At 71.7% G+C, this 223,554-nt stretch carries 212 protein-coding genes and 1 pseudogene (1 of these 213 only partly in view); 121 read left to right on the forward strand and 92 right to left on the reverse strand.

The window, feature by feature from the left end:
* Window positions 1-274: 274 nt before the first annotated feature.
* Entirely contained in the window at window positions 275-2,101 is a 1,827-nt protein-coding gene (locus tag ABZ956_RS00005; RefSeq protein ID WP_361884697.1) for a DUF6350 family protein, read from the forward strand.
* A 374-nt stretch (window positions 2,102-2,475) separates the two neighbouring features.
* Here ABZ956_RS00005 and ABZ956_RS00010 read toward each other — a convergent pair whose 3' ends face one another.
* Entirely contained in the window at window positions 2,476-3,249 is a 774-nt protein-coding gene (locus ABZ956_RS00010; RefSeq protein ID WP_361884699.1) for a hypothetical protein, read from the reverse strand.
* A gap of 250 nt (window positions 3,250-3,499) precedes the next feature.
* Here ABZ956_RS00010 and purN point away from each other — a divergent pair, with 250 nt between their 5' ends.
* Both purN and purH read left to right on the forward strand, forming a co-directional pair.
* A complete protein-coding gene (gene purN / locus ABZ956_RS00015) occupies window positions 3,500-4,126 on the forward strand; it encodes a phosphoribosylglycinamide formyltransferase (RefSeq protein WP_361884701.1) in 627 nt (208 codons plus the stop codon).
* On the forward strand, window positions 4,123-5,721 hold the full coding sequence (purH, locus tag ABZ956_RS00020; RefSeq protein WP_361884703.1) for a bifunctional phosphoribosylaminoimidazolecarboxamide formyltransferase/IMP cyclohydrolase: 1,599 nt from the start codon (window positions 4,123-4,125) through the stop codon (window positions 5,719-5,721). Before purN ends, purH begins: the two co-directional genes overlap by 4 nt.
* A gap of 46 nt (window positions 5,722-5,767) precedes the next feature.
* Here purH and ABZ956_RS00025 read toward each other — a convergent pair whose 3' ends face one another.
* Entirely contained in the window at window positions 5,768-6,406 is a 639-nt protein-coding gene (locus ABZ956_RS00025) for an RDD family protein (RefSeq protein WP_361884705.1), read from the reverse strand.
* A 174-nt stretch (window positions 6,407-6,580) separates the two neighbouring features.
* On the opposite strand from ABZ956_RS00025, the gene ABZ956_RS00030 reads away from it, so the two are divergent.
* The 3 genes from ABZ956_RS00030 to ABZ956_RS00040 all read left to right on the forward strand — a co-directional run bounded on the left by ABZ956_RS00030 (window position 6,581) and on the right by ABZ956_RS00040 (window position 9,478).
* Window positions 6,581-7,450, forward strand: a complete 870-nt coding sequence (locus tag ABZ956_RS00030) for a bifunctional methylenetetrahydrofolate dehydrogenase/methenyltetrahydrofolate cyclohydrolase (protein ID WP_361884707.1) — start codon at window positions 6,581-6,583, stop codon at window positions 7,448-7,450.
* The gene (locus ABZ956_RS00035) at window positions 7,440-8,069 is read left to right on the forward strand and encodes a DUF3017 domain-containing protein (protein WP_361884709.1); all 630 of its coding nucleotides are present in this window, start codon (window positions 7,440-7,442) and stop codon (window positions 8,067-8,069) included. Before ABZ956_RS00030 ends, ABZ956_RS00035 begins: the two co-directional genes overlap by 11 nt.
* Window positions 8,070-8,260: 191 nt before the next feature.
* Entirely contained in the window at window positions 8,261-9,478 is a 1,218-nt protein-coding gene (locus ABZ956_RS00040; protein ID WP_361884711.1) for an NADP-dependent isocitrate dehydrogenase, read from the forward strand.
* 120 nt (window positions 9,479-9,598) lie between these two features.
* Here the strand turns inward: ABZ956_RS00040 and ABZ956_RS00045 are convergent, their stop codons facing one another.
* Entirely contained in the window at window positions 9,599-10,000 is a 402-nt protein-coding gene (locus tag ABZ956_RS00045; protein WP_361884713.1) for a peptidoglycan-binding domain-containing protein, read from the reverse strand.
* Between the two features lie 355 nt (window positions 10,001-10,355).
* Here ABZ956_RS00045 and ABZ956_RS00050 point away from each other — a divergent pair, with 355 nt between their 5' ends.
* The 12 genes from ABZ956_RS00050 (at window position 10,356) to ABZ956_RS00105 (ending at window position 25,287) form a co-directional block, all read left to right on the forward strand.
* Window positions 10,356-11,081 carry a helix-turn-helix domain-containing protein gene (locus ABZ956_RS00050; RefSeq protein WP_361884715.1) on the forward strand — a complete coding sequence of 242 codons (726 nt, stop codon included), beginning with the start codon at window positions 10,356-10,358 and terminating at the stop codon, window positions 11,079-11,081.
* Window positions 11,078-11,965 carry a helix-turn-helix domain-containing protein gene (locus tag ABZ956_RS00055; RefSeq protein ID WP_361884717.1) on the forward strand — a complete coding sequence of 296 codons (888 nt, stop codon included), beginning with the start codon at window positions 11,078-11,080 and terminating at the stop codon, window positions 11,963-11,965. The genes ABZ956_RS00050 and ABZ956_RS00055 overlap by 4 nt, the downstream gene beginning before the upstream one ends.
* Before the next feature lie 501 nt (window positions 11,966-12,466).
* On the forward strand, window positions 12,467-13,546 hold the full coding sequence (locus tag ABZ956_RS00060; protein WP_361884719.1) for a DUF2690 domain-containing protein: 1,080 nt from the start codon (window positions 12,467-12,469) through the stop codon (window positions 13,544-13,546).
* Between the two features lie 168 nt (window positions 13,547-13,714).
* On the forward strand, window positions 13,715-14,704 hold the full coding sequence (locus ABZ956_RS00065; RefSeq protein ID WP_361884721.1) for a malate dehydrogenase: 990 nt from the start codon (window positions 13,715-13,717) through the stop codon (window positions 14,702-14,704).
* A 315-nt stretch (window positions 14,705-15,019) separates the two neighbouring features.
* On the forward strand, window positions 15,020-16,537 hold the full coding sequence (locus ABZ956_RS00070) for a hypothetical protein (protein ID WP_361884723.1): 1,518 nt from the start codon (window positions 15,020-15,022) through the stop codon (window positions 16,535-16,537).
* Window positions 16,534-17,076, forward strand: coding sequence for a hypothetical protein (locus tag ABZ956_RS00075; protein ID WP_361884725.1), 543 nt, complete (start codon window positions 16,534-16,536; stop codon window positions 17,074-17,076). Before ABZ956_RS00070 ends, ABZ956_RS00075 begins: the two co-directional genes overlap by 4 nt.
* 13 nt (window positions 17,077-17,089) lie before the next feature.
* Window positions 17,090-17,950 carry a hypothetical protein gene (locus ABZ956_RS00080; protein WP_361884727.1) on the forward strand — a complete coding sequence of 287 codons (861 nt, stop codon included), beginning with the start codon at window positions 17,090-17,092 and terminating at the stop codon, window positions 17,948-17,950.
* A 149-nt stretch (window positions 17,951-18,099) separates the two neighbouring features.
* The gene (locus tag ABZ956_RS00085) at window positions 18,100-19,608 is read left to right on the forward strand and encodes an aldehyde dehydrogenase family protein (protein WP_361884729.1); all 1,509 of its coding nucleotides are present in this window, start codon (window positions 18,100-18,102) and stop codon (window positions 19,606-19,608) included.
* Window positions 19,609-19,684: 76 nt separating this feature from the next.
* A complete protein-coding gene (locus ABZ956_RS00090) occupies window positions 19,685-21,217 on the forward strand; it encodes a GMC oxidoreductase (RefSeq protein ID WP_361884731.1) in 1,533 nt (510 codons plus the stop codon).
* 2 nt (window positions 21,218-21,219) lie between these two features.
* Entirely contained in the window at window positions 21,220-22,329 is a 1,110-nt protein-coding gene (locus tag ABZ956_RS00095; protein WP_361884733.1) for a glycine betaine/L-proline ABC transporter ATP-binding protein, read from the forward strand.
* Entirely contained in the window at window positions 22,326-24,314 is a 1,989-nt protein-coding gene (locus ABZ956_RS00100) for an ABC transporter permease subunit (protein WP_361884735.1), read from the forward strand. Before ABZ956_RS00095 ends, ABZ956_RS00100 begins: the two co-directional genes overlap by 4 nt.
* A 1-nt stretch (window position 24,315) precedes the next feature.
* A complete protein-coding gene (locus ABZ956_RS00105; RefSeq protein ID WP_361884737.1) occupies window positions 24,316-25,287 on the forward strand; it encodes an ABC transporter substrate-binding protein in 972 nt (323 codons plus the stop codon).
* Between the two features lie 21 nt (window positions 25,288-25,308).
* Here ABZ956_RS00105 and ABZ956_RS00110 read toward each other — a convergent pair whose 3' ends face one another.
* The 3 genes from ABZ956_RS00110 to ABZ956_RS00120 all read right to left on the reverse strand — a co-directional run bounded on the left by ABZ956_RS00110 (window position 25,309) and on the right by ABZ956_RS00120 (window position 30,997).
* Window positions 25,309-28,770, reverse strand: coding sequence for a hypothetical protein (locus ABZ956_RS00110; RefSeq protein ID WP_361884739.1), 3,462 nt, complete (start codon window positions 28,768-28,770; stop codon window positions 25,309-25,311).
* Window positions 28,771-28,873: 103 nt separating this feature from the next.
* Complete coding sequence (locus ABZ956_RS00115; protein ID WP_361884741.1) at window positions 28,874-30,367, reverse strand: SulP family inorganic anion transporter; 1,494 nt, start codon at window positions 30,365-30,367, stop codon at window positions 28,874-28,876.
* 156 nt (window positions 30,368-30,523) lie between these two features.
* On the reverse strand, window positions 30,524-30,997 hold the full coding sequence (locus ABZ956_RS00120; RefSeq protein WP_361884743.1) for a carboxymuconolactone decarboxylase family protein: 474 nt from the start codon (window positions 30,995-30,997) through the stop codon (window positions 30,524-30,526).
* 140 nt (window positions 30,998-31,137) lie between these two features.
* Here ABZ956_RS00120 and ABZ956_RS00125 point away from each other — a divergent pair, with 140 nt between their 5' ends.
* From ABZ956_RS00125 to ABZ956_RS00145, 5 genes are all read left to right on the forward strand, one after another.
* Window positions 31,138-32,610 (forward strand): PLP-dependent aminotransferase family protein, encoded by a 1,473-nt coding sequence (locus ABZ956_RS00125; RefSeq protein ID WP_361886572.1) that lies wholly within the window; start codon window positions 31,138-31,140, stop codon window positions 32,608-32,610.
* A gap of 118 nt (window positions 32,611-32,728) precedes the next feature.
* On the forward strand, window positions 32,729-34,216 hold the full coding sequence (locus tag ABZ956_RS00130) for an NAD(P)/FAD-dependent oxidoreductase (protein WP_361884745.1): 1,488 nt from the start codon (window positions 32,729-32,731) through the stop codon (window positions 34,214-34,216).
* A complete protein-coding gene (locus ABZ956_RS00135) occupies window positions 34,179-35,228 on the forward strand; it encodes a Rieske 2Fe-2S domain-containing protein (protein ID WP_361884747.1) in 1,050 nt (349 codons plus the stop codon). Before ABZ956_RS00130 ends, ABZ956_RS00135 begins: the two co-directional genes overlap by 38 nt.
* A 24-nt stretch (window positions 35,229-35,252) precedes the next feature.
* Entirely contained in the window at window positions 35,253-36,617 is a 1,365-nt protein-coding gene (locus tag ABZ956_RS00140; protein ID WP_361884749.1) for an MDR family MFS transporter, read from the forward strand.
* Window positions 36,618-36,738: 121 nt separating this feature from the next.
* Complete coding sequence (locus ABZ956_RS00145; protein WP_361884751.1) at window positions 36,739-37,764, forward strand: hypothetical protein; 1,026 nt, start codon at window positions 36,739-36,741, stop codon at window positions 37,762-37,764.
* On the opposite strand, the gene ABZ956_RS00150 is transcribed toward ABZ956_RS00145, so the two are convergent.
* From ABZ956_RS00150 to ABZ956_RS00165, 4 genes are all read right to left on the reverse strand, one after another.
* Window positions 37,745-38,641: a YwqG family protein gene (locus tag ABZ956_RS00150; protein WP_361884753.1), complete on the reverse strand. Its 897-nt coding sequence runs from the start codon at window positions 38,639-38,641 to the stop codon at window positions 37,745-37,747. The genes ABZ956_RS00145 and ABZ956_RS00150 overlap by 20 nt on opposite strands.
* A 52-nt stretch (window positions 38,642-38,693) precedes the next feature.
* A complete protein-coding gene (locus tag ABZ956_RS00155) occupies window positions 38,694-39,470 on the reverse strand; it encodes an NAD(P)H-binding protein (protein WP_361884755.1) in 777 nt (258 codons plus the stop codon).
* A gap of 106 nt (window positions 39,471-39,576) precedes the next feature.
* Complete coding sequence (locus ABZ956_RS00160) at window positions 39,577-41,853, reverse strand: DPP IV N-terminal domain-containing protein (protein ID WP_361884757.1); 2,277 nt, start codon at window positions 41,851-41,853, stop codon at window positions 39,577-39,579.
* Window positions 41,854-41,904: 51 nt separating this feature from the next.
* Window positions 41,905-42,570 carry a DUF4097 family beta strand repeat-containing protein gene (locus ABZ956_RS00165; protein WP_361884759.1) on the reverse strand — a complete coding sequence of 222 codons (666 nt, stop codon included), beginning with the start codon at window positions 42,568-42,570 and terminating at the stop codon, window positions 41,905-41,907.
* A gap of 222 nt (window positions 42,571-42,792) precedes the next feature.
* On the opposite strand from ABZ956_RS00165, the gene ABZ956_RS00170 reads away from it, so the two are divergent.
* The 6 genes from ABZ956_RS00170 (at window position 42,793) to ABZ956_RS00195 (ending at window position 47,452) form a co-directional block, all read left to right on the forward strand.
* Window positions 42,793-43,533: a helix-turn-helix domain-containing protein gene (locus ABZ956_RS00170; RefSeq protein ID WP_361884761.1), complete on the forward strand. Its 741-nt coding sequence runs from the start codon at window positions 42,793-42,795 to the stop codon at window positions 43,531-43,533.
* A 170-nt stretch (window positions 43,534-43,703) separates the two neighbouring features.
* Window positions 43,704-44,150 carry a hypothetical protein gene (locus ABZ956_RS00175; protein ID WP_361884763.1) on the forward strand — a complete coding sequence of 149 codons (447 nt, stop codon included), beginning with the start codon at window positions 43,704-43,706 and terminating at the stop codon, window positions 44,148-44,150.
* 127 nt (window positions 44,151-44,277) lie between these two features.
* Window positions 44,278-44,631, forward strand: coding sequence for a hypothetical protein (locus ABZ956_RS00180; protein ID WP_361884765.1), 354 nt, complete (start codon window positions 44,278-44,280; stop codon window positions 44,629-44,631).
* A gap of 8 nt (window positions 44,632-44,639) precedes the next feature.
* Entirely contained in the window at window positions 44,640-45,836 is a 1,197-nt protein-coding gene (locus ABZ956_RS00185; protein ID WP_361884767.1) for a glutathionylspermidine synthase family protein, read from the forward strand.
* 116 nt (window positions 45,837-45,952) lie between these two features.
* Entirely contained in the window at window positions 45,953-46,894 is a 942-nt protein-coding gene (locus tag ABZ956_RS00190) for an LPXTG cell wall anchor domain-containing protein (RefSeq protein WP_361884769.1), read from the forward strand.
* A 276-nt stretch (window positions 46,895-47,170) separates the two neighbouring features.
* Window positions 47,171-47,452 carry a hypothetical protein gene (locus tag ABZ956_RS00195; protein ID WP_361884771.1) on the forward strand — a complete coding sequence of 94 codons (282 nt, stop codon included), beginning with the start codon at window positions 47,171-47,173 and terminating at the stop codon, window positions 47,450-47,452.
* Between the two features lie 71 nt (window positions 47,453-47,523).
* Here the strand turns inward: ABZ956_RS00195 and rocD are convergent, their stop codons facing one another.
* Complete coding sequence (gene rocD / locus ABZ956_RS00200) at window positions 47,524-48,729, reverse strand: ornithine--oxo-acid transaminase (protein WP_361884773.1); 1,206 nt, start codon at window positions 48,727-48,729, stop codon at window positions 47,524-47,526.
* A 100-nt stretch (window positions 48,730-48,829) separates the two neighbouring features.
* Here rocD and trpS point away from each other — a divergent pair, with 100 nt between their 5' ends.
* The 3 genes from trpS (at window position 48,830) to ABZ956_RS00215 (ending at window position 51,515) form a co-directional block, all read left to right on the forward strand.
* Entirely contained in the window at window positions 48,830-49,843 is a 1,014-nt protein-coding gene (gene trpS, locus ABZ956_RS00205; RefSeq protein ID WP_361884775.1) for a tryptophan--tRNA ligase, read from the forward strand.
* A 142-nt stretch (window positions 49,844-49,985) separates the two neighbouring features.
* A complete protein-coding gene (locus ABZ956_RS00210) occupies window positions 49,986-50,585 on the forward strand; it encodes a 2'-5' RNA ligase family protein (protein ID WP_361884777.1) in 600 nt (199 codons plus the stop codon).
* Between the two features lie 45 nt (window positions 50,586-50,630).
* The gene (locus tag ABZ956_RS00215) at window positions 50,631-51,515 is read left to right on the forward strand and encodes a YihY/virulence factor BrkB family protein (protein ID WP_361884779.1); all 885 of its coding nucleotides are present in this window, start codon (window positions 50,631-50,633) and stop codon (window positions 51,513-51,515) included.
* Window positions 51,516-51,519: 4 nt separating this feature from the next.
* On the opposite strand, the gene ABZ956_RS00220 is transcribed toward ABZ956_RS00215, so the two are convergent.
* A complete protein-coding gene (locus ABZ956_RS00220) occupies window positions 51,520-53,055 on the reverse strand; it encodes a D-alanyl-D-alanine carboxypeptidase (protein ID WP_361884781.1) in 1,536 nt (511 codons plus the stop codon).
* Between ABZ956_RS00220 and ABZ956_RS00225 the strand changes: the two genes are divergently transcribed.
* Entirely contained in the window at window positions 52,955-53,236 is a 282-nt protein-coding gene (locus ABZ956_RS00225) for a hypothetical protein (RefSeq protein WP_361884783.1), read from the forward strand. The genes ABZ956_RS00220 and ABZ956_RS00225 overlap by 101 nt on opposite strands.
* Window positions 53,237-53,351: 115 nt before the next feature.
* Window positions 53,352-54,911 (forward strand): ABC transporter substrate-binding protein, encoded by a 1,560-nt coding sequence (locus ABZ956_RS00230; RefSeq protein ID WP_361884785.1) that lies wholly within the window; start codon window positions 53,352-53,354, stop codon window positions 54,909-54,911.
* Between the two features lie 16 nt (window positions 54,912-54,927).
* Here ABZ956_RS00230 and ABZ956_RS00235 read toward each other — a convergent pair whose 3' ends face one another.
* The 5 genes from ABZ956_RS00235 to sdhC form a co-directional block, all read right to left on the reverse strand.
* Entirely contained in the window at window positions 54,928-55,710 is a 783-nt protein-coding gene (locus ABZ956_RS00235; RefSeq protein WP_361884787.1) for an alpha/beta hydrolase, read from the reverse strand.
* A 125-nt stretch (window positions 55,711-55,835) separates the two neighbouring features.
* A complete protein-coding gene (locus ABZ956_RS00240; protein ID WP_361884789.1) occupies window positions 55,836-56,597 on the reverse strand; it encodes a succinate dehydrogenase iron-sulfur subunit in 762 nt (253 codons plus the stop codon).
* A complete protein-coding gene (sdhA, locus tag ABZ956_RS00245) occupies window positions 56,597-58,351 on the reverse strand; it encodes a succinate dehydrogenase flavoprotein subunit (RefSeq protein ID WP_361884791.1) in 1,755 nt (584 codons plus the stop codon). Before sdhA ends, ABZ956_RS00240 begins: the two co-directional genes overlap by 1 nt.
* Window positions 58,352-58,371: 20 nt before the next feature.
* Window positions 58,372-58,845 (reverse strand): succinate dehydrogenase hydrophobic membrane anchor subunit, encoded by a 474-nt coding sequence (locus tag ABZ956_RS00250; protein ID WP_361884793.1) that lies wholly within the window; start codon window positions 58,843-58,845, stop codon window positions 58,372-58,374.
* Window positions 58,846-58,853: 8 nt separating this feature from the next.
* Window positions 58,854-59,234 carry a succinate dehydrogenase, cytochrome b556 subunit gene (sdhC, locus tag ABZ956_RS00255; protein WP_361884795.1) on the reverse strand — a complete coding sequence of 127 codons (381 nt, stop codon included), beginning with the start codon at window positions 59,232-59,234 and terminating at the stop codon, window positions 58,854-58,856.
* 280 nt (window positions 59,235-59,514) lie between these two features.
* On the opposite strand from sdhC, the gene ABZ956_RS00260 reads away from it, so the two are divergent.
* The 7 genes from ABZ956_RS00260 (at window position 59,515) to ABZ956_RS00290 (ending at window position 68,381) form a co-directional block, all read left to right on the forward strand.
* Entirely contained in the window at window positions 59,515-61,152 is a 1,638-nt protein-coding gene (locus ABZ956_RS00260) for a glycoside hydrolase family 20 protein (RefSeq protein WP_361884797.1), read from the forward strand.
* 153 nt (window positions 61,153-61,305) lie between these two features.
* Complete coding sequence (locus tag ABZ956_RS00265; protein WP_361884799.1) at window positions 61,306-63,378, forward strand: glycosyltransferase; 2,073 nt, start codon at window positions 61,306-61,308, stop codon at window positions 63,376-63,378.
* A gap of 241 nt (window positions 63,379-63,619) precedes the next feature.
* The gene (locus ABZ956_RS00270; protein WP_361884801.1) at window positions 63,620-64,621 is read left to right on the forward strand and encodes a DUF4328 domain-containing protein; all 1,002 of its coding nucleotides are present in this window, start codon (window positions 63,620-63,622) and stop codon (window positions 64,619-64,621) included.
* A 16-nt stretch (window positions 64,622-64,637) separates the two neighbouring features.
* Window positions 64,638-65,324 carry an RNA polymerase sigma factor gene (locus ABZ956_RS00275; RefSeq protein ID WP_361884803.1) on the forward strand — a complete coding sequence of 229 codons (687 nt, stop codon included), beginning with the start codon at window positions 64,638-64,640 and terminating at the stop codon, window positions 65,322-65,324.
* Entirely contained in the window at window positions 65,324-66,367 is a 1,044-nt protein-coding gene (locus tag ABZ956_RS00280) for a hypothetical protein (protein WP_361884805.1), read from the forward strand. Before ABZ956_RS00275 ends, ABZ956_RS00280 begins: the two co-directional genes overlap by 1 nt.
* Window positions 66,368-66,547: 180 nt before the next feature.
* Window positions 66,548-68,131 (forward strand): methylmalonyl-CoA mutase family protein, encoded by a 1,584-nt coding sequence (locus ABZ956_RS00285; protein WP_361884807.1) that lies wholly within the window; start codon window positions 66,548-66,550, stop codon window positions 68,129-68,131.
* A 31-nt stretch (window positions 68,132-68,162) separates the two neighbouring features.
* Window positions 68,163-68,381 carry a hypothetical protein gene (locus ABZ956_RS00290; protein ID WP_106678233.1) on the forward strand — a complete coding sequence of 73 codons (219 nt, stop codon included), beginning with the start codon at window positions 68,163-68,165 and terminating at the stop codon, window positions 68,379-68,381.
* A gap of 1 nt (window position 68,382) precedes the next feature.
* Here ABZ956_RS00290 and ABZ956_RS00295 read toward each other — a convergent pair whose 3' ends face one another.
* On the reverse strand, window positions 68,383-69,864 hold the full coding sequence (locus ABZ956_RS00295; protein WP_361884809.1) for an alpha/beta hydrolase: 1,482 nt from the start codon (window positions 69,862-69,864) through the stop codon (window positions 68,383-68,385).
* A gap of 135 nt (window positions 69,865-69,999) precedes the next feature.
* Between ABZ956_RS00295 and ABZ956_RS00300 the strand changes: the two genes are divergently transcribed.
* Window positions 70,000-70,551, forward strand: a complete 552-nt coding sequence (locus ABZ956_RS00300) for a hypothetical protein (RefSeq protein ID WP_361884811.1) — start codon at window positions 70,000-70,002, stop codon at window positions 70,549-70,551.
* Here the strand turns inward: ABZ956_RS00300 and ABZ956_RS00305 are convergent.
* Both ABZ956_RS00305 and ABZ956_RS00310 read right to left on the reverse strand, forming a co-directional pair.
* Complete coding sequence (locus ABZ956_RS00305) at window positions 70,535-70,741, reverse strand: DUF397 domain-containing protein (RefSeq protein WP_361884813.1); 207 nt, start codon at window positions 70,739-70,741, stop codon at window positions 70,535-70,537. The two genes, ABZ956_RS00300 and ABZ956_RS00305, sit on opposite strands and share 17 nt — an antisense overlap.
* Window positions 70,725-71,558, reverse strand: a complete 834-nt coding sequence (locus ABZ956_RS00310) for a helix-turn-helix transcriptional regulator (protein WP_361884815.1) — start codon at window positions 71,556-71,558, stop codon at window positions 70,725-70,727. Before ABZ956_RS00310 ends, ABZ956_RS00305 begins: the two co-directional genes overlap by 17 nt.
* A gap of 116 nt (window positions 71,559-71,674) precedes the next feature.
* Between ABZ956_RS00310 and ABZ956_RS00315 the strand changes: the two genes are divergently transcribed.
* From ABZ956_RS00315 to ABZ956_RS00325, 3 genes are all read left to right on the forward strand, one after another.
* Window positions 71,675-72,043 carry a hypothetical protein gene (locus ABZ956_RS00315; RefSeq protein ID WP_361884817.1) on the forward strand — a complete coding sequence of 123 codons (369 nt, stop codon included), beginning with the start codon at window positions 71,675-71,677 and terminating at the stop codon, window positions 72,041-72,043.
* Window positions 72,040-72,279: a DUF6255 family natural product biosynthesis protein gene (locus ABZ956_RS00320; RefSeq protein ID WP_361884819.1), complete on the forward strand. Its 240-nt coding sequence runs from the start codon at window positions 72,040-72,042 to the stop codon at window positions 72,277-72,279. The genes ABZ956_RS00315 and ABZ956_RS00320 overlap by 4 nt, the downstream gene beginning before the upstream one ends.
* A gap of 118 nt (window positions 72,280-72,397) precedes the next feature.
* Window positions 72,398-73,114 carry an aminoglycoside phosphotransferase gene (locus tag ABZ956_RS00325; RefSeq protein WP_361884821.1) on the forward strand — a complete coding sequence of 239 codons (717 nt, stop codon included), beginning with the start codon at window positions 72,398-72,400 and terminating at the stop codon, window positions 73,112-73,114.
* 44 nt (window positions 73,115-73,158) lie between these two features.
* Here ABZ956_RS00325 and ABZ956_RS00330 read toward each other — a convergent pair whose 3' ends face one another.
* The 4 genes from ABZ956_RS00330 to ABZ956_RS00345 form a co-directional block, all read right to left on the reverse strand.
* Entirely contained in the window at window positions 73,159-73,587 is a 429-nt protein-coding gene (locus ABZ956_RS00330) for a lasso peptide biosynthesis B2 protein (RefSeq protein WP_361884823.1), read from the reverse strand.
* Entirely contained in the window at window positions 73,584-73,847 is a 264-nt protein-coding gene (locus ABZ956_RS00335; protein ID WP_361884825.1) for a lasso peptide biosynthesis PqqD family chaperone, read from the reverse strand. The genes ABZ956_RS00330 and ABZ956_RS00335 overlap by 4 nt, the downstream gene beginning before the upstream one ends.
* Entirely contained in the window at window positions 73,844-75,541 is a 1,698-nt protein-coding gene (locus ABZ956_RS00340; protein WP_361884827.1) for an asparagine synthase-related protein, read from the reverse strand. Before ABZ956_RS00340 ends, ABZ956_RS00335 begins: the two co-directional genes overlap by 4 nt.
* 157 nt (window positions 75,542-75,698) lie before the next feature.
* On the reverse strand, window positions 75,699-75,836 hold the full coding sequence (locus ABZ956_RS00345; RefSeq protein WP_361884829.1) for a lasso RiPP family leader peptide-containing protein: 138 nt from the start codon (window positions 75,834-75,836) through the stop codon (window positions 75,699-75,701).
* Window positions 75,837-76,023: 187 nt separating this feature from the next.
* Here ABZ956_RS00345 and ABZ956_RS00350 point away from each other — a divergent pair, with 187 nt between their 5' ends.
* On the forward strand, window positions 76,024-76,680 hold the full coding sequence (locus ABZ956_RS00350; RefSeq protein WP_361884831.1) for a GNAT family protein: 657 nt from the start codon (window positions 76,024-76,026) through the stop codon (window positions 76,678-76,680).
* Window positions 76,681-76,743: 63 nt separating this feature from the next.
* Window positions 76,744-78,177, forward strand: coding sequence for an amidase (locus tag ABZ956_RS00355; RefSeq protein WP_361884833.1), 1,434 nt, complete (start codon window positions 76,744-76,746; stop codon window positions 78,175-78,177).
* A gap of 18 nt (window positions 78,178-78,195) precedes the next feature.
* On the opposite strand, the gene ABZ956_RS00360 is transcribed toward ABZ956_RS00355, so the two are convergent.
* Complete coding sequence (locus ABZ956_RS00360; protein WP_361884835.1) at window positions 78,196-78,894, reverse strand: FCD domain-containing protein; 699 nt, start codon at window positions 78,892-78,894, stop codon at window positions 78,196-78,198.
* 149 nt (window positions 78,895-79,043) lie between these two features.
* On the opposite strand from ABZ956_RS00360, the gene ABZ956_RS00365 reads away from it, so the two are divergent.
* Window positions 79,044-79,544: a gluconokinase gene (locus ABZ956_RS00365; protein WP_361884837.1), complete on the forward strand. Its 501-nt coding sequence runs from the start codon at window positions 79,044-79,046 to the stop codon at window positions 79,542-79,544.
* Between the two features lie 45 nt (window positions 79,545-79,589).
* Window positions 79,590-80,987 carry a gluconate:H+ symporter gene (locus tag ABZ956_RS00370; RefSeq protein ID WP_361884839.1) on the forward strand — a complete coding sequence of 466 codons (1,398 nt, stop codon included), beginning with the start codon at window positions 79,590-79,592 and terminating at the stop codon, window positions 80,985-80,987.
* 29 nt (window positions 80,988-81,016) lie between these two features.
* Here the strand turns inward: ABZ956_RS00370 and ABZ956_RS00375 are convergent, their stop codons facing one another.
* Window positions 81,017-82,543 (reverse strand): FAD-dependent monooxygenase, encoded by a 1,527-nt coding sequence (locus ABZ956_RS00375; protein ID WP_361884841.1) that lies wholly within the window; start codon window positions 82,541-82,543, stop codon window positions 81,017-81,019.
* Between the two features lie 73 nt (window positions 82,544-82,616).
* Between ABZ956_RS00375 and ABZ956_RS00380 the strand changes: the two genes are divergently transcribed.
* Entirely contained in the window at window positions 82,617-83,264 is a 648-nt protein-coding gene (locus tag ABZ956_RS00380) for a TetR/AcrR family transcriptional regulator C-terminal domain-containing protein (RefSeq protein ID WP_361884843.1), read from the forward strand.
* Here ABZ956_RS00380 and ABZ956_RS00385 read toward each other — a convergent pair.
* The 3 genes from ABZ956_RS00385 to ABZ956_RS00395 are packed head-to-tail and all read right to left on the reverse strand — an operon-like array spanning window position 83,247 to window position 86,769.
* Entirely contained in the window at window positions 83,247-84,380 is a 1,134-nt protein-coding gene (locus ABZ956_RS00385; protein ID WP_361884845.1) for an acyltransferase, read from the reverse strand. The genes ABZ956_RS00380 and ABZ956_RS00385 overlap by 18 nt on opposite strands.
* Window positions 84,377-85,765, reverse strand: a complete 1,389-nt coding sequence (locus ABZ956_RS00390; RefSeq protein WP_361884847.1) for a polysialyltransferase family glycosyltransferase — start codon at window positions 85,763-85,765, stop codon at window positions 84,377-84,379. Before ABZ956_RS00390 ends, ABZ956_RS00385 begins: the two co-directional genes overlap by 4 nt.
* Window positions 85,762-86,769, reverse strand: coding sequence for a glycosyltransferase family 2 protein (locus tag ABZ956_RS00395; protein WP_361884849.1), 1,008 nt, complete (start codon window positions 86,767-86,769; stop codon window positions 85,762-85,764). The genes ABZ956_RS00390 and ABZ956_RS00395 overlap by 4 nt, the downstream gene beginning before the upstream one ends.
* 187 nt (window positions 86,770-86,956) lie before the next feature.
* Between ABZ956_RS00395 and ABZ956_RS00400 the strand changes: the two genes are divergently transcribed.
* The 11 genes from ABZ956_RS00400 (at window position 86,957) to ABZ956_RS00450 (ending at window position 100,278) form a co-directional block, all read left to right on the forward strand.
* A complete protein-coding gene (locus ABZ956_RS00400) occupies window positions 86,957-88,294 on the forward strand; it encodes a DUF6716 putative glycosyltransferase (protein WP_361884851.1) in 1,338 nt (445 codons plus the stop codon).
* Window positions 88,295-88,317: 23 nt separating this feature from the next.
* Window positions 88,318-89,574 carry an acylneuraminate cytidylyltransferase gene (locus tag ABZ956_RS00405; RefSeq protein WP_361884853.1) on the forward strand — a complete coding sequence of 419 codons (1,257 nt, stop codon included), beginning with the start codon at window positions 88,318-88,320 and terminating at the stop codon, window positions 89,572-89,574.
* A gap of 29 nt (window positions 89,575-89,603) precedes the next feature.
* A complete protein-coding gene (locus tag ABZ956_RS00410; RefSeq protein WP_361884855.1) occupies window positions 89,604-90,557 on the forward strand; it encodes an N-acetylneuraminate synthase family protein in 954 nt (317 codons plus the stop codon).
* A 14-nt stretch (window positions 90,558-90,571) separates the two neighbouring features.
* Window positions 90,572-91,771, forward strand: coding sequence for a hypothetical protein (locus ABZ956_RS00415; RefSeq protein ID WP_361884857.1), 1,200 nt, complete (start codon window positions 90,572-90,574; stop codon window positions 91,769-91,771).
* A gap of 106 nt (window positions 91,772-91,877) precedes the next feature.
* Complete coding sequence (locus ABZ956_RS00420) at window positions 91,878-93,110, forward strand: amidohydrolase (protein WP_361886575.1); 1,233 nt, start codon at window positions 91,878-91,880, stop codon at window positions 93,108-93,110.
* 130 nt (window positions 93,111-93,240) lie between these two features.
* A complete protein-coding gene (locus ABZ956_RS00425) occupies window positions 93,241-94,272 on the forward strand; it encodes a BMP family ABC transporter substrate-binding protein (RefSeq protein WP_361884859.1) in 1,032 nt (343 codons plus the stop codon).
* Window positions 94,273-94,518: 246 nt separating this feature from the next.
* Window positions 94,519-96,117, forward strand: coding sequence for an ABC transporter ATP-binding protein (locus ABZ956_RS00430; RefSeq protein ID WP_361884861.1), 1,599 nt, complete (start codon window positions 94,519-94,521; stop codon window positions 96,115-96,117).
* Window positions 96,114-97,220: an ABC transporter permease gene (locus tag ABZ956_RS00435; protein WP_361884863.1), complete on the forward strand. Its 1,107-nt coding sequence runs from the start codon at window positions 96,114-96,116 to the stop codon at window positions 97,218-97,220. The genes ABZ956_RS00430 and ABZ956_RS00435 overlap by 4 nt, the downstream gene beginning before the upstream one ends.
* Window positions 97,217-98,509 (forward strand): ABC transporter permease, encoded by a 1,293-nt coding sequence (locus ABZ956_RS00440; protein ID WP_361884865.1) that lies wholly within the window; start codon window positions 97,217-97,219, stop codon window positions 98,507-98,509. The genes ABZ956_RS00435 and ABZ956_RS00440 overlap by 4 nt, the downstream gene beginning before the upstream one ends.
* Window positions 98,506-98,898, forward strand: a complete 393-nt coding sequence (locus tag ABZ956_RS00445) for a cytidine deaminase (RefSeq protein ID WP_361884867.1) — start codon at window positions 98,506-98,508, stop codon at window positions 98,896-98,898. Before ABZ956_RS00440 ends, ABZ956_RS00445 begins: the two co-directional genes overlap by 4 nt.
* Before the next feature lie 96 nt (window positions 98,899-98,994).
* The gene (locus ABZ956_RS00450; RefSeq protein WP_361884869.1) at window positions 98,995-100,278 is read left to right on the forward strand and encodes a thymidine phosphorylase; all 1,284 of its coding nucleotides are present in this window, start codon (window positions 98,995-98,997) and stop codon (window positions 100,276-100,278) included.
* Between the two features lie 122 nt (window positions 100,279-100,400).
* On the opposite strand, the gene ABZ956_RS00455 is transcribed toward ABZ956_RS00450, so the two are convergent.
* Entirely contained in the window at window positions 100,401-102,683 is a 2,283-nt protein-coding gene (locus tag ABZ956_RS00455; RefSeq protein ID WP_361884871.1) for a DPP IV N-terminal domain-containing protein, read from the reverse strand.
* A gap of 126 nt (window positions 102,684-102,809) precedes the next feature.
* On the opposite strand from ABZ956_RS00455, the gene ABZ956_RS00460 reads away from it, so the two are divergent.
* From ABZ956_RS00460 to ABZ956_RS00470, 3 genes are all read left to right on the forward strand, one after another.
* Window positions 102,810-103,547 (forward strand): TetR/AcrR family transcriptional regulator, encoded by a 738-nt coding sequence (locus tag ABZ956_RS00460; RefSeq protein WP_361884873.1) that lies wholly within the window; start codon window positions 102,810-102,812, stop codon window positions 103,545-103,547.
* Window positions 103,548-103,677: 130 nt separating this feature from the next.
* Window positions 103,678-104,544, forward strand: a complete 867-nt coding sequence (locus ABZ956_RS00465; RefSeq protein WP_361884875.1) for an AraC family transcriptional regulator — start codon at window positions 103,678-103,680, stop codon at window positions 104,542-104,544.
* A gap of 107 nt (window positions 104,545-104,651) precedes the next feature.
* Window positions 104,652-105,545 carry a MerR family transcriptional regulator gene (locus ABZ956_RS00470; protein WP_361886578.1) on the forward strand — a complete coding sequence of 298 codons (894 nt, stop codon included), beginning with the start codon at window positions 104,652-104,654 and terminating at the stop codon, window positions 105,543-105,545.
* A gap of 13 nt (window positions 105,546-105,558) precedes the next feature.
* Here the strand turns inward: ABZ956_RS00470 and ABZ956_RS00475 are convergent, their stop codons facing one another.
* The 3 genes from ABZ956_RS00475 to ABZ956_RS00485 are packed head-to-tail and all read right to left on the reverse strand — an operon-like array spanning window position 105,559 to window position 107,311.
* Window positions 105,559-106,479: a DUF2867 domain-containing protein gene (locus tag ABZ956_RS00475; protein WP_361884877.1), complete on the reverse strand. Its 921-nt coding sequence runs from the start codon at window positions 106,477-106,479 to the stop codon at window positions 105,559-105,561.
* Window positions 106,476-106,739, reverse strand: coding sequence for a DUF6255 family natural product biosynthesis protein (locus tag ABZ956_RS00480; protein ID WP_361884879.1), 264 nt, complete (start codon window positions 106,737-106,739; stop codon window positions 106,476-106,478). The genes ABZ956_RS00475 and ABZ956_RS00480 overlap by 4 nt, the downstream gene beginning before the upstream one ends.
* Window positions 106,736-107,311: an ATP-binding protein gene (locus tag ABZ956_RS00485; protein ID WP_361884881.1), complete on the reverse strand. Its 576-nt coding sequence runs from the start codon at window positions 107,309-107,311 to the stop codon at window positions 106,736-106,738. The genes ABZ956_RS00480 and ABZ956_RS00485 overlap by 4 nt, the downstream gene beginning before the upstream one ends.
* A 239-nt stretch (window positions 107,312-107,550) precedes the next feature.
* On the opposite strand from ABZ956_RS00485, the gene ABZ956_RS00490 reads away from it, so the two are divergent.
* Window positions 107,551-108,429, forward strand: a complete 879-nt coding sequence (locus tag ABZ956_RS00490) for a helix-turn-helix transcriptional regulator (protein WP_361884883.1) — start codon at window positions 107,551-107,553, stop codon at window positions 108,427-108,429.
* Window positions 108,430-108,437: 8 nt separating this feature from the next.
* Window positions 108,438-108,641, forward strand: coding sequence for a DUF397 domain-containing protein (locus tag ABZ956_RS00495; protein ID WP_361884885.1), 204 nt, complete (start codon window positions 108,438-108,440; stop codon window positions 108,639-108,641).
* On the opposite strand, the gene ABZ956_RS00500 is transcribed toward ABZ956_RS00495, so the two are convergent.
* Together ABZ956_RS00500 and ABZ956_RS00505 are read right to left on the reverse strand one after the other, a co-directional pair.
* Complete coding sequence (locus ABZ956_RS00500) at window positions 108,628-108,888, reverse strand: hypothetical protein (RefSeq protein ID WP_361884887.1); 261 nt, start codon at window positions 108,886-108,888, stop codon at window positions 108,628-108,630. The genes ABZ956_RS00495 and ABZ956_RS00500 overlap by 14 nt on opposite strands.
* A 218-nt stretch (window positions 108,889-109,106) precedes the next feature.
* Window positions 109,107-109,634 (reverse strand): hypothetical protein, encoded by a 528-nt coding sequence (locus tag ABZ956_RS00505; protein WP_361884889.1) that lies wholly within the window; start codon window positions 109,632-109,634, stop codon window positions 109,107-109,109.
* Between the two features lie 340 nt (window positions 109,635-109,974).
* Here ABZ956_RS00505 and ABZ956_RS00510 point away from each other — a divergent pair, with 340 nt between their 5' ends.
* On the forward strand, window positions 109,975-110,574 hold the full coding sequence (locus ABZ956_RS00510; protein WP_361886581.1) for a Uma2 family endonuclease: 600 nt from the start codon (window positions 109,975-109,977) through the stop codon (window positions 110,572-110,574).
* Between the two features lie 63 nt (window positions 110,575-110,637).
* Here the strand turns inward: ABZ956_RS00510 and ABZ956_RS00515 are convergent, their stop codons facing one another.
* Complete coding sequence (locus tag ABZ956_RS00515) at window positions 110,638-111,939, reverse strand: MFS transporter (protein ID WP_361884891.1); 1,302 nt, start codon at window positions 111,937-111,939, stop codon at window positions 110,638-110,640.
* Window positions 111,940-112,002: 63 nt separating this feature from the next.
* On the opposite strand from ABZ956_RS00515, the gene ABZ956_RS00520 reads away from it, so the two are divergent.
* Complete coding sequence (locus ABZ956_RS00520) at window positions 112,003-113,007, forward strand: LysR substrate-binding domain-containing protein (protein WP_361884893.1); 1,005 nt, start codon at window positions 112,003-112,005, stop codon at window positions 113,005-113,007.
* A 16-nt stretch (window positions 113,008-113,023) separates the two neighbouring features.
* Here ABZ956_RS00520 and ABZ956_RS00525 read toward each other — a convergent pair whose 3' ends face one another.
* A complete protein-coding gene (locus tag ABZ956_RS00525) occupies window positions 113,024-113,722 on the reverse strand; it encodes an alpha/beta hydrolase (RefSeq protein ID WP_361886584.1) in 699 nt (232 codons plus the stop codon).
* Window positions 113,723-113,925: 203 nt separating this feature from the next.
* On the opposite strand from ABZ956_RS00525, the gene ABZ956_RS00530 reads away from it, so the two are divergent.
* Both ABZ956_RS00530 and ABZ956_RS00535 read left to right on the forward strand, forming a co-directional pair.
* The gene (locus ABZ956_RS00530; RefSeq protein ID WP_361884895.1) at window positions 113,926-115,074 is read left to right on the forward strand and encodes an adenosine deaminase; all 1,149 of its coding nucleotides are present in this window, start codon (window positions 113,926-113,928) and stop codon (window positions 115,072-115,074) included.
* A gap of 173 nt (window positions 115,075-115,247) precedes the next feature.
* Complete coding sequence (locus ABZ956_RS00535; RefSeq protein ID WP_361884897.1) at window positions 115,248-115,643, forward strand: hypothetical protein; 396 nt, start codon at window positions 115,248-115,250, stop codon at window positions 115,641-115,643.
* A 109-nt stretch (window positions 115,644-115,752) separates the two neighbouring features.
* Here ABZ956_RS00535 and ABZ956_RS00540 read toward each other — a convergent pair whose 3' ends face one another.
* The 5 genes from ABZ956_RS00540 to afsQ1 all read right to left on the reverse strand — a co-directional run bounded on the left by ABZ956_RS00540 (window position 115,753) and on the right by afsQ1 (window position 119,575).
* Window positions 115,753-115,965, reverse strand: a complete 213-nt coding sequence (locus ABZ956_RS00540) for a PspC domain-containing protein (RefSeq protein ID WP_361884899.1) — start codon at window positions 115,963-115,965, stop codon at window positions 115,753-115,755.
* 94 nt (window positions 115,966-116,059) lie between these two features.
* Complete coding sequence (locus tag ABZ956_RS00545) at window positions 116,060-116,614, reverse strand: VanZ family protein (protein ID WP_361884901.1); 555 nt, start codon at window positions 116,612-116,614, stop codon at window positions 116,060-116,062.
* Between the two features lie 70 nt (window positions 116,615-116,684).
* Entirely contained in the window at window positions 116,685-117,281 is a 597-nt protein-coding gene (locus tag ABZ956_RS00550) for a hypothetical protein (protein WP_361884903.1), read from the reverse strand.
* Window positions 117,278-118,783, reverse strand: coding sequence for a HAMP domain-containing sensor histidine kinase (locus ABZ956_RS00555; RefSeq protein WP_361886586.1), 1,506 nt, complete (start codon window positions 118,781-118,783; stop codon window positions 117,278-117,280). The genes ABZ956_RS00550 and ABZ956_RS00555 overlap by 4 nt, the downstream gene beginning before the upstream one ends.
* A gap of 114 nt (window positions 118,784-118,897) precedes the next feature.
* Entirely contained in the window at window positions 118,898-119,575 is a 678-nt protein-coding gene (afsQ1, locus tag ABZ956_RS00560) for a two-component system response regulator AfsQ1 (protein ID WP_177338123.1), read from the reverse strand.
* A gap of 218 nt (window positions 119,576-119,793) precedes the next feature.
* On the opposite strand from afsQ1, the gene ABZ956_RS00565 reads away from it, so the two are divergent.
* Window positions 119,794-120,552 carry a SigE family RNA polymerase sigma factor gene (locus ABZ956_RS00565; RefSeq protein ID WP_361884905.1) on the forward strand — a complete coding sequence of 253 codons (759 nt, stop codon included), beginning with the start codon at window positions 119,794-119,796 and terminating at the stop codon, window positions 120,550-120,552.
* A 186-nt stretch (window positions 120,553-120,738) separates the two neighbouring features.
* On the opposite strand, the gene ABZ956_RS00570 is transcribed toward ABZ956_RS00565, so the two are convergent.
* Window positions 120,739-121,428: an ATP-binding protein gene (locus tag ABZ956_RS00570; RefSeq protein WP_361886589.1), complete on the reverse strand. Its 690-nt coding sequence runs from the start codon at window positions 121,426-121,428 to the stop codon at window positions 120,739-120,741.
* Between the two features lie 151 nt (window positions 121,429-121,579).
* Between ABZ956_RS00570 and ABZ956_RS00575 the strand changes: the two genes are divergently transcribed.
* Window positions 121,580-121,957 carry a hypothetical protein gene (locus ABZ956_RS00575; protein ID WP_361884907.1) on the forward strand — a complete coding sequence of 126 codons (378 nt, stop codon included), beginning with the start codon at window positions 121,580-121,582 and terminating at the stop codon, window positions 121,955-121,957.
* Between the two features lie 105 nt (window positions 121,958-122,062).
* Here ABZ956_RS00575 and ABZ956_RS00580 read toward each other — a convergent pair whose 3' ends face one another.
* The 3 genes from ABZ956_RS00580 to deoC are packed head-to-tail and all read right to left on the reverse strand — an operon-like array spanning window position 122,063 to window position 125,374.
* Window positions 122,063-122,947 (reverse strand): aldehyde dehydrogenase family protein, encoded by an 885-nt coding sequence (locus ABZ956_RS00580; protein ID WP_361884909.1) that lies wholly within the window; start codon window positions 122,945-122,947, stop codon window positions 122,063-122,065.
* The gene (locus ABZ956_RS00585) at window positions 122,940-124,370 is read right to left on the reverse strand and encodes an aldehyde dehydrogenase family protein (protein ID WP_361884911.1); all 1,431 of its coding nucleotides are present in this window, start codon (window positions 124,368-124,370) and stop codon (window positions 122,940-122,942) included. The genes ABZ956_RS00580 and ABZ956_RS00585 overlap by 8 nt, the downstream gene beginning before the upstream one ends.
* A gap of 2 nt (window positions 124,371-124,372) precedes the next feature.
* Window positions 124,373-125,374, reverse strand: a complete 1,002-nt coding sequence (gene deoC, locus ABZ956_RS00590) for a deoxyribose-phosphate aldolase (protein ID WP_361886591.1) — start codon at window positions 125,372-125,374, stop codon at window positions 124,373-124,375.
* A gap of 336 nt (window positions 125,375-125,710) precedes the next feature.
* Between deoC and ABZ956_RS00595 the strand changes: the two genes are divergently transcribed.
* The 3 genes from ABZ956_RS00595 to ABZ956_RS00605 all read left to right on the forward strand — a co-directional run bounded on the left by ABZ956_RS00595 (window position 125,711) and on the right by ABZ956_RS00605 (window position 128,434).
* Window positions 125,711-127,081, forward strand: a complete 1,371-nt coding sequence (locus tag ABZ956_RS00595) for a hypothetical protein (protein ID WP_361884913.1) — start codon at window positions 125,711-125,713, stop codon at window positions 127,079-127,081.
* Between the two features lie 83 nt (window positions 127,082-127,164).
* Window positions 127,165-127,797 (forward strand): class F sortase, encoded by a 633-nt coding sequence (locus ABZ956_RS00600; protein ID WP_361884915.1) that lies wholly within the window; start codon window positions 127,165-127,167, stop codon window positions 127,795-127,797.
* Between the two features lie 52 nt (window positions 127,798-127,849).
* A complete protein-coding gene (locus ABZ956_RS00605) occupies window positions 127,850-128,434 on the forward strand; it encodes a PH domain-containing protein (protein ID WP_361884917.1) in 585 nt (194 codons plus the stop codon).
* Between the two features lie 233 nt (window positions 128,435-128,667).
* Here ABZ956_RS00605 and ABZ956_RS00610 read toward each other — a convergent pair whose 3' ends face one another.
* The 3 genes from ABZ956_RS00610 to ABZ956_RS00620 all read right to left on the reverse strand — a co-directional run bounded on the left by ABZ956_RS00610 (window position 128,668) and on the right by ABZ956_RS00620 (window position 132,096).
* On the reverse strand, window positions 128,668-130,386 hold the full coding sequence (locus tag ABZ956_RS00610) for a phospho-sugar mutase (protein WP_361884919.1): 1,719 nt from the start codon (window positions 130,384-130,386) through the stop codon (window positions 128,668-128,670).
* Window positions 130,387-130,735: 349 nt separating this feature from the next.
* Complete coding sequence (locus tag ABZ956_RS00615) at window positions 130,736-131,557, reverse strand: purine-nucleoside phosphorylase (protein WP_361884921.1); 822 nt, start codon at window positions 131,555-131,557, stop codon at window positions 130,736-130,738.
* A gap of 101 nt (window positions 131,558-131,658) precedes the next feature.
* Window positions 131,659-132,096, reverse strand: coding sequence for a gamma-glutamylcyclotransferase (locus ABZ956_RS00620; protein ID WP_071965776.1), 438 nt, complete (start codon window positions 132,094-132,096; stop codon window positions 131,659-131,661).
* A 164-nt stretch (window positions 132,097-132,260) separates the two neighbouring features.
* Here ABZ956_RS00620 and ABZ956_RS00625 point away from each other — a divergent pair, with 164 nt between their 5' ends.
* Both ABZ956_RS00625 and ABZ956_RS00630 read left to right on the forward strand, forming a co-directional pair.
* Window positions 132,261-133,709, forward strand: coding sequence for an NAD(P)H-quinone dehydrogenase (locus ABZ956_RS00625; RefSeq protein ID WP_361884923.1), 1,449 nt, complete (start codon window positions 132,261-132,263; stop codon window positions 133,707-133,709).
* Between the two features lie 92 nt (window positions 133,710-133,801).
* Window positions 133,802-134,842 carry a DeoR/GlpR family DNA-binding transcription regulator gene (locus ABZ956_RS00630; protein WP_361884925.1) on the forward strand — a complete coding sequence of 347 codons (1,041 nt, stop codon included), beginning with the start codon at window positions 133,802-133,804 and terminating at the stop codon, window positions 134,840-134,842.
* On the opposite strand, the gene ABZ956_RS00635 is transcribed toward ABZ956_RS00630, so the two are convergent.
* The 3 genes from ABZ956_RS00635 to ABZ956_RS00645 all read right to left on the reverse strand — a co-directional run bounded on the left by ABZ956_RS00635 (window position 134,839) and on the right by ABZ956_RS00645 (window position 138,396).
* Window positions 134,839-135,435, reverse strand: coding sequence for a TetR/AcrR family transcriptional regulator (locus ABZ956_RS00635; RefSeq protein ID WP_361884927.1), 597 nt, complete (start codon window positions 135,433-135,435; stop codon window positions 134,839-134,841). The genes ABZ956_RS00630 and ABZ956_RS00635 overlap by 4 nt on opposite strands.
* 154 nt (window positions 135,436-135,589) lie before the next feature.
* Window positions 135,590-137,344, reverse strand: a complete 1,755-nt coding sequence (locus tag ABZ956_RS00640) for a biotin carboxylase N-terminal domain-containing protein (protein ID WP_361884929.1) — start codon at window positions 137,342-137,344, stop codon at window positions 135,590-135,592.
* 293 nt (window positions 137,345-137,637) lie between these two features.
* Window positions 137,638-138,396, reverse strand: coding sequence for an IclR family transcriptional regulator C-terminal domain-containing protein (locus tag ABZ956_RS00645; protein ID WP_361884931.1), 759 nt, complete (start codon window positions 138,394-138,396; stop codon window positions 137,638-137,640).
* Between the two features lie 238 nt (window positions 138,397-138,634).
* On the opposite strand from ABZ956_RS00645, the gene ABZ956_RS00650 reads away from it, so the two are divergent.
* Window positions 138,635-139,246, forward strand: coding sequence for a hypothetical protein (locus tag ABZ956_RS00650; RefSeq protein WP_361884933.1), 612 nt, complete (start codon window positions 138,635-138,637; stop codon window positions 139,244-139,246).
* A gap of 18 nt (window positions 139,247-139,264) precedes the next feature.
* Here ABZ956_RS00650 and ABZ956_RS00655 read toward each other — a convergent pair whose 3' ends face one another.
* From ABZ956_RS00655 to ABZ956_RS00675, 5 genes are all read right to left on the reverse strand, one after another.
* On the reverse strand, window positions 139,265-139,873 hold the full coding sequence (locus ABZ956_RS00655; RefSeq protein WP_071961849.1) for a Maf family nucleotide pyrophosphatase: 609 nt from the start codon (window positions 139,871-139,873) through the stop codon (window positions 139,265-139,267).
* 29 nt (window positions 139,874-139,902) lie between these two features.
* Window positions 139,903-141,360 carry a penicillin-binding transpeptidase domain-containing protein gene (locus tag ABZ956_RS00660; RefSeq protein ID WP_361884935.1) on the reverse strand — a complete coding sequence of 486 codons (1,458 nt, stop codon included), beginning with the start codon at window positions 141,358-141,360 and terminating at the stop codon, window positions 139,903-139,905.
* A gap of 136 nt (window positions 141,361-141,496) precedes the next feature.
* Window positions 141,497-141,625, reverse strand: a complete 129-nt coding sequence (locus ABZ956_RS00665) for a hypothetical protein (protein WP_361884937.1) — start codon at window positions 141,623-141,625, stop codon at window positions 141,497-141,499.
* 84 nt (window positions 141,626-141,709) lie between these two features.
* Window positions 141,710-141,916 (reverse strand): acyl-CoA carboxylase epsilon subunit, encoded by a 207-nt coding sequence (locus ABZ956_RS00670; RefSeq protein WP_361884939.1) that lies wholly within the window; start codon window positions 141,914-141,916, stop codon window positions 141,710-141,712.
* Window positions 141,917-141,984: 68 nt separating this feature from the next.
* The gene (locus tag ABZ956_RS00675; protein WP_361884941.1) at window positions 141,985-143,583 is read right to left on the reverse strand and encodes an acyl-CoA carboxylase subunit beta; all 1,599 of its coding nucleotides are present in this window, start codon (window positions 143,581-143,583) and stop codon (window positions 141,985-141,987) included.
* A gap of 150 nt (window positions 143,584-143,733) precedes the next feature.
* On the opposite strand from ABZ956_RS00675, the gene ABZ956_RS00680 reads away from it, so the two are divergent.
* The 5 genes from ABZ956_RS00680 to hutH all read left to right on the forward strand — a co-directional run bounded on the left by ABZ956_RS00680 (window position 143,734) and on the right by hutH (window position 149,747).
* Window positions 143,734-144,585 (forward strand): biotin--[acetyl-CoA-carboxylase] ligase, encoded by an 852-nt coding sequence (locus ABZ956_RS00680; RefSeq protein WP_361884943.1) that lies wholly within the window; start codon window positions 143,734-143,736, stop codon window positions 144,583-144,585.
* Window positions 144,586-144,811: 226 nt separating this feature from the next.
* A complete protein-coding gene (locus ABZ956_RS00685; protein ID WP_361886593.1) occupies window positions 144,812-145,858 on the forward strand; it encodes an adenylate/guanylate cyclase domain-containing protein in 1,047 nt (348 codons plus the stop codon).
* Window positions 145,859-145,941: 83 nt separating this feature from the next.
* Complete coding sequence (locus ABZ956_RS00690) at window positions 145,942-146,751, forward strand: enoyl-CoA hydratase-related protein (protein ID WP_361884945.1); 810 nt, start codon at window positions 145,942-145,944, stop codon at window positions 146,749-146,751.
* 215 nt (window positions 146,752-146,966) lie between these two features.
* Window positions 146,967-148,103, forward strand: a complete 1,137-nt coding sequence (locus ABZ956_RS00695; protein ID WP_361886595.1) for a diguanylate cyclase — start codon at window positions 146,967-146,969, stop codon at window positions 148,101-148,103.
* A gap of 99 nt (window positions 148,104-148,202) precedes the next feature.
* A complete protein-coding gene (hutH, locus tag ABZ956_RS00700; protein ID WP_361884947.1) occupies window positions 148,203-149,747 on the forward strand; it encodes a histidine ammonia-lyase in 1,545 nt (514 codons plus the stop codon).
* 9 nt (window positions 149,748-149,756) lie between these two features.
* Here the strand turns inward: hutH and ABZ956_RS00705 are convergent, their stop codons facing one another.
* Window positions 149,757-150,047: a hypothetical protein gene (locus tag ABZ956_RS00705; protein ID WP_361884949.1), complete on the reverse strand. Its 291-nt coding sequence runs from the start codon at window positions 150,045-150,047 to the stop codon at window positions 149,757-149,759.
* Between the two features lie 319 nt (window positions 150,048-150,366).
* Between ABZ956_RS00705 and ABZ956_RS00710 the strand changes: the two genes are divergently transcribed.
* Together ABZ956_RS00710 and ABZ956_RS00715 are read left to right on the forward strand one after the other, a co-directional pair.
* Window positions 150,367-151,641, forward strand: a complete 1,275-nt coding sequence (locus ABZ956_RS00710; protein WP_361884951.1) for an Ig-like domain-containing protein — start codon at window positions 150,367-150,369, stop codon at window positions 151,639-151,641.
* A gap of 157 nt (window positions 151,642-151,798) precedes the next feature.
* Window positions 151,799-153,022, forward strand: a complete 1,224-nt coding sequence (locus tag ABZ956_RS00715; protein WP_361884953.1) for a DUF2786 domain-containing protein — start codon at window positions 151,799-151,801, stop codon at window positions 153,020-153,022.
* 89 nt (window positions 153,023-153,111) lie between these two features.
* Here ABZ956_RS00715 and ABZ956_RS00720 read toward each other — a convergent pair whose 3' ends face one another.
* Window positions 153,112-153,882: a helix-turn-helix transcriptional regulator gene (locus ABZ956_RS00720; RefSeq protein ID WP_361884955.1), complete on the reverse strand. Its 771-nt coding sequence runs from the start codon at window positions 153,880-153,882 to the stop codon at window positions 153,112-153,114.
* A gap of 55 nt (window positions 153,883-153,937) precedes the next feature.
* On the opposite strand from ABZ956_RS00720, the gene ABZ956_RS00725 reads away from it, so the two are divergent.
* Entirely contained in the window at window positions 153,938-154,507 is a 570-nt protein-coding gene (locus ABZ956_RS00725) for a class I SAM-dependent methyltransferase (protein WP_361884957.1), read from the forward strand.
* Here ABZ956_RS00725 and ABZ956_RS00730 read toward each other — a convergent pair.
* The 7 genes from ABZ956_RS00730 to ABZ956_RS00760 all read right to left on the reverse strand — a co-directional run bounded on the left by ABZ956_RS00730 (window position 154,497) and on the right by ABZ956_RS00760 (window position 161,792).
* Window positions 154,497-155,831, reverse strand: coding sequence for a nucleotidyl transferase AbiEii/AbiGii toxin family protein (locus tag ABZ956_RS00730; RefSeq protein ID WP_361884959.1), 1,335 nt, complete (start codon window positions 155,829-155,831; stop codon window positions 154,497-154,499). The genes ABZ956_RS00725 and ABZ956_RS00730 overlap by 11 nt on opposite strands.
* Entirely contained in the window at window positions 155,828-156,514 is a 687-nt protein-coding gene (locus ABZ956_RS00735) for a hypothetical protein (RefSeq protein WP_361884961.1), read from the reverse strand. The genes ABZ956_RS00730 and ABZ956_RS00735 overlap by 4 nt, the downstream gene beginning before the upstream one ends.
* Window positions 156,511-156,915, reverse strand: coding sequence for a hypothetical protein (locus tag ABZ956_RS00740; protein ID WP_361884963.1), 405 nt, complete (start codon window positions 156,913-156,915; stop codon window positions 156,511-156,513). Before ABZ956_RS00740 ends, ABZ956_RS00735 begins: the two co-directional genes overlap by 4 nt.
* Window positions 156,916-157,044: 129 nt before the next feature.
* On the reverse strand, window positions 157,045-157,767 hold the full coding sequence (gene msrA / locus ABZ956_RS00745; RefSeq protein ID WP_361884965.1) for a peptide-methionine (S)-S-oxide reductase MsrA: 723 nt from the start codon (window positions 157,765-157,767) through the stop codon (window positions 157,045-157,047).
* 52 nt (window positions 157,768-157,819) lie between these two features.
* Window positions 157,820-158,875 (reverse strand): tetratricopeptide repeat protein, encoded by a 1,056-nt coding sequence (locus ABZ956_RS00750; protein ID WP_361884967.1) that lies wholly within the window; start codon window positions 158,873-158,875, stop codon window positions 157,820-157,822.
* Window positions 158,876-158,917: 42 nt separating this feature from the next.
* Window positions 158,918-160,546 (reverse strand): M48 family metallopeptidase, encoded by a 1,629-nt coding sequence (locus ABZ956_RS00755; RefSeq protein WP_361884969.1) that lies wholly within the window; start codon window positions 160,544-160,546, stop codon window positions 158,918-158,920.
* A 154-nt stretch (window positions 160,547-160,700) separates the two neighbouring features.
* Window positions 160,701-161,792 (reverse strand): hypothetical protein, encoded by a 1,092-nt coding sequence (locus ABZ956_RS00760; RefSeq protein WP_361884971.1) that lies wholly within the window; start codon window positions 161,790-161,792, stop codon window positions 160,701-160,703.
* Between the two features lie 125 nt (window positions 161,793-161,917).
* On the opposite strand from ABZ956_RS00760, the gene ABZ956_RS00765 reads away from it, so the two are divergent.
* A complete protein-coding gene (locus ABZ956_RS00765; RefSeq protein WP_361884973.1) occupies window positions 161,918-163,063 on the forward strand; it encodes a cystathionine gamma-synthase in 1,146 nt (381 codons plus the stop codon).
* A 230-nt stretch (window positions 163,064-163,293) separates the two neighbouring features.
* Here the strand turns inward: ABZ956_RS00765 and ABZ956_RS00770 are convergent, their stop codons facing one another.
* Window positions 163,294-163,797 (reverse strand): MarR family transcriptional regulator, encoded by a 504-nt coding sequence (locus tag ABZ956_RS00770; protein WP_361884975.1) that lies wholly within the window; start codon window positions 163,795-163,797, stop codon window positions 163,294-163,296.
* A 257-nt stretch (window positions 163,798-164,054) separates the two neighbouring features.
* On the opposite strand from ABZ956_RS00770, the gene ilvA reads away from it, so the two are divergent.
* The 3 genes from ilvA to ABZ956_RS00785 all read left to right on the forward strand — a co-directional run bounded on the left by ilvA (window position 164,055) and on the right by ABZ956_RS00785 (window position 167,293).
* Window positions 164,055-165,266 (forward strand): threonine ammonia-lyase, encoded by a 1,212-nt coding sequence (gene ilvA, locus ABZ956_RS00775; RefSeq protein WP_361884977.1) that lies wholly within the window; start codon window positions 164,055-164,057, stop codon window positions 165,264-165,266.
* A 180-nt stretch (window positions 165,267-165,446) separates the two neighbouring features.
* Complete coding sequence (locus ABZ956_RS00780; RefSeq protein ID WP_361884979.1) at window positions 165,447-166,436, forward strand: ATP-binding cassette domain-containing protein; 990 nt, start codon at window positions 165,447-165,449, stop codon at window positions 166,434-166,436.
* Window positions 166,433-167,293, forward strand: coding sequence for an ABC transporter permease (locus ABZ956_RS00785; RefSeq protein ID WP_361884981.1), 861 nt, complete (start codon window positions 166,433-166,435; stop codon window positions 167,291-167,293). The genes ABZ956_RS00780 and ABZ956_RS00785 overlap by 4 nt, the downstream gene beginning before the upstream one ends.
* Window positions 167,294-167,393: 100 nt before the next feature.
* Here the strand turns inward: ABZ956_RS00785 and greA are convergent, their stop codons facing one another.
* Together greA and ABZ956_RS00795 are read right to left on the reverse strand one after the other, a co-directional pair.
* Window positions 167,394-167,891 carry a transcription elongation factor GreA gene (gene greA / locus ABZ956_RS00790; protein WP_361884983.1) on the reverse strand — a complete coding sequence of 166 codons (498 nt, stop codon included), beginning with the start codon at window positions 167,889-167,891 and terminating at the stop codon, window positions 167,394-167,396.
* Window positions 167,892-168,102: 211 nt separating this feature from the next.
* Window positions 168,103-168,516, reverse strand: coding sequence for a DUF4307 domain-containing protein (locus ABZ956_RS00795; protein ID WP_361884985.1), 414 nt, complete (start codon window positions 168,514-168,516; stop codon window positions 168,103-168,105).
* A gap of 103 nt (window positions 168,517-168,619) precedes the next feature.
* Between ABZ956_RS00795 and mca the strand changes: the two genes are divergently transcribed.
* The 3 genes from mca to ABZ956_RS00810 all read left to right on the forward strand — a co-directional run bounded on the left by mca (window position 168,620) and on the right by ABZ956_RS00810 (window position 171,870).
* Window positions 168,620-169,489: a mycothiol conjugate amidase Mca gene (mca, locus tag ABZ956_RS00800; protein ID WP_361884987.1), complete on the forward strand. Its 870-nt coding sequence runs from the start codon at window positions 168,620-168,622 to the stop codon at window positions 169,487-169,489.
* Window positions 169,490-169,493: 4 nt separating this feature from the next.
* The gene (locus ABZ956_RS00805) at window positions 169,494-169,733 is read left to right on the forward strand and encodes a hypothetical protein (RefSeq protein ID WP_361884989.1); all 240 of its coding nucleotides are present in this window, start codon (window positions 169,494-169,496) and stop codon (window positions 169,731-169,733) included.
* Between the two features lie 109 nt (window positions 169,734-169,842).
* Window positions 169,843-171,870: a thioredoxin domain-containing protein gene (locus tag ABZ956_RS00810; RefSeq protein WP_361884991.1), complete on the forward strand. Its 2,028-nt coding sequence runs from the start codon at window positions 169,843-169,845 to the stop codon at window positions 171,868-171,870.
* 30 nt (window positions 171,871-171,900) lie between these two features.
* On the opposite strand, the gene ABZ956_RS00815 is transcribed toward ABZ956_RS00810, so the two are convergent.
* Window positions 171,901-172,533 (reverse strand): TetR family transcriptional regulator, encoded by a 633-nt coding sequence (locus tag ABZ956_RS00815; protein WP_361884993.1) that lies wholly within the window; start codon window positions 172,531-172,533, stop codon window positions 171,901-171,903.
* Between the two features lie 327 nt (window positions 172,534-172,860).
* A complete protein-coding gene (locus ABZ956_RS00820; RefSeq protein WP_361884995.1) occupies window positions 172,861-173,595 on the reverse strand; it encodes a hemolysin III family protein in 735 nt (244 codons plus the stop codon).
* 273 nt (window positions 173,596-173,868) lie between these two features.
* Here ABZ956_RS00820 and ABZ956_RS00825 point away from each other — a divergent pair, with 273 nt between their 5' ends.
* Window positions 173,869-175,698 (forward strand): phosphoenolpyruvate carboxykinase (GTP), encoded by a 1,830-nt coding sequence (locus ABZ956_RS00825; protein WP_361884997.1) that lies wholly within the window; start codon window positions 173,869-173,871, stop codon window positions 175,696-175,698.
* Window positions 175,699-175,769: 71 nt separating this feature from the next.
* Here the strand turns inward: ABZ956_RS00825 and ABZ956_RS00830 are convergent, their stop codons facing one another.
* From ABZ956_RS00830 to ABZ956_RS00860, 7 genes are all read right to left on the reverse strand, one after another.
* Complete coding sequence (locus ABZ956_RS00830) at window positions 175,770-177,554, reverse strand: FG-GAP-like repeat-containing protein (protein ID WP_361884999.1); 1,785 nt, start codon at window positions 177,552-177,554, stop codon at window positions 175,770-175,772.
* A gap of 426 nt (window positions 177,555-177,980) precedes the next feature.
* Window positions 177,981-179,798: an FG-GAP-like repeat-containing protein gene (locus tag ABZ956_RS00835; RefSeq protein WP_361885001.1), complete on the reverse strand. Its 1,818-nt coding sequence runs from the start codon at window positions 179,796-179,798 to the stop codon at window positions 177,981-177,983.
* Between the two features lie 353 nt (window positions 179,799-180,151).
* Window positions 180,152-180,547 carry a hypothetical protein gene (locus ABZ956_RS00840; protein WP_361885003.1) on the reverse strand — a complete coding sequence of 132 codons (396 nt, stop codon included), beginning with the start codon at window positions 180,545-180,547 and terminating at the stop codon, window positions 180,152-180,154.
* A 55-nt stretch (window positions 180,548-180,602) separates the two neighbouring features.
* Window positions 180,603-181,811, reverse strand: coding sequence for a pyridoxal phosphate-dependent aminotransferase (locus tag ABZ956_RS00845; protein WP_361885005.1), 1,209 nt, complete (start codon window positions 181,809-181,811; stop codon window positions 180,603-180,605).
* A gap of 76 nt (window positions 181,812-181,887) precedes the next feature.
* Window positions 181,888-183,498 carry a D-aminoacylase gene (locus ABZ956_RS00850; protein ID WP_361885007.1) on the reverse strand — a complete coding sequence of 537 codons (1,611 nt, stop codon included), beginning with the start codon at window positions 183,496-183,498 and terminating at the stop codon, window positions 181,888-181,890.
* A 74-nt stretch (window positions 183,499-183,572) separates the two neighbouring features.
* On the reverse strand, window positions 183,573-184,856 hold the full coding sequence (locus ABZ956_RS00855; protein ID WP_361885009.1) for an amino acid deaminase: 1,284 nt from the start codon (window positions 184,854-184,856) through the stop codon (window positions 183,573-183,575).
* 147 nt (window positions 184,857-185,003) lie between these two features.
* Window positions 185,004-186,341 (reverse strand): M14 family metallopeptidase, encoded by a 1,338-nt coding sequence (locus ABZ956_RS00860; RefSeq protein WP_361885011.1) that lies wholly within the window; start codon window positions 186,339-186,341, stop codon window positions 185,004-185,006.
* A gap of 215 nt (window positions 186,342-186,556) precedes the next feature.
* On the opposite strand from ABZ956_RS00860, the gene ABZ956_RS00865 reads away from it, so the two are divergent.
* The 13 genes from ABZ956_RS00865 to ABZ956_RS00925 all read left to right on the forward strand — a co-directional run bounded on the left by ABZ956_RS00865 (window position 186,557) and on the right by ABZ956_RS00925 (window position 197,693).
* On the forward strand, window positions 186,557-187,441 hold the full coding sequence (locus tag ABZ956_RS00865; RefSeq protein ID WP_361885013.1) for a serine protease: 885 nt from the start codon (window positions 186,557-186,559) through the stop codon (window positions 187,439-187,441).
* Between the two features lie 202 nt (window positions 187,442-187,643).
* Window positions 187,644-188,567: a hypothetical protein gene (locus ABZ956_RS00870; protein ID WP_361885015.1), complete on the forward strand. Its 924-nt coding sequence runs from the start codon at window positions 187,644-187,646 to the stop codon at window positions 188,565-188,567.
* 102 nt (window positions 188,568-188,669) lie between these two features.
* Window positions 188,670-189,398, forward strand: coding sequence for a Flp pilus assembly protein CpaB (cpaB, locus tag ABZ956_RS00875; RefSeq protein ID WP_361885017.1), 729 nt, complete (start codon window positions 188,670-188,672; stop codon window positions 189,396-189,398).
* 56 nt (window positions 189,399-189,454) lie between these two features.
* The gene (locus ABZ956_RS00880) at window positions 189,455-191,170 is read left to right on the forward strand and encodes a TadE/TadG family type IV pilus assembly protein (protein ID WP_361885019.1); all 1,716 of its coding nucleotides are present in this window, start codon (window positions 189,455-189,457) and stop codon (window positions 191,168-191,170) included.
* Entirely contained in the window at window positions 191,170-191,643 is a 474-nt protein-coding gene (locus ABZ956_RS00885) for a TadE/TadG family type IV pilus assembly protein (RefSeq protein ID WP_361885021.1), read from the forward strand. The genes ABZ956_RS00880 and ABZ956_RS00885 overlap by 1 nt, the downstream gene beginning before the upstream one ends.
* On the forward strand, window positions 191,640-193,010 hold the full coding sequence (locus ABZ956_RS00890) for a CpaF family protein (protein ID WP_361885023.1): 1,371 nt from the start codon (window positions 191,640-191,642) through the stop codon (window positions 193,008-193,010). The genes ABZ956_RS00885 and ABZ956_RS00890 overlap by 4 nt, the downstream gene beginning before the upstream one ends.
* Window position 193,011: 1 nt before the next feature.
* The gene (locus ABZ956_RS00895; RefSeq protein WP_361886598.1) at window positions 193,012-193,950 is read left to right on the forward strand and encodes a type II secretion system F family protein; all 939 of its coding nucleotides are present in this window, start codon (window positions 193,012-193,014) and stop codon (window positions 193,948-193,950) included.
* A gap of 25 nt (window positions 193,951-193,975) precedes the next feature.
* Entirely contained in the window at window positions 193,976-194,863 is an 888-nt protein-coding gene (locus ABZ956_RS00900) for a DUF5936 domain-containing protein (protein WP_361886601.1), read from the forward strand.
* 397 nt (window positions 194,864-195,260) lie between these two features.
* A complete protein-coding gene (locus tag ABZ956_RS00905; protein WP_361886604.1) occupies window positions 195,261-195,440 on the forward strand; it encodes a hypothetical protein in 180 nt (59 codons plus the stop codon).
* 26 nt (window positions 195,441-195,466) lie between these two features.
* A complete protein-coding gene (locus ABZ956_RS00910) occupies window positions 195,467-196,156 on the forward strand; it encodes a pilus assembly protein TadG-related protein (RefSeq protein WP_361886606.1) in 690 nt (229 codons plus the stop codon).
* A 30-nt stretch (window positions 196,157-196,186) separates the two neighbouring features.
* Entirely contained in the window at window positions 196,187-196,756 is a 570-nt protein-coding gene (locus ABZ956_RS00915) for a hypothetical protein (protein ID WP_361885025.1), read from the forward strand.
* Window positions 196,757-196,762: 6 nt separating this feature from the next.
* Window positions 196,763-197,359: an OmpA family protein gene (locus ABZ956_RS00920; protein WP_361885027.1), complete on the forward strand. Its 597-nt coding sequence runs from the start codon at window positions 196,763-196,765 to the stop codon at window positions 197,357-197,359.
* A 46-nt stretch (window positions 197,360-197,405) separates the two neighbouring features.
* Window positions 197,406-197,693 (forward strand): hypothetical protein, encoded by a 288-nt coding sequence (locus ABZ956_RS00925; RefSeq protein ID WP_361885029.1) that lies wholly within the window; start codon window positions 197,406-197,408, stop codon window positions 197,691-197,693.
* 61 nt (window positions 197,694-197,754) lie between these two features.
* On the opposite strand, the gene ABZ956_RS00930 is transcribed toward ABZ956_RS00925, so the two are convergent.
* The 3 genes and pseudogenes from ABZ956_RS00930 to ABZ956_RS00940 all read right to left on the reverse strand — a co-directional run bounded on the left by ABZ956_RS00930 (window position 197,755) and on the right by ABZ956_RS00940 (window position 199,972).
* Window positions 197,755-198,747, reverse strand: a complete 993-nt coding sequence (locus ABZ956_RS00930; RefSeq protein ID WP_361885031.1) for an NADAR family protein — start codon at window positions 198,745-198,747, stop codon at window positions 197,755-197,757.
* A gap of 9 nt (window positions 198,748-198,756) precedes the next feature.
* Window positions 198,757-198,924: pseudogene (locus ABZ956_RS00935) on the reverse strand (VOC family protein); the annotation flags it as partial.
* A 58-nt stretch (window positions 198,925-198,982) separates the two neighbouring features.
* Window positions 198,983-199,972: a phospholipase gene (locus tag ABZ956_RS00940; RefSeq protein WP_361885033.1), complete on the reverse strand. Its 990-nt coding sequence runs from the start codon at window positions 199,970-199,972 to the stop codon at window positions 198,983-198,985.
* Window positions 199,973-200,309: 337 nt separating this feature from the next.
* On the opposite strand from ABZ956_RS00940, the gene ABZ956_RS00945 reads away from it, so the two are divergent.
* On the forward strand, window positions 200,310-201,203 hold the full coding sequence (locus ABZ956_RS00945) for a tectonin domain-containing protein (protein WP_361885035.1): 894 nt from the start codon (window positions 200,310-200,312) through the stop codon (window positions 201,201-201,203).
* Window positions 201,204-201,218: 15 nt separating this feature from the next.
* Here the strand turns inward: ABZ956_RS00945 and ABZ956_RS00950 are convergent, their stop codons facing one another.
* From ABZ956_RS00950 to ABZ956_RS00960, 3 genes are read right to left on the reverse strand one after another with little or no spacing between them, the layout of a single operon-like run.
* Window positions 201,219-201,410, reverse strand: coding sequence for a hypothetical protein (locus ABZ956_RS00950; protein ID WP_361885037.1), 192 nt, complete (start codon window positions 201,408-201,410; stop codon window positions 201,219-201,221).
* Between the two features lie 9 nt (window positions 201,411-201,419).
* Window positions 201,420-201,611 (reverse strand): hypothetical protein, encoded by a 192-nt coding sequence (locus tag ABZ956_RS00955; protein WP_361885039.1) that lies wholly within the window; start codon window positions 201,609-201,611, stop codon window positions 201,420-201,422.
* A gap of 11 nt (window positions 201,612-201,622) precedes the next feature.
* Window positions 201,623-202,474 carry a helix-turn-helix transcriptional regulator gene (locus tag ABZ956_RS00960; protein WP_361885041.1) on the reverse strand — a complete coding sequence of 284 codons (852 nt, stop codon included), beginning with the start codon at window positions 202,472-202,474 and terminating at the stop codon, window positions 201,623-201,625.
* Between the two features lie 285 nt (window positions 202,475-202,759).
* Here ABZ956_RS00960 and ABZ956_RS00965 point away from each other — a divergent pair, with 285 nt between their 5' ends.
* Window positions 202,760-203,299 (forward strand): ATP-binding protein, encoded by a 540-nt coding sequence (locus ABZ956_RS00965; protein WP_361885042.1) that lies wholly within the window; start codon window positions 202,760-202,762, stop codon window positions 203,297-203,299.
* 19 nt (window positions 203,300-203,318) lie between these two features.
* On the opposite strand, the gene ABZ956_RS00970 is transcribed toward ABZ956_RS00965, so the two are convergent.
* Complete coding sequence (locus ABZ956_RS00970; RefSeq protein ID WP_361885044.1) at window positions 203,319-203,657, reverse strand: hypothetical protein; 339 nt, start codon at window positions 203,655-203,657, stop codon at window positions 203,319-203,321.
* Window positions 203,658-203,836: 179 nt separating this feature from the next.
* On the opposite strand from ABZ956_RS00970, the gene ABZ956_RS00975 reads away from it, so the two are divergent.
* Window positions 203,837-205,078, forward strand: a complete 1,242-nt coding sequence (locus ABZ956_RS00975; RefSeq protein ID WP_361885046.1) for a hypothetical protein — start codon at window positions 203,837-203,839, stop codon at window positions 205,076-205,078.
* Window position 205,079: 1 nt separating this feature from the next.
* On the opposite strand, the gene ABZ956_RS00980 is transcribed toward ABZ956_RS00975, so the two are convergent.
* On the reverse strand, window positions 205,080-205,469 hold the full coding sequence (locus ABZ956_RS00980; RefSeq protein ID WP_361885048.1) for a DUF192 domain-containing protein: 390 nt from the start codon (window positions 205,467-205,469) through the stop codon (window positions 205,080-205,082).
* Window positions 205,470-205,527: 58 nt separating this feature from the next.
* On the opposite strand from ABZ956_RS00980, the gene ABZ956_RS00985 reads away from it, so the two are divergent.
* The 3 genes from ABZ956_RS00985 (at window position 205,528) to ABZ956_RS00995 (ending at window position 208,203) form a co-directional block, all read left to right on the forward strand.
* Window positions 205,528-206,244 carry an A24 family peptidase gene (locus ABZ956_RS00985; protein WP_361885050.1) on the forward strand — a complete coding sequence of 239 codons (717 nt, stop codon included), beginning with the start codon at window positions 205,528-205,530 and terminating at the stop codon, window positions 206,242-206,244.
* A 24-nt stretch (window positions 206,245-206,268) separates the two neighbouring features.
* On the forward strand, window positions 206,269-206,841 hold the full coding sequence (locus ABZ956_RS00990) for a TetR/AcrR family transcriptional regulator (protein WP_361885052.1): 573 nt from the start codon (window positions 206,269-206,271) through the stop codon (window positions 206,839-206,841).
* Between the two features lie 174 nt (window positions 206,842-207,015).
* On the forward strand, window positions 207,016-208,203 hold the full coding sequence (locus tag ABZ956_RS00995) for an MFS transporter (RefSeq protein WP_361885054.1): 1,188 nt from the start codon (window positions 207,016-207,018) through the stop codon (window positions 208,201-208,203).
* 460 nt (window positions 208,204-208,663) lie between these two features.
* On the opposite strand, the gene mgrA is transcribed toward ABZ956_RS00995, so the two are convergent.
* Window positions 208,664-209,707, reverse strand: a complete 1,044-nt coding sequence (mgrA, locus tag ABZ956_RS01000; protein ID WP_361885056.1) for an L-glyceraldehyde 3-phosphate reductase — start codon at window positions 209,705-209,707, stop codon at window positions 208,664-208,666.
* Window positions 209,708-209,817: 110 nt separating this feature from the next.
* Between mgrA and ABZ956_RS01005 the strand changes: the two genes are divergently transcribed.
* The 7 genes from ABZ956_RS01005 to ABZ956_RS01035 all read left to right on the forward strand — a co-directional run bounded on the left by ABZ956_RS01005 (window position 209,818) and on the right by ABZ956_RS01035 (window position 217,979).
* A complete protein-coding gene (locus ABZ956_RS01005) occupies window positions 209,818-210,579 on the forward strand; it encodes an isoprenyl transferase (protein WP_361885058.1) in 762 nt (253 codons plus the stop codon).
* 363 nt (window positions 210,580-210,942) lie between these two features.
* Window positions 210,943-212,265, forward strand: a complete 1,323-nt coding sequence (locus ABZ956_RS01010) for a PhoH family protein (RefSeq protein WP_361886608.1) — start codon at window positions 210,943-210,945, stop codon at window positions 212,263-212,265.
* 416 nt (window positions 212,266-212,681) lie between these two features.
* Window positions 212,682-213,413 (forward strand): transglycosylase SLT domain-containing protein, encoded by a 732-nt coding sequence (locus ABZ956_RS01015; RefSeq protein ID WP_361885060.1) that lies wholly within the window; start codon window positions 212,682-212,684, stop codon window positions 213,411-213,413.
* A 126-nt stretch (window positions 213,414-213,539) separates the two neighbouring features.
* Window positions 213,540-214,913: an AI-2E family transporter gene (locus ABZ956_RS01020; protein WP_361885062.1), complete on the forward strand. Its 1,374-nt coding sequence runs from the start codon at window positions 213,540-213,542 to the stop codon at window positions 214,911-214,913.
* A gap of 265 nt (window positions 214,914-215,178) precedes the next feature.
* Window positions 215,179-215,349: a hypothetical protein gene (locus ABZ956_RS01025; RefSeq protein WP_361885064.1), complete on the forward strand. Its 171-nt coding sequence runs from the start codon at window positions 215,179-215,181 to the stop codon at window positions 215,347-215,349.
* Window positions 215,350-215,412: 63 nt separating this feature from the next.
* Entirely contained in the window at window positions 215,413-216,801 is a 1,389-nt protein-coding gene (locus ABZ956_RS01030; protein WP_361886611.1) for an N-6 DNA methylase, read from the forward strand.
* Window positions 216,801-217,979, forward strand: coding sequence for a hypothetical protein (locus ABZ956_RS01035; protein ID WP_361885066.1), 1,179 nt, complete (start codon window positions 216,801-216,803; stop codon window positions 217,977-217,979). The genes ABZ956_RS01030 and ABZ956_RS01035 overlap by 1 nt, the downstream gene beginning before the upstream one ends.
* A 75-nt stretch (window positions 217,980-218,054) precedes the next feature.
* Here ABZ956_RS01035 and ABZ956_RS01040 read toward each other — a convergent pair whose 3' ends face one another.
* Together ABZ956_RS01040 and ABZ956_RS01045 are read right to left on the reverse strand one after the other, a co-directional pair.
* A complete protein-coding gene (locus ABZ956_RS01040; protein ID WP_361885068.1) occupies window positions 218,055-218,588 on the reverse strand; it encodes an alkyl hydroperoxide reductase in 534 nt (177 codons plus the stop codon).
* Window positions 218,589-218,599: 11 nt separating this feature from the next.
* Window positions 218,600-219,154 carry a peroxiredoxin gene (locus ABZ956_RS01045; RefSeq protein ID WP_361885070.1) on the reverse strand — a complete coding sequence of 185 codons (555 nt, stop codon included), beginning with the start codon at window positions 219,152-219,154 and terminating at the stop codon, window positions 218,600-218,602.
* Window positions 219,155-219,286: 132 nt separating this feature from the next.
* On the opposite strand from ABZ956_RS01045, the gene ABZ956_RS01050 reads away from it, so the two are divergent.
* Entirely contained in the window at window positions 219,287-220,252 is a 966-nt protein-coding gene (locus ABZ956_RS01050) for a LysR substrate-binding domain-containing protein (protein ID WP_361885072.1), read from the forward strand.
* 58 nt (window positions 220,253-220,310) lie between these two features.
* On the opposite strand, the gene ABZ956_RS01055 is transcribed toward ABZ956_RS01050, so the two are convergent.
* The 3 genes in view from ABZ956_RS01055 to ABZ956_RS01065 are tightly spaced (each overlapping or abutting the next) and all read right to left on the reverse strand, a layout consistent with a single transcriptional unit that may run on beyond the window.
* Entirely contained in the window at window positions 220,311-222,665 is a 2,355-nt protein-coding gene (locus ABZ956_RS01055) for an ABC transporter permease (RefSeq protein ID WP_361885074.1), read from the reverse strand.
* On the reverse strand, window positions 222,662-223,351 hold the full coding sequence (locus ABZ956_RS01060; protein ID WP_361885076.1) for an ABC transporter ATP-binding protein: 690 nt from the start codon (window positions 223,349-223,351) through the stop codon (window positions 222,662-222,664). Before ABZ956_RS01060 ends, ABZ956_RS01055 begins: the two co-directional genes overlap by 4 nt.
* Window positions 223,348-223,554, reverse strand: partial view of a PadR family transcriptional regulator gene (locus ABZ956_RS01065; RefSeq protein WP_361885078.1) — the 3' end only. It continues 318 nt past the right edge of the window; 207 of the gene's 525 nt are visible here — the last part of the coding sequence; the start codon falls outside the window, past its right edge — the gene reads right to left on this strand; its stop codon occupies window positions 223,348-223,350. Before ABZ956_RS01065 ends, ABZ956_RS01060 begins: the two co-directional genes overlap by 4 nt.

Raw genomic sequence — 223,554 nt, forward strand, 5'->3', positions numbered from 1 at the left:
CAAGAACGGCAAAAACCCCGTCGAGACGCTGCTGACCTTCCAGATCGGCTGCGGGGCGAAGGAGGGCGAGCGCGGTGCCTTCGCCTACCTCGGGGCCCACGCCCGTATGCGCCGCAAAACGGTTCATAGGCATATTTCCTGCCATACAAGCGACACGACGGTCAATTGCCAGCTACCGGCAGGAAAGCCGTGTTATTGGCAGCATGGCCCCGTGAGCCAATACGCCGATCACGGTCCGTCGACACCGTCGACGCCGACGCGCCATCGGCCCGCCGTGACCGGGCCGTCGTCCGCGACGAGCACGGTGTTCTTCGGCGGCATGCTGGCCGCCGGGCTGGGGCTGGGCGCCCTCTCCATGGTCGTACTGGCCCTGTGGATCATCTCCCCGTACCCCGACAGCGGCCCGGCGGGCGCGCTGCGCATCGCCGCGGACCTGTGGCTGCTGGCGCACGGCGCGGCGCTCGTCCGCACCGAGACGCTGACGGGCGTGCCCGCGCCGATCGGGCTGACGCCGCTGCTGCTGTCGATCGTGCCCTGCACCCTGCTCTACCGCGCCGCCCGGCACGCGCTCGAGCCCCCCGAGAGCGCCCCGCCGGACATGCCCGGGCCCACGCCCCGCGCCGCGTTCACCGCCATGCTCGGCGGCTATCTGCTGGTGGCGCTGGCCGCGGCGCTGTACGCGTCGTCCGGCCCGGTGCGGGTCGCTCCGCTCAGCGCGCTGCTGCATGTGCCGCTGGTGGCGGCCGGCTTCATCGCCGCCGGCGTGTGGACGGCCGCCGGGCGGCCCGGCCTGCCGGCGCCTCCGCCGGTGCGCCGGGTGGTGCCCGGGGTGGTGCGGCGGTGGTTCACGAAGGCCCGGCTGGCCGTGGTCGTCCGGGCCGCGGCGGCCGCGACCGCGATGCTGCTCGCCGGCGCGATGCTGGTCGTGGCCGTGTCGCTGGCCCTGCACACGGGCGCGGCGCAGGAGGCGTTCGCGCAGCTGGCCCCGCGCTGGTCGGGCCGCGTGGCGGTGGGGCTGCTGAGCGCGGCGCTGCTGCCGAACGCGGTGGTGTGGGCGGCGGCGTACGGGCTCGGGCCCGGGTTCACGGTGGGCGCGGGCGGCCTCGTCGCACCGCTGGGCATGGTGACGGGCCGCCCGATGCTGCCGAGCTTCCCGTTGCTCGCCGCGCTGCCGTCGCCGGGCCGGGCGGGACCGCTCGCCCTGGCGGGCGCGGCCGCGCTGACGGCCGGGGCGGGGATCGCGCTCGCCCGTGCCGCCGTGCCGAAGCGCTCCGCGCGGGTGGGCCGCCGGGAGGCCGCCGCCACCGCGCTGCTGGGCGCGGTGCTGTGCGGCGTGGTGATGACCGTTCTGGCGTACGCGTCCGGGGGCGCGCTCGGCAACGCGGTGCTCGCCGGCTTCGGCCCGTCGTGCTGGCGCACCGGCGCGGCGGCCGCGGGCTGGACGGCGGCGCTCGGCGTACCGGGGGCGCTCGTGGTGCGGTGGCGGCGCGAAGTGGCGGCACTGCGCCCGGAGCGTACGCGGGATGGGGAGGCGGGGAAGGTGCTCAAGGGGTGGCGGCGGCTGGGGTACGCGCTGGGGCTGGCGGTGGGGGAGGGGGATGCCTCCGAGGCCGCCGGGGCCGCAGGGGCCGCCGGCGAACCGGAGAAGAGCGGTGGTGGCTCGTCGCGGTCGTGGTGGCGGGCCGTCGCCGCGTGGTTCGGCTTCGGGGTGCACGGTGCCGTGGGGCTGGCGCCGGAGAAGGTCGCGTACGAACCGGAGATGCTGCCCGTCATGCCGCAGCCGCACGCGTCCCCGGCTCCGGGGCCGGAGCCGCTCGTTCCGGCGCCGAACGTGCCCGAGGGCGCGGCGCGCGGCGGTGACCGGCGCCGCCGGTGGCGGCCGCGCCGGCGCAAGAGCGCCCGCCGCGACAAGCCCCGCCACAAATCGCCGCCCCCGTCACGGGGGCCCGCCTCGCCGGCCCCGTTCGAGGCGTCGTCCACGGACGCCTGGCACGACCCGGCCTCCCGCCAGGTCCGCTGGGCGGCCCTCAAGGACTCGGGCGGCGGCCTCATGCCCGACTTCGAGCCCCGCGACCTCACACTCCCGGGCGACGACCACTGACCCCTCGCCGCGGCCTCGGGACGGGGCCTGGTCTGCCGGTCGGTGCGGCACCGCCGGGCTTCGGCGTGGTGGCTGGTCGCCGTTGCGGCGGGTGTGGTGCGGGCTTTGCCCGTCGCCCGCGCGGGGGTGATGTCGCCTTTGGTTGCGGCGGGGGCGCCGGGCTTCGCCGTGGTGGCTGGTCGCCGTCGCGGCGGGTGTGGTGCGGGCTTTGCCCGCTGCCCGCGTGGGGGTGGTGTCGCCGCCGCATGCGATGAGGCGCCGGGCCCGCTCTGGCGGTTGGTTCGGCACCGCCGGGCTTCGGCGTGGTGGCTGGCCGCCGTTGCGGCGGGTGTGGTGCGGGCTTTGCCCGCTGCCCGCCCGACGGGTGCCGTGTCTCAGTCCTGCGTGCCCAGCAAGGGGCGGAGCTGCTTCGGGAGGTGGTTTTCGCAGGCTTGGCGGGAGGTTTGGGTCAGGGCGTCGTCCACGCAGGTGTAGTACTCGCGGTAGACGAGGTGGAAGGCGAACGTCGCGGCCACGATGGCCAGGGCCAGGCCGCCGGTGACCAGGCCGCTGACGGCCGCCGTCGTCTGGGGGCGGAAGCCGCCGGGGGGCGGGGTCGGGGCCGGGACGTCCGGGTCGTGCGGGCGGGGCTTGGCCTTGGCGCGCAGGGAGCTGACGCCCCAGTAGACGGACAGGGCGCCCAGGAGCAGCGCCACCTGCGGGATGCTGAAGAGGGCGAAGAAGAAGCCCCACATGCCGGCGAGCAGCGCATAGCGGGCGCGCCGCTGGGCCGGGTCCGTCGGGTCCCAGCGCAGGCCGTTCGGGCCGCCGGGGCCGCCCGGGGGGTTCGGGCCGCCGGGGCCGTCCCCGCCGCCGAAGCCGCCGTCGTGCCGGCCGGGCTGCCGGCTGCTCCACTGGCTGCCCCACACCGGGGGCTGCTCGCCCTGGCCGTCCTCGCCCCCGCCCTCGCCGTTCCCGGAAGGCCGCTGCGGCTCCTGGGGCTGCCGTGGCTGCCAGGGCCGGTCCGGCTGCCCCTCGGGCGGTGCGGCGAAGGGGTTGTCCCGCTGCTCCTCCGCGGGGGCAGACGACGGCGCCCGGCGCTCGCGCAGCGCAGGGGCCGCCGCGGGCAGCGGGAGGCGGTGAGCCGCGTGGCGGCGTCGGTCCGGCATGTGGAGTGTGTCTTCCCCTTGTGTTGTCGTCCTGCACCTCGAGCCTACGGCGACGCGCCCCGAATTCCCGCGTCGTCGTCCGGTCCCGTCCCGACGCTACCTCCCGTGCGCGCCCCCGTCCCGTGGGGGCGGTTCGGTGTGCCGGTATCGTTGCTGGCGGTCGACGGGTTCGTAGAGTCCCCCGTATTCGGCGACCCCTCGGTCTCGTACGACCATACAAACCGCACCACCCGCGAGAAAGGGCCCCACTGTGGCTGCCCCTGCCCGCCCCGCCCGCATCGTCGTGCTCGTCTCCGGTTCGGGCACCAACCTGCAGGCCCTGCTGGACGCGATCGCCGCCGACCCGGACGGCTACGGCGCCCGCGTCGTGGCCGTCGGCGCCGACCGGGACGGCATCGCCGGGCTGGAGCGCGCCGAGCGCGCCGGGCTGCCGACGTTCGTGTGCCGGGTCAAGGATCACGCCGGCCGGGACGCCTGGGACCGGGCGCTGGCCGAGGCGACGGCCGCGTACGAGCCGGACCTGGTGGTCTCCGCGGGCTTCATGAAGATCCTGGGGAAGGAATTCCTCGCGCGGTTCGGCGGGCGGATCGTCAACACCCACCCCGCCCTGCTGCCCAGCTTTCCCGGCGCCCACGGCGTCCGCGACGCGCTCGCGTACGGCGTGAAGGTCACCGGGTGCACCGTCCATTTCGTCGACGAAGGCGTCGACACCGGCCCGATCATCGCCCAGGGAGTGGTCGAGGTCGGGGACGGGGACGACGAAGCCGCTCTGCATGAGCGGATCAAGGAAGTCGAGCGACAGCTGCTCGTCGAAGTCGTGGGGCGTCTGGCCCGGCACGGCTATCGCATTGAGGGACGAAAGGTACGGATCTCGTGACCGCCGAAGGTACGACCTCCGCAGGTACGCACTCCGAGGGCACGCAGCGGCCCATCCGCCGGGCGCTGATCAGCGTCTACGACAAGGCGGGGCTGGAAGAGCTGGCCCGTGGTCTCCACGACGCCGGCGTCGAGCTCGTCTCCACCGGTTCGACGGCCGCCCGGATCGCGGCCGCCGGCGTCCCGGTCACCAAGGTCGAGGAGCTGACCGGCTTCCCCGAGTGCCTGGACGGCCGGGTCAAGACCCTGCACCCGCGCGTGCACGCCGGCATCCTCGCCGACCAGCGGCTCGAGGCGCACCGCGGGCAACTCGACGAGCTGGGCGTGCGCCCCTTCGAGCTGGTGGTCGTCAACCTCTACCCGTTCCGGGAGACCGTCGCCTCGGGCGCCTCGCCCGACGAGTGCGTCGAGCAGATCGACATCGGCGGCCCGTCCATGGTCCGCGCCGCCGCCAAGAACCACCCCTCCGTCGCGGTGGTCGTCAACCCCGACCGCTACGACGACGTGCTCAAGGCCGTCGCGGACGGCGGCTTCGACCTCGCCACGCGCAAGCGCCTGGCCGCCGAGGCGTTCCGGCACACCGCCGCGTACGACGTGGCGGTGGCCAACTGGTTCGCGGCCGGCTACGCGGCCGACGAGGAGGGCAAGGGCTTCCCGGCCTTCGCCGGCGCCACCTACGAGCGCAAGAACGTGCTGCGCTACGGCGAGAACCCGCACCAGCCCGCCGCGCTGTACGTCAGCGGGGGCGGCGGCCTCGCCGACGCCGAGCAGCTGCACGGCAAGGAGATGTCGTACAACAACTACGTGGACACCGAGGCCGCCCGCCGCGCCGCCCACGACCACGGTGACCTGCCCTGCGTGGCGATCATCAAGCACGCCAACCCGTGCGGCATCGCTGTCGGTTCCGACGTCGCCGAGGCGCACCGCAAGGCGCACGCCTGTGACCCGCTGTCCGCCTTCGGCGGCGTGATCGCCGTCAACCGGCCGGTGTCGGTGGCGCTGGCCGAGCAGGTCGCCGAGATCTTCACCGAGGTCATCGTGGCCCCGGACTACGAGGACGGCGCCGTCGAGGTGCTGGCCCGCAAGAAGAACATCCGGGTGCTGCGCTGCCCCGACGCGCCGCACCAGCCGCTGGAGGGCCGTCCGATCGAGGGCGGCATGCTGCTCCAGGCCAAGGACCGGCTGCAGGCCGAGGGCGACGACCCGGCCAACTGGACGCTCGCCACGGGCGCGGCGCTCTCCGCCGATGAGCTGGCCGAGCTGGCCTTCGCCTGGCGGGCCTGCCGGGCGGTGAAGTCCAACGCCATCCTGCTGGCCAAGGACGGCGCGACCGTCGGCGTCGGCATGGGCCAGGTCAACCGCGTCGACTCCGCCAAGCTGGCCGTCCAGCGCGCGGGCGAGGAGCGCGCCCGGGGCTCGTACGCCGCCTCCGACGCCTTCTTCCCCTTCCCGGACGGGCTGGAGGTGCTGACCGCCGCCGGCGTCAAGGCCGTGGTCCAGCCGGGCGGTTCGGTCCGCGATGAGCAGGTCGTGGAGGCCGCTAAGGCCGCCGGCGTGACGATGTACTTCACCGGTACGCGCCACTTCTTCCACTGACGCGGCGAGCCGCGCCCCCTCGGGGGCGCGGCCGCACACGCCGTGCTCAGCGGACGCGGATGACGACCGTACCGATGATCTTGTCGGCGAACGTCTGCTTCTTCTCGTCCCACAGCGGCCACAGGTAGCCGAGGTAGAAGAAGCCGTCGAGGATGTGGCAGAGGTTGCGGACGAACGTCATACCGAAGCCGATCGGCAGTCCGTCCCGCTCGCGCACGACGCTGATGCCGAGCGCCTTCTTGCCGGGCGTCTGACCGGTCTTGCCCTGGCGGTACATCATCCAGAAGCCGAGGAACACGGCGACGAGGAGCGAGACGCCCATCACGGCTATGCCCGGGACGAGCACGGCCGGATCGCTCTCGCAGACGCTCACGCTCTCGTTCGTGGTGGTCACGCAGTCGGCGTTGTCGGCCGCGACGGCCATCATCACCGCTCCCGCGACCACGCCGATGATCGGCAGCAGCGAGCCGATCAGCCCGTCCAGCAGCGTGGCGCCCACGCGCGAGCCCCAGCCCGCCAGCGGGGGCCGCTGCGCGGCGTAGGGGTCCGGCTGCCCGTAGCCGTAGCCCTGCCCCGGCTGTGCGTAGTGGCCGTACGGCTGCTGCTGCTGGGGGAACTGCGGATAGCCCGGGGCGGGCTGCTGCGGGTACCCGGGGTACTGACCGGGCGGGTTCGGATGGGTCACCTGGTGATCCTTCGAGCGGTGGCTGAAAACAAGCGGGGACGGCCGTGGCTGTCACCACGGCGGCGGTCATCGTAGGCATACGGTCGTACCGCCGATCCGCACGTATACCGGCGCGACCGTCACGGGCGCGACCTGAGTGGAACCAACGACACCCGATCCGCGAGGATGGACGACATGACCGCCCAGATTCTCGATGGCAAGGCCACCGCCGCCGCCATCAAGTCCGAACTCACCAGCCGTGTGGAGGCACTGAAGGCCAAGGGCGTCACGCCCGGCCTGGGCACCCTCCTCGTCGGCGAAGACCCCGGCAGCAAGTGGTACGTGGCCGGAAAGCACCGCGACTGCGCACAGGTCGGCATCGGCTCGATCCAGCGCGAGCTGCCCGAGACCGCCACGCAGGAGGAGATCGAGGCGGTCGTCCGCGAGCTGAACGACAACCCCGACTGTACGGGCTACATCGTCCAACTGCCGCTGCCCAAGGGCATCGACACCAACCGCGTCCTGGAGCTGATCGACCCGGCCAAGGACGCCGACGGCCTGCACCCGACGAACCTGGGCCGCCTCGTGCTGAACGAGAAGGCGCCGCTGCCCTGCACCCCCAACGGCATCGTCGAGCTGCTGCGCCGCCACGGCGTGGAGATCAACGGCGCGCACGTCGTCGTCGTGGGCCGCGGCGTCACCGTCGGCCGCTCGATCGGCCTGCTGCTGACCCGTAAGTCCGAGAACGCCACCGTCACCCTCTGCCACACCGGCACCCGTGACCTCTCGGCGCAGCTGCGCCAGGCGGACATCATCGTGGCGGCGGCGGGCGTCGCCCACCTGATCAAGCCGGAGGACGTGAAGCCGGGCGCGGCCGTCCTCGACGTCGGCGTCAGCCGCGACGAGAACGGCAAGATCGTCGGCGATGTCCACCCCGGCGTCGCCGAGGTCGCCGGCTGGATCGCCCCGAACCCGGGCGGCGTGGGCCCGATGACGCGTGCGGAGCTGCTGGTGAACGTCGTGGAGGCCGCCGAGCGTGCTGCCGGAATCGGCGATGCGGGCTGAGTCCGGCACGCCGCTGGACGGCTTCGCCGCATCGGTGAACGGCACGCCGGGAAACGGCACGCCGGGAAACGGCGCGTCCGGAAAGGGCGCGTCCGGAAACGGGGCGCCGGGACGTGACGCGTCGGAACGCGGCGCGTCGGGGCCCGACGCCTCGAAGAACGGGGCGCGGGCGAACGGCGCCGCGCGCCCCGGGCAGACGGACGCCGGCGCGAGCCAGGGCACCGGCTCCGGCACGCCCTCGCGGCGGCCGCCGCGCCTCACGCGGGACACCGCGCGCCCCGAGGGCGGCGGGCGGGCCGCGCCCGGCGACGCGCCGGCGCCCGCGCGTCAGTGGCCCCTGCTGGCGGTGCTGGGGGTCACGGGCCTGGGCCTGCTGATCGTGTCGTTCGACGCCTTCCGGGTGGGGACGATCCTGGTCGGCCTGGCCATGATCGGCGGTGCGGTGCTGCGCTGGGCGCTGCCGGACGTGGGCATGCTGGCCGTGCGGTCACGGTTCACGGACATGTTCACGTACGGCGGGCTGGGGCTGGCGATCGTGCTGCTCGCCCTGATGGCCCAGCCGAACCCGTGGCTGAGGATTCCCTTCCTGGACGACGTCCTGCACTTCACCGTGCAGTGATGCCGCGCGGCGGCGCCGCCCGGCGGGGCGCGTCCCGTGCGGCTGTCCGCCGGGACGGCCCTGGAGTAGCTTGATGTCGAGATTTCCTTCCTCGTCTCCCGGGCCGTCCGCCGTGGGCGCTCCGGGACGGGGAAGGGCCCTGCCTTCCGGTAGGGGGAGACCCCAGCTGCGCGAGAGGGACGTTCCGGCTCATGACCAAGATCAAGGTTGCCCACCCCGTCGTCGAGCTCGACGGCGACGAGATGACCCGCATCATCTGGTCCTTCATCAAGAACCAGCTGATCCTGCCGTACCTGGACATCGAGCTGAAGTACTTCGACCTCGGCATCGAGCACCGTGACGCCACCCACGACCAGGTGACCGTCGACGCGGCCCACGCCATCAAGGAGCACGGCGTCGGCGTCAAGTGCGCCACGATCACGCCGGACGAGGCGCGGGTGGAGGAGTTCGGCCTCAAGGCGATGTACCGCTCGCCGAACGGCACCATCCGCAACATCCTCGGCGGCGTGATCTTCCGTGAGCCCATCATCATGGGCAACGTCCCGCGCCTGGTCCCGGGCTGGACCAAGCCCATCGTCGTCGGCCGTCACGCCTTCGGCGACCAGTACCGCGCCACCGACCTGAAGGTCCCGGGCGAGGGCACCCTGACCATGACCTTCACCCCGAAGGACGGGTCCGAACCGGTCGAGCTCGAGGTCTACGAATTCCCCGGCCCCGGCGTCGCGCTGGCGATGTACAACCTGGACGAGTCCATCCGCGACTTCGCGCGCGCGTCGTTCCGGTACGCCCTGGACCGTGACTATCCCGTCTACATGTCGACCAAGAACACGATCCTCAAGAAGTACGACGGTCGTTTCAAGGACATCTTCCAGGAGGTCTTCGACGCCGAGTTCAGGGCGCGGTTCGAGGCCAGGGGCCTGACGTACGAGCACCGGCTCATCGACGACATGGTCGCCTCGGCGCTGAAGTGGTCGGGCGGCTACGTCTGGGCCTGCAAGAACTACGACGGCGACGTCCAGTCCGACATCGTCGCGCAGGGCTTCGGCTCGCTGGGCCTGATGACGTCCGTCCTGATGTCCCCCGACGGCCGTACGGTCGAGGCCGAGGCCGCGCACGGCACGGTCACCCGCCACTACCGCCAGCACCAGGCCGGCCGGGCGACCTCGACCAACCCGATCGCCTCGATCTTCGCCTGGACCCGGGGCCTGGCCCACCGCGGCAAGCTGGACGGCACGCCCGCGGTCACGGCGTTCGCCCGGGCGCTGGAGCAGGTCTGCGTCGAGACCGTCGAGAGCGGCCGCATGACGAAGGACCTCGCGCTGCTGGTCGGCCCCGAGCAGCCGTGGCTGACGACGGAGCAGTTCCTGGCGGCGCTGGACGAGAACCTGCGGAAGAAGATCGCGGCGTAGGCGTAGGCGCAGGCGTACGCGCACGGGTGACGGCGGCCCGTCCTCTCCCCCGAAGGAGGACGGGCCGCCGTGGCGTTGGCCCCGGCGCCGGGCAAGCCCGGCGCCGGGCCGTTGCCGTGCTTACTTGGCGCGCAGCGCCTTCCAGGTCTTCGGCCCGACCTTTCCGTCGGCCTGGCCCCCGTTGTAGTTCTTCTGGAACCACTTCACCGCGGCGAGGGTGTCCTTGCCGAAGACCCCGTCCACGGCCAGCTTGCCCTTGTAAGCGGTGGTGTACTTGATGAGGGCCTGGACCTCCTTCACCTTGGCGCCGCGGTCGCCGTAGTCGGTGTAGGGGGTGCCCTTGTGGTAGCCGCAGTACCAGCCGATGCCGGCCGTCCGCTTGCACTTCGCGGCGGCGCTGACGGACACCGACTCCTGCGCGGCCGGCTGGGCCGCCTGCGCGGCCGGCGCGATGGCGGCCATGGTGCCACCGACGAAGGCGGCCGAGACGATGCCTGCTGCGACGCGCTTGCGTACGTTCATGGGTTCGGGTTCCTCCCCGTAGTGGTGGCGCGGTGACACGGGGTGGACCGTGTCACCGCCCGGCTTGCAGGACTGACTTTGATGCGCCACATCCGCAACTGCCAGTCAGCCGCCGCTTCTTGGGTCGACGTGGGATGTCCCACCCCCTGACCTGCGGGGACGGCGGGTCCCACGACGTCCCGGTGGGACGGTGGGGCACCCGCGCGGGTGGCCGGAAGTCGCAGCCCCCGTCGGAGGGGGCGGAAATCCGTGCCCCGCGTCGCCATCATGTGCGGCATAGGAGGCTCGTTGCCTCGGGGGTTGTTTGACGCGTATGGGGTGGAACATGCCGCGTTGGAAGGAATTACCTGTCTCGTTGGACGAGCGAGTGCGTCAGCTCGTCGTCCAGCTCCGCAGGCTCAAGGACCGCAGCGGGCTCAGCCTCGCCGCACTGGCGGCCAAGACCTCCTACAGCCGCTCCTCCTGGGAGCGGTACCTCAACGGCAAGCAGCTGCCGCCGGCCGACGCCGTCGAGCAGCTGGCGCTGGTGTGCGGCGCGGACCCGGTCCGGCTGCTGGTGCTGCACGAGGTCGCGGCGGACGCGTGGTCCGAGGAGGCCCCCGCCGGGGAGGCGGGCGCCTTGGACGACGACGCGGAACGGGCGCGGCGCGGCGGGCGGCGGCGGACCTGGGCGCTCGTCGGGGCGGTGATCGCGCTGTCGGTCGCCCTGGTCGCCACGCTGCTGGTCACGCACCCCTGGCGGGAGGACGAGGTCACCTCGTCCGGCGACGGACTCGGCAACGCCCAGGAGCCCTTCGTCTTCGTCAAGGGCCGCTCCCGCCCGTGCGAGGTCAAGCGCAAGGCCGGCGGGCTGACCGCCGGGTACAGCTCGACCCGCACCACGCTGATGGACCTCAAGACCTCGGGCTGGGAGGTCGTGGAGGCCCAGTGCCTGCTGAAGTTCCACCACTTCGACCCCGGCGTCACCGACGGGTCCTACGGCCCGCGGAGCAAGGAGGCGGCCAAGGGCTTCCAGAAGGAGCGTGGCCTGGTCGTCGACGGGGTCGTCGGCCCGGACACCTGGGGGGAGCTGCGCCGGTGAGCACCGCACGACCGCTCCCGGTGGAGTGCGGCCGGCTGGCCGCCGGGCTGCGGGAGCTGAAGGACCGTACGGGGCTGAGCCTGGCCGCGCTCGGCGAGCGCACCCCGTTCAGCAAGTCGTCCTGGGAGCGCTATCTCAACGGCAAGAAGCTGCCGCCGAGGCAGGCGGTGGAGGCGCTGTGCGCGCTGGCGGACGAGCCGCCCGGGCGGCTGCTGGCGCTGTGGGAGCTGGCGGAGCAGGCTTGGAGCGGACGCTCGGCGTCGCCGGTGCCCGAGGTGGCGGAGGAGCTCACGGGGGCGGAGCGGGGTCCCCTCGACGGCCCCGGCCCGTCCGGTACCGGTTCCGCCGTGCGGAAGGTGTTCGGTGGGCGCTCCGCGAGGGCGTACGTCCTGTCCGGCGTCGCCGCTCTCGCGGCGGCCGTCGTCACGGCCGCGCTGCTGGCGTCAGGCGAGGAGGCGTCCGGCGAACAGGAGCCCGGCCGGCCGGGGGCCACGAGCGTCTCCCCGTACGCCCAGCGGTGGGAGCCCGGCTGCAGGGCGGAGCAGTGCGACGGCGAGAACGCCAAGGAGATGGGGTGCGACGTGCCGCCGCCCGCGAACGTCGCTCAGCGGCTGGGAGCCGACGGGCAGCGGGTCGAGCTCCGGCACGGCGAGCGGTGCCAGGCGGTGTGGGTACGGGCGTGGCACCTGCGCCTCGGCGACCGGGTCGAGCTGTCCGTGCCGGGGACGGACGCCAAGCGGCTGGAGGCCGCGAGCACGCAGGACACGATGGACTATCTGGTGACCGTGATGTCGGTGGTGAAGGACCCCCGCAAGGCGCGGGTCTGCCTGCTGCCCGCCGCCGGCCCGCCCGACTGCTTCACTCCGCCCTCGTCCGGCCGGTGAGGTGCCCGGGAGGGACGGGCGCGATTGTCGTATGCCTGTGTCGTATGTCTTTGCGCCTGAGCCGAGTGGGGCGGGCGACATAGGGGTAGTAAAGGGGTGGAAAGAGCCGGCGGCCGGTCCTCCACCCCCGTGGGAGGACGGGCCACCGCTCACCGCCGATGATCATGACCGCGATGAGCCGGATCAAGGGCCGGCGGGCCGCTGTGGCCCGCGTGTGACCGTTCCGGGACCAGGTCCGTTTTCTGTACCGATTTCCCTACCGGGCCGCCCCGCCGTGACGCCGGCCCGTGGCGCGGGGCTCAGGGGCGGGTGGCCGGGCGCGCACCAGGGGCGTGCGCCCAGTGGGCTTGATCAACCCCAAGTGCCACCATGCGCCGCCCTCTTGGGAACTGACATGCTGGTTTCGGGCATCCCCCTGGGTAGCCGGAAGCGAGGCTGTGAAGGGGAAGCGCAGCGACACGGGGATCACCGCCGTACGTACCGGGGGACTAGGGGGAGGCAATGCCTCGTTGGAGGGCGCTACCGGACGAACTCGACCCGCAGGTGCGCGAGTTCGCCGAACAGCTGCGCAGACTCGTCGAGCGCAGCGGGCTGAGCATCGCCGCCGTGGCCGACCGCACCGGTTACAGCAAGACGTCGTGGGAGCGGTACCTCAACGGCCGGCTGCTGCCCCCGCGCGGGGCGGCGGAGGCGCTGGCCGAGGCGACCGGCACCGACGTCGGCCACCTCGGCACGATGTGGGAGCTGGCCGAGCGCGCGTGGAGCCGCTCGGAGCTGCGGCACGACGTGACGATGGAGGCGGTCCGGGTCGCCGAGGCGCGCGCGGCCCTGGGCGAGTTCGGCCCGCCGCCGGGCAGGCGTGGCGGCGGGCGGGAGGAACGGGAGGAACGGGAGGAAGGGGGCCAGGACGAGGGCGGGGCGGCCGGCAAGGTCCGCACCGCGCTGCGCAGCGAGGGGGCCCCGCCGCGGACCGGCCTGCCCCGGCCCCCGTACTCCCCCGACGTACGGGACAGGGCCATCCCCTTCCGGGAGCCCGGGCCGGGCCGGTCGCGCCGCAACACCACGCTGTTCGCCGTCGGCGCCGTGGGCGCCCTGTTCGTCGCCGTCGCCGGCGTGCTGCTGCTCGGTGCGGACGGTGAGGACGGCAAGGTTCCGCAGGGGGCCGTGGCCACGCCCAGCGTGAGCGGCCCGGGCGGGGTGCCCGCCGGGGTGAAGTGCGCCGGGGGCGCGTGTTCCGGCAAGGACCCGGAGGAGATGGGCTGCGGCGGCAAGCACGCCATGACGGCCGGGTCCGCGACCGTCGGCACCTCGTATCTGGAGGTGCGCTACAGCAAGGTCTGCGGGGCCGCCTGGGCCCGTATCACCCAGGCCGTTCCCGGGGACGCGCTGCGCATAAGCGGCACGGGCGCGGGGGCCCGTGCGGAGAGCGGCAGGGTCGAGCGGGGGACGGACGGACACACCCGCATGGTCGAGGTGGGGGAGCCGGGGCAGGTGTCGGCGTGCGCGACGCTGATGTCCGGCCGCAAGGGCTGCACGCTGCCGCGCGCGTCGGCCCCGGTGGTGCCGGGACCCACCGGCTGAGGCGGGCGGGGCGGGCGGGCCCGGTGGGGCGACGGTGAGGCGTCCCACACCGGGTAGGGGGTGCGGGCGGGGCCCGGTCGGATAGCCTGGCGCCGGATCTCTTGACACCAAGAGAGATCCTCCTAAATGGGCAGGGACACCCACCTCAGTTCGCAGCAGGAGATCGCCATGACCCGCACTCCCGTCAATGTCACCGTTACCGGCGCGGCCGGTCAGATCGGCTACGCGCTGCTCTTCCGCATCGCCTCCGGTCACCTCCTCGGCGCGGACGTGCCGGTCAAGCTGCGCCTGCTGGAGATCCCGCAGGGCCTGAAGGCCGCCGAGGGCACCGCCATGGAGCTCGACGACTGCGCGTTCCCGCTGCTGCGCGGCATCGAGATCACCGACGACCCGAACGTCGCCTTCGACGGCGCCAACGTCGCGCTGCTGGTCGGCGCCCGCCCGCGCACCAAGGGCATGGAGCGCGGTGACCTGCTGGAGGCCAACGGCGGCATCTTCAAGCCGCAGGGCAAGGCCATCAACGACCACGCCGCGGACGACATCAAGGTCCTCGTCGTCGGCAACCCGGCCAACACCAACGCCCTCATCGCCCAGGCCGCCGCGCCGGACGTGCCGGCCGAGCGCTTCACCGCGATGACCCGTCTGGACCACAACCGCGCGATCTCGCAGCTGTCGAAGAAGACCGGCGTCGCGGTCTCGGAGATCCGCCGCCTGACGATCTGGGGCAACCACTCCGCCACCCAGTACCCGGACATCTTCCACGCCGAGGTCGCGGGCAAGAACGCCGCCGAGGTCGTCAACGACGAGCAGTGGCTGGCCGACGACTTCATCCCGACCGTCGCCAAGCGCGGTGCCGCGATCATCGAGGCCCGGGGCGCGTCCTCGGCCGCCTCCGCCGCCAACGCCGCCATCGACCACGTCCACACCTGGGTCAACGGCACCGCCGAGGGCGACTGGACCTCCATGGGCATCCCCTCGGACGGCTCCTACGACGTGCCGGCCGGTCTCATCTCGTCCTTCCCCGTCACCTGCAAGGACGGCAAGTACGAGATCGTCCAGGGCCTGGAGATCAACGAGTTCTCCCGCGCCCGCATCGACGCCTCGGTCAAGGAGCTGGCGGAGGAGCGCGACGCCGTCCGCGGCCTCGGCCTGATCTGACCCGTTTCGTCTCATCCGGGACGCCATCCGGCCTCGTCGGCCGGTCGTCGTTCGTACGGGCGTTCCGCAGTACGCCCGTACGCGATGAATTCAGGCCCGTCATCCGCCTCCAGCCGGGGTCGGTGACGGGCCTTCTGGCTTATTCTGGGTTCTTCCGAAAGTACGTCAACTCATGTAATTCGCAGATGAGTTCGACGGATCGGGGGACCCGAATTGAGTCAGTCCGCTCACGGGTCCCCGACAGAGGCCACCCGGTTACTCTGCGCGGGGACCTACCTCGACATCGACTTCCGCCGCCGTGTCATCGAAGAGCTGGTGGAACATGAAGAAAGACCCATCGCCCCCTCCCTGGGCGTGGACGTGGTGCCGGTGCTCACCCACGCGCTGCGCGCCCGCGGCCAGGACACCCTGACCGCGTTACTCCTGCTCGTCCTCTGGACGGGCTTCTTCGCCGTCGACATGGCCTCCGCCCCCGAGGGCGGACCGCCGGTGCCGATCTGGTCGACCGCCTACGCCGTCGTCTGCTTCGTCCACTGGAGCGCACACGCCGCCGCCGGGCGCGGCTCGGCCGCCTACGTCGTCGACAAACGCACCCTCCGCCAGGCCCTGCGGGGCAGCGGCAGCCCCCGCGCGCTGAGCGTCCTGCTCCCCGTGGGCGTCCCCGCGCTGACCCTCGCCTACTGGGTCTTCACCTTCTGGTCCCTGAGCCAGGGCGTGAACAACTGGGTCGGCATCATCTTCCCGCTGCTCCTCGCGGTGCCCGTGTGGATGCACCGCGCCCGGGTGGCCGCCGTGATGCGCGCGGAGCTGGGCCAGGAGACCTTCGCGCACCTGCCCCGGCCGTTCCCCACCTCCACCTACCACCGGCGCATCGCCCAGGCCATCGACCGCGAGCAGTACGCGGGCCTGACCATCTACGACCCGTCCCGGCCCTTCATCGGCATGGGCCTGCCCTACGAGCCCTGGTCCTTCGCCCTGGAGCTCAAGCGGCGCAAGGGCGCGGACACCAGCGGGGGCAGCCTCGCGCCGTTCACCGGCCGGACGATCGTGGAACTGATCCGCCCCCGGCTGGAAGCGCTGCGCCAGGCGGCCGCCGCGACCAGCCGGGACCGGCTGAAGGACCTGGAGATCGAGGAGTTCGTCTATCTGCCGGTCGGCCCGCAGCGGCCCCAGGTCGCCTACGACGACCACACCGTCCGCCGCCACCTGGCCGAGTCCGTCAACGAGGGCGGCGAGGCGCGCCGCTACTTCCTGCGGGTCCGCGTCGGCGCCTGGGACGAACAGGTCGTCGTCTCCGTGCTGGTCCGCGTCCACACCCAGGGCGGCATGCTGGTCCTGGAGGTCGTACCGCACGTACTGACCCCGATCCGGCCGGAGTTCCGGGCCGTCGACGTGATCGCGGCACGCGGCGAGGAGGACCTGCTGCGCGACGGCGTCCGCGCCTTCCTGACCGCGCCGGCCGCCGGCTTCGCCGCGGCGGTCTCCACGGTCCGCTCGGCCGTCTCCGGCTTCCGCACCTGGCTCGCCGACCCACGGCGTGCCGTGCCGGACGGACCGGCCGACTCCGTACGGGAGCTGGCGGCGGCCAAGGAGGTCTCGCTGTTCCAGGAGATGGACGTCAGCCGCTATGTGAAGACGGTCCAGGACCGCATCGCCAGCGGGGTCCGGGACGCGCTGCGCTCCCAGGGCTACGAGACCGACCAGTTCGAGCAGCAGATCGTGCAGATCAGCGAGGGCGGCATCTACATCGGCGCGATGAGCGGCGGCGCGGTCGCCCAGGGCGCCGGTGCCGAGGCCAAGCACCTCACGGGAAGCGGGGGCGGAGGACGATGACGGACGAACGCGACGACAAGCGCACGGACGACGCCGGACGCACGGGCGGCGGCATGTTCATCGGCCGGATGACGGGCGGCGCGGCCGCCTCCGGCAAGGGCTCCCGGGCCGAGGACCGCTCGGAGCGGGCCGGCACACCCGCCCAGGCCGCCGGGCAGGCGGCGCCGGTGAGCGTCCCGGACGGGCTGCGGGTGCCGGAGAGCGGCATGGCCATCCTCGACATGAGCGGCGGCGCGGCCGCCGTCGGCGAGGACGCCGAGGCGGTGGACGCCTCGCGGCGGCTGCTGTCCGTCACGCCCGAGCTGCTCACGGCCGTCCGTGAGCTCAGAGGGGACCTGCCGCGCTTCGCCCGCACCGAGGAGATCGCCGCCCTCGACACGGAGCTGACCGGCCTGGAGGAGGACGCCCGGCAGGACGGACGGACCCGCTCCGGGCGGCTGACCCGGCTGCGCGAGCTGCTCACCGGTGGCGCGACGGTCGTCGGCGGGCTGGCGTCCGCCGCCGCCCTCGTCCAGGCGATCAGCCAGTTACTGGCCTGAGGCGGCGGTACGCATGCGCTACTGGGACGCCGACCTGCAGAAATGGGTGGCCGAACCGCCACCCGGACAGCATGCCCCGCCCTCCGCCCCCGCGGCGGCGGGCCACCCGGACGACGACGGCGACCCCGGGGTGATCCTCGGGCCTCCGCCCCCGCCCGGCACACCGCCCGAGGTCCCCGCCGGGCCCTCGCGCGCCTCGGTCCTCGCCGGTGTCCTGGTCGGCGTGGTGCTGGCGGGCGGCATCGGCACGGGCGTCTGGGCCCTCGTCCGGCACGACGAGGGCGGGCCGGAGGGCGACCGCGGGCTGCCGACCGCCGGCGCCTCGCCCACCCCCGGCCCCACCGCCACCTTCGGCGGCTCGGGAGGGACCACCGGCGGCTACACCTTCGGCCCGCGCCCCACGCCCAGCACCTTCGCGGGCACGGGCTTCCCCACCCGCTTCGTGCGCACCGTGGACCCGGCGGGCTTCCGGCTGGACGTACCGGTGGGCTGGCTGCGCAGCACCGAGCGCACCAGCGTCTTCTACCGGGCCCCGGGCGGCCGCGGCCTCCTGCAGGTGTTCGCCCTCGACCCGCCGCGGGCCACGCCGTACGACTCGCTGGCCGAGACCCAGACGTACGTCTCGCAGTACAAGGGCTACCGCAAGCTGCGGCTCGCCAGCGTCGTCGGCCAGGGGAACCCCGCCGAGCTCGAGTACACCTACACGTACACCGACGGCACCACCCGCCACGTGATCGTCCACGCCTACACCGCACCCGACCGCAAGCAGTACGCCCTGCTGGTGGCCGGGCCCTGGTCCGACCGGTTCACCACGGACCAGATCCTGCGGGCGCTGGTGCGCTCCTTCTGCCCCACGACGTCCTGCGCGAGCTGATCCACCGGGGACAACGCTGAGTGACTCGGGTCACTCTTTGTGAATAAGGAGGCATAGGTTCTCGCCTTCTGGTTATGGGCGTCCCGTTGCCGGTCCGGCCGTCGTGCCGCCCGGTGACGGGACTGTTCAGAACCGGAAGGCAGAGAGTGATGTCGTCAGTCGAGACCATCCACGTCGACGGGGTGTGGCGTGGCGCCGCGTCCGGCGCGCAGCGGGAGGTGCTCGACCCCGCCGACGCCACGATCCTCGCGGTCGTCTCCGAAGGCGGTGCGGACGACACCGACGCGGCCGTCGCCGCCGCCCGCCGCGCGTTCGACGGGGGAGCGGGCCCCTGGCCGCTGACCCCCGTGGCCGAACGGGCCGCACTGCTGCGGCACGTGGCCGAGCTGCTGCAGCGCGACCGCGAGAGCATCGCGCTGACCGAGAGCCGCGACACCGGCAAGACCCTCGAAGAGGGCCGGATCGACGTCGACTGCGTCAGCGACGCCTTCCGTTACTTCGCCGACCTGGTGACGAACGAGGGCGGCGGGCGCGTCGTCGACGCGGGCTCCGCGGACATCCACAGCGTGGTCGTGCACGAGCCGGTCGGCGTCTGCGCGCTGATCACGCCGTGGAACTACCCGCTGCTGCAGGCGAGCTGGAAGATCGCGCCGGCGCTGGCCGCGGGCAACACCTTCGTCATCAAGCCCAGCGAGGTCACCCCGCTGTCGACCGTGCACCTGATCCGGCTCCTCGCCGAGGCGGGCCTGCCCGACGGCGTCGCCAACCTCGTCACCGGTGCCGGCGACCCGGTCGGCGCCCGGCTCGCCGAGCACCCCGACGTCGACCTCGTCTCCTTCACCGGCGGCCTCGCCAGCGGCACCAAGGTGGCCGCGGCCGCCGCGCCCACCGTCAAGAAGGTCGCCCTCGAACTCGGCGGCAAGAACCCCAACGTCGTCTTCGCCGACGCCTGCGCGACCGACGAGGACTTCGACACCGCCGTCGACCAGGCCCTCAACGCCGCCTTCATCCACAGTGGCCAGGTCTGCTCGGCCGGCTCCCGCCTCATCATCGAGGAGTCCGTCCGCGACCGCTTCGTCTCCGAACTCGCCCGCCGCGCCGAGCGGATCAAGCTCGGGCGCGGCACCGAGAAGGGCGTCGAGTGCGGCCCGCTCGTCTCCGCGCAGCAGCTCGCCAAGACCGAGGCGTACGTCGCCTCCGCCCTCGCCGAGGGCGCGGCCCTGCGCTGCGGCGGTACCCGCCCCCGCCCCGCCGAGCACCGCCCGGAGAGCGGCTACTTCTACGCGCCGACCGTCCTGGACCTGTGCCACGGCGAGATGAAGGTCGTCCGCGAGGAGACCTTCGGGCCCATCCTCACCGTCGAGACCTTCCACACCGAGGACGAGGCCGTGGCGCTGGCCAACGACACCGAGTACGGGCTGGCGGGCGCCGTCTGGACGAAGGACGCGGGCCGCGCGCGCCGCGTGGCGGGCCGGCTGCGCCACGGCACGGTGTGGATCAACGACTACCACCCCTACCTCCCGCAGGCCGAATGGGGAGGCTTCGGCAAGTCCGGAGTCGGCCGGGAACTGGGTCCCACGGGTCTTGCCGAGTACCGCGAGGCCAAGCACATTTACCAGAACCTGGACCCGAAGCCGGTGCGCTGGTTCGCGGGCTGAGGCCCCGGCGCCCGACCGCATCCGTCCGCTCGTCAGCGAAGAACATTCCTTGCCGCAGAAGGAGTTCACCCCCATCATGCCTGTCTACGACTACGTCGTCATCGGCGGCGGCACCGCCGGCTCCGTCATCGCCTCCCGCCTCACCGAGGACCCCTCGGTCACCGTCGCCGTCATCGAGGGCGGCCCCACCGACGTCGACCGCGAGGACGTCCTGACCCTGCGCCGCTGGCTCGGCCTGCTCGGCGGCGACCTGGACTACGACTACCCCACCACCGAGCAGCCGCGCGGCAACTCCCACATCCGGCACAGCCGGGCGCGCGTGCTGGGCGGCTGCTCCTCGCACAACACCCTCATCTCCTTCAAGCCGCTGCCCGGCGACTGGGACGAGTGGGCCGAGGCCGGCGCCGAGGGCTGGGACGCGGCGTCGATGGACCCCTACTTCGCCCGGCTGCGCAACAACATCGTGGCCGTGGACGAGAAGGACCGGAACGCCATCGCCCGCGACTTCGTCGAGGCGGCGCGCAAGGCGGTGGGCGTGCCGCGCGTCGAGGGCTTCAACAAGGAGCCGTTCCACGAGGGCGTGGGCTTCTTCGACCTCGCCTACCACCCCGAGAACAACAAGCGTTCCTCCGCCTCGGTCGCCTACCTGCACCCCTTCCTGGACCGCCCCAACCTCCACCTCATGCTGGAGACCTGGGCGTACCGGCTGGAGTTGGCGGGTTCCCGCGCCAAGGGCGTGCACGTGCGCACCAAGGACGGCGAGGAGATCTACGTCGAGGCCGGGCGCGAGGTGCTGGTGTGCGCCGGTGCCGTCGACACCCCGCGGCTGCTGCTGCACTCCGGCATCGGCCCCAAGGCCGACCTCGAGGAGCTCGGCATACCCGTCGTCCACGACCTGCCGGGCGTCGGCGAGAACCTCCTCGACCACCCCGAGTCGGTCATCGTCTGGGAGACCGACGGCCCCATCCCCGAGAACTCGGCGATGGACTCCGACGCGGGCCTGTTCGTGCGCCGCGACCCGGCCTCGAACGGCCCGGACCTGATGTTCCACTTCTACCAGATCCCCTTCACCGACAACCCCGAGCGCCTCGGCTACGAAAAGCCCGAGCACGGCGTGTCGATGACCCCCAACATCCCCAAGCCGCGCAGCCGCGGCCGGCTCTACCTCACCAGCGCCGACCCGGCCGTCAAGCCCGCCCTCGACTTCCGTTACTTCACGGACGAGGAGGACTATGACGCCCGCACCCTCGTCGACGGCATCAAGATCGCCCGTGAGATCGCCCGGGCCGAGCCGCTGGCCGGCTGGCTCAAGCGCGAGGTCTGCCCCGGCCCGGAGGTCACCTCCGACGAGGACATCAGCGAGTACGCCCGCAAGGTCGCGCACACCGTCTACCACCCGGCCGGCACCTGCCGGATGGGTGCCGACGGCGACGAACTCGCCGTCGTGGACCCGCAGTTGCGCATCTGCGGCCTGGAGGGCATCCGCATCGCCGACGCGTCCGTCTTCCCGACGATGCCGGCCGTGAACCCGATGATCGGCGTGCTCATGGTGGGGGAGAAGTGCGCGGAGCTGCTCGCCGAGGCCACGACCCTAGGGGGTGAGGCATAAAGATGCCTACCGTCGATACGAACACAGCGACCGAGCTCACCGAGGCCGCCTCCGCTCCCGCCTCGCCCGTCTTCTCCGTCCGCAACCTGTGGAAGGTCTTCGGGCCGAAGGCCGAGCGCGTCCCGGGCGGCCCGCTGGCCGACCTGACCACCGAGGAACTGCGCGAACGCACCGGCTGCACCGTCGCCGTGCGCGACGTCTCCTTCGACGTCCGCAAGGGCGAGTGCTTCGTGGTCATGGGCCTGTCCGGCTCCGGCAAGTCCACGCTCGTGCGCTGCCTGACCCGCCTGATCGAGCCCACCAGCGGCACCATCGCCATCGACGGCGAGGACGTGTGCGGCATGGACAAGAACGCCCTGCGCGAGCTGCGCCGCCACCGCGCCGCCATGGTCTTCCAGCACTTCGGGCTGCTCCCGCACCGCAGCGTCCTCGACAACGTCGCCTACGGCCTGGAGATCCAGGGCGTCGGCAAGGCCGAACGCCGCGCCACCGCCGCCGCGATGGTCGAGAAGGTGGGCCTCGCCGGCATGGAGGACCGCCGCCCCGCCCAGCTCTCCGGCGGCCAGCAGCAGCGCGTCGGCCTGGCCCGCGCCCTCGCCGCCGACCCCGAAGTCCTCCTCTTCGACGAGCCGTTCAGCGCCCTCGACCCCCTCATCCGCCGCGACATGCAGGAGGAGGTCGTCCGCCTGCACCGCGACGAGGGCCGCACCATGGTCTTCATCACCCACGACCTGAGCGAGGCGCTGCGCGTCGGCGACCGCATCGCGCTGATGCGCGGCGGCCAGGTCGTGCAGTGCGGCACGCCCGAGGAGATCGTCGGCTCCCCGGCCGACGACTACGTACGCGACTTCGTCCGCGACGTGCCCCGCGAGCAGGTCCTGACCGTGCGCCGCGCCATGCGCCCCGTCCGTAACTCCGGCGAGGCCGAGGCCGGGCCCGCCCTCACCCCCGCCACCACCGTCGCCGACGCCATCGAGGCCGTGGCCCGCACGGGCGGCCCGGCCCGCGTGGTGGACGCCGGAAGGTGCCTGGGCATCGTCGACTTCAAGAGCCTGCTGGGCATCGTCGCCGGCCTGGACCGGGTGCAGCCCCTCAAGAAGGCCGTCGCATGAGCAGCGTCACCACCACCGCCCCCGCACAGGCGGCCGCTCCGCCGGGCCCGCTGCGCACCGCCCTGCGGCGCCCGGCAGCCCGTAAGCTCCTGCTGCTCGGCGCGGTCACCGCCGCCCTGGCGCCGTTCGCCACCGCCCACTGGGGCGGCGGCATGTGGCCCTCGCAGCTCACCGTCGGCCTGGATGGCCCGCTCGGCACGGCCAACGACTGGATCATCGACAACCGCGACAGCCACTGGCTGTTCCTGTACTTCTTCGGCCACATCAGCGACGCGATCATCTCCTCGGTACGCGGGGTGTACGTGGTGCTGCTCGCCCTCGGCTGGGCGGGCGTGACCGCGGGCGCCTCCCTGCTGGCCTGGCGCCTGGCCGGCGTACGGGCGGCCGGCACGGCACTGGCCTCGTTCGCCGTGTGCGGGCTGCTGGGCATGTGGGTGCCGACCATGCGCACCCTCGCGCTGATGATCGTCGCCGTCGCGGCGTCGGTCGTCGTCGGCGCCCTGCTCGGCCTCGCGGGCGGCCTGTCCGACCGCATGTTCCGGGCGATGCGCCCGGTCCTGGACACCATGCAGGCCCTGCCGGCCTTCGCCTACCTGCTGCCCGTCGTCCTGGTCTTCGGCATCGGCGTGGCCCCGGCCGTGCTGGCCACCGTCGTCTACGCCGCCCCGCCGATGGCCCGCCTCACCGCGCTCGGCCTGCGCGGCACGGACAAGGGCGTCCTGGAGGCCGTCGACTCCCTCGGCGCCACCGGACGCCAGCGACTGCTGACCGCACGGCTGCCGCTGGCCCGGCGGGAGCTGCTGCTGGGCGTCAACCAGACCATCATGATGGCCCTGTCCATGGCCGTCATCGCCTCCGTCATCGGCGCCGACGGCCTGGGCGACCGCGTCTACCAGGCCCTGTCGACGGTGGACGTCGGCAGCGCCCTGGCGGCAGGCATCCCCATCGTCCTGCTGGCGATAGTCCTGGACCGCTCTGTGGGCAGTGGTGGCCGCAGGTCGTGGGCAGGCGTTCCGCAGGGCGGAACGGGTGGGCACGACCGACCGCGGAGCCGCACCCGAACGGCGGCGATGTGGACGGCGGGCATCGCGGGCGCGGCCGCCCTGGGCCGCATGGCCGGCACGACGTGGCCGGACGGCTGGACGGTCGCCATCGCCGCCCCGGTCAACGACGCCAAGGACTGGATCGTCGACCACCTCTACTCCGGCATCCCCGGCATCGGCGGCACCGCCGACTGGGCCGCCCACTACACCGGCTGGGTCCTCGACCCGCTGCGCGACGGCCTCCAGGCCCTGCCCTGGTGGGGCGCGCTGGCACTCGTCGCCGCCCTGGCCTGGCTCATCGGCACCTGGCGCACCGCCCTGACGGCCGTGCTCTCCCTGGCCGCGATCGGCGTGCTGGGCCGCTGGGAGCCCGCCATGGACACCCTCTCGCAGGTACTGGCGGCCGTCGCCGTCACCCTGGTGCTGGGCTTCGCCGTCGCGGTCGTCGCGGCCCGCAGCCCCCGCGTGGAGCGGCTGCTGCGTCCCGTCCTGGACGTCTGCCAGACCATGCCGCAGTTCGTGTACCTGATCCCGGTCGTCGCCCTCTTCGGCATCGGCCGTGCCCCGGCCGCCGCGGCCGCGATCGTCTACGCGCTGCCCGCCGTCGTCCGCATCGTCAGCCAGGGCCTGCGCCAGGCCGACCCGGCGGCCCTGGAGTCCGCCCGCTCGCTGGGCGCGACGGGCGGCCAGCAGCTGCGCCAGGTCCAGTTCCCCCTGGCCCGGGCGGAGTTGCTGCTGGCCGTCAACCAGGCCGTTGTGCTGGTCCTGTCGGTCGTCATCATCGGCGCCCTCGTCGGCGGCGGCGCGCTCGGCTACGAGGTCGTCTTCGGCCTCGCCCAGGGCGACCTGGCCACGGGCCTGATGGCCGGCACGGCCATCGCCTGCCTGGGGCTGATGCTCGACCGGGTGACACAGCCGACGAAGGCGAAGGAGGCGAACTGACATGAAGCGCAAGGCACTGACCGTTGTGGCCGCCGTCGGTCTGCTGGCGACCGCCACGGGCTGCGGAGCGGCGGACATGACCAAGCAGTCGTCCCCGTACGCCAACGCGGCGGGCGACGGCAGGACCGTCACCCTGTCCGTGCAGTCCTGGGTCGGGGCGCGGGCGAACACCGCCGTCGCCCAGTACCTGCTGGAACACGAGCTGGACTACCGCGTCGACACCGTCCAGGTGGACGAGGTGCCGGCGTGGGACGCCCTCAGCCAGGGCCGCGTCGACGCCATCCTCGAGGACTGGGGCCACCCCGACCAGGAGAAGCGCTACGTCGCGGACAAGAAGACCGTCACGGACGGCGGCGAGCTCGGGGTCACCGGCCACATCGGCTGGTGGGTCCCCAAGTACTTCGCCGACGCCCATCCCGACGTCCTGGACTGGCGCAACCTCAACAAGTACGCCTCCCAGCTGCGCACCCCCGAGAGCGGCACCAAGGGCCAGCTCCTGGACGGCTCCCCGTCCTACGTCACCCACGACAAGGCGCTGGTGAACAACCTGAAGCTCGACTACCAGGTCGTCTTCGCCGGCTCGGAGGCCGCCCAGATCACGCAGCTCAAGCAGTTCGCCAAGGAGAAGAAGCCCTTCCTGACCTACTGGTACGAGCCCCAGTGGCTCTTCAACGAGGTCCCGATGGTCGAGGTGAAGCTCCCCGAGCACACGGAGGCGTGCGCGACGAAGGGCGCGGAGGACCCGTCGACGGTCGACTGCGCGTACCCGACGACGCCGCTGAAGAAGTACCTCAACACCGACTTCGCGCACAAGGGCGGCAAGGCGGCCCGGTTCCTGAAGAACTTCCGCTGGACGAAGGAAGACCAGAACGAGGTCGCCCAGATGATCGCCGAGGACAAACTGTCCGCGGACGAGGCCGCGAAGCGGTGGGTGAAGCGCCACCCGGACGTCTGGAAGGGATGGCTGCGGTAGGGGTTCGAGGACCGGGGGCTGTCACCCGTCCTTGAGGGGACGTGTCAGCGGCCTCGGCGGGGGCACGGCCCAGACGCGGACGGAGCCGTCGTGGCTGTGGGTGGCCAGGTACGCGCCGTCGTCCGAGAAGGCCGCGCCGGCCACGCTCTCGCGGTGACCGGCGAGCGGGGCACCGCGGTGGGCACCGGTGTGGGTGTCCCACAGCTCGACGACGTCGTTGTCGTCGAGCGTGGCGAGCACCTGCCCGTCATGGCTGAGGGCCAGCGTGGTCCCGCTGACGGGGAGCCGGCGCCGTAGCCGGTCCGCGGCCGTCTCCCGTACCTCGACCGCGTAGTGCCGCCGACCGGCGTCGACGCTTTTGGCGAGCACGCTTCCGTCGCAGCTGAGCGTCCAGTCGTAGGGCACCTCGAACTGCCGGACCGGGGACATGTTCCGGTCCCAGGTGTGCCAGACGCTGCGTGTCGTTCTGGCGGTGTCGACGAGCTGCTCCGCCATGACCGTGCCGTCGCGGCCGACCCTCATCGTGCTGATGGAGCCCGTCACGTTGGCATGACCGATGACGCGCCTGGTGTCGGCGTCCCACAGGCCGATCGTCCCGTGGTTGTCGGCGACCGCGAGATAGCGCCCTCCGTAGGAGAGCGCGCAGGCGGTGAACGTGCCGGCGCCGCGTGGCCCCTGGACCCGCCGGTCCTCGCTCAGGTACAGGAGGGTGAACGAGGTCTCCGTGTCGGCGAAGGCCAGGACCCGCCCGTCGCCGCTGACCACCCCCATGCCGAGGAAGGAGAAGTCGACGGCGCCGACGCGGCGCCCGTCGGCGGTCCGCCACAGGCTCATGCCCCGCCGGCTGCTCTGCTCCTTCTCGTAGGTGACGATGAGCCGCCGGTCGTCCGGGCTGAAGGTCATGCTCCGGGTGCTGGTCGCCCGTCCAGGGCGGACGGTGGCGGTCACCCGTGCCGTGCGCCGGCTGTGGAGCCTGATGACTCCCCTGTGGTCGAGCACGGCGACGGTCTCGCCGTCGTGACTGAAGACCACGGACTGCCCCTCGTCGCCCGGTTCGACCCCGGTGAACACGGCCAGCGAACGATCCGCCGGCAGCGCCGCCGCCCCGCGCGCGACGACGGCGGCGGCCACGGCCACCGACCCGGCCACCAGGACCTTCCGGCGCGTGGTGGTGGCCGCCGGGGCCTCGGGGTTGGGGTGGGCGGGGCGCCGGCCCGCCGCGTGCGCCATGGACGCCGGGGCGCTGCGGGCGAGTTGCTCCTGCAGACGGATGTGCCGGAACTGGTACGAGCCCCCGGACTGCCGCAGCAGCCCCCGGTCGCGGGCGTCGGAGAGGAAGCCCATGAGCCGCCACGGCAGATGGCCCCGCACGGCGAGCAGGCAGCGGGCGATCAGGAACCGCGTCCAGGCCCTGCTGAGCAGGATGAGGAGCGTGGTGACGACGCCGGGAAGGACGAAGACCTGGCCGATCCGCACCGCCCTCGAGCGGGAGAGCATGCCGGTGATGAAGGTGTCGCTGTCCGCGCTGAGGGCGGCGAAGGTGGGGCTGCCGGCCCAGTCCCAGTGCGCCCAGCGGGTGAAGAACTGCACCCCGAAGCAGCCGAGCGCCATGCCGAGTGTCAGCGCCAGCAGGAACGTCGTGGCGACCACCACGCCGGCCGCGCCCGCCCCCGCCAGCGAGGACAGCCGGTCCTGCCGGATGAAGGCGAGCGGGCTGGCCTGCGTGGACCGGGTCGGCGGTGCGTCGAGCCAGTGGTGTGCGGCCATCGCGAGCCCGAGCACCGCAGCGAGGCCGGCGCACAACGACACGAGCACCGTGAAGTACAGGTCGTCCTTCAGAGACCACGCGCCGCTCAGTGAGGTGTAGACGTAGGAGCCGGCGATGAACGGCAGGGCCGGGATGGCCGCCAGGACCAGACCGGTGCCGAACCCCCGGCGCAGCCGGCCCAGCGAACCGCTCAGTGACAGGGACAGCTGACCGGGCGAACGGCCTGATGTGGCGTACCAGATGACGATGGCGACGCCCGCGAAGCCGCTGCCGACGACGGCGCCGAAGACCAGGGCCTCCTCGGGGCTCTGCCGGGAGCCGCCGGCCGCGGACGCCCACGCCAGGACCGCCACCATCAGCGCCGCGCCGACGCCGATGCCGATGCCCGGTGCGACCCAGGGCGAGAGCAGGCGGTGGCTCATCAGCCACCAGGCCAGGTCGCGTTCACGGTGCTGGTGGAGGTACCGGGCCAGGTAGGTGAGCCAGCGCCGGGCCTTGTCCGGCTCCCAGCGCGGCGAGCCGTCGTCCACGGGGTGGCCCGAGGGCAGCCGCTCCGGCTCGTACGCGGCGTCGATCACCCGCCCCAGCACCTCGTCCTCGACGGCGTGCCGGCAGTCGAACCGTGCCGCGTCCAGCAGCTCGCCCGGGTCGCCGCCGCCACGCTCGTAGACCAGCCGCGTCAGCGACACCATCAGGGGCGTGGACAGCGCCGTCGTCACCGCGCTGTGCGCGTTGCCGGGCGCCCGCAGGTGGGTGAAGACCTCGCTCCAGTCGGTGCCGTCGGGCCAGTCGATGTCCCCGAGGTAGGCGATGACGTCGTCGACCGCGACGGGGTCGACCTCGACGACCGGCGCCCGGCGCAGCACCGGCGCCCCGCCCTCGATCACGTCCTCGTACTCGGCCGAACGGCACGTGACCACGATCGGGCGGTCCCCGCCGAGGGCGCGGTTGATGGCCCGGATCGCGCTGCGGCGCGCGGACTCGGGGATCTCGTCCAGCCCGTCCAGGATGGGCAGCAGTAGCCCGCGGTCGAGGAGTTTGCGGGGGATCTCGGGGCGGCCGCTGTAGTGGGAGGACGCGAGGGTGTGCACGATCCAGTCGTCCAGCGGCTCGCACACCGGGTCCCAGGAGGAGGCGGCCAGCAGTACGGGGACCGGGCCGCCGGGCTTGCGGACCGTGAGCAGGCCGAGGGCGAGCAGGACGGCGAGGACGGTCTTTCCGGCGCCCGGCTCGCCGAGCACCACCAGCCGCCCGCTGCGTACGCGCCCGTATCCCTCGGCGAGTTGGACCACGGCCTGGTCGAGCCGCCCGTCCAGGCGGCCGTCGAGCCGCAGCCGTACGACCTGGCCGGCCGTCGTCCCGGCGACCTGCGAGGGCGTGTCGGCCACGGCGCGGGCGCTGGCCGACCAGCTCAGCGGCAGGACGCCCGGGTCGCGCAGGTTGCGGGCGTCGGCCTCCTCCGACCACTGGTCCTCGACCGTGCCGGCCAGGTCGTCCGCGAGCGAACCGGGATCGTCGGGGGTGTCGGGCGGCCGGAAGTAGTCGGCGACGGCCAGGCCCAGCGCGGCGATGGCGACGAGCAGTCCGCAGACGTCGACGAAGTCGTCGGCCGCCACGTAGACCCAGAGCCCGCCGGCCACGCAGAGCATGGCCAGGCCGGCCAGGCACATGGTGCGGACGGTGCGACGGCGCGGTTGATTCAACGAGGGGGACATCGCCCCCATGGTCGGGGGCGGCGGCCCGCGCCCTCCGGCGAACGGAGGGGCTTCACCCCAAGTGACGAACTCCTGGACGCCCGGGACTTGGGGGTCCGCGGGGCTAGGGGAGTTGTCCGCTGAGGGTGGCGTGCATGCCGGCGCTCTGCTGGTTCAGGCCGGTGATCTCGACGGTCTTGCCGCGTTGTGCGTACTTGGCCGTGACGGCGTCGAGGGCCGCCACGGAGGACGCGTCCCAGATGTGGGCCGAGGCGAGGTCGATGACGACCCTGTCGGGGTCGCCGGTGTAGTCGAAGCGGTCGACGAGTTCGTTGCTCGACGCGAAGAACAGCTGGCCCTTCACGGAGTAGACGACCGTGCTGCCGTCCGGGTCGGTGACGGCGGTGACATCGGCGAGATGGGCAACGCGTTTGGCGAAGACCGCCATGGCGGTGAGGGTGCCGGCGATGACGCCGATCGCGAGGTTGTGCGTGGCGACCACGCAGGCGACGGTGACCACCATGACGGCGGTCTCCCCGGCGGGCATGCGGCGCAGGGTCTTCGGGGCGATGGAGTGCCAGTCGAAGGTCGCGACCGACACCATGACCATGACGGCGACGAGCGCGGCCATCGGGATGTCGGAGACGACCGGCCCGAAGGCGATGCACAGCACCATCAGGAAGGCGCCGGCGAGGAACGTCGACAGCCGGGTGCGGGCACCCGAGACCCGTACGTTGATCATCGTCTGGCCGATCATGGCGCAGCCGCCCATGCCGCCGAGGAAGCCGGTGACGATGTTGGCGATGCCCTGGCCGATGGACTCGCGGGTCTTGCTGGAGCGGGTGCCGGTGATGTCGTCGACCAGCTTGGCGGTCATCAGCGACTCCATCAGGCCGACCAGCGCCATCGCCAGCGCGTAGGGCGCGATGGTGGTGAGCGTGTCGAGCGTGAAGGGGACGTCGGGCAGGCCCGGTACCGGGAGCGAGGACGGCAGCTCGCCCTTGTCGCCCACGGTCGGCACGGCGATCCCGGCGGCCACGGTGATGGCGGTGAGGATGGCGATGGAGACCAGCGGCGCCGGGACCGTCCTGGTCAGCCTGGGGAACAGCACCATGAGCGCCAGCCCGCCCGCGGTCAGCGGATAGACGGGCCACGGGACGTCGCGCAGCTCGGGCACCTGGGCCATGAAGACCAGGATCGCCAGGGCGTTGACGAAGCCGACCATGACGCCGCGCGGCAGGAACCGCATCAGCTTGGCGATGCCGAGCGCGCCCATCGCGATCTGCAGGACGCCGGCGAGGATGACGCAGGCGATCAGATGCCCCAGGCCGTGCTCGCGGTTGAGCGGGCCGATGACCAGGGCGACCGCCCCGGTCGCGGCGGAGATCATCGCGGGCCGGCCGCCCACGAGCGCGATGGTTACGGCCATCGTGAACGAGGCGAAGAGGCCGACCGCCGGGTCGACCCCGGCGATGATCGAGAAGGAGATCGCCTCGGGTATCAGCGCCAGCGCGACCACCAGGCCGCCCAGCACCTCGGTGCGCAGCACCTTCGGGGACGGCCAGGACGGGCGGATTCCGCGCAGCCGTGCGGCCGGGGAGGAGGTGAGCGAGGGCAAGGAGAGGCAACCTGTGTGTGCGAAGGGACGGGAGTGGCGCGGTGGCTCTCTGCCCGCCCGGACCACGGCGTACCGATTTTACCGGGCATGCCCATGAGGAGGCGGGACCGATGTCCCCGCCCCCTCCCGGCCCGTCCCCCGCGCGGGCCGTCCCGGTCAGACCGAGTAGGCGCCCGGTGCGAGGCGGGTGGTCACGCCGATGCGGTTCCAGGCGTTGATCGTGACGATCATGGCGAGGAGCTGGGCCAGCTCCTCCTCCGGGAAGTGCCGGGCGGCACGCTCGTAGACCGCGTCCGGCACGAAGCCGTCGGTGAGGACCGTCACCGCCTCGGTGAGGGCGAGGGCGGCCTGCTCCTTCTCGGTGTAGTAGCCGGTGGCCTCCTCCCACGCGCTGAGGAGGTAGATGCGCTCCTCGGTCTCACCCGCCTTGCGGGCGTCCTTGGCGTGCATGTCGAGGCAGAACGCGCAGTGGTTGAGCTGGGAGGCGCGGAGCTTGACCAGCTCGATGAGGACCGGGTCGAGGCCCTGGCGGGACGCCTTCTCCAGGGCGAACATCGCCTTGGAGACCTCGGGGGCGAGCTTGTGGAAGTGCATGCGGGGACCGTGCTGGTGCGTGGCGTCGGTTGTCATGAAGTCGACATTACGTGCGGGGTAGCCCAGCAGTATGGTCCATTTCCATGGAAAGAACGTGGGCCACTTCGGGCCCGTACGAGGACGGGACCGTGGCCGCGACGGCGGGCGGGGAGGCCGGCACCGCGAGCGCGGCGGACATGGCGGCGGCCGTCGGCGCCGACCTGCACCTGGACCTCGCCGGGTCGGCGGGGCGCGGGGTCCGGGCCGCGCTCACCCGGGCCCTGCGGGAGGCCGTGCGGTCCGGGCGGCTGGCCCCCGGCGTCCGGCTGCCCTCGTCGCGGTCCCTCGCCGCCGACCTCGGCCTGGCCCGTAACACCGTCGCCGAGGCCTACGGCGAGCTCGTCGCCGAGGGCTGGCTCACCGCCCGGCAGGGCTCGGGCACGCGCGTGGCCCAGCGCAGCGCCCCCGCGCCCCGGAAGGCGGGAGAGCGCCGCAGCGCGCCGCCGCGCGTGACGGCACGCCCCCTGCACGATCTGCGCTGCGGCGCCGCCGACGTGTCCGTCTTCCCGCGCGCCGCCTGGCTCTCCGCCGCCCGCCGCGCCATGGCCGTCGCCCCGCACGAGGCGTTCGGCTACGGCGACGGGCGGGGGCGCCCGGAGCTGCGCGCGGCCCTCGCCGACTACCTGGCCCGGGCGCGCGGCGTGCGGGCCGACCCCGAACGGATCGTGGTCTGCGCGGGGTTCACCCAGGGGCTCACCCTGCTGGGGCAGGTGCTGCGGCGGCGCGGCGTGCGCGCGATAGGCGTCGAGTCGTACGGGCTCTGGGTGCACCAGGGCATCGTGGAGCGCTCGGGCCTGCGGCCGGTGCCCATGGCGCTGGACGCCTACGGCGCGGTGATCGGCGACCTGGAGGGGGCGGCAGAGGCAGCCGAGGGGGTCGAGGGGGACGGCGCCCCCGGTGAGGTGGGCGCCGCTCTCCTCACCCCCGCCCACCAGTTCCCCACGGGCGTTCCCCTGCACCCCGACCGCCGGGCCGCCGCCGTCGACTGGGCCTCGCGCACCGGCGGGCTGATCGTGGAGGACGACTACGACGGCGAGTTCCGCTACGACCGGCAGCCCGTGGGCGCGCTCCAGAACCTGGCCCCCGAGCACGTCGTCTACTGCGGCACGGCCAGCAAGGCCCTGGCCCCCGGGGTGCGCCTGGCCTGGCTCGTCCTGCCGGAGCATCTCCTCGGCGACGTGCTGGAGCTCAAGCGCTCGGGGGAGTGGGGCCTGAGCGCGCTCGACCAGCTCACCCTCGCCGAGTTCATCGAAGCGGGAGCGTACGACCGGCACGTGCGCGCCATGCGGCTGCGCTACCGGCGCCGCCGCGACCAGCTCGTCGACGCCCTCGCCGAGCACGCCCCGCACGTCCGCGTCACCGGCATCGCGGCCGGGCTGCACGCCGTCCTCGAACTCCCCGCCGGCACCGAGCGTTCCACCGTCCAGGCCGCCGCCTGGCGCGGCCTGGCCCTGGAGGGTCTGAGCCGCTTCCGCCACCCGGCGGCACCGCCCGCGGCCGCCGCCCCGGCCCACGACGGCCTGATCGTCGCCTACGGCACACCACCCGAACACGCCTTCCCCGGCGCTCTGGAGGCCCTGCTGGGCGTGCTGCCGCCGGCCGACGGCTAGGCCGTGACCGGTGGCCCCGCACGGGCGTCGGCGCACGCCCCACAGGTTCGGCGGCGCGCACCGCATGCGCCGGTTCGCGCCCTGAACGGGCGCCTCCGCGACTGCGCATAGTGGTGCGGTGCGGACGCGAACCAGGGACGCCCAGGTGATCGTGGTCGGTGCGGGGTTCTCCGGGATCGGGGCCGCGATACGGCTGCGGCAGGAGGGCGTCCGGGACCTTCTGGTGCTGGAGAAGTCCCCTGACGTCGGCGGGACATGGCGGGACAACACCTACCCGGGCTGCGCCTGCGACGTTCCCTCCGTGCTGTACTGCTACTCCTTCGCCCGGAATCCGGGGTGGAGCAAGACCTTCGCCGGACAGCGTGAGATTCACGCCTACCTCCGGGCGACCACGGACCGGTTCGGCGTCGGGGACGTCCTGCGGTGCGGCGTCGACGTGCGGCGGGCCGTGTGGGACAAGGCTGCCGGGCGCTGGCGGCTGGAGACCTCGGACGGTGTGTACACCGCACGAGCGCTGGTGATGGCCACCGGCACCTGGCACCGGCCACGGTGGCCGGATGTCCCGGGGCTCGACGGGTTCCCGGGGCCGGTGTTCCACACCGCCCGGTGGGACCACTCCGTGGATCTCACCGGGCGGCGGGTGGCCGTGGTCGGCAGCGGTGCGTCCGCCGTGCAGGTCGTCCCGGCGATCGAGGGACGGGCGGCGGCTGTCCACCTCTTCCAGCGCACGGCCCAATGGCTGTTGCCCAGGCCCGATTTCGCGGTGCCGGGCGCTTTGCGGCGGGGCCCCGCGCAACGCGTCATGCGGGCGGGTCAGTACTGGGTGCAGGAGGGGTTCGGCTACGCCTTCCGGCATCCGCGGCTCGCGCGCCTGCTGCAAGTCGGCGGGCGGCTGCACCTGCGGATCGCCGTCCGCGACCGGCGGCTGCGCGAGGCGCTCACCCCCGATCACACGCTCGGCTGCAAACGGCTGCTGTCCTCGAGCACCTACTACCCGGTGCTCGCCAAGCCCCATGTCCACCTGCACCCCACGGCGGTCGCCGCGGTGCGCGGCGACCAGGTCGTGGGCGCCGACGGCACCTCGGCGGCCGTGGACGCCATCGTCCTTGCCACGGGATTCCATGTCGGTGCCGTGCCACTGGCCCGGAGCGTGCACGGTGTCGGCGGCCGTACGCTCCACGACACGTGGCGGCACGGCCGCGAGGCCTACCTCGGTACCACCGTCAGCGGTTTCCCCAACCTCTTCCTCCTCCTCGGCCCCAATGTCCTCACCGGGGCCACGTCCGCCGTCACCGTGCTGGAGGCCCAGCTCACCTACCTCTGTGCCGCGGTCCACCACCTGTCGGGCGTGAGGTCCATGGACATCACGCCGGCCGTGCAGGCGGCGTACAACGCCGAGGTGCAGAAGGCGCTGCGCACGACCGTGTACAACACGGGCGGCTGCACCAGCTACTACATCGCCCCCGACGGGCGGAACACCTTCTGCTGGCCCTGGTCCACCGGCCGGCTCGTGCGCCGCCTCGGCCGCTTCGACCCGACGGTCTACACGACATGGAAGGAGCCCGTGAATGACCCGCCGACAGCGACGTCGCCCGCGGCCGTATGACCAGGCTCTGCACGACCTGTTGCTGACCGACAACGGCCGGGAGCAGCCCCCGTACCCCACAGGCTGGTACTTCGCCCGTTTCAGCAAGCACCTGGCCAAGGGCGAGGTCGTACCCGTCACGTACATGAACCGGCAGTACGCGCTGTTCAGGACGGAGACCGGGCGGGTCGGGATGATCGACAGCCAGTGCTGTCACATGGGCGCCGACCTCGCCCGGTGCGGAGTGGTCCGCGCGGAGAACCTCGCCTGCGGCTTCCACGCCTGGGAGTTCGGCACCTCGGGGCAGTGCACCGCCATCCCCGGGGCGACGCGGATCCCGGCCCGCGCCGGGCAGCGCGGCGTCCCCGTGACCGAGCGGGGCGGCCGCGTCTGGTTCTGGCACGGGCCGCAGCCGCCCGAGCCGCTGACCCACTTCGATTTCGCGCGGGACCGCCGGCGCTATCTGTGCCTGCCCGGCGAGGTCACCATCTGCCACGCGGACCTGCTCCCCGTGAGCGAGCACGTCTCGGATGTCTCCCATTGGCGCTACGCGCACAAGGCGTCGGTGCCGATGACAGCCGTCACCATCCGCGACGAGGGCCGCCACTTCTCCTATCGCGTCCAGCCCGCGGACGGGGACGGCGAGCGCATCCAGCGCTTCCGCCCCTACGCGATGGTCACCATGGCGGGCCCCACGTCCGCCGTGATCATGCCCCAGGCGGATCCGCGCCCGGGGGACAAGCCCGCGAGGTTCACCATCATCACGGCGATGAGCCCGGTACGGGCCGGCGTGACCATCACAGCCTGGAGCGTCATCATCCGGACGCTGCGACCGGGTTGGCTGCTGTGGCCCGTCAACCGCCTTCTGGCGAGCGTCGTCTGGCGCATGGTCCGGCGCAACTCACGCGCGGACCGCGAGATCCTGCGCTGGATGCGACCGGTGGCCAAGGACCTCTGGTCATCGGCGGACGGCCCCTCGGTACGCGCCTACCGGCGCTTCTACCGGCGCAACATCCCCGCCGACGCGCAGTAGGGACCGAGCCCCGGAGGGCACACCATGCTGCTGATGATCCCGCTGATGCTCGCGCTGTTCATGTCGAACCTGGACCAGACGATCGTCGCGACGGCACTGCCGAGCATCGGCGAGGATCTGCACGCCTCGTCCGGGATCCCCTGGGTCGTGACCGCCTATCTGCTCACCAGCGCGGTCACCACGCTGATCTTCGGCAAGCTCGGCGACCTGTACGGCCGCAAGAAGATCTTCCAGTTCTCCATAGTGATCTTCCTCGTCGGCTCTCTGCTGAACGGAATCGCCGGCAGCGTTCCGCAACTCGCCGCGTTCCGCGCCCTCCAGGGCATCGGCGGCGGGGGCATCACCTCACTGGTCATGGCCATCACCGGCGATCTGGCGACGCCCCGCCGACGCGCCACCCACCAGGCCCTGCTGGGCATGGTCGCCGCGATCGCCCTGATCGCCGGGCCGCTCCTCGGCGGCGCGTTCGCCGACGGGCTCTCCTGGCGCTGGATCTTCTACGTCAACCTGCCGATCGGCGTCCTGGCCTTCCTGGTCGTCGCCGCGAGACTCCACCTGCCCCGCCCCGCGGCCCCCGGCGGCGGGGTCGACGTCCTCGGCGCCCTGATCGTCGCCGTGTTCACCACTTGCGCGATGCTCATCACGGTCTGGGGCGGACACGAGTACCCCTGGGCCTCACCCGTCATCCTCGGGCTCATCGCCGTCGGCGTCGCCACGCTGGCCCTCTACCTGCTCGTCGAGCACAAGGTGGCCGAGCCGATCACCCCGCTGCGGCTGTTCCGGTCCGGCGTCTTCAGCCTGGCCGCCGCCCAGTTCCTGACCGCGGCCGTGGTCCTGTTCGCGGGCATGGTGTACGTGCCGATGTTCATGCAGCTCGTGCAGGGCAAGTCCGCCTTCGTCGCCGGCCTGTACGTCATCCCCCTGCTGCTCGGCGTGGTGGCGGCAGCCGGCATCTCCGGCCCGCTCATCGCCAGGACGGGCCGCTACAAGCTCTATCCCGTCGTGGGCGCCGTCCTGACCGGCGCCTCGATGGCGGTCCTCAGCCGGGCCGACCAGCACACCGTCGCCCTCGCCCTGATCGTGCCGCTGGCGCTCGCGGGTGTCGGACTCGGCTTCTTCGTCCAGGTCTGCCTGCTGGCCGGCCAGAACGCCGTGGGCCACGAGGACCTCGGCGTCGCCACCGGCGTGCTGAACTTCTTCCGCACCCTCGGCGGCGCCTTCGGCGCAGCCCTGTTCGGGGCGATCCTCGCCGCCGGCCTGCACGCCCGGCCCTCGGACCCCGCGCACAACGCCGAGGCGTTCCGGACCGTCTTCGCCTGGACAACCCCCTTCATGGCGCTCGCCCTTGTCCTGGCACTCGCCATGCGGGAGAAGCCGCTGAGGGGCTGAGGCTCCGCCGAGCGGCCCGTACCCCCGCACGATGCGCCCGTCCCGGGCCCCACCGCGAGGCGGAGGCGGACGGGCCCGGCGAGGGACGCGGGACGCGGCTGTTCCGGCCGAGGCTGGCGGCATGCGGATGACGACGATGGCGACGATGAAGGCGACCTGGCCCGCGTGGGCCGGGCGAGCGGCAGTGGTGTGGTCGGCCGGATACGCGGGCGGGGCGGTGGTCGCGGCGCTGTGCCCGGGGTACGCGTTCGGCTACGCCGCCGGGGGAACGTGGCGGGGCACCGCCGCGGAGTGGACGCTCGCGGCCGCGTACGCGCTCGCGGCGCTGCTCGCCCACGTCATGCCGCGGCGGCCCGGGGCGCGGTGGCCGCCGCCGGCCGCGTGGGGCGTGGCCCTGCTCGCCCTCATGTCGGGGTTCGGCTTCCTGTTCAGCCCCGCGCACGTCCTCGACCTGCTCTCCCGCAACCAGCCCCCCATGGACTGGGCCGCCTGGGCCAACTCGGGCGTGGCGACGCTCGGCGCCGTGCTGTGGGCCTGCGCCGCCCTCGCCCACCGACGCCACCGGCTCGCCGTCTGCGGCCACTGCGGCGGCCACGGCCACCGCACCGCCGTGGAGCGGCGCACCCGCGCCGGGTACCTGGCGGTGGCGGGCCTCGTCCCGTACGCCACCCTCAAGACGGCGTGGGCGCTGGGCGCGCACGTGGGCTACAACGGCCACAAGCAGCGGCCCGGCATGGATGAGCAGTATGCCGGCGACGCGCTCATCAGGCTCTACGACCACGGCGTCGACATCACCGCCGTACTGGCGCTCATCGGCATGCTGCTCGCCCTCGCCCTGACCCTGCCGTGGGGCCGGCGGCTGCCGCGATGGCCGCTGCTGGGCCTCGGCTGGACGGGCGCGGGCGCCCTGGCGCCCTTCGGCGTCTACCTCCTCGTCCACGGCACGCTCGTGTGGGCCGGTGTCGTGGACAACGGCATGGAGGCCATCGACGGCTGGGTCGTGGTCGTCGCCTACGGCGGCTTCTCCGTCTACGGCCTCGCCCTGGGCCTGGCCACCCGCGCCTACCAGCAGGCCACCCGCCGCGCCTGCGCCCACTGCCCCGGCGGCGCGACCCCCACGACGGCCCTCAGCAGCACTGCATCGTGAACATCGCCCGGTCGAAGCGGAGTTCGGCCAGGTCCTGGGGGCGTATGAGCCAGTAGAGGGCGCCGCAGTCGCCCCACATCATGTCGGCGTCGCCGTCGGTGTCGATCTGCGCGAGCAGCGTCCAGCCCTTGGCCTCCTCGGCGACGCGCGGGTCGTCCCAGGGGGTGTCCCCGCCCAGGACGCCGTGGGCGATCTCGTACTCCACGGGGTTCTGCACCGGGTTGGCGTGGCCGCCGATGAGGTGGTCCGCGTCGCGCTCGAGGTCCCACAGCGCATCGAGGAACGCCCCGGCCTCCTCCGGGTGGCTGTTCGGCTCCTTCACCTCGCCGCCGGGCCACAGGGCCGTCATGACGTCCGGGTGCCAGGAGTCGGGCGCCGTCCACTCCACGCGGGCGGTGAGCGGCACCTCGGGGTACGCCTCGAACTCGACGTCCTCGTCGTCGATCACGGGCAGGGCGCGCTCGGCGACCGGGACGCCGGCGGGGACGTAAACCACCCGGGCCCCCGCCCACGTCTCGGGGTCCTCCGCGTCCACGTACGCCTCGCCGTCGTCGATCTGGCCGTCGAAGTAGAAGAACGACAGCGTGCCGTCGGCGGGCAGCGCTATGTCCAGGGCCCCGGCCGGCAGCGCCGCACAGTCCACGGAAGCGACGAACGACAGCGGCCCGTGCCCCTCCCACACCGGCCACGCCACATCCTCCGGCAGTGCGGGGAGCCCGCCGAGCCGGCCGACCACCACGTCCCGCGGGCCCGGCTCCGGCACCGACAGCAGGCGGGCGGCGGGCCGCAGCAGGCCGATCCACCGCTCGGCGGCATCGGCGGGGAGATGCTTGCGGGCGAGGTCGTGCAGCGGCGAAGCGGACGCGTTCTGTGTCATGCCGATGATGATGCACCGCACCACTGACAACCGGCCCCCGAGGCCCGGCCGATCACAGCCGCCCCGCCCCCGCACGGGCCGCCAGGTACTGCTCGAACGTTCCCGTGCCCACGGCCCGGTCCGGAGCGAGGTTGGCCCCCGCCCGCAGCCTCCGCAGGATCTTTCCCGGCAGCCATACCGGCACGACGGGCCGGCGCAGCCCCGCCGCACGCAGCGTGGCGCCCGCGAGGTCGCGCGCGTCCCGCACCTCGGGCCCCGCCATGTCGGGCACGCGCCCTGCCGGCGCCCCCTGACTGAGCCCCACGAGACGACCGGCGACCTCGGTGACCTCGACGGACTGAAAACGCAGTCCGCTCGGCATCAGCACCAGCGGCAGCCGCCGCTGGACGGTGGTCAAGGTCGCCACCAGGTCGTGGAACTGCGTGGTCCGCAGGATGGTCCACGGCAGCCCCGACCCCTGGATGATGCGCTCCGCCTCCAGCTTCGACCGGTAGTAGGGGAGCGGCACCTCGTCGATGCCGACGATCGAGATGTAGACGAGGTGCGGGCCACCGGTCCGCCGCGCGGCCTCGACCAGCCGCCGGGTCGTCGCCGTGTCGTCACGGATATTCGTCGCGCAGTGCACCACCGCCCGCACACCCGCCAGGGCCGCGTCGAGGCCCACGCCGTCGGCGAGATCGCAGACCGCCCACTCGCACGCCCGGTCGTCGTCCGCCCGCCGCGGCCGGCGGCTCATCACCCGTACCGCCACCCCCTCGTCGAGGAGCTGCGCCACGACGGCGCGGCCGAGGGTGCCGGTGCCGCCGGTCACCAGGATCGGTCCGTCCATTGCTCTCATACCTCCGTGTCCACTTGCGGCCATCACGGAGAACGACGAGCCGGGGCCTCCCGAATGTGACATGGGGGGCGCGGGCCTCCCCAGGTGTGCGGCCCGCTCAGGCGAACAGTTCGCCCAGCAACTCCGGGCCGATGACAATGGGGGCCGGCCGGTAGGCGGGTGGCTGGGTGCCCTGCAGTTCGCGTACCAGGAAGTCCCAGCAGCGCTTGCGGACGTAGGCCAGGCAGTCGATGAACATGTGCTCGGCCCCGGGCACGATGAGCAGCTCGAAGTCCTTGTCGGCGGCTATGAGCCGGTCGGCCAGCCGCAGCGTGTGGTCCGGGTGGACCCGGTCGTCCATCTCGCCGTGGATGAGCAGCAGCTTGCCCGCCAGCCGGTCCGCGATGTCCACGTTGGAGGCACGGGCCCAGGCCGTGGGGTTGTCGGCGCCGTCGTAGGACTCCACGAAGTCCGCGCTGAAGGAGGGGGCGTCGTGCGAGCCGGAGAGGGCGACGCCGGCTTTGTACACCTCGGGGAAGTCCAGCATCGCCCGCACGGTGGCGAAGCCGCCTCCGGAGTGGCCGAACGCGCCCACGCGGTCCAGGTCCATCCACGGCCGGGTACGGGCCAGTTGCCGTAGCGCGGCGACGTGGTCGGCCAGGCAGCCGGCGTCGGCCAGGTGGCCGTAGGAGGCGTCGTGGAAGGACTTGCTCCGACCGGGGGTGCCGCGCCCGTCCACCGCGACGACCACGAAGCCGAGCGCGGCGAGGGGTTCCGCGTCGAGGCCCATCCCGCCGGGGTCGAAGCAGGGGTCGACCCGGTTGACCTGGGGGCCGGGGTAGAGGGTGTCCACCACCGGGTAGCGCTGGGCGGGGTCGAACCCCCGCGGCCGGTACAGCACCCCGTAGATGTCGGTCACCCCGTCGGCCGCCTTGACGCGGAACCGTTCCGGCGCCGTCCAGCCGGTGGCGGTGAGCTTGCCGATGTCGGCGCGTTCGAGCTCGACCAGCACGCGCCCGGTCCAGTCGCGGACGCGGGACACCGGCGGGGTGTCGACCGTGGACGCGGAGTCGATGAAGTACCCCTGGTCGTCCGGCATGGTGACGACGTGGTCCAGCTCGTCGTCCGTGACCTTGGCGAAGCCGGAGCCGTCCAGGCCGACCCGGCATACCGTGCGCCGGTACGGATCCTCCTCGACCAGCCCGGATGCGGTGAAGTACACCACCCGCTCGTCCTCGTCGACGCGCAGGATCTGCCGCACCGCCCACTGCCCGGAGGTGACCTGCCCGAGCAGCGCGCCGGTGCGCAGGTCGTACCGGTACAGGTGGCCCCAGCCGTCCCGCTGGGAGTACCACAGCACCTCGTCGGCCAGCACCCGCACGATCGGCGGCTCGTACATCCACTGGTTGGGCTCGACTCGGGTGGCCCCGGTCTCGCTGAGCACGGTGGTGACCTCGCCGGTGGCCGGGTCCAGCCGGTGCAGGGTGAGCGTGCGCCGGTCGCGGGGCCGGCCGAGGTAGTACACCGCCGAGCTGTCCGGGGCCCACCACGCCCACTTGCTCATGACCGGCGACACCATCGGCATGAGCAGCGGCTCGGCCTGTGCGCGGACCACTGTGCCCTCGGCGACGTCCAGCACGACCAGCTCGGCCAGCGGCAGGTTCTCGTCCCCGGCGTAGGCGTACCGCTGGGTGTGCGTGAGGGGCGCGCTGCCGTCGGCCGGCCTGGCCTCCACGAGGTGGGTCTGCCGGACGTCGCGCTCATCGGTCCGATGTGTGAGCACCTTCGTCGAGTCGGGCGACCAGGCCACCGCGGGCGGCATGTGCGGCAGGCCGAACTTGCGCAGCAGGGTGCCGTTGCCGAGGCACTCGGGGCTGGAGCCGTACTGGTAGGCGGCCTCGCCGTCGGTGGTCAGCGCCCACTCACGGCCGTCGGACAGCGAGCGCGCCCACAGGTCGTGTCCGCGCTGGGACACGGCGACCTTCGTGTCGGGTGACGGTACCTCCAGCGGGTTGCCCGGCGGCGTGAACGCGGCCCGCTCGCAGGCGTACCCGTCCAGGTCGCACCGCCAGTACTCGCCGAAGGCGCCGAACTCCACCGCGTTCCCGGCCAGTTCGATGGCCATGAACGGCAGGGCGTCGGGGTCGACCTGTTGCCCGGAGGCGGCGGTCAGCGCGGCGGCGAGCAGGGCGTGGTCGAAGGCCGGCTCGCGGGTGCCCGTCGCCGGGTCGACCAGGACGAACCGCCTGCCGGTGCCATTGCTCACCGCGTACCAGAAGCGGGCGCCTCCGTCGACCCATCGCGGCCTGACCTTGTCGCCGATGACGAGCTCGCCAGGGCGGGCGGGGCGGCGGAGGAGCTGCTCCGCGGCCTGGTAGTCCTGAGCGGTGCTCATGCTTTCCGTCCTTTGCCGATGTCGGTTGTGGGTGGGTGTGGTGGGTGCTCGTCAGAGGCTGCGGGCGGCGATGTTGCCGTAGGCGGTGGTCGCGTGGATGGTCAGGCCGGCGGTGCCTTCGGTGTTCTGGAGCGCGTTGTGGATCCGGCCGTAGGTGGTGCCGGCGTCCAGGGAGGCGGAGACTCCGCGGGCGGCGCCGATGGTCAGGTCACCGGCCTGGGTGCGCAGCACGACCGTGCCGTGCGTGGCCTCGGCGATCCGGATGTCGCCCTTTTCGGTGCTGATCTCCGCGGGGCCGCCCAGGCGGCCGAGCGAGACGTCGCCGGCGAGGAGGGTGAGGCGGGCGCTCGCGGCCTCGTCGAGCTTGACGGTGCCCTGCGCGCCCTCGAAGGTGACGTCGCCGAGCCGTCCGACGCCCCGGAGTTCGGCGCTGGCGGCCTTCGCCTCGATACGGGAACCGGCCGGCAGCTGGACCGTCACCTCGATGGACCCGGGGTTGCCGAGCCGGTTCTTCGCCTCCGGGGTCTCGATCCGCAGGACGCCGTCGCGGTAGTCGACCGTGGTCCGCTCCGCCAGCTTCACGTCGCGGCCCTTCGAGGCGTCCGTGGGCAGGACCTCGACCGTGGTGTCGTCCCGGTCGGCGGCGATGAACTGGACGCGCCCCACGGGGATGTCGAGGACGGCGGAGATGGCGGCGGGGGTCTGGAACTTCTGCATGGTGCTTTTCCTTCGGCTCGTTGTTTCCGACAACAGAAACGCTACGTTGCGTTCGAGGGTCTGGCAACGACTCCGTTGCGAGGAATCGGCATTAATGCAGGTCACAGGCTTGCAATCGTTGCAACGGCTCTGAAGGTAACGCAACGTCAGTCATGTGTGCGTTGCAATGGCCTGAGGGTGAACGCTATGCTGGCGGCACCGAGGAGTACGAAGGAGACCGCGATGCCCGGAGGCAGGCTCACCCAGCAGGAACGCCAGCAGATCGCGCTGGGCCTGGCCGACGGCCTCGCCTACGCGGAGATCGGCAGGCGTCTCGACCGCCCCACCTCGACGATCACGCGCGAGGTGATGCGCAACGGCGGCCCCACCGCCTACCGTGCCGACCTCGCCCACCGTGCCACCGAACGCCGCGCGACCCGGCGCGGGCAGGCCGCGCCCCGGGGGGCGCGGGCGGAGGCGCCCACGCAGGCCCATGGACGCGACCCCGAGGCCGTGCGCGAGTACGAGGAGACGTTCACGACCGTCCTCATGCAATCGGGCGTGCCCAAGATGATGGCCCGGGTCCTGACCTGCCTCTTCACCAGCGACACGGGCAGCCTCACCGCGTCCGAACTCGTCCAGCGCCTCCAGGTCAGCCCGGCGTCCGTCTCCAAGGCGATCGCGTATCTCGAGGGCCAGGGCCTCGTCCGCCGGGAACGCGACGAACGCCGCCGCGAGCGCTACGTCGCCGACGACGACGTCTGGTACCAGTCCATGATGGCCAGCGCCCGCGGCACCGCCCAGCTCGCCGAAACCGCACGCCAGGGCGTCGGCATCCTCGGCCCGGACAGCGCGGCCGCCGTCCGCCTCGAGAACATCGCCCGCTTCGTCGACTTCGTCTCCGAGAGCATCACCCGCGCCGCGAACCAGGCCCGCGAAATCCTCTACACGAAACCCGGAACGACCTCCGGCGGCACCGACTGAGCGCTACCGCACGGCACCGTATTCGCAACTGTTATCGATAAGTCCACGCCGTCATGGACTTTGGCGGTATCTGGCCCTCCCCCGGAACGGGAGATCCGTGAAGTTGGGGGAGTGCGCCGGTGGCGTCTCGCCGTCGGCGGAAGTGAACCGTGAGAGAGGAAGTCCCGCACATGCCTCCCATCCCGGTAAAGCCAGGCATCTACAAGATCCACGCCCACATCATCGGCCCGTCCGCCCTGGTGACGGCCACCGAGCACGCTCTCAAACACGGCGCCCCCGTCATCACCGATCGCCTGAATCCCCTCCCGATCGAACAGGACTGGATCATCGAGCCGTCCGAGCCCGTCCCGGGATCGCCGTATGTGATCCGCCTCGCCCATCATGAGGAGGCGGGTCTCGTGATCCCCGAGGACAAGCTCTACGTCAACAGCGTGCCGCGCAACGAGCTGGCGAAGTTCACGTTCGAGAGGGTCATCGGCGGGGTCAAGATCCTGTCGGACAAGGGGCTCGCCCTGCGGTCCGGGCACCGCGGCGCCCAGATCACGCTCGTTCCGCCCAAGCCGGAATTCCAGGAGACGTGGACGCTGGAGTTCGTGTCCCCGATCGACGAGGACTAGCACACGGTGGCGTGGGGCGACCGGCAGCCGTACGGCCACCGGTCGCCCCTTCGCCTGCCCTGACGCGTCGACCCCCGTGGCCCCGGTTAGGGTGTACGAACTTTCGAACGCAACGGGGGCGTCAGAAATGGAAAAGAAAACGCGACGGCGTTTGCGGTCCAGCACGGTCATATTGGGCGGAATGGGTGTGCTCGCCGCCGCCCTCACCTCCTGCGGCTCCGAGCCGGACAAGCGCTGCGTCGACCGCAACAGCTACGAGGCGGGCAAGGGCTACAAGGTCCTCGACTCCAAGGCGTGCAAGAAGGGCAGCGGCGGCGGCGGTAGCGGCGGCTCGGGCGGCTCGTCCGGGACCTGGTACTACAACTCCGGCAAGGGCGGCACGCACGCCAACACCGGCACGTTCGACAAGAGCAAGGCCGTCTCGCGCGGCGGCTTCGGCTGCTCCTCCTCCAAGGGCCACTCCGGCTCGAGCGGCGGCTGACCGCGTCGATGCAGCGTCACCGCACCACCCCCCGCCCCGGCTGGCAGGCCACCGTCGAGGAGCAGGGCCTCATCTACCCGCTCTGTCGCCACCCGGACGGCTCGCTGCGCCCGTACTGGGACGAGAGCGCGTACTACTCCTTCACCCTCCCCGAGATCGAGGCGCTCGAAGAGGTCGTCGAGGAACTGCACGGGATGTGTCTGGCCGCGGCCGGGCACATCGTCGACGAGGACCGGTTCGCCGACCTCGGTATCACCGACCCGCGCCTCGCGGCCCTGATCGCAGAGTCCTGGCACCGGCGTGCCGAACTGCCCTCGCTCTACGGGCGCTTCGACCTGCGCTACGAGGGCCGCGGCGGCCCGGCGAAGATGCTGGAGTACAACGCCGACACCCCCACCTCCCTCGTGGAGGCGGCGGGCCCGCAGTGGTTCTGGATGGAGGAGCGCTTCGCGGACGTCCCGCACGCCGACCAGTGGAACTCGCTGCACGAGCGGCTGGTCGACGCCTGGAAGCGGCAGGCGTCCCTGCTGCCGCCCGGGGCGCCCGTGCACTTCGCGCACTCCATCGGCGACGAGCTGGGCGAGGACCTGATGACCGTCGCCTACCTGCGCGAAACGGCCGAACAGGCCGGGCTCGTCACCCATTCCATCGCCATGGAGGACATCGGCTGGGACGGGCTCTCGGAGCGCTTTGTCGACAAGAAGCTGCGGTTCATGCGGGCCTGCTTCAAGCTCTACCCGTGGGAGTGGCTCGTCGCCGACGACTTCGGCCGGCAGGCACTGGACACGCTCGACAACGGCGGCGGCACGGGCTCGACCCTGTGGATCGAGCCCGCGTGGAAGATGCTGCTGTCCAACAAGGCGCTGCTGGCGATCCTGTGGGAGCTGTATCCCGGTCACCCGAACCTGCTGCCCGCCTACCTCGACGGACCGCGTGAGCTGGCCCGTACCGCCGGCTACGTCGCCAAGCCCCTGCTGGGCCGCGAGGGCGCGGGCGTCACCCTGCACCCCGCGGGCCAGGCACCGGTCGTACGGGACGAGCCCTGCTGCTACCAGGAGCTCGCGCCACTGCCCGACTTCGACGGCAACCACGTGGTCCTGGGCGCCTGGGTGGTCGAGGGCGAGGCCGCGGGCCTCGGCATCCGCGAGTCGGCGGGACTGGTCACGGACGAGTACGCGCGCTTCATTCCGCACGTGATCCTCTAGGACGCCAACCCCTCGTTATCCGGACTTTATGCCGAATATACGATGGGGGCAGTGGCGCTGCGTGACCGACCATCACCCGCGCCGCTCCTGTTTCTTCCGGACCCGAGAGGTCTCCTGTGCAGATCCGTCATGCTCTCGTCTCGGCTGCCGTCGCCGCCGTGGCGGCCCCCGCCGTCCTGCTGTCCGCCGCTCCCGCGCTCGCGGTGACCGCGCCGGCGTCCCAGGCGCAGAGCAAGCCCACCGTCGCCCAGCTCGAGAAGGCCGTCGCCGACGCGAAGAAGGCGTACGACGAGGCCTACGCCGCCGAGCGCGCTTCGTACCACCGGTTCAGGAACGATGACTTCCCCAGCCGTCCGAAGGTCGATGCCGCCGACGCGGAGGCCAAGGCCGCGGCGACCGCCAAGGACGTCGCCGACAAGGCGCTGGCCGGCGCCAAGGCCGCGCTCGCCGCCCTGCCGGCCACCGCTACGGAAGCCGAGAAGGCGGCCGCGCAGAAGGCCGTGACCGGCGCCGAGACGGCCGCCACGGCGGCGGCCACCGCCAACTCCGCCGCCGACGCGAAGAAGCAGGCGGCGTTCAAGGCGCTGGCCGAGGAGCGGATCGCCGAGAGCCGCAAGCACGACGGGCTGCATACCGACCTCAAGAAGGCCCTCGCCGCCAAGAACGCCGCCGAGAAGGCCCTCGCGGACGCCAAGGCCGCCGCCGCGTCCGGCGGCGACAAGAAGGACGGCGCTTCCGACGGCAAGACGGACAGCAAGAAGGACGGCAAGACGGACGGCAAGAGCGCCGGTCAGGCGGGCGCGGGTGCTTCCGCCGCCAAGGGTGAGCCCTCCGCCGCCCCCTCGGCCCGTCCCACCAAGGCCGCCGCGACCGGCTCCGCCCCGTCGCAGGCCGCCGCCGGGTCCACCTCGGGTCAGGGCGCCGCGTCGGTGAGCCTTGCCCAGACCGGTAGTTCCTCCCCGCTCCCGCAGATCACCCTCGCGGGCGGCGCGGCCGTGGCGCTGGGCGCCGGCACGGTGTTCGCCGTGCGCCGCCGCAAGGCGGACTCCGCCGCCTGAGCGCAGCCAGGGGAAAGCCGATTTCGGGTGTGCCGCGTCCCGTGGGGCGCGGCACACGCGCATACGCTCAGGGCGGTTTTCGGCCTCACTGGCCGAAAGTGACACACAACACGGTGAATTGATGGCCTGTTATCGCGGTCTCTGCCCCACTTGCCCCGCCCACCGGAATCTGATCCTCCATTACGCTCCGTGCCGTCGGCCACGTTGCGTAACCGGCGTCGGCCGGCGGACTTTCTCGCTCGACGGGCCCGTACGGCCCGGAACTTGGAGAGACACATGCGTCGACGCATTTCCGCCCTCGCCCTGACCGCGGCGCTGGCCGGAGGCGCCCTGTTCGCCGCCCTTCCCGCGCAGACGGCCACCGCGGCGCCCACGGCGACCTGCAAGCCGGCCGAGATGCGCAACGACATCTCCGCCCTGCGCAGCAAGGCGCAGAAGCTCAAGCGCCTGGGCGAGCCCGAGGCGGCCCGCCGTGCCAACGCGCAGGCGGACGCGCTCCAGCGCAAGCTCGACGCGTGCGTCAACAGCGAGCGGAACTCCTCGAAGCGCTGGTCGTAGTCTCTGCCGCCGGCCCCGCCCCGCCCCGTCGCGTGCGCACGGGGCGGGGCAGGGCCCGGCCGGGCCGGGATTCAGCCGCTCAGCACCGCGCGCAGCTGGTCCAGCCCCCAGTCCAGGTCCTCCTTGCTGATCACCAGCGGCGGGGCGATCCGGATCGTCGAGCCGTGCGTGTCCTTGACCAGCACCCCGCGCTCCATCAGCCGCTCCGAGATCTCGCGGCCCGTGCCGCGCTCGGGGGCGATGTCGACGCCCGCCCACAGGCCCCGGCCGCGCACCGCCGTCACCGCCCCGGAACCGGCCATCAGGCCCAGCTCGTGGTGGAGGTGCTCGCCCAGTTCGGTGGCCCGCTCCTGATATTCGCCCGAACGGAGGATCGCGATGACCTCCAGGGCCACCGCGCACGCCAGGGGGTTGCCGCCGAAGGTGGAGCCGTGCTCGCCGGGGCGGAAGACGCCCAGGACGTCGCGGGAGGAGACCACCGCCGACACCGGCACGACCCCGCCGCCCAGGGCCTTGCCCAGCACGTACATGTCCGGGACCACGCCCTCGTGCTCGCACGCGAACGTTCTGCCGGTGCGGCCCAGGCCGGACTGGATCTCGTCGGCGATGAACAGGACGTTCCGCTCGCTCGTCAGCCGCCGCACGCCCGCCAGATAGCCGGCCGGCGGGACGAGGACGCCCGCCTCGCCCTGGATCGGCTCCAGCAGCACCGCCACCGTGTCGTCGTCCACGGCCGCCTCCAGGGCCGCCAGGTCGCCGTAGGGGACGATCTCGAAGCCGGGGGTGTACGGGCCGTAGTCCGCGCGGGCCTCCTGGTCGGTCGAGAAGCTGATGATCGTCGTCGTCCGGCCGTGGAAGTTGTTGTCGGCCACGACGATCTTCGCCCGGCCGTCCGGCACGCCCTTGACGCGGTAGCCCCACTTACGGGCGGTCTTCACGGCCGTTTCGACCGCTTCCGCGCCGGTGTTCATCGGCAGCACCATCTCCATGCCGCACAGCTCCGTCAGCGCGGCGCAGAACTCCGCGAAGCGGTCGTGGTGGAAGGCGCGCGAGGTCAGGGTCACCCGGTCCAGCTGCTGCTTGGCGGCGTTGATCAGCCGGCGGTTGCCGTGGCCGAAGTTCAGCGCCGAGTACCCGGCGAGCATGTCGAGGTAGCGGCGCCCCTCGACGTCGGTCAGCCACGCGCCCTCGCCGGTCGCGATCACGACCGGGAGCGGATGGTAGTTGTGCGCGCTGTGCTCGTCGGCGGCGGAAATGCTGCGTTCCGTGGCGGTCAACGTGTGCTCCGTTCGTGTCGGGGCATGCTGCTGACGCCTTTCTACACCCCGACCCGCACCATGGACCCGAGTCCGGTTCGGCACCTGAGAGAATGTGTGCATGGCCCTTGATCGTCCGCGCGCACTCTCCGGTATCCAGCCCACCGCAGGCTCGTTCCACCTCGGGAACTACCTCGGTGCCGTCCGTCAGTACGTGGCCCTGCAGGAGACCCACGACGCCTTCTACATGGTCGTCGACCTGCACGCGATCACGGTCGCGCAGGACCCCAAGGAGCTGCGCGCCAACACCCGCGTCGCCGCCGCGCAGCTGCTGGCCGCCGGCCTGGACCCGGACCGCTGCACCCTGTTCGTGCAGAGCCATGTGCCCGAGCACGCGCAGCTCGGCTGGGTGATGAACTGCCTCACCGGGTTCGGCGAGGCGTCGCGGATGACGCAGTTCAAGGACAAGTCCGCCAAGCAGGGCGCGGGCGCGACCACGGTCGGCCTCTTCACCTACCCGATCCTCCAGGTCGCCGACATCCTCCTCTACCAGGCGAACGCGGTGCCGGTGGGCGAGGACCAGCGCCAGCACATCGAGCTGACGCGCGACCTCGCCGAGCGCTTCAACGGCCGCTTCGGCGACACCTTCACCCTCCCCGCCGCGCACATCGTGCGCGAGACGGCGAAGATCTACGACCTGCAGGACCCGACGGCGAAGATGAGCAAGTCGACGGCGAACCCCAAGGGCCTGATCAACCTCCTCGACGAGCCCAAGGTCTCGGCGAAGAAGATCAAGAGCGCGGTCACCGACACCGACACGGTCGTCCGTTTCGACGCCGAGAAGAAGCCGGGCGTCAGCAACCTCCTCACCATCTACTCCACGCTCACCGGCACCACGATCGCCGAGCTGGAGCAGAAGTACGAGGGCAAGGGCTACGGCGCGCTCAAGACCGACCTCGCCGAGGTCATGGTCGAGTGGGTCACCCCCTTCCGCGCCCGTACGCAGGAGTACCTCGACGACCCGGAGACGCTGGACGCGGTCCTGGCCAAGGGTGCGGAGAAGGCCCGTACCGTCGCCGCCGAGACGCTGGCCCGGGCGTACGACAAGGTGGGCTTCCTGCCCGCGAAGCACTGAGCCATCCGGATACGGTTCGGATGCGTCCGCGCACGTCGGGCCCATGGTCCCGGCAGCGCGGGACCAGGTGACCTGGCAGTGGGTGCGGCGCAGCCGTCACACTGACCACGGGGACGTACAGGCGCACAGGAGGGAGAACGCAGTGGGGACCGTAACGCTCGGCGTTTCGATCGCGGTCCCGGAGCCGTACGGCAGCTTCCTCCAGAAGCGCCGCGAGGGCTTCGGCGACCCGCACGCCCACGGCATTCCCACGCACGTCACCCTGCTGCCGCCCACCGAGGTGGACTCCTCGTCACTGCCCGCGATCGAACGTCACCTGGCCGAGGTCGCGGCCGCCGGCCGGCCCTTCCGGATGCGCCTGTCCGGCACGGGCACCTTCCGGCCGCTGTCGCCGGTGGTCTTCGTCAACGTCGTCGAAGGCTCCTCGTCCTGCGCCTGGCTGCAGAAGCGGGTGCGGGACGCCTCCGGGCCCGTGGCCCGCGAGCTGCAGTTCCCGTACCACCCGCACGTCACCGTGGCGCACGGCATCGCCGAGGAGGCCATGGACCGGGCCTTCGAGGAGCTCGCGGACTACGAGGCCGCGTGGACGATCGACGGCTTCGCGCTGTACGAGCAGGGAGAGGACGGTATCTGGCGCCTCGAGCGCGACTTTCCCTTTGGGACCGACGTGACGCCCGGCGGCACGGGTGCCGCCGTCCCGCGCCAGGGCGGTCTGACGCCCCTGACCCGCCCCTCCCCGTAGAAAAGCGGATTTCGGCAGGGCGGATTTTCGGGGTATGCGTAGATCATGGACTGGCTGACGCGCCTCCCCCTGATCGGAGCCCCGATCGCGAAAGCGATGCGCACGCACGCGTGGCGCTCGTACGAGACCCTCGAACGGGTGAAGTGGACCCGGCTGGCCGCCGCCATCACCTTCACGAGCTTCGTCGCGCTCTTCCCCCTGCTGACCCTCGGCGCGGCCGTCGCGGCGGCTCTGCTCAGCGAGGCCCAGACGGGGGAGCTGGAGAAGAAGATCAACGAACAGGTGCCGGGCATCTCCGCCGGCTTCGACCTGCGCGGCTTCACCGAGAACGCGGGCACCGTCGGCATCGTCGCCGGTGCCCTGCTGCTGTTCACCGGCGTCAGCTGGGTGGGCTCGCTGCGCGAGTGCCTGCGCGCGGTGTGGGAGGTGGAGGAGGACCCCGGCAACGTCTTCCTGCTCAAGCTCAAGGACGCGGCGGTGCTGCTCGGCCTGGGCGGGGTGGCGCTGCTGTCGCTGGGCTCCTCGGCCTTCGCGTCGGCGGCCGTCGGCTGGGTGGTCGAGAAGACCGGGCTGGACGCGGTCGGCGGGCTGCTGACGGCGGCCGGCTTCTGCATCGCCGTCCTCGCCGACTTCCTGATGATGCTCTACGCGCTCTCGCGGCTGCCCGGCGTCTGGCCCGAGCGGCGCCGGCTGGTGGTCGCCGCGCTGATAGGAGCGGTCGGCTTCGAGGTGCTCAAGCTCGTGCTGAGCGGCTATCTGCAGGGCGTGGCGGCGAAGAGCATGTACGGCGCGTTCGGCACGCCCATCGCCCTGCTGCTGTGGATCAACTTCACGGCCAAGCTCACGCTCTACTGCGCCGCGTGGACGGCCACCGACGGGGCCCAGAAGGCCCCTTCGGAACCGGCCACGCGGCGCGGTCAGCAGTCGTGAGCCGTCACTCCTTGGGGCGGCGGTGGTGCACCCGCTGGACGCGCTGCGGCAGCGGGTGCCGGCGGTTGACGACGTAGCCGGCCACCGCCAGCACGGCCAGTGCTCCGCCGGTCAGGCCGAGGGCCGTCCACATGCCGTCGCCGCCGCCCGTGACCGCCGCCTGGGCGCTCTGGCCGGCGTTTCCGCCCCCGGAGACCCCGCCGTGCTTGTTCGCGCCGCCGGTGGGCGGCACCAGCACGCCGACCGGCTTGACGTGGCCGGCCGCCTCGAAGCCCCAGTTCAGGAGCGCCGCGCTCTCCTTGTAGACCTGGTAGGGCTCCTTGATCTCCGGGTTCATGACCGTGACCAGCAGCTTCTTGCCGTCGTGCTGGGCGACGCCGGTGAAGGTGTTGCCGGCGTTGGTCGTCGAGCCGTTCTTCACGCCCGCCATGCCCTTGTACGCCTCGATGCCCTGGCCGGTGAGCAGGCGGTTGGTGTTGACGATCTCCTTGAACTTGCCCGGGCGGTCCTCGTCGGGGAACCGCGTCCTGGCCGTCGCGCAGTACTCGCGGAAGTCCGCCTTCTGCAGTCCTGAGCGCGCGAAGAGCGTGAGGTCGTAGGCGCTGGAGACCTGGTCGTCCGCGTCGTAGCCGTCGGGCGTGACCACGTGCGTGTCGCGGGCCTGGAGCGCGTCGGCGTGCTCCTGCATGTCCTTGACGGTCTGCCGGACGCCGCCGTTCATGGCGGACAGCACGTGCACCGCGTCGTTGCCGGACTTCAGGAAGACGCCCATCCACATGTCGTGGACGGAGTAGGTCATGCCCTCCTTCATCCCGACCTGGCTGCTGCCCTCGCCCATGCCCTCGAGGTCGGACGGCTTCACCTTGCGCTTCTGGTTCTTGTCGAACCTCGGCAGCAGCGTGTCGGCGAAGAGCATCTTCAGGGTGGAGGCGGGCGGCAGCTCCCAGTGCGCGTTGTTCGCGGCCAGGATGTCCCCGGACTCGGCGTCGGCGATGAGCCAGGAGTCGCCGCTGAGCTCCTTGGGCAGGGCCGGCGCGCCCGGGCCCAGCCGCACCTGGACGCCGGGTTTGCCCAGCAGTTCGCCGCCCACCGTGGACATCTTCGCGGGCGGGCGTTTCGGGGGCTTGGCCTTGCCGTCGGCGGCGGGAGTCGACGAGGGGGGCGCGGGTGACGCGGAGGGTGCGGCCAGGGCCGGGGCGGCGGTCGCCAGCGGCAGCAGCAGCGAGGCGCCGGCCGCCAGCAGGGTCGCGGAACGGCGCGCTCGGCGCGCTGCGGAGTACCGCGTGCGGTGCGCGGAGTACCGCGGAGGATGTGATGTCGTCGTCGGCACGCTGGTGAACGTACCTCCACGCGCTGTGAACGTGGACGGTGCCTCACTGCGGGCGACTGTCGAGGACCCGATAGGACCAGTGCGAGAACCGAAACGCATACTGAAACCCATGGTGAAGTCTTCCGGGGAAGCAGCCCCCCGAACCCCCGCGCCCCTCTCGCGTCCCGTGTCGTGGTTCCTGCTCGCCTTCGGCGCGTGGAGCTGGGTCATCTGGTCCACTTTCGTGAAAAATCTCTGGAAGGACGGCAGCGGGCTGGCCTTCGACGACGCGGGTTCCCCGACCGCGTACTTCTGGGTCCACCTGACGCTCGCGATCACCTCGTTTCTTCTGGGGACGGCTGTAGGGCTCATCGGGTTGCGTGGCGTCAGGGCGTTGCGGCGCAGCTCATAACGGACAAGTCCCTGCCCCCGCGGCGAGTCGGGCGATCACTTGGCCGATTCCCGGGACGTACACCCGTTCGCCTGTTTACGGTGATGCGCATCACTGGGCGGGAGGGGCGCAGGGGATGCGTGGTGTCCGATTACGAGTGGCCGTGCTGTGGCTGGTGTGCCTGGCGCTGCCGGTGTCCGGCTGCGGGCTCATGGCGGGGGACGGCGACGGCGGCGGGCCGCTCCGGGTGGGCACGACCGACACGGTCAGCACGCTGGACCCGGCGGGCGCCTACGACGCGGGCTCCTGGGCGCTGTATGGCAACGTCTACCAGTCGCTGCTGACGTTCGGGCCCGGCTCCGCCACCCCGGTGCCGGACGCGGCGCGCGGCTGCGCCTTCCGGGGCGAGGACCTGCGGACGTACGTGTGCGAGCTGCGCCCGGGGCTGACGTTCGCCAACGGGCACGCGCTGACGGCGCAGGACGTGAAGTTCTCCTTCGACCGCATCGGGCGGATCGACTCCCCGCAGGGGCCCAGGTCGCTGCTGGAGACGCTGCGGTCGGTGGAGGCGTCCGCCGACGGGACGACGGTGACCTTCCGGCTGAAGGTGCCGGACGCCACCTTCCCGCTCAAGATCGCCACCGGTGCGGGGTCGATCGTCGACGGCGAGCTCTACCCCGCCGACCGGCTCCGCCGGGGCGAGGAGGCGGACGGCTCGGGCCCGTACGTCCTGAGCGTCTACAAGCCCGGCGCGAGCGCCCGGCTGGAGCGCAACAAGCGCTACAAGGGCGCCGTGAAGAAGGTCGGCAGCGATGTGACGGTGCGTTACTTCGCCGACCCGGGCCGGATGAGCGACGCCTGGAAGCGCAAGGCCCTCGACGTGGCCGCCCGGCAACTGCCGCCCGCCGACCTGGCCGGGCTCTCGCCGGCCGACTCCGGCGTCCGGGTGAGCGAGAACGCCGCCGCCAACACCCGCTTCCTGGTGTTCAACCAGCGCGAGGGCTCCCCCCTGCGGACGTCGGCCGTGCGCCGGGCGATCGCCGCCGTCGTCGACCGCGAGGCGCTCGCCCGGGACGTGCACCTGCGCACGGTCGAACCGCTGTACTCCCTCGTGCCGCAGGGCCTCACGGGCCACGCCACGTCCTTCTTCGACGCCTACCCCCGGCCTGACCCCGACCTGGCCGGGCAGCTGCTGAAGAAGGCGGGCGTCACGGCACCGGTCACCTTCCGGCTCGCCTACTCGCAGGGCGCGGTGACCGACCAGGAGGCGGCGCTGCTCAAGCGGCAGCTGGAGGCCACGGGCCTGTTCCGGGTGAGCACCCTGCGCGTCGCGTGGCAGGAGTTCCAGGAGGGCTACGCCAAGGGGAAGTACGACGCCTACTGCGTCAGCTGGGTCGCCGACTTCCCCGACCCCGACACGTTCACCAGCCCCCTGGTCGGCGCGGACAACGCCTTCCACTCCGGCTACTCCAGCCCCCGCGTGGCGGACCTCATCCGGGTGACGCGGCAGAATCCGCAGCGCAACCGGGTGGCCGCCGAGGTCCGCAGTATCCAGAAGATCGTGGCCGAGGACGTGCCCCTGGTGCCGCTGTGGCAGAAGAAGGACTACGTCCTCGGCCGGTCCGCCGTCTCCGGGTCGCAGTACCTCTCGGACGGCACGGGCATCTGGCGGCTGTGGATGCTGGGAAGGATCTGAGGGCCCGCCCCGCGCCTCACAGGCCGTGGCGGGCCAGGAACTCCACGATCAGCTTCTGCCACTCCCCGGGCCGCTCGGCCATGGGGACGTGGCCCGTGGTGATCTCGGCGTACTCGGCGCCGGGGATGCGGTCGGCCAGGTAGCGGGAGTGGGCGGGGGAGACCAGGGTGTCCCGCGTCGTGGCGATGACCAGGGTGGGCACCGTGATGCCGGCGAGGTCGGCGGTGGTGTCGCCGGTGCGCACGGCACCGGCCTGCTCGAAGGCGCCGGCCGGGACGCCCGCGGCCACCTGCTCGTAGAAGGCCCCGAGCTGCTCGCGCGGCACGGCGTTGAAGAAGTCCTCGCCGAAGCCCGCCAGGGCGATGAACCGGGCGAAGGCCGGCAGGTCACCCTCGGCCAGCAGCCTCTGCCAGAGGTCGACCGAGGCCAGCAGCCGGTTGTCGGGCCGGGCCAGACCCGCCGTCAGCACCAGGCCCCGCACCCGCTCGGGATACCGGGCGGCGATGCGTACGGACACCAGCGTGCCCAGCGAGTAGCCGACGAGGGTGAAGGTCTCCAGCCCGGCCTCGTCCGCCGCGGCCACGAGCGCGTCGGCCAGGCCGTCCACGGTCAGCGCGCCGGTCGCGCGCGGGGTGGCGCCGGAGCCGGGGTAGTCGGGGGCGACGACCGTGTGGCCGGCGGCCAGGCCCGTAAGGATAGGCGCGTAGTTGGCCTCGATGCCGCCGCCCGCGCCGTGCGCGAGCAGGAGGCCGGGGCCGGATCCGGTGACGGTCGTGGAGAGCGTGGGAATCTGCGTCATGGACCGGAGGCTGCCGTATGACACCAGTGTGAAGGTCAAGCTCGTGCCCGCCCGGATACGCCCGTGGGCCCCGCTCCCCGGACATCAGGAGCGGGGCCCACGAACACGGCGGACCGGGCCGGAGGTCAGAAGCGGCGCGTGATGAGCGCCCGCTTCACCTCCTGGATCGCCTTGGTGACCTCGATGCCACGCGGGCACGCGTCGGTGCAGTTGAACGTCGTGCGGCAGCGCCACACGCCGTCCTTGTCGTTCAGGATCTCCAGGCGCTGCTCCCCGGCCTCGTCACGCGAGTCGAAGATGAAGCGGTGCGCGTTGACGATCGCCGCCGGGCCGAAGTACTGGCCGTCGTTCCAGAACACCGGGCACGAGGACGTGCACGCGGCGCACAGGATGCACTTGGTGGTGTCGTCGAAGCGCTCGCGGTCCTCGGCGGACTGCAGGCGCTCACGCGTCGGCTCGTTGCCCTTGGTGATCAGGAAGGGCATGACGTCGCGGTACGCCTGGAAGAACGGCTCCATGTCGACCACGAGGTCCTTCAGGACCGTGAGGCCCTTGATGGGCTCGACCGTGATCGGCTTGGCGGGGTTGATGTCCTTGATCAGCGTCTTGCACGCCAGCCGGTTGCGGCCGTTGATGCGCATCGCGTCGGAGCCGCAGATGCCGTGCGCGCAGGAGCGACGGAAGGTCAGCGAGCCGTCCAGGTCCCACTTGATCTTGTGGAGACCGTCGAGCACGCGCTCCTTCGGGTCGATCTCCACCTCGAAGTCCTGCCAGGTGGCATCGGCCGAGACCTCGGGGTTGAACCGGCGGATCCGGAAGGTGACCGTGATGTACGGCGAAACGTCCTGCGCCGCGGTCCCGGTCTTCTCGAGAGTCGGAGTAGCCATCAGTACTTACGCTCCATCGGCTGGTAGCGGGTCTGGACGACCGGCTTGTAGTCGAGGCGGATCGAGTCCTTGCCGTCCGCGTCGACCTCTCGGTACGCCATGGTGTGGCGCATGAAGTTGACGTCGTCGCGGTTGGGGTAGTCCTCGCGGTAGTGACCACCGCGCGACTCCTTGCGCGCCAGCGCGGACACGGCCATGACCTCGGCCAGGTCGAGCAGGTTGCCCAGCTCGATGGCCTCCAGCAGGTCCGTGTTGAAGCGCTTGCCCTTGTCCTGGACGGACACGTTCTTGTAGCGCTCGCGCAGCTCGGCGATCTTCTCGACGGCCGTCTTGATGGTCTGCTCGGTGCGGAAGACCATGACGTTGGCGTCCATGGTCTCCTGCAGCTCCTTGCGGATCTCCGCGACCCGCTCGGTGCCGGTGGAGTTGCGCAGCCGCTCGACCTGCTCGGCCACGAGCTGCGCCGGGTTCTCCGGCAGCTCGACGAAGTCGGCCTTCGCGGAGTACTCCGCGGCGGCGATGCCCGCGCGGCGCCCGAAGACGTTGATGTCGAGCAGCGAGTTGGTGCCCAGGCGGTTGGCGCCGTGCACCGACACGCAGGCGACCTCGCCGGCGGCGTACAGGCCGGGGACGACGGTGTCGTTGTCGGCCAGCACCTCGCCCTCGACGTTGGTCGGGATGCCGCCCATGGCGTAGTGCGCGGTGGGCTGGATCGGGATCGGGTCCGTGTAGGGCTCGATGCCCAGGTACGTCCGCGCGAACTCGGTGATGTCCGGGAGCTTGGCGTCCAGCTGCTCCGGCGGCAGGTGGGTGAGGTCCAGGTAGACGTGGTCGCCCTCGGGACCGCAGCCGCGGCCCTCGCGGATCTCCGTGTAGATGGAGCGCGAGACGACGTCACGGGACGCGAGGTCCTTCATGACCGGCGCGTACTTCTCCATGAAGCGCTCGCCGTCCTTGTTGCGGAGGATGCCGCCCTCACCGCGGGCGCCCTCCGTCAGCAGGATGCCCATGCGCCAGATGCCCGTCGGGTGGAACTGGAAGAACTCCATGTCCTCCAGCGGCAGGCCGCGGCGGTAGCAGGCCGCCTGGCCGTCACCCGTGAGGGTGTGCGCGTTGGAGGTCACCTTGAAGAACTTGCCGGTGCCGCCGGAGGCGTAGATGACCGACTTGGCCTGGAAGACGTGGATCTCGCCGGTGGCCAGCTCGTAGGCGACCACACCGGCCGACTTCTTGACGCCGTCGACCTCGGTGATCAGCTGGTCCAGGACGTAGAACTCGTTGAAGAACTCCACGCCCTCCTTGACGCAGTTCTGGTACAGCGTCTGGAGGATCATGTGGCCGGTGCGGTCCGCGGCGTAGCAGGACCGGCGGACCGGGGCCTCGCCGTGGTTGCGGCTGTGACCGCCGAAGCGGCGCTGGTCGATGGTGCCGTCCGGGGTGCGGTTGAACGGCAGGCCCATCTTCTCGAGGTCGAGGACCGCGTCGATGGCCTCCTTCGCCAGGATCTCGGCGGCGTCCTGGTCGACCAGGTAGTCACCACCCTTGATCGTGTCGAAGGTGTGCCACTCCCAGTTGTCCTCCTCGACGTTCGCGAGGGCGGCGGCCATGCCGCCCTGGGCGGCGCCGGTGTGGGAGCGGGTCGGGTAGAGCTTGGTGAGCACCGCGGTGCGGCTGCGCTTGGTCGCCTCGATGGCCGCGCGCATGCCGGCGCCACCGGCGCCGACGATGACGGTGTCGTACTTGTGGATCTTCATGGTCGCGTCAGCCCCGGGCTCTAGCGGATGTTCGGGTCGAAGGTGAAGATCACCAGCGTGCCCAGCAGGACGGTGAACACCGTGGCGGTGTACAGCAGCATCTTCAGCCAGAAGCGGGTGTTGTCCCGCTCCGCGTAGTCGTTGATGACCGTGCGGAGGCCGTTCGCGCCGTGCAGCATCGCGAGCCACAGCATGATGAGGTCCCAGGCCTGCCAGAACGGCGAGGCCCAGCGGCCCGCCACGAAGGCGAAGCCGATCTTGCTGACGCCGCCGTCCAGCACGAGCTGGATCAGCAGGTGGCCCAGGACCAGGACGACCAGCACGATGCCGGACAGCCGCATGAACAGCCAGCCGTACAGCTCGAAGTTGGTGCGCGTGGCCTTCGGGGTCTTCTTCGTGCGCTTGCGCGGGGCCTCGATGACCGGGGCGGGGTTGTCGACGTCGTACAGGGACACGTCGTCGCTCACGGCAGCGGGGGTGGTTTCAGCGGACATCTGGTGCCTCAGCTCCCGAACAGTTCACGTGCGGCATGCCCGAGCACGGGGTAGATCGCCCCCGCCATCAGGACGGCCCAGATGCCGACGACGGTCCAGAGCATCTGCTTCTGGTAGCGCGGGCCCTTGGACCAGAAGTCCACCGCGACGACCCGCAGGCCGTTGAGCGCGTGGAAGAGGATGGCGGCGACCAGGCCGTATTCCAGGCAGGCCACGATCGGGGTCTTGTACGTCGCGACCACGTCGTCGTACGCCTCGGGGGAGACGCGGACGAGAGCGGTGTCGAGGACGTGCACGAACAGGAAGAAGAAAATGAGGACGCCGGTGACTCGATGAGCCACCCAGGACCACATGCCTTCCCGGCCGCGGTACAGCGTTCCAGCCGGCACGGAAAACCCTCCGGGAGCGGGGATTGGGGCCTGCCGGCTTCTCTGTCGGTCGGGCCCGGCCGGGTACGGTCCACCGGCCCTGGCCATCGTAGCGACGCTCTGTCGGTTCGGTCCCCCGGGGTATGTCAGGTGTGATCAAAGAGGCACGTACGGCCTAGGCCCTTCGGCAACCAGGGCCCGGGTTGCCCGATACGCCCCGGCGTGTCCGGCCGGGAGTACGCCGCACTACACCACAAAAGCAATATCTTCGCCGCAAAGCACCACATAGGAGGTTTTCTCCATGGGACGCTCTGTCAGGCTCACCCGCGCGTCGGCCATCCGGGGGACCGTGGCCAGTTTCGCCCTCCTCGCGACCATGACGCTCATGGGCTGCCCCCGGGACGGTTCGGCCGACCGCCCGGCCGACGGCGACTCGCGCTCCCCCCACGGGACGTCGGCCCAGGCGACATCGCCGGCCGGCACCACCGCCGCGCCCGAGCCGCCGCCCGTACCGGGCGTCTTCCCGCGCACGGTCCCGGCCGTCCGGTCCTTCTCCCTGGGTGGCGGCCCCGGCTGGCGGCCCGTGCCCGGCTCCCGCGTGGTGACCGCCCAGGACGGCCCGCTGGCCGACGAGGGCCGCCGGCTCGCCGCCGACCTCAAGCTCCCCTTCGCCACCGGACCCGCCCGCGCCGGCGACGTCGAGCTGGTGCTGAGCCCCACCCAGAGCGGCGGCCGGGAGTCCTACCGGCTGACCGTCCGGGGCCGCAAGGTCACCGTCAGCGCCCCCGACGAGGCGGGCGTCTTCTACGGCACCCGCACCGTCCTGCAGGCCGTCCGCACCGCCGGCGGCATCCCCGAGGGATCGCTGGGCGACCGGCCCGACCGCCCGCAGCGCGGCCTCAACCTCGACATCGCCCGCAAGCACTTCCCCGCCGAGTGGATCGAGGACCGGCTGCGCGAGATGGCCGACCTCAAGCTCAACCAGCTCGGCCTGCACTTCTCCGACGACCAGGGCTTCCGCATCGAGAGCACCTCGCACCCGGAGATCGTCTCCCCGCAGCACCTGACCAAGGCCGAGGTCCGCCGCATCGTCGACCTCGCCTCCGCCCTGCACATCACCGTCGTCCCCGAGATCGACTCGCCGGGCCACCTGGGCGCCGTCATGAACGCCCACTCCGCCCTCCAGCTCCGCGACGCCTCCGGGACGGTCGCCCGGGGCGCCGTCGACATCTCCAACCCCGGCTCCGCCCGCATCGTCGACGACCTGATCCGCGAGTACGCGGCCCTCTTCCCCGGCCCCTACTTCCACCTCGGCGCCGACGAGTACCGCGCCCTGATGGCCCGGGACCCCCAGGCGTCCTACCCCCGCCTCGCCCAGGCGGCCCGGCAGAAGTACGGGGCCCAGGCCCGGGTCCAGGACCTGGCGACGGGCTGGCTCAACGACCGGGCGGCGGTCGTGCGCGGCCTCGGCAAGACCCCCAAGGCGTGGAACGACGGCTTCTTCACCGGCGGCGTCGTCACACCCGACAAATCCATCGAAGTCGAGTACTGGACCGGCAAGGAGATCGGCGCCCGTCCGCCGCAGGAGTACCTGAACGAGGGACGCACGCTGGTCAACCTGAACGACGAATACCTCTATTACGTGCTCGGTCAGCCGAACCAGTTCGTCTACCCGACCGGGGAGCGGATCTACCGGCAGTGGTCGCCGGCGGTGCTGCGCGGCACGACGCCCGTACCGACCGGGCCGACCGGCCCGGACCGCGTCCTGGGCGGGCGGCTGGCGGTGTGGTGCGACCGGCCGGGGGCGCAGACGCCGGAGCAGGTGGCGGCGGGGATCCGGCTGCCGCTGGCGGCGGTGGCCCAGCGGCTGTGGGACCCGCGGCCGCCCACGCGGACATGGCAGGACTTCACGACCCTGGTGGGCCAGGTGCGGCGCTGAGCAAGTTCTAGCCCGTCCGGCGATTGAGGACCGGGGTCTGGGGCGGAGCCCCAGTTCGGGAAGGGGCGGGTAGGGGAAAAGCAACCGCCCCCGCCGGCCCCTGCCGGAGCGTTACCCTCGCCGCAAGCACCGCGCACCCGTAACGAGGGCCCGATGAAGATCGAATTCCTGCTGCACAACGCCTACGGCATCGGCGGCACCATCCGTTCCACCGTCAACCTCGCCGCCGCCCTCGCCGACCGGCACGACGTGCGGATCGTCAGCGTGAACCGCCCGGTCGACGAGCCCGAACTGAGCATCGACGCGCGCGTGCGCGTGACGTCCCTCGTCGACCTGCGCGAGGGCACCGACGGCGACGAGTACGAGAGCCCCCTCAACCAGCGGCCCAGCGAGGTCTTCCGGGACGAGCGCATCGACAACGGCCGCATGGCCGCCACCGCCCTCACCGACGAGCGCGTCGGCGCCCACCTCGCCGCGACCGACGCGGACGTCGTCATCGCCACCCGGCCCAAGCTCATCGGCTACCTCGCGCGCTACGGCGCGGACCGCCCCTACCTCCGGCTGGGCCAGGAGCACCTCACCCACGAGGCGCACGCCCCACAGCTGCACGCCGTGATGGACCCGGCCATCGCCGCGCTCGACGCCTTCACCACCGTCTCGGACGCGGACGCCGGGCACTACCGCGAGGCCCTGCCCGACGCCCGCGCCCGCATCCTGTCCATCCCCAACGCCGTCCCCGCCCCGGCCGCCGCCCCCTCCGACGGCACCTCCCGCACGATCGTCTCCGCCGGCCGCCTCGTCGGCGTCAAGCGCTACGACCGCCTCATCGCCGCGTTCGCCCGGATCGCCGCCGAGCGCCCCGACTGGAACCTGCGCATCTACGGACGCGGGCCCGCCAAGGCCAAGCTGCGCCGGCAGATCGAGGAGCTGGGCCTCTACGAACGGATCACCCTCATGGGCGCCCGTTCGCCGATCGAGACCGAGTGGTCCAAGGGCGCCGTCGCGGCCGTCGCCTCCGACGCCGAGTCCTTCGGCATGACCATCGTCGAGGCCATGCACGCCGGCCTGCCGGTCGTCGCCACCGACTGCCCCCACGGCCCCCGCGAGATCCTCACCGACGGCACCGACGGCCTCCTCGTGCCGCTGGACGACACGGACGCCGTCGACGCCTACGCCGAGGCCCTGTTGAAGGTGACCGGGGACGCCGCCCTGCGGACCCGGCTGGGCGAAGCCGCCCGGACGGCCGCACACCGCTACGAACCCTCCGCCATCACCCGGCGCTACGAGGAGCTCTTCGAGGAACTGCGGCCGGGCTGCACCGCCGAACGCCCCAAGAAGGGCGGCGGCCTGCTGCGCGGCCTCTTCGGCGGCGGCCGCAAGCAGCAGCCGGCCGCACCGCGCCCGCAGGACGGTGCCGCCCACCCCGAGGCCCGCTGCACGGTCGACGCGGACGGCTCCCTGCTCGTACGCATCCGGGCCGATCAGCTCACCTGCGCCGACACGCACCTCCTGCTGCGGCACCGGGGCAGCAAGGGCAAGGAGACGGTGCGGGTGCCGCTGCCCGAGCGCGGCCGGGAGACGGGCACATGGGTGGAGGCCCGCGTCGGGCGGAACGCGCACACGATGTCCGAAGGGCGCTGGGACACCTACGCCGAGCGCTCCGGCGACGCCTCCCGGCGCCGGCTGCGCGCCGCGCTCGTCGAGCAGAAGACGCTGCTGGACCTTCCCCTCCAGCAGAGCGCCAAGGGCGTCACGGCATGGGTGCCCTACGGGACGAGCGACGGCTTCCTCGCGGTGCGGACCTGGCTGCGGCCCGCGCACGCCGAGGCGACGGACGTACGGGTGGGGGCCGACGGGGTGAGCGTCTCGTTCGCCGTGTCCGGCGCCACCCTGGGCGAGGGCGCCGAGCTCATCGCCCGGCTGCGCGGCGCCGACGGTTCGGTGGGCGACGTCCGCACGCCCGCCGCCGGGGGCACCGGCACCCTGCCGTACGGGCCGATGAGCCGCCGCGTCGGCGAGGAGCAGGACCTGTGGGACCTGTACGTGCGCCCGGCCGCCGGCGCCGCGCCGGTGCGGGTGGGCCGGCTCGCCGGTGACCTGGCCGACCGCAAGGGCGTCGACACCTTCCCGGCCGCGGAATGCGGGGACGTACGGCTGCGCCCGTACTTCACCGTCACCAACGATCTGACGATCTCGGTGAAGGACGCGACGGGCGAGGAAGCCTGAAGGACGGAGGACGGCCGGAGCCGCCACCCCCCACAGGAGAGGCTCCGGCCGCCGTTCCGTTGCGAACCCTGGTGGGGCACGCACTTCCTACAGCGCCGGGAATCGAAAATTCGTCACACCCCGGTGCCCGGGCACGGGCCGCGTAGTATCTCCCGCTCGTAGCCTTTTTCCTGTGGCCGGGCCGGGCCACAACCCTGGGGGTCTGAAGATGTATCCGTGCGGTCATTGCCGCGCAGCCGCGGTGGGCCATGACGGCCGCTGCGCCGCGTGCGGGGCGTACCAGCAGCCGGCGGCGCCGATGGCCGCCGCCGTGCCGCCGTACCCGTACCCGGCGGCGCCGGGCGCGATGCCCGGGGCGATGCCGGTCGGCGGGGTGGACCTGCGCCGCGGCGTGCGGATCACGCTGACGGTGCTGCTGTCGGTGGTCATGGCGGCACTGCTGCTCCTGATCGCCGCGCGCGGCCAGCAGCGCGAGGCCGTCGACGTCCTGCTCCGCGACGGCGCCACGTCCGCCGCGCTGGAGCAGGCGGACGACGCGGACGACTTCTACGCCGGGATGATGGTCCTCTACGTCCTGGTGTTCATCGCCACGGCCGTGCTGTGGGTCATCTGGTTCCGCCGGATGCGGCTCAACGCCGAGGCGTTCGCGCCCGGAACGCACCGGTTCGGCAGCGGCTGGGCCGTCGGCTCGTGGTTCACGCCGGTCGTCAACCTCTGGTTCCCCAAGCAGATGGCCAACGACATCTACCGGGCCAGCGCCCCCGCGGGCCCGCAGAGCGCGCCCAAGGGCCTGCTCAACGCATGGTGGGTGCTCTGGCTCGCGGCGAGCGGTTTCAGCTTCGTCGGCTCCGCCATGTACTCGGTGGCCGAGCGGAAGCTCGAGTCCCGCCACACCAGCCTGGATTCCGTGCGCGACGACATCCAGGCGCTGAAGACCGCGCTCTCGGTCAGCACGCTCGCCCTGCTGCTGTACGTCGTGGCCGCGCTCCTCGCCCTGCTGGTCGTCCGGCAGCTGACGCGGATGCAGGAGCAGCGCGCCCTGGCCGGCCCGCAGGCCGCGCCGCCCATGGGCGGGATGCCGATGGCGGGGATGCCGTACGGCGCCCCGGCCGCTCCGGCCGCCGGCTGGGGCCCGCAGCAGCCGCCCCATCAGCCTCCCGCGTCGCCCTACGGACAGCCTCCGTACGGTGCCCCGGGCACGGCTCCGCAGAATCCTTTCGGCAACGGTCCGCAGGGCTACTGAACCGCAGGTATGGCGCGTGGTGCAGGATGAGAGCGTGCAGGGGGACGACGCTGAGCTGACCGCCGCGGTGTGCGCGGCACAGGGCGGGGACGAAACGGCATTCCGTACGGTCTACCGGACCGTGCATCCCCGCCTGCTCGGGTACGTACGCACGCTCGTGGGCGAGTCGGACGCGGAGGACGTGGCCTCGGAGGCGTGGCTGCAGATAGCCCGCGATCTCGAGCGGTTCACCGGCGACGCCGACCGCTTCCGCGGCTGGGCGGCCAGGATCGCCCGCAACCGCGCCCTCGACCACATACGGATGCGCGGCCGGCGCCCGGCCATCGGCGGGGACGAGAGCGAACTCGCCGGCCGCGCCGCCGACGCGGACACCGCCGGGGAAGCCCTTGAGGCCCTCGGCACGGGGCAGACGCTCGCCCTGATCGCCCAGCTCCCGCAGGACCAGGCCGAGGCCGTCGTGCTGCGCGTGGTCGTCGGCCTCGACGCCAAGAGCGCCGCCGGCGTCCTGGGCAAGCGCCCCGGCGCCGTGCGCACCGCCGCACACCGGGGCCTGCGGCGGCTGGCCGAACTCGTGACGGCGGGGGGCGGCCGGCAGGCCGCCGACGCCACCCCCGGACAACGCCGGTCACACACCGGAACGGGCGGAGCCAACGCTTCTGCCGGTGTGACGCAATTGCGCGCGCGGACGCAGAAGGACATGTGATGGCGGACGACCACCGGTACGACTGGCTGGATGACGACGCCGTGGAGCGAGTGCTGCGCGGCGAATCCGTCGTCGCCGAGTGCGTGGCGGACGCGGACCGGAGCCCGGACGACGCCCCGGACAAGGCCGCCCGGCTCGCGGCCGAACGGCTGGACGCGGCGCTGCGCTCCCTGACCACCCCCCTGCCCGACGGCCCGCTGCCCGGCGAGGAGGCCGCGCTGGCCGCCTTCCGCGAGGCCCGTGCCGCGGCCGGCGCGCCGGCCGCGGCGCCGCCCGCGGCGCACCGCGCCGGACCCTCGGGCGTCGTCCGCTCCTTCCTGCGCCGCCGCCCCCTCAACACCGCCCTCGCCCTGGCCCTGGCCGGCTGCGCGGTGGGCGGCGTCGCCGTGGCCGCCGGCGCGGGCGTCCTGCCCGTCCCCTTCGGCCGCGGCGGCAAGGAGCCCACCCCGGCCAGCAGCGTGACCGTGGCCGGCGGCGGGACCGAGACCCTCGGCCCCGGCACCCCCGGCCCCCGCGTCACCCCCTCGCCCGGCGCGAGCGGCGGCCGGCACACCGCCGAGCCCGACGCGTACGGCTCCCGCCGGCCCGGCACCGCGACCCCCGGCGGCACCACGCCCGCACCGGACCGCGGCCCGACGGCGACCCCGCACACGGGCACCGGCGACGACACGGCCGACAAGGACAAGGGCCGCGACAAGAGCGACGACGCCGAGACCCTGGGCAGCCGCGCCTGGGCGGCCAAGGTCTGCCGCGAGTTCCTCACGCACGGCAAGAAGCGCGGCGGCGGCCCGGGCGTCGGCGAGGAGGAGATGCGCACCCTCGAGCGCAGCGCCGGCGGCCCCGGCGCGGTCGACCTGCGCGCGTACTGCGAAGAGGTCCTCAGCCTCCTCGACTCCTCCGGCGGTGACGCGGCCGGCGCCGCCGGCGGCCCGGCCACGGGCGGTGCGCGGACCTTGCCGCGCACCCGCAGCCGCCCCCACACCAGCCTTCCCCTCCCACCGGCGACACCAGGTGTGACACTTTTCGACGCCTCGGCGCTGTAAGAAATGAGCCGACTGGTCATCGGCTGCGCTGGAGCCGGAGTTCCCCCCATACCGTCGGCTCCGCGCATCGGCGCGGGCGGGACTCTTCCCCCGGTCCTGCCCGCGCCCCCCTCTTCGCACGGCCCCGCACCGCTACAGTCCGGATGAGGACCCTCCGAAACGGAGAGCGGGAGGCATCCCATGACCCGGTCGAGCGAATCCGGACTGCCCATCCAGCCCGTCTACGGCCCCGACGCCCTCACCGGCTGGGACCCCGCCGACAAGCTCGGCGACCCGGGCGCGTACCCCTACACCCGCGGCGTGTACCCCACGATGTACACCGGCCGCCCCTGGACGATGCGCCAGTACGCGGGCTTCGGCACCGCCGCCGAGTCCAACGCCCGCTACCGCCGGCTCATCGACCACGGCTCGCACGGCCTGTCCGTCGCCTTCGACCTGCCCACCCAGATGGGCCACGACTCCGACGCGCCGATCGCGAGCGGCGAGGTCGGCAAGGTGGGCGTGGCGATCGACTCCATCGAGGACATGCGGGTGCTCTTCGACGGCATCCCGCTCGGCGAGGTCTCCACCTCCATGACCATCAACGCCCCCGCCGCGCTGCTGCTGTTGCTGTACCAACTGGTGGCGGAGGAACAGGGCGTCCCCGGGGACCGGCTGACGGGCACGATCCAGAACGACGTCCTCAAGGAGTACATCGCCCGCGGGACGTACATCTTCCCGCCCAAGCCCTCGCTGCGCCTGACCGCCGACATCTTCCGCTACTGCGGCGCCGAGATCCCCCGCTGGAACACCATCTCCATCTCCGGCTACCACATGGCCGAGGCCGGCGCCTCGCCCGCACAGGAGATCGCCTTCACCCTGACCGACGGCATCGAGTACGTGCGCACGGCCGTGGCGGCGGGCATGGAGGTGGACGACTTCGCGCCGAGGCTGTCGTTCTTCTTCGTCTCCCGCACGACCCTGCTGGAGGAGGTCGCCAAGTTCCGGGCGGCACGCCGGATCTGGGCGCGCGTGATGCGCGAGGAGTTCGGCGCCCGCAACCCCAAGTCGCTGATGCTGCGCTTCCACACCCAGACCGCGGGCGTGCAGCTCACGGCCCAGCAGCCGGAGATCAACCTCGTGCGCGTCGCCGTCCAGGGGCTCGCGGCGGTCCTGGGCGGCACCCAGTCGCTGCACACCAATTCCTTCGACGAGGCCATCGCCCTGCCCACCGACAAGGCCGCCCGCCTCGCGCTGCGCACCCAGCAGGTGCTGGCCTACGAGACGGACGTGACGGCCACCGTCGACCCCTTCGCCGGCTCGTACGTGGTGGAGTCGATGACCGACGACGTCGAGGAGGCCGCCGTGGCCCTGATGCGGCGCGTCGAGGACCTGGGTGGGGCGGTGGCCGCCATCGAACACGGCTTCCAGAAGAGCGAGATCGAACGCAACGCCTACCGCATCGCCCAGGAGACGGAGAGCGGCGAGCGCGTCGTCGTCGGCGTCAACCGCTTCCGGCTGGACGAGGAGGAGCCGTACGAGCCGCTGCGCGTCGACCCCGGCATCGAGGCCCGGCAGCGCGAACGGCTCGCCCGGCTGCGGGCGGAGCGCGACGGGGCGGCGGTCACGGCGGCGCTCGCCGCCCTGAAGAAGGCGGCCGAGAGCACGACGGACAACGTCCTGCCCCCGATGAAGGACGCGCTGCGGGCCCGGGCGACGGTCGGCGAGGTGTGCGGGGCACTGCGCGAGGTGTGGGGCTCGCACGTGCCGACGGAGGCGTTCTGACCTCCCCCCGGGCTGAGGGACACTGAGAGGTATGTCCGCACCCCGCCGCGCCTGCCCCGTATGCACCCGCGAGATCGCCGTCGTCGGTGGCCGCTACGCCCGCCACGACCCGCCGGGCCGCCGCCCCGCGTTCTCGTACGAGCTGGTCTCCTGCCCCGGCTCGCGCCGCTCGGCGCCGCTGCTGGCCACGGAACCGCGGCTGTTCGACCCGGAGGAGCCGCCGATGGACGGCCAGCAGCAGCTGTTCTGACCTACGAACCGCCAGCCGTGCAGAGCACGTCCCGGGCGGGCCGCTGCCCGGTGGTGAGGAAGGTGGTGACGGCGCGGTCGCTGCAGGCGTTGCCGCTGCCGAGGTAGACGCCGTGGCCTCCGGCGTCGACGGACACCATGCGCGCCCGGTCGCTGAACGCCTGGCGCATCTTCAGCGCGCCGCGGTACGGGGTGGCCGGGTCGCGCAGGTTCTGCACCATGAGGACGTTGGACGGCCCGTCCGGGGTGATGCGGGTGGGCTTGTCCGTGGGGTCGTACGGCCAGAACGCGCACGGCGTCACGCCGACCGGCATCCCGGCCGTGAGCGGATGCCGGACACGGTCGACGGCCACGTCCCGGGCGTAGCCGGGCAGGGAGCGCGGCCAGCGCATGTCGTTGCACAGGACGCCGAAGAGGACGGCGGGCTCGGTGGAGCTCGCGCGCACGGGCTCGTAGGGTACGGGCGTCCCGCCGGCGTCGCGGGCCGACACGATCAGCGCGGCGAGCCGCTCGAAGCCGCGGTCGGTGTAGAGGCCCATCTGGACCGCCTGCCGCAGCCGGTTGCCGGTGAGCAGGTCCTTGCCGCCGGCCTTCTCCGGCACCTTGTCGAGTCGGGCGGCGAGCGAGAGGACCAGCGGCCGTACGTCCCCGGCCCGCTTGGCGACCCGGTGCCCGGCATCGCGCGCGGGGTCGGCGGCCCACTTCGCGAAGTCCGGGAACCGGTCGTCCGCCGCCGCCGACATGTTCGCCAGCCAGCCCCGCTCGACGCGCTCGGGATCCGGATCGCCGTTGCTGTCCAGCACCCAGCGGTCGGTGCGCTCCGGGTACTTCTGCGCGTACACGGCTCCCACGTACGTGCCGTACGACGTGCCCCACGCCGACAGCTTCTCCTCGCCCAGCGCCTGGCGCAGCCGGTCGATGTCCCGCACCTCGTTGGCGGTGGAGAAGGACCGGATCAATTCCCCGCCGTTGCGGGTGCACGCCTCGGCGATGTGGCGGGCCCGGGCGACGCTGGGCCCGATGTCCCCGTCCGGACCCGGCCAGGGGCGCAGCCGGACCAGGTCGAGGTCGTCCTCGGCCAGCTCGCAGTCGGCCTTCGTGCTGCCGCCGACCCCGCGCGGATCGAAACCGACGAGGTCGTACATCCCCCGCGTCTCCGCGCGCAGCTCCGCCCCCACCTTGGCCAGCTTCTCCGTCCCCGACCCGCCGGGCCCGCCCGGTATGACCAGCAGCGTCCCCCGCCGCTCCTGCGGCCGGTCGCTACGAAGCCGGGAGACGGCGAGCTCGATCTGGCGGCCGTCGGGCTTGCGGTAGTCGAGGGGGACGGGGAGGGTGGCGCACTCGGTGGCCGATCCGGCAGTGCAGGGCTTCCAGGTGAGGGGAGGGGGGCCCGGTCTGGCGGTGGCGGTGGGGGCGGTGAGGACGGTGGCGACGACGGCGGACGAGAGAGTGAGCAGGAGGGCCTTGCGCTGAGTAAGTGCCATACGGGACATGGTGGTTGAGTGGGGCACGCGTGACTATCCGGTGATCCACCTAGGGGTGGCGGGGGGTAGCCCCCGGAGTGATCTCCGGCTGGGCCCATAATTCCCAGGTCGACGGAGTAGTGGGAAGGCGATGACTTGGCGGAGAAGTGCACCGGGATGTACGACGCGTTCCAGCGGTGTGAGGTGAGCAAGCGCATCGACGTGCTGGCGGGCTACCTCGCGTGGCGGTACGGCGACGACGCGGATGCACGGCGGAAGGCGGCCGGAACGGCGGCGCTCGGGCGCGAGGCGCTGGAGGAGAGCGACATCGAGCTGGCGCGGCGCCACCTTGCGGATCTGGAAGCCGAGGCGGAGGAATCGGCCGACGACCCCCACTACCCGTGCGAGCCCCGCGCCTACGAGGCGGACGCGCAGGTGCGCGATTACGTGAAGGACGAGCTGCGGGGCCGCATGGCGGCGAAGACACGGGCCGATCGGGACGGGATCCGCCTGTCCATCGACGTCACGCGAAACAGGCTCCTCTTCAAGGCCCCGGCCCTGACCACGCTCGACCGCCACGACGTCCACTACATCTGCGGGCGCGCCACGATGGCCCTCGACCTGGGCCACATGGACGCGGCCCGGCGGGAGCGCGACCGACTGCGGGAGATCGAGGCGCGGTACGAGGCTGCTAGCGCAGGGCGATGAGGAGGGCGGCCCAGCTTGACGAGGGGAGTGTCAAGACGGGGCCGTGGGGGTTCTTGGAGTCCCGGATGCGGATGTGGGTGGGGATGAGGTCGTTGACTTCGAGGCAGTTGTCGCCGCCGTCATCGTCACCGGCGCTGCTGTAGCTGGACTTGCGCCACTCCGATATGTGCTGTTCAGAGCGCATGCTCATACTCCTCTGCCACTGAAGCAATCAAGGACAGTGACGCCTGGGACGAGAGGGCATCCCCCAGTGCGAGGTCGTAGGCGGTTTGACACTGAGCAACCCTCGCCGGGTCGTCGTACACCTGTCCTGTCCTGACCCCCTCAACGTACGCCAACGGAGGGGCATCGTCGAACTTGTACAGGGACAACGAACTTGGTGTGAGCGCATGGCTGCCGATGCTGAAGGGGAGCACATGCAGCCGGATGCGACCGCTGTCGGCGAGCTTCGCGACGTGGCGCAGTTGTTTGGCCATCACGGCTGGACCGCCGACCACTCTGCGCAGCACATGTTCGTCCAGGATCACCCAGATGACCGGGCTCTCCGGCTCATCGAGGATCTGCGCCCGGTCCAACCGCTCGGCAACTCGCCTTTCGATCCCGGCTGCTTTCACGTTGAGCAGCCCGTTGCGGAAGACCGCGCGGGCGTACGGCTCGATTTGCAGGAGACCGGGCGTGAGGGCAGCGCCGTACTCCTGAATGCAGGTGGCCTGCTTCTCCAGTTCCACCAGCGGCGCGAAGTGCCCGGCGAATCGCGATGGATTCAGCGTCGGCAAGAAGCGTTCGAAGAAGCCGTCCGTGCCGAGCTCTTTGTCCAGCCGCCTCGCGTCCTCAACGCGTGGTTTTCGGCGCCCCGCCTCGATATGGGCGATCATCGACGGCGAGCAGACGACGGCATCGGCGAGCGACTGCTGGGTGTGGTTCGCGGCCTCACGGCGGAGCCTCAGCTCCTCGCCGTAGACCTGCCGGGCGATGGACGGCCCTTGTGGGCGTGAGTCTTTGGTCATGGCTAACTCCTGTTCTTGACAGAGCCGTTGGAGAGCCGAACCCCCTTCCGGAGCGTAGCGGCGCACGGCAACCATCTGGGCACGGAACGTGAGAACCGACCGCGAAGGAAACAGCCGTGCACGACAGTCCCAGGCCCCACCCCGACCCCGACGTGTCGACGTACCGCGTGGGTGCGTACGTCATCGACACCCGCACGGCCACGCTCGCCCAAATCATGGGCACGCCAGGACCGCGCGTACAGGTCAGAGCTCCCGGCGGTGGCCGGGAGTGGGAGGTGCCGCCGCAGGCGTTGCGGCTGGCGACGCGGGGGGAGCGGGAGGCGGCCGGGGTTCGCGGTGTGCCGCGGTCGCCGGTCGGGTGTGCGGAGTGCGCCGAGCTGGAGGCCGTGCGCAGGGCGGCCGTCGGGGCGGCGGCGGTGGACGCCGTGGTCGCCGTGCGCAGCCATTTCCGGGACGCGCACCTGCTGCCGGCGGGGCCCTGGTGACCGGGCGCTGGGCCGGAACGGCCTACGCGGCGGCCCGCCCGGCGACGCTCTGCGCGCACAGCGCGGGGTGGACCCGGAGCGGGGGAGAGGCCCACTGCGACCGGTGCGGGGTACGGAGGTTCACGGACTACGGGGCGGTACGCCCCGCGGGGCTGCCGCACGCGATCGTGCCGTCCCCGCGAGAGCCGGAGGCGGCCGACCGGGCGGCGGCCTGGAACCTGTGCACAAGGCCCTAGGTCCGTGTCCGTAGTTTTGGTCGGGGAGGCGTGGGTGCGTACTGGTTGGGCGGGCCTGCCGGCGGGGGTTCGGGCGGCTGTGGTGGCGCGGACGGGTCCGGTGGGTGGGGTGGAGGACGTGCCGCATGGGATCACGTGCAGCTTCGCCGCGGTGTTGTCGACGGCGGGGGGCCGGGTGTTCGTGAAGGGCGTACCGGAGGACGACGCCGCGGGGCGGGCGGCGCAGGCGTGGGAGGTCGCGGTGAATCCGGCCGTGACCGGGGCGGGCCCGCAGCTGCTGTGGCGGCTCGAGACCGGCGGCTGGGACCTGTTGGGTTTTGAGTGGGTGGCTGGCCGGCACGCGGACTTGTCGCCGGGCTCGCCGGACCTGCCGCTGGTGGCCGCGGCTCTGGGGGCTGCTCAGGGCCTGGCGGCGCCGGCCGGCGTGCCCCAGTTCGTGGACCGGGACCTGGCCGGCTTCGTCACCGCGGGGGAGCGGCAACTGCTGCTCGGTGATGCGCTGCTGCACACGGACACGAACCCGCACAATCTGCTGGTGGGCGATGGGATCGCCTGGCTGGTCGACTGGGCGATGCCGGCTCGGGGGCCGGCGTGGGTGGACGTCGCCCACACCGCGGTGCGGCTGATGGAGGGCGGCTGCGGCTGCGAGGAGGCGCTGGAGTGGGCGGCCCGTTTCCCGTCGTGGCAGGCGGTGGACCGGGGCGCGGTGGCGGCGTTCGTCGCGGCGTCGTGCCGGGCCTGGGAGACGCGGGTGGGGGCGCGAGGTGCTCGCGCGTCGAATGCGCGGTTCGAGGCGTTGCTGGTGGGAGGCCAGGGCCTGACGGGCACGGCCTAACGCAGGAAGCGCGGCAGCAGGTCCGTCACCTCGGTGGGCCGCCGCTACGGGCGCTTCCGTGGTCGGCTCGGTACGACCATCAGCCGGTGGTAGTGGCCTGCGCGGTGGGACTCGCCCACGGGGTGGCCGTCGACTTCGACCCAGGCGTGGGCGCGGAAGGGGGCGGTGCGTACGCCGGTGCACCAGTCGGGCCAGACGCCGCGCATCCGGCACAACAGGGCTGTGGCCACCGAGCGTTGCAGGCAGCCCTCGCCGGCGCAGCGGGCGCTCACCGAGACGACCGCGCGGCGGGCGGTGAGGGCCTGTTCCGTCGTGGCGGGGGCGGCGCCGCGCCGGATCAGTTTCAGGGCGCGCCGGAGCTGGTGGGGTTTGAGGAGGACGAGCAGGCGGGCGGCCGCCGTGGCCAGGAGCGCCGGCGGGCGGTGGCGTAGGGGCAGGGACTCGCGAGTGGCCGGCACCATGGGCTGGCTCATGCGCTCACCACCAGCCGTGCGTCGCGCAGGGTCTTGATGAGCGCGGCCGTGTCGCTGTCGGCGCGTTCGGCGGTGAGTTGGGGGTATGTCGCGCGGAGTCTGCGGGAGGTGTCCTGCGGCGTGGCGCCGTCGAGCAGGGTGCGCAGGATGAGGCCGGCCGTGCTGTTGAGCTGCCAGTAACGGCCGGTGAGTTCGTCGAGCAGCACCATGCCGTCTTCGGTGTCCGTGGCGCAGACGTCGTGGCGCAGGGCGAGACTCACGGTGTTCCTCCGGTGGTCGCGGCGTTCGGTGAGCGGAGCCACATCTCGCTGCCCAGGGTGGGGCCGAGGGAGCGCAGGGCGTCCGGGGTCGGGTGCACCTCCAGCAGGCTCCGGCGGAGGGCGGCGGCGTCGACGAGTCCGGTGCGGGCGAGGCGGGAGTCGTCGAACAGTTCCAGCAGGGCGGCCCGGTTCCGGCGCAGGCCGGCGTGGAAGTCGGCGCTGTACTCACCCTTGGTGGAACGTCCGAGGACGGCGTCGGGCACGATGCCGCTCATGGCCGCGGCGAGCACCGGCTTGTACCGGCCGGGTGCGCTGCGTTCCGCCACGCGGACCGCCAGTGCCGACTCGAGCACGGCGTCGTCGAGGAAGGGCGCGGCGTACTCGAGCCCCAGGCGGGCGAACACCTGCCCCAGCTGACGCACGCCCCGCCCGCCGGCCTGTACGTAGGCCAGCGCCACGTGTTGCCCGCGCTGCGGTGCGAGGGGTTCGGCGGAGCCGGCGGCGTCGTGGAGCAGGCGCTGCACGGTGCGGACCGCGTCCCCGGTCGCCCAGGAGGGCATGCGCACGTCGGGGCCCCACGCCATCGAGGGGACGGGACGACCGTGGGCCGCCGGAGGGGGGCCGGTGAGGCCGTCCGCCCAGGCGGCCAGCCACTGCCGGAACGTGCTGCGGTCGGCCAGTTGGCGCAGCACCGGCCACAGCGGCCAGTGCTGGAACGCGCGGTGGTGGCGGACGCGGGCGAACGCCGCCAGCGGGTGGCCGCGGACGTAGTCGTGCAGGTACGGGGGGAACGCCTTGAACAGTTCGTCCCCGCCGCCGCCCATCATGTGCAGGCGCGAGCCCCGGCCGGTCATCAGCTCGGCGGTCGCCGCGATTCTGGCGCTGTCGCGCACCCAGGTGCCGGGTTCCTCGGTGGGGATGTCGGCGAGACCCGTCGGATCGGTGTACCACAGGGGCCATTGGTCGCGGTCCGGCGTCACATGTTCGGTGCCGGGGAGCGCGGCGGCGGCGCGTGCGGCCCAGGCGGTGTCGTCGTTGTCGGGGGCGAGGCTCTCCCAGCGCAGCGTCACCAGCTTCGCCCGGCCCCGGGCCGCTTCCCGGGTGGCCAGGAAGCACAGGCTGGTGGAGTCCATGCCGCCGGACAGGTCCGAGCTGACCGTGCCGCCGCCGGCCGTGCACGCGTCCACCGCGCCGGCCAGCGCCTCGCGCACCGCGGGCACCCCCCGAGCCGCCGGAAGCTCCGGCTCCGGTGGGTTCCACCAGCGCTGTGCGCGGGCCCGGCCGTCCGCCTCGATCAGCAGGCAGTCATGGGGCCGCAGCCCCCGCACGCCCTGCCACAGGCAGCGGTCGTCCAGGGGGTACGGGGGAGAGCCGGCCAGCAGGTGAAGGGCCAGGATCCGCTCGTCCACGACCGCTTCGGTCACCTCGGCGAGCCGGTCCGCGCGGTCGGCGGCCACCGTGGCACCGCCGACGCGGGCGTGGACGACCCGCCGCACCCCGGAGGCGCTGCCCCGGACCCGGACCCGCCCGCCCACCGAGGCCAGGAGGTGGAAGCTGCCGGTCAGGCCGCGGGCCGCCCGCTCGACGTCCCCGACGTCCCGGACGCGGCCCGCGCGCGCCGCCAACGCGTCGGCGGTGACCGGGCAGCGCCCGATCACCGCCAGCCGCCGCGGCCCCGCGACGCCCACCGTCACATATCCCTCCGGCCAACTGCCCAGCAACCAGGGACGGCCGGAGGAATGGGCGACGGACTCGGTCGCCCGGGGCCGCAGCAACCGCGCTGCGGCTGAGCCCGGTTCACCGTCAGGGAGGACCGTGAACCACACGTCACCCGTCATGAACCGGTTGGCTTCAGCCGTTGGGGGTGTACCACTCGAAGACCGTCTGCCCGCCTTCGTAGAGCATTCCGAACGGCTCGCCGCGCGTCAGCCCGGCGAAGTCGCCGACCTCCGCCACCGCCGGCGGCTCGTACATCTCGTGCTGGTCCATGGGAAAGACCCCTTCCCGCCCCTGCCTCATCAGTGCGGGGAATCCGCACTGATGATGCGCAAATGCCCAGAGCATCCCGGACTAAGCCAACTGGCGGTGTTTCTCCACTCGAAGTAGTGAACGAGGACAGGGATGGCCGTCGTAAATAGGTTCGCGCGCCCGGGCCGGCCGGCGGCAGGCTTCCGTCATGGGAATCCACTCCTGGCCCCTGTACGGGCTGCGCATCACCACGCCTCGACTCGAACTCAGACTGCCCGACCTGCCCCTGCTCGACGCCGTCTCGGCCGTGGCCGCGGACGGTGTGCACGACCCGGCCGAGATGCCCTTCCTGTACCCCTGGACCGACGGCACTCCCGCCGAGCGCGCCCGGGCGACGTTCCAGCACCTGCTCGGCACCGTCGCCGAGTGGCGCCCGGAGAAGTGGACGCTGAGCCTGGCCGTCCTCTGCGAGGGCGAGCCGGTGGGCCGGCAGGACCTCACGGCCGTCGACTTCGCGGTGACCCGCGAGATCGAGACCGGGTCCTGGCTGGGCCTGGCCCACCAGGGCCGGGGCATCGGCACCGAGATGCGGGCGGCGGTCGCCCACCTGGCGTTCGAGGGGCTGGGCGCCCGGTACATGACGTCGGCCGCCATGCCGGACAACCCCCGCTCCCTCGGCGTCTCCCGCAGGCTCGGCTACCGTCCCGACGGCCTGCTCGTCGCCTCCGTACGCGGTCAGGCCCGTACGTTCCGGCGCCTGCGCCTGGACCGCGAGGCATGGCAGGCGCACCGCACCGTCCCCGTCGACATCCAGGGCCTTGAGCCCTGCCTCCCCCTGTTCCTGGGGGACGCCGTCGCCCCGTGAGGCCAGGTGGTCCTGCAACTCCTGTGCCGTTAACGTGTGTTCGAGTGGGGGAAGGGGGATCGGGTGACCGGTTTCAGCGGCGAAGAGCATGAAGGGCTCCGGGAGCAGGTGCGGGCCCTGGCCGGGCGCCAGGTCTCCTCGCGGGAGCTGGTGGAGCGGTCGCTGCGACGCATCGAGGCGACGCAGCCGACCCTCAACGCGTTCCGGCTGGTACGTGCGGAGGCGGCGCTGCGCGAGGCGGAGGCGGCCGACCGGCGGCTGGCCGCGGGCGGGCGCGAGCCGCTGCTGGGCGTGCCCGTGGCCGTCAAGGACGACATGGACGTCGCCGGCGAGCCGACCGCCTTCGGATGCCCCGGCGACTTCCCGGCGAAGAAGGCCGACAGCGAGGCCGTGCGCCGATTACGGGCCGCCGGCGCGGTGATCGTCGGCAAGACCAACACGCCCGAGCTCGGCCAGTGGCCCGTCACCGACGGCCCCGCCTTCGGCGTGACGCGCAACCCCTGGAACCCCCGGCACACCCCCGGCGGCTCTTCCGGCGGCTCGGCCGCGGCCGTCGCCGCCGGGCTCGTACCGGCCGCGCTCGGATCGGACGGGGCGGGCTCGATCCGGATACCCGCCGCCTGGACGCACCTGGTCGGCATCAAGCCCCAGCGCGGGCGGATCTCGACGTGGCCGGAGCGGGAATCGTTCAGGGGCATCACCTCCGACGGGCCGTTCGCGCGCACGGTCGGCGACGCCGCCCTGCTCCTGCACGCGGTGAGCGGCTCGCACGAGGGCGACCTGCACCGGCCGCCGGCCGTCGACATCCTCGCCGCGGCCGGGCACGGGCCGCGCCGCCGGCTGCGGATCGCGCTCTCGCTGCGGCCCGCCTTCGCCGCCGTCCGGCACTGGCTGGACCCGGCCGTCCGGGCCGCGACCGCGCGCATCGCCGAACGACTGGAAGTGCTGGGCCACGAGGTCGTGGAGGAGGACCCGCGCTACGGGCCCATCGGATTCGCCTTCGTACCCCGCTCGATGGCCGGCGTACGCGACTGGGCCGCCCGCGTGCCCGACCGCACCCTGCTCGACCCCCGCACACGCGCCAACGTCCGCGGCGGGCTGCTGCTCGGCGGCGGGGTGCTGCGCGCGGCGCGGGCCGCGGAGGCGCCGCTCAGACGCAGGATCGGGGAGATGTTCTGGCGCTTCGACGCCGTGCTGACGCCCACCACCGCCGTACCCCCGCTGCGCACCGGCGACCTGGCCGGCCTCCGCAGCCGCGAGACCAATTCCCGCATGATCGCCGCCTGTCCGTACGCCTGGCCCTGGAACGTCCTGGGCTGGCCCGCCCTGAGCGTGCCCTCCGGCCTCACCGAGGCCGGGCTGCCGATGGGCGCGCAGCTCCTGGGCCCGGCGAACAGCGAGCCGCTGCTGATCTCGCTGGCCGCCCAACTGGAGGCGGACCGGCGGTGGTACGAGCTGCGGCCGCCGCCGGGGGAGCCGGGGGAGCCGGCGGCGTGAGCGCCGGGCCGTCCTTCCTCAAGGCACCAGGACGTCCAGCTCCGCCATCGCCCCCGTCGCGATCTCCTTGGTCAGCGCCTCGGCCCGGGCCGCGTCCCGTTCCCGTACGGCCTCGGCGACGCGCACGTGCAGGGTCACCGCGGCCGGGTCGGGGTCGGTGAACATCACCTGGTGATGGGTGCGGCCCGTCAGGACCTCCGCGACGACGTCGCCCAGCCGCGCGAACATCTCATTGCCCGAGGCCCGCAGGATCACCCGGTGGAAGGCGATGTCGTGGACCAGATAGCGCTCCAGCTGCTGCCCGCGTGAGGTGGCCACCATGCCCAGGGCGTGCTCGGTCAGTTCGGCGCACTGCTCCGGCGTGGCGAGGCGGGCGGCGAGGCCGGCCGCGACGGGTTCGACGGCCGAGCGCAGCACCGTCAGGGAGCGCAGCTGGCGCGGGCGGTCGGGGCCGGCCAGGCGCCAGCGGATGACGCGCGGGTCGTAGACGTTCCACTCCTCGGCCGGGAGCACGGTCACGCCCACGCGGCGCCGGGAGGCGACCAGGTGCATGGACTCCAGAACGCGTATCACCTCGCGGACGACCGTGCGCGAGACGTCGAAGCGCTCCTCGAGCTCGTCGGTGCGCAGCACGCTGCCCGGCGGGTAGTCGCCCCCGGTGATCGCGGGCCCGAGGGAGTCGAGCACGCGCTCGTGCTGGCCCTGTGCTCTGTCCATGGGGTCAGCCTACGGGGCGCGCCAGGAGGCATCTGCGAGCGAATAAGTATGACGTTTTAGTTACGCCCCCTTGAATACGTCGTACATGTGGGCTTCAGTGAGGCCGCACAACCGATGGCGTCGGCGACAGGGACAGCGAGGTACGACGGATGGTCGTCGTGGTGATGGGCGTATCCGGCACGGGCAAGTCCACGGTCGGCCCCCTGGTCGCGGACGCCCTCGGCGTCCCCTACGCCGAGGGCGACGACTTCCACCCACCCGCCAACATCGCCAAGATGTCGGCGGGCACCCCCCTGGACGACGCCGACCGCGCCCCCTGGCTCGACGCCATCGGCGCCTGGGCCCGCGGCCGGGCGGAGGCGGGAGCGGGCGGCGTGGTCAGCTGCTCCGCGCTCAAGCGCGCCTACCGCGACCGGCTGCGCGCCGCGGCACCCGGCACGGTCGTCTTCCTCCACCTCACCGGCGACCGCGAACTGATCGCCGCCCGCATGGCCGCCCGCAAGGGGCACTTCATGACCACCCGGCTGCTGGACTCCCAGTTCGCCACCCTCGAACCGCTCGAGGCCGACGAGGCGGGCGTCGAAGTCGACGTCACGCCCGAGGCGGCCGTCATCGCCGAGCGGGCGGTCGCCGCACTCCGGCGGCTCTGAACACGTCCCCCCTTTTCTGCCTCTCCCCCTCTCCAAGGAAGCCCCGTGAGCACTCTCAGCGTCGAGATGCTGGCCGCGGCCCCCACTGCACCGATCACTTCGGCAGGTCACGCACAGCTGGGCACCGCCGTCCTCATCGGCATCGCCGTCATCGTTTTCCTCATCACCCGCCTCAAACTGCATGCGTTCCTCTCGCTGACCATCGGTTCGCTTGTCCTCGGCGCGGTCGCGGGCGCGCCGCTCGACAAGGTCATCGCGAGCTTCACCGCGGGCCTCGGCTCGACCGTCGCGGGCGTCGGCGTGCTCATCGCCCTCGGCTCCATCCTCGGCAAGCTGCTGGCCGACTCCGGCGGCGCCGACCAGATCGTCGACACGATCCTGGCCAGGGCGGGCGAGCGCTCGATGCCCTGGGCGGTCGTGCTGATCGCGAGCGTCATCGGCCTTCCGCTGTTCTTCGAGGTCGGCATCGTGCTGCTGATCCCCGTGGTGCTGCTGGTCGCCAAGCGGGGCGGCCACTCGCTGATGCGCATCGGCATACCGGCACTGGCCGGGCTGTCCGTCATGCACGGCCTGGTGCCGCCGCACCCCGGCCCGCTGGCCGCGATCGACGCCATCGGTGCCAACCTCGGTGTGACGCTGGCGCTGGGCGTGCTCGTCGCGGTGCCCACGGCCGTCATCGCCGGGCCGGTCTTCTCGCGGGTCGCCTCCCGCTGGGTGGACGTCGCGCCGCCCGAGAAGCTGATCCCGCAGCGGCCCTCGGAAGAGCTCGAGCGCCGTCCCGGCTTCGGCGTCACCGTGGCGACCGTCATGCTGCCCGTGGTGCTGATGCTGGCCAAGGCCCTCGTCGACGTCGTCGTCGACGACCCGGACAACCACCTCCAGCGCGTCACCGACGTCGTCGGCTCCCCCCTGATCGCCCTGCTCGCCGCAGTCCTCGTGGGGCTGTTCACCCTCGGCCGGGCCGCCGGATTCGGGCGGGACCGGCTCGCCGGGACCGTGGAGAAGTCGCTGGTGCCCATCGCCGGCATCCTGCTCATCGTCGGCGCGGGCGGCGGCTTCAAGCAGACCCTGATCGACGTGGGCGTCGGCCGCATGATCCTGGACATCTCCGAGGACTGGTCCGTCTCCGCCCTGCTGCTGGCCTGGCTGATCGCCGTGGGCATCCGGCTGGCCACCGGGTCGGCGACGGTCGCGACGATCTCGGCCGCCGGCCTCGTCGCCCCGCTCGCCGCCGACATGAGCTCGACGCACGCGGCGCTGCTCGTCCTGGCCGTCGGCGCGGGATCGCTGTTCTTCTCCCACGTCAACGACGCCGGCTTCTGGATGGTCAAGGAGTACTTCGGCATGAGCGTCGGCCAGACCATCAAGACCTGGTCGCTCATGGAGACCGTGATCTCGGTCGTCGGGATCGCCTTCGTGCTGCTCCTCTCGCTCGTCCTGTAGCGGCCCCGGCAGCCGGCCGGCGGCGGGCCTCAGCCCTGGCCGGTGACGTCCCTCAGATACGCGCTCACATCCGACGGGTCGTCGGTCGCCAGGCCGACGTACCCGTCGGGGCGTATCAGGAACAGCCCGGTCCCGTACGCCCGCTTCACATGCCCCTCCGCGTCGACCGGACGGAACGTACGGACCCACGGCGCGAACTCCCCGGCCAGCTCCCCGGCCAACTCCCCGTCCGTCACCGCCAGCAGCGTGAAGTGCGGCCCCCGGAACACGTCGAACAGCCGCACCGGCAGCCCCGCGGCGTCCAGGCAGGGCGCGTCCGGCGCTCGGTCGCCGGCGCGCAGGACGTCGTCCGGCACGTCCCGGCGGAGCTCACGGCTCAGGGCGCTCTCGCGGTAGCCGAGGGTCAGCTGGTGGGTCTCCGGGCCGCGCCGCCAGCGGCCGTCGGGGTCGGTGCGGTCGGCCCGGTGGACGCGGCTGGACAGGCTCAGCACGTCGGCCGCGACGCGGGAGCGCTCGGCATCGTAGGAGTCCAGCAGGGCCTCGGGCGCGCCCAGCCGCAGCACGGCGCCCAGCTTCCAGCCCAGGTTGTACGCGTCCTGGAGACTGGTGTTCAGGCCCTGGCCGCCGGCCGGGGAGTGGACGTGCGCGGCGTCCCCGGCCAGCAGCACCCGGCCCGAGCGGAAGCGTTCGGCCATCGCCATCCGCGGCCGGTATGCCGAGGCCCAGGTGACCTCGTTCACCTTCAGGCGCAGACCGGTGCGTTCGGTGAGCAGCGCGGTCAGCGCCCCGGGGGCGGCGTCGCGGGCGATGTCGAGCTCGCGGTCGGCCTCGAAGCCGGCGATGAGCTGGACGGTCTCCACCTGCTCCAGGGGGCGCAGGGCCACCAGCCCGCCCTCCGCCTTCTGCCACATGTGCCAGTGGTCGGGGTCGATCTCGGCGCGGTCGGGGCCGTCCAGCAGCACGTCGGCGATCAGCGCCGGGTACGGCTCGAGCTGTTCGCCGGTGAAGGGCACGCCCAGTGCCTTGCGGACCGTGCTGCGGCCGCCGTCGGCCGCGACCAGCCACTTCGCCCGTACGGTCTCCGCCGTGCCGTCGGCGTGCCGGAGGGTGGCGGTGACGCCGTCGGGGTCCTGGGAGAAGCCGGTGAGCTCGGTGCGGAAGCCGACGTGGCCGCCCAGTTCCTCGAGGCGGGCGACGAGGATCTCCACGGTGCGCCACTGGGGCAGCATCCGGGGCTCGGGATAGGGGATGGCGGGGGAGTCCCCGGCCGATTCGGTCAGGTTCCACCGCTCGCCGCGCTCGGTGCCCCGCCAGGTCTGCACGGGCGGCACCGGGCCGCTGCCGGCGAGGAGGGCGTCGACGACGCCCAGGTCGTCGAGGACCTCCAGGGTGCGCGGCTGGATGCCGGCGCCGCGCGAGCCGGGGAAGCCGCGTGCGGAGCGGTCGACGATGCGGTGGGGTATGCCGCGCCGGGCGAGGTCGATGGCGAGGACGAGACCGGTGGGGCCGGCGCCCGCGATCAGAACTTCGGTGTCCACGATGTCCACGGTGCTCATGGGTGATCCCCCTGCTTAACGTTGTTAAGTTGCTCCTGCCCCAGACTGAACTGAACGTTGTTAAGCTGTCAAGGTGGCACCTCGCATCGATCGCTCCCAAGTGGCCGACACCGCGCTCCGCCTGCTCAACGAGGTGGGCCTCGAAGGCCTGACCCTGCGCAGGATCGCCAAGGAGCTCGATGTCCAGGCCCCGGCGCTGTACTGGCACTTCAAGAACAAGCAGGAACTGCTCGACGAAGTGGCCACGGAGATGTTCCGACGCATGACCGGCTCCCTGACCGCCGTCGACACCGGCAGCTGGCAGGAGTTCCTGGCCGGCTCGGCCCGCGTGCTGCGCGGCTTCCTGCTCGGCTACCGCGACGGCGCCAAGGTCTTCAGCGGCACGCGCTTCACCGGCACCGACTACGTGGGCCCTGTGGAGCGGATGATGCGGGTGCTGGTCGACGCGGGCTTCACCCCGCGCGCCGCCGCCCGCGCCTGGTTCATCGTCAACACCTACACGATGGGCTATGTGATCGAGGAGCAGTCCGTCTACCCCATACCCGGCGGTGAGCGCGACCCCGCCTACGACCTGGACGCCCGCGACCGTCGCCTGGAGGGGCATCCGCTCGCCATCGAGGCGGGCCGGGAGTTCTTCGCGGAGCTCGACGCCGGCTTCGAGGAGGGCCTGCGCGTGATCACCGCCGGCGTGGAGGCGACGCTGCTACCGCCCCACCGCTAGCCGCCCCGACTCCAGAGCCTTGCGCAGCAGCGGCGTCAGCCGCCGCTCCACGCAGCGGTGCAACAGCCACGCCAGCAGCAGCATCAGCACCACCGTCAGCAGGAACACCGCCCACGACGGCACCCCCAGCCCCCGGTGCAGCCCGCCGATCACCACCCACCCCAGATGCTCGTGCACCAGGTAGAAGGGGTACGTCAGCGCGCCCGCGAACGGCAGCCAACGCCAGTTCACCCGGCGGGCCTTGCCCAGCGCCACCGCCGCGACGGCCGCGTAGCCCAGCGCCAGGACGGCGATGATGACGAGGGGGGAGCGGTAGGAGAAGTAGCGCGGGTCCGGCGGGTGCCAGAGGCCCGTCACCGCGTAGTGCTGGCCCAGCAGGAAGCTCACCGCCACGATGCCCCACGCCAGGGCGTCGTGGCCGAAGCGGTGGATCAGATACAGGCCGATGCCGCCGATGAAGAACGACGCGTACTCCGGCATGAACACCACCCGCAGGAACTCCACATGGGACGCCGTCGTGACGACCGTCATCAACGTCCACACCGCGCAGAACAACACCACCCGCCGGCGCGTGGCCCCCGGCAGCACCACGAACAGCGCGAAGAGGGCGTAGAAGCGCACCTCCGCCCACAGCGTCCAGCACACCCCCAGCACCCGCTCGGCACCGGCCGGCTGCTGCAGCATGGTCAGGTTCACCAGTGCGTCGCTGGCCGAGACTGTCCGGTACGTCACCCACGGCAGCGCGAAGACCAGCGTGACCAGCACGATCGCGGCCCAGTAGGCGGGGTAGAGGCGGGCGGCACGCGAGGCGACGAACGAGCGCAGGGGACGGCCCCAGCCGCTCATGCAGATCACGAAGCCGCTGATGACGAAGAAGATCTGCACCCCCAGGCAGCCGTAGGCGAAGGCCGCCGACAGATGCGGGAACTCCTGCCGTGGCGAGGCGCCCCACGCCCGGCTGACGTCACCGTCCCGCCCGCCGTAGTGGTACGCCGCCACCATCAGCGCGGCCAGCAGCCGCAGCCCGTCCAGGGCGTACAGCCGCCCGGACGGCCCGGCGCCCCGCTTCCCTGTACGGGGTGCGGGCAGGGTGGGGGCGGGGCTTGTGAGCGTCATGCGGGCGTCACTCTTTTCGCTCTCGTCAGCCGTCGCTTGATGGCTCGCGCCCGTCGGGCCAGCTTGCGGACGGTGGGATTGCGGGGGAGGAAGGCGAGCTGGGCGGGGATGGCGCCCGGAAGCCCGAGCGTGGTGAGGCGGCGGCGCTTGAAGTAGCGCCAGGTGTGGGGGGTGAGCGAGGTGGACAAGTAGCGTTCGGCTGCTGGGCGCAGGGCCGGGTGGATCTGGGGTTGCATCGCGTAGCCGACTGCGGCGAGGAGGCCGCTGAGGTCGGGGGCGGGTGCGTCGGTGGCGTTGTGCCCACCCTCCCGAACGACTGCCCACAACGGGTCTTCCAGATCGGGCAGCAGCGCGTCGACGATGGTCACCGGCACGCGGTTGCTGTTCTGGTACGGCGTGAGCCGCTCCAGCAGCAGGTCGGTGCCGCACCGGGCGACGGGCAGCCCGTAGAAGGTGTTCGCGGTCAGCAGGGCGGTCGAGAAGCAGGCGACGACCAGCGCCGGCCGCAGCCGCTGGTAGACGACCTCCGCCGGCACGGGCGCGTCCAGGACCGTCAGGGCCACGTCGAGCCGGGCCGCCTCCTCCTCCAGCATCCGTGACCAGCGGGCCGGGGCCGAGGGGTGCGGCTTGAAGAGCACCGCGCGGTGGCCGCGCCCGGCCGCGCCGCGCAGCATCCGCACATGCAGCCGCTCCTCCTCCTCGGGCGTGAGGATGTCCAGCGCCGACAGGTACTGGCCGAGCAGCAGCGCCGCCCCCTCGGGGGCCGGCGGCAGGTGGCAGGCGGCCGCGTCGGCGAGCTCGGCCAGCACCTTGGTGAAGACCTCGCCCGGTACGACGTGCGAGGCGACCCCGAACTCCCGCAGCAGCAGCGGTTCGAGGCCGGGCACCAGGTCGAGGTGGAGGAGGCGGCCCACGCGCGTGCCGATCAGGGGGTCGAGCTTGCTGCGCGTGGGCCCGTAGCTCATCAGCCCGTCGGCGTAGACCTCCAGCGGCGCGTCGGGGAAGAGCTGGACCAGGGCGAGGGCCGGGTTGACCTGGATGGACTCCAGGACGATCGTCACCTCGTCCTCGCCGAGCCCCCACAGCAGCCGCAGGTGGCGCTCCCACAGCGGGGCGTCGTCCGGGCGCGGGGACCAGCCGGTGGGGTGGAAGGGGGCGATCGTCTCGTTCCACGACAGCACCGCGTCGAAGCGGGTACGCAGCCGCTCGAAGCCGGGCGCCTCGTCGAAGGCGGGCGTGGTCTCGGGGACTGCGGCGGTGTTGGCGACGAGCAGCAGCCTGCGGTCGGCCGACCCCAGCAGACCGGCGTCGATCGCGGCGGCGAGCGTGGCGGCCCCGTAGAGCGTCGAGGCGAGCAGGATCTGGGTGCGGCGGCGCGTGGTCATCGGGCGACTCCCCGCCCTGCTCGCACGCGCCGCGCCGGTACGGACGCCACCGGCCGGCGGCGCAGCCTGCGCAGCCGGGCGGCCCGATCCGCGTCCATGGAATTCAGGGCGTCCTTGAGAAGATCCTGCGGCAGTCTCTTCATGGCCGCCGCACACATCGAACGCAATGTTCTGGCGACCGCGGGTTCGAATCTTTCTTGGGAGCCCAGATGGTGCGCCATAATCGCGCAATACGTACGGACGGCCTTCGGCAGGAGTTTCTCCGCGTCCACGTCCCGCGCGGTTTCCTCGATCACCTGGTCGAACGCGCGCAGGAAGTCCAGCTGCCGTACGTCCCCGATTTGAGTGAGTGACGTCGCGATGCCGCGCCGGTAAAAGACGCCGAGCATTCCGGCGACGGCGAAGGAATCCGCCTCGCGGTGCAGCCGCCAGATCCACGGCCGGTCCTCGGCGGTCCGCAGCCCGTGCCGGAAGTGCAGCAGCCCCGCCTCCAGCAGGCGGCGGTGGTAGATGCCCGCCCACGCGTACGGGTAGTCCACGGACGTGGAGCGCTCGGCCGGCAGTATGGCCTCGCGCGGCCGCAGCGGCACGCCGCGCCGGCCGATCGGCACCCGGTGGATGGTGCGCGTACGGCCCACGCACTGGACGTGGTCGGTACGGACGAAGTCCACGCCCAGCTCCTCGATCACCGCCAGCAGCCGGGCGAGGTACCCGGGCGCGAGCCAGTCGTCGCCGTCGAGGAACGTGACGAACTCCCCGCGCGCCACCTCCAGACCCGTGTTGCGGGCGGTGGCCAGCCCCTCGTTCGTCCCGTGGCGCACCACCGCCGCCCCCGGCACCTCGCGCGCGGCGCGCTCCAGGAGGGCGGGGGTGCCATCCGTCGAACAGTCGTCGACGAGAATGAATTCGAAGTCCTCACGCGCGTTCGCACCCAGACTTCTCAGGGTGTCGGGGGCGTATGTCTGCACGTTGAAGAACGGCACGATGACGGAGAGCTTGACCACGCGCGTGACGCTATGTGGCGCCCCGGCATTCGTTCTGACGCGGGGCACAAGGAGAGGTGAACGAAGCACGGCGGATCGATGAACCGCCTTTGCCCGTCAACCGATTCGCCGACCGTCGGTGTGCTGTTTACCGGCTGTTGAAGCCCCGTTGGGCAACGAAACGGAATGGATTTCTATCGTCGGCGACGTGCCATCACGTGCTGAATGCCCGTCGCCGCCCCCACCACGGGTCGCCGTACTCGCGGACTCCGACACCCGGTGGAAATGGGGGGCGCTCACCGCGCACCGGCTCGCCCCCGGCGGACCCCTGGACGGCTGTCTCCTGCGAGGGCGCGCGACCCCCACGGTCCGCCAGCTCGCCGAGGTCGGCGTCCGCGCGGACGCGCTGCGCGAGGTCACCGGAGCGCAGTTCGCCGCCGCCGCCGGGCGGGAGCGGTACGACGTCGTCGTGCTGGCCTGCGTCGGCGGCGCGGTCCAGGCCATGCTGCACGCGCTGGGCCACGCCTGGGCGTCCGCGCCCACCCGGCCGGTCGTCGTCACCGGCTATGTCGGCGTCGTCTACGAAAAGCTCGCGGACGGCCTGCTGCTGCGGCACGGCGCGGACATCGTCCTCGCCAACTCCCGCCACGACGTGCGGCGTTTCCGCGCCGTCTACGCGGGCGTCGGCGCCCCGGCCGACAGCGTCACGGAATGCGCGCTGCCGTTCCTGGGCGGCGAGCGGTACGCCGGCGCGGCCCAAGGGCGCCCGTACACCGTGGTGTTCGCCGCCCAGCCCTCCGTGCCGGAGGGCCGCGCCGACCGCGCCTATCTGCTCGAACGCGCCGCCCGCCACGCCCGCACGCACCCTGAGCGTGATGTGCTGATCAAGCTGCGCAGCAGACCCGGTGAACACACCACACACATCGAGGAACACCCGTACCAGAAGCTGGCCGCCAGGGTCCCCGGCGGCCTGCCGCCCAACTGCCGCCTGGTCTACGGCCACATGAGCGAGGTCCTCGACCGTACCGATCTCCTGGTCACCGTCAGCTCCACGGCCGCCCTCGAATCCCTCCACCGCGCCGTACCCACCGCCGTCCTCACCGACCTCGGCATCCGCGAGACCCTGGGCAACCACCACTTCCTCGGCTCCGGCTGCCTCGCCTCCTGGGACGAGCTCGACGCCGGCCACCTGCCGGAACCCGACCCCCGGTGGACCGCGCGCCAGGGCGTCGCGGCCGACGGCACGTACGAGCACGCCTTCGACGCCGCCCGCGAGCGCATCGCGGACCTCACCGCCCGCACCGCCCTGCCGCCGCTCGCCCCCTACTACACCGCGCGCACCGCACCCGGCTACCTCCCCGCGATCCTCGCCCGCCACGGCTTCGACCCCCAGGGCCGCCCCCTGCCCGGGCGCGCGGCCCCCGCCCGCGAGGAGAGCGCCCTGCGCCGCGCCACCCGCGGCGCCCTGCGGGACGCCGCCCGTGGCGCGTACCGGCACGGCGTACAGCGCGTGGCGCCCGTCATCCGCCGGATGGGCGAGCTGTGACCCCGTCCCCCAAGGAGCACCCCATGTCCTCCGCAGTCCTGGCCGTCATCCCCGCCCGCGGCGGCTCCAAGGGGGTGCCCTCCAAGAACCTCGCCGCCGTCGGGGGCGTACCGCTCGTCGCCCGCGCGGTGCGCGCCTGCCGTGCGGCGCGCCTGGTCACGGACGTGGTCGTGTCCACCGACGACCCGGCCATCGCCGCCGCCGCGCGCGGCGCGGGCGCGGTGGTCGTCCAGCGGCCGCCGTCCCTCGCCGGGGACACCGCCACCAGCGAGGCGGCGGTGCTGCACGCGATGGACGCGTACGAGGCGATGTGCGGGCGGGGCGTCGGCACCGTGCTGCTGGTGCAGTGCACGAGTCCGTTCCTCACGACGGAGGACGTGGACGGTGTCGCTTCGGCTGTCGTCGAGGGTGGCGCGGACAGTGCTTTGACCGTGGCGCCGTTCCACGGGTTCGTGTGGCGGGACGAGGGCTCGGGTGGGGTGGTTGCCGCCGGTGGTTCCGTTGTGCCCACCCGTTCCGCCCTGCGGAACGATTGCCCACAACCAGGCGGCGCGCACGGCGTCAATCATGACGCTTCCCATCGGCCCCGGCGGCAGGATCGGCCCCAGGATCTTCTCGAGACCGGTGCCGCCTATGCCATGCGTGCCGACGGGTTCCGGGCCGCCGGGCACCGCTTCTTCGGGCGGACCGAGCTCGTACGGACCGAGGCCGCCCGCGTCCTGGAGATCGACGAGCCGCACGACCTCGACCGGGCCCGGGCCCTGGCACCGCTGCTCGACACCGACGGCGCCGCCCTGCCCACCCGGGAGGACGTCGACGCCGTCGTCCTCGACTTCGACGGCACCCAGACCGACGACCGCGTGCTCATCGACGCCGACGGCCGCGAGTTCGTCGCCGTCCACCGCGGCGACGGACTCGGCGTCGCCGCCCTGCGCCGGGCGGGGCTGGAGCTGCTGATCCTGTCCACCGAGACCAACCCCGTCGTCGCCGCGCGCGGCCGCAAGCTGCGCGTGCCCGTCGTCCACGGCACCGACCGCAAGGACATCGCCCTCAAGCGGTGGTGCGAAGAGCGTGGCATCGCCCCCGAGCGGGTGCTCTACGCCGGCAACGACGTCAACGACCTGCCCTGCTTCGGCCTCGTCGGCTGGCCCGTGGCCGTCGCCGACGCGCACGGCTCCGTACGCGGCGCCGCCCGCGCCGTGACCGCCGCACCCGGCGGCAGCGGCGCCGTCCGCGAGATCGCCACCTGGCTCCTGGGCCCCTCGCTGTCCGCCCTCTGACCGTCCCCTCACCTAAGGAACCGCCTCGCATGAGCCCCGTCAGCCACGCCCCGCACACCGGAATCGGCACCCGCACCCGCATCCTGGGCAACCGCCCCGTGGGCCCCGGCCACCCCGTCTACATCACCGGTGAGATCGGCATCAACCACAACGGCGACCTCGCCAACGCCTTCGCCCTCATCGACGCCGCCGCCGACGCCGGCTGCGACGCCGTGAAGTTCCAGAAGCGCACCCCCGAGGTCTGCACCCCGCGTGACCAGTGGGACCTCGAACGCGACACGCCGTGGGGCCGGATGCGGTACATCGACTACCGCCACCGGGTCGAATTCGGCGAGGACGACTACCGCGCCATCGACGAGCACTGCCGGGGCCGCGGCATCGACTGGTTCGCCTCCCCCTGGGACACCGGCTCCGTCGCCTTCCTGGAGCAGTTCGACGTCCCGGCCCACAAGGTCGCCTCCGCCTCCCTCACCGACGACGAACTGCTGCGCACCCTGCGCGCCACCGGCCGCACCATCGTGCTGTCGACCGGGATGTCCACCACGAAGCAGATCCGGCACGCCGTCGAGGTCCTCGGCAGCGAGAACATCGTGCTCTGCCACGCGACCTCCACCTACCCGGCCCGGGCCGCCGAGCTCAACCTCCGGGTGATCAACACCCTGATGGCCGAGTACCCCAACGTCCCCATCGGCTACTCCGGCCACGAGACCGGCCTGCAGACCACCCTCGCCGCCGTCGCCCTCGGCGCCGCCTTCGTCGAGCGGCACATCACCCTCGACCGCGCCATGTGGGGCTCCGACCAGGCCGCCTCCGTCGAACCCGGCGGACTGCAGCGGCTCGTGCGCGACATCCGCGTCGTCGAGGAGTCGCTGGGCGACGGCGTGAAGCGGGTGTACGACAGCGAGCTGGGCCCCATGCGCAAGCTGCGCCGCGTGCCCGGCGTCGTCGCCGAGGCGGGCGACCGCGAACCCGTCGCGGTCTGACGGGCGGCTCCCCGGTGACCTCACCCCAGGGGCCGGCCCCCGGCCCACCCGCCGGGCCGGCGGCCCCCACCCTGGCCTTCGTCGAGAGCCCGGTGCAGCTGCTGAACGTCCTCGAATGGGCGTACCGCACGGCCGCGCGCGACTGCGGCGCACCGGCCCCGGGCGCCGAACCGCCTGCGCTGTTCGCAGGAGTGCCGCGCCAGCCGGAACGCCGGGACATCACCCCGCTCGCGGGCGACCTCCTGGTCGTCGTCCTGGCCCCGCACGACCCGATGACCCGCGGCCAGCTGCGCCGGATGGCCGAGCTGGCCCGGGACCAGGGCCACCGGGTGCGCTGGGAGGAGGCCCGGGGCGGCCCGGGCGCGCCGCTGAGCACCGTCGGCTCCCTCGCCGGGCCGCTGCGCGGGGCCCGCCGCGTCGTCGTCGGCGACCCCTTCTCGCGGTACGTGCAGCTGCTGCTGACCCTCACCCGCGCCCGCGAGCTGGTCGTGGTGGACGACGGCACCGCGACCCTGGAGTTCGTCGCCCAACTCACCCGGGGCGAACGTCTCGTACGATGGCACCGCCGCTCCGCACTGGGGGCGCGCGGGCTTCTCTTCGCGCCGGTGGCTGCATCGGCGCGCCGGAAGCTCACGCCGAACAACCGCCGTTCGGTAGAGGTCTTCACCTCCATGCCCGTCGAACCGCCACCCGGAGTGACGGTCACGGCCAACGACTTCGCCTGGACCCGCGCCACCTACGGCCCACCCCGCCTCACCCGTGGCACCGACCTCGTGGGCACCTCCCTCGTCGAGACCGGCGTGGTCGACCCCGGGCGCTACCTCGACGCCGTCGCCGCCCTCGCCCGGACCCACGGCGCCACCCGCTACTTCGCCCACCGCCGGGAGAGCGCCGACAAGCTGCGCCGGATAGCCGCCGCCGTGGGCCTGGAGATCGTCCGGCCCGAGCTGCCCCTGGAGCTGGTCGCCCGGCGCGGCCCCATCGGCCGTACGGTCCTGAGCTTCCCCTCCACCGTGGTGCACACCCTGCCGCTGGCCCTGGCGGGCACGGGTGTGAGCGTCGCGGTGTGCGACATCGACCCCACCTGGCTCACCGAGCACGCCTCGCCCCGCGCCGAGGGCTTCCTGGCCGCGGTCACCGGCACCGCCCGCGATGTGCGCCGCTTGTCCCGGATACCCGTTCCGGCGGTGCGTGTCGCCGAAGGTACGCCGTAAATACGGGTCATACCCGTCGGCCGACCCATCCATGCGGCTGAACTTTTCTTGATTGAAGGACAGTTGCCCCATTCGGGGCTCTAACCTTCGCAGGGTGAATCATCTGATGCCCTGCGAAGCCGACCCCGAAACCGTCGAAGGTGAACTGCCCGGCGTGCTCCCCTCCGGACTGCGTGCCGAACTCATCGCGTTCCGGCGGGACTTGCATATGCACCCCGAGCTGGGGAACCGCGAGTTCCGCACCACCGCGGCGGTTCGGGCGAGGCTCGAGAAGGCCGGGCTCAGACCGCGCACGCTCACCAACGGCACCGGGCTCATCTGTGACATCGGCCGGGACGGCGCCTCGTACGCCGCCGCCGGCCGACCGGTGCTCGCCCTGCGCGCGGACCTCGACGCGCTGCCCATCCCGGACACCAAGACCGTCCCCTACCGCTCGACGATCCCCAAGATGGCCCACGCCTGCGGCCACGACGTGCACACCACCGTCGTCCTCGGCGCGGGCCTGGTCCTGGCGGACCTGGCCGCGCAGGGGCTGCTGCCCCACCCCGTCCGGCTGATCTTCCAGCCCGCCGAGGAGGTGCTGCCCGGCGGCGCGCTGGACGCCATCGAGTGCGGGGCGCTGGACGGGGTGGGCCGGATCCTCGCGCTGCACTGCGACCCCAAGGTCGAGGTCGGCAGGATCGGGCTGCGCGCGGGCGCGATCACTTCCGCCTGCGACCGGCTGGAGGTCGTGCTGGCCGGGCCCGGCGGTCACACCGCCCGCCCGCACCTGACCACGGACCTGGTGACGGCCGCCGCCCGGGTCGCCACCGACGTCCCCGCGCTGATCGCCCGGCGCGCCGACGCCCGCTCGGGGCTCTCGGTCACCTGGGGACGGCTGGAGACCGGCCACGCCTGCAACGTCATCCCGCAGCACGCCGAGCTCGGCGGCACCGTCCGCTGCCTCGACCTGCACACCTGGCGGGACGCGCCCGACCTGGTGCATGCCGCGGTGGACGAGATCGCCACCCTGCACCGCGCCAAGTCGGAGATCAACTACGTCCGCGGCGTGCCGCCCGTGGTCAACGATCCCGAGGTCACCGGCCTGCTGCGACGCGCCATGGCGGCGCGCCGGGGGCGGTACGCGGTGGAGGACACCGAGCAGAGCCTCGGTGGCGAGGATTTCTCCTGGTACCTCGAGCACGTGCCCGGCGCGATGGCCCGGCTGGGCGTCCGCCCGGTAGGCGATAACACCCGCCGTGACCTGCATTGCGGTGATTTCGACGTGGACGAGGAAGCGATCGAGGTCGGGGTGGAGCTGTTCACGGCCGCGGCTTTGCTGGACGGCAACCGAATGTAGGCAATTTGGTCAAGACTGGTTCGCGACGATCCGATAACGGCTTGTGGGCACCCCTTTTATCTGCATCTACGCGCGTTACGATTCCCGCGAACCAGCGCCAACGGAGGCGCTTCGAGTGAAGGGGCCCCTCGTGCGCCGGGTATCCACTATCGCTGTCGCGGGCATCACCACCGCGGCTCTCGCATTCACTCTCACCGCTTGTGGTGAGTCCTCGACCGAGTCCGGTGGGGGCAAGGACAAGGGTGCCGGTCTGGCGTTCGACGTCGGCGGCCGTGACGACCACTCCTTCAACGAGTCCGCCGCCCGTGGCGCGGACAAGGCGGAGAAGGAGCTGGGCGTCAAAACCAAGATGATGACCGCCAAGAACAACGAGACCGAGGCCGACCGCGAGCAGCGCCTGAACTCGCTGGCCGAGGCGGGCTACAACCCGGTCATCGGTGTCGGCTTCAGCTACTCCAAGTCGATCGAGAAGGTCGCCAAGGAGTTCCCGAAGACCACGTTCGCGGTCGTCGACTCCGTTGCTCCGGGCAACAACATCGACAGCATCACCTTCGGTGAGCACGAGGGCTCCTACCTCGCCGGCGTCGCCGCCGCGCTGAAGTCCAAGAGCAAGAAGGTCGGCTTCATCGGCGGTGTGAACAACGCCCTGATCCAGAAGTTCCAGGCCGGCTTCGAGCAGGGCGCCAAGGACACCGACTCCAAGGTCGAGGTGTTCTCGGAGTACCTGTACGCCAACAACGACAAGGGCTTCAACGACCCGGCGGCCGCCAAGGAGAAGGCCAAGGGCATGATGGACCGCGGCGCCGACGTGATCTACACCGCGGCCGGCCTCTCCGGCAACGGCTCGATCGAGGCCATCGCCGGCCAGAAGGGCGCCTGGGCGATCGGCGTCGACTCCGACCAGTACCAGCAGCCGGGCCTGGACAAGTACAAGGGCTCCATCCTCACCTCCGTCGTGAAGAACGTGGACGTGGCGGTCTTCGACCTCATCAAGAGCGTCAAGGACGGCAAGCCGCTCACGGGCGAGCACAAGTACCTGCTGAAGGAGGGCGGCGTGTCGCTGTCCACCTCCGGCGGTCAGATCGACGACATCAAGGACCAGATCGAGGCCGCGAAGAAGAAGATCGTGGACGGCACGGTCAAGGTCCGCACCTCCCCGTGATCGCAGGCCGGTACTGACCGGTCCGTAAGCGCCGGGCCCGGCAGCGAGGGTTGACTCCTCGCCGCCGGGCCCGTACATACGAGCCAACGCTACGCGCGTAGCACTCCGTTGACCCGTGTAGCGTCGCCCCCGCCCAGCCGGACCCCGCCGTTCCCCCGCACGGCCGAACCGGCTCCCCGCTCCCTTCCCCGAGGAGAGTGCGCCATCAAAGCGTCCACGAAAGAAACCAGCAGTACCGCCCCCGCGGTGGAACTCGCGGGTATCACCAAGCGGTTCCCCGGCGTCGTGGCCAACCACGACATCCACCTGACCGTGCGCCGCGGTACCGTCCACGCCCTCTGCGGCGAGAACGGTGCCGGCAAGTCGACCCTGATGAAGATCCTCTACGGCATGCAGAAGCCGGACGAGGGCACCATCACCCTGGACGGCGAGCAGGTCACCCTGCACACCCCCGCCGACGCCATCGCGCGTGGCATCGGCATGGTGCACCAGCACTTCATGCTGGCCGACAACCTCACGGTCCTCGAGAACGTCGTCCTCGGCGCCGAGAAGCTGTACGGCATCGGCAACAAGGCCCGCGCGAAGATCAAGGAGATCTCCGACGCGTACGGCCTGGGCGTGCGCCCCGACGTCCTCGTGGAGGACCTCGGCGTCGCCGACCGCCAGCGCGTGGAGATCCTCAAGGTCCTCTACCGCGGCGCCCGCACGCTGATCCTCGACGAGCCGACCGCCGTTCTGGTCCCGCAGGAGGTCGACGCGCTGTTCGACAACCTGCGCGAGCTCAAGGCCGAGGGCCTGACGGTCATCTTCATCTCGCACAAGCTGGGCGAGGTGCTGTCCGTCGCCGACGACATCACCGTCATCCGGCGCGGCACCACCGTGGGCACCGCCATCCCCAGCGAGACCACGCCCAAGCAGCTCGCCGAGCTGATGGTCGGCGAGGAGCTGCCCTCGCCGGAGACCCGTGAGTCCACGGTCACCGACGTGCCGATGCTCACCGTCGAGGGCCTGCACCTGTCGGCCACCGACCCCGACGGCGTCGTCCGCGCGGTGCTCGACGGCATCGCCTTCACCATCCACAAGGGCGAGGTCCTCGGCCTCGCGGGCGTGGAGGGCAACGGCCAGGCCGAGCTCGTCGAGGCCATCATGGGCATGCGGACCCCGGACGGCGGCACCGTCACGCTCGACGGCGCCGACATCACCCAGGCCCCGACGCGCAGCCGCCGTGAGGGTGGCATCGGGTACATCCCCGAGGACCGCCACCGCCACGGCCTGCTGCTCGAGGCGCCGCTGTGGGAGAACCGCATCCTCGGCCACGTCACCGAGAAGCCCAACAGCAAGGGCGGTCTCATCGACATCAAGGCCGCCCGCGCCGACACCGAGCGGATCGTGCGCGAGTACGACGTGCGCACGCCCGGCATCGACGTCACCGCGGCCTCGCTGTCCGGCGGCAACCAGCAGAAGCTGATCGTCGGCCGCGAGATGAGCCACCTGCCCAAGCTGCTGATCGCCGCGCACCCCACCCGGGGCGTGGACGTCGGCGCGCAGGCGCAGATCTGGGACCAGATCCGCGAGGCGCGCCGCGAGGGCCTGGCGGTCCTGCTGATCTCCGCCGACCTGGACGAGCTGATCGGGCTCTCCGACACCCTGCGGGTGATGTTCCGCGGCCGTCTGGTCGCCGACGCCGACCCCGCGACGATCACCCCGGAGGAGTTGGGCTCGGCCATGACCGGCGCAGCATCCGGCCACCTCGAGCACACCGAGGGCGCCGAGGCGCCCGGGGCCGGGGAAGCCACCGAGAACGACCGCGACAGCGAGACCCCGGAAGGCGGTGACTCGAAGTGAAGAAGTTCGACAAGAACAAGCTGATCCTGGGCTTCGCCGCCCCGGCACTGGCGATCGTCGCCGCCCTGGTGATCACCTCGGTCATCATCGCGGCCACCGGCAAGGACCCGTTCCATGCCTATGAGGTCATGGTCGACTTCGGCTCCAAGGCCGACAGCCAGGTCTGGATCATCAACAAGGCGACGCCGTACTACCTGTCGGCGCTGGCGGTGGCCATCGGCTTCCGGATGAACCTGTTCAACATCGGCGTGGACGGCCAGTACCGCATCGCGGCCTTCTTCGCCGCGGTCGTCGGTGGCGCGCTGACGCTGCCCGGTTTCATCCAGATCCCCGTCGTCATCCTCGTCGCGATGATCGTCGGTGCGATGTGGGCGGCCATCGCCGGTCTGCTGAAGACCACGCGTGGCGTCAGCGAGGTGATCAGCACGATCATGCTGAACGCCATCGGCGCCTCGGTCATCGGCTACTTCCTGCAGGACGGGCGGCTGGCGGAGAAGGAGGGCAACCTCATCCACACGCCCTACCTGCCCGACTCCGCGCACTTCTTCGAGATCCCGACCACGCCCAAGCCGATCTACGGCTTCGTCGTCGTCGCGGTGCTGGCCGGCCTGGCCTACTGGTTCGTGCTGAACCGTTCCCGCTTCGGCTTCGACCTGCGCACCGTCGGCCAGTCCGAGTCGGCCGCGCAGGCCAGCGGCGTCAACGTCAAGCGCATGGTGATCACCTCGATGGTGCTCTCCGGCGCCATGGCGGGCCTCGTCGGCATGCCGACCCTGCTCGGCGTCTCGTACAACTACGGCACCGACTTCCCCACCGGCATCGGTTTCACCGGTATCGCCATCGCGCTGCTCGGCCGCAACAACCCCATCGGCATGGCCCTGGCGGCCCTGCTCTGGGGCTTCCTGGAGCGCACCGGCACCCAGCTCGAGTTCGAGGGCTATGCCCAGGAGATCGTCGGCGTGATCCAGGGCGTCATCGTCCTGTGCGTCGTCATCGCCTACGAGATCGTGCGCCGGTACGGACTCAAGGTCCAGCAGCGCAAGGTCGGCGAGGAGCTCGCCGCCCAGGCCCGTAAGAGCGACAAGGCGGAGGTTTCCGCGTGAGTACCACCTTCACCTCCGCGCTCGCCGACCGGCTGAGCGGCAAGAACAAGGGCGGCAAGGAGCGGCGCAAGCTCTCCTACCCGATCATCCTGCTGGGCATCGCCGGCGCGCTGATCCTGCTGTCCGCGCTGCGTGTGATCACCGGCGCCGAGGACCTGACCTCCTCCGGTCAGTTCAGCGGCGCGCTGGGCGCGGCCGTGCCCATCGGCCTCGCGGGCCTGGGCGGCCTGTGGGCCGAGCGGGCGGGCGTCGTCAACATCGGCCTCGAAGGCATGATGATGCTCGGCACCTTCAGCGCCGGCTGGGTCGGCTGGCAGCACGGCCCGTGGGCCGCGGCGGCCGCCGGCATCATCGGCGGTGCGCTCGGCGGTCTCATCCACGCCGTCGCCACCGTCACCTTCAACGTGGACCACATCATCTCCGGTGTGGCCATCAACATCCTGGCGCTGGGCGTCACCCAGTACCTGGCCAAGCTGTGGTTCGGTGCCGAGGGCAGCGCGGCGCAGCAGGCGGGCGGCAACGACAAGCAGTCGCCCGTCATGGAGAACATGCCGCACTTCTCGATCCCGGGCCTGTCCGACTGGCTGGGCTCGATCGAGAAGCACCACTGGTTCCTCGTCTCCGACGCGGCCGGCATCCTCGACGGCCTGGTCACCGACGTGTCCTGGCTGACGATCGTCGCGGCGCTGCTGTTCGTCGGCACGTTCTTCGTGCTGTGGCGCTCCTCCTTCGGCCTTCGTCTGCGCTCCTGCGGCGAGAGCCCGGTGGCCGCCGAGTCCCTCGGCGTCAACGTCTACACCTACAAGTACGCGGCCGTGGTCGTCTCCGGTGCCCTCGCGGGCCTGGGCGGCGCGTTCCTGGCCATCGGCACGCACATGTACTCCGACGGCCAGACCGGTGGCCGCGGCTACATCGGCCTCGCCACGATGATCTTCGGTAACTGGCGGCCGGGCGGCGTGGCCATGGGAGCCGGCCTGTTCGGCTTCATGGACAGCCTCCAGCTGCGCTCGGGCGGCCCGACCGTCCACGCGCTGCTGCTGCTCGTCGCGGTGCTGCTGATCGGCCTGGCCCTGTGGCGCCTGAAGGCCGGCAAGAAGAAGCCCGCGATCATCAGCGGTGTCGTGGCCGTGGCGCTCATCGCCTGGTACGCGCTCACCAAGACCGTGCCGCTGGAGTTCGTCGACGCCACCCCGTACGTCGCGACGCTGCTGGTCCTCTCGCTCTCCGCGCAACGATTGCGGATGCCCAAGGCCAACGGCAAGCCGTACCGGAAGGGTCAAGGAAAGTGACCGACTCCCTCTGGGAGGGCCTGCGTGCGCGGGCCCGGGACGCCATGTCCCGGGCCTACGCCCCGTACTCCGGATTCCCCGTCGGCTCGGCGGCCCGGGTGGACGACGGCCGCGTCGTCACCGGCTGCAATGTGGAGAACGCCGCCTACGGCGTCGCCCTCTGCGCCGAGTGCGGCATGGTCTCCGAGCTGATCGCCACGGGCGGCGGCCGCCTGACGCACTTCACCTGCTGCGACCGCCACGGCAACATCCTGATGCCGTGCGGCCGCTGCCGTCAGCTGCTGTGGGAGCACGGCGGCCCGGAGCTGGCGGTGGACACCACCACGGGCATCCGCCCGCTGGCGGAGCTGCTGCCGGACGCGTTTGGGCCCGCCGACCTGAATCGTTGAAGATGTCCCTAAGCGCCGGACGGGCTGATGTTTCGGCCCGTCCGGGTCACTTTCCGGCCCCGGGAAGACCTGAGGACGCACGAACTTAAGGAAAATGTGCTGATGGACGCCATTTCCGTTATCCGCACCAAGCGTGACCGCGGCCGTCTGACCGACGAGCAGATCGACTGGATCATCGACGCCTACACCCGTGGTGAGGTCGCCGACGAGCAGATGTCCTCGCTCGCGATGGCGATCCTCCTCAACGGCATGGACCGCGCGGAGATCGCCCGCTGGACCGCCGCGATGATCAAGTCCGGTGAGCGCATGGACTTCTCGTCCCTGCCCGTGCCGACCTCGGACAAGCACTCCACCGGCGGCGTCGGCGACAAGATCACCCTGCCGCTGGCCCCGCTCGTCGCCGCCTGCGGCGCGGCCGTGCCGCAGCTGTCGGGCCGCGGCCTCGGCCACACGGGCGGCACGCTCGACAAGCTGGAGTCCATCCCGGGCTGGCGCGCCCTGCTCTCGAACGACGAGATGATGGACGTCCTGCGCAACGTCGGCTCCGTCATCTGCGCGGCCGGCGACGGCCTGGCCCCGGCCGACAAGAAGCTCTACGCGCTGCGCGACGTCACCGGCACGGTCGAGGCGATCCCGCTGATCGCCTCCTCGATCATGTCGAAGAAGATCGCGGAGGGCACCGGCTCGCTGGTCCTGGACGTGAAGGTCGGCTCCGGCGCGTTCATGAAGAACATCGCCGACGCCCGCGAGCTCGCCTCCACCATGGTCGGCCTCGGCACCGACCACGGCGTCAAGACCGTGGCCCTGCTCACCGACATGTCCACCCCACTGGGCCTCACCGCGGGCAACGCCCTCGAGGTCCGCGAGTCGGTGGAGGTCCTGGCGGGCGGCGGCCCGGCGGACGTCGTCGAGCTGACCCTGGCCCTGGCCCGCGAGATGCTGGACGCGGCCGGCCTGAAGGACGCCGACCCGGCGAAGGCCCTCGCCGACGGCTCCGCCATGGACCACTGGCGCCGCATGATCATCGCCCAGGGCGGCGACCCGGACGCGACCCTGCCGGTCGCCCGCGAGCAGCACGTCGTCACCGCCTCCGCCTCCGGTGTCCTCACCGCGCTCGACGCCTACGCCGTGGGCGTCTCCGCCTGGCGCCTGGGCGCCGGCCGGGCGCGCAAGGAGGACCCGGTGCAGGCCGGTGCGGGCATCGAGCTGCACGCCAAGCCGGGCGACACGGTCACCGCGGGCCAGCCGCTGATGACCCTCCACACGGACACCCCGGAGAAGTTCGACTACGCCTTGGCCGCGCTGGACGGCGGCGTCGAGATCTCCCCGGCGGGCACGGACTTCACCCCGAACCCGATCGTGCTGGACCGCATCGCGTAAGCACACCGCGTACGCGACGGAAAGCCCCCGCCCCCCGCGCGGGGGCTTTCCCCTTTCCCGGACTTCCCCGGGCTGCTTCGGGTTTCCCCGGGTTTCCCCGGGCCCCGTCACTCCCGGGCCGGTCAGCCGAAGACGTCGGCCACCAGCTGCAGGTCGAACGGGGCCGGGGCGAGCCGGTAGCCCTCCGGCGGCTCGACGCCCATCAGGTGGCGGACCAGGAAGTCCCACCGCCGCCGGGTCACGTAGTGCTCGTAGCCGAGGAAGAGGTGCTCCGCGCCCGGGACGATCAGCAGCTCGAAGTCCTTGTCGGCGGCTATGAGGCGGTCGACCAGCCGCATCGTCAGATGGGGGTGGACATTGTCGTCCATGCCGCCGTGGACCAGCAGCAGCTTGCCCTCCAACTGGTCGGCGATCTCCACGTTGGACGACCGGGCGTACGCCTCCTCGTCCTGGCCGTCATAGACCTCGGCCCACGCCGTGAGGTAGTTCCGGTTCTCGTGGTTGCCGGCCTCGGAGACGCCGACCTTGTAGACCTCGGGGAAGGCGCACATGGCCCGCACGGTCGCGAAGCCGCCGCCCGAGATGCCGAAGATCCCCACCCGGTCGAGGTCCATCCAGGGCCGGTCGGCGGCCAGTTGCCGCAGCGCGGCGACGTGGTCCTCCATGCCGCCGGCAGCGGCCAGGTTCCCGAACGAGGCGTCGTGGAACGCCTTGTCGCGGCCCGGCGTGCCCCGCCCGTCCAGCGCGACCACGACGAACCCGAGCGCGGCCACCGCCTCGGCGTCAAAGCCGAACGGCCCCGGCTCGAAGGACGCGGACACCCGCCGCATGTGCGGGCCGGGGTAGGGGTGGTCGATGACGGGGTAGCTCTTGTCGGGGTCGAAGCCGTGCGGCCGGTAGATCACCCCGTGGATGTCGGTGACACCGTCGGCCGCCTTGACCCGGAAGTGCTCCGGGGGCGTCCAGCCCGTGGCGATCAGCCCGCTGATGTCGGCACGCTCCAGCTCGACGAGCACCCGCCCGTCCCAGCCGCGCACGGTGATCGTGGGCGGCGTGTCCGGCGTGGACGCCGAGTCGACGAAGTACCGCCCGCTCCGCGGCACGGTGACGACGTGGTCCAGCTCGTCGTCGGTGATCCGCGCGAATCCCGACCCGTCCAGCCCGGCGCGGCACACGGACCTGCGGTACGGGTCGGCCGCCACCAGCCCGGAGGCGATGAAGTACACCACCCTCCGTTCCTCGTCGACGTGCAGGATCTCCTGCACCGCCCACTGACCCGAGGTCACCTGCCCACGCACCTCGCCGGTGTGGGCGTCGTACAGATACAGGTGGCCCCAGCCGTCGCGCTGGGAGTACCACAGCACCTCGTCCCCGCCGGAGAGCACGCGCACCGTGGGGGCGTGTGCCATGAGCTGGTGGGGCTCCACCCGCGTCTTACCGCTCTCGGTCAGCACCGTGCTGACCTCGCCGGTGGCGGCGTCGAACCGGTGCAGGCTCAGGGTGTGCACGTCCCGGGACTGGCTCAGGTAGTACACCGCCGAGCCGTCCTCGGCCCACCAGGCCCACTTGGTCGTGATCGGCGACATGAGCGTGATCGGCTCGGGCTCGGTGCGCGCCGGGACGGCCTCGCCCGTCGTCACGTCGAGGATGACGAAGCTGCCGAGCGGAAGCCGCTCGTCGCCGGGGAACGCGTACCGCTGCGTCAGCAGCCGTGGCGCGCCGCCGTCCGCCGGCATGGCCTCCACCAGGTGTGTGGTGCGCACCTCGCGCATGTCGGTGCGGTGGGTGAGCACGCGGGTCGAGTCGGGCGACCAGGCCAGGGCGGGCGGCAGATGGGGTACCCCGACCTTGTTCAGCAGGACGGTGGGGGAGAAGGGGCTGGTCCCGTAGGCGTTGTCGGCTTCGCCGTCGGTGGTCAGGGCCCGCTCGCTCCCGTCCTCGTAGGAGCGCACCCACAGGTCGTGGTCGCGCAGGAACACGGCCTGCTTGCCGTCGGGGGAGGTGACGTCCAGGAACCCGCCGGCCATTCGCGGCTCGGCCTTCTCGCACACATAGGTGTCGAGCGGGCACCGCCAGTGGGCGTCGAAGGCGTCGAACTCGACGGCGTCGTCGCACGGTTCGATGGCGGCGAAGGGCAGGGCGGCGGCGTCCACGTCCTGCCCGGAGGCGGCGGCCAGCGCGGCGGCCAGCCGCGCGTGGTCGAACGCCGGCTCACGGGTTCCGGCCGCCGGGTCGACGAGGATGAACCGCCGGCCGGCCGCGGTGTCGACGGTGTACCAGAAGCGGCCGTCGTCGCCGATCCACTGCGGCCTGACGCGGCCCCCGCGCACGAGCTGCGCGCGGTTGTGCCGCAGCAGTTTCTCGGCGGTCCGGTAGGCGGAGACGTCGAGGTGTTCGGTGTTCATTGAGATCCCCCGGGACGGTGGTGCGCACGCTGTACGCTTTCTTGCGAACACTGTACGCAGAGCGGAACGGTGTGCGCAACCCCCGTCCGGGGTGGGCTAATCTGGCCACGACGGAGAGGAGCCGCCATGACGGCCGATGACCAGCCGATTCCCTCGGTCTGGACCCGCCCGCCGCGTGGGCGGCGCGAGCAGCCCGCGCTGAGCCGGGACCAGATCGTGGCCGAGGCCATCCAGTTGCTCGACGCCGAGGGACTCGAGGCGCTGAGCATGCGCAAGCTCGGCACCCGCCTGGGCGCGGGCGCCACGTCCCTCTACCGGCACGTGGCGAACAAGGACGAGCTCATCGAGCTGGTCCTGGACGAGGTCTACGGCGAACTGCACCTGCCGGCCGACGCCGGCGAAGCCGACTGGCGCGAGGTCACCGCCGAAAGCGCCCACGCCATGCGGGCGATGATCCTGCGTCACCCGTGGCTCGCCTCCGTGCTCAGCCAGGTCGGCACGGCCTACCTCGGCCCGAATCTCATGCGACTCTCGGAGGACATGCTCACCCTGCTGGAGTCGGCGGGCTTCACCCTCAAAGAGGGCGAAAACGCCATGACCACCGTCTTCTCCTACGTCATCGGCATCACCAGCGCCGAGGCCGCGATGCTGACGACGCTCACCCGCAACGGCCGCACCGAAAACGAATGGGCCCAGCAGATGATTCCCGCAGCCCAGCAGGCCGTCGCGTCCTACCCGCGCCTCAGCGCGCTGTACGCGGAGTACGCCGGCAAGGACCCCAAGCAGACCCGCGACGAGGACTTCACCCGCGGCCTCGACCGCATCCTCGACGGCCTGGCCGCCTCCCGGCACGACAAGGGCTGAGACCAGGGCGGAGACAAGGGCTGAGACAAGGGCTGAGCACCTCCTCGTACCCGACCCTGCCGGGCACAGGATGTCGGGTCGGGCAGGGTGATCCCTTCCTAACGTGGTGCCCGAAAGGAAGGAGTCCACAGTGCTGGAGCGGCTGAACCGGGCCATGGACCACATCGACGCGCACCTCGACGGGCGCATCGACGTGGCCGAGCTGGCACGCATCGCGGTGACGTCCGAGTACCACTTCCGGCGGCTGTTCTCCGCGCTGGCCGGGATACCGCTGTCGGATTACGTCCGGCGCCGGCGTCTCACCGTCGCGGGCGCCGAAGTACTCGCCGGCGAGCGGACGCTGCTGGAGATCGCGGTGCGCTACGGCTACACCTCGGGGGAGGCGTTCGCACGGGCGTTCCGCGCGATGCACGGCGTCGGCCCCGGCGAGGTCAGACGCACCGGTGCGGCCCTGCAGTCCCAGCCACGGATGTCCTTCCGCCTCATCGTGGAAGGAAGCAGCAGCATGAAGTACCGGATCGTGGAGAAGGACGAGTTCCGTGTGGTCGGCAGGAAGGCCCGGGTCCCCCTCGTGTACGAGGGACTGAACCCCGCCATCGCCGACTTCATCCGGAGCATCGACCCGGAGACCCTGGAGCGCATACAGAACCTGTCCGACCAGAAGCCGCGGGGGATCATCTCCGCGACCGACAACCTCGACCCCTGCCGCACGGAGGGCAGCGAACTCGACTACTACCACGGCGTGGTGACCCACGCCGCCGCGCCCGAGGACATGGACGTCCTCGATGTCCCGGCCGGGACATGGGCCGTCTTCGAGAACTCCGGGCCGTTCCCGCAGACACTCCAGTACCTGTGGCGGGACGTGTACACCCAGTGGTTCCCGTCCAACCCGTACCGGAGCCGGCCCGGGCCCGAGATCCTGCGGACCCAGGTGTCGCAGGACGGAGCACAGGCGGACGCGGAGCTGTGGATTCCGGTGGAGCGGACCACGTCCTGACCCTCAGGGACCGATGATGTCCGTCGGGCGGGCACGGGGCCGCCCGACGGGCTTCGCCTAGGCTTGACGCACCTAGGGGGGAGGTCCACACCTTGTTGTCCGACAGCATGTGGAGCATCGGCGAGCTCGCCGAGCATGCGGGCGTCACCGTCAAGACCGTCCGTTTCTACTCCGACCGCGGCCTGCTGCCGGAAGCCGTCCGCAGCGCCGGCGGCCACCGCCGGTACGGGCCCGAAGCGCTCGACCGGCTCCGCCTGATCCGTGCGCTGCGCACCCTCGACCTGCCGGTGCCGGACGTGGGCCGGGTCCTCGAGCGTCAGGACGCGCTGGAGGACGTCGTCGCGGGGCAACTGCGGGAGCTCGGCTCGCAACTGGCCGCCCTGCGCTGGCGGGAAGCCGCCCTCCAACTGCTCCACGACTGCGCCCCCGGTGAGCGTGCCGAGCGGCTGCTCCTGATCGGCGGCATGACCACTCCGCCCAGTACGGCACCGCTGGCGCGCTTCTGGCGGCGCTGGCTGCCCGCACGGCTGCCGGCCCGGGTGGCCGCCTCGGTCATCGAACTGGCCGTCCCGCAGCCCCCGTCGGACCCGACACCCGCCCAAGTGCTGGCCTTCGCCCGGCTGCACGCCTTCACCTCCGCCCCCTGCCCCGGTACCGACCAGCCACAGCCCGCCGTCCACCGGCCCGACCAGGGCTACCGCCCTGCCCTGATCTACGAGGGCCTCACCGAGGCGTACGCGCTCGCCGCCGCCCCCATACGGGAGCGACGAGCACCCCACGAGGGCGAGGCGCTCGACTGTTTCGTCTCCGTCTACGCCCACGCGCGCGGCACCCGGGACACCCCGGCCTTCCGCCGTCACCTCAGCGGCCAGCTCGCCGCCGACCCCCGCATCGACCACTACTGGCAACTCACCGCCGAGGTCACCGGCTCGCCGGAGCCGACCCCCGGAGCCGCCCACGACTGGCTCTGCACCGCCCTGGAGGCCCAGACCGCCCCCTGATGCCGGAGGCGTCTCACCCCGTGGCCGCCGCCCGGGCACGTACCTCCCGTTCTGCCGCACTCGGCGCGGCGAGCGCCAGGCGACGGTGCGTGCGCCGGAGCATCATGCGCGCCATGAAGGGATGGACGCGGGACACCACCGCCCAGTAGAGCCGTCCGCGCGCCTTCGGATGCACGCGTACGACCGAACTGAGCGTGACCCGCCGCGCCTCCGCGTCCACCAGGAGCGACGCCCGGAAATCCAGGTGCCCGGCATCCTGACCGAGCACGATCTCGCGCTCCGCCCGGTCCGTTATGGGGATGCCCCGCAGCACGCCCTCCCAGGCCACCGGATCGAGCGGCATGCCGGGCGGCAGTTCCATCGCGTACGCGTCCCGGTAGTCAGCCTCGTCGAACCAGTCGACGGCCGTACGGACCAGCCGGGCGCCCGCCGGGAAGCCCACCGCCACGGGCCTGTCCCAGCCGAGCCGGTTGAGCAGCCGGACGCGGGGCGACCAGCGGACCGGGTCGGCCACCGGGCCCGTCGTCAGACGCTCGATGTTGTCGAAGAGCTCCTCGACCATCACGTCGTGCACGGGCCGAATCACGGCGTCCCACCGAAGCCGCTTCACGCCGCGCAGCTCCGCCTCCAGGACGTGGCGCACCCTGCACCGTTCGTCGGTGAGCGGCTCGACCGTCAGCTCGTGAAAGCCGTTGTCCGGCGCGGTGAAGTCGAAGCGGACGCGACGGCCGGGCTCGTACGCCGTCACGCTGTAGCGCACCGGGCCGTGACCGCCGGTCGCCCCCACGCCGAGCGGCCGGTCGAAGCGCATCGGAGACCAGGCCGGCACCGGAAAGACGGGGTCGTCGTCGGACGACAGGCGATCGAGCAGAGCCCCGACGGCGGCGGCCGACGCCCGGACGGTGCGCTCATGGACATTGCGTATCACGCTCATGACGTCCTCCAAGGAGGTCCATACGCTGACGTATGGTCAACCATACGCCACCGTACGTTCGCCGCTGCCGACCGGTCGGCGACTTCCTGGTCCCGCGCGGCCGGGACGACGGCGTGGGGCAGGCCCGCCGGCCGCACGGCGCCGTACTCCGTGAAGCGCCGGGTCCCACAACGGTCGCAGTACGACTCGCCTGCCGCGTGGGTCCAACCCGCGTTGTGCGCACAGTGGTTCACCAGGCGCCCCGCCGCGTAGGCGGTCACCGCGCGCGCCCGCGCCCGAGCAGGTGCGTGTCGCGGAAGTGACTGCGTACGGCCACGGTCGCGTCCACCACGGTTTCCTTGTCGCCCCCGGCCACGGCCGCGCGCCGGGCCGCCTCGAGTTCCGTGCACTGCGTGCAGGCGGCCGGTTTCGCGGGCGGTGCGCCGCCCAGCAGGAACCACATCGCCTTACCCGGCCCGGGGCCGTGCGTGCACACCCCCCACGCGTCCGCGCCGCGTTCGATCAACAGGAGGCCACGACCGCTCTCGTCCTCGGGCGGCGCCGCGTGCCGCCGCACGGGCAGCCCGGACGCCCCGTCGTGCACCAGCACGCGCAGCCGGCCCGGTCCGGTCCACTCCGCGGAGAGGGTGACCGGCGTCGTACAGCCTTTGGCCAGGCAGGCGTTGACCGCGTTCGTGACGGCCTCGGAGGTGAGCGCGACGGCGGTCTCGGTGAGGTCGGTTCTCCGTGCCGCCGCCAGCATGGTCCGCACCGTTTCGCGTGCCGCGCGGACCCATGCGGGGTGGGGTGGGAAGACGAGGGAGCAGTCGGGGGAGGGGTGGGGTGTACGCATGACGCGTCTCCAGGGTGGGGGTGGCTGGGGGCGGTGGCGTTGCCCACGCCAACGACCGTTGACCTGGGTGCACTTCCGCCTCGGCGCGTGCCGGTGAGTCGCGTCGACCGTAGTGAAAGGTTTCACACCCGAGCAATGAATCACTGGATAGTTGCCACGTGTGGGTGACGTGGACCTCGTTGAATGGACCCTTCCGGCAGGGCGTCGACAGACTGCCGCCAGCGAGGAGGAGGTCAGGGATGCCACCCAGAAAGCAGCCCAGCGAGCGGCAGCGCCGGCTCGGGGCGGAGCTGCGCAAGCTGCGTACGAGCGCGGGAATTTCGGGCGATCAGGCCGCAGTTCTGCTTGATGCCGACCGCGCGCGCATCAGCAACATCGAAACGGGGCGACTCGACGTGTCCAGGAACCGGCTTTACATGCTGCTGCGTGAATACGGCTGTCCGCCAGGGGCGTTGTTCGAAGGGCTCATGGAAATGGCCCAGGATTCAGGCAAGGGATGGTGGGACGAGTTCAGGGGTTCCGTGGCCCGCAGGGGCCTCGATCTTGCTGAACTGGAGTCACGGTCCAACAGCATCCGTGTTCACGACACGCTGAACATCCCGGGCATGCTCCAGACCGAAGAGTATGCACGCGCCATGATCGCTGCCATCGAGGGCAAGCATGAAAGCCTCGACCAGCGGGTGCAGTTCAGGACCGAGCGGCAGCGAATCCTGGGTGGGCTCCAGAAGTATCACGTTGTCATCCACGAGTCGGCCCTCCGGACGCGCGTCGGCAGTACCGAGACCATGCGGAGACAGCTGCTGAGGCTCATCGAGGTAGCCCGCTTGCCTCATGTGAGAGTGCAGATCTTCCCCTTTGAGCTGGGACCCTACTCGCCGCACGCCCGGTCCTTCATCCTCTTCGGAGGCTCCGCTCCGGAGCTGGACACGCTCTACCGGGAGTATCCGACGAGCGCGGACTTCATCGGGGATGGCCCCCGCATCACCGAGTACGCCAGAATGTTCGAGCGACTGGCTTCCCTGGCCCTCGCCCCCATCGACCCGGCGGCTGCTCCTGAGGCCCAGAAAGCCCGGAACTCACTGAGCCTGCTCCAGCATGTCTTGTATGAACTTGGATAGGTAGCCATATGTCTCGGCTCGAATGGCGCAAGTCATCGTTCAGCACAGGTGGAGACGGCGAATGCGTCGAAGTGTCCGCCAGCTCCGGCGGGCTCTTACGCCTCCGCGAGAGTGACCACCCCGCCGACGTCTTAACGACCACCCCACCCACCCTCGCCACCCTCCTCACCGGCATCAAAGCCGGACGGTTCGGCCAGGTCACACGTAGGTGAACTCCATGTCGTTGCTTCTCTCGCCGTCGCCGACGGCGACGACGTGCACCGTCCCCTCACCCGCGGGAACCGTGACGTCGAGTTCCGTGTGGCCGTCCGGGTAGCTCTCCTCAAACCAGTCGTTCTCGTTGAGTTCGGTGTCTCCCCAGAGCACCGTGGTGACGGTGTGCAGTTCGCCACTGATGGTGATCCACTGCTGGCCTTCCCGGCCTCGGGGAGGCTCGATGCTGTCGATGTGCAGGCTCATCACTGCGCCCTTTCGACGAAGAAACCTCATGGACCAGACCTCGTACCCACTGTTCGCCACGGTCCGGACCGTCGCAACTGCGGCGGGGGCCGTCAGTCGCCGATGTGCGGCTGCGCCCGGACCACGAAGCTCTCAAGGCCCTCCGGCGTGTGACGACGAAGGGCCCGCCCCCCACCGGTTCGGGGGGAGCGGGCCCAACGGTCCAGGACGATCGGCGATCAGGCGCGCACCATCCACCAGGCGCCGACGCCGTTGCACCCGCTCGCCATGAAGTTGGTGCTGCGGTAGCCGGGCGGGATGGGGGAGCCGGAGCAGGTCCATATGCCGTTGCGGACGAGCTGGTGGTACCAGGAACCGATGCCGTTGCAGCCACTGCGGTTGTAGTTCGTGGTGACGTAACCGGCCGGGATGGGCGAGCCGGCGCAGGTCCAGCGGCCGTCACGGGCGAGCTCGTGGTACCAGGCGCCGACGCCGTTGCATCCGCTGCGGTTGTAGTTGGTGATGACGTAGCCGGTCACGATCGGCGATCCGCCGCAGGTCCAGATGCCGTCGCGCACGGGCTCCTGGTACCAGGAACCAATGCCGTTGCATCCGCTGCGGTTGTAGTTGGTGATGACGTACCCGTCCGGGACGGGCGCCCCGGAGCAGGACCACCCACCGGGCTTCGACGCCCCGGTGGTCGCGGCGGTGGCCGTACCGGCGGCGGCGCCGGTGAGGGCGGCGGCGATCAGTGCGACTGTCCCCACGATCGCGGCGAGTCGGCCCCGGACGGCAGCCAGTGTCTTGCCGCTCCACAGGTGACCGAAATATCTGTCCAATTCACACCAGTCCTATCGACATGATCACTTCAGGTCTGTAGACGGCCAAGAACACCGGATGGCGCAATAAAAGTCACCCCGCCCGGCGCCGATTGTGAGAAGCGCGTCACAGCGCGTGAACGCCAACCTTGCGCTGCCGGAGCTGGTATGAGGGAACGTCAGGTTCCGGACCACGCGGCGGTACTCGTACGGGTGAACGAGGTTGGTGGACCAGCTGCGGGGCCGTTCGGCATGCTGGACTGTGGTGACATCGATCGAGGGGATCGCCATGAGCGCACTCACTGTCGACCAGTGGCCGGACAACGGCTTCGGCTGGGATGGGCTCGTCCGCGCCTGGGAGGAGCTCGAACCTCCTGAGGGCTGGAAGGCGGAGATCATTGAGGGGCTCATCACCTTGTCACCTGCGCCTGCCAACAAGCACAACGACATCACAGAGGAAATTCACCGCTCGTTGCACATGGGGATCCCGAGGGACTGGGGGGCTTACACGACACAGGCGGTGTCCGTGCCGTCGCGCAGCGGCCTCTTCATCCCGGACCTGGCTGTCGTGCCGAAGTCGGCGCTGAGGGAGCTGGCCGAGTCCGAGCACTACATTCCCGCTCGATCCACGTTGCTCATCGTGGAAGTCACGTCGAAATCAAGCCTCCGGCACGACCGTGTCAGCAAGCCCGCAGCGTATGCGCACGCAGGGGTGCCGTTGTATCTGCTCGTCGATCGGTGGGCGCAGGCCGGCCCGACCGTCACCCTCTACGGTGAGCCCAAGGGCGATCTCTACCGCGAACTACAGGTCGCGAAGTTCGGGGAGGAGATCCACCTCCCCGCGCCGTTCGACTTGGCCATCGAAACGGACGTTTTCCCCGCCAGCTGACCGCGAACGGCCCGCCCCCGCCTGTCCAGGCGACGGAGCGGGCCGTTCGGGTGCCGAAAAAGATCAGCGGCGGGACGACATGGCCACCACGCGCTGCCGGGCGATCGCCTTGCGGGTCGCGTACAGGGTGATCGACGCGGCGCCCACCATCGCGAGCAGGCCCAGGACCACCGTGCCGTCCCAGCCCGCCGAGCGGAAGGCGATGGCACCGAGCGTGCCGCCCACCGAGCTGCCCAGGTAGTAGGCCGTCTGGTAGAGGGCCGACGCCTGGGCGCGGCCCGTCTTCGCGGCGCGGCTGACGGAGGACGAGGCCACCGCGTGGCCGGCGAAGAAGCCGGCGGTGATGAGGACCAGGCCCAGCAGGACGGCCACCAGCGAGGTGCTCAGCGTCAGCAGCAGGCCCGCCGTCGTCGTGCCGACCGCCAGGTACAGCGCGCCGCGGCGGCCCAGGCGGCCGACCAGCCGGCCGGCCGCCGCCGACGAGACGGTGCCCACCAGGTAGATCAGGAAGATCGAGCCGACGACGCCCTGCGGGAGCGAGAACGGCGCGTCCGCCAGCCGGTAGCCGATGACCGTGTACACCGCGCCGAAGACGGTCATGAACAGCAGGCCGATGCCGTACAGGCGGCGCAGCAGCGGGTCGGAGAGGTGGGTGCCCAGCGTCCGGCCGAGGGACTTCACCGAGACCGCCGCCGGCGTGAAGTGGCGGGCCCGCGGGACCATCGCGCGGAAGACCACCGCGCACACCACGGCCAGCGCGCCGACCGCGGCGAGGCCCGCGCGCCAGCCCCAGGCCTGTGCCACCCAGCCGGCGAGGATCCGGCCGACCATGCCGCCGATGCTGTTGCCCGCGACGAACAGGCCGATCGCGCCGATCAGCGCCTTGGGGCGTACCTCCTCCGCCAGGTACGCCATCGCCGACGCCGGCACACCGGCCAGCGCGGCACCCTGCACCGTACGCAGCGCGACCAGCCAGCCCAGGCTGGGGGCGAACGGCACGAGCAGTGCCACGAGCGCGGCGACGCACAGCGCGGCGGTGATCATGGTCCGGCGCCCGTAGCGCTCGGAGAGCGCGCTGAGCGGGACGACCGCGAGGGCGAGGCCGCCGGTCGCGGCGGAAACGGTCCAGCTGGCCTGATCGGGCGTCACGCCGAGGTCGTCGGAGATCGCGGGGAGCAGGGCCTGCGTGGAGTAGAGCAGGGCGAAGGTGGCGACACCCGCGGCGAAGAGCGCGAAGCTCATCCGGCGGTAGCCGGGCCCGCCGGGGACCAGCCGGGTGTCGGTGTCATCGGAGGAGAGGGACGACGAGGCAGAGGCACCCGATCGCATGGTGACGACGGATGCCCCGGTATCGGCAGGAGGCATGCGGAAACCGTATGCAGCCTGCATCTGATGCGTCCAATGCACAGAATGGCGATAATCGATCACATGCAGCATGACCGCAGGTCACGAGCGCCTCTGTCACCCACTGGCAACAGGAGTGTTACCCAAAACTTTGACGGTACGCCAACGGCCGAGCTCGAAGCGGGCTCCTGGGCGACGACGCTCACGCCCCGCCTCGCCCAGTTCGTCGCCGTCGCGCGCCACGAGCACGTCACCCGTGCCGCGCAGCAGCTCGGCATGCCGCAGTCCACGCTGAGCCGGTCCATGGCCCGGCTCGAACACGACCTGGGTGTCGCGCTCTTCGCCCGCCACGGCCGTACGGTCTCGCTCACCGCGGCCGGCCGCACCTTCCTCGCCACCGTCGACCGCGCCCTGTCCGAGGTCGACCGCGCCGCCGAGTCCGTACGGGCCGACGCGGACCCCGCGGCCGGCAAGGTCGCGTTCGGGTTCCTGCACACGATGGGCTCCGAGACCGTACCCGAGCTCATCCGCGCCTTTCGAACCGATCACCCGCGCGTGCGCTTCCAGCTCGTCCAGAGCTACGGCGAGGCCATGATCGAGCGGCTGCGCGACGGCGAACTGGACCTGTGCCTGACCTCGCCGGTGCCGGACGAGCCCGGCCTGGTCGCCCGGCGGCTGGACGAGCAGAAGCTGCGGCTCGTCGTCCCGGACGACCACCCGCTGGCCGTCCGCAAGCGGATCCGGCTCGCGGAGGCGGCCGGGGAACTGTTCGTCACCCTCGAACCGGGCTACGGGCTCCGGCGCATCACCGACGCGCTGTGCGCGGAGGCGGGGTTCACCCCCAAGGTCGCCTTCGAGGGCGAGGACCCGGAGACGCTGCGCGGCCTGGTGGCCGCCGGGCTCGGGGTCGGCCTGCTGCCCCCGCCCGCCGTGCCGCGCCCGGACGTCGTCGAACTCACCGTCACCGCGCCGCGCGCCGTCCGCGAGATCGGTGTGGCGTGGCTGGACGGGCATCCGGACACGCCGCCGGTGGCGGCGTTCAAGCGGTTCCTGCTCTCGCGGCGGGGGCAGTTGCTGCCGCATCGGTGAGGGTGCCGGTGCCCGGTCAGTGCCGCAGGGACGAGCCGAAGCCCGAGGCCAGGGGCATGCGCAGGCCCAGGGGCGGGGGAGCGGCCAGGGCGTCCGCGACCGGGCGGGCGTAGGGGTGGCCGAACAGCGCGCCGCGCAGGAAATCGGCGGCCAGGGCCAGGACTTCGGTGCGGTGCTGGCGCAGCGCGTGCCCGTCGGAGTGGACCTCGAAGCGGCAGACGTCGCGGTTGACCTTCTTGGCCCGCTCCGCGAGCCGGTAGGACAGGTCCGGGTCCGTGCGCTCGTCGTTGGTGCCGTGCACCAGCATCACCTGCCGGCCCGAAAGCTGACGCACCGGTTCCGGGTCCAGGACCGCCTCCGGCTCGGGCAGCCAGGGGGCCAGCGCCAGGACCGCCGCGACGGCCGGGTGACCTGCGGCCCGCAGCGCGGCGCGGGCGCCCATGCCCGTACCGACCAGACAGATCGGTACGTCGCCGTAGCGGCGCACCACTTCGTCCGCCGCCCACAAGGCGTCCCGCACCGGATGCGCGGCGGAACCGTTCCACCCGCGGTGGCGGTAGCGGACGACGTGCACGACCAGGCCCTCGTCCGCGCCCGCCCGGCTCAGCCGGCGGGCCAGCGGCCGCTGCGCGGCCGGCGTCAGGAAGGAGGGGCGGCGTATTCCTGTGGCGCTGCCCTGGGGGAGCAGCAGGGCCACCGCGTGCACGGCGCTCATGGTGTCCCCGGCTCCGAGCGGCTTGCCGAGGCGGGCGGCCGCTTCCCGCGGGTCCGCCGGCCCTTCCGGATCTTGCTGCGGCAACGCTTGCTGCACCATGGCAGACAACGATGGCAGAAGGACGGGTGGTGTCCACCCCGCCTATGGGTCACCGTTCCGTATCGTTCGCCGACATCTACGCGCGTAGGGGCTAGAGTGCCGAAATGACGAGCGAGACCTTCTCCCAGCCGGCCTCCCAGCCGACCTCCGATCAGATCCGCCGCGCGCCCAAGGTGCTGCTCCACGACCACCTCGACGGCGGGCTGCGCCCCGGAACGGTCGTCGACCTCGCCGCCGCGGTCGGCTACGACAAGCTCCCCGAGACGGACCCGGACAAGCTGGGCGTCTGGTTCCGCGAAGCCGCCGACTCCGGCTCGCTGGAACGCTACCTGGAGACCTTCGCGCACACCTGCGCCGTCATGCAGACCCGCGAGGCGCTGGTCCGTGTGGCCGCGGAGTGCGCCGAGGACCTGGCCGAGGACGGCGTCGTCTACGCGGAAGTGCGCTACGCCCCCGAGCAGCACCTGGAGGCCGGGCTCACCCTCGAGCAGGTCGTCGAGGCCGTGAACGAGGGCTTCCGCGAGGGCGAGGCCCGGGCCCGGGCCAACGGTCACCGCATCCGCGTCGGCGCGCTGCTGACCGCCATGCGGCACGCCGCCCGCGCCCTGGAGATCGCCGAACTGGCGAATCGTTACCGCGACTCCGGCGTCGTCGGCTTCGACATCGCGGGCGCCGAGGCGGGCTTCCCTCCCACCCGCCACCTGGACGCGTTCGAGTACCTCAAGCGCGAGAACAACCACTTCACGATCCACGCGGGCGAGGCCTTCGGCCTGCCGTCGATCTGGCAGGCCCTGCAGTGGTGCGGCGCGGACCGGCTCGGCCACGGCGTGCGCATCATCGACGACATCGAGATCGCCGAGGACGGCACGGTCAAGCTGGGCCGGCTGGCCTCGTACGTGCGGGACAAGCGCATTCCGCTGGAAATGTGCCCGACGTCCAATCTCCAGACGGCTGCGGCGAGTTCATATGAAGAGCACCCGATCGGTCTTCTGCGAAAGCTGCACTTCCGGGCGACGGTGAATACCGATAATCGTCTGATGAGCGGTACCAGCATGAGCCTGGAATTCGAGCACCTGGTCAAGGCCTTCGGTTATTCGCTGGACGACATGCAGTGGTTCACCGTCAACGCCATGAAGTCGGCCTTCATCCCATTCGATGAACGTCTGGCCATGATCAACGACGTGATCAAGCCGGGTTACGCGGAGCTGAAGTCCGAGTGGCTGTTCCGTCAGACGGCGACCGGAACGGTCTGACCAGCAATTCCGTTTCGGGGTGACTCCGCCGGTCGACGGGCGGGGGAATTCGGTGAATGCGGCCGGGGCTTCGTGCCCCGGCCGTGTCATTGATTGCGGGCCGGCCCGGGTGGTGGCTAGGTTGCGGAGCCGCTCGGCTTTTCCCCGTCATCCCCGTCACGAGGACTGATCAGATGAAGCAGGCATCCCTCAAGGCCCTCGGCGTCGCCGCCGTCGGTGCCGTCATCGCCGTCGGCGCGGCGGGTTCCGCCTCCGCCGGCACGCTCGAGTCCGTCACCACGACCGCCACGGGTGTGGAGAAGGCCCTTCCGGTCGACGCGGCCGGTCAGCTCGTCCCGGCCGGTGGGCCGGTCGTGACCGCCGCGGACCGGGCGGTGAAGTCCGGGCTGCTGGAGCAGGCCGCCCACGCCCTCGACACCGCCCTCGCCCCCCACCTGCCCATCGACAAGCTCACGAGCGCCCCCAGGGACAACAAGGGCAACGCCGGCCTGCTCGGCGGCCTGCCCACCAAGGCCATCGCCCCCAACGGCATCTCCCTGCCGGGTCTGGGCACCCCCAACATCCGCTGACGGCGCTCACACGGGACGAACAGCGCGCTCACGGGACGAGCGACGCCGAACGGGCCGCGCACCCCACGGCGGGGGTGCGCGGCCCGCGGTGCCGGGCGGGGCCGCGGCGTCACCAGCCCTTGGCGGCGGCCCGGGAACTGCCCGCGGCGGGCATCAGGATCCACAGCGCGATGTAGAGCACGAACTGCGGGCCCGGCAGCAGACACGACAGCAGGAAGATCACCCGCATCGTCGTGCGGGAGGTGCCGAAGCGCTCGGCCAGACCCGCGCAGACGCCGGCGATCATCTTGTGGTTGCGGGGGCGGACCAGCGGAGCGGACATGGCAGCGACTCCTTCACGTCAAGGTGCCATCGGTGCGGGAACGTTTTCCCGATGACCTCAACGCTACGGCCGCCACCCCGGGCGGAGCGTCACTCTACGGAGCGATCCCGACCCTGGGGATCGTCGGGGTCAACCCCAGATCCGCCTCCTCCCGGCGGACGGTCCGGGTAGGTCCCACCTCGGCCCTGCGACGGAGCCGGGCCCGTACCGCGGGGACGACCGCCAGGTGCGCCACCGTCACACCGGTCACGTTCAGCAACAACGCGTCCACGTCCAGGACCTGGCCCACCACACCGCTCTGCACCACCTGCAGGGCCAGCGAGACCATCGCCGCGGTGAAGACCGTCCGGGCCAGCGAGACCGCCGTCGACGCCACGATCCGGCCCCCCGCCCAGGGCAACAGCACCCCCAGCGGCGCGAACGGCAGCACCCCGGCCGCAAGGGACCGCGTCGCGTCCCACGGACCCAGCGCCAGATCGGCCCGGATCGTGGCCAGCGGCTCCAGGTGCGCGGCGGACACCCAGGGGGCGGTCAGCGGTCGCAGAGCGAGCCAGCCGACCACCAGCAGATGGGCGGCCAGAAGGACACAGCCCGCCACGCGGTAGCGGTATCGGAGGGCGGGCGTACCGCCGTAGCCATGACGCTGCACGCCCCCCATGACGCGGTGCGCGGGGCGCGCGGTTCCGCAGCCGGGTACAGAGAGTCAGCGCCCGTTGTCATCAGGAGGCGCCACCGGTGCTCCGCACCGTCTCGGGATGGGTGCGCGTCTCCTCCGTGCACGTGTAGCCGCGGGGCTTGTCCTCGCCCGGACCGCCCAGGACCACCGTGCTGCGCCCGTCGGCCGCGGCCGTACCCGCGTAGGTGCACACGACCTGCGCCAGAGCCGGTGCCGGCAGCTCGTCCGGCGCCGTGTTCAGGCGCAGCGTCCGGTCGGGGTCGCCCTTGCGCGGCCCGCTGACCGTCAGCCGCTGGGGGACGTCCGTGGAGAACCCGGCCTCCTCCTCGACGGGCGCCGGCTGCCGCCGCAGCTCGTCCAGCAGCGCACGGGCGAGGGAGACGGCCTGGTCGTCCTCCTGGACGGCGACCACCCGGGTCACGGGGAGTAGCTGTGAGGTACACACGAGCTGGACGGAGATGGTGATGCTGCCCGGCGGCGGCGCACTGTGCGGGCCGGGGCGCATGACGCACGTCGCACGCGAGGGCGCGCTCCCGGCGTCCACCGGCACGGCCGTGCCCCGGATGCCGCAGCCGGCGACCGTGGACAGCACCGCCAGGCCCGTCGTCAGGACCGCCGTGCGGGTGATGGCGCGTCTCACTCCGCGCTCCCTTCCGCCGGACCGCCGGACGGGGCCCCGCCGTCGTTCTCGGAGCCGGAGTCGTCGCGGGGGAGGGTGAGGGTGAACACGGCGCCGCCTTCGGGGGAGTTCGCCGCGGTGATCTCGCCGCCGTGGATGTGGGCGTTCTCCAGCGCGATGGACAGGCCCAGACCGCTGCCCTCGGAACGCGGGCGCGAGGCACTCGCCTTGTAGAACCGGTCGAAGACGTGCGGCAGCACGTCCTCGGGGATGCCGGGGCCGTGGTCGCGCACCGCGATCACCAGGGCCTCGTCCGTCTGCCGCACGGACACCCGTACCGGGGAGCCGCCGTGCTTGAGGGCGTTGCCGATGAGGTTGGCGAGTATGACGTCCAGGCGGCGCGGGTCGAGCCGGGCCGTGATGCCGCGCTCCGCGTCCAGTTCCACGGCGTCCAGCCAGGCCCGCGCGTCGATGCACGCCGTGATCTGGTCGGCGATGTCCACGTCGTCCAGGACCAGCCGGGCCGTGCCGGCGTCGAAGCGGGTGACCTCCATCAGGTTCTCCACCAGGTCGTTGAGCCGACGGGTCTCGCTGACCACGAGCTGCACCGCGGGCGCGATCATGGGGTCGAGGTTGTCCGCCTCGTCCTCCAGCACCTCCGTCACGGCGGTGATCGCCGTGAGCGGGGTGCGCAGCTCGTGCGACATGTCGGCCACGAAGCGGCGGCTCGCCGCCTCCCGCGCGCTCAGCTCCTCGACCCGCTTCTGCAGCGACTCGGCCGTCTTGTTGAACGTACGGGACAGGTCGGCCAGCTCGTCCGTGCCGGACACCTGCAGCCGGGTGTCCAGCTTCCCCTCACCCAGCCGGCGCGCCGCGTCGCCGAGCCGCTGCACCGGCCGCAGCACCGTCGAGGCGGCGGCCTGGGCGAGCAGCGCGGAGCCGATCAGGGCCAGCCCCGTGGCGATGCCCAGCGACCAGGCGAGCGAGTTGAGGTCGGCCCGCTCGTTGTCCAGGGACTTCAGCAGATAGCCCGTCGGCCCGCCGCCGATCACCTTCGCGCCGCCGACCAGGTACGGCTTGCCGTCGAGCGTGATCCGCTGCCAGTACAGGTGGTACGGGTAGGGGTTGGAGTCGTCGACCTTCCGCTCCCGGTTGACGGCCGTCACCAGCGTCTTCGGCACGACGTCGAGCGTGAACAGATCCCGGTCCGAGGGCGCGGCGCAGTCGCCGCCGCCCTTGACCTTGCCGATCAGCAGCACCTCGTACTTCTGCGAGGTGGCCGCCATCCGGTCCGCGGCCTCCTGCAGCTCCGGGCAGGTCGGGGTCAGCGGCAGGGAGCCGGTGTTGTCCTGCAGCGACTTGCGGAAGTCGTCGAGAGCGGCGTTCTGCGTACGGGTGAGGACCGCGTCGCGGTTGAGCCAGTACGCGATGGCGGACGCCGACACGGCGGCGGCGAGGGCCACCAGCGCGAAGACGAGCATCAGCCGCAGCCGCAGGCTGATCCACCGCATGCTCAGCTTCATGACGTTCGTGGCCGCCGCCCAGCCCCGTACCCGACCGGGCTCTTCTGTCACTGTGTGCTCTCTGTCCTTCGCCCTACGGATGAACTACGACGTGATCGCCCGGCCGGGCACGCCCTACTGCGGGGCGTCCAGGCGGTAGCCGACCCCACGGACCGTACGGATCAGCGTCGGCGAGGACGGCACGTCCTCGACCTTCGCGCGCAGCCGCTGCACACAGGCGTCCACCAGCCGGGAGTCGCCGAGGTAGTCGTGCTCCCACACCAGCCGCAGCAACTGCTGCCGCGACAGCGCCTGTCCCGGCCGGCGGCTGAGCTCCAGCAGCAGCCGCAGCTCGGTCGGCGTCAGCTGGAGGTCCTGCCCGTTCTTGGTGACCGTCATCGCGGACCGGTCGATGACCAGCGAACCGAACGACGCCGAGTCGCTCGACTCCCGCTCCCCGCGGCGCAGCACGGCCCGGATGCGGGCGTCCAGCACCCGGCCCTGCACGGGCTTGACCACATAGTCGTCCGCACCGGACTCCAGGCCGACCACGACGTCGATGTCGTCATTGCGGGCGGTCAGCAAAATGATCGGCAGCTGGTCCGTGCGCCGGATCCGGCGGCACACCTCGAAACCGTCGATCCCGGGCAGCATCACGTCCAGCACGATCAGATCCGGCCGCTGCTCGCGCAGCATCTTCAGGCCGTCCTCACCCGTCGCCGCGGTCACCACACGGTGACCCTGGCGGGACAGGGAGAATTCGAGAGCCGTGCGGATGGCGTCGTCGTCCTCGATCAGCAACAGGAAAGGCACGGTGGTCATTCTGGCCTAAGACTGGCCGGTAGTTCGACAGAAGGACGCCGCAGCGACTCCCCGCGGTCCGGCAACAGCGGCGGCACGGCCTGTTGCAGGGCTGTGACAGTCGGCGGACAGCGCCATGAAACTGGCCCGGCAGGCTTCTGTTCACCGGGCAGTTCCCAGGGTCCGGGTCACTGACGGACCGAGCTGGCTCCACCGACGGGGGGCGCGAGATGAACACACTGCACAGCACCACGAACAGCGCAGTTCGCACGCGCCTTCACGACGCCGGCAGGAGCACGGAGAAGTCCGGTGCCGTGGGCGGGCGGGGGTGCGCTCGCGGTACCGGACGTACGGCACGGCCGCCGTACATGGTGGCCATCGACGCGATCGCGTACGGGGAGCCCACAGCAGGCGCGGGGGGCGCCTCGGGGGCCACGGGGGAGAAGAAGGCCGGCGGCGTGTCCCGGAGCGAGGCGGAGTTCACCGCCTACGTCCAGGAGCGCCGGGCCTCCCTGTACGCGACCGCGTACCACCTCACCGGTGACCGCCACGAGGCGGAGGACCTGCTGCAGAGCGCGCTGTTCTCGACCTACCGCGCCTGGGACAGGATCACCGACAAGGCGGCGGTCGGCGGCTACCTGCGCCGCACCATGACCAACCTGCACATCAGCGCCTGGCGGCGCCGCAAGCTCAACGAGTACCCGACCGAGGAGCTGCCGGAGACGGTCGGCGAGACGGACGCGATGCGCGGCACCGAACTGCGCGCCGTCCTGTGGCAGGCACTCGCCCGGCTGCCCGAGCTCCAGCGCACCATGCTCGTCCTCCGCTACTACGAGGGCCGTACGGACCCGGAGATCGCGGAGATCCTCGACATCAGCGTCGGCACCGTCAAGAGCAGCATCTGGCGCTCGCTGCGCCGACTGCGCGACGACGAGGTCATCGGCTCCGGCCGGGGCGTACGGGAGTCCTTCGGGGAACTCGTCGCCTAGCCGGTGACGGGGGCTCGGGGGAGCCCCCGGGGAACCAACGGGGGGAACACGGGGGAAGAGAGCGGGCGGGCAGCCGGGGGGACTGCCTCGCCCGCTCTCGCATGTGCCCGTCCGCATGTGCCCGTCGTGAAAGACGCGTCCGCGGCGTCGTGCCGGCGTCGTGCCGGCGTCGTGCCGGCGTCGTGCTCAGGAGTGGACGCTCTCACGCCGCCCGGCGGCGGCCGCGGCGATCCGGCCCATCGCCGTCTCCCTGCCGCAGGCGAACGCGCCGAGCGCCGTCTGGCGCGCCACGATGGCCCGTTCCGAGCGCATCAGGCGCAGGCCCCGGCGTATCAGGTACGGGACGGGCTTGCGGGCCTCGCGCAGGTCGCGCACCAGGCGGCGGCGGAACGTCGTCGAGGGACGGCCGCGCAGGCACAGGGCGTCGGCGAGGTGACCCAGGTCACGGCACTGGCCGATGATGTCGGCGGCGAAGATGCCCTCCGCGATGAACAGCGGAGTACGGCCGATGTCCAGCGCGCTCGCGCCCACCCGCGAACTGGTGGAGATGTCGTACAGCGGTACGTCCGTGCGGCTCGTCCGGCACAGGGCGTCGATCGCGGCGACGGCCGCCTCCGCGTCCCACGACAGGGGCGAGTCCCAGTCCGTGCCGCTGCCGTCTGCGAGCTGGGGAAGCGTCGGGTCGTGCGCCTCCTTGTAGAAGTCGTCGAGGTTGAGCACGGGCAGCCCGGTGCGGGCGGCCAGGGACGACTTCCCGGAACCGGACGGACCGGTGAGCAGGATGACGCGCGCGGGGGTCAGGAGGGATGTCACGGGACACCAGTGTGAGGCATTGAGCCGTATGGAGGATCCCCCCGGGTCGAGGCGTGCACGCATCGTCACCGCTTCGCTACGCTGCGCTGTCGAATCGATACCGCTCTTACCGTTCACACCCCTCACGTACCGGCAGGTGGTCATGGCCTCCCACGCACGTCACGCACGATCCGCGCCCGTACCTCCGCCACGCCGTCGGCGCACGCTGACGCGCGTGGGGCTGACCGTCTCGGCCGGCGCGGCGCTCGTCGCGGGCGGCGCCGCAGGCGCGAGCGCCGAGCCGCAGGCGCCGAAGGCCCAGCTCGCGCGCACCGACGTCGGTGCCGCGTTCGTCGGCACCGGCATCGCGCTGCAGAAGTCGGTACAGGGCCTGGCGCCGGTCGTGCAGACCTTCAAGTACCACCCGCTCGCGGCCACGCCCGTGGACCCGCTGAACAACGGCGCCCGCGCCCAGGTCGCCGACTTCAAGCCGGTCGGTACGCAGATGGTGACGTCCCCCGTCACGACCCGGGGGCAGGTGGGCGACCTGCCGCTGGTCGGCCAGGCCCTGGGCGCGCTGCAGGGCGGCAAGGGCGGCAAGGCCGGTCACTGAGGCACGCACACGACGACGGCGGCGGCGGTCCCCCGGCCGGGGAACCGCCGCCGTCGTCGTGCTGCCGGGCCGGCTCAGGCCGGCTCAGGCCGGCTCACGTTCGGCTCAGTAGGACGAGCCGCCCGCGCCCAGCGAACCCGTGGGGTGCCAGACGGTCTTCGTCTCCAGGAAAGCGGTCAGCCGGTCCGTACCCGGGTCGGCGGAGAAGTCCACAGCCTGTGGACGGACGACGCGCTTGAGGTTGTCGGCCGCGGCGATCTCCAGGGCCTTCGCCAGGTCGGCGTCGGCGCCGGCCAGATCGATCGCGTTGACGTCCTGGTGCGCGGCGAGCGACGGGGAGATCTCCGCGGTCCGGCCGGACAGGACGTTGACCACGCCGCCGGGCACGTCGGAGGTGGCCAGCACCTCGCCCAGCGACAGGGCCGGCAGCGGAGCCTTCTCGGACGCCACGACGATCACCGTGTTACCGGTGGCGATCACCGGGGCGATCACGGACACCAGGCCCAGGAACGAGGACTCCTGCGGCGCCAGGACGGCCACCACACCGGTGGGCTCGGGCGAGGAGACGTTGAAGAACGGCCCCGCGACCGGGTTGGTGCCACCGACGACCTGGGAGATCTTGTCGGTCCAGCCCGCGTACCAGACCCAGCGGTCGATCGCCGCGTCCACCTGGGCGGCGGCCTTGGCCTTCGACAGCCCCTCGGCGTCCGCGACCTCCGCGACGAACTGGTCCCGGCGGCCCTCGAGCATCTCCGCGACGCGGTAGAGCACCTGACCGCGGTTGTACGCCGTGGCGCCCGACCAGCCGCCGAACGCCTTGCGCGCCGCCACGACGGCGTCACGGGCGTCCTTGCGGGACGACAGGGGGGCGTTGGCGAGCCAGTTGCCCTTGGAGTCCGTCACCTCGTACACCCGCCCGCTCTCGGACCGGGGGAACTTGCCCCCGACGAACAGCTTGTAGGTCTTGAGAACACTCAACCGATCAGACATCGAGGTAGGCCTCCAGACCGTGGCGGCCGCCCTCGCGGCCGAAGCCCGACTCCTTGTAGCCGCCGAAGGGCGAGGTCGGGTCGAACTTGTTGAACGTGTTGGCCCAGATGACGCCGGCCCGCAGCTTGTCCGCGACGGCGAGCATGCGCGAACCCTTCTCGGTCCAGATGCCGGCCGACAGCCCGTACTGCGAGTTGTTGGCCTTGGCGACGGCCTCGCCCGGCGTGCGGAAGGTCAGCACGGACAGCACCGGGCCGAAGATCTCCTCGCGGGCGATGCGGTGCGCCTGGGTGACGTTCGTGAACAGCGTCGGCGCGAACCAGTAGCCGTGGCCCGGCAGCTCACAGGCCGGGGCCCAGCGCTCGGCACCCTCGGCCTCGCCGCTGTCGGCCAGGGCCTTGATACGGGCCAGCTGCTCGGCGGAGTTGATCGCGCCGACGTCGGTGTTCTTGTCCAGCGGGTCGCCGACGCGCAGGGTGGACATCCGCCGCTTGAGGGCGTCCAGCAGCTCGTCCTGGATCGACTCCTGCACCAGAAGGCGCGAGCCCGCGCAGCAGACCTGGCCCTGGTTGAAGAAGATGCCGTTGACGATGCCCTCGACGGCCTGGTCGACGGGGGCGTCGTCGAAGACGATGTTGGCGCCCTTGCCGCCCAGCTCGAGGGTGAGCTTCTTGTCCGTACCGGCCAGGGTGCGCGCGATCTCCTTGCCGACGCCGGTGGAGCCGGTGAAGGCGACCTTGTCGATGCCGTCGTGGGCCACCAGGGCGGCACCCGTGGAGCCGTCGCCGGTCAGGATGTTCACGACGCCCTTGGGCAGGCCCGCCTGGCGGCAGATGTCCGCGAAGAACAGCGCCGACAGCGGAGTGGTCTCCGCCGGCTTGAGCACCACGGTGTTGCCGGCGGCCAGCGCCGGAGCGATCTTCCACGCCAGCATCAGCAGCGGGAAGTTCCACGGGATGACCTGACCGGCGACGCCCAGCGCCTTCGGGTTCGGCCCGAAGCCGGCGTGGTCGAGCTTGTCGGCCCAGCCCGCGTAGTAGAAGAAGTGCGCGGCGACCAGCGGGAGGTCCGCGTCGCGGGTCTCCTTGATCGGCTTGCCGTTGTCGAGCGTCTCCAGGACGGCCAGCTCGCGCGAGCGCTCCTGGATGATCCGGGCGATGCGGAACAGGTACTTCGCGCGCTCCGCGCCCGGCAGGGCGGACCACTTCTCGAACGCCTTGCGGGCTGCCTTGACGGCCGCGTCCACGTCCTCGGCCGACGCCTGCGCGACCTCGGAGAGGACCTCCTCGGTGGAGGGGGAGACGGTCTTGAAGACCTTGCCGTCGGACGCCTCGCGGAACTCGCCGTCGACGAAGAGCCCGTAGGACGGGGCGATGTCGACGACCGCGCGCGACTCGGGCGCCGGTGCGTATTCAAAAGCCATGGTCAGTCCACCGTCACGTAGTCGGGACCGGAGTAGCGCCCGGTGCTCAGCTTCTGGCGCTGCATCAGCAGGTCGTTGAGGAGGCTGGAGGCGCCGAAGCGGAACCACTCGTTGGTCAGCCACTCCTCGCCCACGGTCTCGTTGACCAGCACCAGGAACTTCAGCGCGTCCTTGGTCGTGCGGATGCCTCCGGCGGGCTTCACACCGACCTGTACCCCGGTCGTGGCGCGGAAGTCGCGCACGGCCTCCAGCATCAGCAGGGTGTTCGCCGGGGTGGCGTTCACCGCGACCTTGCCGGTCGAGGTCTTGATGAAGTCGGCGCCCGCCAGCATGCCGAGCCAGGAGGCACGGCGGATGTTGTCGTACGTCGACAGCTCACCGGTCTCGAAGATGACCTTCAGCCGGGCGGCGGAGCCGTCTTCCCGGCGGCAGGCCGCCTTGACGGCCTTGATCTCCTCGAAGACGGACAGGTAGCGGCCGGCGAGGAAGGCACCCCGGTCGATCACCATGTCGATCTCGTCCGCGCCCGCGGCGACGGCGTCCGCCGTGTCCGCCAGCTTCACCGGCAGCGCGGCCCGGCCGGCCGGGAACGCGGTCGCGACGGACGCGACCTTCACGCCGGAGCCGGCGAGGGACCCGGCGGCGGTGGCCACCATGTCGGGGTAGACGCAGATCGCGGCGGTACGGGGGGTCCCGCGGTCCGTCGGGTCCGGGTTGACGGCCTTGGCGCACAGCGCCCGGACCTTGCCCGGGGTGTCCGCGCCCTCCAGGGTCGTCAGGTCGATCATGGAGATCGCCAGGTCGATGGCGTAAGCCTTCGCCGTCGTCTTGATCGAGCGGGTGCCGAGGGCCGCGGCGCGGGCCTCCAGCCCCACCGGGTCGACGCCCGGGAGGCCGTGCAGGAAGCGGCGCAGCGCACCGTCGGAGGCGGTCACGTCCGCCATCGACGCCAGTCGCTCGGCGGCTTCGTTGCCGTTTGAGGGAACTGTTGGGGGAGGGTGCATGGTCACCGGATGAGCATATCTACGCGCGTAGCGCGTGTCACCCCCTCGCGCGGCGGCAAAGCGCTGACCAGCAAGATCACTTGGCGGGACGGGCGGTGCGGCCGACGGTGTGCTTCCGTCTGACCTTAGCGTCCGATTCGGTCGGATACAGCCCGAAGAGGTATCTCATCTTCCACTTGCTGTTGATGTTTGGTGACAAAAAGCGGAAAGTTCGATCACTTGTGATCCATAGGCCTTTCTCAGCAGAACCGCACGACCTCTCCGGCCCCACCCGAACTGAGGGAAGCGGCATGCGCGTTCCCTTCTTCCCAGGCCTGAGACCGCCAGGAGTCCAGCATGTCAGCTTTGTCCCCGCGTCGCCGTAGCGCCCTCCGCGCCGTCGTCGCCTCCGCCGCCCTCGCCTCCGCCGTTCTGGCTCCGGCGACCGCCGCGTTCGCCGCCGAGCCGGCGGCGCCGGCTCCTGTGGCCCCTGCCGCTCCTGCCGCCAAGGCGGCGGAGCAGGCCACCGGTACGACCACGCCGGCGGCACCGGCCGGCACGGCCCAGAAGTCCGGGGAAGCGAAGACGCAGAAGACGGAGAAGACGGAGACGTCCGGGGCCGGCAAGAAGACCGAGGCCGGTACGCAGACCGAGCCCGAGAAGAAGGACGCCGCCACCCAGACCGACGCCGACAAGGGCGAGGGGAAGGGCGACGGGAAGACCGACGCCGTCAAGAAGTGCTCGGACGAGCAGGTCTACGGCACCTGGTGCCTGGTCCGCTCCACCACGCTGCCCGACGGCACGCCGGTCAACGTCTACTCGCGCGGCACCGAGACCCACCGGGCCGACATCATGTCCGGCACCACGGTCGTCAAGTCCGTCACCGCCAGCGGCAACCGCGACGCGCGCTTCACCTACAACGGCATGAGCATCACGCTCACCGCCCTGCGCGGCGACCTCGTCACGAAGACCCTCGACGACTACGTGTACGTCGGCATGGAGAAACTGCCGCAGGGCGGCGTGGTCCGTGTCTACAAGGTCGGCCCGAACCACTACCAGGGCCGGATCGCGCGCGGCGAGGCCGCCGGCGCGGCCCTCGTGATCTTCGACGCCGACGGCGAGGACGGCTACGCCGAGTACAAGGGCCAGCGCGTCAGGCTCGGCGCGGCCGACGGTGCCGTCACCGTCCAGGTCATGGCCGGCCCGAGCGGCACCACCCAGTGCACCGCCACCATCGAGGCGAACATCGGTGCCGGCACCATCGCCGTGCTGACCAACGGCCCCAAGGGGCCGCAGGTCCGTTACAAGGACGGTTCCGGCGACATCAGCGGCGTGATCATGGACCGTGAGCACCCGTCCGACGGCCGCACCGGCAAGATCGTCGACCCCGACGGCGCCCACCCCCGGCTCGTGACGAAGATGCAGGGCGGCGACTACCCCTCGGTCACGACGGACTTCCCGGTGGCGCCCGAGGGCTGCGGCGCGACCGGTGCCAAGGCCACCGGCTCCACCGGCGGCGCGGCCAAGGCCACCAACGCCTCCACCCAGCCGGGGTCGGCCGGTGTCGCCCAGACGAAGGCCGTGCCGCAGGGCGGCGTGGCGGCCGGGGCCGAGGGGGTGCGCGAGGACAACGAGACCGCGCTCCTCGCGGCCGGCGGCGCGCTCGCCTCGGTCGGCGCCGCGGGCGTCGCGTTCGCCGTCCTCCGCCGCCGCGCCGTCGGCGTCTGACCGCCCCTTCCCGGCCCACGAGGGCGGGCCGCCACCTCACCGGCGGCCCGCCCTCGTGCCGTAGCGCCCGTCAGGAGTTCCGCATGACCCAGCCCTCCGGCTCCCGCCGGCGCCGGTGCGGCGCGGCCGCGCTGCTCGTCGTCGCCCTCGGCGGCGGCCTGCTCGCCTGCGGCAGCCGCCCGGGCGACGCCGGCGCCCACGTGGCCGCGACCGCCGCACCCCGGCCCGCGACCACCGTCGCCCCGCTGCCCGCCTCCAAGCCCGTACGCCTCAGCGTGCCCGCCGCCTCGGTCGACACGGGCCCCCTCCTCGAGCTCGGGCTGGCCGACGACGGCACCGTCGAGGTGCCGTCCGTCGAGCAGGCCGACCGCATCGGCTGGTACGACAAGGGCGTCACGCCCGGCGAGACGGGCCCCGCCGTCCTCATCGGCCACTTCGACACCGCGAAGGGTCCGGCCGTCCTCAAGGACATCGCCAGGCTCAAGGTCGGCGACCCCATCACCGTCGGCCGCGCCGACGGCTCCACGGCCACGTTCACGGTCCGAGAGCTGCAGCAGGTCGACAAGAAGGACTTCCCCACCCGCAAGGTCTACGGCAACACCGACCGCCCCGAGCTCCGCCTGATCACCTGCGGCGGCGACCTGCGTGACGGCCACCGCCCGGACAACATCGTCGTCTACGCCGACCTCACCGCGACCTCCGGCGGGCGCTCCTAGCGTTGCCGTACCGCAATGTCCGGTACCCGGCGGGTCGGGCAGAATCGGCGCCATGACGAGTTCCCCGAAGGCCCCCGGTCAGGAATACGCCGAGCGGTGCTACCGGTCCCCCGCCGGCATCGGCGGAGGCGTGCTGCTGCTGGCGTTGGCCGCGTGGCTGGGCGGTGACGCGATCGCGAGCGGCGAGGGCGACACGCCGTGGCTCGCCCTGGCGGGACTGCTGTGGGCGGTGCCGCTGATCATCGCGTTCACGTTGCGGCCCGCGGTGTGGGCGGGGGAGGAGCGGCTGCTGGTGCGCAATCCGTTCCGCACGATCACGCTGCCGTGGGCCTCTGTCGAGGCCGTTCGCGCCGGGTACTCCAGTGAGGTGCTCGCCGGCGGGGCGAAGTACCAGCTCTGGGCGATCCCGGTGTCGCTGCGCCAGCGCAAGCGGGCGGCGCGGGCGAGTGCGCGCGGTGGCGAGGAGCCGTCGCGTGCGCCGTCGGACCAGGCGGTCCAGGAACTGGGCGAGCTCGCGGAGCGGTGCGCTTCGCGGGAGGGGGCGCGGGGGGAGCCGGCGGTTCGGTGGGCGTACGAACTGATCGTGCCGTCTGTGGTGGGGCTGGTGCTGCTCGTGGTGCTGGCCGCGGTTGGCTGACGCCGCCGTGGATGGGGCCCGCGCCTGCGGCGCGTGCCGCTCCCACCCACCCGCCCATGACTGGAACGGCGATGACGCCGTTGGGCCTTCCGGTCCGCAGCCGCCCACCGGCGGGAGGGGGCGGGGTGGTGCGGGTTCGTTGTTCCGTTGTGCCCACCCGTTCCGCCTTGCGGAACGATTGCCCACAACGGGGCGGAACGATTGCCCGCCCCGCCCCGACCCACCAGACGGCGTCAGATGCCCGCTGACCTCGACAGGTCCACCTTGATGGCTGCCAGGACCTCGGCGGCGTGCACGCGTGCGTCCGCCAGGGCGCTTGCCGCGGCTACCGGTACCACGACCTCCAGGTAGCACTTCAGCTTCGGCTCCGTGCCGCTCGGGCGCACGATGACCCGGGCCCCCGAGACCGTGCCCGACTCGTCACCCGACAGGTGGTACCGCAGGCCGTCGGTCGGCGGCAGCGACTCCGTACCCTTCGTCAGGTCCTCCGCCGACACCACGTGCAGCCCGGCCAGCACGGTCGGCGGCTGCTCCCGCAGGCGGCGCATCGCCGCCGCGATCAGCGACAGGTCCTCCACCCGCACCGAGAGCTGGTCCGTCGCGTGCAGGCCGTGCTCGACCGCCAGGTCGTCCAGCAGGTCGCTCAGCGTCCGCCCGGTCGCCTTGAGCTCCGCGGTCAGCTCCGCGACCAGCAGGGCCGCGGTGATGCCGTCCTTGTCCCGTACGCCCTCGGGGTCGACGCAGTAGCCCAGCGCCTCCTCGTACGCGTAGCGCAGGCCGTCCACGCGGGCGAGCCACTTGAAGCCGGTCAGCGTCTCCTCGTACGAGGCTCCGGCGGCGGCCGCCGCGATGCGGGAGAGCAGCGAGGACGAGACGATCGTCGTCGCGAACGTGCCGCGGGCGCTCTTGTGGACCAGGTGCGTGGCCAGCAGCGCGCCCACCTCGTCGCCGCGCAGCATCCGCCAGCCCTCGACGGTCTCCGGCGCCGGCACCGCCACGGCGCAGCGGTCGGCGTCCGGGTCGTTGGCGATGATGATGTCGGGCGACTCGCCCGCCGCCACCGCCGCACGGGCCGTCGCGAAGGCCAGGTCCATCGCGCCCGGCTCCTCCGGGTTCGGGAACGCCACCGTCGGGAAGTCCGGGTCCGGCTCGGCCTGCTCGGCGACCACCGTCGGCGCGGGGAAGCCCGCGCGGGCGAACGCGGCGGTCAGGACGTCACGGCCGACGCCGTGCATGGGCGTGTAGACCACGCCGACGTCGCGGGGGGAGCCGCCCGTCAGCACGGCGTCGGTGCGCTCCAGGTAGGCGCCGACCACGGCGTCCTCGCGGAGGGTCTCCCAGCCGGTGGAGAGCCGGGGCACGTCGGCCAGGCTCGCGACGGCCGCGATCTCGGCGGCGATCTCCGCGTCGGCGGGCGGCACGATCTGGGAGCCGTCGCCGAGGTAGACCTTGTAGCCGTTGTCGCGGGGCGGGTTGTGGCTCGCGGTGACCTCGATGCCGGCGACGGCGCCCAGGTGGCGGATCGCGAAGGCGAGGACGGGGGTGGGCAGCGGCTTGGGCAGCAGCGCCGCCTTCAGGCCGGCGCCCACCATGACCGCGGCGGTGTCGCGGGCGAAGTCGGCGGACTTGTAGCGGGCGTCGTAGCCGATGACGACCGTGCCGTTGGCGTGGCCCTGCTTCTTGAGGTACGCGGCGAGGCCCGCCGCGGCGCGGATGACCACCGCGCGGTTCATGCGCATGGGGCCGGCGCCGAGTTCGCCGCGGAGGCCGGCGGTGCCGAACTGCAGCGTGCCGGCGAAGCGGCTGCCGAGCTCGGTGAGGTCGCCGGCGTCGATGAGCTTGGCGAGCTCGTCGCGGGTTTCGGGGTCGGGGTCCTCGGCGAGCCAGGCCTGGGCCTGGGCGATGAGGTCTCGCTCCACGGTTCTCCTCCGGAGGTCTTTGGGGGTGCGCATGGGTGCGGGTGCGGGTGCGGTGCGTTTCGGGGCGGGGCCGGGGCGGGACGTGCCCTTCTGGGGGCTGCATGATTTACGGCGGATGAGGCCCAGCGTTGAGGGTGCCCCCAATGCCGCCGCAAATCACTCCCCCAGCTAGACGCTGGGGGTGCCCCCAACGCCCCCTGCCAGGGCCCATCCCACCCCGCCCCCTCACGCCGGTTCGACGGCGACCTGTTTGTGGGCAGTCGTTCCGCAGGGCGGAACGGGTGGGCACAAACGCGACCACCGGCCGCACGGTGTCACGCGCCGTAGGCGCGCAAAAGCCCCGCGCCGGAGGCGCGGGGCCTCCAGTGCGGAGTGGTCAAGCTCAGAGCTTGGGCAGAACCTGCGCGAGAAGGGAACCCATCCGCGAAGCGGCGTCGCGGCCGGCCTCGAGGACCTCCTCGTGGTTCAGCGGCTCGCCCGTCATGCCGGCGGCGAGGTTCGTCACGAGGGAGATGCCCAGGACCTCGGCACCGGCCTCGCGGGCCGCGATGGCCTCGAGCGTGGTCGACATGCCGACGAGGTCACCGCCGAGGGTGCGGACCATCTTGATCTCGGCCGGGGTCTCGTAGTGCGGGCCGGGCAGCTGGACGTAGACGCCCTCCTCGAGGCTGGCGTCCACCTCCTTGCACAGCGCGCGCAGGCGCGGCGAGTACAGGTCGGTGAGGTCGACGAAGTTCGCGCCGACGATCGGCGAGGTCGCCGTCATGTTGATGTGGTCGCTGATCAGCACCGGCTGGCCGGGGCGCATGCCCTCGCGCAGGCCGCCGCAGCCGTTGGTCAGGACGACGGTCTTGCAGCCGGCGGCGACGGAGGTGCGGACCCCGTGCACGACGGCGGCGACGCCGCGGCCCTCGTAGTAGTGCGTACGGCCGAGGAAGACGAGCGCGCGCTTGTCGTTGACCTTGTAGGAGCGGATCGTGCCCGCGTGGCCCGCGACGGCGGCGGCGGTGAAGCCGGGGAGCTCGGTGACCGGGAACTCGGCCTCGGGGGTGCCGAGCGCTTCGGTGGCGGGCACCCAGCCGGAGCCCATGACCAGGGCGACGTCGTGGGTCTCGGCGCCTGTGAGCTCGCGCAGGCGGGCGGCGGCGGCGTCGGCCGCGGCGTACGGGTCGGCCTGGATCTCGGGGGTAACTGATGCGTTCACGCGGACGAGGGTAACCGCTAATGGCCTACGCGCGTAGATGTCGCTGGTTACGGTGTTCCGATTGTTGCTTTGTGCTTTGCGACGAGATGGAATCGTCACCTTCAGCACGGGCGCTTGCGCAACTCCATGACGTAGTCGTGCGGAGCGCCGGCGGATTCCGCGGCGTCGGCGATCTCGCCGAGGTAGCGGGCGGAGGGCAGGCCGCCCTCGTAGCCGTTGAGGACATAGACCCAGGCTGGCTCCTCACCGTCGAGAGTGTGGACGCGGACACGCATGCGCCGGTAGATGTCCAGGCCGACACCCTCCCAACGGTCCATCGAGTCCTCGTCCATCGGGGCGATGTCGTAGAGGGCCACGAAGACCTGTGAGCGGGGGGCTTCCACGATGGTGGCGAGTGCGCCCTCCCAGCCCATCTGCTCCCCGCCGAACGTCAGTCGCCAGCCGTTGAGCCAACCGGTGCCGCGCAGCGGGGAGTGCGGTGCGCGGCGGGTCATCAGCCGCGCGTCGAGGTTGCCGGCGTACGCGGCGTAGAGCGACATGGTTCCGAGGGTACGTGAGTGAGGCGGGACGGCATTTGGGGTGGCAATCTCGAAGGGAGGTTCGTGCGGAACTTTCTGTCGGATTTCGTACAGAGGTCGCACAGATCAGCGTCGTAATCGCATAGGGAGGCCCCGGAAGGAGCCGCTTTGATGGGTGCGGGACAATGGAGTACGTGACTCGGATCGTGATCATCGGTGGCGGACCCGGCGGCTATGAGGCGGCGCTCGTCGCCGCGCAGCTCGGCGCGGAGGTGACCGTCGTCGACTGCGACGGTCTGGGTGGGGCGTCGGTACTCACCGACTGCGTGCCCTCGAAGACTCTCATCGCGACGGCGGAGGTGATGACGACCTTCGACTCCTCGTACGAGGAGCTGGGGATCATCGTCGCCGACGACACGCCGCCGCTGGAACAGGCCGCCGGTGTGGTGGGCGTGGACCTGGGCAAGGTCAACCGACGGGTCAAGCGCCTCGCGCTGGCCCAGTCGCACGACATCACGGCCTCGGTGACGCGGGCCGGCGGGCGGGTGCTGCGCGGTCGCGGGCGGCTGGAGCCGCAGCAGGCGCCGGACGGGTCGCGCCGGGTCGTGGTGACGGCCGCCGACGGGACCGAGGAGACGCTGGCCGCGGACGCCGTGCTGATCGCCACCGGTGCGCACCCCCGGGAGATCCCCGACGCGCTGCCGGACGGCGAGCGGATCCTGAACTGGACTCAGGTCTACGACCTGGACGAGCTCCCCGAGGAGCTCATCGTGGTCGGCTCCGGTGTGACCGGTGCCGAGTTCGCCGGCGCGTACCAGGCGCTGGGGTCCAAGGTGACGCTGGTGTCGTCGCGGGACCGGGTGCTGCCGGGTGAGGACCCGGACGCCGCCGCCGTCCTGGAGGACGTCTTCCGGCGGCGCGGCATGAACGTCATGGCGCGCTCCCGGGCGCAGTCCGCCAAGCGGGTGGGCGACCGGGTGGAGGTGACGCTCGCCGACGGGCGCGTCATCGGCGGCACGCACTGCCTGATGGCGGTCGGGTCCATCCCGAACACGGCGGGGATAGGGCTGGAGGAGGCCGGGATCCGGCTCAAGGAGTCCGGGCACATCTGGACGGACCGGGTCTCGCGGACCAGCGCGCCGGGCGTCTACGCCGCCGGTGACTGCACGGGCGTGCTCGCGCTGGCGTCGGTGGCGGCGATGCAGGGCCGGATCGCCATGTATCACTTCCTCGGCGACACGGTCGCGCCACTCAATCTCAAGGCTGTATCCGCGAACGTATTTACGGATCCGGAGATTGCTACGGTCGGGTATACGCAGGCCGATGTCGACAACGGTGTGATTGACGCCCGTGTCGTCAAGCTTCCGTTGCTGCGTAATCCGCGAGCGAAGATGCAAGGTATTCGGGACGGTTTTGTGAAGATGTTCTGCCGTCCCGGCACGGGCATCGTCGTGGGTGGTGTGGTCGTCTCGCCGCGGGCCAGCGAGCTCATTCACCCGATCTCGATCGCGGTCGACAACAACCTGACCGTGGAGCAGATCGCCAACGCCTTCACCGTCTACCCGTCGCTGTCCGGCTCCATCGCCGAGGTGGCGCGGCAGCTGCACACGCGCAAGACACAGCGGGAGGCGTAGGGACAGGGGACCGGGTGTTCCGGTTCCCTATACCACTCCTTGCACCGCACTACGGACAACTTCCGTTAATTGCTGCAACCTGCTGAAAACAGATGGTCGTTGGCGTTACTGTCGGTTTCGTGTTCGCTGCAGAACGTCGCCAATTGATCCTCGAAATGGTGCGGGCCAACGGAGCGGTTTCGCTCCGCGAGCTCGCCCGCGTCGTCCAGACCTCAGAAGTGACCGTACGGCGTGACGTGCGGGCGCTGGAGGCCGAAGGACTGCTCGACCGCCGGCACGGCGGTGCGGTGCTGCCGGGCGGTTTCACCAGGGAGTCCGGCTTCCCGCAGAAATCCCATCTAGCGACCGCCGAGAAGACGGCCATCGCCGATCTCGCGGCGAGCTTCGTCGAAGAGGGCGAGGCCGTCGTCGTCGGCGCCGGTACCACCACGCAGGAGCTGGCCCGCCGGCTCGCGCGGGTACCGGGTCTGACGGTGGTCACCAATTCCCTGCTCGTCGCCCAGGCGCTGGCCCATGCCAACCGCGTCGAGGTCGTCATGACCGGCGGCACCCTGCGCGGCTCCAACTACGCCCTGGTCGGCAGCGGTGCCGAACAGTCCCTGCAGGGGCTCCGGGTCACCCGGGCCTTCCTGTCCGGGAGCGGGCTGACCGCCGAGCGCGGGCTGTCCACGTCCAACATGCTCTCCGCGAGCGTGGACCGGGCGCTGGTGCAGGCCGCGGCGGAGGTGGTGGTCCTCGCGGACCACACCAAGCTGGGCACCGACACGATGTTCCAGACCGTACCCACGGACGTCATCACCAGACTCGTGACCGACGAGCCGCCCGCCCACGACGACCGGGCCGCCACCGAGCTCCAGGCGCTGGCCGACCAGGGTGTGCACATCTCCGTCGCCGGGCCCGGCGCGGGGTCGGGCTCCGGCGCCGGTGCCGTGCACGGTGACGCGGTCTCCCAGGCGGCCCGCCGCCGGGACGTGCCACCGTTGCCCGGACAGCGCAGAAACCTGCCCCTGGGTCACGGCCAGCCGGGCGGGCCGGGGCAGGGCGGCCCGCCGGGCGCGCAGCTGCGCAGCGCGGTGTCCCTGGACGGCCAGGCCACGGCCCGGGTCGCTGACCTGGCCCCGAGGCGGCGCTAGGCGGGGGTGCGCTGCGCCCTTATCCCCGTCAGCGTCAGGGTGAGCAGGCGGTCGGCCAACCCCGGGTCGTCCGGGGACTGTTCGACCGCCAGCGAAATGGCGTTGGTCAGCTGCATCAGGTCGACGATGTCCACGTCCTCGCGGATGGCGCCGGCCCGCTGCGCCCGGGCGAGCAGCGTGCTGCCCGCCTCGCGCATCGGCAGGCTGCACCGGGACATCGCGGACGCCTCGTCGGTCTGTGCGGCCATCAGGGCCCGTGACAGGCCGCGGTAGGTGCTGGCGTGGGCCACGATGGCCCGCAGCCAGGCGACGAGCGCCCGGCAGGGCTCGGGGGACGCCAGCAGCTCGCGGGAGCGGGCCAGCAGGCCGTCCACCTCGCCCTGGAAGACCGCGCTCATCAGCGCGGTGCGGTTGGGGAAGTGCCGGTAGAGGGTGCCGATGCCGACGCCGGCCCGTTTGGCGATGTCCTCCAGCGAGGCGTCCGTGCCGTGCTCGGTGAACGCCGTACGGGCCTCCACGAGCAGCCGCTCGTAGTTGCGCCGGGCGTCCGCGCGCATAGGTCGTGGTGACGTCTGCGCCGCGTCGGTCGCCATTGGGTCAGTCCTCCCGATCGGTGGCCGCAGTGCCGGCCTCAGGTCCCACAGTCCCCGTCAGTCAAGGATGCCAGGCCGGTGTGCGCGCCGGTCCATGAATGCCCACGGGCCCCGGCCTGTGCGGCCGGGGCCCGTGGGCGCTGCGGAGCCGGGATCAGTCCTTGATCTCGCAGATGACGGCGCCGGAGGAGACGGACGCGCCGATCTCGGCCGTGATGCCCTTGATGGTGCCCGAGCGGTGGGCGTTGAGGGGCTGCTCCATCTTCATGGCCTCCAGGACCACGACGAGGTCGCCCTCGTTGACCTGCTGGCCCTCCTCGACGGCCACCTTGACGATGGTGCCCTGCATCGGGGAGGCCAGGGCGTCGCCGGAGGCGGCGGAGCCGGACTTCTTCGCGGCGCGGCGCTTGGGCTTGGCCCCGCCGGCCGCGGCGGTGCGGGCGATGGTCATGCCGAGGGAGGAGGGCAGGGAGACCTCCAGGCGCTTGCCGCCCACCTCGACGATCACCGTCTCGCGGCCCGGGGCCTCCTCGTCCTCCTCCGCCGTCGCGCCGGCGAACGGCGCGATGGTGTTCTCGAACTCGGTCTCGATCCAGCGGGTGTGGACCCGGAAGGGGTCCGCGGTGAAGTCGGGGTCGGCGACGACGGCCCGGTGGAAGGGGATGGCCGTGGCCATGCCCTCGACCTGGAACTCCGCCAGGGCACGGGCCGCGCGCTGCAGGGCCTGCTCGCGGGTGGCGCCGGTGACGATCAGCTTGGCCAGCAGCGAGTCCCAGGCCGGGCCGATGACCGAGCCCGACTCCACGCCCGCGTCCAGCCGCACGCCGGGACCGCTCGGGGCCTCGAAGCGGGTGACGGTGCCCGGGGCGGGCAGGAAGCCCCGGCCCGGGTCCTCGCCGTTGATGCGGAACTCGAAGGAGTGGCCGCGCCGCGGCGGGTCGTCGTAGCCCAGCTCCTCGCCGTCGGCGATGCGGAACATCTCCCGGACCAGGTCGATGCCGGTGACCTCTTCGGTGACCGGGTGCTCGACCTGCAGCCGGGTGTTGACCTCCAGGAAGGAGATCGTGCCGTCCTGGCCGACCAGGAATTCGCAGGTGCCGGCGCCCTCGTAGCCCGCCTCGCGCAGGATGGCCTTCGAGGCGCGGTACAGCTCCGCGTTCTGTTCCTCGGACAGGAACGGCGCGGGGGCCTCCTCGACGAGCTTCTGGTGGCGGCGCTGCAGCGAGCAGTCACGGGTGGAGACCACGACCACGTTGCCGTGCTTGTCGGCCAGGCACTGGGTCTCGACGTGGCGCGGGCGGTCCAGATAGCGCTCGACGAAGCACTCGCCCCGGCCGAAGGCCGCGACGGCCTCACGGACGGCCGAGTCGTAGAGCTCGGGCACCTCTTCGAGCGTGCGGGCGACCTTCAGGCCGCGTCCGCCGCCGCCGAAGGCGGCCTTGATGGCGATCGGCAGGCCGTGCTCCTCGGCGAAGGCCACGACCTCCTGCGCACCCGAGACGGGGTCGGCGGTGCCGGCGACCAGCGGCGCGCCCGCCCGCTGGGCGATGTGACGGGCCGCCACCTTGTCGCCCAGGTCGCGGATGGCCTGCGGGGGCGGGCCGATCCAGGTCAGGCCGGCGTCGATGACCGCCTGCGCGAACTCGGCGTTCTCCGAGAGAAAGCCGTAGCCCGGGTGGATGGCGTCCGCGCCGGACTCGGCGGCGGCGGCAAGGACCTTGGCCATGTCGAGGTAGCTGGTCGCGGGAGTGTCACCACCCAGCGCGTAGGCCTCGTCGGCCGCGCGGACATGCAACGCGTCGCGGTCGGGGTCGGCGTAGACCGCCACACTTCCGATCCCCGCATCCCGGCATGCACGAGCGACGCGGACAGCGATTTCGCCACGGTTGGCGATGAGCACCTTGCGCACGATGGCTCCCTCCTTGAAACAAGGTGAGTTTAGGTACTGGCGACACTCTGTGCCGACCCGACTTCGAGGGTGACCTTGCCCACACGGAGCGTGAAGGGGGAGCCGTGTGCGGGCCGAAGTCCCCAGATCATCCACGGTACGCCGGGTTTCCCCGCCTGCCGATCGCGCGAAGGTGTGGTCAAGCTCTCGGGGGCCGGGGAGGGGCGGTGAGGCCGTTTCTTAGTGGAGTCCCTACAAATGGGTGACACAAAGTTTGCGTGCCGTCCCGGACGGTAGGGCCTCCTGCCGGAGGTTTACCCGCCAGTAGAGCCACTGATGTCGGCCGTCCCCTGGAACGTGGCCGCCTCCGCCGCGACCTGCCGCAGCGCCTCGGCCACCTGGTGCCCCCGCCGGTGGAACTCCTCCAACGGCAGCGCCGCGGAGACCGCGGTGGGCGCCCCGGCGGCGGGCACCGGCACCGCCACGCACGCCACGCCGGGCGCGCACTCCTCGACCTCCACGGCCACCCCTTCATGTCTCACCCGGCGCAGCTGCACGTCCAGCCGCTCCGGTGAGGTGATCGTGTGCGGGGTGATCGCCCGCATCCCGGACGCCGCCAGATAGCGCAGCCGGGCGGCCCGGGGCAGGGCCGCCAGCAGGACCTTGCCGTGGGCGGTGGCGTGGCCGGTGGTGTCCTGGCCGACCGTGAAGCCGCCGGTGGCCGGGTGGGAGGCGGTCGCCGCGGCGAGCACGGCGATGCCGCCGTCGCGGTAGGTGCTGAAGTAGGTGTCCACGCCGGCCGCCCGGCGGGTCCTGTGCAGCAGCTCCTGCACCTCGCCGCTCATCCGCATCTGGCGCTGGAAGGCGAGGTGCAGGGACGGCACGCGGTAGCCCAGGACGTAGCCGGCGGGCGTGCGCACCAGGTGGCCGCGGGCGGTGAGGGTGCCCAGCAGCTCGTAGACCGTGGACAGGCCGCAGCCCAGCCGCCGGGCGAGGGCCTTGGCGGGTACGGGCCCGTCGGACGCGGCGACGGCGTCCAGGACGTCCAGGGCGCGGTCCACGGACTGCGGCATGAGGGGCGGGCTCCTTACGGGGAGGCGGTACGGGCGGACCTCCCAGCCTCGCACAGGGGCCGGGACGGTCCGGGTGGCCACCGCGGGCGTGCGGAGCGGGGGCGGGAATCCTCGGTCCGGTACGCCAGTTGCGGAGGGTGAAACTCTGGGTGGGGGTGAACTGCCGCTGTTCTGTGGGCGGTTACCCTCCTGGTGGAGGCGAACGTGACCGAAATACCCTGACATCGTTGATGAAGTCATGATCAAGCGCATCGCTGCCGCTGCCGTCCTGGCCGGCGCCGCTCTGTCCATGTCCTCCACCGCGACCGCCTCGGCCGCGCCCGTCGCGCCGACGCCGGTGGCGCCGCCGCCGACGACGTCGAACGCGGGCCCGGTCAGCGTCACCGACCCGTCGCAGGGCACCCCGACGGATGCCCCGACGAAGGACGCCCCGCGCAAGGGCGCTCCCGCGAAGGGTGCGCCGGCGAAGGGCGCCCCGGGCAAGGCGGCCCCCTCCAAGGCCGCTCCGGGCAAGGGTGCTCCGGCCAAGGCCGCTCCGGGCAAGGGCGCCCCGGCCAAGGCCGCTCCGGCCAAGGCCGCACCCACCAAGAGCGCGCCGGCCAAGCCGGCCCCCGCCAAGGTCCCGCCGGCCAAGAGCGCTCCCCCGAAGGCCGCCCCCGTCAAGGGCGCGCCGGGGCCGCAGGCCGGGCCGTCCGGGGTGCAGCCCCCCAAGGGGATGCCCAGCCCCCAGGACATGGCCCCCTCGCAGGACCAGAGCCTCTACCCCGGCGTCGTCAACGGGCTCGGCAAGCTCGACCAGCTCAGCCAGCTGAAGGAAGTCGGCCAGGCCACGAACGCCCTGCCGCTGTAGGGGCTACGCCCGCGAGGGCTACGCCCACAGGTCGGTGATGCCGGTCCCCAGCTCCGCCAGCAGCTCGCGCAGCAGCGGCAGCGACAGGCCGATGACGTTGCCGGGATCGCCGTCGATGCCCCGGACGAACGGTGCGGAACGGCCGTCGAGGGTGAAGGCGCCCGCGACGTGCAGCGGCTCGCCCGAGGCCACGTACGCGGCGATCTCGGCATCGGACGGCTCGCCGAAGCGGACGGTGGTCGAGGCGGTCGCCGAGGCCCGGCGGCCGGTGGCGGTGTCGATGACGCAGTGGCCGGTGCGCAGGACGCCGGAGCGGCCGCGCATCGCCTTCCAGCGGGCGGTGGCCTCCTCGGCGTCGGCCGGCTTGCCGAGCGCCTGGCCGTCCAGCTCCAGCACCGAGTCGCAGCCCACGACCAGCGCCCCCGCCGCCGCCTCCTGGCCGGCGACGGCCGCGGCCTTGGCCTCGGCGAGGACCAGGGCCAGCGCGGCGGGGGTCGGGGCGTCGAGCGCGTCCTCGTCCACCCCGCTGACGATCACCTCGGGGGCCAGCCCGGCCTGGCGCAGCAGGCCGAGGCGGGCGGGGGACTGGGAGGCGAGGACGAGGCGGCGGCGGGTGCTGTCGGTCATACGGGCCAGCCTAAGGGCGGCACGGGGCGTCACTTGTCGAGGACGGCCCGCATGACCTTCTTGGCGATCGGCCCGGCGAGCTTGCCGCCGGAGATCTCGTCGTTCGGCACGCTGTCGTCGGGGTCGATCATGACGGCGACGGCGACGGGGGAGCCGTCGGCCGTCTTGGCGTAGGAGATGAACCAGGCGAGGTTCTTCTGGTCCTTGCCGCGCTCGGCGGTGCCGGTCTTGCCGCCGACGGTGACGCCGTCGATGAGCGCGGACTTGCCGGTGCCCTTGGTGGCGGTGTCCTCCATCATCCGCTGGACCTTCTTGGCGACCTCGGGCGAGACGGCCTGCGACATCTCCTCCGGCTGGTACTTCTCGATGCTCTGCAGGTCCGGGCCGCGCAGCTCCTCGACCATGTAGGGCTTCATCAGCTTGCCGTCGTTGGCGATGGCGGCGGTCATCATGGCGACCTGGAGCGGGGTGGCGGTCAGGCTGCCCTGTCCGATGCCGGCGAGCGCGGTCTGCGAGGTGTTGATGTTGTCGGGGAAGGTGCTCCTCGCGGCGCGGACGGGGGTGTCGACCTTGGCGTTGTTGAAGCCGAACCTCTCGGCCGTCTCCTTCATCTTCTGCTTGCCGAGGTCGGAGCTGACCTTGCCGTAGACGTTGTTGCAGGAGTGCTGCATCGCGACGTTCAGCGAGGCGTCCTTGCAGGGCGCGGTGGGGTTCTGGTTGGGCAGCACGGTCCGGGTGCCGGGCATGGTCCAGGGGTCGGGCGAGTCGGTCCTGCCGTCGATGTCGCTGTAGAGGCCGTTCTCCAGGGCCGCCGACGCCGTGACGATCTTGAAGGTCGAGCCGGGCGGGTAGACCTCCTTCAGCGCGCGGTTCAGCGTGGGCTTGTCCTTGTCCTTCTCGAGCGCCTCCCAGGCGGCCCTGTCCTTGCCGCTGGTCCCCGCGAAGACCGAGGGGTCGTACGAGGGGGTGGAGGCGAGGGCGAGGATCTTGCCGGTGCGCGGGTCGAGGGCGACGACGGCGCCCTTCTTGTCGCCGAGGCCCTCGAACGCCGCCTTCTGTGCCTTCGGGTCGATGGTGGTCACCACGTCGCCGCCGCGCGGCTTCTTGCCGGTGAGCATGTCGCTGGTGCGCTGGAGGAACAGGCGGTCGTCGGTGCCGTTGAGCAGCTTGTTGTTGAGGCTCTCGAGCTGGGTGCTGCCGTAGCCCTGCGAGAAGAAGCCCGTGACGGGGGCGTACATCTCGCCGTCCTTGAAGGTGCGCTTGTACTTCAGGTCGCTGCCTTCGGTCGCCGTGGAACCGGTGATGGGCTCGCCGCCGACGATGATGTTGCCGCGTGGCTGGGAGAAGCTCGCGATGGCCACCCGCCGGTTCTTCTCGTGGCCGGCCAGCTCGTCGGTGCGGACGAACTGCACCCAGGTCGCCTGCAGCAGCAGGGCGAGGATGAGCACCCCCGCGAATATCGCTATGTGGCGCACGGGCCTGTTCATGGTGTGGCTACTCCCGCAGTCTTCCCGGTTCGCGGCATATCACTGGTCATGACGCGAATCGGGCGAATGCGGTTGCGGTCAGGGCAAACCTATGAGGCGCCTGTGACCTCTGATGACCTCTGATGACCCAGGCGTCTCAGCTGATGCCCAGCAGGACGAACAGCACCACCATCCCCACGGCGAGCACGACCCCCGCCCGCCGGAGCATGGCCTGCGCCTCGCGCAGCTCCTCGGGCGGTTCTTCGGACGGGTCGGACCAGAGCATGGCCTCCATGGTCCGGCCGGAAAGGGCGTGGCGCCTGAGTACGCGTACTCAAGCGCCACGGGCAAATCGGCGGGCCCCCGGGGCTCAGGAGGGCCAGTAGGTGGTGCGCCAGGCCCGCGGGCCCGGGTGCGGAACGCGGCGGGACGCCGCCAGCCGGGCCGGGCTGGCCCACTCCGGGCGCGTGGGCTCCGGAGGCGCGGCGGCGGCGCCCGCCGCCGCGCGGGCCTGGACCACCGCCAGTGCGGCGGCCAGCTCCTCGGGGGTCGGATTGCCCCGTACGACCTTGATCACGTCGGCGAACCTTCCTTCCTGGTCCTTACCGGTCCTTCGTGGTCCTTCGAGGCCGGTACGGCGGCGGCCTACAGGGGGATGTTGCCGTGCTTCTTGGGCGGCAACACCTCGCGCTTGTCCCGCAGCGCGCGCAGCCCCCGCACGATCTGCCGGCGGGTGTCCGACGGCATGATCACCGCGTCGACGTAGCCGTGCTCGGCCGCCACGTACGGGTTGAGCAGCGTGTCCTCGTAGTCGCTGATCAGCTGGGCGCGCAGCTCCTCCTGCTGCTCCGGCGACGTCGCCGCCGCCAGCGAACGGCGGTGCAGGATGTTGACCGCGCCCTGGGCGCCCATGACGGCGATCTGCGCGGTGGGCCAGGCCAGGTTGAGGTCGGCGCCCAGGTGCTTGGAGCCCATGACGTCGTACGCACCGCCGTACGCCTTGCGCGTGATCACCGTGATCAGGGGCACCGTGGCCTCGGCGTAGGCGTAGATCAGCTTGGCGCCGCGGCGGATGATGCCGTTGTACTCCTGGTCGGTGCCCGGGAGGAAGCCGGGGACGTCGACGAAGGTGAGCACCGGGATGTTGAAGGCGTCGCAGGTGCGGACGAAGCGCGCGGCCTTCTCACTGGCGTTGATGTCCAGGCAGCCGGCGAACTGCATCGGCTGGTTGGCGACCACGCCCACCGGCCGCCCCTCGACCCGGCCGAAGCCGGTGACGATGTTCGGCGCGAACAGCGCCTGGGTCTCCAGGAACTCCCCGTCGTCCAGCACGTGCTCCAGCACGGTGTGCATGTCGTAGGGCTGGTTCGCCGAGTCCGGGATCAGCGCGTCCAGCTCGCTGTCGGTCTCCGAGACCTCCAGATCGGCCTCCTCGGGGAAGGCCGGGGGCTCGGAGAGGTTGTTGGACGGCAGGTAGGACAGCAGGGCCTTGAGGTAGTCGATGGCGTCCTTCTCGTCACCCGCCATGTGGTGCGCCACGCCCGAGGTGGTGTTGTGCGTCCGGGCGCCGCCCAGCTCCTCGAAGCCGACGTCCTCGCCGGTGACCGTCTTGATCACGTCCGGGCCGGTGATGAACATGTGCGAGGTCTGATCGACCATGACCGTGAAGTCGGTGATCGCCGGGGAGTAGACCGCGCCACCGGCGCAGGGGCCGACGACCAGCGAGATCTGCGGGATCACCCCGGAGGCGTGCGTGTTGCGGCGGAAGATCTCGCCGTACATGCCCAGGGACGCCACGCCCTCCTGGATGCGCGCGCCGCCCGAGTCGTTGATGCCGATGACCGGGCAGCCCGTCTTGAGGGCGAAGTCCATCACCTTGACGATCTTCTGGCCGAACACCTCGCCGAGCGCGCCGCCGAAGACCGTGAAGTCCTGCGAGAAGACCGCCACCGGACGGCCGTCGACCGTGCCGTAGCCGGTGACCACACCGTCCCCGTACGGGCGGTTGGCGTCCATGCCGAAGTTGGTCGAGCGGTGCCGGGCGAACTCGTCCAGTTCGACGAACGAGTCCTCGTCCAGCAACAGCTCGATCCGCTCGCGCGCCGTCAACTTGCCCTTGGCGTGCTGCTTCTCCACCGCCCGCGCGGAGCCGGCGTGCGTCGCCTCCTCGATCCGGCGCTGCAGATCCGCGAGCTTGCCCGCGGTGGTGTGGATGTCGAATCCATTGGCTTCCGGCTCGGACACGGGATGCGGCTCCTGCTCGTCCAGGGGTGTGGGCTGAAGAGGTACGGCTGACCGGTGCTACCGGTTCGTAGCGTATCCGCGCGGATGCGCTGCGGCAGTGCGTCGTTGGCCACACCGATTCGTCCTCGCCTGCCTCCTATGGTGGTTGTTATGACGCCCTCCGACGCCTCCGGCAACCGCTGGTCCGACCTGGACCGGCCCCCCCTCAACGCCGCTGCCCTGCGGCGCGGGCTGCTGCGCCCCGGCGCGCTGTGGACCTCCGTCGACGTGGTCGCGCGCACCGGGTCCACCAACACCGACCTCGCCGCCTCCGGCGGCGCCGAGGGGGCCGTGCTCGTCGCCGAGGAACAGTCCGCCGGGCGCGGCCGCCTCGACCGCACCTGGTCCGCGCCGCCGCGCTCCGGCCTCTTCTTCTCCGTCCTGCTCACCCCCGGCCCCGGTGTGCCCGCCGCCCGCTGGGGCTGGCTGCCGCTGCTCGCCGGCGTCGCCACCGCCGCCGCGGTCTCCCGCGCGGCCGGTGTCGACACCGCCCTGAAGTGGCCCAACGACCTCCTCGTGACGGTCGGCGGCGAGGAGCGCAAGGCCGGCGGCATCCTCGCCGAGCGCACCGGCGACAGCGTCGTCGTGGGCATCGGCCTCAACGTCACCCTGCGCGCCGACGAGCTGCCGGTGCCCGGCGCCGGCTCGCTGGCGCTGGCCGGCGCCACGGTGCTCGACCGCGACCCGCTGCTGCGGGCCGTGCTGCGCTCCCTGGAGGAGTGGTACGGCGAGTGGCGCGGCGCCGGCGGCGACCCCGCCCTGTGCCGGCTGCAGGAGGCGTACGCCACCGGCTGCGCCACGCTCGGCCGGTCCGTACGGGCCGAACTGCCCGGCGGCCGGGAGCTCGTCGGCGAGGCCGTGGCCGTGGACGGCGACGGACGGCTGGTACTGGCGACGGCCGAGGGCGTGCAGGAGCCGGTGGGAGCGGGTGACATCGTCCATTTGCGGCCGGCAGGGTCGTAAACGTCGTAAAGAGTGAGCGGCGTGCCGTGGGGAGAGTGAGCTACGGCACACCTGACGTATCGTTGTGCCCGGAACCTAAGCGAGCAGCGATCGGCAGGGCAGTGCGCACGGATCGGACAGGGGGCGGGCGGTGACCGCCGACGGTGGGGGAACCTCCCGTGCCGTTGAGGCCAAGGGGGAGGACAGCGCTGCGCGCGAGGCCGCTTCCCAGGACGTCGGGCAGGACATCGGCGACGAGGGCGGCGACCCCCTCGCGCTCCGGCTCGAAGCCCTGATTCTCGGCGCCGAGCGCCGTTACACCCCCTTCCAGGCCGCGCGCGCGGCCGGAGTCTCCATGGACCTGGCCGCCCGGTTCTGGCGCGCCATGGGGTTCGCCGACATCGGGCAGGCCAAGGCCCTCACCGAGGCCGACGTGCTGGCGCTGCGCCGGCTCGCCGGTCTGGTCGAGGCGGGGCTGCTGAGCGAGCCCATGGCCGTCCAGGTCGCCCGGTCCACCGGCCAGACCACCTCGCGGCTCGCCGACTGGCAGATCGACTCCTTCCTGGAGGGCCTGACCGAGCCTCAGGAGGGAATGACCCGCACGGAGATCACCTACCCGCTGGTCGAGCTGCTGCTGCCGGAGCTGGAGGAGTTCCTCGTCTACGTCTGGCGCCGGCAGCTCGCCGCCGCCACCGGCCGCGTCGTCCAGGCCACGGACGACGCGGAGATGGTCGACCGGCGGCTCGCCGTCGGCTTCGCCGACCTCGTGGGCTTCACCCGGCTGACCCGGCGCCTGGAGGAGGAGGAGCTCGGCGAGCTGGTCGAGGCCTTCGAGACCACGGCGGCCGACCTGGTGGCCGCGCACGGCGGGCGGCTCATCAAGACCCTGGGCGACGAGGTGCTGTTCGCGGCCGACGACGCCGGTACCGCCGCCGAGATCGGACTGCGGCTGATCGAGACCCTCACGCACGACGAGACGATGCCCGAGCTGCGGGTCGGCATCGCGTTCGGGACCGTCACGACGCGCATGGGCGACGTCTTCGGCACGACCGTCAACCTCGCGAGCCGGCTGACGTCGATAGCGCCGAAGGACGCCGTCCTCGTCGACGGCGCCCTCGCGGAGGAGCTCGCACGCGCCGGCGACGCGCCCAAGTCCGAGGCCGAGGCCGCGGCGGCGGAGCAGGCGGGCGAGGAGCCCGTCGCGTACCGGTTCGCCCTGCAGCCGATGTGGCAGCGGCCCGTGCGGGGGCTGGGCGTCGTGGAGCCGTGGCTGCTCACCCGGCGGGAGCCGTGAGCCGGATAGGACCGGCTCCCCGTAGGGGCTGGCCTGCCGGGCGGCCGCGGGGCATGATCGTCCCGTAGCCGACGACCGGGAGGGTGAGCCGCGTGAGCGAACAGCGCTACGGGGAATGGATCGCGATCCGCAAGCACGAGGGCGGTCACGTGGCCGAGCTGGTGCTGGACCGCCCCAAGGCCATGAACGCCGTCTCCACCGGGCTCGGTCGCGGCGTCATCGAGGCCACCGCCGCGCTCGCCGCGGACCGTGACGTACGGGCCGTCGTCCTCACCTCCACCCATGAGCGCGCCTTCTGCGTGGGCGCGGACCTCAAGGAGCGCAACTCCTTCACGGACGACGACCTGCGCCGCCAGCGCCCCTTCTCGCGCGCCTGCTACACCGGTGTGCTGGAGCTGCCCATGCCGGCCATCGCCGCCGTGCACGGCTTCGCCCTGGGCGGCGGCTTCGAGCTGGCGCTGTCCTGCGACGTGATCGTGGCGGACGCCACCGCCGTGGTGGGGCTGCCCGAGGTGTCGGTCGGGGTGATCCCCGGCGGCGGCGGTACGCAGCTGCTGCCGCGCCGCGTCGGGGCCGCCCGGGCCGCCGAGCTGATCTTCAGCGCCCGGCGGGTGGAGGCCGCCGAGGCACGGGAGTTGGGCCTCGTCGACGTGCTGGTCGAGCCCGGCCGGGACCGGGAGGAGGCGCTGGCCCTCGCCGCGCGCATCGCCCGCAACTCGCCGGTCGGTGTGCGTGCCGCGAAGCGGGCGCTGCGGCTGGGGCAGGGGCTGGACCTGCGGGCCGGCCTCGAGGTCGAGGACGCCGCCTGGCGCACCGTGGCCTTCTCCGGCGACCGGGCCGAGGGCGTGGCCGCCTTCAACGAGAAGCGCGCGCCCGACTGGCCGGGGGAGTGAGCGGCCTCTCCTGAGCGGGGTGCGGAGCCGGGTGCCGCGTGGGATGCGTAACGCCCCTTATCAAGGTGCGTAACGCCCCTTATAAAGCGGAATGAGCCGCACGTTCTTACGCTGGAGTGCAGGACCTGCGCGCAGTGACGGAATGTGAGGCTCGGGTGGCTGCTGACGGGGAGCGCGACGACCGCCTGCGCGCCGTGGTGGAACTGGCGCAGGCGATGGCCGCCGCGTACACCCCGCTCGAGAGCGTCGAGGCCGCCGCGGAAGGGGCGCGGCGCGCCCTGGGCGGAACCTTCGCCGCCGTTTCGGTCTGGGAGCGTGAGCACGGGCGGCTGCGGGTCCTGGTCAACGTCGGGGAGCGGGCGGCGGGGGAGGAGCGGTTCCCCGGTGGCGAGTCCTATCCTGTGCACGCCTTTCCCGAGATCGCCTCGTTCCTGCATGAAGAGTGGGTGGCCGGGGCGCCGCACGCCTGGGTGGAGACCGCCGAGGGCGAGGGGAGCGGCGTCGGTGCCTACTGTCATCAAAGGGTCGCCGCCCTGCGGCGGCGCGGGCGGGGGTGCTGCGTCGTCGCGCCCATCGTGCTGCACGGCCGGGCCTGGGGCGAGCTGTATGTGGCGCGGCCCCTCGGGGCGCCGGTGTTCGGGCCCCAGGACGCGGAGTTCGCCACCGTCCTGGCGGCGGTGACCGCGTCGGGCATCGCGCAGACCGAGCGGCTCGAGGAGGTGCGGCGGCTCGCGTTCACGGATCCGCTCACCGGGCTCGCCAACCGGCGCGCCGTCGACGCACGTCTCGACGAGGCCATCGAGCGGCACCAGTCGGACGGGGTCGTCGTGAGCCTGGTGGTGTGCGACCTCAATGGGCTCAAGCGGGTCAACGACACCTTGGGGCACGCGGTGGGGGACCGCCTGCTGGAACGTTTCGGATCGGTGCTGTCGTTGTGCGGGGCGCGGCTGCCGGGGGCGCTGGCGGCGCGGCTGGGCGGTGACGAGTTCTGCCTGCTGACCATCGGGCCCGCCGCGGACGAGGTCGTACGGGTCGCGGAAGAGCTGTGCCGGCGGGCGGCGGCGCTGGAGCTGGGGGAAGGCGTCGCGTGCGGGGTGGCCTCGACGGGGGACCCGATCGGGCCGGTGCGCTCCGCCCGGCGGCTGTTCCGGCTGGCGGACGCGGCGCAGTACCGGGCCAAGGGGGCGCGGGCCACCGGGCCGGTCGTGGCGGGGCGGGACGGGGGACGGGAGGACCCCGTGGTGCGGATGGCGGACCGGCCGCCGCCCGGGGCGGGGGCCGGCACGGAGCGGCGGCGGTTCCGGGGACGGGGCAGTGGCCGGGGCGGGACGGGCCCTTCCGGGGCCGCGTGAGGCACGGCGGGCCTGGAAGGCCGACGCCCGCGGCGACGTTATAACTGCTGCACGGGCGACTAGTGACAGGTCGCGATTCAGTCTCTAGGGTGCCTGAATATGGATATGCACACTGTGGTGGTGGGGACGGCCGGGACGACCGCGGAAGACGTGATCGCCGTGGCGCGCGACGGTGCGCGCGTCGTCGTGTCCGAGGAAGCGCTGGCCGCCGTCGCCACGGCGCGGCAGGTCATCGACGACCTCGCCGCCAAGCCCGACCCCGTCTACGGCGTCTCCACCGGCTTCGGCGCCCTCGCCACGCGCCACATCAGCCCCGAGCTGCGCGCCCAGCTGCAGCGCAACATCGTGCGCTCGCACGCGGCCGGCATGGGCCCGCGCGTCGAGCGCGAGGTGGTGCGGGCGCTGATGTTCCTGCGTCTGAAGACCCTCGCCTCCGGGCATACGGGCGTACGGCCGGTGGTCGTGGAGACCATGGCCGCCGTCCTGAACGCCGGCATCACCCCCGTGGTGCACGAGTACGGGTCGCTGGGCTGCTCCGGCGACCTGGCGCCGCTGTCGCACTGTGCCCTCGCGCTGATGGGCGAGGGGGACGCCGAGGGGCCCGACGGGGTCGTACGGCCCGCCGCCCAGCTGCTCGCCGAGCACCGCATCGAGCCCCTGGAGCTGCGGGAGAAGGAGGGGCTGGCGCTCCTCAACGGCACCGACGGCATGCTCGGCATGCTGGTCATGGCCTGTGCCGACCTCGCGCGGCTGATCACGTCCGCCGACATCACCGCCGCGCTGTCGCTCGAGGCGCTGCTGGGCTCCGAGAAGGTCCTCGCGCCGGAGCTGCACTCCATCCGCCCGCACCCCGGGCAGGGCGTCAGCGCCGCCAACATGGCGGCCGTCCTGAACGGTTCCGGGCTCACCGGGCACCACCAGGACGACGCGCCGCGGGTGCAGGACGCGTATTCGATCCGCTGTGCGCCGCAGGTCGCGGGGGCCGGGCGGGACACGCTCGCCCACGCCCGGCTGGTCGCCGACCGCGAGCTGGCCGCCGCCGTCGACAACCCGGTCGTGCTGCGCGACGGCCGTGTGGAGTCCAACGGTAACTTCCATGGCGCACCAGTGGCTTATGTGCTTGATTTCCTGGCGATCGCCGCCGCCGACCTGGCTTCCATCGCCGAGCGCCGTACCGACCGGCTGCTGGACAAGGCCCGTTCGCACGGCCTGCCGCCGTTCCTGGCCGGGGACCCCGGGGTCGACTCGGGGCTGATGATCGCTCAGTACACGCAGGCCGCCCTGGTCAGCGAGATGAAGCGGCTCGCCGTGCCGGCGTCCGTGGACTCGATCCCGTCCTCCGCGATGCAGGAGGACCACGTCTCCATGGGCTGGTCGGCGGCGCGCAAGCTGCGGACGGCCGTCGACGCGCTCGGCCGGGTCGTCGCGGTCGAGCTGGTGGCCGCCACCCGCGCCATCGAGCTGCGCGAGGGCATGACGCCGGGCCCGGCCGCGCAGGCGGTGCTGAAGGCCGTGCGCGCCGCGGGCGTCGAGGGTCCGGGCGAGGACCGTTTCCTCGCCCCCGACCTGGCCGCGGCGGACGCGTTCGTACGCGCCGGCACGCTCGTCGAGACCGTGGAGACGGTGACGGGTCCGCTCGGCTGACCTGGGGTGTTACCGGGCCGCCGGGCGCGACCTGCGCACGGCGGCCGTCACCAGCGCGCCACCGGCCGCGACGAAGGCCACGCCGCCGAAGAGGTACGGGGTGGTGTCGATGCTGCCGCTGTCCGCGAGGGCCAGTTGCGCGGTGGCCGGAGCGCCGGCCGGCTGCGGCTGCTGCCCGGCGGGGGCGGGGCGGGCGGGGGCCGGGTGCTCGGCGGAGGCGTTGGCGCTCGGCACGAACCACATCGCGCACAACAGCGTGCCTGCGGCCACGGCGGTCAGCAGCGGGCGGCGTGCGGTCACAGGATGAATCCCCCTTGCGGTGACGGTGATTGGGGGTCGTGGAGCTTCGGCGCGTCCCGACTGACACGATGTTAGTGATACGGGTGGCCCAGGGGGAAGCCGTGGGTGCGATCCGGCCTTCTAGCAGGGCTCCTGGCCTTTATCAAGACCCCGGTTGCGGCGACAGTCGCCCGAGGGTCTTTACTGGCGTGGCCTTCCCCACAATTTCCCCAAGTGTGGAACGGGAGAAAGGGTGCAGGCGTTCTTTTAAGTAGTAGCCGGGATGCGTGTAACCCCACGAGCCCCACGATCGGCTCGGGGATTCCGGGGTCCAGGAGCAATGGAGAAGCGTGTGATGACGTACGGCAAGCGCCGCAAGGGCCTCACGGCCGCGGCCGCTGTGCTCGGCGGTGTGCTGACTCTGGCGGCGTGCGGCGGCGACGGTGACGACGCCAAGGGCACGGGCGACGGCAAGGGCAAGTCGCAGGGCCAGGTCGACGCCGCGGCCGCCAAGGATGCCTCCGAGGCGCAGATCAAGATCACGCCCAAGAGCGGCACCACGAACGCCGGCATCACGGCGGACGCCGCTCAGGTCACCGTCAGTGACGGTGAGCTCGTGAGCGTCAAGATGACGACGGACAAGGGCACCCCCGTCGAGGGTTCAATATCTTCGGACAAGAAGACCTGGAAGCCGAACAAGCAGCTCGAGCGTTCGACGAAGTACAAGGTCGTGGCCGAGGCCAAGGACGCCAAGGGCCGCAAGGCCACTGAGCACTCCGAGTTCTCCACCGTCTCGCCCGACAACAGCTTCATCGCCTCCTTCACGCCCGAGGACGGCTCGACCGTCGGTGGCGGCATGCCGGTGTCGATCAACTTCAACAAGCCGATCAAGGACCGCAAGGCCGTCCAGTCGCACCTGGAGGTCACCTCCAGCAGCGGCCAGCAGGTCGTCGGTCACTGGTTCAACGACCAGCGCCTGGACTTCCGCCCGCAGGAGTACTGGAAGTCGGGCTCGGACGTCACGCTGAAGATGGACCTCGACGGCGTCGAGGGCGCCCCGGGCATCAAGGGCGTCCAGAAGAAGACGATCAAGTTCAAGGTCGGTCGCGTCCAGGTCTCCACGGTCGACGTCAAGACGCACAAGATGACGGTCGTGCGCGACGGTCAGACGATCAAGACGATCCCGATCTCGGCCGGCAGCCCGTCGAGCCCCACGTACAACGGCAAGATGGTGATCTCCGAGAAGTTCAAGGAGACCCGGATGGACGGCTCGACCGTCGGCTTCACCAAGAAGGACGGCAAGGGCGAGTACGACATCAAGGACGTGCCGCACGCCATGCGCCTGTCCACGTCGGGCACGTTCATCCACGGCAACTACTGGGGCAGCGGCATCTTCGGCGTCGCCAACACCAGCCACGGCTGCATCGGCCTGGAGGACAAGCAGGGCGCGGACGACCCGAACACCTCGGGCGCCTGGTTCTTCGCCAACTCGATGCTCGGCGACGTGGTCGAGGTCAAGAACTCCGACGACAAGACCATCGCCCCGGAGAACGGCCTCAACGGCTGGAACATGGACTGGCAGAAGTGGGTCGCGGGCAGCGCGACCGGCTCGTGAGCCCTCGCCACTGACGTGTGAAGGGGCCCTCCCGGCGGACCGCCGCCGGGAGGGCCCCTTCGCGTTCACCGGCCGGACAGCGGTGGGGCTCGTGGGGCGGTGTGGGCGTGCGTGAAAATGGAGTCTTCCCCTCCTTCGAAGGAAAAGAGCCCGCGACGTGCAGAACAACGAGCCGCCCCTGGAGACCGTCTCCGCCGCCCTGCGCGGCCTGCGGGCGGTGCCCGGGGACGCGCTCGAGGACGCGGTCTACGCCGCCGCCTCCGTCGTGGCCGCCGCCCCGGCCGGATGGGAGGCCGTCAGCGGGGCCGTGCTGCGGGTGGGCTCGGGCATCGCACGGCGGTGCTGGGAGCACGGGTGGCAGCCCGCCGACGTCGTACGGCTGGCGCGGCGCGAACTGACCGCCGCCGAGACGCGGTTCGCCGTCGACGTGATCGCGGCCGAGGCGCGGCGATACGCGCCGGAGACGCTCGCCACGCGGTGGGCCGCGCAGCTGGAGGAGATCGGGGCGCGCGAGTGGTGGCAGGGGGACGACACGTTCCTCGAGGGCTTCGCGGGGCGCGAGCGGCTGAGCCGGTTCGAGACGGCGGCGTGCGCGCTCGGCGCGCTGCGGCTGATGGACGCGCTGCCCCGCATCGGCGTCGTGGGCCCGCTGCCCGGGACCGCCCATGTGCAGGCCGTCCGGGCACAGGCGGAGGCCGTGCCGCCGCGCATGCTCGGGCGGATCCGCGCGCTGCTGGCCAAGGCCGAGTCCACGCAGTTCCCGGACGAGGCCGAGGCGCTCTCGGCGAAGGCGCAGCAGCTCATGGCGCGGCACTCGATCGACGAGGCGCTGCTGGCCGCGGGCTCCACCGGCCCCTCGGAGGGACCGGGCGCCTGCCGGATCGGGGTCGAGGGCCCGTACGAATCCGCCAAGGCGCTGCTCCTGGACGCGGTGGCCGCCGCCAACCACTGCCAGGCGGTCTGGTCGGCCGAGTACGGCTTCTCCACCGTCGTCGGCTTCGAGGCGGACCTGGAGCTCGTGGAGCTGCTGTACACGTCCCTGCTGGTGCAGGCCACCTCCGCGATGCGGCGCGCCGCCGACGAGCACCACGCCCGCGGCCGCTCCCGCCGCACGCGCGACTTCCGGGAGTCCTTCCTGATCGCCTACGCCGGCCGCATCAGCGACCGGCTGTCCGCGGCCGTGCGGGACGTGGCGGCGGAGGAGTCCCGCCCGGAGGTGCTGCCGGTGCTGGCCGCGCGGGACGTGGAGGTCGGCGAGACGGCCGGGCGGATGTTCCCCGAGACGACCTCCCACCGGCTCAAGGGGCGCGACGCGGAGGGCTGGGCCCGTGGCAGGGAGGCCGCCGACGCGGCCCGGCTCGCGGGCGGCACGGGGGCATAAGGGGCGGCGGCGGGATGCCGTCCGCTCACATGCGGGCGTCCGGACGGGCGAAGCAGGTACCGGAGGGGCGGCGGCGGGATGGCGTCCGCTCAGGTACGGGCGTCCGGACGGGCGAAGTACGTACCGGGCGGGACGCCCACACCCCGGCGGAAGGCCGCGACGAAGGCGCTCGGCGAGCCGTAGCCCACCCGCCGGGCCACGGCGGAGACCGTCGCGCCCGCCGCCAGCATCGGCATCGCCGCCTCCAGCCGCAGCTGGGTGCGCCACTGCCCGAACGGCATGCCCGTACCGGCCACGAAGGCCCGCGCCAGGGTACGGGCGCTCGCGCCCACCAGCGCGCCCCACTGCGCGAGGCCACGGCCGTCCGCCGGGTCCGCGCGCAGGGCCAGGGCCACGCGCCGGGCACGCGGGTCGGCGGGCAGGGGAGCCCGTACCGTCGTCACCGACACCGGGTGGAGCTGGTCGAGGACGACGTCCTCGGCGCGGCGGCGCGCGGCGGCGTCGAGGCCCTCCTGGGCGAGATGCCCGATCAGCTCCCGCAAAAGCCCCGAAACGGGCATGACTTGAGGCTCCGCCCACGTCAACCGGCAGTGCTCCGGCCAGAAGTACAGACTGCGCAGCAGCGCGGCCGAGGTCGCGCCCGTGGCGTGCGGGACGCCCGCCGGGATCCACAGCGCGACGGTCGAGGGCAGCACCCAGGTGCGGTCGGCCGCCCGTACGGCCAGCACACCGCGCTGCGCCCAGGCGAGCTGATGCGCCCCGTGCTGATGGACGCCGAACCACTCGTCGCCGTCGAGCGCGAAGCTGCCGACGACGACGGCGCCACCGACGGGAGCGACGATATGTCCTTCTGACGACATGAGTTGGCCTCCTGGCCCGTGTACGACACCGGTACCGGATTCCTAGCCTCGTCGTATGCCGATGAACCTTCTTCACCGCCGCCTGTGCAGCTCCCAGCGCTGGGCACGGGCCATCGAGGACCAGCTGCTGCCGTGGGCCCTGGAGGGCGTGGAGCTCGGGCCCGAGACCCTGGAGATCGGCCCCGGTTACGGGGCCACGACACGCGTGCTGCTGCGCAAGGTGGAGCGCCTGAGCATCATCGAGGTCGACGCGGCCTCGGTGGCGGGGCTGCGCCGGGAGTTCGGCGACCGGGCGGAGGTCGTCCACGGTGACGGCACCGCCCTGCCGTGGGCCGACGGGAGCTTCGACTCCGTCGCCTGTTTCACGATGCTGCACCACGTGCCCTCGGTGTGGCGCCAGGACACGCTCTTCGCGGAGGCGTGCCGGGTGCTGCGGCCGGGCGGCGTCTTCACCGGCTGCGACGCGCTGAGCAATTGGGGCTTCCGGCTGATCCACCTCGGCGACACGTGCGTGCCGGTGCCGCCGGAGACGCTGGCGCACCGGCTGCGGCGGGCGGGGTTCGCGGACGCCGAGGTGACGACAGGAGAGGGGAGTTTCCGCTTCACGGCGGTCGCTACGGGCTGACGTCCGCCGCCTCGATCCGGACGGCCATGTCGTGGGGGTCGCCGCGCAGGCCATGGGCGTACGGCTGCTCGACCTCGCCGCCCCAGCGGGTGCGGCGGAACGACACCAGAGCGTCCGCGGCCTCGCGCAGGGTGCACTCCTCGCGGCCGAGCAGCTCGCGCATGACGACGACCGCGCAGACGCTGTGCACCGTGCGGTCCATGAACCACTTCTCGACGGCCGCCATGCCGCCCGCCTCGTACTCCTCGCGCACCGCGGCCGTCGTACCGGCGAAGGCCGCGGCCAGGTGGGCGTACGCGCCGGCGTCGCCGGCGGCCTCCCCGGACGCGGCGGCGAAGGCCGGGGCGAGGGCGATGACGAGCCGCGCCAGATAGCCGTCGCCCGTGTCCTGGAGCATCGGGCGGTCCTTGAGGAACTCGAACCAGTCGGCGTTCTCCGCCGCGGCGAGGATCCAGCTCAGATAGATCTCCGACTCGGCCGAGCACTCGCCGGCCGCCACCAGGACCTGCTTCAGCAGCTCGTAGGGGACCGCGGCGCTCTCGGCGAGGAGCACCGCGTCGTAGAGGTCCTTGGCCTCGGGGTGGTGGTCGGTGACCAGCCAGAGGATCTTCCACACGAGCGAGAGCTCCGGGCTCGCCGCGTTCACCTGCCGGCCGGCGATCTCGGTGCGGACCGCCGGGGCGGGCAGGGTCTCGTTGAAGACGAAGTCCAGCTGGACCGTGCCCGGCGGTACGCCGTCCGCCTCCGCCGACCAGGGCAGCACGAGGCGGCGGCCCGGCACCCGGTCGTACGTCCAGATCTCGTCGCTCACCGCGCCCGCCGCGTCGATGCGCACCGGGCCGCCCGTCTCCCGCGACAGCGCTTCGGCGGCACGGGCGATGCCGTCGAGCATCGCGTCCGTGCGCTCGTCCTCGAGCCGCCAGGTGGCGGGGACGACCACGAAGTCCAGGTCGCCGGGCTCGCGCGCGGCGTCCCCGAACCAGGATTTCAGCAACATGCTGCCGCGCAGCACCAGATGGCCGGCCCACTCGGAGCCCGCGACGGCCGCGAGGGCGAGGTCCAGGGCGTGCCGCCGGGCCGCGTACCAGGCCCTGCCCTTGACATCGTCGGTGAACTGCGGCTCGCTCAGCCGCATGCCCCGCTCATGGTGGTTGGCGGCCGGGTCGTAGGCGGGGCGCTGCCGCACCCCTTCACCGGGCACGGGCCGCAGCGTCCGCGGCAGATCCTTGTCCGCACGCGTCACCTCGGCCGGCGGCGTCCGTGGGACGACCATGTCGTCGTCCCACGGCCCATAGCCGAACCGCTCCCACGGCGTCGTCGTCATTCCCCCGCACCCTCCTCGGTGATCCAGCCCGCGTCGAGCGACGCGTCACTGTCGTACACGACGAACTCCCGCTCGACGGACACCATCTCGTACCCGCCCGCCCCTACTGCCGCCACCAGCGCGTCCAGCCGCGACCCGGCCGTCCGCCGTCCGACCAGGCGGCAGCGCTGCGTGACGAACCGCTCGGCGCGGCCGTCCGCCCGCACCCGGCGGGCGTTGCGCGACAGGTGCGCGCAGTGCCCGGAGGCGAGCTCCGCGAGCGGGGCGACGTCGGCGCCGGGTGGCAGCAACAGCTTGAGGTGATGCTCGAAGTAATACCCCGCCCCGAGAGCCACCGCCCCCTCATCGCCCTCAGGCACCCCGTCGGCCCACGGCGCCGCCTCGACCTTCACCCGCACCACCTCGAACCCGGCGCCCCGCACCTCTCCCACGGCTTCCGCGACGACGCCCCGCACCGCGGCCAGCGTCCCGAACCCCCGCAGCGTCAGCATCGGCTGACTGACCGTCCGCCCCCGATCCAGCACGATATGCGCGAACTTCACATTCCGCCCGACCGCATACCGCTCGAGCGCGGCCACCGTGGTGGGGTCGGCGGCGCGGACGGTCAGGTGCGCTTCGAAGTCACCGGTGAAGGTGGTGGTGGGGGCGGGTATGGGGGCGGGGGCGGTGGTGCGGGCTGTCACCGGGAGATGATCTCAGGCCCATGCGCGAGGGGGATGTTGCTGCTGCCGGGCGCGCAGTTCAGGAGCTTGTTGATGAACTCCATACCGGCCCCGGGATTCTCCAGATCGTTCGCGAGCCCCTGCACCCCGGCGTCACCCCCTTGGCACTGTGCGTAAGGAACTTCGGATTGTGGGCTGGAGAAGTCGGGCAGGAGGTCGGCTCCGCCGCACTGGTTGAGGAGGAAGCTGCCGGGGATGGCGGCGTGGTTACCGTCGGCCGTTCCGTGACCGGCTGTGGCGGAACCCCGCGCGTTGCCACTGGGTTGGTTGGCGCATCCGTTGTTGATCGCCGGCGAGAGCAGACCGCCACCCAGGCCGCCGGCCGAGGCCGGGTGCTCGCCCACCCCTACGGCAGTCAGCATGGGCCCGAAGAGAAGTGCCGCATACGCGAGAGTGCGAGGGTTCATGGCGAAACCAACGACCGCACCGGCCGGCCGGGCACGGTCTCCCTCGCCGTCCGGGGGACAGCAGGAGACCGCCACCGCGGTGCTCTAGTCGTCGAGAGGCGCGATCCCCGTCGGGCACGAGCCGCCCCAGCCGTCTTCCGACGGGTCGCCCAGCTTGACGCCCGTCCCGCCGATCCCGCAGTACCCGGCGGGGTTCTTCTCCAAGTACTGCTGGTGGTACGGCTCCGCGTAGTAGAACGGCCCCGCCGGGAGGATCTCCGTGGTGATGGCGCCGTAGCCGGAACCGGTCAGGACGGACTGGTACGCCTCGCGGGAGGCTTCCGCGGTGGTCTGTTGCTCGGGGGTGTGGGTGTAGATCGCGGAGCGGTACTGGGTGCCGCGGTCGTTGCCCTGGCGGAAGCCCTGGGTGGGGTCGTGGGATTCCCAGAAGAGTTTGAGCAGGGACTCGTAAGAGGTGAGCGACGGGTCGTACACGACGCGGACCGCTTCCGTGTGGCCCGTCAGGCCGCTGCAGACCTCTTCGTACACCGGGTGCGGGGTGGTGCCGCCCTGGTAGCCGACCAGGGTTGTCCACACGCCCTCCGCCTGCCAGAACTTGCGCTCGGCGCCCCAGAAGCAGCCCAGGCCGAAGTCGGCGACCGCCAGGCCCTCGGGGTAGGGGGCGGCCAGGGGGGTGCCCAGGACCGTGTGGTGCTCCTGGAGGGGGAACTCCGGGGCGGGGCGGCCCTTGAGGGCCTCCTCGGGGGTGGGCAGGCGGTTCGGGAACATCCGGTTCTCGCTCTCCTCGGCTCCAGCGGTCCTTCGCATGAGAACGTACGGGTGGGGCCGGGGATTCCTGGCCCCGGCCCCGGCCGTACGGTCAGCGGCGGCCCCGGAGGGCGCCGGAGCCCACGATCGCCGCGTCACGGTAGAGACAGAAGGCCTCCGCCTGCTTGGTGGGGTAGTGGGTCCACGGCATGGCACCCACGTGACCGTCCACCCGCCGGAACTGCTCCACGGCCTCCGCGTACCGCTCCTGCTTCGTCAGGACGTACGCCAGCAGGTGACGCACCTCCGCCAGCCGGGGGTGGTCCGGCCGGCACGCCGCCACGTCCATCAGCGCGGCGTCGACCATGGCCGTCAGATCCACCGAGCGGAAGGCGACCTCCGGGGCATCGTCGTCGAGGTGGTCGTACCAATTGACCAGCGGGAACATGGTCAGCAGGTTGCCGGGCGGGGCCGTGAGCGCCGCCCCGTAGGCGAAGTCGCGGGCCAGCTCCTCGGAGCCGCGCCACCTCGGGTACCAGTACTTGAGCGCGTACCAGTGGGCCTCGAAGTGGTACGGGGCCCGGGTGGTGACCTCGGCCCACAGCTCGCGCATCGCCTCGTGCGGCGCGCCCAGGCCCATGTACAGCGGGATCTGGAGGGCGTACGGGGTGGGGTCGTCGGGTGCGGCCAGCGAGACGGCGCGCCCGAAGTCCTCCCGGGCCTCTTCCAGCAGCCGGTGGAAGCCGGCGAACTGCTCGGCCGTGGTGTCCTTGGCCCAGGACCCGCCGCGGACCTCCCAGGCCAGCGACACCTTCGCGTCGGCCTTGACGACGGCGGCGCCCGGATCGTCGGGGTGCGCGGTCTCCCAGGCCCGGAGCCAGGTGTCGTCCTTGACCGCTTCGGCCGCGATGATCCCGACCAGCGCGGAGCGCCGTTCCCAGTCGGTGCCGGTGGCGGCGAGCGCCCGCGCGGCGGGCTGCCAGTCGCCCCGGGCGAGGGCCGCCTCGACGGCCTCGGCCTCGGGGTCCGGGAGGGAACGTTCCGTGTTCTGCCGCTCCGGCGGCAGCCAGCCCGCCGCGGCCAGCTGAGCCGCGGACGGTGTCGCGCGCCGTTTCCTCCTGATCCAGAAGAAGGCGGACACGGCGATGACGATGAGGGACAGCAGCATGCGGGTAAGTGATCCGATCGGGAGGTAAGGGAGCGGGGGTAGTCAGAGGGGCTGTTTCGCGCTCAGCAGTTCGCGCAGCGGGGCCGTGTCGGGCACGTCGCCCACCGCCGCCCGTACCGCCGCCGCCACCGCCTCGTCCGTCCCGGCGCCCGTCGGCAGCAGGAGCCGTGCGGGCTCCGACCAGGACAGCTCCCAGCGGGCACCCGCCGTCTCGGCCAGGGCCAGTTCGGCCAGGTTGTACAGCCCCCTGTACAGCGAGGGCCGCAGGAACTCCCGGGCGGCGCGGCCCGTGGCCCGGGCGGCCTCCGGTGACTTGGGCAGGTGGTCGGCGATCTGCCACAGCCTGCCGGCGTCGACGGCGTCGAGGAACGCCGTCAGATCCGCCGTGGCGCCCGGAGTCCCGGCCTGTGATGCCGCCACCAGCGCCGCGCGTAGCGGACGTGCCTCCTCCACGGTCAGCGCGTGCAGGGTCCGGTGCGTCAGCTCCGGCCAGTCCACCCGCTCCAGGGCCAGGGCCTCGGGCGTGAGGACGGCGCTCTCCAGTTCCCTCAGGACCCGGTCGGCCTCGCGCAGCAGCGTGAGCGCGGGCCGTGCCGGGGCGGTCGCGCGGCCGTCGTCGGGCAGCGCCTCGATCAGGCGGATCCGGTCGGCCGGCGACGGGTGGGTGTCGTACGGGGAGGTCTCCCCGGCCGGCGGGTCGGCGCGCAGCTCCGCCAGGTTCTCCTGGCGCCCGGGGGCGGCGAGCAGCCGGCGCAGGCCGCCGAAGACCTCGCCGTGCGGCGGGAGGAGGCCCGCCGGAACGCCCATCGTCGCGTAGCGGCTCATGTAGAAGTCGTGGGCCGCGTCGAGGGCGGCGGTCTCGCGGAGCGCCGACGCCGTGGCGTCCCGTCCGGCGATCCTCGCGGCCGCCCGGTCGGCGGCGAGCTCCTGGGCCCGGGCGGCACCGTGGGTGGCCCGCAGGAAGAACCTGGCGTAGGCGAGGAAGGGCTTGGCCATCATCCGGTAGGTGAATCCGGCCCGGCCGGCGTGCACCTCCTTGGCCTCGCGGCCCTTGGCGACCGCCTTGGCGGCGGCCTTCTCCCGGCGGGAGCGCTCCTTGTCGATCCGCTTCCGCTCCTGCTCCTGGAAGGCTTCCACGGTCCGCAGCACGCTGTCGCGGCCGCGGTGGGTGATGCCGGCGAGCCGGGTGTCGGCATTGCCGTAATGAGCGAGCTCATGGGCGAGCACGGCGTGCAGTTGCGCCTCGGTGAGCCCGGTCAGCAGCGGTACGCCGAGGTACAGGCGGCGCGGGCCGGGCAGCAGGCCGAGCAGGCGGGTGTCCTCGGAGACGCCCGCGTTGGCGTCCCCGGTGAGGAGGAGGGCGTCGGGCGCCCGGGTGCCGACGCGCTCGGCCAACGAGCGGACGGTCCGCCACAGTTCGGGCTGCTCGGCGTCGGTGACGGGCAGCCCGGCGATGTCGGCGTGGCCCGGTCTGCCGAGCATGAGGGTCCCGCGGACGACGGGGATGCCGAGCAGGACGGACAGGACGGTCAGCTTGACCGCGATGGCGGTCGGCGCCCAGGCCCAGGCGGCGGCGCCGGCGCCGAGGAGCGCGCCGAGCACGGCCAGGGTGAGCAGATGGAAACCGGCCAGCAGGGCGAATGCCCGCAGGGCGCGCAGAGAGGTGCCCACCGGACGAAATCCCCCGCCTAAAGGATCGGTAAACAGAGCAAGGGGATCATATGTGTGATTCCGGCGCCGTTCGACGGGATTTCGCCTCGACGGGATTTCGGCCGGTGCGATTCCGCCCGGTGCGATTCCGCCCGGCGCCGGACCGGCGCGATCGCTAGGCGGAGTGCCGCCCCGACTCGAAGCCCGCCACCGCCATCGCCCGGTACGCGGTGTACGCCGCCACCGGGTCCTGCTCGTACGTCCACGGCACCGCGCCGATGTGGCCGTCGACCTTGCGCAGCTGCTCCAGGGCCTCCCCGTGGCGCTCGGCCCGCACCAGGAACCACACCAGCAGGTGGCGCACGTGCGGCAGCACGGGATGGTTCTCCGGCGCGCCCGCGACCGCGAACTGCGCGGCCTCGATCGCCTGGCGGATCACCACGCTCTGGAACAGGCCGCGCACCAGCTGTACGTCGGGCAGGTGGTCGAAGACGGCGAACAGCGGCAGCGCCGGCAGCAGGCTGCCCGGTGCCGCGGCCGCCGCCGCCCGCTGGGCGAAGGCGTCCGCCTGCTCCTGCGAGCCGTGCCACTTCGCGCTCCAGTACCGCAGCGCGGCCAGGTGCGCGCCCATGTGCTGCGGGGCGCGGGCCACCACCGTCTCCCACACGGACTGGAACTCCGCCTCGCTCGCGTTCAGGCCCCGGGCCACGCCCAGCTCGACGATGTACGGCACGGGGTCACCCGGCGCCAGCAGGGCCGCCTCGGCGCAGACCGTGCGCGCCTCCTCCAGGATCATCCGGAAGTCCTGCGAGGACGGGTCGCGCAGCGCCTGCTGGACCAGGAACTCGGCCTGCACCGCCGCGCCGCCCGCGTCCTTGGGGGCCACCACGCGCCAGTGCCGCAGCCACATCCCGCCCGTGCCCGGCGCCTCGGCCAGCTCGCGCACGGCGGCCCCGGCGAGGGTCTGCACGCGCTGCCAGCGCAGCTCGGGCGCCTCGGTGGCGGAGGTGCGGGCCAGCAGCTCGGAGGCGGGCTTCCAGTCCTGGGTGCGGCGGGCCTCCTCCACGGCGGCCAGCAGCTCGGGGTCGGGACCCGGGAGCCGTACGTCCAGCATCCCGGGCGGTACGAAGCCATGGGCGCCCACCGGGTCGACGGCCGGACCGGCACCCCGCAGGGCGTCCTGCTCCGCGCGGCGGCGGCGCAGCGCCGGCACCACCACGACGCCGCAGATCACGACGAGGGCGAGCAGGATGAACAGAAACTCCATGAGGTGTCCCGAGAGCAGAGAAACAAGGGTCGACGACGGTACAACGCGACAAACCGGCGGATCGTTCATCCGCCGGTTACAAGTGAACAGGAGCGTTCGGCGGAACGGGTACTACGCTCGGGTAAATGAGCGACCAGCACAGCTTCGAGACCCTCGCCATCCATGCCGGGCAGGAGGCGGACCCGCTGACCGGGGCCGTCGTGCCGCCCATTTACCAAGTCTCCACCTACAAGCAGGACGGCGTCGGCGGCCTGCGCGGCGGCTACGAGTACAGCCGCAGCGCCAATCCCACCCGTACCGCCCTGGAAGAGAACCTGGCGGCCCTCGAGGGCGGCGTCCGGGGCCTGGCCTTCGCCTCCGGCCTGGCGGCCGAGGACTGCCTGCTGCGCACGCTGCTGGCGCCGGGCGACCACGTGGTCATCCCGAACGACGCCTACGGCGGCACGTTCCGGCTCTTCGCCAAGGTCGTCGGCCGCTGGGGCGTGGAGTGGTCGGTCGCCGACACCTCCAGCCCGGAGGCCGTGCGCGCCGCCATCCGGCCCGAGACCAAGGCCGTCTGGGTCGAGACCCCGTCCAACCCGCTGCTCGGCATCACCGACATCGCGGCCGTCGCGGGCGTCGCCCACGAGGCCGGCGCCAAGCTGGTCGTGGACAACACCTTCGCCAGCCCCTACCTCCAGCAGCCGCTGGCGCTGGGCGCGGACGTCGTCGTCCACTCCACCACCAAGTACATGGGCGGCCACTCCGACGTCGTCGGCGGCGCCCTCGTCACCTCCGACGCCGGCCTCGGCGAGGAACTGGCCTACCACCAGAACGCGATGGGCGCCGTCGCCGGCCCCTTCGACTCCTGGCTGACGCTGCGCGGCATCAAGACCCTGGCCGTGCGCATGGACCGCCACACCGCCAACGCCGAGCGCGTGGTGGAGATGCTGGTCGCGCACCCCAAGGTGACGCAGGTCTACTACCCGGGCCTGCCCGAGCACCCGCTGCACGAGGTCGCGGCCAAGCAGATGCGCGCCTTCGGCGGCATGGTGTCCTTCCGCGTCGCGGGCGGCGAGCAGGCGGCGGTCGATGTCTGCAACCGCGCGAAGCTGTTCACCCTCGGCGAGTCGCTGGGCGGCGTCGAGTCGCTGATCGAGCACCCGGGCCGGATGACGCACGCCTCGGTCGCCGGTTCCGCGCTGGAGGTCCCGGCGGACCTGGTGCGCGCCTCCGTCGGCATCGAGTCGGCGGACGACCTGCTGGCCGACCTGACGCAGGCGCTGGGCTAGGCCCTGCGGCCTCTCCTCCCCGCTCCCCCCCCACGGCGGCCCGTCGCGGCTCACCGCCCGCTCCACACCGTGGCCCCCCGTGGCCTCCCGCCCGGCCGCGCGCCGCTGCCGGATCGTTTCGCCGATGACCGGTCGGCCCTGGCCGACCGGTCGCGCCCACGCGACCGGCCGCCCGCCGAAGGGGGTCCGGTGGGCCGGGGCGCGAACGCCCGAACCGGCCCGGGCCCGTCTCAGGAAGCGGGCGGCACCGGGCCCGGCTGTGTGAAGTGGATGTCGGAGAGGGCTCCGTTGAAGCGGGTGAGCAGGGTGCAGAACACCTCGCGCTCGTTCTCCGTCCAGCCCTCCGTCACCAGCGCCATCAGCTCGCGCCGGGAGGCGCGTACCTCCTCCAGTCGCGCCTTGCCGCGCGGCGAGAGCTGCAGGACGACGGCGCGGCCGTCCTCCGGGTGCGAGGTGCGCTTGACCAGGCCGGTGTCGACGAGCGGCGCCACCTGGCGGGTGACGGTCGAGGAGTCGATTCCCATGCCCGCGGCGAGGGCCTTGACGCCCATCGGGCCTTCCTGGTCGAGGCGGTTGAGCAACAGGTAGGCGGCGCGGTCCATGGAGTTGTGGACCCGGCCTACGCCACCGAGCCGGGTCTGCTCGGCACGGCGGGCGAAGACGGCCACCTGGTGCTGGAGGGCGTCGAGGACACCGGGGGCGAGGTCGGTCGTCATGTCCTGATGGGTGGGCATGGCCTGGGGCTCACTTCGTACGGCGGGCAGGGAACGGGCTGTGAACTGCTCAGAATGGGGGACAGAGTACGCGGCCCGGGGCGTGCTCGTACCAGTGCTCCGCAAACCGGTCGGTATGTATGTATGCGGCCCCTGTCGGCGGCGGCGCGGCAGCGGGCGGGCGGCGGGGCAAAGCCCCAGGTGAGAGGCCGGTTGAGGGCCTACGGGGCGGGGCGGGCCGGCGCGCCCGGGGGCGGACCGCGCAGGATACTTGCCTCATGGCCGCACGCCTGGTCTCTCTCCGCGATGTGCGCCGTGCGCAGCGGACGTTGTCCTCGGTGGCCGTGATCACCGCCCTGGAGAGCAGCCGTCATCTGTCCGCTGTGGTGGGCACCCCGGTCCACCTCAAGTGCGAGAACCTGCAGCGGACCGGGTCCTTCAAGCTGCGCGGCGCCTACGTGCGGATCGCCGGCCTGTCGCCGCGGGAGCGGGCGGCCGGGGTGGTCGCGGCCAGCTCCGGCAACCACGCCCAGGGCGTGGCGCTGGCGGCCTCACTGCTGGGCGTGCGGTCGACGGTGTTCATGCCGGAGGGCTCCCCGCTGCCGAAGGTGGCCGCCACGCGCGGCTACGGCGCCGAAGTCCGGCCGGGCGGCCAGGTCCTGGACGAGGCGCTGGGTGCCGCGCGCGAGCACGCCGAGCGGACCGGCGCCGTCTTCATCCACCCCTTCGACCACCCCGACATCGTCGCGGGTCAGGGCACGGTGGGCCTGGAGATCCTCGAGCAGTGCCCCGAGGTGGCCACCGTCGTGGTGGGCGTGGGCGGGGGCGGGCTGGTGGCGGGGATCGCGGTGGCCGTCAAGGCGCTGCGGCCGGACGTGCGGATCGTGGGTGTGCAGGCGGCCGGTGCCGCGGCGTACCCGCCGTCGCTGGCGGCCGGGCACCCGGTGACGGTGGACGCCCCGGTGACGATGGCGGACGGCATCCGGGTGGGGCGCCCCGGCGAGGTGCCGTTCCGGATCGTCGAGGAGCTCGTGGACGAGGTCCGTACCGTCTCCGAGGACGAGCTGGCGGCCGCGCTGCTGCTCTGCCTGGAGCGGGCGAAGCTCGTGGTGGAGCCGGCCGGGGCGAGTTCGGTGGCGGCGCTGCTGGCGGACCCGGCGGCGTTCGGCGGCCCGGTCGTGTGCGTCCTGTCCGGCGGCAATGTGGACCCGCTGCTGATGCAGCGCGTGCTGCGGCACGGCATGGCGGCGGCGGGCCGCTACCTCTCGCTGCGGCTGCGGCTGACGGACCGTCCGGGCGCGCTGGCGGCGCTGCTGGCGGTGCTGTCCGCCGCGGACGCCAACGTCGTGGACATCAGCCACGTCCGGACCGATCCACGGCTCGGCCTGACGGAGGCGGAGGTCGAGCTGCACCTGGAGACGGCGGGGCCGGAACACTGCGCCCAGGTGCGTCAGGCGCTGCGGGCGGCGGGCTATCTGGTGATGTCCTGATATCCGGCGACTGGTGGTGGGACAAACCCACCGGATATCCCCGCTTCCGCCGGGGGTTTGTCCGCCTGCTTCAAGGCGGGTTTCCCACGGGTTTCGGCGGTGGGTTTCATTCGGAGGGCGGAACGGCTCGGGTGAACGTAAAATCGTGTATTACGTCACCTTTAAACGGGGAGAACCTCCATGCCAGGCGCGATATACGCCGAAGGCCTGGTCAAGACCTTCGGCGACGTCACGGCTCTGGACGGCGTCGATCTCGACGTCCCGGAAGGAACCGTTCTAGGACTGCTCGGCCCCAATGGCGCCGGCAAGACCACCGCCGTGCGCGTCCTCACCACCCTCATCAAGCCCGACCGCGGCAAGGCCGTCGTGGCGGGCATCGACGTACTGAAGAAACCCAACGAGGTCCGTCACTCCATCGGTCTGTCCGGACAATTCGCCGCAGTCGACGAATATCTGACGGGCCGTGAGAACCTCCGGATGGTCGGCCAGCTCTACCAGATGAGCGCGCGCGACGCGAAGGCACGCGCGGGCGAGCTGCTGGAGCGCTTCAACCTCGCCGACGCCGCCGACCGCGCCGCCAAGACCTACTCCGGCGGCATGCGCCGGCGCCTCGACCTCGCCGCCGCCCTCGTCGTCAGCCCGCCCGTGATGTTCATGGACGAGCCCACGACGGGCCTGGACCCGCGCAACCGGCAGCAGTTGTGGGAGGTCATCCAGGAACTCGTCGCGGGCGGCACCACGTTGCTGCTCACCACCCAGTACCTGGAGGAGGCCGACCACCTCGCGCACGACATCTGCGTCATCGACCACGGCAAGGTCATCGCCCGCGGCACCTCCGACCAGCTCAAGGCGCGCACAGGCGGGGAGCGCGTCGAGCTGGTCGTGCACGAGCGCGAGCACATCGCCCCCGCCCTGGAGGTCATGCGCGCCTTCGGCAAGGGCGAATCCACCGTCGAGGAACACACCCGCAAGGTCATCGTCCCGGTCTCCGGCGGCGCCAAGCTGCTCGCCGAGGTGATCCGCGAGCTGGACACGCGCGGCATCGAGATCGACGACATCGGGCTGCGCCGCCCGACGCTGGACGACGTGTTCATCTCCCTCACCGGACACGTCGCCGAAGCCGGGGGCGAGGCCGGCGAGGGCCCGGCACAGGAAGGGACCACCCCATGAGCGCGGCCGAGGGCACTCTCTCGCGGCGGCCCGTCCCCAAGGCGCGCGGCGGCGCGATCCAGTCCGTCCGCGACTCCCTGGTCGTGGCCCAGCGCAATCTGATCCGCATGATCCGCATCCCGGAAGTGGTGATCTTCGGGCTGATCCAGCCGATCATGTTCGTGGTGCTGTTCAGCTATGTCTTCGGCGGCTCGATCGCCGTGGGCGGCAGCACCGACCCCGACCGCTACCGGCAGTTCCTGATGGCCGGCATCTTCGCGCAGACCGTCACCTTCGCCACGGCCGGCGCGGGCGCGGGCATCGCCGACGACATGCACAAAGGGCTCATCGACCGCTTCCGTTCGCTGCCCATGGCCCGCGGGGCCGTGCTCACCGGCCGGACGCTCGCGGACCTGGTGCAGACCGCGCTCACGCTCGTGGTGCTGGCCGTCGTCTCCCTGATCGTCGGCTGGCGCACCCACGCCGCCATCCCCAAGGTGCTGGCCGGCTTCGCCCTGCTGCTCCTGCTCGGCTACGCCTTCTCCTGGATCGGCGCGCTGATCGGGCTGACGGTGCGCACCCCGGAGGCGGCCACGTCGGGCGGGCTGATCTGGCTCTTCCCGCTGACCTTCATCTCCAACGCCTTCGTGCCGGCGGACAACATGCCGACGGTGCTGCGCACCATCGCGGAGTGGAATCCGTTCAGCGCCACGGTGCAGGCGGCGCGGCAGCTCTTCGGCAATCTGCCGGAGGGGTACCCGGTGCCGGCGGCGTGGCCGATGCAGCACCCGGTGTGGGCGTCGCTGATCTGGTCCGTGCTGATCATCCTCGTCTTCCGGTCGCTGGCGGTGCGCAAGTACCGCTCGGCGACGGCGTGAGGCCGGGGACGGGCGGCGAGGGGCCCACGGCGGCCCTGTGAACGCGGCGGAGCCCCGGACCCGCGAGGGGTCCGGGGCTCCGGCCGTGGCGGCGTCCCGCTCAGCCCTGGTAGGGCTTGGCCTCCAGGATGCGGACCTTGGCCTTGCGGCCGTTCGGCAGCTCGTACTCGGCGTCCTCGCCGATCTTCTTGCCGTTCACGCCCGAGCCCAGCGGGGACTGGGGGGAGTACGTCTCGATGTCCGAGCTGGCGTACTCACGCGAGGCCAGCAGGAACTCCAGCGTGTCGTCCGGGTCGCCGTCGAAGGCGATCGTGACGACCATGCCCGGGGCCACCGCGCCGTCGGCGGCGGGGGCCTCGCCCACCTTGGCGGACTCGAGCAGCTGGGTCAGCTGGCGGACGCGGAGCTCCTGCTTGCCCTGCTCCTCCTTGGCCGCGTGGTAACCGCCGTTCTCTCGCAGGTCACCTTCCTCGCGGGCCGCCGCGATCTTCGCGGCGATCTCGGTGCGAGCGGGACCAGACAGGTACTCCAGCTCGGCCTTGAGCTGGTCGTACGCCTCCTGAGTCAGCCAGGTGACGTTGTCGCTGGTCTGGGTCACAGGTGCTCCTCGTCGGTACTGGGGAATGCTTGGGGTACATCGCGATAACAAATGAACGCCCTACTCAGAAGGGTGCACCTTCAAAGCGGGGCGAAACCACGAGCCTAACAATTACGTCCGTAAAGGGGGAAGAAGTAAAGGGGAGGAACCGCGCAAGAATCGCGTCAACGCAGGTCAGCGGCGGGTCCGTCCCTTTTGGCCCGGTCGCGGGTCAGCCGCGGGACGCGCTCCGGCAGCCCTCGAGCTCCGTGGCGGTGGCCCGACCGGTCGTCCGGACGGTGACCAGCTCCGTGTAGTGGCCCTCGCGGCGGTCGAAGGTGACGTCCTTGCGCGCCACCTCGGCCCCGTCCTCGCCCAGGGAGCGCAGCGTGCACACCCCGGTGGCGTCCTTGCCCTTGCGAACCTCCAGGACCGCCTGCACGGTGTCGTCCGAGATCGTCTTCGAACGCACCAGCTGACCGCTGACGTCCGACTTCGTGACGTAGTGCACACCGGCCCAGGCGACGAAGCCCAGCAGCGCGGCGCCCAGCACCCCGCCGACGATCTTCAGCTTGCGGTCGGCGCGTTCGTCCGCCGAGCGGCCGTAGCGGCCCTCGGGCAGGGCGGTCCCGCGTTCCGCAGCCATGATCGTTCCTCCTGGGTCTCGTTCGCCGGACGCGGAATGAATCGGCGCCCGTTTCGGTCACTATAGGAGGCGTCTCCCGTGACCAGTGACTGAGGATCGAGCCTTGACTGAGCAGCTGCGACTGATGGCCGTTCACGCCCACCCCGACGACGAGTCGAGCAAGGGCGCGGCCACGATGGCCAAGTACGTGTCCGAGGGGGTGGACGTGCTGGTCGCCACCTGCACGGGTGGTGAGCGTGGCTCCATCCTCAACCCCAAGCTCCAGGGCGACCCCTACATCGAGGAGCACATCCACGAGGTCCGGGCCAAGGAGATGGCCGAGGCCCGTGACATCCTCGGCGTCAAGCAGGAGTGGCTGGGCTTCGTCGACTCCGGGCTCCCCGAGGGTGACCCGCTGCCCCCGCTGCCGGACGGCTGCTTCGCCCTGCAGGACGTCGACGAGGCGGCCGGGGCCCTGGTACGGCTGATCCGCGAGTTCCGCCCGCACGTGATCACCACGTACGACGAGAACGGCGGCTACCCGCACCCCGACCACATCATGACGCACAAGATCTCGATGGTGGCCTTCGACGCCGCGGGCGACCCCGAGCGCTACCCCGAGGCCGGCGAGCCCTGGCAGCCGCAGAAGCTCTACTACAACCAGGGCTTCAACCGGCAGCGCACCCAGGCCCTGCACGACGCCCTGATCGGGCGCGGCATGGAGTCCCCGTACGGCGAGTGGCTGGAGCGGTGGAACGAGATGGGCCGCGAGCGGACGCTGACCACGTTCGTGCCCTGCGCCGACTTCTTCGAGATCCGCGACAAGGCGCTGATCGCCCACGCCACCCAGATCGACCCCGACGGTGGCTGGTTCCGGGTGCCGCTGGACCTCCAGCGCGAGGTCTGGCCCACCGAGGAGTACGAGCTCGCGAAGTCCCTCGTCGACACTTCCCTCCCCGAGGACGACCTCTTCGCGGGCATCCGCAACAATTGACCCCATGATGAGCGCGACTGCAACCCTCGCCGCCACCCACCTCGTGCCGTTCGCGGCCGAGGAGCTGGACAAGAACAAGGTCACGCCCGGTGTGCTCGGCTTCATCGTCTTCGCCGTGATCGGCGGGGCCGTGTGGATGCTGATGAAGAGCATGAACAAGCACATGCAGCGGGTGGACTTCGAGGAGGCGCCGGACCCCTCCGCCGAGCCGCTGCCCGGCGGGGCCGGCAAGACGACGGCGTAGGCGCCGTCCTTCGATCGCCGGACGGGGGGAACGTCCAGTCCGGCGATTGAGGACGGGGGGTCCGGGGCGGAGCCCCGGTTTCGTGCTGCCGTGGGGAAGGATGGGCCCCATGCCGAACCGTCTGGCGCACGAGACGTCCCCCTACCTCCTCCAGCACGCCGGGAACCCGGTCGACTGGTGGCCCTGGTCCCCCGAGGCCTTCGCCGAGGCCCGGCGGCGGGGGGTGCCGGTGCTGCTGAGCGTGGGGTACTCCAGCTGTCACTGGTGCCATGTCATGGCACACGAGTCCTTCGAGGACGAGCCGACCGCCGCCTACCTCAACGAGCACTTCGTCTCCGTCAAGGTCGACCGCGAGGAGCGGCCCGACATCGACGCCGTGTACATGGAGGCGGTCCAGGCCGCCACCGGCCAGGGCGGCTGGCCCATGACGGTCTTCCTCACCCCCGACGCCGAGCCGTTCTACTTCGGCACCTACTTCCCGCCCGAGCCCCGGCACGGCATGCCCGGCTTCGTCCAGGTCCTCGAGGGCGTCCGCGCCGCGTGGCGCGACCGGCGGGACGAGGTGGGCCAGGTCGCGGGGCGCATCGTGCGGGACCTGGCGGACCGGACGCTGTCCGTGGACACCACGCGGCCCCCGGGCGCCGAGGAGGCGCACGCCGCGCTGCTGGGGCTGACCCGGGAGTTCGACGCCGTGCGCGGCGGCTTCGGCGGCGCGCCGAAGTTCCCGCCGTCCATGACGCTGGAGTTCCTGCTGCGCCACTACGTCCGCACGGGCTCGGCGGCGGCCCTGGAGATGGCGGGGGCCACGTGCGAGGCGATGGCCCGCGGCGGCATCTACGACCAGCTCGGCGGCGGCTTCGCCCGCTACGCGGTGGACGCCGGCTGGGTGGTGCCCCACTTCGAGAAGATGCTCTACGACAACGCCCTGCTGTGCCGGGTCTACGCCCACCTGTGGCGGGCCACCGGCTCGGAGCTGGCCCGGCGCGTGGCCCTGGAGACGGCGGACTTCATGGTCCGCGAACTGCGCACGGAGCAGGGCGGCTTCGCCTCGGCGCTGGACGCCGACAGCGACGACGGCACGGGCAAGCACGTCGAGGGCGCGTACTACGTGTGGACGCCGCGCCAGCTGCGAGAGGTGCTGGGCGAGGCGGACGCGGCCATGGCGGCGGTCCACTTCGGGGTGACCGAGGAGGGCACCTTCGAGGAGGGCGCCTCCGTCCTGCGGCTGCCCGACACCGAACAGCTGTGGGACGCCGGGAAGGTCGCCTCCGTACGGGCCCGGCTGCTGGCGGCCCGCGAGCAGCGGCCCCGCCCGGGACGGGACGACAAGATCGTGGCCGCCTGGAACGGGCTGGCCATCGCCGCGCTCGCCGAGACCGGCGCCTACTTCGACCGCCCGGACCTGGTCCAGGCCGCCACGGACGCCGCCGACCTGCTGGTACGCACCCACATGGACTGGCACGCGCGGCTGTACCGCACCTCGCTGGACGGCGTCGCCGGCGGCCACGCGGGGGTCCTGGAGGACTACGCGGACGTCGCCGAGGGCTTCATGGCCCTGTCCGCCGTCACCGGCGAGGGCGTGTGGGTGGACTTCGCGGGGCTGCTCCTGGACACCGTCCTGATCCGCTTCACCGACGTCGACGGGGCGCTCTTCGACACCGCCGACGACGCCGAGATCCTCATCCGGCGCCCCCAGGACCCCACCGACAACGCCACGCCCTCCGGCTGGACGGCGGCGGCCGGGGCCCTGCTGACGTACGCCGCGTACACCGGAAGTTCCGCGCACCGGGAGGCGGCGGAGAAGGCGCTGGGCGTGGTGCGCACGCTCGGGGCGAAGGCGCCGCGCTTCATCAGCTGGGGGCTGGCGGTGGCCGAGGCCCTGCTGGACGGGCCGCGCGAGGTCGCGGTCGTCGGCCAGGCCGATCATCCGGTCACCCGGCAGCTGCACCACACGGCGCTGCTGTCGACGGCCCCCGGCCTGGTGGTCGCGGTCGGCGAGCCGGGCTCCGAGGAGGTACCGCTCCTGCACGGCCGCACCCTGCTCGACGGGCGCCCGGCGGCCTATGTGTGCCGGAACTTCACCTGTGACGCGCCCACGGCCGACGCGAAGGCCCTGGCGGAGAAGCTGGGCGGCTGAGGGGGGATCCGGGTCAGAGGCCGATCCGGGTCAGCGTGTGAGGCCGCGGACGAGTACGCCCAGGGCGCGGTCGATCAGGGCCAGCGGGTCCTCGGTCTGCCCCTGCTCGACCCAGTGCATCATCGCCTCCTGCATGGCGCCGAGGACGGCGGCGACCGCCACCCGCAGCTCCAGGTCGTCCGGGGAGCGGCCCGTGCGCTCGGCCAGGACGCCGCAGAGCATGCGGCCCGTCTGCGCCATGCCCTCCGCCGACCGGCCGCGCAGCGCGGGCACCTCGTGCACGAGCCGGGTGCGCTGCCTGAGCTCGGTGAGGTCGGCGTCGACGAGGTGGCGCAGGCCGTCCAGGACGCCCCGGCGGATGGACTCCAGGGGCGGCTCGCCCGCGGGGCGGGCCCGGATGGCGGCTTCCATCAGCGGGTCGTACTCGTCGGTGAGCACGATGTCTTCCTTGGTGGGGAAGTAGCGGAAGACGGTGCTGGGGGAGACGTCGGCGGCCTCGGCGATCCGGTCGACGGGGGTGGCGTCGTAGCCCTGCTCCGCGAAGAGGCGGTAGGCGGCGCCGCGGATCGCCCGGCGGGTCTGGATCTTCTTCCGCTCGCGCAGCCCGAGTCTGGGCTCGGGCTGCTCGGTGGGGGAGGTCTGTGCTGAGGCCATGCCCTGCATTCTCGGTCATCCGCCCGGGCCCGGGACCGGCCGGATCCTTGATGCCACACTGACTGTCAGTGCGGTGTGTGACGCTGTGTGCGGGGCAGGGGAACGATCAGTGAATGATCGGAGGTAGTCATGACGGTTGCCGCTGTGAACGCTCTCGCCGTGCTGGTGGCGGGGTTATGCGTCGGGGGCTATGTGGTGGTCGGTGAGCTGGCCGTGCTGACCGTGGTGCTGGCCGGGGTGGCCTCGCTGGCCTGGCGGGTGGCCGCGGCGTCGAGGCCGCGGCCGGCGAGAGGGTGGCGGGCGCGGGTGAGGCGCCCGGTGTCGTTGCCCGGTATGTCAGGCGTGCGAATAGGCCACCAGAGAGATGCCCACGTAGTGCGTGACGAAGGCGGCCAGCGTGAGGGAGTGGAAGACCTCATGGAAGCCGAACCACCGAGGTGAGGGGTTCGGGCGCTTGATTCCGTAGATCACGCCGCCCGCGGAGTAGAGCAGGCCGCCGACGATCACCAGCACGAGGACGGCGACGCCGCCCTTGCGCAGGAAGTCCGGGAGGAAGAAGACGGCGGCCCAGCCCATGGCGATGTAGCAGGGGGTGTAGAGCCAGCGCGGCGCGCCGACCCAGAAGACGCGGAAGGCGATGCCCGCCAGGGCCGCCGCCCAGACCGCCCACAGCAGCACCTGCCCTCTGCTGCCGGGCACCAGCAGCATGGTCAGCGGCGTATAGGTGCCCGCGATGATCAGAAAGATGTTCGCGTGGTCGAGGCGGCGGAGCACGGCCGTCGTCCGCGGGCTCCAGTTGCCGCGGTGGTACAGCGCGCTGATGCCGAAGAGCAGGCAGGCGGTGAGCACGAAGATCGCACAGGCGAGCCGGCCCCGGGTGCTGTCCGCCAGCGCGGTGAGGAAGACGCCGGCGACGAGCACGGCCGGGAACATTCCGGCGTGCAGCCAGCCGCGCAGCCGTGGCTTGACCACGGCGGCGACGGGGGAGGGGATGACATCGGGAGGGGCGGCGGTCGCGGCCGCGGCGGAAGCGGAGGGCGCGATTCGCGCTGCGTCGGGCGCGGAAGTCATGCCCGTCATGCTACCTACGCCACCGTAGGTTACGGGCCGGTATCGCGTGGCGATGGTCACGGGGGCGCCCCCTGGACAGATCGGATGATGAGTCGGATGATCAAATGAGTGCGGGCGGCACCGGATGAGCGGTCACGAAGCGTCTGGGTCGCAGCCCCCAAGGGGCATACATGTGCAGAGGCGGGTCCAAACCGGCGTATGCCGGGACATAAGGGCCCGTTCCACCCTCAACATCTGACGCCGGACAGCGGGTTCCGGCGGGACGGAGCGATCGTGGCGCGCAGCAGTGCGGCTCCCACCACCCCCACCAGCCACCAGGAGCTGATCTCCTGGGTCGACCAGATTGCCGCCCTCACCCAGCCGGACCGCGTGGTCTGGTGCGACGGCTCCGAGGCCGAGTACGAGCGCCTGTGCGAGGAGCTCGTCGCCAAGGGCACGTTCCGCAAGCTCGACCCGGTCAAGCGCCCCAACTCCTACTACGCCGCCTCCGACCCCAGCGACGTGGCGCGCGTCGAGGACCGCACCTTCATCTGCTCCGAGAAGGAGGAGGACGCGGGCCCGACCAACCACTGGAAGGCCCCCGCCGAGATGCGGGAGATCTTCACGGGCAAGGACGGCGACGGGGGCATCTTCCGCGGCTCCATGCGCGGCCGCACCATGTACGTCGTGCCCTTCTGCATGGGCCCCCTCGGCTCCCCGCTGTCCGCGATCGGCGTGGAGATCACCGACTCCGCCTACGTCGCCGTCTCGATGCGCACCATGACCCGCATGGGCCAGGCCGTCCTCGACGAGCTCGGCACCGACGGCTTCTTCGTCAAGGCCGTCCACACCCTCGGCGCCCCGCTGGCCGAGGGCGAGGCCGACGTCCCGTGGCCGTGCAACACCACCAAGTACATCTCGCACTTCCCCGAGGACCGCGAGATCTGGTCCTACGGCTCCGGCTACGGCGGCAACGCCCTGCTGGGCAAGAAGTGCTACGCCCTGCGCATCGCCTCCGTGATGGCGCGCGACGAGGGCTGGCTGGCCGAGCACATGCTCATCCTCAAGCTCACCCCGCCGCAGGGCGAGGCCAAGTACGTGGCCGCCGCCTTCCCCTCCGCCTGCGGCAAGACCAACCTCGCCATGCTGGAGCCCACGGTCTCGGGCTGGACCGTGGAGACCATCGGCGACGACATCGCCTGGATGCGCTTCGGCGAGGACGGCCGCCTCTACGCCATCAACCCCGAGGCCGGCTTCTTCGGCGTCGCCCCCGGCACCGGCGAGCACACCAACGCCAACGCCATGAAGACCCTGTGGGGCAACGCCGTCTTCACCAACGTCGCCCTCACCGACGACAACGACGTCTGGTGGGAGGGCATGACCGAGGAGGCCCCGGCCCACCTCACGGACTGGAAGGGCAACGACTGGACCCCCGCGTCCGGCACCCCGGCCGCCCACCCCAACGCCCGCTTCACCGTGCCCGCCTCGCAGTGCCCGATCGCCGCACCCGAGTGGGAGGACCCCAAGGGCGTGCCGATCTCGGCCATCCTCTTCGGCGGCCGCCGCGCCTCGGCCGTACCGCTGGTGACGGAGTCCTTCGACTGGCAGCACGGCGTCTTCCTCGGCGCGAACGTCGCCTCCGAGAAGACCGCCGCCGCCGAGGGCAAGGTCGGCGAGCTGCGCCGCGACCCGTTCGCCATGCTGCCGTTCTGCGGCTACAACATGGGCGACTACATGGCCCACTGGATCCAGGTCGGCAAGAACGCCGACCAGGCCAAGCTGCCGAAGATCTACTACGTGAACTGGTTCCGCAAGAACGACGCGGGCTCGTTCGTCTGGCCGGGCTTCGGCGAGAACAGCCGCGTGCTGAAGTGGATCGTCGAGCGCCTGGACGGCAAGGCCGAGGGCGTCGAGACCCCCATCGGCATCCTCCCGACGCGCGCCGCGCTCGACACCCAGGGCCTCGACCTGCCGGAGGAGGACCTGGACGTCCTCCTCACGGTCGACACCGAGGTCTGGCGCGAGGAGGCGGCGCTGGTGCCCGAGCACCTGAACACCTTCGGCGACCACACCCCGAAGGAGCTGTGGGACGAGTACCGCGCCCTGGTCGAGCGCCTGGGCTGAGACCGCTTTCCCACCTCGGGGCGCGTCCCGCTCCCGTCCGCGGCCAGGTTGCCGAGGACGGGAGCGAGCGGTCAGTTGACGGATGTCGTGCCGCCTCCCCAGCATGTGCTTTCCCAGACCTTGGTGGGGTTGCCGCCGTTGTTGAAGTCTCCGTCACCGTTCGGGTTCGCGGTGAGGGTGTGGATGCTTTGGTGGGCGGGGCCCTGGCAGGTGGCTCCGTTGGTGCCGTGGTCGTAGAAGAGGGCGATGTCGCTCTTGCCGTCGCCGTTGTAGTCGCCGGAGGTCATGAATCTGGTGTCGGCGACGGTGTTGGTTGATTCCCAGCGGGGGGCTACTCCACCGAATGTGCCGTCGCCGTTCTTGGCGGCGCTGAGGGTGAACAGGCGGATGTGCTTGCCGCCGTAGTCGTACAGCAGGGCGATGTCGCTCTTGCCGTCGCTGTTGTAGTCACCGGAGGTCATGAACTTCGTGCCGCCTCCCCAGCATGTGCTTTCCCAGACCTTGGTGGGGTTGCCGCCGTTGTTGAAGTCTCCGTCACCGTTCGGGTTTGCGGTGAGGGTGTGGATGCTTTGGTGGGCGGGGCCCTGGCAGGTGGCTCCGTTGGTGCCGTGGTCGTAGAAGAGGGCGATGTCGCTCTTGCCGTCGCCGTTGTAGTCGCCGGAGGTCATGAATCTGGTGTCGGCGACGGTGTTGGTTGATTCCCAGCGGGGGACTACTCCACCGAATGTGCCGTCGCCGTTCTTGGCGGCGCTGAGGGTGAACAGGCGGATGTGCTTGCCGCCGTAGTCGTACAGCAGGCCGATGTCGCTCTTGCCGTCGCCGTTGTAGTCACCGGAGGTCATGAACTTCGTCCCGCCTCCCCAGCATGTGCTTTCCCAGACCGTCTTGGGGCCTCTCAGAGTGCCGGTCGCGTTCGGATCGGCCAGCCATTCAAGAATGGCGACATGGTTGCTTCCCTTGCAGGTGGAGCCGACGGAGCCGTAGTCGTGGAACGTGGCGATGTCGCTCTTGCCGTCACCGTTGAAGTCGCCGGAAGTGACGAACTTCGGGCTGCCGGGCAGGCAGGGGGAGTCCGCTTGGGAGACGAGACCGTTGAGCGCGCCGGAGTAGTCCGGCTTGCCGGCCAACGTGAACATCGCGGTGCGATTGGCGCCGCTCAGATCGCAGCCGGGTGAATTGCTCGCGCCGTAGTTGTACGTCTGGGAGACGTCGCTGATGCCGTCGCCGTTGTAATCGTGTGCCGCGTTCCTGGGCACGGTGTCGACGAAGTGGGTACCGCTCGCGTAGTAGCCCTTGACCGCGGCATCGACCTGAGCCGGTGCCAGGGACGCTGAGTTGTTGTAGTAGACCCAGTTGACCTTCTGGTCCCAGGTACGGGACTGACCGGTGAACGGCAAGTCCTGGAACCAGTGGTTGAAGTTGATGGTCATGGTCTCACGCGGATAGTACTTCGAGTCAGCGCTGAAGTACCGCTCGCCGTCCACGTAGAAGACGACGCTGCCGTCGTCGGCGGTCATCTGGAGGGTGTGCCACCCCTGTAGTGAGTTGACGGCGTTGTTCTTGTTGTAGGTGACGCTGTCCTGGAGGCTGTGCCAGGCGGTGGTGAAGTGCGAAGGGCCGGACGCGCCCCAGCCGCCATTGGGCAGGTACTCGTGGTCCAGCTCGCTGTAGAGCGAGTTCTCCGGGGAGATGGCATAGAAGGTCTGCACGGGGTGGTCGCCGTCGGGACCAGCCGTGGGCTTGTTGTTGAAATAGACGCGAGCGGCGTAGGTGCCGGAATAGAACTTACGTTGAGTGCTGATCTGGGCCTGGCTCGTGCCGGCTGCTGTGCCGTCCGTCGTGGCTCGTAGTTGCATCACTCGGCCGCCCTCCGCAGAAGGGTCAGCGGGGAAGCTCACCGCGTCCGGCCGCCACCTGCCGGCTGGGCCGGGCCCGCCGGATCCGGCGCGTATGGTCCAGCCATGGGCGGTGATATCGGGGTCGCTCGCTCCTGCGTAGTGGAAGTCGTCGAACAGAGTTCCACCCAACGGTGATGCGGCCGTGGACGTGCGGGCACTGTCCGCGCTCGACGAAGGAGAAGCTGACGCCCAAGCGGTCGCATCGCCGGGAGAGAGTACGGTCGCGGCGCAGGCCAGCAAGGCAGTGGCGAGGGCCATGAGGCCCTGGCCCTTGCGACCTCTGCGCCCGGGGGGATGAACGTGATCCATATGGTCTCCACAGATAGGCCGCCGACGTGAGTCGGCGGCCGATGAGGGTGTGCTGGTTCTGCCCAGTGCCAGGTCTCAGACGCCGGAAACGCTCCAGGACCGGACCGGCGCTTGGAACGCGCCATTGGACTCGGACGTGAAGGTGAAGAGGGCCGACTTGTCGTTGCCGTAGCTGTAGAACGTGGCCAAGTCGGCGCGACCGTCCCTGTTGTAGTCACCTGTGACGAGCTGAACGTTGCCGGCGTTCCACTCACCGGGCTTGGCGTTCCAGGATTTGACCGGAGTTCCGAAGCCGCCGTCGGGGTCCGAGGGGAACGTGAACAGCGCCACCGAGCCGTCGCCGTAGCCGTACATGGCACCGATGTCCGCTCGGCCGTTGCCGTCGAAGTCACCGGCGACAATCCTCATGTTGCGACCCCACCAGCTGTTGGCGGGCGCGTTCCAGGACTTGTTTTCCTTACGGAAGGTGCCGTCGGGCTCGGAGAGGAACGTGAACAGGGCGGCGCGGGCGTCGCCGTATCCGTAGAACGCGGCGATGTCGGCTCGGCCGTTGCCGTCGAAGTCGCCCGCTGCCATCTGGACGTTGTTGACGTCCCACTGGCCGGGCTTGGTGTTCCAGGACTTGGTTTCCTTGCGGAAGGTGCCGTCGGGCTCGGAGAGGAAGGTGAACAGGGCTACCGAGCCGTCGTCGTATCCGTACATGGTGGCCAGGTCGGAGCGGCCGTCGCCGTTGAAGTCACCTGCCACGATCTGCTTGGCGTTCTTGAACGCCCACTGGCCGGGCTTGGTGTTCCAGGACTTGGTTTCCTTGCGGAAGGTGCCGTCGGGCTCGGAGAGGAAGGTGAACAGGGCTACCGAGCCGTCGTCGTATCCGTACATGGTGGCCAGGTCGGAGCGGCCGTCGCCGTTGAAGTCACCTGCCACGATCTGCTTGACGTTCTTGAACGCCCACTGCCCGGGCTTGGTGCTCCAGGACTTGACAGGCTCCTCGAAGCCTCCGTCGGGCGTGGAACGGAAGGTGAACAGTGCCATCGAGCCGTCGTCGTATCCGTACATGGCGGCGGTGTCGGCGCGGCCATCACCGTCGAAGTCACCCGAGACGGTCAGCTTATTGGCGCCCTTGGCTGTGTCGGACCGCGAGATGACCTGACGCACCCAGTAGTTGACGTCGTCGACGCGGGTTTCGACAGCACCGCTGCGCGACTCGTCCTCGCCGAAGCAGCCGCCCTGCCAGGAGCGGCTATGGACGGCTGCCAGTTCGAATCGGCCGCCGACGTCGCGGAAGGCCGGGCCCCCGGTGTCGCCCTTGCAGATCGCCGCGCCGGGCGACTTGCCGGTCAGGTCCAGCGAGGTGGCACCCGTCGCCCCGATGGTGAAGCCGGCACTGTGCAGACGGTCGGGGACCCACTCGTCCTCGGTGCGCCCGTAGCCGGTAACACGCAGTTCCTCGCCCGCCACGGGCTTGTGGGTGGCGATGTCGATGGGGGTGATTCCGGCGGCCGGCGTGGCAAGCCTGGCCAGCACCAGGTCGCGGTCGTCGCGCGGGACGAGTTCCACCACCTCCACCACGCTGCCGGTGTCCCGGGTGAGGTCGGCGCGGCCGATGGTGGCCGTGGTCTTCCATTGGGGGGCACCGGCGGTGACCTTGAGGCCCTGGGCCGGATTCTCGGCGAAGCAACTGGCCGCCGTGACCAACCACTGCTGCTCGACCAGGGCGGCGGAACAACTGCGCTTGCCATTACCGATGTCGAGCTTGGCGGTAAAGGCGTACGAGCCGTCCTCGGCAGCGGAACCAACAACAGCGTGGCTGGGGGCGGCAGTCAGCAGGCCGGCTGCGACTCCGGAGGCTATAAGCCCAGCGATCAGCGCGACGCGCGGACGTCTGGCAGACATGTGTTTCTTTCTTTCCGAGGTCAGAGTTCCGAGGCGATGCACCGGATGCGGTGCAGTGGAGGGCGCCGGCGGTCAGGCCGCGAAACGCAGCTCGCGGTGCTGGTGCAGCTGAGGGCGGAGATGCCCGCGAGGCAGAGCCCGGCCAGACGTAATGGCGAAATAAGGCCAAACGAGAAGAAACCTATCACTCTGTCAGTCTTTATGAACTCTTGGTGATTTGGTTACGTGTGAGCCCCAATGGGCGAGCGGCTTACCATCGGTAGTCCATGACGCGCGCATGACAATCATCAAGGTTCGCGTTTTGGTGGGGTGTGCTCACTGGCGCGCGTTCAATCGCCCCGGCCCCCGCACCGTCACGCCTCGTCCTTGATCCCCAGCGTCCCCGCGTGAGCGTGCATGCGCTCGGCCGCCAGTGCCGCGCCCGCCGCGTCGCCGCGCTGCGTCGCGACGACCAGCGCCTGGCCCGCCAGCATGTGCGCCCGCTGGTGCAGGGCGGTCACATGGGCGGCGTCGGTGGCGCCCTGCGTCGGGGCCGCGCGCAGGGGGGAGTGGCCGCGCAGGTGCTCCACGCGTTGGGCCAGGCGTGCCGCCGCGTCGTCCAGGGTGGTCGCCGGGGTCAGTGCGCGTAGTTCGTCCGTCACCGTCAGCAGCGCCGTGAAGTGCCCCGCCAGCCGGATGTCCAGCTCCTCCTCGCGGGAGCGGTGCGGGCCGTGTGCGTGGACCGACTTGGTGCGGATCGGTTCGTACATGGATGGCCTCCTGAGTTACCTCTGAAGGCCATCCTAACTTAGACAGCGTCTAAAGTTATTGGCTGTAGCCGTCCAGGAAGTTCCCGATCCGGGTCACGGCCTCCGCCAGATCCTTGGCGTTCGGCAGCGTGACCAGGCGGAAGTGGTCCGGCTCCGGCCAGTTGAAGCCCGTGCCGTGCACGACCATGATTTTTTCGGCGCGGAGCAGGTCCAGCACCATCTGGCGGTCGTCCTTGATCTTGTAGACCTTGGGGTCGAGCCGGGGGAAGGCGTACAGCGCGCCCTTCGGCTTCACGCACGTCACGCCCGGGATCCGGGTCAGCAGCTCGTGCGCGACGTCGCGCTGCTCCAGCAGCCGGCCGCCGGGCAGCACCAGGTCGTTGATCGTCTGCCGGCCGCCGAGGGCGGTGGCCACCGCGTACTGGGCCGGCATATTGGCGCACAGGCGCATGTTGGCCAGGATCGTCAGGCCCTCGATGTAGCTGTCGGCGTGCGCCTTGGGGCCGCAGACCGCCATCCAGCCGCTGCGGTAGCCGGCCACGCGGTAGGCCTTGGACAGGCCGTTGAAGGTGAGGGTCAGCAGGTCCGGGGCGTTGGCCGCCGTGGGCGTGTGCGTGACGCCGTCGTAGAGGATCTTGTCGTAGATCTCGTCGGAGCAGACGATCAGGTTGTGGCGGCGGGCGATCTCCGTCAGGCCGCGCAGCATCTCGTCGTCGTAGACCGCACCCGTGGGGTTGTTCGGGTTGATGATGACGAGGGCCTTGGTGCGGTCGGTGACCTTGCGCTCGATGTCGGCCAGGTCCGGCATCCAGTCCGACTGCTCGTCGCAGCGGTAGTGCACGGCCGTACCGCCCGCGAGCGAGACGGACGCCGTCCACAGCGGGTAGTCCGGCGCCGGGACGAGGACCTCGTCCCCGTCGTCGAGCAGCGCCTGCATCGACATCTGGATCAGCTCCGAGACGCCGTTGCCGAGGTAGACGTCCTCGACGGACAGCTCGATGCCCTTGGTCTCGTAGTGCTGCACCACCGCGCGCCGGGCGGCGAGCAGACCCTTGGCGTCGCCGTAGCCGTGCGCGTCGCCGACGTTGCGCAGCATGTCCTCGAGGATCTCCGGCGGGCACTCGAACCCGAAGATCGCGGGATTGCCGGTGTTCAGTTTGAGGATGCGGTGACCTGCTGCCTCGAGCCGCATCGCCTCCTCGAGCACCGGGCCACGGATTTCGTAGCAGACGTTGGCGAGTTTCGTTGACTGGATCACCTGCATGACGGCCACCATACGGGGACGTCAGACGGCACGCGCGCCCTTTCCCGCCCCACCGGGACCGCCCGGGCGAGGCCCCTCAGCCCCCCGGAGTGCGCCGGACTGTACGTCCCGCCAGAACGTCCGTCCGGCGCCCGTCTTCCATCACAAAGCGTCCGGCAATCAGGACATAAGGAATGCCGGTCGGAAGCGTCCGCGGGGCTTCGAAAGTGGCACCGGAGGCCACCGTCCGTGGCTCGAAGAGCACCAGGTCGGCGCTGTACCCCTCGCGTACGAGACCCCGGTCCGGCAGCCGCAACCGGGCCGCGGGCCGCGACGTGAGATGCGCCACGCACTCCTCCAGGGAGAACACGCCCAGCTCACGCGCGTACCGGCCCAGGTAGTGCGGAAACGTGCCGAAGGCGCGGGGATGCGGCTTCGCGCCGTGCAGGATGCCGTCGCTGCCGCCCGTGTGCACACGGTGCCGCATGATCGCGCGGACGTTCTCCTCATGCCCCACGTGGTGCAGGATCGTCGGCCCCAGCCGGTCCTCGACCAGCAGCCGGCGGGCCGTGGCGAACGGCGCCTCGCCGCGCTCGCGCGCCGCGTCGGCGACCGTCCGGCCCACGTACTCCGCCCGGCCCGGCCCCGCCACGCCGGAGATCTCGACGGTGTCCCAGTCGACCGGCACGCCGTGGCAGCCGTCCGCGCCCGTCACCTCCATGGCGTACCGGATCCGCCCGGCCGTGGCGTCGTCGCGCAGCCGCGCCAGCACCGCCTCCGGCCCGCCCTCGCTCGCCCAGCCCGGGAGCAGCGCGGCGAGCGTGGTGCAGCCCGGTGTGTAGGGATAGGTGTCGAGGGAGATGTCCGCGCCGTCGGCGAGGGCGGCGTCCAGCAGGGCCAGCAGCGCGCCGGCCCGCCCCGTGTTCACGCCGAAGTTCATGACGGCGTGCGCCAGGTGCAGGGCGCAGCCCGCCGCCCGCGCCAGGTCGATCATCTCCTCGTACGCGGCCAGGGCGCCCGCCCCGTACGAGCGGTGGTGCGGGCAGTAGTAGCCGCCGTACCGGGCCACGACCCGGCACAGCTCGGTCAGCTCGGCGTCGTCGGCGTACATCCCGGGCGGGTAGGTGAGCCCGGACGACATCCCCACGGCCCCCTGCTCCAGCCCCTCGGCCACCAGCCGCCTCATGTGCCCCAGCTCGGCGGCGGTGGCCGGCCGGTTCTCCCAGCCGACGGCCAGCATCCGCACCGCACCCTGCGGTACGAGGTAGGCGGCGTTGACGGCCGTGCCCCGACGGTCGAGCCGGTCCAGGTACTCGCCGACGGTGCGCCAGTCGAAATCGATATCGATGCCGTTGCCGTCGCCGTTCCAGCCGGTGATCGCCGTGCGGATCTGGGGGAGGGTGCGGTCGTCGACCGGCGCGTACGACAGCCCGTCCTGGCCGATGACCTCGAGCGTCACGCCCTGGGCGACCTTGGCGGTGTGCGCTGGGTCGCGGAGGAGGGCGAGGTCGCTGTGGGCGTGCATGTCGATGAAGCCGGGGGCGAGGGCCAGGCCGTGGACGTCGAGGACGCGGCGTGCCGACAGTCTCGGGCCCGTGCCCTCGCGGTGGATCCCGGCGATCCGGCCGTGGGCCAGGGCGACGTCGGCGCGGTAGGAGGGGCGGCCGGTGCCGTCGATGACGCGTGCGTCACGTAAGACGAGGTCCATGGAGGGGTTCTTTCCCCCACCCCGCCCCTTCCCGAAACCGGGGGCTCCGCCCCGGACCCCCGCTCCGCTGGGGGCTAGAAGAAGGTACGGACGTACTCCGTCACCGTGCCGTCCGCCGACGCCAGCGGAATCAGCGGCCACTTCTCGAACACCGTGCACGGGTGCGACAGCCCCAGCCCCACCCAGTCCCCGACCTCCAGCTCCGTGTCCCCGGAAAGGGTCACGAACGCGTGCTGGTCGGCGAGCCGTGTCACCGTCAGGCCCGCCGCCGGGCGCAGCGAGCCGTCCCGGGCGGAGCGGACGAGCTGGGGTTCCGGCAGGCCGAGGTCGTAGGAGACGTCGCGCTTGCCGGCGTTGAGGTAGGCCATGCCGGGCTCCGGACGGGAGACGACCTGCGCCCACAGGCGCAGGGCCGGCTGCAGGGCGCCCTCCTCGGGGAGCCGGTTGAAGGGGGTCTTGTTGCGGTACTGGCCGTCGTCGTGGGTGACGTACGCGCCGGAGCGCAGCAGCTTGAGCGCCGGCGCGGACAGCGTCGGGAGCTCCCCGAGGACCTCGGCGACCGCGTCGAACCAGGCGCTGCCGCCGGCGCTGACGACGATCTCCTCCACACCCGGGAAGCGGCCCTCCTTGTCGAAGGCGACGGCGATCCCGGTGAGGCGGCGCATCCAGGCCCGTACGAGCTCTCCGTCGGCGTCCGGGATCTCCGCCTCGTAGCCGGCGACGCCGACCAGGCGCAAGGTGGTGGTCGCCGCGACGGCGTCCGCGACGAGGGTGGCGTCGGCTTCCGTGCGGACGCCCGTACGGCCGCCGGGCGCGCCGAGCTCGACGACGACGTCGAGGGGGCGGCCGGCCCCGGCGTCGCGCAGGGTGGCGTCCATCAGTTCGACGCCGCGCACGGAGTCGACGTAGGTGATGAGCCGGAGGCCGGGGTCGGCGGCCAGCTCGGCCGCGATCCAGCGCAGGGCGGCGGCGTCGACGACCTCGTTGGCGAGGAAGATCCGCCGGACGCCGAAGGCGCGGTAGACGCGGACCTGGGCGGCCGTGGCGGCGGTGATGCCCCAGGCGCCGTGGGCCAGCTGGCGCTGGAAGAGCCGCGGGGCCATGGAGGTCTTGCCGTGCGGGGCGAAGGCCAGGCCGTGCCCGGCGGAGTAGCGCTCCATGACGGCGAGGTTGTGGTCGAGCGCCTCGGCGGAGAGGGCCAGCACGGGGGTGGTGAAGCCGCCGGTGAACAGGGAGCGGCGCTCGGCCGCCAGCTCGCCGACGGTCCGGCCCGCCGCGTCCGGGGGCAGGCCCTTGAAGCGGTGGTCGACCCGCTCCTCGGCGAGGCGGGCGACGGCTGCGTCGGCTATGGCGGCCATGCGGGCCTCCCGTGAAGATCGTGTCGCGTTCTCCGCGACGTGGGGCGCGTGGAGCTGCGTGCTGTCTAACATCCCGCCAAGTGCCTGGTCAACGCGCCGGCCGTGGAGGTCACGGGCCCCCGGGCGCGGCTCGGGGGCCCGTACGGGTCACCGGCAGTACTGTGCCTCCTTGCCGATGGACCGGTACATGCAGTCCGCGTTCTCCAGCAGTTGCAGCACCGCGTCGCGGTTGCGGGCGGTCTCCCGGTCGATGACCTCGTCGGGCGGGTAGAAGCCGCCCCCGCCGCCGCTCGGGCCCGGGTACATCTCGAAGGTGTAGGCGAAGATCTTCTGGTTGCCCCACAGCCAGTCGTCGATCGACCCGTCGGTGATGTAGAGGTCGCTCGACTGCTCGGGCGTGTAGCGGTTGCTGGCCGCCATGGACGTGCCGACGGTCGCGAAGGCGTCGCGGTCGTCCTTGGTCATGCCCGGCGCGGTGTCGCTGGAGGTCCAGCCGAACGGCCACAGCACCAGCTCGCTGTAGGTGTGGAAGTCGATGGCGGCCTTGATCTGCTGCTTGCCGCCCACGATCCGGCTGCGGACGAAGTCGGCGACGACCTTCACCTCGGGCGCCGACTCGGGTGCGGTGCCGCGGTAGGTCTGGGAGCCCGGGCTGCCGGAGGAGCCGCCGCAGCATCCCCACTTGTGGTCCCAGTTGCGGTTGGGGTCGGTGCCGCGGGCGGACGAGCCGGCGTTGGGCTGGCGGTTCTTGCGCCAGCTGCGGTAGCTGCCGGTGGCGATGTCGTACTCGCCGCCGTCGGGGTTGACGTCGGGCACGACCCAGATCACGCGCTCGTCCACCATCTTGGTGACGCGTGCGTCCTTGCCGTACTGGGAGCCGAACTCCTTGAGCAGGTAGAGGGCCATCTCCACGGTCAGGTGCTCACGGGCGTGCTGGTGGGCGGTGAAGAGCACCTCGGGCTTGGCCGCCGTCGTGCCGGGCGGCTTCTTCGCGGCGTTGGTGATCTTGACGGCGACGATGTCCCGGCCCTCGTAGGACGTGCCGATGACCTGCTTGCTCATGAGGGAGGGGTGCGCGGCGACGTTCGCGTCGACCTCCGCCATGGCCTCTTTGTAGTTGTGGTACTTCGCGTCCGCGGGCGGGAAGTCGAACGGAGTGGCCTTGCGGCCGTCGCTGCGGTCGGGGGGCCCGGGCAGGACCCGGACCGCGTAGCCCATGCGGCGGACGCGCTCGGCCTGCGCGGCGTCCGCCGTGATGACGACCGAGCCGGGGCGCACGGCGTCGACGGACGCGCCGGTCGCGGCGACGGCGGTGCGCTGGGCCGCGGTCCTCGGCCCGGTGACCTCGTACGACCGCGACCGTTCTGCCGTGTCCGACGACGCCGGTGCGGCCATGGCCAGAGCCAGTACGACGGCGGTGGCGGCCGTCGCGAGTCTGCCGTGCGGCACGCGCCGGCGCGGGGATCGGGGGGTGGGGGGTCGCATGCGGCCTCCTGAGGGGTCCGTTCGTGCGACGAATGCGGTGGGTGAGCCTTCTCAGTGTTCGATTGATGACATGAACCGGTCAAGCGCCGCCGTGCGGGTGAATCAGGCCAACTTCCCCATCACATCAGACCGGCTGATTGCCTGTCGGTATCACCGGCCCCAACAATGCACACGTCAATCCGAATGCGTTGTGTGATCGGAGAGGACCACCCCCCATGAGACGACCCCTCGTCTGTGCGCTCACGACCCTATTGTTCGCGAGCGGCGCGACCGTCGCCGGCATCGGCTCCGCCGGCGCGGCGCCGCAGGAGCGAGAGGAGCGGACCGGCGCCAAGGCCGTCGACTTCGCCGGCACCGTCGCGCTCAGCAACTGCTCCGGTTCCCTGGTCCGCCTGCCCGGCTCCGCCGACGACGACCCCGCCCTCGTCCTGACCAACGGTCACTGCCTGGAATCGGGCATGCCCGCCGCCGGCGAGGTCATCACCGACCGGCCCTCCAGCCGGAGCTTCAGCCTTCTCAACGCCACCGCGGGCAAGGTCGCCACACTGCGGGCCGTCAAGATCTCGTACGCGACGATGACCGACACCGACGTCACCCTGTACGAGCTGAACACCACCTACGCGAAGATCAAGCAGCAGTACGGCATCAGCGCCCTCGCCCTCTCGGGCGACCACCCCACCGCCGGGACCCCGATAAAGGTCGTCTCCGGCTACTGGAAACGCATCTACACCTGCAACGTCGACGGCTTCGTCCATCAGCTCCGCGAGGCCGACTGGACCTGGAAGGACTCGCTCCGCTACACCCCGTCGTGCAACACCATAGGCGGCACCTCCGGCTCGCCCGTCGTCGACGTCAACAGCGGCAAGGTCGTCGCCGTCAACAACACGGGCAACGAGAGCGGCGGGCGCTGCACGATGAACAACCCCTGCGAGGTCGACGAGAACGGCCAGATCACCGTCCGCCGGGGCATCAACTACGCCCAGCAGACGTACGGCATCACCAAGTGCTTCGGCGCCGGCAACAAGCTCGACCTCGGCCTGCCGGGGTGCGAGCTGCCCAAGCCCGCCGCGGAAGAGGAAGGGGCGGAGTCTCTGCCCTGAGCCGGCCGCACGCACCCCGCCGACCCTGTGCTCCCGCCGCCGGGCGGGCCGGAACTCCGGTCCGCCCACCGCCCCGTGGCGAAAATCGAGGAACGGTTCTCAGTCGCTCCATTCGTGGATAAAGTGCGGAGGCACCAGCACCGGGCAGTATCGATCTGCGACCGCCGGAGCCCCCGCGGCCGGAGTGAACGGGGAAGCCGACGTGCCGATTGCGATAGCGGTCACCAGCTCCGACCTGGTGCTCCCCCCGCCCGGCGGGCCCGCACCGGCCGCCGCCGTACTCCAGCCCCCCGAGGCACAGCCGTTGGAGACGGCGGTCACGCAGGCGGCCCTGCTGCTGGAGCAGTGCGGCCATCTGGTGGTGCTCTACCCCGACACCCTCCCGGCGGCCTACGTACGGCGCCTGCACACCGTGCGGTCGGTCCTGGAGAGCGACCGCGTGGCCCTGCTGCCGGTGGCGCTGCCTCCGCTCGCGGTGGCCGTACTGGCCCGCCAGCTACGGCAGTTGTCCGTCTCCGACCTCAGCCCCGGCGTGCTCGCGTCCGCCGCGCGTCTGCTCGCGCACTACATCTACGCGGGCGCGCAGCTGGCCACCGTCTCCCGGCTCGACCAGGTGGACGTCGGCCTCGGCGCGCACGTCGCCTCCCTCCTGCCCGGCGCCCACTTCGGCGTGCTCGTCAACCCGGGCCGGCAGCTGGTGCGTACGGCCACGGGCGAGGTGCCCGACGGCCCGGGCTTCGCCACGCGGATGACCGTGGCCCGGGGCAGGCCCCGCAAGGGCGAGGACTGGGTGACCGACACCGTCGCCCCGGCCTGGCGGGTCCAGGGCGTCCAGGAGATCGAGCCGCTGCCCGCCGAATCCCGGCGCTGGTGGGGCACCCACCGCGCGGTGGAGTTCGCCGCCGCCATCCCCGACCCGACCGTGCTGTACCAGCTCGTCGCCTCCGTACGGCGGGACGAGTGCCACTGGTGCGGCCTCGAACTCATCGGTGACCGTTGCGGGTTCTGCTCCGCGCCCGTGCCGCGCACGGGCACCACCCACGCGCTCGACCCGCCGCCGGGCACCAGCCGGAGGGCCACGGCCACGGCGGCCACGGCACGTGCCGCCCCGACGGCCCGCCGCTGAGCCCGCGAGCCGGGCCCGCCGACGGCCCACCACCCGGTCACATCCCCAACCGAGGTCCCAGCCGAGGTCCCAACCGAGGTCCCGAACGAGGTTCGCCGTCCCATGAATTCACGCCAGCGCCGCGGGATCATCCTGCTGCTCCTGTCGGTCCTCTGTGCCGTCGGCGCCTTCGCCGGAGTGTTCTCGGTCATCCACGACGCCGAGTCGAAGGTCGGCCCCGAGACGACCGCCTACCGGCTGAAGGCCGACGTCCCCGCCTACCAGGACCTGGAACGGGAGACCGGAGCGTTCGAGAAGATCTCCATGCCCCGGCGCTGGCTGCCCTCCACCGCGGTCACCGACCTCTCCGCCCTCCGCGGCAAGATCGCCGTGACCCCGCTGCGGAAGGGCTCGCTGCTCCAGCACGACATGATCGTCGCCCGGCCCGCGCTCGCGGCCGGCAAGCAGGAGATCGCCATCATGATCGACGCGGCGACGGGTGTGGCGGGCAAGATCCGGCCGGGCTCACAGGTCAACATCTACGCCACCTTCGACGCCAAGGAGCAGGGCGCCAAGCCCGTCTCGAAGGTCATCGTCAGCGGCGCCCAGGTCATCGACGTCGGCAAGCTGGCCCCCTTCAAGCGGGACGGGGAGAGCCGGGGGAGCGGCACCACGACCCGGCAGGCCGGGGAGGCGGTGCCGATCACGTTCGCCCTGGACACCAAGGACGCGCAGCGCGTGGCGTACGCCGAGTCGTTCGCCTCCCACGTGCGGCTCGCCCTCGTCGCCCCCGGCGGTGACGGGACGGTCAGCGGCGCCGACCGCACGTACACCCTCGACGGCGACAAGTAGCGCGGAAACAGCCCGGAAGGAGTCCAGCGGTTGTTGTGGATGGAGGCAGGGCCACGGTGACGATCAGAATCCTCCCGGCCGTCGGCGACCCGGACGCCGCCCGCGCCGTCAGCGGGCTGCTCGGCCAGCTCCCGGGCGTCGAACCACTGCAGACCGTCGGCGACTCCACCCGTCTGCTCGACACGCTCGCCGTGCTGGCCGCCGCCTCGGTCGAGGACCTGCCGGAGGTCGTCCTCGTCCACGAGCGGCTCGGGCCCGTCCCCGCCCTCGAACTCATCCGTGAGATCGCCCTCCGCTTCCCGGCGACCGGCTCCGTCCTCCTCAGCGCCGAGGCCGGGCCCGCGCTGTACGCCGCCGCCATGGACTGCGGCGCCCGCGGCCTCGCCGCACTCCCGCTCTCGTACGAGGAGCTGGGCACCCGCGTCCAGGCCGCCGCCCACTGGGCCACGGGCGTCCGTCGCCACCTGGGCGCGGGCGGGCCGGGCGACGGCCGGCCCGGCGCGGCGGGCGGCGGCGCCGGCGGCAAGCTGGTAGCGGTGGTCGGGGCCAAGGGCGGCGTCGGCACGACCGTCACCGCCGTCCAGCTCGCCCTCGCGGCCTGCGCGGCCGGGCGCGGCGTGGCGCTGGCGGACCTGGACCTGCAGTCGGGTGACGTCGCCTCGTATCTGGACGTGCAGTTCCGGCGGTCGATCGCCGATCTGGCGGGCATCAACGACATCTCGCCGCGCGTGCTGCAGGACGCCGTCTTCCCGCACCCCACCGGGCTCGGCCTGCTGCTGGCCCCGGCGGAGGGCGAGCGCGGCGAGGAGGTCGGCGACCTCGCCGCACGGCAGATCGCCGCCGCCCTCCGCGGCCGCTACGAGCTCGTCGTCGTCGACTGCGGCACGCAGATCACGGCCGCCGGCGCGGCGCTGATCGAGACGGCGGACGTGGCCTTATTGGTCACGACGCCGGACGTGGTGGCCGTCAGGGCGGCCAAGCGCATGGTCCGGCTCTGGGAACGGCTGCAGATCCGCAAGCCCGAGGAGACGACGACCGTGGTCAACCGCCACACCCGCACCGCCGAGATCCAGCCGCCCCTCGTCGCCCGGACCACGGGCACCCGCACCGCCCGGACGACGATTCCCGCCGCCTACAAGGAACTTCAGGGTGCCGTCGACGCCGGCCGCATGCAGGACCTGGACGCCCGTTCCGGCGTCCGCCAGGCCCTGTGGGCCCTGGCCGGCGAACTGGGCCTGGCCGCCCCCGCGCCACGCGGCGGCGCCGCCCACGCCGGGCACGCCGACCGGTCCCTCACCGGGGGGCTGCGGCGCCGCCGCGCCATAGGGGGCGGCGGCCCCGAGACCCCCGCGAGCGGCGGCACGGGCCCGGACCAACTGTCCCCCGTGCCCAGCGGCTCACCCCTCCCGATGAGCCGCTTCCGCCGCCGCGGCGGCGGCGACCGCGGCCAGATCGCGGTGGAGTTCGCGGGCCTGCTGCCCCTGATCCTCGTAGCCCTGGCGGTGGTCTGGCAGTGCGTCCTGGTCGGCTACACCTACTCCCTGGCCGGCCACGCGGCCGACAAGGGCGCCCGCGCGGGCGCGGTGGGCCGCGACTGCCCGGCGGCAGCCCGGTCCGACCTGCCGAGCGCCTGGGACAGCACCCCCAGCTGCGGCCCGGAGGACGGCGTCTACCGAGCGAGCGTGCGCTTGCGGGTGCCGGTGCTGTTCCCGGGTTCGGTGGACTGGCCGTGGCCGGTGGAAAGCACGGCCGGCGTGGCACGGGAGGACTGATGGCGTTACGACCATCAGCCCCTGCCGGGCAACAAGCAGCCCGTCCGGCGTTTGAGGACCGGGGGTCCGGGGGCGGAGCCCCCGGGAAAGACAGAGGCTCCGCCTCTGTCGAATTCCTCGGCTTCCTCCCCGTCCTCCTCCTCGTCGCCCTGGCCGCCCTCCACCTGGGCCTGGCGGCCTTCGCCGCCCAGCAGGCCGGCACCGGCGCCCGCGCGGCAGCCCGTACCGCCACTCTCGACGAGCCGGAGGCCACCCCCGCGGGGGCGGGCGACGCGGCGATGACGGGCTGGGTCGCCGCCCACGCGACCGTCGCCGCGCGGCCGTGCACCGCCGCCGACACACAGGTCACCGCCACGGTCACCGTGACCGTACCGGCGGTCATCCCCGGCGCGGACTTCACCGTCACCCGCCGGGCGACGATGCGCTGCCCGGCGGCGGCCACCGCCATCGCGGCACCGGGCGGCGCCCCATGAGCCTGCGCGCCCGCATCGTCGCCCCGGACGCCCCGCCCGACGGGCGCGAGTCGGACCACCTCGTCCCCGTCTACCGCGTGAAGCTGCTCGAAGAGATCGATCTCGCCGAGATGTCGGCGCTCGCGGCCGGCGAACGGCGCTCCCGCCTGGAGCGCGTCCTGGGCCACATCATCAGCCGCGAGGGCCCGGTCCTGTCGACGGCCGAACGCGACCGCCTCATCCGGCGGGTCGTGGACGAGGCGCTCGGGCTCGGAGTGCTCGAGCCTCTCCTGGAGGACCCGTCCGTCACCGAGATCATGGTCAACGGGCCCGACCAGGTCTTCGTCGAACGGGCCGGCCGCGTGGAGCTCGTACCCGTGCGGTTCGCCTCCAACGAGCAGCTGATGCAGACCATCGAGCGCATCGTCTCCACCGTCAACCGCCGCGTGGACGAGTCGAATCCGATGGTCGACGCCCGCCTGCCGTCGGGAGAGCGCGTCAACGTGATTATTCCGCCCCTCGCGCTGAACGGCGCGACCCTCACCATCCGGCGCTTCCCGCGCTCCTACACCCTGCGCGAGCTGATCGGCATGGGGACGCTGGACGAGCACATGCTGATGCTGCTGGCGGCACTCGTACGGGCGAAATTCAACATCGTCGTCTCCGGCCCGACCGGCGCCGGCAAGACGACGCTGCTGAACGCCCTGTCCGGGCTGATCCCGGACGGCGAGCGCATCATCACCGTGGAGGACGCGGCAGAGCTGCAGTTGCAGCAGTCGCACGTCATCCGGCTCGAATCGCGCCCGCCGAACGTCGAGGGCAAGGGCCGCATCACCATCCGCGACCTCGTACGCAACTCCCTGCGCATGCGGCCCGACCGCATCATCGTGGGCGAGGTGCGCGGCGGGGAGACCCTCGACATGCTGCAGGCCATGTCCACCGGTCACGACGGTTCGCTGGCGACCGTGCACGCCAACAGCGCCGAGGACGCGCTGATGCGGCTGCGGACGCTGGCGTCGATGTCGGAAGTCAGCATCCCCTACGAGGCGTTGCGCGATCAGATCGACAGCGCGGTGGACTGCCTGGTCCAGCTCACGCGCAACGCGGACGGCTCGCGCCGCATCGCGGAGATCGCGCTGCTCGACTCCGCGGGCGGCGCCGGCTGGGGCGCGGGCTCCCGCCTCGTGACCGTGTGCCGGTTCGACGCCGAGCCGATGGGACCCGACCGCGTCGTACGGGGGACGTTCGCGCACTTCCCCCTCCCGGAGCGGGTGGCCGAGCGGCTGCGGCTCGCCGACGAGTCCGTACCGCCCGCGTTCGGCGTCGCCGCGTTCCCCAGCGAGCTCACCACCCGGGAGGCCGGGCAGAACGGAATGAGGCATGGGTGACATGAGCGACCTCGCGACGCTGACCGCCGGCGCCACCCTCCTGTGCGGGGCGCTCGCCGTCGCGGGCGTACGGGCGTACGTCACCGGCCGGGACCGCCACCAGGCACTGGTCGAGCGACTCTCCGACGCCCCGCCCCCGCCGCCGGCCGGACGGACGCGCTACTTCCGGCGTACGGACCGGTGGCTGCGCGCCACGCGCTTCGGCGGGCGGCTGGAGCTGCGGATCGCGTCGACAGGGCTGGACGTCACGGTGGGCGAGTTCACGGCGTGCGTGGCGGGCGGGGCGGCCGGGCTGTGGCTGCTGGCCTCCTCGGTGCTCGCGCCGTTCTTCGGGCCGCTGGCGGCGATCGTCGCGCTCTGGTCGGCCCACGCCTTCCTGGCGTGGCAGCGACGCAAGCGGATCGAGAGGTTCATCAACCAGCTGCCGGAGCTGTCGCGCATCCTGGCCAACGCCACCCAGGCCGGCCTGGCCCTGCGTACGGCCCTGGGCATGGCCGCCGAGGAGATGGAGGCCCCGGCGGGCGAGGAGCTCGCCAAGGTCGCCGACAAGCTCGCCGTCGGCCACTCCGTCGACGAGGCCCTGGGCGAGCTCGCCGAGCGGCTGCCCTCGCGCGAACTGGTGGTGCTGGTGACGACCCTGGTGCTCTCCAACCGCGCGGGCGGCACGGTCGTCAGCTCCCTGCGGAACCTCACGGCGACGCTGGAGGAGCGCAAGGAGACGCGGCGCGAGGTGCGCACACAGCTGTCCCAGGTGACGGTGACGGCGTACGTCGTGCCGTTGATGGGCATCGGGACCTTGCTGCTGATGGACCGGATCGCGCCCGGCTCGATCGACCGGATGACGGGCGACTGGCTGGGGCAGGTGGCGGTCGTGGCCGCCTTCGGCCTGTACGGGCTGGGGTTCTTCCTCATCCGCCGGATGTCGAAGATCGACGTGTGAGGGGGTGGAGGAGGCGATGGGGCTCATGGGATTCCTGCTGGCGCTGACGGCCGGGGCGGCCGTGGCGGGGGCCTGTTACGGCGTCGCGCTCCTGCGCAGCGAGGCCAGGCTGCCGCCCGACCTGGCGCTAGCCCTGGAGGTCGGCGCCACCCGCACGTCGGCCGTCGGCTCGGCCGTCGACCGGCTCGGCATGCGGTACGCGCCGCTGGTGCTGCGGCTGATGGGCGACAAGCGCGTGGCGAAGGTGCGGCGGCGCATCGACCGGGCGGGCAACCCGGGCGGCCTGACCGTGGACCGGTACGCGGCCCGCCGCGCCGTCTACGGCGCGCTGGGTTTCGGCGGTGCGCTGGTCATGCTCGCCAAGGGGCAGCCCCTGCTCGCGCTGCTGCTGGTGGGCTTCGGGCTGTTCTGGATCGAGGTCGGCATCTGGGCGGCGGTCCGCGAGCGGCGGGACGCCATCGAGCGGACGCTGCCGGACTTCCTGGACGTACTGGCCGTCGTGGTGAGCGCGGGCCTGGGCTTCCGCCAGGCGCTGGACCGGGTCTCCGAGCGCTACGAGGGGCCGTGGGCGGACGAACTGCGGATCACCCTGCGCCAGATGGACATGGGCGTCAGCCGCCGGCAGGCGTTCGACGAACTGCGCAAGCGCAACGACTCGGAGCAGGTCGCCCAACTCGTCACCGCGTTGCAGCAGGGCGAGGAGCTGGGCGCCCCGATCGTCGACACGCTCATCGAGATCGCGACCGACATGCGCCGCACGGACGCCCAGCTCGCCCGCCGCAGGGCGGCGCGGACGGTGCCGAAGGCGACGATGGTCATCACGACGTTCATGGTCCCCGGAACGGTCATCCTGCTGATTGCGGGATTCTTCCTGGGATCCGGTACGGATTTCGGCTCCATCACGGGGGATTGAGGTGCATACGCCGATGCGAGCGGTCGCCGGTGCGCCGTTGTCCGGAACATGGCCTGTGAGAGGAGACCCCGCCATGCCGAACGCTTCCCAGCACATATCACCGCACCACCCCGCCCCCTGTTCGGAGGGGGCGGGAACGGCTCCGCCGCCGGGCCGGGGGCCCGTGTCGGTGGAAATGCGTAAAGACCGTGAAGGGCCTTCGCGCCTGCAATCGGATGTGGGACATTCGACGTCCGAGGGCGCGGCCGAGCGGGGGTGAGACCCATGGTGTCCCAACTGCCTTATGGGGGAAGGGAATGGAGTCGTACTCGCGCAGTGACTCTCCCGCCGGCCCGCAGCGGTCCGGCGGACACCGCCCATGGAGGGCAAGATGATGCGGAAGCCGATGCCGGAGCCGATGCGGAAGCGCTTGCGGCAGGACCGTGGACGCCGCGGGGACGATCGCGGCCAGACCTCGATCGAGTACCTGGGCATCATCGCGGTCGTCGTGGCGATCATCCTGGTGCTGATGACGACGGACTTCGGCACGATGATCGCGACCGCCATCACCAACAAGATCACGCAGATCACCGGCTGAGCCGCCGCGCCCGCAGCATCCGCCCCATCCGCCCCACCCGCCGGGGTGGCGGGCCGGACGCGGGCCAGGCGTTCCCGCTGTACATCACGGCGGTGGCCGCACTGCTCTTCCTCGCGCTCGTCTTCTTCGCCGTCGGCCAGGCCGGGGCGACCAAGAACGGTACGCAGACCGCCGCCGACGCCGCCGCCCTGGCAGCGGCCCAGGACTACCGGGACCAGCTGCACACCGGCCTCCTCGCGGCCGTGGGCACGGGTGGCGGCTGGGCCGAATGGCTCGCCGGCCGGGGCGCGGAAGCCGGGCGGGCCTGCCGGGCGGCGGCCGCCTACGCGGACCTCAACGGCGCCCGGCCGGACATCACCTGCGACGAGGGCGCCGAGCCCGGCTCGTTCACGGTGACCGTCACCTCGGCGCGGGCGGTGGGGAAGTCGGCCGTACCCGGCACCGAGCGCCGGCACGCCACGGCGACGGCGAAGGCGGTCGTCACCCCCCGCTGCACGGCCGCGCCGCCGAAAGCGGAGCCTCCGCCACGCCCGCAGGGCACCCCGCCCCCGAGCACTCCTCCGCCGGACGACGGGCAGGGCCGGCCGTCCCCCGGCCCGGACCCCCGCCCCGGCATCGACCTCACCTGTGGCGACAAGGCGCTGGTCATCGACCCCAAGCGCCCGGACGCGGTGGTGAGGGCCACGGACCTGTTCACCGTGCACCTCGCCGACTGACCGCCGACCGACCAGCAAAGGAACGTACCCATGAGCTCGAGGATGGCCAGGGCCGGAGCGGCGCTCGCGGTCGTCATATCCCTCGCGGTGGCCGGTTGCGGGGGCGAAGGCGACGGCGCCGAGAAGAAGGTCGACCTGGGCCCGGCGAAGGGCACCGCCGCCGCCCGGACCGGGGCCGCCACGGAAGCGCCCGCGCCCCGGCCGACGGAGACGATCGGCGAACTGAAGGGCCCGGACGGCATCGTCGTCACCCTCCACTCGGCGGTGCGCGACAAGGGCGGCTTCGTCACGGTCAACGGCACGGTCGCCAACCGGGGCACCAAGCCGTACACCCCGTTGACGTGGCGCTCGAAGGAGACGGAGCTGAAGTCCCAGTCCTCGGTCTCCGGGGCCTCGCTGATCGACCAGGCCGGCAAGAAGCGGTACCTCGTCCTGCGCGACACGGACGGCGAATGCCTGTGCACCACGGGCCTCGTGGGCATCCGCCCCGACGAGAGCCGCGCCATCTTCGCCCAGTTCCCGGCGCCGCCCGACGACGTCAGGGAGGTCGACTTCCAGCTGCCGACCATGCCATCCGTCCGCATCAAGATTTCGGGGTGAGGTCCGATGCCGTCGACGATCCTCCACGGCACGGTCACGGCCCTGGCCACGGTCCTTCTGGCCACCACGGCCGCGTACGCGGACAGCGGGCCCGGCAGCCCCGCCGACACCACCCCACCGGTGAAGATCGACGCCGGCGCGTCCGGCCTCAAGCTGCGCTCGGGCGCGAAGCTGGCGCCCGGCCGCGTCCTCGACATCAAGTCCGTCGTCGAAACGGACGGCGGAGAGGAACGCCGTGAGGACACCAACGTCAACGTCACCTTCGCCCTGCAGGCCGAGGTCCTCTTCGACAAGGACAGCGCCGAACTGAGCGGCGCGGCGAACGCCCGTATCGGCGCCATCGCGAGCGAGGTCAAGAAGCAGCACGCGACGGCCCTGCGCATCTTCGGATTCACCGACAACCTCGGCTCGGCGGACCACGGCGTCGCCCTGTCCAAGGAGCGCGCCAACGCGGTGCAGCGGCAGCTGGCGAAGAACCTCGGCTCGGCGGCGATCCGCTACGAGATCCGGGGGTACGGCGAGCAGTACCCGATCTCCGACAACACGACGGAGGACGGACGGCGCAAGAACCGCCGGGTGGAGGTCAGCTTCCCGCGGAGGTAGGGGCCGGGGCTTCCCGCGGGGCCGGTAGGGCAGGCAGGATCTGCGGGTGAACAACGACACGAAGACCGACGAACCGGCCTCCGACGGCAAGGTGGGCGAGGGCACGTGGGGTGCGCCCCTGGTCCTGCTCATACCGGTGCTACTGATCAGGCACCTGAGCGACCTCTCCACGCCGTGGCTGATCACGGCGTGGAGTCTGCTGGCACTCGTCGCGGTGCTGACGGTCGCAGGATGGGTGAGCGTGGCCCGCCAGAGGAGGCGGGGCGCCAAGGGGTGGGGTACGTGCCTGCTGCTGCACTTCAGCCTCGCAAGTCAGGTGCTGCTTCTCGTCTGAGGGCTGGGCCGGCGGTGATCAGTCGGGCGGTGATCAGTCGATTCGGCTTCGGCCGCCCCGGTCAGTACGGCAGGCCCAGGCGGCGGGCGTGGAGTTCGGCGCGGGTGGATTCCAGGAGGCGGCCCATCCAGTTGCGGCCCTCGTCCTCGTGGCCCCAGAAGGCGATCTCGGAGAGGTCGCGGGAGTTCGCCCGGTAGTGGATGCGGGCCGATCCCGTGGCGGTCAGGACGGCGGCGAGGTCGGGGTGCTGGTCGTACTTGGCCCGCAGGAGCGCGGCCATCACCGCCGTCCGGGCCTCCGGGGCCGGATCGATGGCCGGCCAGGCATCGTGAACGCTCGGATAGGTGACCTCCCCGATCCGGATCGGCGCCGGGTACTCGTTGCGCAGGGCCGCCGACGGGCCGGAGGTGTCGGGCCAGTGGAGCACGAGGGTCGCGGCCGCCGGCTCCGGGGCCCGGTCCTGCCGGGCGAGCCACTCCCGCGGATCGCCCCACTCCTCGTCGAAGTAGTCCAGCGCCTCCTGGTACCGCTCGGACGTCACGTCCCCGCCCGGCCCCATGGCCAGGTCGTACAGGGGACCGTCCCCCACAGAGTGGTCCGCGAGCGCCGCGTGCAGCTCGTGCTCGGGGATCTCCTCGTACGCGGCGCGCAGGACGGCCCGCCGCTCCTCGGTCGGGTCCGCCCGGAACTCCTGCAGGGCGCGCCAGGCCCGGGCCGTGGAGTCGGGCCGGCCGTTCAGGTCGTCGATGTCGTCCCGGACCTCGGCGTACAGCGACTCGGGCGTGAGATGCCCGTTGACCTTGCTGAACTCCCACTCGACCGTCTCGTGAACCGCCGCCCGCGCCCCCTCCTCGAACCTCGTCACGACCCGGCCCCGGCGCAGGTCGGCGGCGAACTCCTCGAGCGTGAGCAGCTCCCAGCAGTCGATCATTCCGTCGGCGTAGATCCCGAGCTGTACGAGGTAGTGGTGGTCGCCGTTCCGTACGAACGCGGGGCGGGACAGGCCCGGTATCCGCTCGCCGTCGACGATCCGGAAGATCGGCTGCTTGCTCACGCGGGGAGTCTAGGCGCCGTTCCCAGCTCCCCAGCTCCCCAGCTCCTCGAGACGCTCAAGGTCGTCGCGCACCGACTCCCGCTCGTGCGCGGTGAGGCGCACCGCGGAGGCCCGGGCGAGGACGGACGTCGCGGTCTCGTCGTCGCCGAGGCGCCCGGCGACGTCCGCGCGGAGCACGGGATCGCGGGAGGATCCGTCGGCCGTGATCCCGGCCGACGGATCCGGGGTCTGTCCACTACCTGAACAGGCGGTCACCGCTGGTGGCCATGCGATGGGTGGCGCTGTGGCGGTTCACCCAGTCGCGGATGAGGTTGATGGCGTTGGCGCACTGCCAGCTGTTGTCGTACTCGTGCTCCCCGGTGAAGTGGCCGTAGCCCGCGATGATGCCGTCGACACGCGCATCGCCCAGCAGTTTGTCGACGTACCACGGGTCGTTGTAGGTGGCCGTCCAGGACAGCGTGGCGGCGAGTTGTCCGGCGGCACGGTCTGCGGCGCCCTTCTTCAATTCCGCGCACGTGTTGTAACCGGCTTCCGTGCAGTTGCCGAACCCGTTGGGGATATTGGTGTCGCCGTAGTCCATCACCCGTCGACCGGCCGGGAAACCGGAACCGGACCGGTTGAAGGCGCTCCGGACCCGATCGCGCGTGCCGGTCGTCGTGATGCCCTCCAGTTTGCCGAGCTTTCCTTCCAGGCTCTTCCAGCCTCTGCCGCCGACGTCCGGGTTGTTGCCGCCGTGGTACTCGTAGAAACCGTAGAGCACCTGTATCCCGGCAGCCGTCAGCCTCTGCGCTTTGTCGCGCAGACCGGCGACGCTGCACGCACGGTTCGGTGCTTCCCCGCAGTAGTTGGGATCCTTGATGTCCAGCCAGACCAGGCTCAACCGGCGCCCGGCTTTGGCGTTGGAGACTATGCGGTCGATCATGCTGTCGAAGCTGGGGCCGTACCGGGTGTCACCGGCCGAGGAACAGTCGTGATACGCGCGCCATTCGTTCGGATTCCACCAGGCGCAGACGTCGATCTCGATGGCATTGGCCCCATGTTTGAGCGCGGCGTCCACGCCGTCCAGGGTGTTGACCCGGTGCGCGATGGCGTAGATCGCATGACGCTGATCGGCAGCCGCCGCCGGTGCCGTACCGAGCGCGGTGGTACCGATGATCCCGCACAGCGCCGCCATCAGCGCCATTACCATCCGCGGGCCGGTGCCATGTCGAAGACGAGTGGTCAAGGAAGGTGCTCCTTCTCCATGTCGGTGTCCTGCGGTGCCTGAACGGCCCGAGCCTGCACGGGGATTGGTTCCGGCAGCAAGGAAATCCCGGCACTTCGGGATGTCGGAACACGGAAACGGGCCATATCCAGGAGAGACGTGAGCCGACTGGAACGCGGTAACGGAACGGACCAGCGTCTGGACGGTTAACTCCCGTCTGAACGAGGATGGTTGCTTCATTCGCGCATGCCTCATGATGAAGGGCACTCACATGCGGGAAAGATCACGGAAGGGGATCGGGCGCATCCGTCGGCTGGTCGGGACTTTCCAGGCACGGCTGCTGGCCTCAGCAGCGGTTGTGGCATTACTGGTCGCGGTGCCGGACACCGCCTCCGCCGACGAGCCGATCTTCGGCTCCTCGATTGCCGCGGCTCGTAACGCGGACGGACGCCTGGAGCTCTTCGGCGTCGATCCCGGCGGCAACGTGTTCCACCGCCGGCAGGCCCTCCCCGGCAGTGTCAACTACACGAGCTGGGGCACGATGGACGGCCGTCTGATCGCCCTCGCCTCCGAGACCAATGCGGATGGGCGAGTGGAGCTGTTCGGCAACAATGACTGGGGCGGCGTGTACCACCGCTGGCAGTACGCCGGGGGCGGCTGGTCGAACTGGCAGAAGCTCGAGGGCGTGCTCTCATCGGTCGCCCTTGCTCGTAACGCCGACGGACGGCTGGAGCTGTTCGGCACCGATGGCAACCAGGACGTGTTCCACCGCTGGCAGACCTCCCCCGGCGGCGGCTGGTCCGGCTGGGTCAAGTTCGACGGCTCGTTGACCCGGGTTGCCGCCGAGACCAACGCCGACGGGCGTGTGGAGCTGTTCGGCGTCGACAGGACCGGAGGCGTGTGGCACCGCTGGCAGACGTCCCCCGGCGGCGCCTGGTCCCCCTGGGAGAAGTTCGACGGCGGGCTCACGTCGGTTGCCGCGGCTCGTAACCGCGACGGACGGCTGGAACTGTTCGGCGCCGACAAGACCGGAGGCGTATGGCACCGCTGGCAGACCTCTCCCGCCGGCGCCTGGTCTCCCTGGGAGAAGTTCGACGGCGCGCTGACCCAGGTTGCCGCCGAGACCAACGCCGACGGGCGCGTGGAACTGTTCGGCGTCGACAGGACCGGAGGCGTATGGCACAGCTGGCAGAAATCCCCCGGCGGCGCCTGGTCCCTCTGGGACAAGCTCGACGGTGTGCTGAGGCCCTGACGACGTTGGGGTCGGTCACAAGAGGTGGTCGGCCTTGCCGGCTTTGATGTCGTGGATGAGGGCGCGTAACGCTTCGCGGGTGTCGGTGAGGTAGTGGTCCTCGGCGCCCGCGATGGCTATGTAGGCGTTGCCGCTGTTGTCGGTCCCGATGCGGAAGCAGGCGCTTCCCTCTCCGCAGTACGGCTCTTCCCAGATGACGTCGGGCATGGGGGCTCCTCAGAGCAGGTGGTCAGCCTTGCCGGCTTTGATGTCGTGGATGAGAGCGCGTAACGCTTCGCGGGTGTCGGTGAGGTGCTGGTCTTCGGCGCCGTTGACGGCTATGTAGGCGTTGCCGGCGGTGTCGGTGCCTATTCTGAAGCAGTTGTTCCCCTCGCCGCAGAAGGGGGCTTCCCACGTAATGTGGCTCATAGGTGCCTTCCTTATAGGTCGTGCATAACCGTGCGCATAAAGTCTCGCGAGTGCGCTGCGCTCAGGGCAGCCGTATCCATCCAGTCGAGGTGCGTACGGTATTTGATGAGCTGTGATTCGGCATGGATGAAGTCTGGGCCAGCCTCCGAATCGACCTGGACCGTGTCCAGTTGTCTTACGGGGCCCTCGGCATACAAGGTGGCATGTCCTGCGCCGGGGAACGCCCCGGTGCCGACGGGTACAACGCGAAGCAGGATGTTGGGACGTTCCGACATCTCGATGAGGTAGTTCAGCTGGCTCTTGGCTACGCTCCTGCCGCCGAACTGCATGCGAAGCGCTGCCTCATGAATGAACCCCACGTAGTCGAGCGGTTCCGAGCGTTCGAAGACCTGCCGTCTCTGCATCCGGTGTGCCACGCGAAGCTCCACCTCCAGTCTCGGCAAGCGGGGAAGCACTGCCTCGAAGATCGACCGAGCGTAGTCCTCGGTCTGGAGCAGGCCGGGAAGGTGCATCACCTGTGACGTCTGTACCCGTACCGCATGCCACTCCAACTCGGCGATATCCAGTAGCCCGGCAGGCAAAGTCCCCCTGAACTGCTCCCACCAGCCTCGCTCCCTGCTTCCGGCCATTGTGGCCAGCGCCTCGATGTAATCGCTGTTGTTGGAGGCGTAGTTGCAGGCGAGTGTCCGCACCCGATCCGGCGTGATGACTCGGACGCCGGACTCGATGTTGGAGATCTTCGTTCGGTCGACGCCGAGCAGTCCGGCGGCGTAGTCGGTCGACAGACCGGCAGCGGTGCGCATCTTTCGCAGCTCAGCGCCGAGTCGTCGCTGGCGCTCGGTGGGTGTCTTCCTGGGAGGCATGCCCCCTTCCTACAGGGCTGAGGGAGTCGCTCGTACACAGTCACCTGCCCATCACCCGATCGGGGCAACGATCCACCAAAAATGTGGCACGCGTGTCACGCACCTCGCTAGCTTCCGTCCTGCAGCGTAAAGCCCCGCGTCAGCCGGAAGCGCATCCGCGAGCATGCCCGCATCCTCCTGCCCTGGGAGGGGTGTGTGCCCGCGTCAGGGAGACAAGCCACCGGCGTCGGCCAAGGCGCCTGCGCGAGGCCCAACAATCGCCCACCCCACTCCGGGAGCCGCCGCATGTCCGTACCGGTATCCGTATCCGCGAGCCTCTGCCCACTCGTCACCCCGGCCACCCGGGAACCGGCCGAGCACCTCCGTCACACCCCCACCGCCCTGCGGGAGCCGTCCACCCTCGCCTACAGCTACGCCATCCCCGGCGAACCGCACGCCGCGTCCGTAGCGCGCGGCAATGTGTACAACGCCCTACGGGCGCACGGTCTCACCGAGCTGGAGGCGCCCGCTCTGCAAGCCGCGGGCGAACTCGTCGCGTGTGCGGCGATGTTCGAGCCCGGCAAGATCCTCTACCTCACCCTCGGGTGGAAGGACGAAGGCGTCCGCATCGTGCTGTGGGACCCGCACACCAATCACGCCGACCCCCGGTACACGGCCCAGTGCACGGCCCGCCGCAACAAGATGCTCTATCTGCTGGCGTGCGTGGTGCACGAGTGCGGTGGAAGCTGGGGCATCGACAAGCCGGCGCCCATGCGGGAGGGGACCAGGGTGTGGGTGAACCTGCCCCGCGCCGGTGCCGCCGCCTTCGGCAGGGCCCGCCGCTGAGCTTGAACCTGTTGAGCCTCTACCTGGTCCGTGCCCCCTGGGCACTTTGGGAAGCGCCCTGAGCACCCTGGCCACCCTGAGAGCGGTTGCCGGAGCGGGGGTTCTCCTGTCGCAGTCCCAGGTTTCCGCACTGGTTGGTCGGGCCGGTGAGGGGCACTTCGAGGACAAGGCCACCGGCCGAGCCGGCGTCTTGCTTGGTCATCCCCTTGACCTGGCCGTCGTTGTTACTGCAGGCGTTGTAGTACGTGCCGTTGAAGCCGCCGATGATCGTAGTGGCGTGGGCAGAGGCGGCAGTGGTGAGGCTCATCCCCGCCGCTGCGGCCAACACCACAAAGGCAGCGATCTTGCGTGTCGTCATATAAGGCGAACGACCGCTAAGCCCAGGAGTTCGCTGTATTCACTCTGGGCGGAGAGGCGGGGTGAGCCCCGTACTGCCGGGCCGCAGCCGACCGGGGCGAACGGTCGCGCACCCCGTGGGTACCAGGGCAGGATGGGCCGCTTGGAGGGGTAGGGGAGCGGCGGTGAGGGAGGCGGGACATGAGGGGCGGGCTCGTCGGCGCGGCGACGGCGTTCTGCGTGTTCGTGGGGGGTGCCGGGCAGGCCGGGGCCGTCGGGAGGGCCGAGGACGTGGGCGCGTACCGGGTGGCGCCGGGCGCGATCGCGGTGCGCGGGTCGGGCGGCGGGGCGGACGCGCCCCTGCTCAAGGCGGGCGCCGGTACGTACACCGACAGCCTGAAGCCCGGGGAGAGGAAGTACTACAACGTGGAGCTGGACGCACAGTCCAGCGCCTACGTCTCCGCTGTCGCGGCGCCGGCGCCCGGCACGTCGATGGGGCTGCGGGACGGCATCGACGTGTCCTTGCAGGCGGCGGACGGGACCTCGTGCGGCGCGGTACGACACCGCTCGTTCCTGTCGGCCGGGGGCGCCTACCCCGTCGCCGACTACGCCGAGCGCATCGTGAAGGCGGGCGGGGCCTGTGGGGCGGCCGGGGTGTACCGGTTCGTGGTGGAGCGGGGGGACGCGGGCGGCGGGGACGGTTCGGCGGTGCCGGTGGAGCTGAAATACACGGCGGAGCCGCCACAGAAGGGTGAGGCCGACGGTCCGACGGCGCCCGGGACCTGGAGTTCGCAGGCGCCGTCCAAGCTGCCGCCGGGCGAGGGGGAGCCGGTCGTGGGCGGGACCGGGTTCAACGACGCCGCCGAGCTGCGTGCGGGCGTATGGAAGGACGAGCTGCGGCCCGGTGAGACCCGCTTCTACCGGGTCTCCGTCGACGCGGGGGAACAGCTCTTCGCCGACGCGGAGTTCGGGCCGGTGCCGACGTCCGGGCCGTACGTGGTGAGCGGCGTGCGGCTGGGGCTCAACAACGCGGCCCGGGGGTACGTCATGAACAAGACCGGCCCCTACCAGGGCAAGCCCACGACCGTCTCCCTGGCCACGCCCCCGGCGGCGTACGGCAGTGGCAACGGCGGGGAAGCCGCGCGCGGCATGCGCTTCGCGGGCTGGTACTACCTGCAGGTCAGCCTGAACCCCAAGGTGCGGCAGGCGACGCGCGACGGGCGGGTGCCCGTCACCCTGCGGGTCGACGTGGCCGGCGCGCGCAGGGCGGAGCAGGGGTTCGGGAAGACGCAGGGCGGCGGCGTCGGCGGTGAGCTCGTCGCGGCGGGCGCCCGCAAGAACGAACGGATGAGGGTCATCGGCTACGCGGGCATCGGGACCGGGTCGGCGCTGCTGGTGGGGCTCGGCGCCTGGGCGCTGATCGCGCGCCGCCGGGACGGCTGAGTCAGCGCGGCCCGATGGCGACGCGTACGCCGGGAAGTAGACCCCAGCGCGCCATCGCCCCCGCTTCGGCCTCCAGGACATGGCGCGCCCTGAGCCGTGGGGCGCCCAGGCGGCCGGGGCGCATGGTGCGGACGGACAGCACGGTGAGGTCCCGGGACAGATGGGCCACGTCGATGGGGAAGCGCATCCGGAAGGTGTGGACGCTGCTCGCGGGGGTGAGCAGCAGGGCTCCCTCGACGGAGTCCCGGCCGAGAAGGCCGCGGGTGCGGGCCCGGTAGGAGGCGGCGATCTCCAGGGGAATCCGTGACGTCGCCGCGATCGGGGAGTGCGGTGGGGCCAGGGGGGCGTCTGTGATGTGGAGTTGGGCGAATCCGTCCTGCCAGTCGGCCATGCCGGAAGGTTATCCACAGGGTGAAGCGGAGGGTGGCGTTCGTCCGTAATCTCGGTGCATGGACTGGCTGTTGATCGTGATGGGCGCTCTGTACGGCGCCGTGGCAGGGGCGTTGGTCCCGCGCGCCCGGTACCGACTGGCCGTGGAGCCGGAGGAGGGGTGGCGGGCGGTCGGGGAGTGCGGGCACGCGGTCGGCGGGTGGCTGGGCCCGGCCCGGTGCGGGGTGTGCCGGGGGAGGTACGGGCCGGGGGCGCTGTGGCCGGCCGGGGTGACCGCCGCGCTGTGCGGCGGGCTCGCGGCGGCGGTGGGGGCGCGCCCGGAGCTCGGGGTGTGGTGGGCGGCGGCGCCGGTGGGCGTGCTGCTTGCAGGGGTGGACTGGTCGGTGCGGCGGCTGCCGGACGTGCTGACGCTGCCGCTGGCGCTGGGCGTGGCCGGGCTGCTGGGGGTGGCGGCGCTGATACCGGGGGCGGCCGGGTCCTGGCCGCGGGCGCTGATGGGCGGGCTCGTGCTGGGCGGCGCGTACCTCGCTCTGTTCCTGCTGCACCCGAGCGGGCTGGGCTTCGGGGACGTGAAGCTGGCGGCGGGGCTGGGATGCGTCCTGGGGTGGTACGGGTGGTGGGTGCTGGCGCTGGGGGCGTTCGCGGGGCTCCTGCTCGGCTCCCTCTACGGGACGGTGCTCATGGCCACGCGGCGGGCGTCGGTGATGCCGCTGGGGCCCTTCCTACTCGCGGGGGCATGGCTGGGGGTGGCGGGAGGAGGGTATTGGACTGGTTGATCCAAAAACTGTTACGGTCGGGTCATGGCCCGACCGAGGAAGTTCGACGAGGAGCGGGCGGTCGACGCCGCGCTGGAGGCGTTCTGGACCGCCGGATACGAGGCGACCTCGACCCAGGATCTGTGCGAGGCCACCGGCCTGGGCCGCAGCAGCATCTACAACACCTTCCACAGCAAGCGCGATCTCTTCCGCCGGGCCCTCTCCCTCTATATGGAGCGCCGGACCGGCGAGCTGACCGAGCTGCTCGAAGGTGACCTGACGGCGCGTGAGAAGGTGCGCGGCATCTTCGAGCGGGTCGTGGACGAGGAGGTCGAGCGCGGGCGGGGGTGTTTCTTCGTCAACACCGCCGTCGAACTGGCCGATCGTGACGCCGAGGTGGCGCACGCGCTGGAGCGCGACTACCGGCTCCGGCTCGACGCCCTCACCGCGACCCTCGACGCCGGACGGCGCAGCGGCGACATCGACCCCGCCAAGGACGCCCGCGCCCTGGCCCACTTCGTGATCGCCACCGTCAGCGGCATCCGGGTCTCGGCCCGCGCCGGCGCCGACCGGGCCGTCCTGGAGAGCGTCGCCCGGACGGCGCTCGCCGCGATCTGACCCCGCCGCCCACCCCTGCTTCACCCGCTTCACCCGCTTCCCCCGGTATCCCCCTTCTTCCCCCGTTCCCCCACATCCCCCGGTTTCCCCTTCTTCCCCCTCCTTCCTCACCCCTCCCTTCCGGCCTTTCCATGGGCTTGTTTTGAACTGATCGATACAAAACCAAGGAGTACCGTGCCCCGCGCTGTATATGTGCTGGCCCTTGGCGTGTTCGCCATGGTGACCAGCGAGTTCGTCGTCGCCGGACTGATGCCCCAGATGGCCGACGGGCTGCACGTCACCATCCCGCAGATCGGCTATCTGATCACCGCCTTCGCGGTCGCCATGGCCTTCGGCGGGCCGTTCCTGACCGTGGCCGTGACGAAGCTGCGCCCGAAGCAGGCGCTGTCGGTGCTCTTCGCGGTCTTCCTCGCGGGCAATGTGCTGGCCGCCACCGCCTCCGACTACGCGGTCATGGTCGTGGCGCGCGTCATCACGGGAGTGGCCTCACAGGCGTTCTTCGGTGTCTCCCTCTCCATGTGTGCCCAGCTCACCCGCCCGGAGGTGCGGGGCCGGGCCATCGCCGTCACCCTGAACGGGCTGATGCTGGGCACGCTGCTCGGCCTTCCGCTGTCCACACTGATCGGCGAGCACCTCGGCTGGCGCGCGGCCTTCTGGGCCATAGCCGTCCTGACGGTGATCGCCGCGCTGTGCACGGCCGTCGGCGTACCGAAGCTGGATCACGCCGAAGGCGGCGGAAGCCTCCGCCAGGAGCTGGGTGTCTTCCGCAACCGCACCCTGTGGCGGGTGCTCTCCACCAGCACCTGCGTCATCGGCGCGACGTTCTGCGCCTTCAGCTACCTCAACCCCATCCTCACCGAGGTCACCGGGTTCGCCGCCGGCACCGTCCCGCTGCTGCTCATCGCCTACGGCGCCGCCACGGTGATCGGCAACAGCATCGTCGGGCGGCTCGCCGACCGGCACGCCCTGCCCGTCCTGCTGTGCGGCCTGGTGCTGAACTTCTTCTTCCTCGTGGGATTCGCCCTGCTGGCCCATCTGAGCGTGCCTGCCGTGATCTTCATGCTGGGCATCGGCCTGGTCGGCGTCACCATGAATCCGGCCATGGTCACGCGCGTCCAGCGGACCGGAAACGCCCGGCCGCTGGTCAACACCATCCACTCCTCCTTCATCACCTTCGGCATCGTCATCGGCTCCTCGGTCGGCGGAGTGGCCATCGGCCACTTCGGCCTCCGGTCCCCGCTGTGGCTGGGTGCCGCCATGGCCCTGGCCGGCGTCGCCACGCTCGTCCCCGACCTGCTGCGGCGCGAGCGGCCGGATCACACCCCGGAAGAAATGCCGCGAAAGGTGGCCATACGGGCGTGAGCGCGCAGCGGATCATGGCGGCGTGATGACGGCGAGCCACCGGTCGACGCGCGTCCGACGTCAATGAGGTCGGGAATCACGTCAAGCCGATGATGAATTTGCAAGACATTTTCGGAAGGCTCGGAGGCGGGATTCCCTGAGCGAACCGGATGGCTGGTTCTGCGCCTTCGCCCAGCGCTGAAGGGCTCGACGGACCTCGAAGCACCCCTCCGCGCCCCCGCGTTCAAGATCAATTGGGCGGCCGCAAGTCAGCGCGCCACGCATTGTCACCCCCGCCGGTGCACGAAGCACGGCCTCGGACCGGTTATGGTGGAAACCCCCCCTCGGGCCGGTCCGTATCCCCCCCACGGACCGGCCCGTTTTTCTTGCCTGCCGATCACTCTCCGTGTCGAAGCGTGCGAAGGTGGCGAGTTGATCGTGAAGACACGCCGGGCCGGACCCGTGTCGCGCTTGAGTTGATCTAGGAATCTCCGCGGCGGGCCCAGATGTTGACGCCCTCGGTGCTGACCGCCAGGGCATCGATTTCGGCCAGCTCCGCCTTCTGCAGGGGCGGCGCGCCGAGCGCGGCGATGTTGGCCTCCAGCTGGCTCACGCTGGACGCCCCGATCAGCGCCGAGGTCATGCGCTCGTCCCGGAGCACCCAGTTCAGCGCCAGCTGCGCCAGCGACTGGCCGCGCCCCGCGGCGATCTCGTTCAGGCCGCGCAGCCGCCGCACGACCTCGTCGGTCAGTAGCGCCGGGTCCAGGGACTTGCCCTGGGCGGCCCGCGAGCCCTCCGGGATGCCGGAGAGGTACTTGTCGGTGAGCAGCCCCTGGGCGAGCGGCGCGAAGGCGATGCAGCCCATGCCCTCGTCCTCCAGGGTGTCCAGCAGCGCGTCGTCCTCCGTCCAGCGGTTGATCATCGAGTAGGACGGCTGGTGGATGAGGGCCGGCACCCCCATCTCGCGCAGCAGCCGCGCGGCTTCACGGGTCTGCTCCGCGCTGTACGACGACACGCCCGCGTACAGCGCCTTGCCCTGCTGGACGGCCGACGCCAGGGCGCCCATCGTCTCCTCCAGCGGCGTGTGCGGGTCGAACCGGTGCGAATAGAAGATGTCGACATAGTCGACACCCATCCGGGCCAGCGACGCGTTCAGGGAGGACAGCAGGTACTTCCGCGAGCCCCACTCGCCGTACGGGCCGGCATGCATCAGATAGCCGGCTTTGGTCGAAAGAATGAGTTCGTCCCGGTAGGGCCGGAAATCCTGGGCGAAGAGCTTGCCGAAGTTCAGCTCGGCGGACCCGGGCGGCGGCCCGTAGTTGTTGGCCAGATCGAAGTGGGTCACCCCCAGGTCGAAGGCCCGGCGCAGGATGGCCCGCTGCGAGTCGAGGGTGCGGTCGTCGCCGAAGTTGTGCCACAGTCCCAGGGAGATTGCGGGCAGCTTGAGCCCGCTGCGGCCCGTGCGCCGGTACTCCATGGAGTCGTAGCGCGTTTCGGCCGCGCGGTAGAGCGAGGGATCGGTCATGTGCATCTGACTATCACGGTCCTGTGACGGGCCTAGTTGGGTCCTCGCGACACGCTGGCAGTAGTGTGGCGCCCTCGGGGCGACCGCCGTGGCATGGAGGGGCAGGAAGAGTGAAGTTGCGCGACCTGGTGTACAGGCTTTACGCACGCCGGGTGGAAGGCCGCCTCGACCACGCCCAGGTGCCCAAGCACATCGGCGTCATCCTCGACGGCAACCGCCGCTGGGCGCGTGCGGACGGCCGTACGCTCGAGCAGGGCCACCAGGCCGGCGCGGACAAGATCTCCGAGCTGCTCGGCTGGTGCGCCGAGACCGACGTCGAGGTCGTCACGCTCTGGATGCTCTCCACGGACAACCTCGACCGCCCCGCCGACCAGCTGGGCCCGCTGCTGAACATCATCGAGAACACCGTGCGCGGCCTGGCCGCCGACGGCCGCTGGCGCGTGCACCACGTCGGCACGCTCGATCTCCTGCCGGACCGCACCCAGTCCGTGCTGAAGGAGGCCGAGCAGGACACCGTCGGCGTCGACGGGATACTGGTCAACGTCGCCGTCGGCTACGGCGGCCGCCAGGAGATCGTCGACGCGGTCCGCTCCCTGGTCCTGGAGGCGGCCGACAACGGCACCTCGTTCGAGGAACTGGCCGAGATGGTCGACGTCGACCACATCACCAAGCACCTCTACACGCGCGGCCAGCCCGACCCGGACCTCATCATCCGCACCAGCGGCGAGCAGCGGCTGTCGGGCTTCATGCTCTGGCAGAGCGCCCACTCCGAGTACTACTTCTGCGAAGTCTTCTGGCCCGCCTTCCGCAAGGTCGACTTCCTCCGGGCGCTGCGGGATTACGCCGCGCGACACCGCAGGTACGGGAACTGACGGAACGCCGGTTCGAGTAAGGGTGGTACGGCAGTACGAGTAACGGTGGATCAATCGTTCACCTGCTCGTCGCATATGCCGTTGCATGGGCAAGCGGTCCAGCGGGAATATCCCCTGCAGGCCGACGGTCGGAACTGGGACCGTCGCTCTGCCAGCGGGCGGCATGGGGCCGCCTGCCCGGGAGGCCCTTTGCACCAGGACGACGACCGTACGGACCGAGCGGACCACAGCGTCCGCACGGCCGCCGCGGCGGGCCGGTCGGCCGGCCCCTCCTGGAAGGGCATGGACCCGGCCGTTCCCCGCGCCCTCGTCCCTCACGACGTCGGCGCGCCCTTACCTCTGCACGAGGGGGTTCGTCCACCCGTGGTGACCAGCAAGCAGCGCCGTGATGGCGACCGGCGCACCTATGTCCTCGACACCAGCGTCCTGCTGGCCGATCCAGGAGCCATGTCCCGCTTCGAGGAGCACGAGGTCGTGCTGCCCGTGGTGGTGGTCACGGAGTTGGAGGCCAAGAGGCATCACCCCGAGCTCGGGTACTTCGCCCGCAAGGCCCTGCGCCTGCTGGACGAGTACCGGGTGCAGTACGGCCGGCTCGACTCGCCGATCCCGACCGGCGAGCTGGGCGGCACGCTCAGGGTGGAGCTCAACCACTCGGACCCCGGCATACTGCCGGCCGGCTACCGCCTCGGTGACAACGACTCGCGCATCCTCGCGGTCGCCCGCAACCTCCAGGCCGAGGGGTACGACGTCACCGTCGTCTCCAAGGACCTGCCGCTGCGGATCAAGGCGTCGTCCGTCGGACTGCTGGCCGAGGAGTACCGCGCCGAGCTGGCGATCACCGACTCCGGCTGGACCGGCATGGCGGAGCTCGCCGTCACGGCCGAGCAGGTGGACGAACTGTACGCCGCCGAGCGCGTGGACGTACCCGAGGCAGCCGAACTCCCGGTGCACACGGGCCTGGTGCTGCAGTCCGAGCGCGGCAAGGCGCTCGGCCGGGTCGCCGCGGACGGTTCGGTGCGGCTGGTGCGCGGGGACCGCGAGGCGTTCGGGATCCACGGACGCAGCGCCGAGCAGCGCGTGGCGCTGGACCTGCTGCTGGACCCCGAGATCGGGATCGTCTCCATGGGCGGCCGGGCCGGTACGGGCAAGTCGGCGCTGGCGCTGTGCGCCGGACTGGAGGCCGTGCTGGAGCGCCGGCAGCACCGCAAGGTGATGGTCTTCCGTCCGCTGTACGCGGTCGGCGGGCAGGAGTTGGGCTATCTGCCGGGCAGCGAGGCGGAGAAGATGAGCCCGTGGGCCCAGGCCGTCTTCGACACGCTCTCGGCGGTGACGACCTCCGAGGTCATCGAGGAGGTCGTGGGGCGCGGCATGCTGGAGGTCCTGCCGCTCACCCACATCCGCGGCCGGTCGCTGCACGACGCGTTCGTCATCGTCGACGAGGCCCAGTCGCTGGAGCGCAACGTCCTGCTGACCGTGCTGTCGCGGATCGGCGCCAACTCCCGGGTGGTGCTCACGCATGACGTGGCGCAGCGCGACAACCTCCGCGTCGGGCGGTACGACGGGGTGGTCGCCGTGGTCGAGAAGCTCAAGGGCCATCCCCTCTTCTCGCACGTGACGCTGACGCGTTCGGAGCGTTCGCCCATCGCGGCGCTGGTGACCGAAATGCTGGAGGACGGCCGTATCTGAGCGGTCTGAGGCGGCCTGAAGAGCTACGTACGACTACGTACGGCGGCGGCGCGCGGCGAAGCCAAGGAGCTTAGCCGCGCGTTGTCGTGCCGCGCGGAGGTTTCCGGGAAAGCGCAGGAGTAAACGGAGTGTGAGCTTTCCCACGTGACCGGGAATTGCCTCCGAGCGTGCCGTTCCGGCAGAGTCTGGGTCCTGTCAGGCCCCGCATACGGCACTTGCACCCCTCCAGGGGCAGTGCTTCACCAGCACAACTGAACAGCGTCGCCGTATGCCGCCCGAGTACATGCGGACCTCCCTCGCGGGAGGGCCCACGGGTCCGTGCCTCCAGTGACCGGCCGGTCCCGCTCGCGGGCCCGGTGCAAGGGGAGGCCAGCGCCAGGGGCACGATCGCGTCCGCGAGGTCACCCATGCGGGCGATGCTGGAAGGAAAACGTGTGAGCCGGATTTCTGTCCGGGGATTCGCCGTGGCCTCTGCCACCGCGGTCACCACCGTAGGCGCCGTCGTCGGTGTCGCCGCGGGCAACGAACAGGGCGCGACCGACCGGGTCGAGGCCACCGCTGCCGACGCGACGCTTCTCGCGGACCTCCCCGCAGGACAGAACGTCCAGGCACAGACCGCTTCCCTCACGCAGCAGGCGGACACGCAGGCCGAGGCCGCCGACACCGCCGCGAAGAAGGACGCCGAGGAGGCCGCGCGCAAGCAGGCCGCCGAGGACGCCACCGCGAAGAAGGAAGCCGCGGAGGAAGCGGCGAAGAAGAAGGAGGCCGAGGAGAAGGCCAAGGAGCGCGACAAGGAAGAGGTCAGCAGCCGTTCGGCCACGCGTGACGCCTCTTCGTTCGCGGTCAAGGGCTCCTACTCGGTCGCCGAGGTCCAGGCCATGGCCCGGCAGATGATCCCCTCGGACCAGTTCCAGTGCTTCAGCAACATCGTGAACAACGAGAGCACCTGGGACTACACCGCCACGAACCCGTCCTCGGGTGCGTACGGCCTGGTCCAGGCGCTGCCCGCCGGCAAGATGGCCTCCGCGGGCGCCGACTGGCGCACCAACCCGGCCACACAGATCAAGTGGGGCCTCGGCTACATGAACGAGTCCTACGGCAGCCCCTGCGGCGCCTGGTCGTTCTGGCAGGCCAATCACTGGTACTAGGCCCCTGAGCGTTACCCCATACAGCTGTCGAAGCCCCCGGCCGAACCGGCCGGGGGCTTCGGGCTGTCCTGAGAGAGGTAACGTCGACGCGGATGGTCACGGGGGAGTGGGGGTAGAGGAAGAAGAATGTCCAGATTGCCACGATGGGTCGACGGCCTCGGTACGGGGCTGATACGGCTCGCCGAACGGCTCGACGCCCGCAAGGCGGGTACGGAGCCGGACGGCGGGCCCGAACCCGTGCCCCGGTCCGCGCCTGTGCGCCCGTCAGCTCCCGACCCCGACCCGGATCCGGCCATCATGTCCGTACCCGAGCACGTCCCCACGCCGGCCGGCGGCGCGCCCGCCGGGGCCGGTCCACGGCCCGATCCGGTCGCCGCCGTCCCCTGGGGCGTGCGGGTCGCGGCCGAGGTCGGCTGGCGGCTGCTGATCCTGGCCGGCACCCTCTGGGTGCTGATGCGGGTGATCAGCGCCGTGCGCCTGGTGGTGCTCGCGTTCGTCGCCGCGCTGCTGATCACGGCGCTGCTGCAGCCGACCGTCGGATGGCTGAAACGGCGCGGTGTGCCGCGCGGGCTCGCCACCGCGATGACGTTCGTCTCGGGCTTCGTCGTCATGGGCCTGGTCGGCTGGTTCGTGGTGTGGCAGGTCACCGAGAACCTCGACGACCTGTCCAAGCAGGTGCAGCACGGTATCTCGGAGCTCAAGCGCTGGCTGCTCAACAGCCCGTTCCACGTCACCGAGGACCAGATCAACAACATCGCCGACAAGCTCAGCGAGGCGATCGGCACCAACACCAAGGACATCACCTCGGCGGGCATAGAGGGCGTCCAGGTCATCCTCGAGGTGCTGACGGGCATCCTGCTCGCGATGTTCAGCACCCTCTTCCTGCTCTACGACGGCCCCAGGATCTGGCAGTGGCTGCTCAAGCTGGTGCCGGCCGCGGCGCGTGAGGGCGTGGCGGGCGCGGGCCCGCGCGCGTGGGCGACGCTGACGGCCTATGTGCGCGGCACGGTGATAGTGGCCCTGATCGACGCCGTCTTCATCGGCATAGGGCTGTTCTTCCTGGACGTGCCCATGGCCGTGCCGCTGGCCGTGTTCATCTTCCTGTTCGCCTTCATCCCGCTCGTCGGTGCGGTGGTCTCCGGAGCGCTCGCGGTCGTCGTGGCGCTGGTGACGCGGGATGTGTTCACGGCGGCGATGGTGCTGGTGGTGGTCCTGGCGGTGCAGCAGATCGAGGGCCACGTCCTGCAGCCCTTCATCCTCGGCCGTGCCGTGCGTGTCCACCCGCTGGCGGTGGTCCTCTCGGTGGCGGCCGGGTCCCTGGTCGCCGGCATCGGCGGCGCGGTGGTCGCGGTGCCGCTGGTGGCGGTGACCAACGCGGTCGTCGGATACCTACGGGCGTACGCGAAGGAGAACGCGGCGCGGGCGAGGCTGGACGTCACGCCCGAGGAGGCCGCGGCGGTGGCGACACCGCCGCCGCCCTCCCCTCCGCCCACCGCATGACGCAAGCGGGCCCCGACCTCTGAGAGGTCGGGGCCCGCTTCGTTAGTTCAATCATTCAACACCTACTTACTTAATTACTTTCCTCCCTGCCTCTTCGGCATGCACCTTGGCTGCATCCCAAACGGCATGCTGGAGAATCCCAAACGGCATGCTTCGTGTGCTAGTGTCCTCGTGTACTCAGGCGAGGTGGGGCGCCAGTGAGGTCGCCCGGTCTCGTCGGCGGCTACTTGAGGGGTGGGTGTTGGTGAATCAGTCTGGGCCGGGTGTGCATGGCGTCATCACGGCGGCGTTCGCGTCGCTGTCCTTCGCACTCATAGCGGGCATCGTCATGTATGCGCTCGGAGACCCCGTCCGCCAGGCGGTCGGGGTGGGGGGTGGAGCCTTCATCGTCCTCATGATGCTGGCGTTGGCGATCATGACCTTCCTCCGGCGGTGAGCGAAGGTGGGGGGATGATGAGGGGTGGTCCCTGACGCAGGAACGGAAGCGTGTGACGTGACGATGGCGAAGAAGACGGAAGCCTCTGCCTGGGTGGGGCGGGCCATGGATTGTCTGCGCGGTTCGTCGCCTGTGGAGGAAGGGAGGCGGCTCCTCCTTGCCGTCATCTTCCTACGTGCCCTGTCTGGTGCACCTGATGATGGGCCTGTAGAGGACGGTCCCCGCTGGCAAGATCTCGTAGTCGACGTGCGGCGTGCTCATGCGTCGGCAAGGCGGGAGGTTGAGCGGGCATGGACGGCATGGGCCTGGCGGTACCCAGGACTCCTCGATGAGGGGCCTGACTTTGCCAAGCTCCCCGAGGAGGCGGAGTCCGGACTACGACAGCTAATCGACTGGGTCGACGGTACGGATCGACCTGCCGACTTCTTCGAGGCCTGCCTGCAGAGGTTTTCGGCTGACCGTTCCGGGGGTGAGTACTACACCCCTCGTGGGATCGTCAGCCTGCTCGTCGACATGCTGGAGCCCGAGGCAGGCGATCAGGTCTTCGACCCTGTCTGCGGCTCGGGCGGGTTTCTCGTTGCCGCATCTCAATACGTTCGGGAGAGGTACGGCCCCCATGCACACGTAGAACTTGGCGGCCAGGAGGTCAACGCGGAAGCACGAAGCGTGGCGTTGATGAATCTGGCCGTGCATGGTCTCGAAGGGGACCTTGGTGCGCGATCGGCCGACAGCCTTCGCGAGGATCTTTTCTTCGGGAAGACCTTCGACGTCGTGCTCGCCAACCCCCCGTTCAACATGTCCCGTTGGAACGATGGGGTAGCTGAGTACGACCCCCGGTGGCGGTACGGAGTCCCGCCGAAAGGGAATGCGAACTTCGCATGGGTCCAACATGTGCTGAGCAAGCTGTCACATCAGGGGCGGGGCGCAATACTGCTGGCGAATGGTGCGGCCTCGGGCGCACGGATGGCTGAACGCAGTATTCGGGAAGCTCTTGTCAGGGACGACGTACTCGATTGCCTGGTGGCCCTTCCCGCTGGCCTCTTTCCTCATACCCGGATCCCGGCATGTGCCTGGTTCTTCAGCGCTGCCAAGGCACCGCAACACCGTGGCAAGGTCCTGTTCATCGATGCACGTGAGCTGGGCACGGTTGTCAGCCGAGGACGCCGCGAACTGTCCCGTGAGGACAGCGACCGTATCTCCGACACCTACGTTGCCTGGAAGGGCGGGGAGTACGAGGACGTACCGGGGTGGTGCCGATCGGTCGGAATCCATGAGATCGAAATCCAGGAATTCGACCTCATGCCCAACCGGTATGCCGGTGCCGCCCTCGTCGAGACGGCGGACGACGGGGGCGGAGATCGTATCGAGGAGCTGACCCGCGAGCTGCTAGACCACTTTGCCGAGGCTGAACGATTGGATGCGCGGCTCCGCGGGATCCTGGGGCAACTGTGATGAATGAACTGTCACGTGAGCTCTTCCCGCACGTCCCGCGCGGTTGGGAGTGGAGCACGCTGGAGGAGTTGCCGGGCGTGGAGGTGGTCGGTTACGGCGTCAACCGGCCCGGGCGCCATGAAGACAGCGGCATTCCCATGCTGCGTGCCGGCGACATCGAGGGCGGCCGTGTAAGGGCTGCAGCCCAAGTGCTGATCAGTCGAGCGGTCGAGGAAGCTCACGCGCGAACCCGCCTGCGGTGTGGCGACGTGGTGGTCGTGCTGGTCGGTCGTGTCGGTGAGGCGGCGGTAATCAAGGCTCACCAAGCGGCATGGAACGTGGCGCGCTCGGTTGCCGTTGTGCGCTGTTCTGACCCTGGTCTTGCAGAGTGGCTCCGTGTGTGGCTTGCCATGCCGCCCGCACGTGCCTGGTGTGCGGAGAACGCCTCAGGGACCGTGCAGCAAACGTTGAGCTTGGCAGCGCTGAGGAGGATGCCGGTTCCCTTGCCACCGGTTGAGCGACGTGACCTGATTCTGTACGCGGTACGGACCATCGAGGACAAGCTGGATGTCAACGAGCGGATCGCGAAAGACGCTGTTGCGCTGGCGGGTGCGCATTTCGCTGCAATGGCTAAGGAACGGCAGCTTTGGGACAAGCGCTCCTTCAATGATGTCGCCCAGGCCAGGACCGGTGTGGCGGCGAAGCCCGCGTCATTGACGGTGGAAGGGGCGGGGACGGCATGGCTGGCGCCTGCAGATGTGCTGCAGAATCCCTTGCCCTACCTCGACCGGACGGAGAAAGCGTTGGGTGGTGACCCGGGCCACGTCTGTGCTCCGGGGAGCGTGCTCGTGGTTGCCAAGGCGGGCGAGGTCCAGGCTGCGATCAACCAGGTACCGGTGGTGGCAGGCCGCGGCGTACTCGCATTGAGGCCGGCCGAGACGGTCGATCGCTGGTGGCTGCTTCACGAGATCAGGTCGCGGAGCGCCGAGCTGTCCTCACTTGCTCAGGGAACCCAAGCCCGCGAGTTGAGCGCGCGGGCTTTTCTGCCTGCTCCAGTGTGTTGGCCGCCGGCTGAGCTGCGGCATCGCTTCGCGAGTCTCGCCGAAGCCCTGTATGACAGGGCGCTCGAAGCGAGTCGGCAGAACTGCACGCTAAAGGAGCTGAGTGCCGAGCTGCTGCGTCGTGCGGCACCTGAATAGACATACGAAAGGTGGCTCCACTGGGCGTATTGCCCGGTGGAGCCACCTTTCCAACTGTCCGGTGTTCCGGACTGACTACTCGGCCAGCACGGCCTCGGCGTCAAGGGTGGCGCCGACGGCCTGGAGGACCGAGGCGATCTTGAAAGCTTCCTGGATCGTCTCGCGCTCCACGCCGGCCTTGCGCAGCACCTGCTCGTGGGAGTCGAGGCACATGCCGCAGCCGTTGATGGCGGAGACCGCCAGGGACCACAGCTCGAAGTCGACCTTCTCCACGCCCGGGTTGCCGATGACGTTCATCCGCAGGCCCGCGCGCAGGTTGCCGTACTCCGGGTCCGACAGCAGGTGCCGGGTGCGGTAGTAGACGTTGTTCATCGCCATGATGGCGGCGGCGGACTTCGCGGCGGTGTACGCCTCGGGGGAGAGGTTGGCCTTGGCCTCCGGCTCCAGCTCGCGCAGCACGATCGGCGAACGGGTCGCGATCGCGCAGGCGAGGACGGTGCCCCACAGCTGCTGCTTGGGGAGGTCGGAGTTGCCGATGACCGAGCCGAGGTTCAGCTTCAGGTCCTTGGCGTAGTCCGGTATGGCGGACTTCAGCTCATCGAGGGCCATGAGGGATCAGCTCACTCGCCCGCGAGGAGCTTGACGGCGTCGAGGGTGTCCTCGCCCTTGGTCCAGTTGCAGGGGCACAGCTCGTCCGTCTGCAGGGCGTCGAGGACCCGCAGGACCTCCTTGGGGTTACGGCCGACGGAACCGGCGGTCACCATGACGAACTGGATCTCGTTGTTCGGGTCCACGATGAAGACGGCGCGCTGGGCGTAGCCGTCCTCGCCCTCGACGCCGCAGGCCTGCATGAGCTCGTGCTTGGCGTCGGCCAGCATCGGGAAGGGCAGGTCACGCAGGTCGGCGTGGTCCTTGCGCCAGGCGTGGTGGACGAACTCGGAGTCGCCGGAGACGCCGAGGATCTGGGCGTCACGGTCGGCGAACTCGTCGTTCAGCTTGCCGAAGGCCGCGATCTCGGTCGGGCACACGAAGGTGAAGTCCTTGGGCCAGAAGAAGACGACCTTCCACTTGCCCTCGTAGGTCTTGTTGTCGATCTGGGCGAAGGCCTTGTCCGCGTCGAGGTCCACACAAGCGGTCAGGTCGAACTCGGGGAACTTGTCACCGACAGTGAGCACGCGCTCTCCTTGCAACGGAGGAAAGCCCTGTTCATGGGGTTTCCTGCGGGTTGGACGAGAACCACAGTGCCACAGGAGGCATTGATAGCGGAAATAGCTAGACTGGGTCGTGTTGATCGGAGGTGGTTATCAATGACGTCGTCCATAGCCCCGCCCGTGCCGCCGGCGCGACGCGGCCAGCCCAGCTTCGCCCAGCTGAGGGCCTTCGCCGCCGTGGCCGAGCACCTGCACTTCCGGGATGCCGCGAGCGCCATCGGGATGAGCCAGCCCGCCCTCTCGGGGGCCGTCTCGGCGCTGGAGGAGCTGCTCGGGATTCAGCTTCTCGAGCGTACGACGAGAAAGGTACTGCTCTCTCCCGCGGGGGAGCGGCTGGCCGCCCGGGCCCGGACGGTGCTCGACGCCGTCGGCGACTTCATGGAGGAGGCCGACGCGGCCCGCGCGCCCTTCACGGGCGTCCTGCGGCTCGGCGTCATCCCGACCGTGGCGCCCTACCTGCTGCCCATCGTCCTGCGCCTGGTCCACGACTCCTACCCGGACCTCGATCTCCAGGTCCACGAGGAGCAGACCTCCTCCCTGCTGGACGGCCTCACCCAGGGGCGGCTCGACCTGCTGCTGCTCGCCGTGCCGCTCGGCGCGCCCGGCGTCACCGAAATCCCCCTGTTCGAGGAGGACTTCGTCCTCGTCACGCCGTGTGACCACTGGCTGGCCGGGCGGGGCGACATCCCGCGCGCCGCGCTGCGCGAGCTGGACCTGCTGCTGCTGGACGAGGGGCACTGCCTGCGCGACCAGGCCCTCGACATCTGCCGGGAGGTGGGGCGTGCGGAGGGGACGCCGATGACGACGAGCGCGGCCGGGCTCTCCACGCTGGTGCAGCTGGTCGGCGGGGGCCTCGGGGTCACCCTGCTGCCGCGCACCGCCCTGCGCGTGGAGACCGGGCGCAGCGACCGGCTCGCCACCGGCTACTTCGCCGAGCCCGCGCCCTCGCGGCGCATCGCGCTGGCGATGCGGTCGGGGGCGGCGCGCCAGGAGGAGTTCGGGGAGTTCGCGGCCGCGCTGCGCGAGGAGTTGCGGCGGCTGCCGGTGCGGATCGTCGACTGACCGGTCGCACGGGTAAGGGGTGTCGTCCATGGACGACACCCCTTACCCGGCGGGGGAGTTACTCCGCGCGCAGCCCCTCCGGACGCATCATGCGCCACAGGAGTGGCAGTGTGGCCACGGTGACCAGGGCGATGACGCCCAGGCCCCAGCCGACCACGGGGACGACGGCGAACCAGTCCTTCACCGGCCGGCTCATGGCCCTGAGCATGGCCAGCGCGAGGCCGACGCCCGCCGCCACGGCGAGCACCATGCCGAGGACCACCGGGATCGCCGTCTGCCAGATCACCGACCAGGCGACGGTGGCGCGGCCGGTGCCGAAGGCGGCCAGGGTGGCCAGCAGCCGCTTGCGCTCGCGCAGTTGCTCGTACGTGGCCAGCAGCAGGCTCGCGGCGATCAGGGCGAGGGTCAGGGCAGCGCCGGCCGGCAGCGCGCGCAGCAGCATCCAGGACTCGGACTCGTCGTCCCGGGGCATGAACCCCGTGTCGAAGACCCGCATGCCGGGGTCGATGCGCGCCGCGGTGTTGCGGACGTGCTCGACGGCGTCCGGGGAGGACGGGTCCAGGCGCATCGCGGTGTTGACGTAAACCTGCGGCACGGCGTGGATGTCGACGGCGGCCGGGGTGGCCAGGACGCCGGAGCCGAGGCCGCGGCCGATGGTGTGCCTTCCCTGCGGGTCGACGACGCGGGCCGACCGCGGAACGGTCCACGGCTTCTTGCCGTCCGGCCCGTCACGGAGGAACAGCCGCATGCCGGGCCGCGCCAGCTGCGGCGGCTGCCCCGGCTTTTCGGCGGCCACGAAGACGTCGCCGTCCGCGCAGGAGCCCACCTTGGCGAGTTCGCGCAGGGTGTCGCAGTCGCCGACGGTCAGGGGAGCGGTGCCGCCGGTGTCGCTCCGGTCGGCTTGGAGGTGAATCATGCCGATCACCTGCCGCACCCCCTCGGTGGCGCGGAACTTCTCCACGAACGACTGCGCGTCGCCACCGGAGGGCAGTTGCTGCGAGGCGTGCACGACCTTTCCGCGGCCGTCGTCCTCGAACACGGGGAGGGCCGCGTTCGTCGCGGACAACACCATCTGCACCGAGATCGCGCCCGCCACCGCGACGATGATGCCGCTGACCGCGCGGGAGGCGGCACCGCTGTCCAGCTGCAGGCGGCGCGTGGCCAGCTGCCAGGCCGGCGGGCCGCCGCGCAGCCGCGCCACGCACGCCTCGACCAGCCAGGGCAGCAGGGCCGTGACGCCGGCCAGGATCAGGACGGCGCCGAGCGCGGCGGGACCGCTTGCTCCGACCGTTCCCCCGCCGAACAGAGGCCAGCTGCCGGTGAAGGAGGGCCGTCCGTCGAGCGGCGCGAGCAGCGCCAGGCCGGCCGCCGGGAGCAGCAGCCGCCACCACAGCCGGCGCCGCCGCCGTACGGTCCTGCGGACGACGCCCAGCGGCTCGATGGCGACGTCGCGCAGTGCGAACAGCGACACCAGGACGGCCGCGACCGGCACCCCTACGGCGACGAGTACGGCGGTGGTGGTGTCCGGCCGCAGATCGGAGGAGAAGGTGCCGATGTCTTCCGAGGCGGTCATGGGGAGGAACTGCCGGGTGAGGAGGAACAGCCCCGCCCCCACGGCCAGGCCCAGCAGCGCGCCGGCCAGGGCCTCACCCGCCGCGACCCGCCTGGTCATGCGGTTGTCCGCGCCCACCAGGCGGAGTGCGGCGAGCCGGCGGTCCCGGCGCTCGCCGCCGAACCGTACGGCCGTGGCGATGAGCGCGGCGACCGGCATGAGCAGCACGGCGCCGGCCAGGCCGCCCAGCAGCGTCAGCTCCAGGCCAAGCGGCCGGGCCCACGGCCGGCCGCCGAAGGCGCTGATCCGCTGTGCTTCGCCGGGGGTGCTGCCCGTGTGGTCGCGGACGGCCAGCTTGTCACTGCCCGCGTAATAGGCCAGCTCGTCGGGTCCGATGAGGCCCGCGTCGCTGATGGTGCCCACGATGCGGTGAGGCAGCCGCTCCCGCAGCAGCTTCCCGTCGCCGGAGCGCAGGAGGCCCTCGAGGGCGGGGGAGACCACCATCTCGCCGGGGCCGGGCAGGGCGGCCACACCGGGCGGGGTGGGGGCCTTGGGCCCCTCGGGCCGCACCATGCGGCCGTGGACGCGCTTGCCGCGGTATTCGGTGTCGGCCTCCTGGACGAGCAGGGTCGCCGCGGTGGCCTTGTCGGCGAGCTCGCTGCCGCGGCCCCCGCGCTCGGAACCGCGCCGGTCACGGGCGTCGAACGCCTCGGGCACCGCCGACAGCAACAGCAGGAGCGCCACGCCGATGCCGACGCCGACCGCTGTCAGGGCGGTGCGCAGCCAGCCCTCGCGGCCGCCGGTGACCGCGAAGCGCGCGCCCATGGCGAGGTCGCGCGTCCAGGTGCGCGCCGTGCTCATATGCCGGCCCCCGCCATGTCGCGCGCCTGGCCGTCGCGGACGACGACCTCGCGGTCGGAGTAGGCGGCGACGCGGGCGTCGTGCGTGACCAGGACGACGGCGGCGCCGGTGGCCCGCGCGGCGTCCGTCAGCAACCGCATCACGCGCTCGCCGTTGAGGGAGTCGAGCGCGCCCGTGGGCTCGTCCGCGAAGATCACGCGGGGCTCGGTCACCAGCGCGCGGGCCACGGCGACCCGCTGGCCCTGGCCGCCGGAGACCTCGCCGGGCCGCTTGCGCGCGGTGTCGGCGACCTCCAGCGTGTCCAGCCACTCGGCGGCCTGCTCCTCGGCCTTCCGGCGCTTGACCCCGGACAGGCGCAGCGGCAGGGCGACGTTCTCCACGCAGGTCAGCTCGGGTACGAGCTGGCCGAACTGGAACACGAAACCGAAGGTTCCCCGGCGCAGCGCGCTGCGCTCGGCGTCCGGCATCTCCGTCAGCGCGCGGCCGGCGTAGCGCACCGTTCCGCTGTCGGGCCGCACGATGCCGGCGAGGCAGTGCAGCAGGGTCGACTTGCCGGAGCCGGAGGGGCCCATGACGGCGACGACCTCGCCGGGGTGGATGGAGAAATCGGCACCGGCGAGCGCGGGGGTGAGCCCGTACGCCTTGTGCAGGTCCGTGGCGACGAGGAGGGAGCCGGCGGGCGTCATGGGCGGACCGCCTGGGCGAGCTGACCGAGCCGGGCAGCGGTCAATTCCAGCCACCGCAGATCCGCGTCGAGGTGGAAGAGCGCGTGGTCGCAGATGAGCTGGTCGGCGAGGTCGCCGTCACGCTTGCGCCGGGTGAGCTCGCGCATCAGGCGCAGGTGCTCGGAGCGCTGGGCGTCGAGCAGGGCGTCGGCGTCGCGGCCGGT

Source organism: Streptomyces sp. NPDC046261, from assembly GCF_040646235.1.
GTDB lineage: Bacteria > Actinomycetota > Actinomycetes > Streptomycetales > Streptomycetaceae > Streptomyces.

What these genes read in the sequence shown, in the direction of transcription:
- ABZ956_RS00725 (WP_361884957.1), top strand. Translation starts at nt 153,938, where the DNA reads ATGCCGATGAACCTTCTTCACCGCCGCCTGTGCAGCTCCCAGCGCTGG.
- ilvA (WP_361884977.1), top strand. Translation starts at nt 164,055, where the DNA reads ATGGCCGCACGCCTGGTCTCTCTCCGCGATGTGCGCCGTGCGCAGCGG.
- ABZ956_RS00765 (WP_361884973.1), top strand. Translation starts at nt 161,918, where the DNA reads ATGAGCGACCAGCACAGCTTCGAGACCCTCGCCATCCATGCCGGGCAG.
- deoC (WP_361886591.1), bottom strand. Translation starts at nt 125,374, where the DNA reads ATGCACCCTCCCCCAACAGTTCCCTCAAACGGCAACGAAGCCGCCGAG.
- ABZ956_RS01020 (WP_361885062.1), top strand. Translation starts at nt 213,540, where the DNA reads ATGTCCAGATTGCCACGATGGGTCGACGGCCTCGGTACGGGGCTGATA.
- ABZ956_RS00135 (WP_361884747.1), top strand. Translation starts at nt 34,179, where the DNA reads ATGACCCGCCGACAGCGACGTCGCCCGCGGCCGTATGACCAGGCTCTG.
- ABZ956_RS00500 (WP_361884887.1), bottom strand. Translation starts at nt 108,888, where the DNA reads ATGAGCCTGCACATCGACAGCATCGAGCCTCCCCGAGGCCGGGAAGGC.
- ABZ956_RS00170 (WP_361884761.1), top strand. Translation starts at nt 42,793, where the DNA reads ATGCCCGGAGGCAGGCTCACCCAGCAGGAACGCCAGCAGATCGCGCTG.
- ABZ956_RS00180 (WP_361884765.1), top strand. Translation starts at nt 44,278, where the DNA reads ATGGAAAAGAAAACGCGACGGCGTTTGCGGTCCAGCACGGTCATATTG.
- ABZ956_RS00890 (WP_361885023.1), top strand. Translation starts at nt 191,640, where the DNA reads ATGAGCCTGCGCGCCCGCATCGTCGCCCCGGACGCCCCGCCCGACGGG.
- ABZ956_RS00065 (WP_361884721.1), top strand. Translation starts at nt 13,715, where the DNA reads ATGACCCGCACTCCCGTCAATGTCACCGTTACCGGCGCGGCCGGTCAG.
- ABZ956_RS00265 (WP_361884799.1), top strand. Translation starts at nt 61,306, where the DNA reads ATGAAGATCGAATTCCTGCTGCACAACGCCTACGGCATCGGCGGCACC.
- ABZ956_RS00260 (WP_361884797.1), top strand. Translation starts at nt 59,515, where the DNA reads ATGGGACGCTCTGTCAGGCTCACCCGCGCGTCGGCCATCCGGGGGACC.
- ABZ956_RS00010 (WP_361884699.1), bottom strand. Translation starts at nt 3,249, where the DNA reads ATGCCGGACCGACGCCGCCACGCGGCTCACCGCCTCCCGCTGCCCGCG.
- ABZ956_RS00570 (WP_361886589.1), bottom strand. Translation starts at nt 121,428, where the DNA reads ATGCGTGCACGCCTCGACCCGGGGGGATCCTCCATACGGCTCAATGCC.
- ABZ956_RS00630 (WP_361884925.1), top strand. Translation starts at nt 133,802, where the DNA reads ATGGTCGTTGGCGTTACTGTCGGTTTCGTGTTCGCTGCAGAACGTCGC.
- ABZ956_RS00060 (WP_361884719.1), top strand. Translation starts at nt 12,467, where the DNA reads ATGCCTCGTTGGAGGGCGCTACCGGACGAACTCGACCCGCAGGTGCGC.
- ABZ956_RS00965 (WP_361885042.1), top strand. Translation starts at nt 202,760, where the DNA reads ATGTCCGTACCGGTATCCGTATCCGCGAGCCTCTGCCCACTCGTCACC.
- ABZ956_RS00595 (WP_361884913.1), top strand. Translation starts at nt 125,711, where the DNA reads ATGTCAGCTTTGTCCCCGCGTCGCCGTAGCGCCCTCCGCGCCGTCGTC.
- ABZ956_RS00145 (WP_361884751.1), top strand. Translation starts at nt 36,739, where the DNA reads ATGCGGATGACGACGATGGCGACGATGAAGGCGACCTGGCCCGCGTGG.
- ABZ956_RS00665 (WP_361884937.1), bottom strand. Translation starts at nt 141,625, where the DNA reads ATGCTCTGGTCCGACCCGTCCGAAGAACCGCCCGAGGAGCTGCGCGAG.
- ABZ956_RS00565 (WP_361884905.1), top strand. Translation starts at nt 119,794, where the DNA reads ATGAACACACTGCACAGCACCACGAACAGCGCAGTTCGCACGCGCCTT.
- ABZ956_RS00485 (WP_361884881.1), bottom strand. Translation starts at nt 107,311, where the DNA reads ATGCGTACACCCCACCCCTCCCCCGACTGCTCCCTCGTCTTCCCACCC.
- ABZ956_RS00695 (WP_361886595.1), top strand. Translation starts at nt 146,967, where the DNA reads ATGGCCGCCGCGTACACCCCGCTCGAGAGCGTCGAGGCCGCCGCGGAA.
- ABZ956_RS01055 (WP_361885074.1), bottom strand. Translation starts at nt 222,665, where the DNA reads ATGAGCACGGCGCGCACCTGGACGCGCGACCTCGCCATGGGCGCGCGC.
- ABZ956_RS00900 (WP_361886601.1), top strand. Translation starts at nt 193,976, where the DNA reads ATGGGATTCCTGCTGGCGCTGACGGCCGGGGCGGCCGTGGCGGGGGCC.
- ABZ956_RS00620 (WP_071965776.1), bottom strand. Translation starts at nt 132,096, where the DNA reads ATGTCGCTCTACGCCGCGTACGCCGGCAACCTCGACGCGCGGCTGATG.
- ABZ956_RS00455 (WP_361884871.1), bottom strand. Translation starts at nt 102,683, where the DNA reads ATGAACACCGAACACCTCGACGTCTCCGCCTACCGGACCGCCGAGAAA.
- ABZ956_RS00100 (WP_361884735.1), top strand. Translation starts at nt 22,326, where the DNA reads ATGAGCAGCGTCACCACCACCGCCCCCGCACAGGCGGCCGCTCCGCCG.
- ABZ956_RS00895 (WP_361886598.1), top strand. Translation starts at nt 193,012, where the DNA reads ATGAGCGACCTCGCGACGCTGACCGCCGGCGCCACCCTCCTGTGCGGG.
- ABZ956_RS00770 (WP_361884975.1), bottom strand. Translation starts at nt 163,797, where the DNA reads ATGCCCACCCATCAGGACATGACGACCGACCTCGCCCCCGGTGTCCTC.
- ABZ956_RS00645 (WP_361884931.1), bottom strand. Translation starts at nt 138,396, where the DNA reads ATGCCGCAGTCCGTGGACCGCGCCCTGGACGTCCTGGACGCCGTCGCC.
- ABZ956_RS00240 (WP_361884789.1), bottom strand. Translation starts at nt 56,597, where the DNA reads ATGGCTACTCCGACTCTCGAGAAGACCGGGACCGCGGCGCAGGACGTT.
- ABZ956_RS00600 (WP_361884915.1), top strand. Translation starts at nt 127,165, where the DNA reads ATGACCCAGCCCTCCGGCTCCCGCCGGCGCCGGTGCGGCGCGGCCGCG.
- ABZ956_RS00105 (WP_361884737.1), top strand. Translation starts at nt 24,316, where the DNA reads ATGAAGCGCAAGGCACTGACCGTTGTGGCCGCCGTCGGTCTGCTGGCG.
- ABZ956_RS00040 (WP_361884711.1), top strand. Translation starts at nt 8,261, where the DNA reads ATGACCAAGATCAAGGTTGCCCACCCCGTCGTCGAGCTCGACGGCGAC.
- ABZ956_RS00585 (WP_361884911.1), bottom strand. Translation starts at nt 124,370, where the DNA reads ATGGCTTTTGAATACGCACCGGCGCCCGAGTCGCGCGCGGTCGTCGAC.
- msrA (WP_361884965.1), bottom strand. Translation starts at nt 157,767, where the DNA reads ATGCGAAGGACCGCTGGAGCCGAGGAGAGCGAGAACCGGATGTTCCCG.
- ABZ956_RS00185 (WP_361884767.1), top strand. Translation starts at nt 44,640, where the DNA reads ATGCAGCGTCACCGCACCACCCCCCGCCCCGGCTGGCAGGCCACCGTC.
- ABZ956_RS00150 (WP_361884753.1), bottom strand. Translation starts at nt 38,641, where the DNA reads ATGACACAGAACGCGTCCGCTTCGCCGCTGCACGACCTCGCCCGCAAG.
- ABZ956_RS00310 (WP_361884815.1), bottom strand. Translation starts at nt 71,558, where the DNA reads ATGACCAAAGACTCACGCCCACAAGGGCCGTCCATCGCCCGGCAGGTC.
- ABZ956_RS00290 (WP_106678233.1), top strand. Translation starts at nt 68,163, where the DNA reads ATGTCCGCACCCCGCCGCGCCTGCCCCGTATGCACCCGCGAGATCGCC.
- ABZ956_RS00805 (WP_361884989.1), top strand. Translation starts at nt 169,494, where the DNA reads ATGATGAGCGCGACTGCAACCCTCGCCGCCACCCACCTCGTGCCGTTC.
- ABZ956_RS00850 (WP_361885007.1), bottom strand. Translation starts at nt 183,498, where the DNA reads ATGGACCTCGTCTTACGTGACGCACGCGTCATCGACGGCACCGGCCGC.
- ABZ956_RS00905 (WP_361886604.1), top strand. Translation starts at nt 195,261, where the DNA reads ATGCGGAAGCGCTTGCGGCAGGACCGTGGACGCCGCGGGGACGATCGC.
- ABZ956_RS00860 (WP_361885011.1), bottom strand. Translation starts at nt 186,341, where the DNA reads ATGCGACCCCCCACCCCCCGATCCCCGCGCCGGCGCGTGCCGCACGGC.
- ABZ956_RS00660 (WP_361884935.1), bottom strand. Translation starts at nt 141,360, where the DNA reads ATGAACAGGCCCGTGCGCCACATAGCGATATTCGCGGGGGTGCTCATC.
- ABZ956_RS00470 (WP_361886578.1), top strand. Translation starts at nt 104,652, where the DNA reads ATGTGGAGCATCGGCGAGCTCGCCGAGCATGCGGGCGTCACCGTCAAG.
- ABZ956_RS01060 (WP_361885076.1), bottom strand. Translation starts at nt 223,351, where the DNA reads ATGACGCCCGCCGGCTCCCTCCTCGTCGCCACGGACCTGCACAAGGCG.
- ABZ956_RS00540 (WP_361884899.1), bottom strand. Translation starts at nt 115,965, where the DNA reads ATGTCCGCTCCGCTGGTCCGCCCCCGCAACCACAAGATGATCGCCGGC.
- ABZ956_RS00920 (WP_361885027.1), top strand. Translation starts at nt 196,763, where the DNA reads ATGCCGTCGACGATCCTCCACGGCACGGTCACGGCCCTGGCCACGGTC.
- ABZ956_RS00110 (WP_361884739.1), bottom strand. Translation starts at nt 28,770, where the DNA reads ATGTCCCCCTCGTTGAATCAACCGCGCCGTCGCACCGTCCGCACCATG.
- hutH (WP_361884947.1), top strand. Translation starts at nt 148,203, where the DNA reads ATGGATATGCACACTGTGGTGGTGGGGACGGCCGGGACGACCGCGGAA.
- ABZ956_RS00795 (WP_361884985.1), bottom strand. Translation starts at nt 168,516, where the DNA reads ATGGCTGCGGAACGCGGGACCGCCCTGCCCGAGGGCCGCTACGGCCGC.
- ABZ956_RS00235 (WP_361884787.1), bottom strand. Translation starts at nt 55,710, where the DNA reads ATGACGCAGATTCCCACGCTCTCCACGACCGTCACCGGATCCGGCCCC.
- ABZ956_RS00815 (WP_361884993.1), bottom strand. Translation starts at nt 172,533, where the DNA reads ATGCAGGGCATGGCCTCAGCACAGACCTCCCCCACCGAGCAGCCCGAG.
- ABZ956_RS00740 (WP_361884963.1), bottom strand. Translation starts at nt 156,915, where the DNA reads ATGCTGACTGCCGTAGGGGTGGGCGAGCACCCGGCCTCGGCCGGCGGC.
- ABZ956_RS00095 (WP_361884733.1), top strand. Translation starts at nt 21,220, where the DNA reads ATGCCTACCGTCGATACGAACACAGCGACCGAGCTCACCGAGGCCGCC.
- ABZ956_RS00885 (WP_361885021.1), top strand. Translation starts at nt 191,170, where the DNA reads ATGGCGTTACGACCATCAGCCCCTGCCGGGCAACAAGCAGCCCGTCCG.
- trpS (WP_361884775.1), top strand. Translation starts at nt 48,830, where the DNA reads ATGGCCCTTGATCGTCCGCGCGCACTCTCCGGTATCCAGCCCACCGCA.
- ABZ956_RS00605 (WP_361884917.1), top strand. Translation starts at nt 127,850, where the DNA reads ATGACGAGTTCCCCGAAGGCCCCCGGTCAGGAATACGCCGAGCGGTGC.
- ABZ956_RS00970 (WP_361885044.1), bottom strand. Translation starts at nt 203,657, where the DNA reads ATGACGACACGCAAGATCGCTGCCTTTGTGGTGTTGGCCGCAGCGGCG.
- ABZ956_RS00730 (WP_361884959.1), bottom strand. Translation starts at nt 155,831, where the DNA reads ATGACGACGACGCCGTGGGAGCGGTTCGGCTATGGGCCGTGGGACGAC.
- ABZ956_RS00865 (WP_361885013.1), top strand. Translation starts at nt 186,557, where the DNA reads ATGAGACGACCCCTCGTCTGTGCGCTCACGACCCTATTGTTCGCGAGC.
- ABZ956_RS00165 (WP_361884759.1), bottom strand. Translation starts at nt 42,570, where the DNA reads ATGCAGAAGTTCCAGACCCCCGCCGCCATCTCCGCCGTCCTCGACATC.
- ABZ956_RS01030 (WP_361886611.1), top strand. Translation starts at nt 215,413, where the DNA reads ATGGCGAAGAAGACGGAAGCCTCTGCCTGGGTGGGGCGGGCCATGGAT.
- ABZ956_RS00655 (WP_071961849.1), bottom strand. Translation starts at nt 139,873, where the DNA reads ATGACCGACAGCACCCGCCGCCGCCTCGTCCTCGCCTCCCAGTCCCCC.
- ABZ956_RS00495 (WP_361884885.1), top strand. Translation starts at nt 108,438, where the DNA reads ATGTCTCGGCTCGAATGGCGCAAGTCATCGTTCAGCACAGGTGGAGAC.
- ABZ956_RS00510 (WP_361886581.1), top strand. Translation starts at nt 109,975, where the DNA reads ATGAGCGCACTCACTGTCGACCAGTGGCCGGACAACGGCTTCGGCTGG.
- ABZ956_RS00750 (WP_361884967.1), bottom strand. Translation starts at nt 158,875, where the DNA reads ATGCTGCTGTCCCTCATCGTCATCGCCGTGTCCGCCTTCTTCTGGATC.
- ABZ956_RS00535 (WP_361884897.1), top strand. Translation starts at nt 115,248, where the DNA reads ATGAAGCAGGCATCCCTCAAGGCCCTCGGCGTCGCCGCCGTCGGTGCC.
- ABZ956_RS00955 (WP_361885039.1), bottom strand. Translation starts at nt 201,611, where the DNA reads ATGAGCCACATTACGTGGGAAGCCCCCTTCTGCGGCGAGGGGAACAAC.
- ABZ956_RS00365 (WP_361884837.1), top strand. Translation starts at nt 79,044, where the DNA reads ATGGTCGTCGTGGTGATGGGCGTATCCGGCACGGGCAAGTCCACGGTC.
- ABZ956_RS00080 (WP_361884727.1), top strand. Translation starts at nt 17,090, where the DNA reads ATGCGCTACTGGGACGCCGACCTGCAGAAATGGGTGGCCGAACCGCCA.
- ABZ956_RS00220 (WP_361884781.1), bottom strand. Translation starts at nt 53,055, where the DNA reads ATGACCCAGCTCCACGCGCCGAAGGCGAGCAGGAACCACGACACGGGA.
- ABZ956_RS00490 (WP_361884883.1), top strand. Translation starts at nt 107,551, where the DNA reads ATGCCACCCAGAAAGCAGCCCAGCGAGCGGCAGCGCCGGCTCGGGGCG.
- ABZ956_RS00405 (WP_361884853.1), top strand. Translation starts at nt 88,318, where the DNA reads ATGTCCTCCGCAGTCCTGGCCGTCATCCCCGCCCGCGGCGGCTCCAAG.
- ABZ956_RS00360 (WP_361884835.1), bottom strand. Translation starts at nt 78,894, where the DNA reads ATGGACAGAGCACAGGGCCAGCACGAGCGCGTGCTCGACTCCCTCGGG.
- ABZ956_RS00155 (WP_361884755.1), bottom strand. Translation starts at nt 39,470, where the DNA reads ATGGACGGACCGATCCTGGTGACCGGCGGCACCGGCACCCTCGGCCGC.
- ABZ956_RS00635 (WP_361884927.1), bottom strand. Translation starts at nt 135,435, where the DNA reads ATGGCGACCGACGCGGCGCAGACGTCACCACGACCTATGCGCGCGGAC.
- ABZ956_RS00650 (WP_361884933.1), top strand. Translation starts at nt 138,635, where the DNA reads ATGATCAAGCGCATCGCTGCCGCTGCCGTCCTGGCCGGCGCCGCTCTG.
- ABZ956_RS00515 (WP_361884891.1), bottom strand. Translation starts at nt 111,939, where the DNA reads ATGCCTCCTGCCGATACCGGGGCATCCGTCGTCACCATGCGATCGGGT.
- ABZ956_RS00285 (WP_361884807.1), top strand. Translation starts at nt 66,548, where the DNA reads ATGACCCGGTCGAGCGAATCCGGACTGCCCATCCAGCCCGTCTACGGC.
- ABZ956_RS00330 (WP_361884823.1), bottom strand. Translation starts at nt 73,587, where the DNA reads ATGAGCCAGCCCATGGTGCCGGCCACTCGCGAGTCCCTGCCCCTACGC.
- ABZ956_RS00845 (WP_361885005.1), bottom strand. Translation starts at nt 181,811, where the DNA reads ATGCAGGTGATCCAGTCAACGAAACTCGCCAACGTCTGCTACGAAATC.
- ABZ956_RS00460 (WP_361884873.1), top strand. Translation starts at nt 102,810, where the DNA reads ATGACGGCCGATGACCAGCCGATTCCCTCGGTCTGGACCCGCCCGCCG.
- ABZ956_RS00410 (WP_361884855.1), top strand. Translation starts at nt 89,604, where the DNA reads ATGAGCCCCGTCAGCCACGCCCCGCACACCGGAATCGGCACCCGCACC.
- ABZ956_RS00420 (WP_361886575.1), top strand. Translation starts at nt 91,878, where the DNA reads ATGCCCTGCGAAGCCGACCCCGAAACCGTCGAAGGTGAACTGCCCGGC.
- ABZ956_RS00295 (WP_361884809.1), bottom strand. Translation starts at nt 69,864, where the DNA reads ATGGCACTTACTCAGCGCAAGGCCCTCCTGCTCACTCTCTCGTCCGCC.
- ABZ956_RS00345 (WP_361884829.1), bottom strand. Translation starts at nt 75,836, where the DNA reads ATGGACCAGCACGAGATGTACGAGCCGCCGGCGGTGGCGGAGGTCGGC.
- ABZ956_RS01050 (WP_361885072.1), top strand. Translation starts at nt 219,287, where the DNA reads ATGACGTCGTCCATAGCCCCGCCCGTGCCGCCGGCGCGACGCGGCCAG.
- ABZ956_RS00950 (WP_361885037.1), bottom strand. Translation starts at nt 201,410, where the DNA reads ATGCCCGACGTCATCTGGGAAGAGCCGTACTGCGGAGAGGGAAGCGCC.
- ABZ956_RS00075 (WP_361884725.1), top strand. Translation starts at nt 16,534, where the DNA reads ATGACGGACGAACGCGACGACAAGCGCACGGACGACGCCGGACGCACG.
- ABZ956_RS00375 (WP_361884841.1), bottom strand. Translation starts at nt 82,543, where the DNA reads ATGAGCACCGTGGACATCGTGGACACCGAAGTTCTGATCGCGGGCGCC.
- ABZ956_RS00045 (WP_361884713.1), bottom strand. Translation starts at nt 10,000, where the DNA reads ATGAACGTACGCAAGCGCGTCGCAGCAGGCATCGTCTCGGCCGCCTTC.
- mgrA (WP_361885056.1), bottom strand. Translation starts at nt 209,707, where the DNA reads ATGACCGATCCCTCGCTCTACCGCGCGGCCGAAACGCGCTACGACTCC.
- ABZ956_RS00140 (WP_361884749.1), top strand. Translation starts at nt 35,253, where the DNA reads ATGCTGCTGATGATCCCGCTGATGCTCGCGCTGTTCATGTCGAACCTG.
- ABZ956_RS00820 (WP_361884995.1), bottom strand. Translation starts at nt 173,595, where the DNA reads ATGACTTCCGCGCCCGACGCAGCGCGAATCGCGCCCTCCGCTTCCGCC.
- ABZ956_RS00035 (WP_361884709.1), top strand. Translation starts at nt 7,440, where the DNA reads ATGCGGGCTGAGTCCGGCACGCCGCTGGACGGCTTCGCCGCATCGGTG.
- ABZ956_RS00810 (WP_361884991.1), top strand. Translation starts at nt 169,843, where the DNA reads ATGCCGAACCGTCTGGCGCACGAGACGTCCCCCTACCTCCTCCAGCAC.
- ABZ956_RS00830 (WP_361884999.1), bottom strand. Translation starts at nt 177,554, where the DNA reads ATGCAACTACGAGCCACGACGGACGGCACAGCAGCCGGCACGAGCCAG.
- ABZ956_RS00090 (WP_361884731.1), top strand. Translation starts at nt 19,685, where the DNA reads ATGCCTGTCTACGACTACGTCGTCATCGGCGGCGGCACCGCCGGCTCC.
- ABZ956_RS00960 (WP_361885041.1), bottom strand. Translation starts at nt 202,474, where the DNA reads ATGCCTCCCAGGAAGACACCCACCGAGCGCCAGCGACGACTCGGCGCT.
- ABZ956_RS00760 (WP_361884971.1), bottom strand. Translation starts at nt 161,792, where the DNA reads ATGGAGTTTCTGTTCATCCTGCTCGCCCTCGTCGTGATCTGCGGCGTC.
- ABZ956_RS00525 (WP_361886584.1), bottom strand. Translation starts at nt 113,722, where the DNA reads ATGAGCGCCGTGCACGCGGTGGCCCTGCTGCTCCCCCAGGGCAGCGCC.
- ABZ956_RS00780 (WP_361884979.1), top strand. Translation starts at nt 165,447, where the DNA reads ATGCCAGGCGCGATATACGCCGAAGGCCTGGTCAAGACCTTCGGCGAC.
- ABZ956_RS00680 (WP_361884943.1), top strand. Translation starts at nt 143,734, where the DNA reads ATGACGCCCTCCGACGCCTCCGGCAACCGCTGGTCCGACCTGGACCGG.
- ABZ956_RS00610 (WP_361884919.1), bottom strand. Translation starts at nt 130,386, where the DNA reads ATGCGCACCCCCAAAGACCTCCGGAGGAGAACCGTGGAGCGAGACCTC.
- ABZ956_RS00555 (WP_361886586.1), bottom strand. Translation starts at nt 118,783, where the DNA reads ATGAAGCTGAGCATGCGGTGGATCAGCCTGCGGCTGCGGCTGATGCTC.
- ABZ956_RS00385 (WP_361884845.1), bottom strand. Translation starts at nt 84,380, where the DNA reads ATGACGCTCACAAGCCCCGCCCCCACCCTGCCCGCACCCCGTACAGGG.
- ABZ956_RS00530 (WP_361884895.1), top strand. Translation starts at nt 113,926, where the DNA reads ATGACGAGCGAGACCTTCTCCCAGCCGGCCTCCCAGCCGACCTCCGAT.
- ABZ956_RS00475 (WP_361884877.1), bottom strand. Translation starts at nt 106,479, where the DNA reads ATGAGCGTGATACGCAATGTCCATGAGCGCACCGTCCGGGCGTCGGCC.
- ABZ956_RS00390 (WP_361884847.1), bottom strand. Translation starts at nt 85,765, where the DNA reads ATGACCACGCGCCGCCGCACCCAGATCCTGCTCGCCTCGACGCTCTAC.
- ABZ956_RS00160 (WP_361884757.1), bottom strand. Translation starts at nt 41,853, where the DNA reads ATGAGCACCGCTCAGGACTACCAGGCCGCGGAGCAGCTCCTCCGCCGC.
- sdhA (WP_361884791.1), bottom strand. Translation starts at nt 58,351, where the DNA reads ATGAAGATCCACAAGTACGACACCGTCATCGTCGGCGCCGGTGGCGCC.
- ABZ956_RS00975 (WP_361885046.1), top strand. Translation starts at nt 203,837, where the DNA reads ATGAGGGGCGGGCTCGTCGGCGCGGCGACGGCGTTCTGCGTGTTCGTG.
- ABZ956_RS00225 (WP_361884783.1), top strand. Translation starts at nt 52,955, where the DNA reads ATGGTGAAGTCTTCCGGGGAAGCAGCCCCCCGAACCCCCGCGCCCCTC.
- ABZ956_RS00085 (WP_361884729.1), top strand. Translation starts at nt 18,100, where the DNA reads ATGTCGTCAGTCGAGACCATCCACGTCGACGGGGTGTGGCGTGGCGCC.
- ABZ956_RS00985 (WP_361885050.1), top strand. Translation starts at nt 205,528, where the DNA reads ATGGACTGGCTGTTGATCGTGATGGGCGCTCTGTACGGCGCCGTGGCA.
- ABZ956_RS00215 (WP_361884779.1), top strand. Translation starts at nt 50,631, where the DNA reads ATGGACTGGCTGACGCGCCTCCCCCTGATCGGAGCCCCGATCGCGAAA.
- ABZ956_RS00855 (WP_361885009.1), bottom strand. Translation starts at nt 184,856, where the DNA reads ATGGCCGCCATAGCCGACGCAGCCGTCGCCCGCCTCGCCGAGGAGCGG.
- ABZ956_RS00785 (WP_361884981.1), top strand. Translation starts at nt 166,433, where the DNA reads ATGAGCGCGGCCGAGGGCACTCTCTCGCGGCGGCCCGTCCCCAAGGCG.
- ABZ956_RS00710 (WP_361884951.1), top strand. Translation starts at nt 150,367, where the DNA reads ATGGAGAAGCGTGTGATGACGTACGGCAAGCGCCGCAAGGGCCTCACG.
- ABZ956_RS00280 (WP_361884805.1), top strand. Translation starts at nt 65,324, where the DNA reads ATGGCGGACGACCACCGGTACGACTGGCTGGATGACGACGCCGTGGAG.
- ABZ956_RS00720 (WP_361884955.1), bottom strand. Translation starts at nt 153,882, where the DNA reads ATGTCGTCAGAAGGACATATCGTCGCTCCCGTCGGTGGCGCCGTCGTC.
- ABZ956_RS00580 (WP_361884909.1), bottom strand. Translation starts at nt 122,947, where the DNA reads ATGTCTGATCGGTTGAGTGTTCTCAAGACCTACAAGCTGTTCGTCGGG.
- ABZ956_RS00125 (WP_361886572.1), top strand. Translation starts at nt 31,138, where the DNA reads ATGGCGGCGGCCGTCGGCGCCGACCTGCACCTGGACCTCGCCGGGTCG.
- ABZ956_RS00840 (WP_361885003.1), bottom strand. Translation starts at nt 180,547, where the DNA reads ATGTACGAACCGATCCGCACCAAGTCGGTCCACGCACACGGCCCGCAC.
- ABZ956_RS00980 (WP_361885048.1), bottom strand. Translation starts at nt 205,469, where the DNA reads ATGGCCGACTGGCAGGACGGATTCGCCCAACTCCACATCACAGACGCC.
- ABZ956_RS00030 (WP_361884707.1), top strand. Translation starts at nt 6,581, where the DNA reads ATGACCGCCCAGATTCTCGATGGCAAGGCCACCGCCGCCGCCATCAAG.
- ABZ956_RS00250 (WP_361884793.1), bottom strand. Translation starts at nt 58,845, where the DNA reads ATGTCCGCTGAAACCACCCCCGCTGCCGTGAGCGACGACGTGTCCCTG.
- ABZ956_RS00625 (WP_361884923.1), top strand. Translation starts at nt 132,261, where the DNA reads ATGGAGTACGTGACTCGGATCGTGATCATCGGTGGCGGACCCGGCGGC.
- ABZ956_RS00120 (WP_361884743.1), bottom strand. Translation starts at nt 30,997, where the DNA reads ATGACAACCGACGCCACGCACCAGCACGGTCCCCGCATGCACTTCCAC.
- ABZ956_RS01015 (WP_361885060.1), top strand. Translation starts at nt 212,682, where the DNA reads ATGCTGGAAGGAAAACGTGTGAGCCGGATTTCTGTCCGGGGATTCGCC.
- cpaB (WP_361885017.1), top strand. Translation starts at nt 188,670, where the DNA reads ATGAATTCACGCCAGCGCCGCGGGATCATCCTGCTGCTCCTGTCGGTC.
- ABZ956_RS00915 (WP_361885025.1), top strand. Translation starts at nt 196,187, where the DNA reads ATGAGCTCGAGGATGGCCAGGGCCGGAGCGGCGCTCGCGGTCGTCATA.
- ABZ956_RS00835 (WP_361885001.1), bottom strand. Translation starts at nt 179,798, where the DNA reads ATGTCTGCCAGACGTCCGCGCGTCGCGCTGATCGCTGGGCTTATAGCC.
- ABZ956_RS01035 (WP_361885066.1), top strand. Translation starts at nt 216,801, where the DNA reads ATGAATGAACTGTCACGTGAGCTCTTCCCGCACGTCCCGCGCGGTTGG.
- ABZ956_RS00175 (WP_361884763.1), top strand. Translation starts at nt 43,704, where the DNA reads ATGCCTCCCATCCCGGTAAAGCCAGGCATCTACAAGATCCACGCCCAC.
- ABZ956_RS00305 (WP_361884813.1), bottom strand. Translation starts at nt 70,741, where the DNA reads ATGAGCATGCGCTCTGAACAGCACATATCGGAGTGGCGCAAGTCCAGC.
- ABZ956_RS00350 (WP_361884831.1), top strand. Translation starts at nt 76,024, where the DNA reads ATGGGAATCCACTCCTGGCCCCTGTACGGGCTGCGCATCACCACGCCT.
- ABZ956_RS00230 (WP_361884785.1), top strand. Translation starts at nt 53,352, where the DNA reads ATGCGTGGTGTCCGATTACGAGTGGCCGTGCTGTGGCTGGTGTGCCTG.
- ABZ956_RS00195 (WP_361884771.1), top strand. Translation starts at nt 47,171, where the DNA reads ATGCGTCGACGCATTTCCGCCCTCGCCCTGACCGCGGCGCTGGCCGGA.
- ABZ956_RS00520 (WP_361884893.1), top strand. Translation starts at nt 112,003, where the DNA reads ATGCAGCATGACCGCAGGTCACGAGCGCCTCTGTCACCCACTGGCAAC.
- ABZ956_RS01040 (WP_361885068.1), bottom strand. Translation starts at nt 218,588, where the DNA reads ATGGCCCTCGATGAGCTGAAGTCCGCCATACCGGACTACGCCAAGGAC.
- ABZ956_RS00990 (WP_361885052.1), top strand. Translation starts at nt 206,269, where the DNA reads ATGGCCCGACCGAGGAAGTTCGACGAGGAGCGGGCGGTCGACGCCGCG.